The organism is Arthrobacter sp. SX1312, from assembly GCF_002929295.1.
Lineage (GTDB): Bacteria > Actinomycetota > Actinomycetes > Actinomycetales > Micrococcaceae > Arthrobacter_D.
On record NZ_PJIM01000001.1, the window covers coordinates 1,107,398 to 1,338,083 of the forward strand.

196 protein-coding genes, 1 tRNA gene and 3 pseudogenes (1 of these 200 only partly in view) are annotated in these 230,686 nt (G+C 69.8%); 75 read left to right on the forward strand and 125 right to left on the reverse strand.

Annotated features, from left to right (window positions below; all coding sequences use genetic code 11):
* The 3 genes from CXQ92_RS05260 to CXQ92_RS18370 all read left to right on the forward strand — a co-directional run.
* Nucleotides 1-1,478 (forward strand): LGFP repeat-containing protein (locus CXQ92_RS05260; protein ID WP_368784556.1); only part of this gene is annotated, 1,478 nt, incomplete at its 5' end.
* A gap of 71 nt (nt 1,479-1,549) precedes the next feature.
* A complete protein-coding gene (locus tag CXQ92_RS05265) occupies nt 1,550-4,165 on the forward strand; it encodes a GH25 family lysozyme (RefSeq protein ID WP_258069718.1) in 2,616 nt (871 codons plus the stop codon).
* A 195-nt stretch (nt 4,166-4,360) separates the two neighbouring features.
* Entirely contained in the window at nt 4,361-6,403 is a 2,043-nt protein-coding gene (locus tag CXQ92_RS18370) for an acyltransferase family protein (protein ID WP_258069800.1), read from the forward strand.
* Here CXQ92_RS18370 and CXQ92_RS05275 read toward each other — a convergent pair.
* Genes CXQ92_RS05275 through CXQ92_RS05290 form a run of 4 tightly spaced genes read right to left on the reverse strand, consistent with a single transcriptional unit; the run spans nt 6,400 to nt 9,909 of the window.
* On the reverse strand, nt 6,400-7,833 hold the full coding sequence (locus CXQ92_RS05275) for a lipopolysaccharide biosynthesis protein (protein ID WP_104165856.1): 1,434 nt from the start codon (nt 7,831-7,833) through the stop codon (nt 6,400-6,402). The genes CXQ92_RS18370 and CXQ92_RS05275 overlap by 4 nt on opposite strands.
* 2 nt (nt 7,834-7,835) lie before the next feature.
* The gene (locus CXQ92_RS05280) at nt 7,836-8,732 is read right to left on the reverse strand and encodes a glycosyltransferase family 2 protein (protein ID WP_104165858.1); all 897 of its coding nucleotides are present in this window, start codon (nt 8,730-8,732) and stop codon (nt 7,836-7,838) included.
* Nucleotides 8,729-9,139: a DUF2304 domain-containing protein gene (locus tag CXQ92_RS05285; RefSeq protein WP_104165860.1), complete on the reverse strand. Its 411-nt coding sequence runs from the start codon at nt 9,137-9,139 to the stop codon at nt 8,729-8,731. Before CXQ92_RS05285 ends, CXQ92_RS05280 begins: the two co-directional genes overlap by 4 nt.
* Nucleotides 9,136-9,909, reverse strand: coding sequence for a glycosyltransferase family 2 protein (locus CXQ92_RS05290; RefSeq protein ID WP_219815681.1), 774 nt, complete (start codon nt 9,907-9,909; stop codon nt 9,136-9,138). The genes CXQ92_RS05285 and CXQ92_RS05290 overlap by 4 nt, the downstream gene beginning before the upstream one ends.
* A 197-nt stretch (nt 9,910-10,106) precedes the next feature.
* On the opposite strand from CXQ92_RS05290, the gene CXQ92_RS05295 reads away from it, so the two are divergent.
* Nucleotides 10,107-12,188 carry a DUF6541 family protein gene (locus tag CXQ92_RS05295; protein WP_104165862.1) on the forward strand — a complete coding sequence of 694 codons (2,082 nt, stop codon included), beginning with the start codon at nt 10,107-10,109 and terminating at the stop codon, nt 12,186-12,188.
* A 165-nt stretch (nt 12,189-12,353) separates the two neighbouring features.
* On the opposite strand, the gene CXQ92_RS05300 is transcribed toward CXQ92_RS05295, so the two are convergent.
* From CXQ92_RS05300 to CXQ92_RS05330, 7 genes are all read right to left on the reverse strand, one after another.
* Nucleotides 12,354-13,823 carry a glycosyltransferase family 39 protein gene (locus tag CXQ92_RS05300; protein WP_104165864.1) on the reverse strand — a complete coding sequence of 490 codons (1,470 nt, stop codon included), beginning with the start codon at nt 13,821-13,823 and terminating at the stop codon, nt 12,354-12,356.
* Between the two features lie 111 nt (nt 13,824-13,934).
* Complete coding sequence (locus CXQ92_RS05305; RefSeq protein WP_104165866.1) at nt 13,935-14,933, reverse strand: ABC transporter substrate-binding protein; 999 nt, start codon at nt 14,931-14,933, stop codon at nt 13,935-13,937.
* Between the two features lie 112 nt (nt 14,934-15,045).
* Nucleotides 15,046-15,789 (reverse strand): ABC transporter ATP-binding protein, encoded by a 744-nt coding sequence (locus CXQ92_RS05310; protein WP_104165867.1) that lies wholly within the window; start codon nt 15,787-15,789, stop codon nt 15,046-15,048.
* A 2-nt stretch (nt 15,790-15,791) separates the two neighbouring features.
* On the reverse strand, nt 15,792-16,637 hold the full coding sequence (locus CXQ92_RS05315) for an ABC transporter permease (protein ID WP_181033582.1): 846 nt from the start codon (nt 16,635-16,637) through the stop codon (nt 15,792-15,794).
* Nucleotides 16,638-16,678: 41 nt separating this feature from the next.
* Nucleotides 16,679-18,709, reverse strand: a complete 2,031-nt coding sequence (locus CXQ92_RS05320) for a glycosyltransferase (RefSeq protein ID WP_104165872.1) — start codon at nt 18,707-18,709, stop codon at nt 16,679-16,681.
* The gene (gene glf, locus CXQ92_RS05325) at nt 18,706-19,893 is read right to left on the reverse strand and encodes a UDP-galactopyranose mutase (RefSeq protein WP_104165874.1); all 1,188 of its coding nucleotides are present in this window, start codon (nt 19,891-19,893) and stop codon (nt 18,706-18,708) included. The genes CXQ92_RS05320 and glf overlap by 4 nt, the downstream gene beginning before the upstream one ends.
* Nucleotides 19,894-20,007: 114 nt before the next feature.
* Nucleotides 20,008-22,059 carry an acyltransferase family protein gene (locus tag CXQ92_RS05330; protein WP_104165876.1) on the reverse strand — a complete coding sequence of 684 codons (2,052 nt, stop codon included), beginning with the start codon at nt 22,057-22,059 and terminating at the stop codon, nt 20,008-20,010.
* A 208-nt stretch (nt 22,060-22,267) separates the two neighbouring features.
* Between CXQ92_RS05330 and CXQ92_RS05335 the strand changes: the two genes are divergently transcribed.
* Nucleotides 22,268-26,389 carry an FtsK/SpoIIIE domain-containing protein gene (locus CXQ92_RS05335; RefSeq protein ID WP_104165878.1) on the forward strand — a complete coding sequence of 1,374 codons (4,122 nt, stop codon included), beginning with the start codon at nt 22,268-22,270 and terminating at the stop codon, nt 26,387-26,389.
* 1 nt (nt 26,390) lies between these two features.
* On the opposite strand, the gene CXQ92_RS05340 is transcribed toward CXQ92_RS05335, so the two are convergent.
* Complete coding sequence (locus CXQ92_RS05340; RefSeq protein WP_104165880.1) at nt 26,391-26,813, reverse strand: hypothetical protein; 423 nt, start codon at nt 26,811-26,813, stop codon at nt 26,391-26,393.
* Nucleotides 26,814-27,053: 240 nt separating this feature from the next.
* On the opposite strand from CXQ92_RS05340, the gene CXQ92_RS05345 reads away from it, so the two are divergent.
* Nucleotides 27,054-27,302, forward strand: a complete 249-nt coding sequence (locus tag CXQ92_RS05345; protein ID WP_055769355.1) for a WhiB family transcriptional regulator — start codon at nt 27,054-27,056, stop codon at nt 27,300-27,302.
* 140 nt (nt 27,303-27,442) lie between these two features.
* On the opposite strand, the gene CXQ92_RS05350 is transcribed toward CXQ92_RS05345, so the two are convergent.
* From CXQ92_RS05350 to CXQ92_RS05365, 4 genes are all read right to left on the reverse strand, one after another.
* Nucleotides 27,443-28,921, reverse strand: coding sequence for a sensor histidine kinase (locus CXQ92_RS05350; protein WP_104165882.1), 1,479 nt, complete (start codon nt 28,919-28,921; stop codon nt 27,443-27,445).
* Nucleotides 28,922-29,121: 200 nt separating this feature from the next.
* Nucleotides 29,122-33,951, reverse strand: a complete 4,830-nt coding sequence (locus tag CXQ92_RS05355; RefSeq protein WP_104165884.1) for an NAD-glutamate dehydrogenase — start codon at nt 33,949-33,951, stop codon at nt 29,122-29,124.
* Between the two features lie 47 nt (nt 33,952-33,998).
* Complete coding sequence (locus tag CXQ92_RS05360; protein WP_104165886.1) at nt 33,999-35,330, reverse strand: P-loop NTPase; 1,332 nt, start codon at nt 35,328-35,330, stop codon at nt 33,999-34,001.
* Nucleotides 35,327-35,983, reverse strand: a complete 657-nt coding sequence (locus CXQ92_RS05365) for an SAF domain-containing protein (RefSeq protein WP_258069719.1) — start codon at nt 35,981-35,983, stop codon at nt 35,327-35,329. The genes CXQ92_RS05360 and CXQ92_RS05365 overlap by 4 nt, the downstream gene beginning before the upstream one ends.
* A 186-nt stretch (nt 35,984-36,169) precedes the next feature.
* Between CXQ92_RS05365 and CXQ92_RS05370 the strand changes: the two genes are divergently transcribed.
* Entirely contained in the window at nt 36,170-36,397 is a 228-nt protein-coding gene (locus CXQ92_RS05370; protein WP_104165888.1) for a helix-turn-helix domain-containing protein, read from the forward strand.
* Nucleotides 36,398-36,443: 46 nt separating this feature from the next.
* On the opposite strand, the gene CXQ92_RS05375 is transcribed toward CXQ92_RS05370, so the two are convergent.
* Nucleotides 36,444-37,004: a hypothetical protein gene (locus tag CXQ92_RS05375; protein WP_104165889.1), complete on the reverse strand. Its 561-nt coding sequence runs from the start codon at nt 37,002-37,004 to the stop codon at nt 36,444-36,446.
* Between the two features lie 122 nt (nt 37,005-37,126).
* Here CXQ92_RS05375 and CXQ92_RS18070 point away from each other — a divergent pair, with 122 nt between their 5' ends.
* Entirely contained in the window at nt 37,127-37,945 is an 819-nt protein-coding gene (locus CXQ92_RS18070) for a LysM peptidoglycan-binding domain-containing protein (protein ID WP_181033554.1), read from the forward strand.
* Nucleotides 37,946-37,987: 42 nt separating this feature from the next.
* On the forward strand, nt 37,988-38,557 hold the full coding sequence (locus CXQ92_RS05390; RefSeq protein WP_104165895.1) for an Rv3235 family protein: 570 nt from the start codon (nt 37,988-37,990) through the stop codon (nt 38,555-38,557).
* On the opposite strand, the gene secA is transcribed toward CXQ92_RS05390, so the two are convergent.
* The 7 genes from secA to mtrA all read right to left on the reverse strand — a co-directional run bounded on the left by secA (nt 38,558) and on the right by mtrA (nt 48,942).
* A complete protein-coding gene (gene secA / locus CXQ92_RS05395; protein ID WP_104165897.1) occupies nt 38,558-41,266 on the reverse strand; it encodes a preprotein translocase subunit SecA in 2,709 nt (902 codons plus the stop codon). It abuts the gene before it with no gap.
* Between the two features lie 122 nt (nt 41,267-41,388).
* Nucleotides 41,389-42,600, reverse strand: coding sequence for a winged helix-turn-helix domain-containing protein (locus CXQ92_RS05400; RefSeq protein ID WP_104165898.1), 1,212 nt, complete (start codon nt 42,598-42,600; stop codon nt 41,389-41,391).
* A 99-nt stretch (nt 42,601-42,699) separates the two neighbouring features.
* Entirely contained in the window at nt 42,700-43,422 is a 723-nt protein-coding gene (raiA, locus tag CXQ92_RS05405) for a ribosome-associated translation inhibitor RaiA (RefSeq protein ID WP_104165900.1), read from the reverse strand.
* 195 nt (nt 43,423-43,617) lie between these two features.
* The gene (locus CXQ92_RS05410; protein WP_104165902.1) at nt 43,618-44,574 is read right to left on the reverse strand and encodes a ComF family protein; all 957 of its coding nucleotides are present in this window, start codon (nt 44,572-44,574) and stop codon (nt 43,618-43,620) included.
* Nucleotides 44,575-44,634: 60 nt separating this feature from the next.
* Complete coding sequence (locus tag CXQ92_RS05415; RefSeq protein ID WP_104165903.1) at nt 44,635-46,377, reverse strand: LpqB family beta-propeller domain-containing protein; 1,743 nt, start codon at nt 46,375-46,377, stop codon at nt 44,635-44,637.
* A gap of 14 nt (nt 46,378-46,391) precedes the next feature.
* On the reverse strand, nt 46,392-48,161 hold the full coding sequence (gene mtrB, locus CXQ92_RS05420) for an MtrAB system histidine kinase MtrB (protein WP_258069720.1): 1,770 nt from the start codon (nt 48,159-48,161) through the stop codon (nt 46,392-46,394).
* 103 nt (nt 48,162-48,264) lie between these two features.
* Nucleotides 48,265-48,942 (reverse strand): MtrAB system response regulator MtrA, encoded by a 678-nt coding sequence (mtrA, locus tag CXQ92_RS05425; RefSeq protein WP_104165905.1) that lies wholly within the window; start codon nt 48,940-48,942, stop codon nt 48,265-48,267.
* A gap of 169 nt (nt 48,943-49,111) precedes the next feature.
* Here mtrA and CXQ92_RS05430 point away from each other — a divergent pair, with 169 nt between their 5' ends.
* The 6 genes from CXQ92_RS05430 (at nt 49,112) to CXQ92_RS05455 (ending at nt 55,711) form a co-directional block, all read left to right on the forward strand.
* Complete coding sequence (locus tag CXQ92_RS05430) at nt 49,112-50,551, forward strand: glycerophosphoryl diester phosphodiesterase membrane domain-containing protein (RefSeq protein ID WP_146067394.1); 1,440 nt, start codon at nt 49,112-49,114, stop codon at nt 50,549-50,551.
* Nucleotides 50,552-50,594: 43 nt separating this feature from the next.
* Nucleotides 50,595-51,254, forward strand: a complete 660-nt coding sequence (locus CXQ92_RS05435) for a DUF4129 domain-containing protein (RefSeq protein WP_104165908.1) — start codon at nt 50,595-50,597, stop codon at nt 51,252-51,254.
* The gene (locus tag CXQ92_RS05440) at nt 51,251-52,531 is read left to right on the forward strand and encodes a DUF4350 domain-containing protein (RefSeq protein WP_104165910.1); all 1,281 of its coding nucleotides are present in this window, start codon (nt 51,251-51,253) and stop codon (nt 52,529-52,531) included. Before CXQ92_RS05435 ends, CXQ92_RS05440 begins: the two co-directional genes overlap by 4 nt.
* Nucleotides 52,528-53,553: a MoxR family ATPase gene (locus tag CXQ92_RS05445; protein WP_104165912.1), complete on the forward strand. Its 1,026-nt coding sequence runs from the start codon at nt 52,528-52,530 to the stop codon at nt 53,551-53,553. Before CXQ92_RS05440 ends, CXQ92_RS05445 begins: the two co-directional genes overlap by 4 nt.
* A 64-nt stretch (nt 53,554-53,617) precedes the next feature.
* On the forward strand, nt 53,618-54,910 hold the full coding sequence (locus CXQ92_RS05450; protein WP_104165914.1) for a DUF58 domain-containing protein: 1,293 nt from the start codon (nt 53,618-53,620) through the stop codon (nt 54,908-54,910).
* 66 nt (nt 54,911-54,976) lie between these two features.
* Entirely contained in the window at nt 54,977-55,711 is a 735-nt protein-coding gene (locus tag CXQ92_RS05455; RefSeq protein ID WP_258069722.1) for a DUF4166 domain-containing protein, read from the forward strand.
* 21 nt (nt 55,712-55,732) lie between these two features.
* Here CXQ92_RS05455 and CXQ92_RS05460 read toward each other — a convergent pair whose 3' ends face one another.
* The 4 genes from CXQ92_RS05460 to CXQ92_RS05475 are packed head-to-tail and all read right to left on the reverse strand — an operon-like array spanning nt 55,733 to nt 59,603.
* Nucleotides 55,733-56,764, reverse strand: a complete 1,032-nt coding sequence (locus CXQ92_RS05460) for a hypothetical protein (protein ID WP_104165916.1) — start codon at nt 56,762-56,764, stop codon at nt 55,733-55,735.
* Entirely contained in the window at nt 56,757-57,200 is a 444-nt protein-coding gene (locus tag CXQ92_RS05465; protein ID WP_104165918.1) for a chorismate mutase, read from the reverse strand. Before CXQ92_RS05465 ends, CXQ92_RS05460 begins: the two co-directional genes overlap by 8 nt.
* Nucleotides 57,201-57,243: 43 nt before the next feature.
* Nucleotides 57,244-58,383, reverse strand: coding sequence for a tRNA 2-thiouridine(34) synthase MnmA (mnmA, locus tag CXQ92_RS05470; protein ID WP_104165920.1), 1,140 nt, complete (start codon nt 58,381-58,383; stop codon nt 57,244-57,246).
* Complete coding sequence (locus tag CXQ92_RS05475) at nt 58,380-59,603, reverse strand: cysteine desulfurase family protein (protein ID WP_104165922.1); 1,224 nt, start codon at nt 59,601-59,603, stop codon at nt 58,380-58,382. Before CXQ92_RS05475 ends, mnmA begins: the two co-directional genes overlap by 4 nt.
* 103 nt (nt 59,604-59,706) lie before the next feature.
* Here CXQ92_RS05475 and folP point away from each other — a divergent pair, with 103 nt between their 5' ends.
* From folP to CXQ92_RS05510, 7 genes are all read left to right on the forward strand, one after another.
* The gene (folP, locus tag CXQ92_RS05480) at nt 59,707-60,651 is read left to right on the forward strand and encodes a dihydropteroate synthase (protein ID WP_258069723.1); all 945 of its coding nucleotides are present in this window, start codon (nt 59,707-59,709) and stop codon (nt 60,649-60,651) included.
* The gene (locus CXQ92_RS05485) at nt 60,648-61,391 is read left to right on the forward strand and encodes a pyrimidine reductase family protein (RefSeq protein ID WP_104165923.1); all 744 of its coding nucleotides are present in this window, start codon (nt 60,648-60,650) and stop codon (nt 61,389-61,391) included. The genes folP and CXQ92_RS05485 overlap by 4 nt, the downstream gene beginning before the upstream one ends.
* 256 nt (nt 61,392-61,647) lie before the next feature.
* Nucleotides 61,648-62,634, forward strand: a complete 987-nt coding sequence (locus CXQ92_RS05490) for a J domain-containing protein (RefSeq protein WP_104165925.1) — start codon at nt 61,648-61,650, stop codon at nt 62,632-62,634.
* 9 nt (nt 62,635-62,643) lie between these two features.
* Nucleotides 62,644-63,111 (forward strand): tRNA (cytidine(34)-2'-O)-methyltransferase, encoded by a 468-nt coding sequence (locus CXQ92_RS05495; protein WP_104165927.1) that lies wholly within the window; start codon nt 62,644-62,646, stop codon nt 63,109-63,111.
* Nucleotides 63,112-63,130: 19 nt separating this feature from the next.
* On the forward strand, nt 63,131-63,988 hold the full coding sequence (locus tag CXQ92_RS05500) for a class I SAM-dependent methyltransferase (protein ID WP_104165928.1): 858 nt from the start codon (nt 63,131-63,133) through the stop codon (nt 63,986-63,988).
* A gap of 180 nt (nt 63,989-64,168) precedes the next feature.
* The gene (sigK, locus tag CXQ92_RS05505) at nt 64,169-64,786 is read left to right on the forward strand and encodes an ECF RNA polymerase sigma factor SigK (protein WP_104165930.1); all 618 of its coding nucleotides are present in this window, start codon (nt 64,169-64,171) and stop codon (nt 64,784-64,786) included.
* A 16-nt stretch (nt 64,787-64,802) separates the two neighbouring features.
* On the forward strand, nt 64,803-65,663 hold the full coding sequence (locus CXQ92_RS05510; protein WP_181033555.1) for an anti-sigma factor: 861 nt from the start codon (nt 64,803-64,805) through the stop codon (nt 65,661-65,663).
* A 24-nt stretch (nt 65,664-65,687) separates the two neighbouring features.
* Here the strand turns inward: CXQ92_RS05510 and CXQ92_RS05515 are convergent, their stop codons facing one another.
* The 4 genes from CXQ92_RS05515 to CXQ92_RS05530 form a co-directional block, all read right to left on the reverse strand.
* Nucleotides 65,688-66,440, reverse strand: a complete 753-nt coding sequence (locus CXQ92_RS05515; protein WP_104165933.1) for a PIG-L deacetylase family protein — start codon at nt 66,438-66,440, stop codon at nt 65,688-65,690.
* Nucleotides 66,441-66,443: 3 nt separating this feature from the next.
* Nucleotides 66,444-67,391: an electron transfer flavoprotein subunit alpha/FixB family protein gene (locus CXQ92_RS05520; protein WP_104165935.1), complete on the reverse strand. Its 948-nt coding sequence runs from the start codon at nt 67,389-67,391 to the stop codon at nt 66,444-66,446.
* Between the two features lie 44 nt (nt 67,392-67,435).
* Nucleotides 67,436-68,263 (reverse strand): electron transfer flavoprotein subunit beta/FixA family protein, encoded by an 828-nt coding sequence (locus CXQ92_RS05525; RefSeq protein WP_181033556.1) that lies wholly within the window; start codon nt 68,261-68,263, stop codon nt 67,436-67,438.
* A gap of 199 nt (nt 68,264-68,462) precedes the next feature.
* Nucleotides 68,463-69,998, reverse strand: a complete 1,536-nt coding sequence (locus tag CXQ92_RS05530) for a S1C family serine protease (protein WP_104165937.1) — start codon at nt 69,996-69,998, stop codon at nt 68,463-68,465.
* 348 nt (nt 69,999-70,346) lie between these two features.
* Here CXQ92_RS05530 and CXQ92_RS05535 point away from each other — a divergent pair, with 348 nt between their 5' ends.
* The 6 genes from CXQ92_RS05535 (at nt 70,347) to CXQ92_RS05560 (ending at nt 77,607) form a co-directional block, all read left to right on the forward strand.
* The gene (locus CXQ92_RS05535) at nt 70,347-72,458 is read left to right on the forward strand and encodes a TPM domain-containing protein (RefSeq protein WP_306738427.1); all 2,112 of its coding nucleotides are present in this window, start codon (nt 70,347-70,349) and stop codon (nt 72,456-72,458) included.
* Nucleotides 72,459-72,512: 54 nt separating this feature from the next.
* Entirely contained in the window at nt 72,513-73,331 is an 819-nt protein-coding gene (locus tag CXQ92_RS05540; protein WP_104165940.1) for a PspA/IM30 family protein, read from the forward strand.
* 126 nt (nt 73,332-73,457) lie between these two features.
* On the forward strand, nt 73,458-74,849 hold the full coding sequence (locus CXQ92_RS05545) for a deoxyribodipyrimidine photo-lyase (RefSeq protein WP_104165942.1): 1,392 nt from the start codon (nt 73,458-73,460) through the stop codon (nt 74,847-74,849).
* Between the two features lie 394 nt (nt 74,850-75,243).
* Nucleotides 75,244-75,681 (forward strand): hypothetical protein, encoded by a 438-nt coding sequence (locus CXQ92_RS05550; RefSeq protein WP_219815682.1) that lies wholly within the window; start codon nt 75,244-75,246, stop codon nt 75,679-75,681.
* A 164-nt stretch (nt 75,682-75,845) separates the two neighbouring features.
* Complete coding sequence (locus CXQ92_RS05555) at nt 75,846-77,237, forward strand: hypothetical protein (RefSeq protein ID WP_146067395.1); 1,392 nt, start codon at nt 75,846-75,848, stop codon at nt 77,235-77,237.
* The gene (locus CXQ92_RS05560) at nt 77,230-77,607 is read left to right on the forward strand and encodes a DUF1622 domain-containing protein (protein ID WP_258069725.1); all 378 of its coding nucleotides are present in this window, start codon (nt 77,230-77,232) and stop codon (nt 77,605-77,607) included. Before CXQ92_RS05555 ends, CXQ92_RS05560 begins: the two co-directional genes overlap by 8 nt.
* A 75-nt stretch (nt 77,608-77,682) precedes the next feature.
* Here the strand turns inward: CXQ92_RS05560 and CXQ92_RS05565 are convergent, their stop codons facing one another.
* The 5 genes from CXQ92_RS05565 to CXQ92_RS05585 all read right to left on the reverse strand — a co-directional run bounded on the left by CXQ92_RS05565 (nt 77,683) and on the right by CXQ92_RS05585 (nt 80,299).
* Nucleotides 77,683-78,303, reverse strand: coding sequence for a hypothetical protein (locus tag CXQ92_RS05565; RefSeq protein ID WP_104165946.1), 621 nt, complete (start codon nt 78,301-78,303; stop codon nt 77,683-77,685).
* 72 nt (nt 78,304-78,375) lie between these two features.
* On the reverse strand, nt 78,376-78,957 hold the full coding sequence (locus CXQ92_RS05570) for a DUF6286 domain-containing protein (RefSeq protein WP_146067396.1): 582 nt from the start codon (nt 78,955-78,957) through the stop codon (nt 78,376-78,378).
* On the reverse strand, nt 78,954-79,424 hold the full coding sequence (locus CXQ92_RS05575; protein ID WP_104165950.1) for an Asp23/Gls24 family envelope stress response protein: 471 nt from the start codon (nt 79,422-79,424) through the stop codon (nt 78,954-78,956). The genes CXQ92_RS05570 and CXQ92_RS05575 overlap by 4 nt, the downstream gene beginning before the upstream one ends.
* 5 nt (nt 79,425-79,429) lie before the next feature.
* Nucleotides 79,430-79,612, reverse strand: coding sequence for a hypothetical protein (locus tag CXQ92_RS05580; RefSeq protein ID WP_104165952.1), 183 nt, complete (start codon nt 79,610-79,612; stop codon nt 79,430-79,432).
* A gap of 165 nt (nt 79,613-79,777) precedes the next feature.
* The gene (locus CXQ92_RS05585) at nt 79,778-80,299 is read right to left on the reverse strand and encodes an Asp23/Gls24 family envelope stress response protein (protein WP_104165954.1); all 522 of its coding nucleotides are present in this window, start codon (nt 80,297-80,299) and stop codon (nt 79,778-79,780) included.
* Between the two features lie 319 nt (nt 80,300-80,618).
* On the opposite strand from CXQ92_RS05585, the gene CXQ92_RS05590 reads away from it, so the two are divergent.
* From CXQ92_RS05590 to CXQ92_RS05600, 3 genes are read left to right on the forward strand one after another with little or no spacing between them, the layout of a single operon-like run.
* Nucleotides 80,619-81,311: an RNA polymerase sigma factor gene (locus CXQ92_RS05590; RefSeq protein ID WP_181033557.1), complete on the forward strand. Its 693-nt coding sequence runs from the start codon at nt 80,619-80,621 to the stop codon at nt 81,309-81,311.
* A complete protein-coding gene (locus CXQ92_RS05595) occupies nt 81,302-81,904 on the forward strand; it encodes an Asp23/Gls24 family envelope stress response protein (RefSeq protein WP_104165957.1) in 603 nt (200 codons plus the stop codon). Before CXQ92_RS05590 ends, CXQ92_RS05595 begins: the two co-directional genes overlap by 10 nt.
* On the forward strand, nt 81,894-82,295 hold the full coding sequence (locus CXQ92_RS05600; protein ID WP_104165959.1) for a hypothetical protein: 402 nt from the start codon (nt 81,894-81,896) through the stop codon (nt 82,293-82,295). The genes CXQ92_RS05595 and CXQ92_RS05600 overlap by 11 nt, the downstream gene beginning before the upstream one ends.
* Before the next feature lie 71 nt (nt 82,296-82,366).
* On the opposite strand, the gene CXQ92_RS05605 is transcribed toward CXQ92_RS05600, so the two are convergent.
* From CXQ92_RS05605 to CXQ92_RS05615, 3 genes are all read right to left on the reverse strand, one after another.
* Nucleotides 82,367-82,440 (reverse strand) — tRNA-Met (locus CXQ92_RS05605).
* Between the two features lie 67 nt (nt 82,441-82,507).
* A complete protein-coding gene (locus CXQ92_RS05610; protein WP_258069801.1) occupies nt 82,508-85,453 on the reverse strand; it encodes a UPF0182 family protein in 2,946 nt (981 codons plus the stop codon).
* Between the two features lie 322 nt (nt 85,454-85,775).
* Nucleotides 85,776-86,870: a S16 family serine protease gene (locus tag CXQ92_RS05615; protein WP_258069726.1), complete on the reverse strand. Its 1,095-nt coding sequence runs from the start codon at nt 86,868-86,870 to the stop codon at nt 85,776-85,778.
* Nucleotides 86,871-87,231: 361 nt separating this feature from the next.
* On the opposite strand from CXQ92_RS05615, the gene CXQ92_RS05620 reads away from it, so the two are divergent.
* Nucleotides 87,232-88,731 carry a zinc-dependent metalloprotease gene (locus CXQ92_RS05620; RefSeq protein ID WP_219815693.1) on the forward strand — a complete coding sequence of 500 codons (1,500 nt, stop codon included), beginning with the start codon at nt 87,232-87,234 and terminating at the stop codon, nt 88,729-88,731.
* Between the two features lie 82 nt (nt 88,732-88,813).
* Here CXQ92_RS05620 and CXQ92_RS05625 read toward each other — a convergent pair whose 3' ends face one another.
* The 3 genes from CXQ92_RS05625 to nudC all read right to left on the reverse strand — a co-directional run bounded on the left by CXQ92_RS05625 (nt 88,814) and on the right by nudC (nt 92,434).
* Complete coding sequence (locus CXQ92_RS05625) at nt 88,814-89,302, reverse strand: M48 family metallopeptidase (RefSeq protein WP_258069727.1); 489 nt, start codon at nt 89,300-89,302, stop codon at nt 88,814-88,816.
* 70 nt (nt 89,303-89,372) lie between these two features.
* Entirely contained in the window at nt 89,373-91,478 is a 2,106-nt protein-coding gene (locus CXQ92_RS05630) for an ATP-dependent DNA helicase UvrD2 (RefSeq protein ID WP_258069728.1), read from the reverse strand.
* Nucleotides 91,478-92,434: an NAD(+) diphosphatase gene (gene nudC / locus CXQ92_RS05635; RefSeq protein ID WP_104165965.1), complete on the reverse strand. Its 957-nt coding sequence runs from the start codon at nt 92,432-92,434 to the stop codon at nt 91,478-91,480. Before nudC ends, CXQ92_RS05630 begins: the two co-directional genes overlap by 1 nt.
* A 147-nt stretch (nt 92,435-92,581) precedes the next feature.
* Between nudC and CXQ92_RS18615 the strand changes: the two are divergent.
* Nucleotides 92,582-93,484, forward strand: a pseudogene (locus CXQ92_RS18615) (phosphotransferase); the annotation flags it as partial.
* Between the two features lie 705 nt (nt 93,485-94,189).
* Here the strand turns inward: CXQ92_RS18615 and CXQ92_RS05645 are convergent.
* From CXQ92_RS05645 to CXQ92_RS05655, 3 genes are read right to left on the reverse strand one after another with little or no spacing between them, the layout of a single operon-like run.
* Nucleotides 94,190-97,651: an ATP-dependent DNA helicase gene (locus tag CXQ92_RS05645; RefSeq protein ID WP_258069730.1), complete on the reverse strand. Its 3,462-nt coding sequence runs from the start codon at nt 97,649-97,651 to the stop codon at nt 94,190-94,192.
* The gene (locus CXQ92_RS05650) at nt 97,651-100,944 is read right to left on the reverse strand and encodes an ATP-dependent DNA helicase (RefSeq protein ID WP_146067398.1); all 3,294 of its coding nucleotides are present in this window, start codon (nt 100,942-100,944) and stop codon (nt 97,651-97,653) included. The genes CXQ92_RS05645 and CXQ92_RS05650 overlap by 1 nt, the downstream gene beginning before the upstream one ends.
* A gap of 56 nt (nt 100,945-101,000) precedes the next feature.
* Nucleotides 101,001-101,465, reverse strand: a complete 465-nt coding sequence (locus CXQ92_RS05655; protein ID WP_104165970.1) for an MGMT family protein — start codon at nt 101,463-101,465, stop codon at nt 101,001-101,003.
* A gap of 74 nt (nt 101,466-101,539) precedes the next feature.
* Between CXQ92_RS05655 and CXQ92_RS05660 the strand changes: the two genes are divergently transcribed.
* On the forward strand, nt 101,540-102,289 hold the full coding sequence (locus tag CXQ92_RS05660) for a 3'-5' exonuclease (RefSeq protein WP_104165972.1): 750 nt from the start codon (nt 101,540-101,542) through the stop codon (nt 102,287-102,289).
* Here the strand turns inward: CXQ92_RS05660 and hemL are convergent.
* The 8 genes from hemL to hemE form a co-directional block, all read right to left on the reverse strand.
* Entirely contained in the window at nt 102,286-103,626 is a 1,341-nt protein-coding gene (gene hemL, locus CXQ92_RS05665) for a glutamate-1-semialdehyde 2,1-aminomutase (RefSeq protein ID WP_104165974.1), read from the reverse strand. The two genes, CXQ92_RS05660 and hemL, sit on opposite strands and share 4 nt — an antisense overlap.
* A 26-nt stretch (nt 103,627-103,652) precedes the next feature.
* Nucleotides 103,653-104,639, reverse strand: coding sequence for a porphobilinogen synthase (gene hemB, locus CXQ92_RS05670; RefSeq protein WP_104165976.1), 987 nt, complete (start codon nt 104,637-104,639; stop codon nt 103,653-103,655).
* Nucleotides 104,636-105,511, reverse strand: a complete 876-nt coding sequence (locus tag CXQ92_RS05675) for a uroporphyrinogen-III synthase (RefSeq protein WP_104165978.1) — start codon at nt 105,509-105,511, stop codon at nt 104,636-104,638. Before CXQ92_RS05675 ends, hemB begins: the two co-directional genes overlap by 4 nt.
* A gap of 5 nt (nt 105,512-105,516) precedes the next feature.
* Complete coding sequence (hemC, locus tag CXQ92_RS05680; RefSeq protein WP_104165980.1) at nt 105,517-106,464, reverse strand: hydroxymethylbilane synthase; 948 nt, start codon at nt 106,462-106,464, stop codon at nt 105,517-105,519.
* Nucleotides 106,464-107,618, reverse strand: coding sequence for a ferrochelatase (locus CXQ92_RS05685; RefSeq protein ID WP_104166774.1), 1,155 nt, complete (start codon nt 107,616-107,618; stop codon nt 106,464-106,466). Before CXQ92_RS05685 ends, hemC begins: the two co-directional genes overlap by 1 nt.
* Before the next feature lie 47 nt (nt 107,619-107,665).
* Complete coding sequence (hemQ, locus tag CXQ92_RS05690; protein ID WP_104165982.1) at nt 107,666-108,385, reverse strand: hydrogen peroxide-dependent heme synthase; 720 nt, start codon at nt 108,383-108,385, stop codon at nt 107,666-107,668.
* A 71-nt stretch (nt 108,386-108,456) separates the two neighbouring features.
* A complete protein-coding gene (gene hemG / locus CXQ92_RS05695; protein WP_258069733.1) occupies nt 108,457-109,977 on the reverse strand; it encodes a protoporphyrinogen oxidase in 1,521 nt (506 codons plus the stop codon).
* Nucleotides 109,978-109,979: 2 nt separating this feature from the next.
* On the reverse strand, nt 109,980-111,041 hold the full coding sequence (gene hemE / locus CXQ92_RS05700) for a uroporphyrinogen decarboxylase (protein ID WP_104165984.1): 1,062 nt from the start codon (nt 111,039-111,041) through the stop codon (nt 109,980-109,982).
* Nucleotides 111,042-111,223: 182 nt separating this feature from the next.
* Between hemE and CXQ92_RS05705 the strand changes: the two genes are divergently transcribed.
* Entirely contained in the window at nt 111,224-112,600 is a 1,377-nt protein-coding gene (locus CXQ92_RS05705) for a glutamyl-tRNA reductase (RefSeq protein WP_104165986.1), read from the forward strand.
* Nucleotides 112,601-112,654: 54 nt separating this feature from the next.
* Here the strand turns inward: CXQ92_RS05705 and moeB are convergent, their stop codons facing one another.
* Complete coding sequence (gene moeB / locus CXQ92_RS05710; RefSeq protein ID WP_104165988.1) at nt 112,655-113,878, reverse strand: molybdopterin-synthase adenylyltransferase MoeB; 1,224 nt, start codon at nt 113,876-113,878, stop codon at nt 112,655-112,657.
* A 100-nt stretch (nt 113,879-113,978) separates the two neighbouring features.
* Between moeB and CXQ92_RS05715 the strand changes: the two genes are divergently transcribed.
* Nucleotides 113,979-114,599 (forward strand): TetR/AcrR family transcriptional regulator, encoded by a 621-nt coding sequence (locus CXQ92_RS05715; protein ID WP_258069737.1) that lies wholly within the window; start codon nt 113,979-113,981, stop codon nt 114,597-114,599.
* A gap of 48 nt (nt 114,600-114,647) precedes the next feature.
* Nucleotides 114,648-114,869, forward strand: a complete 222-nt coding sequence (locus CXQ92_RS05720) for a DUF3107 domain-containing protein (protein WP_104165992.1) — start codon at nt 114,648-114,650, stop codon at nt 114,867-114,869.
* Between the two features lie 96 nt (nt 114,870-114,965).
* Here the strand turns inward: CXQ92_RS05720 and CXQ92_RS05725 are convergent, their stop codons facing one another.
* Nucleotides 114,966-115,835 (reverse strand): ferritin-like fold-containing protein, encoded by an 870-nt coding sequence (locus CXQ92_RS05725; RefSeq protein WP_104165994.1) that lies wholly within the window; start codon nt 115,833-115,835, stop codon nt 114,966-114,968.
* Nucleotides 115,836-116,237: 402 nt separating this feature from the next.
* Between CXQ92_RS05725 and CXQ92_RS05730 the strand changes: the two genes are divergently transcribed.
* From CXQ92_RS05730 to CXQ92_RS05745, 4 genes are all read left to right on the forward strand, one after another.
* On the forward strand, nt 116,238-117,740 hold the full coding sequence (locus CXQ92_RS05730; RefSeq protein ID WP_306738430.1) for an RNB domain-containing ribonuclease: 1,503 nt from the start codon (nt 116,238-116,240) through the stop codon (nt 117,738-117,740).
* A 257-nt stretch (nt 117,741-117,997) separates the two neighbouring features.
* A complete protein-coding gene (locus tag CXQ92_RS05735; RefSeq protein ID WP_258069739.1) occupies nt 117,998-119,776 on the forward strand; it encodes a DEAD/DEAH box helicase in 1,779 nt (592 codons plus the stop codon).
* A gap of 6 nt (nt 119,777-119,782) precedes the next feature.
* Nucleotides 119,783-120,652, forward strand: a complete 870-nt coding sequence (locus CXQ92_RS05740) for a site-specific DNA-methyltransferase (protein WP_104165998.1) — start codon at nt 119,783-119,785, stop codon at nt 120,650-120,652.
* A gap of 180 nt (nt 120,653-120,832) precedes the next feature.
* Nucleotides 120,833-121,576 carry a polysaccharide deacetylase family protein gene (locus CXQ92_RS05745; RefSeq protein ID WP_104166000.1) on the forward strand — a complete coding sequence of 248 codons (744 nt, stop codon included), beginning with the start codon at nt 120,833-120,835 and terminating at the stop codon, nt 121,574-121,576.
* Between the two features lie 39 nt (nt 121,577-121,615).
* Here CXQ92_RS05745 and CXQ92_RS05750 read toward each other — a convergent pair whose 3' ends face one another.
* Nucleotides 121,616-122,458 carry a PHP domain-containing protein gene (locus CXQ92_RS05750; protein WP_104166002.1) on the reverse strand — a complete coding sequence of 281 codons (843 nt, stop codon included), beginning with the start codon at nt 122,456-122,458 and terminating at the stop codon, nt 121,616-121,618.
* A gap of 295 nt (nt 122,459-122,753) precedes the next feature.
* Between CXQ92_RS05750 and CXQ92_RS05755 the strand changes: the two genes are divergently transcribed.
* A complete protein-coding gene (locus CXQ92_RS05755; protein WP_258069803.1) occupies nt 122,754-124,211 on the forward strand; it encodes an aminopeptidase P family protein in 1,458 nt (485 codons plus the stop codon).
* A 95-nt stretch (nt 124,212-124,306) separates the two neighbouring features.
* On the opposite strand, the gene CXQ92_RS05760 is transcribed toward CXQ92_RS05755, so the two are convergent.
* Nucleotides 124,307-125,173 carry a general stress protein gene (locus CXQ92_RS05760; RefSeq protein ID WP_181033559.1) on the reverse strand — a complete coding sequence of 289 codons (867 nt, stop codon included), beginning with the start codon at nt 125,171-125,173 and terminating at the stop codon, nt 124,307-124,309.
* A 156-nt stretch (nt 125,174-125,329) separates the two neighbouring features.
* On the opposite strand from CXQ92_RS05760, the gene CXQ92_RS05765 reads away from it, so the two are divergent.
* The 3 genes from CXQ92_RS05765 to CXQ92_RS05775 are packed head-to-tail and all read left to right on the forward strand — an operon-like array spanning nt 125,330 to nt 128,329.
* The gene (locus tag CXQ92_RS05765; RefSeq protein ID WP_104166007.1) at nt 125,330-126,610 is read left to right on the forward strand and encodes a CBS domain-containing protein; all 1,281 of its coding nucleotides are present in this window, start codon (nt 125,330-125,332) and stop codon (nt 126,608-126,610) included.
* Entirely contained in the window at nt 126,603-127,202 is a 600-nt protein-coding gene (locus CXQ92_RS05770; protein WP_258069740.1) for a DUF1003 domain-containing protein, read from the forward strand. The genes CXQ92_RS05765 and CXQ92_RS05770 overlap by 8 nt, the downstream gene beginning before the upstream one ends.
* The gene (locus CXQ92_RS05775) at nt 127,199-128,329 is read left to right on the forward strand and encodes an Mrp/NBP35 family ATP-binding protein (RefSeq protein ID WP_258069741.1); all 1,131 of its coding nucleotides are present in this window, start codon (nt 127,199-127,201) and stop codon (nt 128,327-128,329) included. The genes CXQ92_RS05770 and CXQ92_RS05775 overlap by 4 nt, the downstream gene beginning before the upstream one ends.
* 27 nt (nt 128,330-128,356) lie before the next feature.
* Here CXQ92_RS05775 and CXQ92_RS05780 read toward each other — a convergent pair whose 3' ends face one another.
* The 3 genes from CXQ92_RS05780 to sigE are packed head-to-tail and all read right to left on the reverse strand — an operon-like array spanning nt 128,357 to nt 130,434.
* The gene (locus CXQ92_RS05780) at nt 128,357-128,761 is read right to left on the reverse strand and encodes a Sec-independent protein translocase TatB (protein ID WP_104166010.1); all 405 of its coding nucleotides are present in this window, start codon (nt 128,759-128,761) and stop codon (nt 128,357-128,359) included.
* Nucleotides 128,762-128,794: 33 nt separating this feature from the next.
* Nucleotides 128,795-129,778, reverse strand: a complete 984-nt coding sequence (locus CXQ92_RS05785) for an anti-sigma factor (protein WP_104166012.1) — start codon at nt 129,776-129,778, stop codon at nt 128,795-128,797.
* Between the two features lie 5 nt (nt 129,779-129,783).
* A complete protein-coding gene (gene sigE / locus CXQ92_RS05790; protein ID WP_258069742.1) occupies nt 129,784-130,434 on the reverse strand; it encodes an RNA polymerase sigma factor SigE in 651 nt (216 codons plus the stop codon).
* Between the two features lie 269 nt (nt 130,435-130,703).
* Here sigE and CXQ92_RS05795 point away from each other — a divergent pair, with 269 nt between their 5' ends.
* A complete protein-coding gene (locus CXQ92_RS05795) occupies nt 130,704-131,342 on the forward strand; it encodes an O-methyltransferase (protein WP_104166014.1) in 639 nt (212 codons plus the stop codon).
* A 17-nt stretch (nt 131,343-131,359) separates the two neighbouring features.
* Here CXQ92_RS05795 and CXQ92_RS05800 read toward each other — a convergent pair whose 3' ends face one another.
* From CXQ92_RS05800 to CXQ92_RS05820, 5 genes are all read right to left on the reverse strand, one after another.
* Nucleotides 131,360-131,539, reverse strand: coding sequence for a DUF3117 domain-containing protein (locus CXQ92_RS05800; RefSeq protein ID WP_104166016.1), 180 nt, complete (start codon nt 131,537-131,539; stop codon nt 131,360-131,362).
* A 163-nt stretch (nt 131,540-131,702) separates the two neighbouring features.
* The gene (locus CXQ92_RS05805) at nt 131,703-132,926 is read right to left on the reverse strand and encodes a hypothetical protein (protein ID WP_258069744.1); all 1,224 of its coding nucleotides are present in this window, start codon (nt 132,924-132,926) and stop codon (nt 131,703-131,705) included.
* The gene (locus tag CXQ92_RS05810; protein ID WP_104166018.1) at nt 132,923-133,576 is read right to left on the reverse strand and encodes a DNA-3-methyladenine glycosylase I; all 654 of its coding nucleotides are present in this window, start codon (nt 133,574-133,576) and stop codon (nt 132,923-132,925) included. Before CXQ92_RS05810 ends, CXQ92_RS05805 begins: the two co-directional genes overlap by 4 nt.
* Nucleotides 133,573-133,977, reverse strand: a complete 405-nt coding sequence (locus CXQ92_RS05815; RefSeq protein ID WP_104166020.1) for a DivIVA domain-containing protein — start codon at nt 133,975-133,977, stop codon at nt 133,573-133,575. The genes CXQ92_RS05810 and CXQ92_RS05815 overlap by 4 nt, the downstream gene beginning before the upstream one ends.
* A gap of 25 nt (nt 133,978-134,002) precedes the next feature.
* On the reverse strand, nt 134,003-134,905 hold the full coding sequence (locus CXQ92_RS05820) for a TIGR00730 family Rossman fold protein (RefSeq protein WP_104166022.1): 903 nt from the start codon (nt 134,903-134,905) through the stop codon (nt 134,003-134,005).
* 139 nt (nt 134,906-135,044) lie between these two features.
* On the opposite strand from CXQ92_RS05820, the gene CXQ92_RS05825 reads away from it, so the two are divergent.
* The 4 genes from CXQ92_RS05825 to CXQ92_RS05840 all read left to right on the forward strand — a co-directional run bounded on the left by CXQ92_RS05825 (nt 135,045) and on the right by CXQ92_RS05840 (nt 138,344).
* On the forward strand, nt 135,045-135,821 hold the full coding sequence (locus tag CXQ92_RS05825; RefSeq protein WP_104166024.1) for an amino acid ABC transporter ATP-binding protein: 777 nt from the start codon (nt 135,045-135,047) through the stop codon (nt 135,819-135,821).
* A 57-nt stretch (nt 135,822-135,878) separates the two neighbouring features.
* Complete coding sequence (locus tag CXQ92_RS05830) at nt 135,879-136,724, forward strand: glutamate ABC transporter substrate-binding protein (protein ID WP_104166027.1); 846 nt, start codon at nt 135,879-135,881, stop codon at nt 136,722-136,724.
* A gap of 76 nt (nt 136,725-136,800) precedes the next feature.
* On the forward strand, nt 136,801-137,478 hold the full coding sequence (locus tag CXQ92_RS05835) for an amino acid ABC transporter permease (protein WP_104166029.1): 678 nt from the start codon (nt 136,801-136,803) through the stop codon (nt 137,476-137,478).
* Nucleotides 137,475-138,344, forward strand: a complete 870-nt coding sequence (locus tag CXQ92_RS05840; protein WP_104166031.1) for an amino acid ABC transporter permease — start codon at nt 137,475-137,477, stop codon at nt 138,342-138,344. The genes CXQ92_RS05835 and CXQ92_RS05840 overlap by 4 nt, the downstream gene beginning before the upstream one ends.
* Before the next feature lie 85 nt (nt 138,345-138,429).
* Here the strand turns inward: CXQ92_RS05840 and dapE are convergent, their stop codons facing one another.
* Nucleotides 138,430-139,521: a succinyl-diaminopimelate desuccinylase gene (gene dapE, locus CXQ92_RS05845; RefSeq protein WP_104166033.1), complete on the reverse strand. Its 1,092-nt coding sequence runs from the start codon at nt 139,519-139,521 to the stop codon at nt 138,430-138,432.
* A 33-nt stretch (nt 139,522-139,554) separates the two neighbouring features.
* On the opposite strand from dapE, the gene dapD reads away from it, so the two are divergent.
* Nucleotides 139,555-140,526, forward strand: coding sequence for a 2,3,4,5-tetrahydropyridine-2,6-dicarboxylate N-succinyltransferase (gene dapD, locus CXQ92_RS05850; RefSeq protein ID WP_219815683.1), 972 nt, complete (start codon nt 139,555-139,557; stop codon nt 140,524-140,526).
* A gap of 3 nt (nt 140,527-140,529) precedes the next feature.
* Nucleotides 140,530-141,408, forward strand: coding sequence for a hypothetical protein (locus CXQ92_RS05855; RefSeq protein WP_258069746.1), 879 nt, complete (start codon nt 140,530-140,532; stop codon nt 141,406-141,408).
* Between the two features lie 25 nt (nt 141,409-141,433).
* Here the strand turns inward: CXQ92_RS05855 and CXQ92_RS05860 are convergent, their stop codons facing one another.
* Nucleotides 141,434-142,048 (reverse strand): hypothetical protein, encoded by a 615-nt coding sequence (locus CXQ92_RS05860; protein ID WP_104166039.1) that lies wholly within the window; start codon nt 142,046-142,048, stop codon nt 141,434-141,436.
* A 160-nt stretch (nt 142,049-142,208) separates the two neighbouring features.
* Here CXQ92_RS05860 and galE point away from each other — a divergent pair, with 160 nt between their 5' ends.
* The gene (gene galE, locus CXQ92_RS05865; RefSeq protein ID WP_104166041.1) at nt 142,209-143,234 is read left to right on the forward strand and encodes a UDP-glucose 4-epimerase GalE; all 1,026 of its coding nucleotides are present in this window, start codon (nt 142,209-142,211) and stop codon (nt 143,232-143,234) included.
* A 78-nt stretch (nt 143,235-143,312) separates the two neighbouring features.
* On the opposite strand, the gene CXQ92_RS05870 is transcribed toward galE, so the two are convergent.
* The 3 genes from CXQ92_RS05870 to fdxA form a co-directional block, all read right to left on the reverse strand.
* Nucleotides 143,313-144,593, reverse strand: coding sequence for a citrate synthase (locus tag CXQ92_RS05870; protein ID WP_104166043.1), 1,281 nt, complete (start codon nt 144,591-144,593; stop codon nt 143,313-143,315).
* A 163-nt stretch (nt 144,594-144,756) separates the two neighbouring features.
* Nucleotides 144,757-145,911: a succinyldiaminopimelate transaminase gene (dapC, locus tag CXQ92_RS05875; RefSeq protein ID WP_104166045.1), complete on the reverse strand. Its 1,155-nt coding sequence runs from the start codon at nt 145,909-145,911 to the stop codon at nt 144,757-144,759.
* Nucleotides 145,912-146,238 (reverse strand): ferredoxin, encoded by a 327-nt coding sequence (gene fdxA / locus CXQ92_RS05880; RefSeq protein WP_043440973.1) that lies wholly within the window; start codon nt 146,236-146,238, stop codon nt 145,912-145,914.
* Nucleotides 146,239-146,382: 144 nt separating this feature from the next.
* Between fdxA and CXQ92_RS05885 the strand changes: the two genes are divergently transcribed.
* Nucleotides 146,383-146,613, forward strand: a complete 231-nt coding sequence (locus tag CXQ92_RS05885; RefSeq protein WP_104166047.1) for a hypothetical protein — start codon at nt 146,383-146,385, stop codon at nt 146,611-146,613.
* Between the two features lie 23 nt (nt 146,614-146,636).
* Here CXQ92_RS05885 and CXQ92_RS05890 read toward each other — a convergent pair whose 3' ends face one another.
* Nucleotides 146,637-146,924 (reverse strand): hypothetical protein, encoded by a 288-nt coding sequence (locus CXQ92_RS05890; protein WP_104166049.1) that lies wholly within the window; start codon nt 146,922-146,924, stop codon nt 146,637-146,639.
* A 153-nt stretch (nt 146,925-147,077) separates the two neighbouring features.
* Between CXQ92_RS05890 and CXQ92_RS05895 the strand changes: the two genes are divergently transcribed.
* Nucleotides 147,078-147,572 (forward strand): transcriptional regulator, encoded by a 495-nt coding sequence (locus CXQ92_RS05895; protein WP_104166051.1) that lies wholly within the window; start codon nt 147,078-147,080, stop codon nt 147,570-147,572.
* A gap of 13 nt (nt 147,573-147,585) precedes the next feature.
* Here CXQ92_RS05895 and CXQ92_RS05900 read toward each other — a convergent pair whose 3' ends face one another.
* The 8 genes from CXQ92_RS05900 to CXQ92_RS05935 form a co-directional block, all read right to left on the reverse strand.
* Nucleotides 147,586-148,053 carry a hypothetical protein gene (locus tag CXQ92_RS05900; protein ID WP_104166053.1) on the reverse strand — a complete coding sequence of 156 codons (468 nt, stop codon included), beginning with the start codon at nt 148,051-148,053 and terminating at the stop codon, nt 147,586-147,588.
* Nucleotides 148,054-148,075: 22 nt separating this feature from the next.
* Nucleotides 148,076-149,992, reverse strand: coding sequence for a translational GTPase TypA (gene typA / locus CXQ92_RS05905; protein ID WP_104166055.1), 1,917 nt, complete (start codon nt 149,990-149,992; stop codon nt 148,076-148,078).
* Between the two features lie 200 nt (nt 149,993-150,192).
* Entirely contained in the window at nt 150,193-151,998 is a 1,806-nt protein-coding gene (locus CXQ92_RS05910) for a BCCT family transporter (RefSeq protein ID WP_104166057.1), read from the reverse strand.
* A gap of 342 nt (nt 151,999-152,340) precedes the next feature.
* Nucleotides 152,341-154,068, reverse strand: a complete 1,728-nt coding sequence (locus CXQ92_RS05915; RefSeq protein ID WP_104166059.1) for an ABC transporter ATP-binding protein — start codon at nt 154,066-154,068, stop codon at nt 152,341-152,343.
* Complete coding sequence (locus CXQ92_RS05920) at nt 154,065-155,075, reverse strand: ABC transporter permease (RefSeq protein ID WP_104166061.1); 1,011 nt, start codon at nt 155,073-155,075, stop codon at nt 154,065-154,067. The genes CXQ92_RS05915 and CXQ92_RS05920 overlap by 4 nt, the downstream gene beginning before the upstream one ends.
* Nucleotides 155,068-155,994, reverse strand: coding sequence for an ABC transporter permease (locus CXQ92_RS05925; RefSeq protein ID WP_104166063.1), 927 nt, complete (start codon nt 155,992-155,994; stop codon nt 155,068-155,070). The genes CXQ92_RS05920 and CXQ92_RS05925 overlap by 8 nt, the downstream gene beginning before the upstream one ends.
* Before the next feature lie 135 nt (nt 155,995-156,129).
* Nucleotides 156,130-157,767, reverse strand: coding sequence for an ABC transporter substrate-binding protein (locus CXQ92_RS05930; protein WP_104166064.1), 1,638 nt, complete (start codon nt 157,765-157,767; stop codon nt 156,130-156,132).
* Between the two features lie 218 nt (nt 157,768-157,985).
* Nucleotides 157,986-159,827, reverse strand: a complete 1,842-nt coding sequence (locus CXQ92_RS05935; protein ID WP_104166066.1) for an ABC transporter ATP-binding protein — start codon at nt 159,825-159,827, stop codon at nt 157,986-157,988.
* A gap of 89 nt (nt 159,828-159,916) precedes the next feature.
* On the opposite strand from CXQ92_RS05935, the gene CXQ92_RS05940 reads away from it, so the two are divergent.
* Nucleotides 159,917-160,540, forward strand: coding sequence for a PH domain-containing protein (locus CXQ92_RS05940; protein WP_104166069.1), 624 nt, complete (start codon nt 159,917-159,919; stop codon nt 160,538-160,540).
* A gap of 8 nt (nt 160,541-160,548) precedes the next feature.
* Here the strand turns inward: CXQ92_RS05940 and CXQ92_RS05945 are convergent, their stop codons facing one another.
* From CXQ92_RS05945 to CXQ92_RS05955, 3 genes are all read right to left on the reverse strand, one after another.
* Nucleotides 160,549-161,583: an ABC transporter permease gene (locus CXQ92_RS05945; RefSeq protein WP_104166071.1), complete on the reverse strand. Its 1,035-nt coding sequence runs from the start codon at nt 161,581-161,583 to the stop codon at nt 160,549-160,551.
* Nucleotides 161,580-163,121: an ABC transporter permease gene (locus CXQ92_RS05950; RefSeq protein ID WP_104166073.1), complete on the reverse strand. Its 1,542-nt coding sequence runs from the start codon at nt 163,119-163,121 to the stop codon at nt 161,580-161,582. The genes CXQ92_RS05945 and CXQ92_RS05950 overlap by 4 nt, the downstream gene beginning before the upstream one ends.
* Before the next feature lie 142 nt (nt 163,122-163,263).
* Entirely contained in the window at nt 163,264-165,027 is a 1,764-nt protein-coding gene (locus tag CXQ92_RS05955; protein ID WP_306738437.1) for an ABC transporter family substrate-binding protein, read from the reverse strand.
* Nucleotides 165,028-165,464: 437 nt separating this feature from the next.
* Between CXQ92_RS05955 and CXQ92_RS05960 the strand changes: the two genes are divergently transcribed.
* Complete coding sequence (locus CXQ92_RS05960) at nt 165,465-165,779, forward strand: hypothetical protein (protein ID WP_104166077.1); 315 nt, start codon at nt 165,465-165,467, stop codon at nt 165,777-165,779.
* Nucleotides 165,780-165,864: 85 nt separating this feature from the next.
* Here the strand turns inward: CXQ92_RS05960 and CXQ92_RS05965 are convergent, their stop codons facing one another.
* The 3 genes from CXQ92_RS05965 to CXQ92_RS05975 all read right to left on the reverse strand — a co-directional run bounded on the left by CXQ92_RS05965 (nt 165,865) and on the right by CXQ92_RS05975 (nt 169,776).
* Nucleotides 165,865-167,088, reverse strand: a complete 1,224-nt coding sequence (locus CXQ92_RS05965) for a hypothetical protein (protein ID WP_104166079.1) — start codon at nt 167,086-167,088, stop codon at nt 165,865-165,867.
* A 189-nt stretch (nt 167,089-167,277) separates the two neighbouring features.
* Nucleotides 167,278-168,972 (reverse strand): glycosyl hydrolase family 18 protein, encoded by a 1,695-nt coding sequence (locus CXQ92_RS05970; protein ID WP_258069750.1) that lies wholly within the window; start codon nt 168,970-168,972, stop codon nt 167,278-167,280.
* 147 nt (nt 168,973-169,119) lie between these two features.
* Entirely contained in the window at nt 169,120-169,776 is a 657-nt protein-coding gene (locus CXQ92_RS05975; protein ID WP_104166084.1) for an HNH endonuclease family protein, read from the reverse strand.
* 217 nt (nt 169,777-169,993) lie between these two features.
* Between CXQ92_RS05975 and CXQ92_RS05980 the strand changes: the two genes are divergently transcribed.
* Nucleotides 169,994-170,608, forward strand: coding sequence for a DapH/DapD/GlmU-related protein (locus tag CXQ92_RS05980; RefSeq protein WP_104166086.1), 615 nt, complete (start codon nt 169,994-169,996; stop codon nt 170,606-170,608).
* A gap of 296 nt (nt 170,609-170,904) precedes the next feature.
* Here the strand turns inward: CXQ92_RS05980 and CXQ92_RS05985 are convergent, their stop codons facing one another.
* From CXQ92_RS05985 to CXQ92_RS05995, 4 genes are all read right to left on the reverse strand, one after another.
* Nucleotides 170,905-171,108, reverse strand: a complete 204-nt coding sequence (locus CXQ92_RS05985; RefSeq protein WP_104166088.1) for a hypothetical protein — start codon at nt 171,106-171,108, stop codon at nt 170,905-170,907.
* 254 nt (nt 171,109-171,362) lie between these two features.
* Nucleotides 171,363-171,491 carry an excalibur calcium-binding domain-containing protein gene (locus tag CXQ92_RS18850; RefSeq protein WP_219815684.1) on the reverse strand — a complete coding sequence of 43 codons (129 nt, stop codon included), beginning with the start codon at nt 171,489-171,491 and terminating at the stop codon, nt 171,363-171,365.
* 161 nt (nt 171,492-171,652) lie between these two features.
* Entirely contained in the window at nt 171,653-172,060 is a 408-nt protein-coding gene (locus tag CXQ92_RS18075) for a hypothetical protein (protein WP_181033560.1), read from the reverse strand.
* 405 nt (nt 172,061-172,465) lie between these two features.
* Complete coding sequence (locus tag CXQ92_RS05995) at nt 172,466-172,882, reverse strand: VOC family protein (protein ID WP_258069752.1); 417 nt, start codon at nt 172,880-172,882, stop codon at nt 172,466-172,468.
* Between the two features lie 537 nt (nt 172,883-173,419).
* Between CXQ92_RS05995 and CXQ92_RS06000 the strand changes: the two genes are divergently transcribed.
* Nucleotides 173,420-174,469 carry a hypothetical protein gene (locus CXQ92_RS06000; protein ID WP_104166092.1) on the forward strand — a complete coding sequence of 350 codons (1,050 nt, stop codon included), beginning with the start codon at nt 173,420-173,422 and terminating at the stop codon, nt 174,467-174,469.
* Nucleotides 174,470-174,578: 109 nt separating this feature from the next.
* Here the strand turns inward: CXQ92_RS06000 and CXQ92_RS06005 are convergent, their stop codons facing one another.
* On the reverse strand, nt 174,579-175,529 hold the full coding sequence (locus CXQ92_RS06005) for a diacylglycerol kinase family protein (RefSeq protein ID WP_258069753.1): 951 nt from the start codon (nt 175,527-175,529) through the stop codon (nt 174,579-174,581).
* 418 nt (nt 175,530-175,947) lie between these two features.
* Between CXQ92_RS06005 and CXQ92_RS06010 the strand changes: the two are divergent.
* Nucleotides 175,948-176,235, forward strand: a pseudogene (locus CXQ92_RS06010) (VOC family protein); the annotation flags it as partial.
* Between the two features lie 782 nt (nt 176,236-177,017).
* On the opposite strand, the gene CXQ92_RS17800 reads toward CXQ92_RS06010, so the two are convergent.
* Nucleotides 177,018-177,812 carry a hypothetical protein gene (locus CXQ92_RS17800; protein WP_146067399.1) on the reverse strand — a complete coding sequence of 265 codons (795 nt, stop codon included), beginning with the start codon at nt 177,810-177,812 and terminating at the stop codon, nt 177,018-177,020.
* A 499-nt stretch (nt 177,813-178,311) separates the two neighbouring features.
* On the reverse strand, nt 178,312-178,608 hold the full coding sequence (locus CXQ92_RS06020; protein ID WP_104166096.1) for a hypothetical protein: 297 nt from the start codon (nt 178,606-178,608) through the stop codon (nt 178,312-178,314).
* 39 nt (nt 178,609-178,647) lie between these two features.
* On the opposite strand from CXQ92_RS06020, the gene CXQ92_RS06025 reads away from it, so the two are divergent.
* Nucleotides 178,648-178,911 (forward strand): hypothetical protein, encoded by a 264-nt coding sequence (locus tag CXQ92_RS06025; protein ID WP_146067400.1) that lies wholly within the window; start codon nt 178,648-178,650, stop codon nt 178,909-178,911.
* Between the two features lie 237 nt (nt 178,912-179,148).
* Nucleotides 179,149-179,331, forward strand: a complete 183-nt coding sequence (locus CXQ92_RS06030; RefSeq protein ID WP_104166100.1) for an NUDIX domain-containing protein — start codon at nt 179,149-179,151, stop codon at nt 179,329-179,331.
* A 949-nt stretch (nt 179,332-180,280) separates the two neighbouring features.
* Here the strand turns inward: CXQ92_RS06030 and CXQ92_RS06035 are convergent.
* The 5 genes and pseudogenes from CXQ92_RS06035 to ychF form a co-directional block, all read right to left on the reverse strand.
* The gene (locus CXQ92_RS06035; protein WP_219815685.1) at nt 180,281-180,844 is read right to left on the reverse strand and encodes a hypothetical protein; all 564 of its coding nucleotides are present in this window, start codon (nt 180,842-180,844) and stop codon (nt 180,281-180,283) included.
* The gene (locus CXQ92_RS06040) at nt 180,841-182,763 is read right to left on the reverse strand and encodes a hypothetical protein (RefSeq protein ID WP_146067401.1); all 1,923 of its coding nucleotides are present in this window, start codon (nt 182,761-182,763) and stop codon (nt 180,841-180,843) included. Before CXQ92_RS06040 ends, CXQ92_RS06035 begins: the two co-directional genes overlap by 4 nt.
* 80 nt (nt 182,764-182,843) lie before the next feature.
* Nucleotides 182,844-183,017 (reverse strand): annotated as a pseudogene (locus CXQ92_RS06045) (transposase); the annotation flags it as partial.
* A gap of 419 nt (nt 183,018-183,436) precedes the next feature.
* On the reverse strand, nt 183,437-183,718 hold the full coding sequence (locus CXQ92_RS06050) for a pyrophosphorylase (RefSeq protein ID WP_104166106.1): 282 nt from the start codon (nt 183,716-183,718) through the stop codon (nt 183,437-183,439).
* 320 nt (nt 183,719-184,038) lie between these two features.
* Entirely contained in the window at nt 184,039-185,124 is a 1,086-nt protein-coding gene (gene ychF, locus CXQ92_RS06055; protein WP_104166108.1) for a redox-regulated ATPase YchF, read from the reverse strand.
* 63 nt (nt 185,125-185,187) lie between these two features.
* Between ychF and rmuC the strand changes: the two genes are divergently transcribed.
* Nucleotides 185,188-186,525, forward strand: a complete 1,338-nt coding sequence (gene rmuC, locus CXQ92_RS06060; protein WP_104166110.1) for a DNA recombination protein RmuC — start codon at nt 185,188-185,190, stop codon at nt 186,523-186,525.
* Between the two features lie 67 nt (nt 186,526-186,592).
* Here rmuC and CXQ92_RS06065 read toward each other — a convergent pair whose 3' ends face one another.
* Both CXQ92_RS06065 and CXQ92_RS06070 read right to left on the reverse strand, forming a co-directional pair.
* Nucleotides 186,593-187,684: a 4-hydroxy-3-methylbut-2-enyl diphosphate reductase gene (locus tag CXQ92_RS06065; protein WP_104166112.1), complete on the reverse strand. Its 1,092-nt coding sequence runs from the start codon at nt 187,682-187,684 to the stop codon at nt 186,593-186,595.
* A 61-nt stretch (nt 187,685-187,745) separates the two neighbouring features.
* Nucleotides 187,746-188,588, reverse strand: a complete 843-nt coding sequence (locus tag CXQ92_RS06070; RefSeq protein WP_104166114.1) for a hypothetical protein — start codon at nt 188,586-188,588, stop codon at nt 187,746-187,748.
* 181 nt (nt 188,589-188,769) lie between these two features.
* Here CXQ92_RS06070 and xseA point away from each other — a divergent pair, with 181 nt between their 5' ends.
* Nucleotides 188,770-190,071 (forward strand): exodeoxyribonuclease VII large subunit, encoded by a 1,302-nt coding sequence (gene xseA / locus CXQ92_RS06075; protein ID WP_258069755.1) that lies wholly within the window; start codon nt 188,770-188,772, stop codon nt 190,069-190,071.
* Nucleotides 190,072-190,173: 102 nt separating this feature from the next.
* Nucleotides 190,174-190,410 carry an exodeoxyribonuclease VII small subunit gene (locus tag CXQ92_RS06080; protein ID WP_104166116.1) on the forward strand — a complete coding sequence of 79 codons (237 nt, stop codon included), beginning with the start codon at nt 190,174-190,176 and terminating at the stop codon, nt 190,408-190,410.
* A 28-nt stretch (nt 190,411-190,438) separates the two neighbouring features.
* Here the strand turns inward: CXQ92_RS06080 and CXQ92_RS06085 are convergent, their stop codons facing one another.
* The 10 genes from CXQ92_RS06085 to CXQ92_RS06130 form a co-directional block, all read right to left on the reverse strand.
* A complete protein-coding gene (locus CXQ92_RS06085; protein ID WP_104166118.1) occupies nt 190,439-190,816 on the reverse strand; it encodes a glyoxalase superfamily protein in 378 nt (125 codons plus the stop codon).
* Nucleotides 190,817-190,922: 106 nt separating this feature from the next.
* Nucleotides 190,923-191,759 (reverse strand): formate/nitrite transporter family protein, encoded by an 837-nt coding sequence (locus CXQ92_RS06090; protein WP_104166120.1) that lies wholly within the window; start codon nt 191,757-191,759, stop codon nt 190,923-190,925.
* Between the two features lie 49 nt (nt 191,760-191,808).
* A complete protein-coding gene (locus CXQ92_RS06095; RefSeq protein ID WP_104166121.1) occupies nt 191,809-192,663 on the reverse strand; it encodes a PPK2 family polyphosphate kinase in 855 nt (284 codons plus the stop codon).
* 29 nt (nt 192,664-192,692) lie between these two features.
* The gene (locus CXQ92_RS06100; protein ID WP_104166122.1) at nt 192,693-193,910 is read right to left on the reverse strand and encodes a pyridoxal phosphate-dependent aminotransferase; all 1,218 of its coding nucleotides are present in this window, start codon (nt 193,908-193,910) and stop codon (nt 192,693-192,695) included.
* 88 nt (nt 193,911-193,998) lie between these two features.
* Nucleotides 193,999-194,967 (reverse strand): ABC transporter substrate-binding protein, encoded by a 969-nt coding sequence (locus CXQ92_RS06105; RefSeq protein ID WP_104166124.1) that lies wholly within the window; start codon nt 194,965-194,967, stop codon nt 193,999-194,001.
* Entirely contained in the window at nt 194,964-195,710 is a 747-nt protein-coding gene (locus CXQ92_RS06110) for an ABC transporter permease (RefSeq protein ID WP_104166126.1), read from the reverse strand. Before CXQ92_RS06110 ends, CXQ92_RS06105 begins: the two co-directional genes overlap by 4 nt.
* Nucleotides 195,710-196,405: an ABC transporter permease gene (locus CXQ92_RS06115; protein WP_104166128.1), complete on the reverse strand. Its 696-nt coding sequence runs from the start codon at nt 196,403-196,405 to the stop codon at nt 195,710-195,712. Before CXQ92_RS06115 ends, CXQ92_RS06110 begins: the two co-directional genes overlap by 1 nt.
* Before the next feature lie 2 nt (nt 196,406-196,407).
* On the reverse strand, nt 196,408-197,559 hold the full coding sequence (locus CXQ92_RS06120; RefSeq protein ID WP_104166131.1) for an ABC transporter ATP-binding protein: 1,152 nt from the start codon (nt 197,557-197,559) through the stop codon (nt 196,408-196,410).
* Nucleotides 197,560-197,673: 114 nt separating this feature from the next.
* Nucleotides 197,674-198,696 carry an N-acetylglucosamine kinase gene (locus tag CXQ92_RS06125; protein WP_104166133.1) on the reverse strand — a complete coding sequence of 341 codons (1,023 nt, stop codon included), beginning with the start codon at nt 198,694-198,696 and terminating at the stop codon, nt 197,674-197,676.
* Nucleotides 198,697-198,755: 59 nt separating this feature from the next.
* Entirely contained in the window at nt 198,756-199,997 is a 1,242-nt protein-coding gene (locus CXQ92_RS06130; protein WP_104166135.1) for an MFS transporter, read from the reverse strand.
* A gap of 168 nt (nt 199,998-200,165) precedes the next feature.
* Between CXQ92_RS06130 and CXQ92_RS06135 the strand changes: the two genes are divergently transcribed.
* The gene (locus CXQ92_RS06135) at nt 200,166-200,648 is read left to right on the forward strand and encodes an Lrp/AsnC family transcriptional regulator (RefSeq protein WP_181033585.1); all 483 of its coding nucleotides are present in this window, start codon (nt 200,166-200,168) and stop codon (nt 200,646-200,648) included.
* Nucleotides 200,649-200,686: 38 nt separating this feature from the next.
* On the forward strand, nt 200,687-201,565 hold the full coding sequence (locus CXQ92_RS06140) for a metal-dependent hydrolase (RefSeq protein WP_104166139.1): 879 nt from the start codon (nt 200,687-200,689) through the stop codon (nt 201,563-201,565).
* Between the two features lie 14 nt (nt 201,566-201,579).
* Here the strand turns inward: CXQ92_RS06140 and CXQ92_RS06145 are convergent, their stop codons facing one another.
* The 4 genes from CXQ92_RS06145 to galU form a co-directional block, all read right to left on the reverse strand.
* Nucleotides 201,580-202,896 (reverse strand): phosphotransferase, encoded by a 1,317-nt coding sequence (locus tag CXQ92_RS06145; RefSeq protein ID WP_104166141.1) that lies wholly within the window; start codon nt 202,894-202,896, stop codon nt 201,580-201,582.
* A 64-nt stretch (nt 202,897-202,960) separates the two neighbouring features.
* The gene (locus tag CXQ92_RS06150; RefSeq protein ID WP_104166143.1) at nt 202,961-203,959 is read right to left on the reverse strand and encodes a hypothetical protein; all 999 of its coding nucleotides are present in this window, start codon (nt 203,957-203,959) and stop codon (nt 202,961-202,963) included.
* 123 nt (nt 203,960-204,082) lie between these two features.
* A complete protein-coding gene (locus CXQ92_RS06155) occupies nt 204,083-204,706 on the reverse strand; it encodes a GNAT family N-acetyltransferase (RefSeq protein ID WP_104166145.1) in 624 nt (207 codons plus the stop codon).
* Between the two features lie 6 nt (nt 204,707-204,712).
* Nucleotides 204,713-205,615: a UTP--glucose-1-phosphate uridylyltransferase GalU gene (gene galU / locus CXQ92_RS06160; protein WP_104166147.1), complete on the reverse strand. Its 903-nt coding sequence runs from the start codon at nt 205,613-205,615 to the stop codon at nt 204,713-204,715.
* A gap of 56 nt (nt 205,616-205,671) precedes the next feature.
* Between galU and CXQ92_RS06165 the strand changes: the two genes are divergently transcribed.
* The 3 genes from CXQ92_RS06165 to cpaB all read left to right on the forward strand — a co-directional run bounded on the left by CXQ92_RS06165 (nt 205,672) and on the right by cpaB (nt 207,543).
* Entirely contained in the window at nt 205,672-206,349 is a 678-nt protein-coding gene (locus CXQ92_RS06165) for a 5-formyltetrahydrofolate cyclo-ligase (protein ID WP_104166149.1), read from the forward strand.
* Nucleotides 206,350-206,435: 86 nt separating this feature from the next.
* On the forward strand, nt 206,436-206,771 hold the full coding sequence (locus CXQ92_RS06170; RefSeq protein ID WP_104166151.1) for an FmdB family zinc ribbon protein: 336 nt from the start codon (nt 206,436-206,438) through the stop codon (nt 206,769-206,771).
* A 100-nt stretch (nt 206,772-206,871) separates the two neighbouring features.
* Entirely contained in the window at nt 206,872-207,543 is a 672-nt protein-coding gene (cpaB, locus tag CXQ92_RS06175; RefSeq protein WP_258069756.1) for a Flp pilus assembly protein CpaB, read from the forward strand.
* 50 nt (nt 207,544-207,593) lie between these two features.
* Here the strand turns inward: cpaB and CXQ92_RS06180 are convergent, their stop codons facing one another.
* From CXQ92_RS06180 to CXQ92_RS06195, 4 genes are all read right to left on the reverse strand, one after another.
* Entirely contained in the window at nt 207,594-211,607 is a 4,014-nt protein-coding gene (locus CXQ92_RS06180; protein WP_306738443.1) for a DUF4011 domain-containing protein, read from the reverse strand.
* Between the two features lie 144 nt (nt 211,608-211,751).
* A complete protein-coding gene (gene guaA, locus CXQ92_RS06185; RefSeq protein WP_104166155.1) occupies nt 211,752-213,338 on the reverse strand; it encodes a glutamine-hydrolyzing GMP synthase in 1,587 nt (528 codons plus the stop codon).
* Between the two features lie 60 nt (nt 213,339-213,398).
* Nucleotides 213,399-213,887, reverse strand: a complete 489-nt coding sequence (locus CXQ92_RS06190; RefSeq protein ID WP_104166156.1) for a DUF3817 domain-containing protein — start codon at nt 213,885-213,887, stop codon at nt 213,399-213,401.
* The gene (locus CXQ92_RS06195; protein WP_104166158.1) at nt 213,880-214,755 is read right to left on the reverse strand and encodes an SURF1 family protein; all 876 of its coding nucleotides are present in this window, start codon (nt 214,753-214,755) and stop codon (nt 213,880-213,882) included. Before CXQ92_RS06195 ends, CXQ92_RS06190 begins: the two co-directional genes overlap by 8 nt.
* 130 nt (nt 214,756-214,885) lie before the next feature.
* Between CXQ92_RS06195 and CXQ92_RS06200 the strand changes: the two genes are divergently transcribed.
* Nucleotides 214,886-216,607 carry an ABC transporter ATP-binding protein gene (locus CXQ92_RS06200; protein ID WP_104166790.1) on the forward strand — a complete coding sequence of 574 codons (1,722 nt, stop codon included), beginning with the start codon at nt 214,886-214,888 and terminating at the stop codon, nt 216,605-216,607.
* A complete protein-coding gene (locus CXQ92_RS06205) occupies nt 216,600-218,345 on the forward strand; it encodes an ABC transporter ATP-binding protein (protein WP_104166160.1) in 1,746 nt (581 codons plus the stop codon). The genes CXQ92_RS06200 and CXQ92_RS06205 overlap by 8 nt, the downstream gene beginning before the upstream one ends.
* Nucleotides 218,346-218,363: 18 nt before the next feature.
* Here the strand turns inward: CXQ92_RS06205 and CXQ92_RS06210 are convergent, their stop codons facing one another.
* Both CXQ92_RS06210 and CXQ92_RS06215 read right to left on the reverse strand, forming a co-directional pair.
* A complete protein-coding gene (locus tag CXQ92_RS06210; protein ID WP_104166162.1) occupies nt 218,364-218,855 on the reverse strand; it encodes a PTS sugar transporter subunit IIA in 492 nt (163 codons plus the stop codon).
* 17 nt (nt 218,856-218,872) lie between these two features.
* Entirely contained in the window at nt 218,873-220,012 is a 1,140-nt protein-coding gene (locus CXQ92_RS06215) for a GuaB3 family IMP dehydrogenase-related protein (RefSeq protein WP_104166164.1), read from the reverse strand.
* Between the two features lie 169 nt (nt 220,013-220,181).
* Between CXQ92_RS06215 and CXQ92_RS06220 the strand changes: the two genes are divergently transcribed.
* The gene (locus CXQ92_RS06220; protein WP_104166166.1) at nt 220,182-220,547 is read left to right on the forward strand and encodes a hypothetical protein; all 366 of its coding nucleotides are present in this window, start codon (nt 220,182-220,184) and stop codon (nt 220,545-220,547) included.
* A 24-nt stretch (nt 220,548-220,571) separates the two neighbouring features.
* Here CXQ92_RS06220 and CXQ92_RS06225 read toward each other — a convergent pair whose 3' ends face one another.
* From CXQ92_RS06225 to CXQ92_RS06235, 3 genes are all read right to left on the reverse strand, one after another.
* Nucleotides 220,572-222,401: an ABC transporter ATP-binding protein gene (locus tag CXQ92_RS06225; protein ID WP_104166168.1), complete on the reverse strand. Its 1,830-nt coding sequence runs from the start codon at nt 222,399-222,401 to the stop codon at nt 220,572-220,574.
* A gap of 36 nt (nt 222,402-222,437) precedes the next feature.
* Nucleotides 222,438-223,964 carry an IMP dehydrogenase gene (gene guaB / locus CXQ92_RS06230; protein WP_104166170.1) on the reverse strand — a complete coding sequence of 509 codons (1,527 nt, stop codon included), beginning with the start codon at nt 223,962-223,964 and terminating at the stop codon, nt 222,438-222,440.
* A gap of 128 nt (nt 223,965-224,092) precedes the next feature.
* Nucleotides 224,093-226,147 carry an acyltransferase family protein gene (locus CXQ92_RS06235; protein WP_258069757.1) on the reverse strand — a complete coding sequence of 685 codons (2,055 nt, stop codon included), beginning with the start codon at nt 226,145-226,147 and terminating at the stop codon, nt 224,093-224,095.
* A gap of 305 nt (nt 226,148-226,452) precedes the next feature.
* Here CXQ92_RS06235 and CXQ92_RS06240 point away from each other — a divergent pair, with 305 nt between their 5' ends.
* Entirely contained in the window at nt 226,453-228,087 is a 1,635-nt protein-coding gene (locus CXQ92_RS06240; RefSeq protein WP_104166174.1) for a ribonuclease J, read from the forward strand.
* A 220-nt stretch (nt 228,088-228,307) separates the two neighbouring features.
* Here CXQ92_RS06240 and groL read toward each other — a convergent pair whose 3' ends face one another.
* Both groL and groES read right to left on the reverse strand, forming a co-directional pair.
* The gene (groL, locus tag CXQ92_RS06245) at nt 228,308-229,921 is read right to left on the reverse strand and encodes a chaperonin GroEL (RefSeq protein ID WP_104166176.1); all 1,614 of its coding nucleotides are present in this window, start codon (nt 229,919-229,921) and stop codon (nt 228,308-228,310) included.
* A gap of 75 nt (nt 229,922-229,996) precedes the next feature.
* Entirely contained in the window at nt 229,997-230,293 is a 297-nt protein-coding gene (gene groES / locus CXQ92_RS06250; protein WP_104166178.1) for a co-chaperone GroES, read from the reverse strand.
* Between the two features lie 320 nt (nt 230,294-230,613).
* Here groES and CXQ92_RS06255 point away from each other — a divergent pair, with 320 nt between their 5' ends.
* Nucleotides 230,614-230,686, forward strand: partial view of an ABC transporter substrate-binding protein gene (locus tag CXQ92_RS06255; RefSeq protein WP_104166180.1) — the 5' end (the start) only. The gene runs 872 nt beyond the window's last position; only the first 73 of its 945 coding nucleotides appear in the window; it begins with the start codon at nt 230,614-230,616; its stop codon lies off the right edge, out of view.

A 230,686-nucleotide genomic window follows, 5' to 3' on the forward strand; every position in this document is an offset into this window, starting at 1 on the left:
CGCGGGCGGCGGCGGCGATTGCGGCGGTGGTGTCTTCTGCCCCGCAGCTCGGTGCTGTGCAGTCCGGTGTGGTCTGTGGCCTGGTCGATGGGGGCTGCTACCAGGGCTTCACGAATGGTGCGGTCATCTGGTCCTCCGGGACCGGTGCCGTGATCTCCTCGAACGGCGCGATCCGCAATGCATGGATGGGAGCCGGGGCCCAGAACGGTGTCCTGGGTTACCCGAAGGCCGCGCAGGTATGCGGGATCCGCGACGGCGGCTGCTACCAGTCGTTCCAGAAGGGCGAGGTGTTCTGGTCCACCGCATCCGGAGCCCACATCTCCAAGGCCGGCGTGATCCGCACCGCCTACCGTGCCGCAGGAGCGGAGAACGGAGCACTGGGCTTCCCGATCGGCGCGGAGGCCTGCGGGTTGAGGAACGGCGGCTGCTACCAGGCCTTCCAGCGAGGCGAGATCCTCTGGTCCCCGACCACCGGGGCCCAGATCTCCAAGGCCGGCGTGATCCGCACCGCCTACCGTGCCGCAGGAGCAGAGAACGGCATCCTCGGCTACCCCGTCACCGCGGAGACCTGCGGACTCAAACTCGAGGGCTGCTACCAGGCATACCAGAACGGGGAGATCCTCTACTCCAGCAAGACCGGAGCACACATCAGCAGGGCCGGCGCGATCCGTGACCTCTACCGCAGCTCCCGAGCCGAGAACGGCGTCCTCGGGTTCCCCGCCGGCAAGGAGACCTGCGGCCTGAGGAGCGGCGGCTGCTACCAGTCCTTCCAGGGCGGCGAGATCATCTGGTCGGCCGCCACCGGAGCCCGGATCACCTACAACAGCCCCATCCGCACCACCTACCGTGCGGCAGGAGCGGAGAACAGCCTCCTCGGCTACCCCGTGAACGCACAGATCTGCGGTATCCGCGACGGAGGGTGCTACCAGTCCTTCCAGGGCGGCGAAATATTCTGGTCCGCCGCCTCCGGAGCCAACATCAGCAGGCAGGGCGGCATCCGCAACCTCTACCGGTCCATAGGAGCCGAGAACGGACGACTGGGCTTCCCCCTCACCGCCGAGATCTGCGGCCTGAAGAACGGCGGCTGCTACCAGTCCTTCCAGGGCGGCGAGATCCTCTGGTCGGCCGCCACCGGAGCCAAACTCGTCACCACCGGATCCATCCGCACCGCCTACCGCGGCGCCGGCGCCGAGAACAGCGCCCTGGGATACCCCCGGGTCAACGAGATCTGCGGGATCCGCGACAACGGCTGCTACCAGTCATTCCAGGGCGGCGAGATCCTCTGGAGCTCCAAGACCGGAGCCCGCATCACCGCGAACGGACCGATCCGCACCACCTACCGGCAGTCCGGCGCCGAGAACGGAACCCTCGGCTACCCCACCACCAACCAGACCTGCACCACCAGCACCCGCTGCACCCAGACCTTCCAACGCGGAACCCTCACCTGGACCCCCACCACAGGCGTCAAACGAACCTGACCCACCCCACCGATCGATCCACCAGCACGCGTGCCTCCGGGCACAGCCCCCGAATACATAGGTGATCCACTGTGACAACCAGACGAACCTCCACCCTGACCGGCGTCGCTCTGCTGCTTGCAGCGATCCTCATCGGTCCCGTGACCCCTGTGTCGATGTCGCCTGCCCTGGCGACCGAGACCACCGATACAGCCACACCGCAGGTCGCTCCGACCGCCAAAGGGCTTCCCGCCACCGTCGCCGAGACCCCGGCCGGCGACGAAGCCCCCGTCGACGAGACCCCGGCCGGCGACGAAGCCCCCGTCGACGACGGGACGGTCACTGATCGGAAGGTCTCCGACCCTCCGAAGGAGGAGACGGAACAGCAGGGTCTCCCCGCGATGGTGCCCGAGGAGAGGAACGCCTCCATGGGGCAGGGCCTCGCACGGATCGCCGAGACCGGCGACCCCCAGATCCCTCGCGCCGAGGAGTCGCGCGACAACCGCCCTGATGGGATGAAGGGCGCCGAATCCCCCTCGGGAGGAGGTTCGGCGGCAACGAGCTACTGGAATCCTGGCGGAGTCCTCGGTGTGGATGTGAGCAGTCATCAGGGGAGGTTCGTCAACTGGTCGTCGGCATGGGCGTACGGTGCCCGCTTCGCCTACGTGAAGGCAACCGAGAACAACGACTACATCAACCCCTACTTCTCCGACCAGTACGCAGGGTCTGCGGATTCCGGCATGTACCGGGGCGCATATCACTTCGCCCTACCCAACATGTCTTCGGCCTCTGAACAGGCAGAGTTCTTCGTCAGGAACGGTGGGGGATGGAGTGCGGACGGCAGGACACTCCCGCCCCTTCTCGACGTCGAATTCAATCCCTACCCGTCACTGGGCAACACCTGCTACAACATGACACCGCCCCAGATGGTCGCCTGGATCAGTGAGTTCTCACAAAGGATGCAGGAGCTGACCGGCCGCAAGCCGATGATCTACACGGCTGCCAGCTGGTGGAACCAATGCACCGGCAACTCCACGGCGTTCGGCGATCACGCACTGCACGTGGCACGCTACGGGACGACCACCCCCGGCACGATGCCCACCGGTTGGACCAGGCAGGACGTCTGGCAGTACACCGACAGCGGCCCGGTGATCGGCGACTGGAACCAGTGGAACGGAGATCTCGCGAGCCTGGATGCCTTCGCGAGGAACAACACGAACTCGCCGGACGCGCGGGCGGCGGCGGCGATTGCGGCGGTGGTGTCTTCTGCCCCGCAGCTCGGTGCTGTGCAGTCCGGTGTGGTCTGTGGCCTGGTCGATGGGGGCTGCTACCAGGGCTTCACGAATGGTGCGGTCATCTGGTCCTCCGGGACCGGTGCCGTGATCTCCTCGAACGGCGCGATCCGCAATGCATGGATGGGAGCCGGGGCCCAGAACGGTGTCCTGGGTTACCCGAAGGCCGCGCAGGTATGCGGGATCCGCGACGGCGGCTGCTACCAGTCGTTCCAGAAGGGCGAGGTGTTCTGGTCCACCGCATCCGGAGCCCACATCTCCAAGGCCGGCGTGATCCGCACCGCCTACCGTGCCGCAGGAGCGGAGAACGGAGCACTGGGCTTCCCGATCGGCGCGGAGGCCTGCGGGTTGAGGAACGGCGGCTGCTACCAGGCCTTCCAGCGAGGCGAGATCCTCTGGTCCCCGACCACCGGGGCCCAGATCTCCAAGGCCGGCGTGATCCGCACCGCCTACCGTGCCGCAGGAGCAGAGAACGGCATCCTCGGCTACCCCGTCACCGCGGAGACCTGCGGACTCAAACTCGAGGGCTGCTACCAGGCATACCAGAACGGGGAGATCCTCTACTCCAGCAAGACCGGAGCACACATCAGCAGGGCCGGCGCGATCCGTGACCTCTACCGCAGCTCCCGAGCCGAGAACGGCGTCCTCGGGTTCCCCGCCGGCAAGGAGACCTGCGGCCTGAGGAGCGGCGGCTGCTACCAGTCCTTCCAGGGCGGCGAGATCATCTGGTCGGCCGCCACCGGAGCCCGGATCACCTACAACAGCCCCATCCGCACCACCTACCGTGCGGCAGGAGCGGAGAACAGCCTCCTCGGCTACCCCGTGAACGCACAGATCTGCGGTATCCGCGACGGAGGGTGCTACCAGTCCTTCCAGGGCGGCGAAATATTCTGGTCCGCCGCCTCCGGAGCCAACATCAGCAGGCAGGGCGGCATCCGCAACCTCTACCGGTCCATAGGAGCCGAGAACGGACGACTGGGCTTCCCCCTCACCGCCGAGATCTGCGGCCTGAAGAACGGCGGCTGCTACCAGTCCTTCCAGGGCGGCGAGATCCTCTGGTCGGCCGCCACCGGAGCCAAACTCGTCACCACCGGATCCATCCGCACCGCCTACCGCGGCGCCGGCGCCGAGAACAGCGCCCTGGGATACCCCCGGGTCAACGAGATCTGCGGGATCCGCGACAACGGCTGCTACCAGTCATTCCAGGGCGGCGAGATCCTCTGGAGCTCCAAGACCGGAGCCCGCATCACCGCGAACGGACCGATCCGCACCACCTACCGGCAGTCCGGCGCCGAGAACGGAACCCTCGGCTACCCCACCACCAACCAGACCTGCACCACCAGCACCCGCTGCACCCAGACCTTCCAACGCGGAACCCTCACCTGGACCCCCACCACAGGCGTCAAACGAACCTGACCCACCCCACCGCCGCACCGGGCTGACGGGGGAAGGGAGGGGGATACCATGGGCTCGCGCCTGTCGGCCCGGACACCCGGATGACGCGCCCCACCAGAAGGAGACTGAGTGATCGACCATGCTGCCCGGGTCGGGCCGCCGAGACGGGCTAAGCTCGGGAAACCGCAGCGCCGCGACATCTAAGCGCTCCGGGCGCTGGCTGTCCTCCTCGTCGTCGTCAACCACCTGTGGCCCGATCTCCTCTCCGGCGGCTACGTCGGGGTCGATGTCTTCTTCGTCATCTCCGGCTACCTCATCACGCAGCACCTGCTCGGCGAGTTGAAGCGCACCGGGAGGATCAGGCTCGGGCAGTTCTACGCGCGGAGGGCGCGACGCCTCCTGCCCGCCGCACTGCTCGTCGCTCTCCTGTCCCTCCTGGTCGCGACGGTCTATCTGCCCACGGATCGGCTCATCTCGATCGGACGGGAGACCATCGCCAGCACCCTGTACCTGGAGAACTGGTCCCTCGCTGCGCAGTCCGTCGACTACTCGGCGTTGAACAACCAGGCATCCACCGTCCAGCACTACTGGTCGCTGTCCGTCGAGGAACAGTTCTACCTGATCTGGCCGCTCCTGCTCATCGGTGTGTATTCCCTCGCCGGCAGGCGACGCTCGCCGCAGACCTTCATGCTGGCTGCGCTTGCCGCGGTCGGGGCGGCCTCGTTCGCCTTCTCGATCCACCTCACCCACATCAGCCGGAGCGAAGCCTATTTCGTGACGCCCACCCGGGTCTGGGAGTTCGCCGCCGGCGGGCTCATCGCGGCAGCTGCGTCAACCTGGTTCACCGACGAGCGCTACTCGGGGCGCCTCCGGGTCGCAGGCGTCGCGCAGTGGACGGGAGTGGTCCTCATAGCCGCCTCGGCACTGGTGTTCGACGAATCGACGCCCTTCCCCGGGTATCTCGCGGCGGTCCCTGTGGTGGGTACGGCGCTCATCATCGCGTCCGGCCCGCGGTCACCCCTCTGGTCCCCCAACACCGTGCTGAGTGTCACCCCGGTCCAGATACTCGGGAACATCTCCTACTCCCTCTATCTGTGGCACTGGCCCGTCATCATTCTGCTGCCATCGATCATCGATCGTCCGCTGGACACCTCCGATCTCCTCCTGGCGGTCCTGCTGTCCGTGGTCCTCGCCGGACTGACGAAGAAGTACATCGAGGATCCGGGCAGGTCCCGCTTCCTGCCGGGCGCCTCGCCTCGCCGGATCCTGGGCGTGACGGTCGCGGCGACCGTGACGGTGACGACGATCTGCGCAGCCCTGATCGTCGTTGCCGGCTTCGCTCAGGCGGCAGACGCACGGCGGCTCGACGCGCTGTCCGGAGGAGACTGCTTCGGAGCCAAGAGCCTGTCCGCAGCCGTGTGCGAGCAACCGTTCGGACCGCCGGCGGCGACCGGTATCGGCGCCGGAGAAGCCCCGTGGTTCACCGACGAGCAGTGCGGCCCCCACCCCGACCCGATCGTCGTGGGTGACGAGAAGCTCCTGACGCTCTGTGACTTCTCGGACGGCCGGGAGGATGCCGAGACCGTCTGGCTGATCGGCGACTCCCATGCGGAGCAGTGGAAAGCGGCGATCCTTCCCCTGGCACGCGAGAATCACTGGAAGGTCACCGTCAGTCTCCTGGGCGGGTGTCCCTACGTCGATGTGAAGCGGTCCGCCTTCATGGGAGCGGAGACGACCGACAGCAGGGTGCAGCAGCGGTGCCTGCAGTGGAGCCGGTCGGTGTCCGACCGCGTCCTCGCAGCCCCGCCCGACGTCGTGTTCCTCTCCTCCTTCTCCGCCGGAGAGGAGATCGACGACGGCACCGGTCGCCCGCAGGCCGAGCAGTACCGGACAGCATTCTCGGACCGCGTGGTTCCATGGACCGCACGCGGCACGGAGGTGTACATCATCAGGGACACCCCGCTCACCCTGGATCGCTCGACGCCGGAGTGCCTCGCCCGCAACGAGGAGTCACCACTTGCTTGCGCGAACCCGAAGACGCAGGCGCTACCCGCCGATCCGGTCGCCGAAGCGGCACGCGCGCTGGACGCACCGGACATCCACGTGATCGACCTCTCGGACCGATTCTGCCCGGATGACACCTGCTACGCGGCCATCGGCGGCCTTCACGTCTACTTCGACCGGGACCACGTCGCACGGAGCTACGTCCGCTCGCTCATCCCGACCTTCGCGGAACGGTTCGCCGCCGTCGCGTCCTAGTGCTTCGCGGAGCCCGACAGCGTCTGCACGGCCTTCCGCCGGGACCGGAGGAGGAACAGCACCACGAGCAGCGCGACGATCACGGCAACCTCGATCACGCCCGCGATGAAGCTGAGCGGGACGAGGCCGAGCAGGACCACGACGCCCACCTGCAGGCCGAAACCGCCCAGGAACAGTGCGAGGGGCACGCTTCTGCCAGGGGGCGTCCGCAGGACCATCGCGTAGGTCAGCAGGCCGAGGCACGCGAACCCGAGCACCTGGATCATGGCCACCACCACGAGGTCGGCCTCCGAGGCCGGCCACCAGGCGAGCACGGCGACGACCACCAGGACACCGGGGGTCACGAAGGCGAGGCGCCGGGTCCCGTCGGCGATGTACAGCAGATTGGAGGCCACGAGGAACAACGCGTATCCGATCGACACCAGCGGGAGCGTGATCGCGATCGGCCAGACGAGCCCGGGCTCGGTCGAGAGGATGAACGATCCCACGGCCGCACCGGAGGCGGCGAGGAGCCCGACCCCCACCGCCCAGGCAACGGCTTCGAGGGACACGCGCCGCGTTTCGTCCACCAGCTGATCCTCTCCGGCGGACATCATCCGGGTGGACCAGGCGTTGTTCAGGGCGTTCAGGATCGTGATCGGACCCAATGCGAAGATCAGGACCGTGCCGAAATGACCCGCGTCCTCGACCGCGGCGGCATAGGCGAGGATCAGGACGGACCCCTGCGTGAGCAGCATGAGTGCTCCCGTGTGCGGCAGCAGCGGTACGGCGATCTTCAGCGATTCACGGCCCGAGCCCGGCACCTTCCACGGAGGACGCGGCCGGGCGAGGACGAGGGCCGCGACTCCGGAACCCAGGACCGCGAGGCTGTAGGCGCCCATGTAGACCTCGGCGGTGGGCGCGATGAAGATGATGCCCAGCAGACCGAGGAGGTTGGCCAGGACGGATGACCCGATACTGAGCAGCACGAAACGCCCGGGCCGGTTCTGCGCGCGGAGCACGGCCTGCGAGCCCAGCACCGTTCCGAGGATCCCGACGCTGACCACCGACAGGACCGTGGTGGACGCCACACCCTCCCCCGTCAGGGCACCCAGACCGAGGAGGCCGAGCGCACTTGCGGCGGCCAGTGCCGCGGAGGCGATGGCCATGAATCCGTACATCTCACGGGAGCGGTCCTGTCCCCGCTCCCGCGCGAACCAGAGGTTCGTGATCGCGAGCGGAAGGCCCGCAGAGATGAGGACGACCAGGACCTGGATCGTCACCACCGACGTCGAGACGTATCCCCACTGTCGTTCGTCGAGGATCCTGACAGCGAAGGGCTGGATGAGCAGGAGCCCCAGACCCTGGAGCAGCGAACCGACGAGGTACCACGTGCCGGAGACGCTCCGGTCGGCCCGCGCAGGCCGTGGCGTAGAGGACCTGCCGAGCATCACTACCTGGCGAGGGCGTGAGCGGTCAGCTTACGCATCCCGCCCCACATACGGCGTCGAGCCACCTGCGGTAGAAGGGTCAGTGCGTGGAGCCGGGACGACGCGTGCCGGCCGGCGGCCGTGGCAGCCCGCTCCCATCCGAGCTTCCGGAAATCCTTGACGCACTCGTCGAAGAAGGCGCGCTCCTCGGCGAACCGGCGGCCGTCGAGGGCCCGCACGGAGGAATCGGACTCGCGATGGCGCCGGTAGAGGAAGCAGGTCTCCGCCAGGACGAGCATCTTCCCGCCCGACATGATGATGTCCGTCGCCAGGGCGAGGTCCTGAACGACGTCGTACTGTTCCCGGAAGCTGTGACGCTTGATGGCTTCGGACCGCCAGGCGAGGGACGGGAAGTACAGCCAGTCTCCGGTGAGGAGGCTCGCGGCGAGCGGTTCGCCTTCCACGACCGCACTCGCGCTCTCCCCCACGAGCCGACGGCGCAGGTAGCTCTTGACCCGATCGCCCATCGGCTCGTAGACGGTCCCGTTCTCGTCGATGACGTCCACGCCGGGCTGGATGATGTCCACGGACTGCCCGGCGAACCCCTCGTGCACCACGGAGAGATAGTTCGGGAGCATCAGGTCGTCCGCTCCCATGATCACGACGTAGTCGTGCTCGATGAGGGACAGGCACTTCCGGTAGTTCGCGTTCGCACCGAGGTTGACCTCGTTCCTGAAGTACCGGACGCGACTATCCGAGTCCGTCAGGTCCTTGAAGTAGGCGGGAAGCGAATCGTCCGGGAACCCGTCGTCGACGATGGTCAGCACGAAGTCACGGTATTCCTGATCGAGGACGGACTGGACGGCCGCCTTCATCATCGCCACATCCCCGTAGTAGGGGAACATCACGTCAATAGTCATTGGTCTTTCCTCTGTTGGTCAAAGTTCATGGGGTGGTCGGTCCGGTCCCGAGGGACATTGGTTGCATTCGAGCCGCTCAACCGCTCCACCGCCGAACGGAGGATCGATACCTCTTCTGCGAGGATCCGGGTCTCGTCCTCGAGGATCGTCAACTCGCGGGATACGTGCAGGGACACTCCCAGGAGCAGGAGGATGGCCAGTGCGAAGAGCAGATTGGCCGGGATGATCACGCCCACCGCGTCTGCCGCGAATTCCAACATACTGGGGAACAGCGCCAGGACGATCGACAGGCTGCCGATCACCAGCCAGAGGATCGCATACTTCTCCCGCAGTTTCCCGTTCCGCAGCATCACGAGGACGGCCACGACGATGAGGATGGAGGAGAACAGTGAAAGTGCCACGCTCATACGGGTACGGGTCCTTCTCCTGCTATGTCCCCGGTCGAGGGAGCGTGTTGGTCTCGCGGAGTGCTTCTCCGGGCGAGGGCGAAGCACAGGACCAGCCCGGACCGCGCGAGGTAGATCGAGGCTTTCCAGGGGCTCTGGCTCGGGGTGCCGGCCTGACGCGGCCGCATCTCGACGGGCACCTGGGTAACCGTACAACCCGACTTGAGGGCGACGACGAGCGAATCGACCGTGTCACCGAGGTACTCCGCCGGAAAATGATCGATGTACTGGTGCAGCCCGCGCTGGTTCACGGCCCTGAATCCGGAGGTGACATCGGTCAGCCTGGTACCCGCCACACGGGAGATGACCATGGCGAGAAGGGACATGGCCCAGCGGCGCGGCCCCTTCGCCTGATAGTCCCCCTTGCCGGCGAATCGCGCTCCGATGGAGATGTCGGCCGTCTCCAGGCCCCTCACGACCTTCGCGATCTCCTCGGGCATGTGCTGCCCGTCCGAGTCGACCTGGATCACGCCCGAGTACCCGTGGCGGATGGCGTACTTGAAACCGGTCCGCATGGCCCCGCCGACGCCCAGATTGAAGGGGAGCCGCAGCACGACGGCGCCAGCCTCCGCTGCGATCCTCGCCGTGTCGTCCCGTGATCCGTCGTCGACCACGAGGATGTCCATTCCGGGTTCCACTCGTCTGATGTCCCTGATGGTGTCACCGATCGCCTCTGCTTCATTCCAGGCAGGCATGACGATCAGGATGCCGGAAGGCGGTCTGTTACCCATGATGTGCAATCATAGCAACAGGCGTCGCGACCCCGGTGCTGAGCCCGTGGGAGCCGCGAATCATGGTCTGGTGGGCTTCAGGCAAGCCACCGGATTCCCCGGCTCGGGAGGGCCACGGAGGGCAACGATCTTCTCGTAGGGCTACCGCTGTGTCCTCCGAACGCGGCCCTCAGGAACACGACGAGGAGAATGACCATATGAGCTGGTGGGCCACTGCCCCTGCTTTCGCTAGCACGGTACTCGTATTCTTCGGGCCGGGACTTCTCGTCCTGGCGGCAGCCGGCGTCAGGAGGCTCAGCCTCGCCGCCCTGTCGGCCCCGATCTCCATGACGATCGGCTCGTGCCTCGCAGTGGTCCTGCCCTTCCTCGGAGTGGCGTTCAACCCGGTGTCGTATCTCGTCTTCTCCCTGGGCCTCGCTGCGGTGGTCCTGTTCGCGCGCCGGCTGCTCCTCCGGAAGGATTCCGCCGGCCTCCGATCGGTCCGCCGATACGGGGATCTGGCCCTCGTGGACAACCAGCCGATGGCCCGTGACGGGCTCCCGACCTGGATCACGAGGATGCTGATCCCGGTCGCCGTCGCGTTCCCGGCCGTGATCATCGGGAGCCGGTACATCGCGGGTTTCGGGGCTCCGGAGAACTTCTCGCAGACGTTCGACAACGTGTACCACCTGAATGCGATCAAACACATCGCCGAGACCCAGAACGGTTCGGCGCTGACCCTCGGGAACCTGACCGAAGCCTCCCAGGCCTTCTACCCCGCTGCCATGCACGATCTCATGGCACTCGTGGTCATGATTACCGGCACCTCCGTGCCTGTCGCCGTCAACACCGGCACGATCGTTCTCGGGGCCCTGGTGTGGCCCCTCTCCTGCGTGTTCCTGATCAGCCGGGTCGTCGGCTACCGGCCCATCCCCCTGCTTGCTGCCGGTGTCCTGTGCGCGGGCATGAGCGGCTTCCCGTACATGATGGTCGCGTTCGGGGTCCTCTACCCGAACCACGCAGCCATCGCCCTGCTGCCCGCAGCCCTGGGGCTGGCTGTCGAGGCCCTCGGCATGACCCCTGGGCGTCGTCGCTCACTCTCCGTCTCGGCCCTGCTGCTTGCGGCCGCGGTTCTTCCCGGCCTCGCGCTCGCCCACCCCAGTACCCTCCTCGCCCTTCTGGCCTTCGCCGGGCCGGTAGTGGCGGGAAGGGCTGTGCGGGAGCTCCAGGGACGCCGTGACGGGACGGGCGAGCGCTCGCGCCCCGTCCTCTGGGGCATCCTCTTCGTCGTCTATGCGGGCATCACGCTTGTTGCGTGGTTGAAGATCCGGCCCTCGCTGGCCTTCGCCCCGTGGACGCCCTTCCAGACCAATGCCCGGGCGATCGGCGAGGTGCTCGGGAGTGCGCCGATGGGTGCGACCACGGCGTGGGTGCTCCTGATCCTGACGGTCGCCGGAATCTACGTCGCGGCCCGGCAGTTCCGGAACATGTGGTGGATCCTCATGATGTTCGTCATCGGGGGCGTGCTGTACATGATCGTGTCGAGCTGGAGCCTGGGGTGGTTCCGGACCTTCCTGACCGGGGTCTGGTACAACGACAGTTTCCGCCTTGCGGCGCTGCTTCCCGTCGTCACGCTTCCCCTGAGCGTTCTGGGTGCCGAGTGGTTGACCGGTCTCCTGCGGCGTATCGCGCAGCAGCGCATGGCGCAGGACGAGGGCATCTCCAGGAGTACGAGCTCCTCGACCGTGGGACGGTCCCGGCACGTGGCGCCCAGGGTCCTGAGCAGTCCGATCACTGCAGTGGCGGTCGTCCTCGTCCTCGGCGTGGGGACCCAGGGGGGAACCCTGGCCGGGGTCCAGAACCGCATGGAGGAGGTCTTCGCGCTCGAGGAGGAATCTCCGCTCCTGACCACCGATGAGCTCGCCCTCCTGCAGCGCGTCCCCGATCTCGTTCCGGCCGGAGACGTGATCGTCGGCAACCCCCGGACCGGCGCGTCCCTCGTCTACGCCCTCGCTGACCGGCGCACCACCGCGCCGCACATCTTCGGTGACCGCACGGACGACGAGCAGACACTCCTCGACCACTGGGACGAGGCAGGCTACAACGTGTCGGTCTGTGATGCCATCACGAGTGAGGGCGCCGTCTGGGCTCTTGATTTCGGTGATCAGGAGATCGTGCCGGGCGACGAACCGTACATCGGTTTCCTGGCCCTGGAGGACGGGAGTGCCCCCGGCATCTCCCTCGTCGCCGAAGAAGGAGACGCCCGCCTCTACCGTGTCGAGGCCTGCACGGAGTCGTGACGCGGAGCGCCGGGGTTCACGTTCCACCCTGGTCCACGTTCCGCCTCGATCAGCGCGTGCAGGGACATCCTCCCCCACGCCACGGGTATCGAGCCTCGCCGACCTGCCGGTGCCGGCTGCGCCTCGTCGTGACGTGCCCCTCGGGTCACGACGGCGGCGGGCACGTCACGGCTCCTCGCGGACGAACCTGACCACCGCACTGCCTGTTCCTTCGAAGCGCTCCTCCGCGCGGTAGCCCAAGGACGTGAGCGTCCGCTCCGGGGCGACCTCGCCCCTCGAATGCACCACCCAGATGACATCGTGCGGAAGGACTTCGTCCTTCACGGCCTCCAGTTCGAAGCGCTGATCGTAGATCCTCCCCCACTCATCTGCGCTGGTCCCCACCGTGACGTCGACCAGACCGGCGAAGGAGTCCTTGTAGGCGATACGGCCGAGGCCGGAATCCACGGTCAGGGCGACAGCTTCCCCGGTCCTCGTCTCATCCCTGATCGTGTCCGCCACGAAGCGGAAGTCGTCCTCCGGGCTCCTGCCGTATTCCGTCCGCTGGCCCAGATAGGACGGGAGGGCGAGCACGGCGACGGCAGCCAGCACACCCACCGCTGCCCGACGGTCCCGGCGGGCGGACGGTGCCTGCTGTCCACCACGGGAGGTGAACCCGCGCACAGGGAGCACCACCGCTGCTGCCAGCAGCGGGACGGCCGGCAGAACGAACGAGAGGTAGCGGGGCAGATAGTACGGCGAACCAAGCAGCAGGGACCCGCCGATGACACAGAGCAGAGGGACCACGAGCAGGGGCAACGCCAGCGTCCCGGCGAAATGCTTCCGCAGCCGCAGGGACCCCACGATCGTCATGCCCCACAGGAGGACAGCAAGACCGATCATGGTGAGGTTCTCGCCCGGCGTCGGCAGAGGGGCGATGTCACCGTCGACCATGAGGTAGGCGTCGCTGAAGAACTGGAGGAGGGCGACTTCCGCGACGACGCCGCCGTCGATCGGGCGTATCCATGCGATCTGGAACTGCTGGGTCGTGCCGATCACGGCAAGGCAGGCCGTGGGAATCAGCCACGCCGGGCTCGTTGCCAGGAAGGGACGCCAGCTCTCCCTCAGTCTCCGGTCCAGGCAGACGGTCACGGCGTGTGCGACGAAGACCAGCACCGTGTAGAAGGACAGGAGGGTCGCCAGCAGGCCCGCCGCGGCGTATCCGACCCAGAACCGCCGCTGCGGCAGCTCGCGGGCGCGAACGAGGAAGTAGGTCGCAGCGACACCGGCCGCAAGCGCCAGGGCGTAGGAGCGGGCATCCGTGGCGATGTACTGGGTCCTCGGCAGCAACACCATCAGGGCAGCCGCGGTCAGGCCGTAATCGAGGCTTCCGATCCGTCTTCCGATGGCGACCACCAGCCCCGCGGCCACACCGATGGCGATCAGGCTCGGTGATCGGAGCGCGAACTCGGACAGGCCGAACAGTGCTGCCCACCCCCGCACGAGGAGGTAGTAGAAGCCGTGCACGGCATCGATGTTGCCCAGCATACGGAACAGGTCGGGCAGGCTGCGATCGATGGCACTGATCGTCGCTGCTTCGTCCACCCAGAAGCTCGGCGTGTGCATCCTGAACCCGGAGTAGACGGTGGCCAGCACTGCGACAAGGACAGCAGGTCTTGTTGTCCTTCGCACGTGACAAGTAAACCATGCAGCACCGGTCCGTCAGGGATCAGGGCGTACCCGGCCCGGGTTCTCCCGGGCACCGGACTACCGGCGCACGTCGAATGCGGCCTCGGCGAGGACGGGGACGAAGTTGCGCGCCAGCCACTCGATACTCAGCGGGGACACCATGATCATCGCAGCGCCCATCTCGTCCTTCGGGGCCAGCACGACCTGAAGTGCCGGATCGAGATCTCCCGCGAGTTCGTCCGCCAGTTCCTGGGCCCGCCTTCGTTCCGCGACGAGGACGAGGACCTGTGCGCGCAGTTCGTCCGCCCGGGCGCGAGGCCATCGGACCTGTCCGACGCGTCCGAAGACATCGTCCACCAACTCATCGCCCTCCTCCATGCCGGTCGGGAACGGCGCGACGCTCATCCCGAACTCCTCGAGGATGCGCACGGGTCCGGACGCGGCACCGTAGACCCCGAGGTCGGCCCCGGCCGCGGTGAAGGCCTCGACGACGAGGAAGGTGGTCCCGGGCAGATCCGGATAGTCGGAGACCGACGCGGTGATCCGCTGCTCGGTGTCACGAACGAGCTCGGCGCCTTCGCCGGACCGGCCGATCGCCCGTGCGACCTGATCGACCGTCGCACGCCAGGAGGGCTTCCCCGCGGTCGTCCCGTGAACGACCGGGGCGATCTCGGAGAGCCGGCCGTACTGCTCGCGGGTGATGTCGGCACCGAGGGTGAAGATCAGATCCGGCTCGAGGTCCTCGATCGCGGGGAGGGCCAGATCGACATCATCCGGATACAGGACCGGCATCAGGGTCTCCTCGGCGACGCGCCGCAGGTTGTACCAGGGGGTGGCGTTCGACCCCGGCATGCCGAGGGGCGCGATCCCGAGCGCGAGGCAGACGTCCGCGGCGGCGAAGCCGAAGGTCGCGATGCGGACCGGCCGTTCCTCGACCGTCGTCACCCCGAAATGATGCGTCACATCGATCGGGAAGACGTCCGTCCCGGCCCCGGGGTCCTCGTTGCCGCTGGTGCACGCGGTGGCGATGAACGGCAGCCCGAGCATCCCCAGGACAACGGCGCGTCGGCTCATCATCGGATGAGCCTCACCGGCGCTCTCATGTCTCAAAATTCTTCCCTCTCATCAAATCCTGGCATTCCCGGTGCCTGCGTCGTTCCGACGACGGCGAGGTCCGATCGGGCTCTTCCTAATGGTCGCTTGCGCGCTGTCTGAGTTCCGAGACGACGGATGCGACGTCGCCGTCCTTCACGAGCCGTCCGTTCTCGAGGAGGATCCCGCGTTCGCAGACACTGGACACCAGGTCGAGGTCGTGGCTCACGACGATGAGGGTCTTCCCCGCGGCGGCGAGCTCCCTGATCTTCGCCAGGCACTTCCGCTGGAAGGGCTCGTCCCCGACGGCGAGGATCTCGTCGACGAGGAAGATGTCCGGATCGGTGTGGACCGCGATCGAGAACGCGAGGCGGAGGTACATGCCGGACGAGTAGAACTTCACCTCGGTGTCGATGAACTCGCCGATCTCGGCGAAGTCGATGATGGAGTCGAATCGCTCCTCGATGTCCTGCTGGGACATGCCGAGGATAGCGCCGTTGAGGTAGACGTTCTCCCGCCCGCTGAGGTCGTGGTGGAAGCCCGCCCCGACCTCGATGAGCCCGGCGAGATGTCCTCGCGTGCGGATGACTCCTGCATCCGGCTGCAGCACCCCGGAGATCAGCTTCAGGAGAGTCGACTTGCCCGATCCGTTGAGGCCCAGCAAGGCGACGGTCTCCCCCGTCCGCACCGTGAACCCGACGTCGTCGAGCGCCTTGAACTTCTGGACGAGTTCACCCCTGCGCCCGCGGACGAACCAGACGAAGGCCTCTTTCAGCGAGCGGGTATGACGGAGGACGAACCGTTTCTGCAGGCCGGTGGCGATGATCGCGTCGGTGGACATCCTCACAGCTCCTGGGCGAAGTTGGCCGACAGGCGTCGGAAGACGAACTGACCGAGGACGAGGATCATCACTGAGACGACTGCGGCGACGGGCACCCACAGACCGAGGAGGTCGGGCATCAGCGCGGAACCGGCCGTCCCGTCCCCGAGGGTGGGGACCCAGAAGCCGAGATGGAACAGTTCGACCGCTACGGTCATGGGATTGAGCTGGTACAGGAAGAACCAGCTGCCGAGGGCGTCGCTGACGAGGACCCAGCTGTACAGGACCGGTGACGCCCACGTCACCACCATGAGGATCATGTCGACGAGGTTCTCCGCGTCCCGGAAGTACACGTTGACCGCTCCGAACAGCAGGCCGAGCCCGCTGGCGAGGCAGGCGACGATCAGGAAGCCGACGAGCACCAGGAACAGCTGGAGGAGATCCGGACGCCATCCGACGACGAGGCAGGCGCCCGCGAGGACGAGGGCCTGTGGGACGAAGTGCACCGCCGACACCCAGACGGCCGAGATGGGGAACAGCTCGCGAGGGAGGTAGATCTTCTTGATCAGATCCCGGTTCTCCACGATGGATCGCGTGGCGTTGCCGAAGGCCTCGGTGAAGAAGTTGATGAGCACGATCCCGGAGAACAGGTAGATGGCGTAGTTCTCCGTCGTGCCCTGCAGGTTGAGGAAGATCCCCAATGCGATGTAGTAGACCGAGAACTGCAGGAGCGGTTTGAGGTACGACCACAGCAGACCGAGCACGGACCCGCGGTAGCGGACCCGTATCTCCTTCCGCACGAGAAGCCGGAGGAGGAATCGGTTCTTCAGGACCGCCGCGAGTCCGCCACCTGCACCCGGTGTCTGCATGGCGCCCGGCAGATCCGCTGCGGATCCTCGCACCCCGTTGCTCAATCTGCCGTGTCTCCCTCGATCTCCTTGGAGAACCGGCGGAATGTCGTGTTCCATGCCTGGCGACCGGTGAACTCGGGCAGGGCACCGCTGTACTGTGCCTGCAGTTCGGACCAGTTGCTGACGAGCTTCCAGTGCCGCGAGAGCGTCTTGCCGAGGAGGGAGAAGAACATCGCGCGGTCCCGCCGGTACCACGACACACCCGTCCCGTCCGATGCGGTGACCAGCGCGGAATCGAAGCGCGTGAGGCGCCACCAGCGCGCATCCATGGCCGGGACCTCGACGGCGGGTCGGTCTGCCGCGTCGCCGGGAACCGGCCGCCACTGCGACCCCAGCGCAAGGCCCGCGCGGACCAGCGACTCCAGGACCGTCGCCGGCTCCTGGATGTGCTGCTGGTTCTTCCGTTCCCGCACTTCGGGGAAGTCGGACCTGTTCGGCATGACCCGTGCGTCCGTGAACTCGCGCCGGGCCGCCCTGACCCATTGGAGACGCTCCCCCAGGGTGGCGTGGAGGTGCGACGGCCCCTCGAGGACGTCGTCGAGGGCCTGGATACGGACAGCGACAGCGGAGTACTGCATCGAGAGGAGGTGCCGGACGTCGAGGGCGAGGCTCTCGAAGGGCATCCTCCCTCCGCGGTCGAAGGGGGAGTGACTGAGCGCGGCGACCCATCGATTGCGCTGGTGGTAGTAGGCCTGCCAGTCGATCGTGTCGTCCTTCTCCGTCCAGGGCATGTGCCATACCGCGGCGCCGGGGAGGGTGACGGTGGAGAAGCCCGCCTTCTGGGCGCGTACCCCGTACTCCGCGTCGTCCCATTTGATGAAGACCGGCAGGGCCAGCCCTATTTCACGGACGATGTGCAGCGGGATCAGGCACATCCACCAGCCGTTGTAATCGACGTCCACCCGTCGATGGATCCACGGCGTCATGCGAAGATTCCGCTCGGAGAAATCGTGGCCCTCGAGGCTCTTCGCCGCCGGTCCCCAGAAGAAGCGACGACGATCCACCTGTTCGCCGAAGGTGTGAAGGACAGCCCGCTCGTAGAGGTTGAACATGTGACCACCGACGATCGTGGGATCGGTCGTGTAGTTGGCGAAGTGCAGGGCGCGGAGAACGCCTTCGGTCTCGATGCTCACGTCGTCATCGAGGAGCAGGACGTAGTCGCTGTCCTCGGCGCGCAGAGCCTCCTCCATCCCCCGTGCGAAGCCACCCGAACCTCCGAGATTCGCCTGTTCCACGAGGCGGAACCGCTCACCGAGACGTTCCGCGGCCGCCGCGTACGCCGCTTGGTCGGTGACCCTGTCGTCACCCTGGTCGATGATCACCAGGCGGTCGAGGACCCCGAGCAGATCCGGGTCACTGGCAAGGGTGTTCATGTGCCGCACCGCATACTCGGGGCGGTTGAAGGTGGTCACCGCGATCGAGAGGGACCCCTGGCTGCGGGCCGAAGCTGCGGACACGGACCAGTCGGCGCGCGACAACGTCACCTCCTCGTCGTGTGCGACGAGATCGAACCAGTACCAGCCGCCGTCGACGAACGAGGCCAGCGGCAGATCGAAGACGAGCTCACCACTCGTCGTCGTCGTCGCGCTGTCGACCCTGTTGGAGGTACCGCGCGGGCTCGACCGGTAGACGATGACCGACGCTTCGCTGCCGGCCTCCACCTCCACCTCGACACGGAGCCGGACGGAGCGTACGGGCGTGTGGCGGCGCCAGTAGCTGGCCGGGAACGCGTTGAAGTAGGTGCCGAGGGAGACCCTCCGGTGGGCCGGCAGCTTCAGGCTCGTGCGTCCGGCGATGAAGTCGGACCTCTGGTGGCTCAGGACGGGGAACGCCGGTGTCGTCTTGGGTGCCCCGAGACGGATGGCACGTCGCGAGGGGTCCACGACGCGCCGCGCCGGATTGAAGTCCACGTAGAGGGGCAGGACGTCGGTGTCCCCTTCGACCGGGAGCACGATCTTATGGATGACCTGGTACTCGGTCGTGTCGGACGCGGCCGTGCTGCTGATGTCCTCCGACGCTCCGATGGTCATGCGTCGACCCCGCCGCTCTCGAACTTCTGCCCGCTCGTGAAATGCGGTGCGACCTTGTTGTCGAACATGGCGAGGGCGGAACCGATCGCCATGTGCATGTCGAGGTACTTGTAGGTCCCCAGGCGGCCGCCGAACAGCACGGACTTCTCACCCTTCGCCAGGTCGCGGTAGGCGAGCAGCTTCGCGCGGTCCTCGGAGGTGTTGATGGGGTAGTACGGCTCGTCGTTCTTCTCGGCGAAGCGGGAGTACTCCCGCATGATGACCGTCGCGTCCTTGGTGTAGTCGCGCTCCGGATGGAAATGGCGGAACTCGTGGATGCGGGTGAACGCGGAGTCCTCGTCGGGGTAGTTCATCACCGAGCATCCCTGGAAGTCCTCGACCGGGAGTACCTCCTCCTCGAGGTCGATGGTCCGCCAGGAGAGATCCCCCTCCGCGAAGTCGAAGTACCGGTCCACGGGGCCGGTGTAGATGACCGGGACCTGCCCGAGCGTCGACGAGCGCGAGTACGCGCCGCCCTCGTCGAAGAAGTCGGTGTTGAGGTGGACCTCGATGTTCGGGTGGTCCGCCATGCGCTCGATCCAGGCCGTGTAGCCGTTGACCGGAAGGCCCTCGTACTTGTCGTTGAAGTACCGGTTGTCGTACGTGTAGCGGACCGGGAGGCGCGAGATGATCTCGGCCGGCAGGTCCTTGGGGTCGGTCTGCCACTGCTTGCCCGTGTAGTGCTTGATGAAGGCTTCGTACAACGGACGGCCGATCAGCTGGATGCCCTTGTCGTTCAGGTTCTGGGGGTCCGTGCCGGCGAGTTCACCCGCCTGCTCCTGGATCAGTGCCCGCGCCTCTGCGGGGCCGAGCGCGGAGCGGAAGAACTGGTTGATCGTACCGAGGTTGATCGGCATGGGATACACCTCGCCCTTGTGACGCGTGTACACCTTGTGCACGTAGTTCGTGAAGTCGGTGAAGTTGTGGACGTAGTCCCAGACGCGCTCGTTGGACGTGTGGAAGAGGTGCGCCCCGTACCGGTGGACCTCGATCCCGGTGCGGGCCTCGTTCTCGCTGTACGCGTTGCCTCCGATGTGGTGCCGACGGTCGAGCACGGCCACCTTGAGGCCCAGCTGGGTGGCCGCTCTTTCCGCAATGGTCAGGCCGAAAAAGCCCGACCCCACAACTACGAGGTCAACGTTCACGAGTGCTCCTGGATTGATTCTGACGACGGACATACCCGCTCAAGGCTACCCGACGGAAGCCGGGGGCCTTCCAACCGGAGGGGCGGTGAGACCCCCACGCGCGCCGCGACCGTCCTACAGACGCACTGCCTCGTCGAAGCGCTGGGTGAAGACCGGCAGCATGGATCGGAGGTACGTTGCGCTGACATGGTTGTCGTCGATGTACACGAAGACGTTGCCGACGACGGCCGGACAGTCCTCGTCCCGGCACAGGTAGTCGGTGAAGTCCAGGAAGGCGACATTCGGGGCCTGTTCGAGCAACTCGGCGACCGGGGGCTGATCGCTGAGGGTATCCGCGCGGGCAGGATTGCACGCGGGACTGTCCGCGCCCTGCGTCTCGACGCAGAGCACCCTGCTGGTCTCGAAGCGTGGGTTGTCCCGGACGGCCACCACCTGGATACCGCGGTCGCCGAGCATCCTTGCTGTCTGGGCGAAACCGGCCGGCAGGACGTCCTGTGGATCGTCGCGCCGGGCGACCGTTCCGACGGTGTAGACGAGGTCGGGCGCCTGGGCCAGGACGTAATCCGTCACCGCCGCGTTCCACTGCTCGCACTGGGGCGTGCGCCCCTCCGGACCCGACCCGAACTTGCATCCTCCCAGCAGGACGAAGGTCATCTTCCAGCCCCGCTCCTGCGCCATGGCGGCGAGCGGGGCCGACCACTGCTGGGAATGCGAATCACCGACGACGATGATCTCCCGCACGGGCGTGGAGGGAGGCATGATGACGTAGCACTCGCTCCGGATCAGGTCGTCGGCGGGTTCGTCGTCCCCGGCGCACACACTGTCGAGCTGGAAGTACTCCTTGTCCATCTCGGTCGGGGCGGGGATCAGCGGCACACCCTCGGGAGCGGTCAGGCCGAGGAGCGGGTCCAGCACCAGCGCGCCAGGATTGTTCGTATCGGCATTCGCCGCGAGGTCCCGCGCCTGCTGGGTGATGACGTGCTGCCAGCCGGCCAGGGGTGCTGCGACGAGCGCCACGCTGACGGCCAGGACCATCACGGCGCGACGACGTCGCTTGTCCGCCCAGGCGAGGGCCCGCACCGGACGCTCCACGAAGCGCATGGTCAGGTAGTCGAGCACGAGCGACACGGCGATGACGATGAGACCGCCCAGGACCCCGGGTGAGGTCCGGTCCCGCCAGATGAGGGCAAGCACCAGGACCGGCCAGTGCCAGAGGTACAGGGCGTAGGACAGGTCCCCCACCCGGACCAGGGGTTTGGCCGACAGGAAGCGGTCGGCGCCGATCGCACTGCCGGTCTGGCCCGCGACGATCACCAGTGCCGCGGCCAGCAGCGGCCACAGGGCGACATACCCGGGGAACTGGCCCTGGACATCGAGGATGAAGCCGCCGCTGAGCATCGCGGCGAGACCCACCCATCCGGCGAGGATGCGCAGGGCGCGTGGCAGCCGGAGGAACGGCAGGGACAGGGCCAGCAGCGTCCCGAGTGCGAATTCCCAGAGACGGGCGCGGGTGTCGAAGTAGGCGTAGGCCTGGTTCGTGTACGTCTCCCAGATCGAGAAGCCGAGCGAGGCGACGAAGAGGATCCCGAACACGAGCAGCACGACGCCGCGCACCTTGAGCCGGAACCGGCGGGCCAGCAGCGCGCTGGCGAGGAACAGCAGGGGCCACAGGATGAAGACCTGGCCCTGGACCGAGAGGGACCAGAAGTGCTGGAGGGGGCTGGCGAGGCTGTGGTCGTCGGCGTAGTAGTCCACGGCGTTCGAGGCCAGGACCCAGTTCTGCACGTAGAACAGGGACGCCCAGGACTGTTCGATGATGTCGGGCCACCGTGACTGCGGCACCAGGACATAGCTCGCGCCGAGGACACCGATGATGACGACGACGACCGCGGGCAGGAGTCGCTTGAACTGGTGCAGCCAGTGGCGCGCGAGGTCGAGGGGCTTCCCCGATTCGATCCTCCGCAGGAAGGACAGGGACAGGAGGAAGGCGGAGATCAGCAGGAAGATGTCGACACCGCCCGAGACCCGACCGAACCAGATGTGGTAGCACACCACCATCAGCACGGCGAGCGCGCGGAGGCCCTGCACCTCGGGACGGAAACCGCGGTCGGAGCCGCCGGGTCCGCTCCGGGGAGCAGCGGTCGGACTCGCCTCAGCGACAGCCATGGAGGTTCTTCTCGGTAGACACGATGAACGATTGTACCGGGGCAACCCGTGTCGTCCCGGCAGGCCGCGCTGGGTGGGGCTAGGAGTCGCGGAGCGCGAGTACCCCGGCCTGCGCCGGGAGCGGTTGTCCACAGTGGGAGGGCCCTGATCGGGGCCCGCCCGATCGCGCCCTAACCTCGGGAGGAGTTCCCGTCCCAGGAGGTTCCCGATGGATCTGCACGTCACGCTCGTGGGCGCTCCCGGGACAGCGTTCGCGGTCCGGGAGATGGTCGTCGACACCGATGCCCTCCGCACCGGCGCCGCCCTGGCGGAGCGGCTCGGGTCGTCCGGGTACCCGGGGCCCTTCACGGTGGACGGACGACCGCTGGTCGCCCTCCGCCCCTACTCCGGCGACTTTCCGCAGGGTGCCGTCATCGTGTGCGGCGCACCGCCGGGTCCCCCCGCCCCGGCATCGCTCCCCCACCTCGCGTTCGTCGTCCACACCGGCCCGGACGCCGGCCAGGTCATCCCCCTGACACGTGGCAGGTACGTCATCGGACGCGCGGCCGCCGAGATCGCCATCGCCGATCCGGCCCTCTCCCGGCATCATGCCGTGCTCACGGTGACGGAGGACGCCATCATCCTCGAGGACCTCGGGTCGGCGAACGGGACCTTCGTCGACGAGGCCAGGATCACGACGGCGGACATCACCAGCGCGGCGGACCTGCAGGTCGGAGGGAGCCGGTGCAGGATCGAGCTGATCGATGATCCGGGATGGACGGCGGGAGACCCCCGGGACGTCCTCGAGCCCCGGCCCGTCATCGCGGAGCTGCCGGGCAGGCCGTCGCGCATCCTGATCCTGACAGCGGTCCTGCCACTCGCCCTCGGGGTCGTCCTCGCGCTGGCCACCGGCATGTGGTTCTTCCTCGCCTTCAGTGCACTCTCCGCCGTGACGGGGCTCGTGCCGTTGATGACGTATCGCCGGAAGGCGGCCGTCTTCGACGACGAGGTACGCGACGCCGCCGGACGGGACCGCGCGAGGCGCGAAAGCGCGACACCCGATCCCGGTCAGACGGGGCTCGACGCCGTCCGTGCGTCCCGCCGTCCGCCGTCGGGGGCGAGCGGCGCCGCGAGGCCGGAACCGGATCTCGTCCTGCTGCGGCTCGGCAGGGCGGACCAGCCGGCGAACCTGACCGCCCGGCGTCCGGATCCGCCCTTCACGCCCCCGACGCTGGAGGCCGTCCCGCTCCTCCTCCCGTGCTCGAGGGCCGCGGACGCCGGTGGTACCCCCTGCGCCGGTCCCTTCACGATCACCGGTGACGCCGGGAGGGTGCAGGGCGTCCTGCGAGCCCTCCTGCTCCAGACCGCCCACCCCCGGTCGGCGGCCCCGGCCGTCGTGTGCTGGGGGTCGGCCCGCGACCTCCCGCACCACGCCCGCTTCCTGCCGAACGTGCACCTCACGCATGACCGGGGCGTCCTTGCCTCGCTCGCGGCACAGGCCTTGCTGCTGCTGGTGTTCCAGCTCTCCGAGGACCTGCCCGCGCTTGCCGGCGCCGCGAGGGTCGTCGTCATCCGCTTCACGGCCGGATCACGATCGGACCGACCCCTCCCCGGACGCGACGGGAGGCCCGGGGGCCACGGGGGCCACGGGGGGCACGGGGGGCACGGGGGGCAGGGAATGACGCTGACGGCGGGGACCGCGTGGGTCCGTCTGGGCGGCCGCGACCACGAGGTGCGTCCTGACGGGGTCTCGGCGCGGACGTTCGAGCGGACCGCCCGGGCACTGGCCCGCGCGGCGGCGCTGGATCCTGCATCGCCCGCCGCCGGTCGGGGGACGCGGGCCGATACGGCCCTGCCGGTGGCCGACTCCCTCTGGTCGGAGGCCCTGAGGCCGGACACGCTCGCACCGGCGGTCGCCGACCGATGGTCCGCGTCCGACGGCGGGCACGCCACGGCCCGGCTGGGCAGGTCCGGGAACGGTCCGCTGTCGATCGATCTCGTGAAGGACGGTCCGCACCTGCTGGTCGCCGGCACCACCGGTTCCGGGAAGTCGGAATTCCTGAGGACCCTCGTGCTCGGACTCGCCCTCGATCAGCCGCCCCGGCACCTCACGCTGCTCCTGGTCGACTACAAGGGCGGTTCCGGCCTCGGACCGCTGGCGTCCCTGCCGCACTGTGTGGGCAGTCTGACCGACCTGTCGTCCGAATCCACGGGCAGGGCCCTGACATCGCTCCGAGCGGAACTGCTCCGGCGGGAACGCCTGTGCTCCGTGCACGACGCCCAGGACCTGGATGCACTTCGCCGCGTCGCACCAGCCTCCTGCCCTCCGCGCCTGGTGATCGTGATCGACGAATTCAGGATGCTGAGCGACGACGTCCCGACCGCGATCCCCGATCTCATGAGGATCGCCTCGCTCGGCCGGTCACTCGGCGTGCACCTGGTCCTGGCCACGCAGAGAGCCCAGGGTGCCGTGACCCCGGACCTGAGGGCGAACATCACCTCGTCCGTGCTCCTCAGGGTCCAGACCCCGATGGAGTCGCAGGACCTCCTCGGGACGTCGGCCGCCGCCGACATACCCGTCGACACCCCCGGGCGGGCCTTCCTGCGCCGAGGGTCGGAGGCCCCCATCGCCTTCCAGGTCGCGTCGTCCTCGGTGGTGCCCGCAGTGGACCGCACCGCGGGCCTGCAGGACGTCGCCGGCCACATCGGCGGCCCGTCAGCGGGTCCTGTCCGGGTGGCAGCACCTGACGCCGAGGAGGAGGCCCGGCAGCAGCCCTCCTCCCGCGTGCTCGATCGGGCGGTCGATGCCCTGCGGTCCGCTGCCGCCGGGGACGCCGCTCCCCCGCCCCGCCGGCCCGTCCTGCCGCCCCTGCCCGCCGCGCTCACCTCGACGGCGTGCGACGCCTTCCCGTCCGCCACGGCGGAGGGCGACACCGCTGCCTCCGGTCCGGGCGGCGCCGGGGTTGCCCTCGGCGTCGCCGACTTCCCGGACCGCCAGGACCAGCGGCTCCTGCTCTGGCGGCCGCAGCACCACTCCCACCTCGCCTTCATCGGACTCCCGGGCAGCGGCACGACGCAGGCCCTCGCGGCGGTCGCCGGACGCCTGCCGGTCGTCGATCCCGATGTCCACCTGTATCTCCTCGACGGTGACGGCAGCCTGGTCGGCTGCTCGGCGAACCCGCAGGTGGGCGCCTACGTCCGCTCGGACGAGACCAGGCGTGCCGGCCGCGTCCTCGAGAGGCTCGCGGGTCTCTCGGGCCGTGGGCCGGAGGACGGTCCGCGGATCGTCCTCGTGGTCACCGGCTGGGGGCGGTGGAGCAGCCAGTTCCGCCAGGGCCGCGTCGCTCGGGCGGAGGAGGACCTGCACTCGCTCGTCCGGGATGGTTCCGCGCGCGGCGTCACGGTCTGCATCGGCGGGGACCGGGACCTGACGACGGCACGGTTCTTCGCCCTCCTCCCGAATCGCGTCTACGTCCCGCTGGGCGCCCAGCCGGAGACGACCATGGCCTGGCCGAAGATGCCACCCGTGGATGCCGTTGCGGGCCGGGGGTTCGCGCAGGGCCGTATCACCGGCACCTGGGGTGACGGCACCTGCCAGCTCGTGCAGGACGGAACCCGGCCCGACCAGCTCCCGCCTCCCCCTGCCGAGGCGCCGTTCCCCGTCCATGCGCTACCGTCCACCGTCGAGGTGGCCCGGCTTCACCGGCGATCCGGGGTGGGACCGCGGCGGGGGTCGATCGATCTTCCCGTGGGTCTGTGCGGGGACGACCTCCATCCGTACGCGATCAGCCTCCGGCCCGGCGAGGTCTTCCTCGTGCTGGGCCACCCGAAGACGGGACGCACCACCGCGATCCGGGTGCTCAGGGATTCAGCGTCCCGGCTCCGGCCGCGTCCTGCCGTCTTCGCGCCACCGGACGGCGGGGCGAGCGCGGAGTCGCTGGGCTACTGGCGGGACCTCGCCGAACGCGGCGCCGGACCGTCGGCGAAGGACTGCCTCCTGCTCGTCGACGATGCCGACCAGCTTCCCGCCGACGTCCATCAGTCGCTCGCAGGGCTCATCGCACAGGGCGCTGCCGCGGTCCTCACCGTCGTGCCGGGTCCGTCCCTGGTGGTGCGGGCCCCTCTGGCCGTCCACGTGCGCGGACTCGGGCGGGGACTCGTGCTGTCCCCGCGGTCACCGGGCGACGGCGACTTCCTCGGGGTCCGCCTCGAACCGGAGGGATCCCCGCCCCCGGGCCGCGGATTCGCCTGCGACCCGTCGGGCACCGTCGAGGTCCAGGTGGCGCAGGGACCGCTCGACGAGGACCAGGAGGACCTCCCGGGAGCGGGACCCCGCCGTCCCCCGGCGTGACCTACAGCGTTCTTCCCGGCCCCGTCACCCGGGTCGTGAAATCGACGACGGGCTTCGAGAAGAGGGAGAGGATCACCGCCGCGGCCGGCGCGATGAGGAGGAGGCCGATGAGCGGATTCCCGGCCGTGAAGAACGGGAAGGCCAGGATCACCAGGAACAGTTGGAGCACGAGGGAGGGCGACCGTGGCCAGCGGAAACCGGCCGCCAGTTTCCCGGCCATGGCCACCAGGCCCGCGGCGATCAGCAGGAGCAGCACGGTCATGAAGACCGATCCCCCGACGGAGATCGGGTCCATCCCGAAGATCGACAGGAAGAAACCGACCGACAGGGCCAGGAGCGCGATCGCCTCGAGCACCAGGACGGCGGCGATCAGGACGACGCCGGGCGGTCGGGGAGCCCGCTGCGGGGCTGGATCGGTGGACACTCTCGAACCCTACCCGACCCGCCGACGACCGCCGGAGACGCCCCTAGCAGGCATCGCTGTGACAAACCACTCATCCGTCCGTCCAATTAGACCCGTCAAGCCCTTGTTTACCTGTTGGTTACGTGACAGCGTTAACCCAGTTGAATCCCGGGGGCCGAAATCGGCCCCTTTACTATGAGCCCCCTCGTGAATGTTTTCACAAACGCACGATGCGTGAGGCTGAAGGAGAATGTGATCACCATGGATTGGCGTAGTCGCGCGGCCTGTCTGGACAAGGACCCGGAACTGTTCTTCCCGGTCGGCAACACCGGACCGGCGCTCCTCCAGATCGAGGAAGCGAAAAGCGTCTGCCGCCGCTGCCAGGTGCAGGACACCTGCCTGCAGTGGGCCATCGAATCCGGGCAGGATGCCGGAGTGTGGGGCGGGCTGAGTGAGGACGAGCGCCGGGCGCTCAAGCGCAGGGCTGCAAGGGCCCGCCGCGCTTCATAAGGGCTCCGGACCGATTCCTCGGTCCGGCGCCGACGGTACCCTGCCCTGCGCATGAGCCGTCGATCGACGAAGGGCCGCCCAATGGGCGGCCCTTCGTCGTCCGGGTCCCGCTGTGCGGGACCCGTCGTGAACCGGTCCGCCTAGGATCCCTGGTTGAGGCGCAGTCCCAGCTCCAGGGCGACCGACGTACCGCCGCCCGGACGCGTGCTCCACGTGATCGTCCCGTCGAGTTCGCTGGTGACCAGGGTCCTGACGATCTGCAGGCCCAGGCCTTCCGCGTGCCCGCCGACCGGCAGGCCGACGCCGTCGTCCTCGATGGTGACCCGGAGGATCTCCGCGCCGTCCTCCTCCGTCCTCCGATTCGCCCTGAGCCACACCGTCCCGGCCCGGCCGGAGAGGCCGTGTTCGACGGCATTGGTGACGAGCTCGTTGATCACCAGGGCCAGCGGGGTCGCGAGGTCGCTCGGGAGCTCCCCGAAATCCCCGCTCCGTTCGGTCCGGACCGCCTGGGACGGTGATGCCACCTCGGCGGACAGTCGGAACTGGCGGGAGATGAGTTCGTCGAAGTCGACGCTCTGGGCGAGGCCCTGGGACAGCGTCTCGTGCACCAGCGCGATCGTGGACACGCGGCGCATGGCCTGCTCGAGGCCGAGCTTCCCCTCCTCGCTGACCATCCTGCGGGACTGCATCCGCAGCAGCGCGGCCACGGTCTGCAGGTTGTTCTTCACGCGGTGGTGGATCTCGCGGATGGTCGCGTCCTTCGACACGAGTTCCATCTCGCGGCGCCGGAGCTCCGAGACGTCCCTGCACAGGACGAGGGCCCCGAAGCGTTCCTTCTCGTCCCGTAGCGGAATGGCCCGCAGGGACAGGCTGACGCCGCGGGATTCGATCTCGGTACGCCACGGCATCCGTCCGGTCACCACCAGGGGCAGCGTCTCGTCGACCATGCGCCGGTCCTTCAGCAGGCCCGTGGTGATCTCGGCGAGCGGGCGACCCTCGAGGGTCTCCACGTCGCCGAGGCGCCGGAAGGCCGACACCCCGTTGGGGCTCGCGTACTGGACGATGCCGTCGACGTCGAGCCTGATCAGCCCGTCCCCCACCCGGGGTGCGCCCCGGCGGGACCCCGTCGGCGTGGCGAAGTCGGGCCACAGCCCGAGCGTACCCATGCGCAGGAGGTCGTACGCGCACTGGCGGTAGGTCAGTTCGAGCCGCGAGGGCATCCTCGAACTGGACAGGTCCATGTGGGTCGTCACGACCGCGAGGGTGCGGCCGTTGCGCACCATGGGGACGGCCTCGACCCGCATCGCCATCTCGGTGGTCCAGTTGGTCTCACCCGAGCGTTCGATCTTCTGGGACGACCAGGCGACGTCGACGAGCGGCTGGAGATCCGCACGGATCCGCTCCCCCACGAAGTCGCTGTGGAAGACTGTGTGCGACGTCGACGGCCGGGCATGCGCCAGTGCGACGTACCCGCCGCCCTCCAACGGGAACCACAGGGCGAGGTCGGCGAAGGCGAGGTCGGCGACCATCTGCCAGTCCCCGACCAGGAGGTGCAGCCACTCGGCGTCGCCGGGCTCGAACCCGGCGAACTCGCGGATCGGATCAGTGAAGATAGCCATGAAGTCTTTCTGTTGCTCGGGCCGGGGCGGCAGTACCGACGGCGTCGCCGGACGGGCTGCGTGCGCGCCGGGAACCCACCACGGATGGGCCTGACGGACGCAGGACCTCCGGCGAGGACGCCGGGGTCCAGTCTGTCACTCCCGACCGGACGCGCCCACCGGACGCGACCGTCCGCGGGCGCGCCCGCCGGCCACGGCCGTCAGCGGACGATCGAGCGGAGGAGCCGCAGCGCGACCGACAGGGACGAGATGTCGTCCTGTTCGAGCATGTTCACCTCGGCGAACATGTTGCTGGCCCGCTCGAGCTGGTCCTCGTTCTGGTCCTGCCACGCCTGCAACCGTTCGCCCGCGTCGCGGTCCTGCATGTCCTGTGACGCGCGTATGACCGCCACCGTGATGTCCGCGGCGGTGGAGTAGAGATCGTCCCGCAACGCCGCCCGCGCGAGAGCCTGCCACCGGTCCGTCCGGGGCAGTTTCGTGATCCGCTCCAGCAGGTTGTCGACCTCGAAGCGGTCGTAGACCGCGTAGTAGACGCGGGCGATGTTCTCCACGGGCTCGTCGATCCTGCGCGTGGAGTGCGCGACATCGAGCAGGGCGAAGGACTCGAACTGCTCGGCCCAGTGCCGGCCGAGCTCGTCGGGCAGGTGCCACTCCGCCGCCCTCGCCCGCCAGCTGCGGGCCCGCTCCAGGTCCCCACCGCGCAGGTACTCGCAGAGGTGCAGACGGAACGGGGCGATCAGCGGCTTGAACGCGTCGATGCTCTGATCGACCGAGATGCCCGGCTCGACGTGGTTGACGAACCAGCGCACGGCACGGTCCAGGAGCCTCCGCAGGTCGAGGTGCACGGTGCACCAGTGGTCCGTGGGGAAATCCGCCGGCAACGCCGCGAGCGCGTCCACGGTCTCGTCCAGCGAGTAGATCTCGCGCAGGGCCACGAAGGCGCGGGCGATCACCGGCTCGGCGACGGAGGTCTCCTCCATCACCCGGAAGGCGAACGTGATCCCGCCCATGTTGATGATGTCGTTGGCGACGACGGTCGAGATGATCTCCCGGCGCAGGGGGTGGGTGTCGAGCAGGTCGTCGAACCGCTCCACGAGCTGGCGGGGGAAGTAGCGCCGCAGCGTGCCGCTGAAGTACGGGTCGTCGGCAAGGGTGCTGGCCGAGAGCACCCTGGTGAGCTCGATCTTGGCGTAGGCCGCGAGGACCGAGAGTTCCGGCGAGGTGAGGCCCTGGCCCGCGTCGATCCGCTTGCGCAGCTCCGCCGAGCTCGGCAGCGCCTCGAGGTCCCGGTCGAGATCGACCGTCTTCTCCAGCCAGTCCATCATGCGCTCGTAGCTCGGGCCCCATTCGACGACCCGCTGGCGGTCGTTGAGCAGCAGCACGTTCTGGTCGATGTTGTCCTGCAGGACCAGCCGGCCGACCTCGTCCGTCATGGACTGCAGGAATTCCGCGCGTTCCTCCGGCTGCAGGCGCCCTGCCCGCACCATCCGGTCGACGAAGATCTTGATGTTGACCTCGTGGTCCGAGCAGTCCACGCCGGCGCTGTTGTCGATGGCATCGGTGTTGAGGACGACCCCGGACTGCGCGGCCTCGATGCGTCCCCGCTGGGTCATCCCGAGGTTCCCGCCCTCGCCCACGACGCGCGCCCGCAGTTCACTGCCGTTCACACGGATCGCATCGTTGGCGCGGTCGCCGACATCGGCGTTCGTCTCGTCGGAGGCCTTCACGTAGGTCCCGATCCCGCCGTTGTAGAGCAGGTCCGCAGGGGCCCGGAGGATGGCGCGCAGGAGTTCGGGTGGACTCAGCCGCGTGACCCCGGCGTCGAGGCCCAGGGCTTCCCTCACCTGCGGCGAGACGGGGACGGACTTGGCCTGCCGCGGGTACACGCCGCCGCCGGCGCTGATGAGGGTGGTGTCGTAGTCCTCCCAGCTCGATCGGGGGAGCTCGAAGAGGCGCCGCCGCTCGGCGAAGGACGCCGCCGCGTCCGGATCCGGGTCGAGGAAGATGTGGCGGTGGTCGAAGGCCGCCAGGAGCCGGATGTGCTCGGAGAGGAGCATCCCGTTCCCGAAGACGTCACCACTCATGTCGCCCACGCCGACGACGGTGAAGTCGTCGGTCTGCGTGTCGACGTCGAACTCGCTGAAGTGCCGTTTCACGGACTCCCAGGCGCCGCGCGCGGTGATGCCCATCGCCTTGTGGTCGTAGCCCACCGACCCGCCGGAGGCGAAGGCGTCACCGAGCCAGAAGTCGTACTCGGCGGACAGCTCGTTGGCGATGTCCGAGAAGGACGCCGTGCCCTTGTCCGCGGCGACCACCAGGTAGGTGTCGTCGTCGTCGTGCCGGACCACGCGGGGCGGCGGTGCCACCGTCTCGGTGGTGCCGTTCGTGATGACGTTGTCGGTGATGTCGAGCAGGCCGCGGATGAAGGTGCGGTAGCTGGCCTGGCCCTCGCTGAGCCAGGCCTGACGGTCGAGCGAGGGGTCGGGCAGCTGCTTGGCGAAGAAGCCGCCCTTGGCGCCGGTCGGCACGATCACCGCGTTCTTCACGGTCTGGGCCTTGACGAGGCCGAGCACCTCGGTCCGGAAGTCCTCGCGCCGGTCCGACCAGCGCAGGCCGCCGCGGGCCACCTTGCCGAAGCGCAGGTGCACTCCCTCGACCTGCGGGGAGTAGACCCAGATCTCGAACCTGGGCCGCGGGAACGGGGCGCCGTTGATGCGGGACGTGTCGAACTTCAGGCTGACGTGGCGCTTGTCCTGGAAGTAGTTGGTCCGCAGCGTCGCCTCGATGAGGTTCGCGAAGGTCCGGAGGACGCGGTCCGCGTCGAGGGTCGGGACCTGTTCCAGGCCCTCCTCGAGCGTGGTCCGGGCGGCGTCGGTCGCCGCATCGCGGTCGCCCGGGAGGTCCGGATCGAAGCGTGCGGTGAACAGCGCCACGAGGGCCCGGGTCACGGCCGGGTTGCGGAGCAGGGTGTCGGCGACGAACCCGTACGAGTTGGTGTTGCCCATCTGGCGCATGTACTTGGCGTAGGCGCGGAGGATCACGACCTGGCGCCACCCGAGTTCCTCGCGGAGCACGAGCCGGTCGAACTGATCCGACTCGCTGTCGCCCGTCACGGCCGCCCGGAAGGCGTCGCGGAGCAGTGACGCGGTGGCAAGCGGCGAGATGCCGGTCGGGAACCTCAGCCCGAGGTCGTACAGGAAGAACGAGCGGTCGTCCGAGCGGGTGATCTCGAAGGGCCGCTCGTCCAGCACCTCGAGGCCGAGGTTGTGGAAGTAGGGCAGGATCTGCGTGAGGCTCTTCGCCCCGGTCAGGTAGAGCTTCAGACGGGCGTCCTCGGCGTCCTGTCGCTGCGGCACGTACACGTGGAGCTGCGGAGCCCCGTCGCCGGCCTCGGCCAGCCGCTCGAACCGGGCGATGTCCTCGAGGGCATCCTCGACCTCGTAGTCGACGCGGTAGCTGGGAGGGAAGGACTCCGCCCACAGCGTCGCGAGGCGCTGCGCGGTGTCCTGCTCGAAGCGCTGCTGGGCGACCTCGACCACTCCCTCGGGCCAGGAGCGGGCCGCCCGGACGAGGCGGTCCTCGAGCTCGGCGGCGTCGATGGCGGGGATCTCGGCTCCCCGCTGCAGCCTGATCCGGAAGAACAACCGGGCGAGCGCGGACTCGCTCATCCGTGCCTCGAAGTCGATGGACTCGGCGTTGAGCGCGGTGCGCAGCTCGCCCTCGATGCGCTGCCGGACGCTGGTCGTGTAGCGGTCGCGGGGGAGGTAGACGAGCGCGGACATGAAACGGCCGTACACATCGGGCCGCAGGAAGAGCCGCGTGCGCCGTCGCTCCTGCAGGCGCAGGATCCCGAGCGCCGTGGACACCAGGTCCGCGACGTCGATCTGGAACAGCTCGTCACGCGGGTAGGTCTCGAGGATGGACAGGAGGTCCTTGCCCGAATGCGAGTCCGAGGGGAAGCCGCAGCGGCGCAGCACCTCGGCGACCTTGTCGCGGACCAGGGGCACGTTGCGCACCGAACCGGTGTAGGCGCTGGTCGCGAACAGGCCGATGAAGCGGCGCTCGCCGTCGACGTTGCCCTGGGCGTCGAAGCTCTTGATGCCGATGTAGTCCAGGTACGCGGCGCGGTGCACGGTCGATCGCGAGTTCGCCTTCGTGATCACCAGGACCCGGCGTTCGCGAGCCTTCGCGCGTCCCGCCTGGGTGAGCTGCTGCAGGTGCCTGCCGCCGCTGCCGTGCCGGAGCAGTCCGAGGCCGCTGCCCTCCCGGACGAGGAGCGCATCGGCACCGTCCTCGTCCGTCACGAGGTCGTACTCCTTGTAGCCGAGGAACGTGAAGTTGCCGTTGTCGAGCCACTGGAGGAGTTCCTGCGCCTGGCGCAGATCGGGGAGCTGCTCGGCGCCGGCGACCGACCCGAGCGATGCCTCGACGGAGCGCACCGTGCTCCGCATGGCGGGCCAGTCCTCCACCGCTGCACGCACATCGCCCAGCACCCGGTGGAGGCCGTCGATGACCGATTCCTTCGTCGCGGCGTCGGCCAGTCGCGCGACCTCCACGGAGATCCACGATTCGATGTGCGTGGTGCGTCCGTCCAGGCCGACGAGCTCGCCGATGTCCGGCAGGGCCGCGGTGTCCCCACTCGATGCCCCGGCCGTCGAGGGGACGCGCTTGAGTGCCGTGAGGGCGTGGGTCTCGTCCTCGCGCACCGCGAGGAAGGTGGGATGCACCACCAGCCGGATGGCGGCGTTCTGCCGGACGAGCTCGGCCGTGACCGAGTCGACGAGGAACGGCATGTCGTCGGTGACGATCATGACGACGCTCGAGGTGCCCTGATCCATGACGCCGACGGCGGCCGTTCCCGGCCCACGGGATTCGGCGAGGTCACGGTGGGCGAACGCCCGCTGGTGGAGATCGGTGGGGAGGTACCCGACGGCGTCCTCGCGCGCGAGATGCTCGAAGTAGTGCTCTACGAAATCCTCCCGTGACGTGTCCGAGCTTGACTGATCCGTTGTCCTGGATCCAGACGACATGGGAAGGGCCTCCGTAACGAAATGAAAGGCCGCTCCGTTGCGACCTCTTACCGTGGAAGCCTAGCGGGGATACCCGGAAACTTCACGTTGCGCGGCCGCCCTCCGGGCCGGCGGCGCCGCGCCTCCCCGGCGGCGGGGACGTCGGCGAGGTCGGCGATCGCAAGCCTGAGCGGGGAGCCCGGCGCCGTCTCGAGCAGGGCCGTCCCGGCGAGCAGCGCCCGGTCCGCCGCCGCATGGTCCATGGGCAGGAAGGCGGAGATCCCGACGGTCGGCCCGAAGCGCTCCCAGGCCTCCCGCAGCTGCGTCTCCGGAGCTCGGCCCACCGCTGCCGCCCGCACCTTGTTGAACACCACGCGGGGTGTCGCCGTCGGGACGGCATCGCCGAGTTCCGCGAGCGCCTTCACCAGGCGCGGCACGCCGATGGTGTCCGCCGCGCCGACCGCGACGACCGTGTCCGCGACCTCCAGGCAGCGCAGCGCGGCCCCGTTGCGGCGCGGCGCGAGCGTGTCGAAGCTGAGCTCCTCGTCGGCCTCGAGGCAGAAGCCGCAGTCGATGACGGTCACCTCCGCCAGGGAGCGTCCGGCCTCGAGGACCTTGCCGAGGGCCGCGGGCCGCAGTTCGGGCCACCGGTCGGGGCGGGTGATGCCGGTCAGCACGCGCAGGCGCCCGCCCTTCACCGCGACGCTCACCGCGATCCGGCCGAGCACCGTGCCGTCGAAGCGCCCCTGGTCGGCGATACGGCAGGCCTGCGCGAGCCCGGCCGACTCGTCGAGCAGTCCGAGGGACGCGCCGATGCTCGCTCCGTAGGTGTCGGCGTCGATCAGCAGGACCGAGCTGCCCGCCGCGGCGAGTTCCGCGGCCAGATTGAGGGCCACGGTGGTGCGCCCCGGGGCGCCCGGCGGCCCCCAGACGGCGACGATGCGCCCGGTGCCGGGCTCCTCCGCCACCTGGACGGGCTGCACCGCCGCGGCGTCCGGCAGGCCCAGCGGATCGGCATAGGCGAGGGAACCCTGCGGGCGGGCGGGATCGGCCTCGAACCGTCCCACCGCCCGGGCGACGGCCGCCGCGAGCGCTGCGGGCTCCACGGTCGCCTCGACGTACTCGACTCCGTCGACGCCAGGACTGCCGGTTCCCGGCAGGTGGTCGCAGAGCGCGACGACGACGACTCCGGTGAAACGCAGGCGGTCGACGAGGGATGCGGTGAGCTCGGCGGCACCGGGCGCGATGATCACCGCACGCGCGAGGCCGCTCTGGCACGCGGCGACGAGCTCGGTGAGTTCCGCGCAGCGACGCACGACGGTCACGGGCCCGCGCAGCTGTTCCAGCCCGGGCACGTAGGCACTCGCCTCCGCTCCGAGGGTGATGACCGGGATGCTCACGAACCGGCCCCCGGGTTCAGGACGACGGCGATCCGGGCCTCGTTCGACAGCGCGCCCAGCAGTTCGGGCATCGCGTCGTCCCCCACGAGGACCTGGACGAGCGTGGAGGAACTCGCTCCGAGGGCGGACTCCCCGACCGTCAGCTCCGCCACCTCCGCGGCTTCGAGGAGCAGCCGCGGTTCCTCGTAGGAATTCGTGTCGCTCCGGAGGGAGACCCAGACGTCCACCCTGTCCCCCGCCGCGGTTCCGCTCGGCAGCGGGTCCTCGACCGTGAGCCCGACCGGCTTGCGATCGAGCGCGTCGGCACTGCCGATCGCGGCAGCGGGGACGAGTTCTCCCTGCGTGACGAGCCGTGTGGCCACCGCTCCGTCGGGAATGCCCCCGGCGACGGGCAGGTAGGCGCCGGACGAGTCACCCAGACGGACCGGCACGGCCACCAGGTCCTCCTCCGTCAGCTTCGATCCCACCGCGATGTCCTCGCGGGCGGAGTAGACCTGCGCCGTCGTGTTCTGGCTGTCCAGGAGCGCGATCACCCCGGCGGTGGACGTGAGGACCAGGAGGAGTCCGATCAGCAGCCTCGGATCCCTCCAGGACGGCTTCCGCAGCCGTGGAGCCTCGCCCGGCAATTGCACGGCACGCGCGTCGGTACTCACTGTCGTCCCCCACTCGACCGGTGGGGCCCCGATCGGGCCCCACTCCCCGCAAGTCATTGTTGTGCACGACAGTCCCCAAGGGAACCGGTGGACCATACCCGGGGTCGACGTGTGGAGAACTACGGCGATCGCGCTCAGCGGTGGCAGACTGGATGCACACCCCGAACGAGAAGGGAAGGCGGATCCGTGGTAGAGCGGCGTTTCCTCACCCTCGCCGACGTGGGCGAGGTGCTCAACATCAGTTCCTCCCAGACGTACGCCCTCGTACGATCGGGGGAGCTGCCGGCGATCCAGGTCGGCGGCCGGGGTCAGTGGCGCGTCGAGACGCGGGTCCTCGAGGAGTACATCGCCAGAGCGTACGAGAAGACGGCGTCAGCGCTGAGGAGCGACGCCGGGAGCGTCCCGCCGGCCTGATCGCTCCCGTGAGGCCCCGCGGGGTGCGGGACGGACGGCGTCGTGCTCAGTCCGCCGTTCCGACCGCATCGACGGCGTCGATGGATGCGAAAGGGACCGTCAGGACCTCCCTCCCCTGCGCGGGGTGCCTGTCGCGGTCCGGCCCGGCGGTCCCGACGTCGATGAAGTCGGCACCGACCCTGTGGATGATCCCCGTGTATCCGGCCGAGGGCGACACGGTCCAGAGCGTCACCTGTGCCCGGTCCCGGGACAGTCCCCGCAGGGCCGAGCCCAGTCCCAGTCGGGCGCCGACACCCGACAGCGGCTGGCCGGCGCCGCGTCCCATCCCCCGGAGCAGGTGCAGGGACGCCAGCGGCACGATCACGGACCGCCCCTCCACCGCGACGGCGATCCACTCCGACCCCACGTTCGTGAGGGTTCCCTCGAGCGTCCGGCCGCCGCGCGTGGAGATCCCGAGCGGTCGGCCCGTCTGGCCGAGCAGCCTCCGCGCGAGGGTCAGCCGCGACTGCTCCGAGCGTGTGCGCTCCCTGATCTCACCCTCCTGGACGGTGTCCGCCATGGCCTGGAGCTGCGACTCGAGGTCGTCGAAGAGGGCATCCCAGCGCATCCGCCCAACCTAGGACCACTCGGGTCCGGCGTCAATCGGAACTATCCACAGTTCAACTTCACGAGTATGGACAAACGGCATCAAACTCCATCAAACTAAGTCACTTGATGAGGAGCGATGCCATGCGGACGTCGGACACAATCCAGGCCGGGATGATCCTCGGGTGCGGGATCGCCTGCTCAGGGGCAGGGGCCGCCCTGCTCGTCGGCGGGCCGGCGCCAGGCGGACCGGACCTGGAGGGCGTCCTCGGCGCGGCACTCTCGGGGATCGGACTCGCCGTCGTCGGCGTGTGGGTCCTCCTGTTCGTCGTGGCGGTGCTCGCGGAACTGCTGAAGCGACGCGGCCCGTCCGCGATGGCGGCTCTCGCCTCCCGGTGCGCCCCCGCGATGATGCGACGCCTCGCCGCCGCACTCCTCGGCGCCAACCTCCTCGCCGTCCCGGCCGTGGCGCCCGCCGCCGCGGGCGGATCGGAGCATGTCCTGACGGCGACCGCCGCCCGCTCATCCGCCCCGGCCGTCCACGGCGGCTTGTCCCCGGTCGATGCAGGGCCGGCGGACCGGGTGCCCCCCATGGGATCGTCCGACGCAGGCCGGCAGAACCCACGGCACGGGGCGGAGCCACCCGCACCCGCTACGCCTTCGGGGTCTCCCGACGCCGCGCCCGCGCCCGTGTCACCGGCGTGGGAACCGCTGCCGATGCAGGTGGATGGCGGGCCACTGCTGCGCGGGGAGAGCCGCACCGTCGTCGGCGGGGAGGAGATCGTCGTCGCGCCGGGTGATTCCCTGTGGTCGATCGTCGCCGCCCGGCTCGGACCGCTGGCGACCGCCTCGGACATCGCCGAGGCATGGCCCCTCTGGTACGCCACCAACCGCGCCGTCGTCGGGGACGATCCGTCGCTCCTCCTCCCGGGCACGGTCCTGCAGGCGCCCACCGGATCGTGATCCGGTGACCGAACCACCAGCCAGTCCACGAAGGGAACCAGCATGAACGCCGTCACCCACCTCCGTCCCGCCGCTCCCCGGCTCGCCGAGGCGAGCGGGGCACCGCGGCCCCTGCTCGCGGCCCCTCCCCGTCCAGCCGACGCGCGGGCCACGATGATTCCGCTCAGGTCACCGGCGGAACCGGTCAGCGGGCCCGGGTCCACCCCCGGACCGCTGCGGGACGAGGACGCCGCCGGCCGTGCTGGGCCGGAGGTCGAGTATCGGATCGCCGGGATCGCCCGGTCCGTCTGCCAGGGCGCACTCGAGGTGCTGGGCGGATCACGCCCCCTGCAGCAGATGGCCCGCTGGCTCGACGCCGAGAACTACGAACGACTCCAGTTGCGCGCCAACCTGGTGCGCTGCATCGACGCTCGTCCGCCCGGTCGCAGCGCGGCTGTCCCGGAAAGCACCCACCGGTGCGTCGTGGTCCGATCCGCCCGCGTCTGCCCCGTGAGCCCGGGCGTGTACGAGGCCGCGGTGGTCGCCTTCGACCGCAAACGCGTCCGCGCCGTCGCTCTTCGGATAGAGCAACGGCGCGGAGCGTGGCGGGTCACCGCCCTCGAGATCGGCTGACTACCTCTTCTTGTTCTTCCTGCCGCCCGACGGCGCGGCCTGCGCCCGGTTCCGCTCCACGTGCACCTCGGCCTCGCCCTGCGCGTTGGGCGCGATGAAGTTGAGTGTGGCAGGCTTGGCCGGCGCTTCGAGGCCGGCGGCCTTGATCGTCGGCGCCTGGACCACGCCGCGGCCGTCCGTGACTCCCGGGAGACCGGTCTGGACCGGAGCGGAAACCTCCACCTCGAGGTTGAACAGGTAGCCGATGCTCTCCTCGCGGATCGACTCCATCATCGCCTGGAAGAGGATGAAACCCTCGCGCTGGTACTCGACCAGCGGATCCCTCTGCGCCATCGCGCGGAGGCCGATGCCCTCCTTGAGGTAATCCATCTCGTAGAGGTGTTCCTGCCACTTCCGCCCGATGACCGAGAGCACCACGCGACGCTCCAGTTCGCGCACCGTCTGCTCCCCGAGGGACTCCTCGCGGGCCTGGTAGGCCAGCTTCGCGTCGGAGAGGATCTCGTCGTGCAGGAAGTCGCGGGTGAGCTTCGACTTCCCGCCCGCCTCCTCGATGACCTCGTCGGCCGTCAGGGTGATCGGGTACAGCGTCCTGAGGTTCGTCCACAGCATGTCGTAGTCCCAGTCGTCGCCGTGGCCCTGCGCCGTCGCCTCGTCGACCATCGCCGTGATGACGTCCTCCAGGAAGAACTGCACCTTCTCCTTGAGGTCGTCGCCCTCGAGGATCCTCCGGCGGTCGCCGTAGATCGCCTCCCGCTGGCGGTTGAGCACGTCGTCGTACTTCAGGACGTTCTTGCGCTGCTCGGCGTTGCGCCCTTCGACCTGGCCCTGGGCGCTCTCGATCGCCTTCGACACCATCTTCGACTCCAGCGCGACGTCGTCGGGCATGGTCGCGCTGTTCATGATCCGCTCGGCGCCGCCCGAGTTGAACAGGCGCATGAGGTCGTCGGTCAGGGACAGGTAGAAACGGGAGCGTCCGGGATCGCCCTGGCGGCCGGAGCGGCCGCGCAGCTGGTTGTCGATGCGCCGCGACTCGTGGCGCTCCGTCCCGAGCACGTAGAGGCCACCGATGTCACGGACCTCCTCCTGCTCCGCCCTGACCGCTTCCTTGGCGGTCTCGAGGGCCTCGGGCCACCGGGTCTCGTACTCCTCCGGGTTGTCCGCCGGGTCGAGCCCCATCTTCTCGAGCGCCGCGACGGCGTTGAACTCCGCGTTGCCTCCGAGCATGATGTCGGTGCCACGACCTGCCATGTTGGTGGCGACGGTGACGGCGCCCTTGCGGCCGGCCTGCGCGATGATCGCGGCTTCCCGTGCGTGGTTCTTCGCGTTCAGGACCTCGTGGCGGACGCCCGCCTTCGCGAGCTGCTTCGACAGGTACTCGCTCTTCTCGACACTCGTCGTGCCGACGAGGACGGGCTGCCCCGTCTCGTGGCGCTCCACGATGTCCTTGACGACGGCGTCGAACTTCGCGACCTCGTTCTTGTAGATGAGGTCGGAGAGGTCCTTGCGCGCCATCTCCCTGTTCGTGGGGATCGGGACGACGCCGAGCTTGTAGGTCGACATGAACTCGGCGGCCTCCGTCTCGGCGGTGCCCGTCATGCCCGAGAGCTTGTCATAGAGGCGGAAGTAGTTCTGCAGCGTGACGGTGGCGAGGGTCTGGTTCTCCGCCTTGATCTCCACGCCCTCCTTCGCCTCGATCGCCTGGTGCATGCCCTCGTTGTAGCGCCGACCGGCGAGGATGCGTCCCGTGTGCTCGTCGACGATCATGACCTCGCCGTTGAGGACCACGTAGTCCTTGTCCCGCTTGAAGAGTTCCTTGGCCTTGATGGCGTTGTTCAGGAATCCGATGAGCGGCGTGTTGGCCGACTCGTACAGGTTGGAGATGCCGAGGTAGTCCTCGACCTTCTCGATGCCGTCCTCGAGGACGCCCACCGTGCGCTTCTTCTCGTCCACCTCGTAGTCGGCGTCGACCGTGAGCTTCTGGACGACCTTCGCGAACTCGTTGTACCAGCGGTTCACGTCACCCGATGCCTGGCCGCTGATGATGAGCGGGGTACGCGCCTCGTCGATGAGGATCGAGTCGACCTCGTCCACGATCGCGAAGCTGTGGCCGCGCTGCACGAGCTCCGCGGCGCTCCAGGCCATGTTGTCGCGCAGGTAGTCGAAGCCGAACTCGTTGTTCGTGCCGTACGTGATGTCCGCGGCGTACTGCTCGCGGCGTGTCGCGGGGTCCTGCTTCGAGAGGATGCAGCCGCTCGTCAGCCCGAGGAACCGGTAGACGCGGCCCATCAGGTCCGACTGGTACTCGGCCAGGTAGTCGTTGACGGTGACGACGTGCACGCCCTTGCCGCTCAGGGCGTTGAGGTAGGCGGGCGCGGTGGCGACGAGGGTCTTGCCCTCGCCGGTCTTCATCTCGGCGATGTTCCCCAGGTGGAGGGCTGCGCCGCCCATCAGCTGGACGTCGAAGTGGCGCAGGCCGAGCGTGCGGCTCGACGCCTCACGGACGGCGGCGAAGGCCTCGGGAAGGAGGTCGTCGAGGGTCGCGCCGTCGGCGAGGCGCTTCTTCAGCCGGTCGGTCTCCCCGCGCAGCTCTGCGTCGGACATCTCGCGGAATTCGTCCTCGAGGACGTTGATCGCGTCAGCGTAGTTCCGGAGTCGCTTCAGTGTCTTCTTATCGCCGGTGCGTAGAACTCGTTCAAGAAGTGATGGCACTGGTATTTGCTCCCAATCTGATGCTGCCCAAAGATGGCGTCTCTAGTCTACGGGAGAGACGTTCGGCCCCCCGGTTCAGTTCCCCTGCGGCACGCCGCAGCGACTCGGAACTGCGTGTCCGCTCACAGTAGCCTGCCGACCTGCCCGGACAGCGCGGATGCCAGGTCGCCACGGTCCTCGACGACGACGTCGTCGAGCTCCAGCCACCGCGCCAGCAGGCGCAGCTCGTCGGCGAGGTGGACCGCGGTGTCGGCGGGAGCGCCGGGCTGCGCATGACCGGCGCGCACCAGCAACCGCCCGGACGCGCGGTCCGCCTTGAGATCCACCCGCGCGACGAAGGAGTCGCGCAGCAGGAAGGGCAGCACGTAGTACCCGTGGGTGCGCCGTGCGGCGGGCGTGTAGATCCCGATGCGGTAGTGGAAGTCGAAGAGCCGGTGGAGCCGGTCCCGCTCGAAGACCAGCGAGTCGAAGGGACTGAGGAGCGCCCTCCCCCGTGCCTGGCGCGGGCGGGCCGCCGCGGGGTGCAGGTACCACGGCTCCACCCCTGCGTCGACAGTCACGATCTCCAGCGCCCCGGCGCCCACCAGGGCATCGAGGACGGATCGCGTCTCCCGGACGGGGGTGCGGAAGTAGTCCGCGACGGACCGCGCGGACGCGACGCCGAGCGCTCCCGCGGCCCGCTCGGCCAGCACCGCGAGGGACTCCGTCCGGTCCGGGGAGGCGACGGCGAGGGCGGCGTCGGGCAGCACGCGCGCGATGGGGGCGTACAGGCGTTCGAACTGGTCCGTCCGCCCGGCGGAGCCGATCTCGCCGCGGGCGAAGAGATCCTCGAGCACGCGCTTCGTGGCGGTCCACCGCCACCCCCAACCGTCGGCGGGGCGTGCGTCGTCCCCGCCGAGCAGCCGCTGGACGCTCGACCCGGTGAGCGGCGTCCCCCTGCCGAGGAGATCGAGGACCGCGGATTCGAGGGACTCGCGCTGGGCGGCTGGGACGCTGCCCGCCCCCATCCACGTCCGGCGTTGCCATGCCTTCAGGTGGGGGAACAGCTCGGGGGGCACGAGGCTCGCCTCATGGGCCCAGTATTCGACGAGCCTGCGCGGGGAGCGGGAGTGGAGGGCATCGAGCCCGGCGCGGTCGTACGAGCCGAGGCGCGAGAACAGGGGCAGGTAATGCGATCGGATGAGGACGTTCACCGAATCGATCTGGATGACCTGCAGTCGCCGTGCGGCGGCCGCGACGGCGCGCGGGGACGAGGGCTTCTCGAGGCGTGGGCGATGCAGTCCCTGGGCGGCGAGGGCGATCCGCCGTGCCTGGGCGAGGGTGAGGTTCGGCATGGGCTCCTGCACGGAACTGCCTCCGCGCAGGGCGCGGAGGCAGTTCCGTGGACGTCGGTGAAGAACACGGCCGGCAGGGGCAGGCCGTGGTGGTGACCTCTAGGCGGAGGCCGCCTCCCTGGCGCGGTAGGCCAGGAGCTCCTCGGTCCCTTCGGCGCCGTTCGAGTCGAGGGTGATGACTCCGTAGGTCCATGCCTGCCGCCGGTACACCACGGAGGGGGCCCCGGTTGCGGAGTCGACGAACAGGTAGAAGTCATGCCCGACGAGTTCCATGCTGTCGACGGCGTCGTCCAGGGTCATGGGGACGCCGGAGAAGACCTTGCGGCGGATCAGGACCGGTGAGTCACCCGCGGGCACGTCGTCCGGCGAGGCGTAGGCGTCGGCGTCGTCCGGCTGCGGGGCGGGCTCCTGGGGTGTCGAGGCGCTGGCCGCCGCCTCGAGGTAGAGGGGCTGCGCAGGATCGGCGGGTTCGAGATCGGCCGTGGCGACGCGGACGGCCACCGGGGTGTGGCGGCCGTGGTGGACCTTGCGACGGTCCCGTGCGCGGCGCAGGCGCTCGAGGAGTTTCCCGTAGGCCAGGTCGAAGGCTGCGAACTTGTCGGCCGCTGACGCTTCCGCCCGGACGACCGGGCCCCTGCAGATCACCGTCAGCTCGACGGTGAGAGAGGTATCCGCCATGCGGGCACTGGGCTCCTTGGTGATCTTCGCATCGACGCGCTGTACCTTGTCGCCGAGTTGCTCTATCTTGTCGATCTTCTCCGTCGCGTACTCACGGAAACGGTCCGATACCGCCAGGTTCCGACCATTGATCACGAATTCCATGGTGCCCTCCACATCACTTGGTGATACGACGGCGGCCGAGGCGTATCCGCAGAGCCGCCACCGACGGGTACGTGTCGTCACTGTGTTGTACCCGTACTTCACGGTAGTTCACCCCCCTCCTTTATTCATCCCTCGCCACTCCGAAAGTTCCGGTACTTCGCCCGGGCCGGCCTGTGCAGTGTCGCGGCCGTCCGCTCACCCGGTGCCCGGCCCGGGCACCGTGCCGGGGCGGGCGCCGGCGGGCGAGGACGTGGCAGCGATGACGACGCCGCCCAGCACCCGCGCCCCACCGCCCCGGAGGACGCGGTGCAGCTCGCCGATCGTCGCCCCGGTGGTGAGGACGTCGTCGACGATGATGCAGTCGCGGTCCGCGAGCAGCGCCCGCGCGTGCCTGCCGGCGCGCATGGACCGCAGGACGTTGGCGCGGCGCCGACGACGGCCCAGACCCTTCTGCCCGCCGCCCGGCCCGGACAGCGCGGCCAGACCGTCCCGAAGGACACCTCCTACCCCTCCCCGCATCAGGGCGCCGCTCAGGCGTGCCGCCGGCGACACCTGGCGGGCCCCCGCGACGAGCCTCGTACCGGCCGGGAGCCCGCCTCTCCGCTCCAGGCGGGACAGCAGCAGCATGAGCGGGTCATAGCCGCGCCGCCGTTGCGACGAGGCACGGCCGGGCACCGGGACGAGCAGGACCTGACGTGCCGGTCCCGGGCCGTCCGGGGACCGGCACAGGTGCGTCACGGCCTCGTGCAGCGCACCGGCCAGGGCCGCTTCCACCGGCGCCGCGAGGTCCACGTGCCCGTGATTCTTGTAGGCGAGCAGGACACCCGACACGGCGCGTCCGTAGCGCCCGGCGGCGACGACGGGGAGCGGGCCGTAGGCGTCGGTGCGGTCGCCGGATCCGGCCGTCCCGGCCGCGTCGAGGGCGACGTCGGGCAGGGATTCCGCTCCTGCTTCCGCACGGAACGGCCGCGAGGTCGCACGCCGGAAGACCGCGCTGCATCCCGGGCAGAGGGACGTGTCCCACTGGCCGCAGATCACGCAGGACGACGGCAGGACGATCGCCGCGAAGGCGGTGAGCGCATCCGCCGCACGCCGGTAGGACCGCCCGAGGACGATCCGGTCCAGGACGGACGAGGGGTCGGGGATGTTCATCCCCGCAGTCCACAGGAGGGGACGCGCACGCGGGGCCGGGCAGCCCCTATGTGGATGTCCCTACCCCGGGAAGGCCGGGTCCGTCACAGCGACCTGCTCGTCCACCCAGCTGCCGCCGATGCGCCGGTACAGGGTGGAGCCCGCCTCGGCGTAGAACGTGTCCTCCGCGTCGGAGCCCGCGCTGAGGCCGAGGACGCCGTCGAGCGCCGCCATCGACTCGCGCTCGCCGTCGAGGTGCAGGATCACCGGGGTGGCCTCCTCGCCCGCCCCGACGGACGACGCCACGATCACGCTCTGGCCGGCCCACGTCGCCGTGTCGATCGACCCGTCCGTCGGCAGCGTGAGCGGTATCGTGAGCGTCTGCGGAGCCCCCTCGGTGGAGCGCGTGATGCCCGCCAGCAGGACTTCGCCCTCTCCACCGCGATCCGTGACGATCAGTGCGCGCGATCCGTCGCGGGCGATGCGGAGTTCCCTGACGCTCCGGTCGCCCAGCCAACCGGCGGAGAGGACGGCGGCATTCGCCTCCGTGCCGCCCGGCGGGATGGCGAGCACCTCGCTGCGGCCCCCGACCGAGCGGGTGGTCCATACCCAGTTCTCGGGATCGAACGAGGGTTTCGTCAGGGAACTGCCGCGGATGACGGCGCGCGCGTCACTGCCCGGCGCGGTGACGTAGAGGGTCTTCCGGTCCGCGTCGAGGAAGGAGTAGGCGCTGCCCGAGACGGACGTGGCGGGGTCGCGTGGTTCGAGTGCCCGCACCGACGCCAGCCCCTCGATCTCGGTGACGGCACCGTTGCGGACCCGCACCAGTTCGCCCTGCGCGACCGCCACCTGCTCGCCGCCGACATCGGGGGTCAGATCCGGAACGATCAGGTCCGGCGCCGGCGGTCCCAGCTCGATGGGCTGGTCGCTGGCCATCTCGACCGACGTGACGTCGTTCAGGCCGAGCAGATTGACCTGGAGCTGCTGGTTCATCTGCTGCAGCCTGAGGTTCGTCGCGTTCTCGAGGATCTCCGGTGAGAGTTCGACGGAGGCCTTGCCGGAGGTGATCGGCACCGAATCACGGATGAGCGTCACACCCTCGGGGAAGGCGCTGGTGACCGACCCCTGCAGGTAGGGCGCAGGACCTGCGAGCATCGCGCTGACGATCCGCGCGGTCACCCCCGTGCGCCGGACGAACCAGCGGGCATCGGGCACCCAGTAGCGGTAGTTGCTGCTGTAGAAGTACAGGCTGTGCGAGATCAGGAGGTCGCGGGCGCTGCTCTGGGCGAGCATGATGCCGTCCGGGATCTCGTCGATCCGCCATTCGCCGTCGAGCTGGACCATCCGCACGCCCAGGGTCTCCGTCGCGGGGACGACCGTGTTGGTGCGCACCCCGCGGGCATCGACGGTCCCCGCGGTCTCGAGCTGGATCTGGTAGACGCCCTCGGCCTCGCGCTTCTCGACGCGCGGATCCGACCGGAACAGGACGATCCGCTCCTCGGGCTGCCACGTCGCGCGAAGGTCCGGGCTCAGGAACTGCCGTGCCACGCTGTAGCCGTCACTCGCGCCCGTCCCCGCGGTGATGAAGTCGCGGAGGATCTGCTCGGGCGTCGCTCCGGGCGCAGGGCCCTCGGGGTCGAACACCGGCGCGACGGCGTCCGGTTCGCCGTCGGACGCCTCGATCACCCCCACCGGCCCCGTCGTCGGAATGGCCGAGCACCCCGTGAGGACGAGGAGACAGGCGAGGAGCAGCACGGCGAGCCGGGCGCCGCAGGCGCGGACCTCGGCGCGAGCGCGGGCGTGGTACCCCTGCCGGACTGCCATGGCGTGATCTCCCACTACTCTCCCTCGCTCCGTCCGAGTGTGCGTTCCGGCTCGCGTCCGCCGACCGGCGGCAGGGTCGGCGGCGGCAGGGCCAGCGGAGAGGACGTCAGCTCGGTCCCCTGGGTCCGGGGCAGCGTCAGGCGGAAGCACGCTCCCTCCCCCGGCCTGCCCCAGGCCTCGAGCCAGGCGTTGTGCAGGTGGGCGTCCTCCATGGCGATCGAGAGTCCGAGTCCGCTGCCCCCTGTCGTACGGGCCCGGGCGGGGTCGGCCCGCCAGAAGCGGTCGAACGCACGCGAGGCCTGCAGCGTCGTCATGCCGATGCCGTGGTCCCGGACCGCGACGGCGACCGCCTCGGGACTGGACGCGATGTGGACCTCCATGGGCTTCGCCTCACCGTGCTCGAGGGCGTTGACGATCAGGTTGCGCAGGATGCGGTCGATCCGGCGCGCGTCCGCATCCACGATGCACCGCGTCTCCTGCGACACGATCGTGACGTCCGATCCGAGGCGCTCCGCCAGGGGTCCCGCCCCCTCGATCGCGTGCTGGACGAGCTGGACGATGTCGACCGATTCCGCCTCGAGGACGGCGGCGCCGGCGTCGAACCGGGAGATCTCGAGCAGGTCCGCGAGCAGCGCCTGGAACCGCTCCACCTGGTCGAACAGGATCTCGGCGGACCGCTTGTTGACCGGGTTGAACTCCGCGCGCGCGTCGTGCAGGACCTCCGCGGCCATCCGGACCGTGGTGAGCGGTGTGCGCAGTTCGTGGGAGACGTCGGACACGAAACGCTGCTGCATCTGCGACAACTGGGCCAGCTGTGTGATCTGGTCCTGCAGGCTCCCGGCCATATGGTTGAAGGAGACGCCGAGCCTGGCCACCTCGTCCTCCCCGCTGACCTCCATGCGCTCCTGCAGCTGCCCCGCGGCGAGCTTCTCGGACACGGACGCCGCATGACTCACCGGCCGGACGACGCTCCGCGTCACGTACCAGGCGATCGCGCCGATGACGAGCAGGAGCAGGACGCCGGCCAGCCACAGCACCCGGTGGATGTCGTCGAGGGTGGACTGCATGGCCGACAGGTCGTAGTAGACGTACAGCGCGTACGAGGCCTGGTCCGGGGGGAGCTGCACCTGGGTCCCGAACGCGATCCCGGGCGCGTCGGTCGCACCGCTCTCGGTGACCGGGATCTGCATGGGGGCCCAGTGGATGTCGGGGCCGTCCGCGACGGCCTCCTGGAGGTCCTGCGGGAGCATGCCGGCCGTCACGCCGTTCTGGCTGACGGTCGTCGGGATGAGGACGTCGCCCGAGATCGGTACCAGGATCGCATGCCGGGGCGCGTCGGTGTCCAGGCTGACGAGTGCCTCGACGGAGTCCAGGACGAGGCGGCTGGTGGTGTCCCTGTCGGTCGCCGAGGACTCCTTGAAGACCGCCTTCGATCGGGTCAGCTCCTCGGTGGCCTCGGCGCTGAACTGGTCGAAGCGCTGGTCGTAGAGGGCGCCGGCGATCTGGTTGGAGAGGAACCCGCCGACGGCGACGAAGGAGACCGAGGTGAGCAGCATCGTGGCGACGACGGTCCTGAACTGGAGGGAACGCCGCCAGCGCTGCGCCACCGACTGCAGCATCGAGTGGCCGCGGACCGATGCGGTGTGCAGCCGAGCGGCGACGGGGCCGGGCTCGCGGGGCTTCCCGCCCCCGGACGGGGTGTCCCCCGCCGTAGCCACGTCGGCGCTGCCGGGGTCCGCGGCGCCTGCGGCGGGAGCTGCACGCACCGCCGTCGCGGGAGTCACGGGGCCGGCCCCTGGGGCGGAGCCGCCCGGAGCGGGCCCTGGGGCCCGGGTGTCGGCAGGAGGAAGGCGGGAGCCGGGGGAGCGGCTGTCCGCGCTCCCCCCATCAGCCCTGTCCGGCCTTGTATCCGACACCACGCACCGTCAGGACGATCTCGGGCGCCTCGGGATCGCGCTCGATCTTGGAGCGGAGCCGTTGCACATGGACGTTGACGAGCCGCGTGTCGGCTGCGTGGCGGTACCCCCACACCTGTTCGAGGAGGAGTTCGCGCGTGAAGACCTGCCACGGCTTCCGGGCGAGGGCCACCAGCAGGTCGAACTCGAGCGGGGTCAGCGAGACCCGCTGTCCCGCGCGCGCCACCTCGTGCCCGGCGACGTCGATGGTCACGTCGCCGATCCGCAGCGTCTCGGGTGCCTTGGATTCGGCGGGCCGCAGGCGGGCACGGACGCGCGCCACGAGTTCGGCCGGCTTGAACGGCTTGGGGACGTAGTCGTCGGCCCCCGATTCCAGGCCCCGCACGACGTCGGAGGTGTCCGCCTTCGCGGTCAGCATGACGATGGGGAGGTCGGACTCCGCCCGGATCTGGCGGCACACCTCGATCCCGTCCATCCCCGGGAGCATGAGGTCCAGCAGCACCAGATCGGGATGCGTCGAGCGGAACACTCCGAGCGCCGCTGCTCCGTCGGCGCAGAACACGGGGTCGAAGCCGTCGTTGCGCAGGACGATGCCGATCATTTCGGACAGGGCCTCGTCGTCGTCGATGACCAGTATGCGTGCCTTCATACCCCCATAGTGGCGTATCGACCCCGCAAAGTCCCATCCGCCACAGGGTGCGGGATGTCGCGTCGGAAACGATGCTGCGCGGCTGCCTCGAATGGGCGTCGGCCTCACTATGATGCAGGAGGGGGCCGCTGGTCGCACGCCCCCGGCGAGCATCGACCGAGGGGACGCGATGAAGGATCAGGCGGAGGGTCAGCCGGACGGCGGCCGGTCGGGCGACGGACCGCTGCCGGACCAGTCACCCGACCGGACGCCCCCTCAGCCGCAGGACGAGCCACAGGACCAGGCGCAGCAGCGGCCCGCCCCGTGGCAGGCACCGACTCCCGGCGATCCACCCTGGCAGTCCCCCGGCCGGAACACTCCCGTCGCCCCGTCCTGGGGAACGCAGCAGGCCGGTCCCACCGCGCCGGCCGACCCGTGGGGGCATCCCCCGGGCCCATCGCCCACGGGCGGCCGCGGATACCAGGGTCCGCCCCCGGGCAGCGGGTTCCTCCCCGCGCGCCCCGGACCTGCGGCGGGCAGCCAGGGCTGGGGCGACGCCTACCCACCGCAGGGCCCGTGGCAGGGCGGCCCCGGCTTCGCTCGGGCCCCCGGCTATCAGGCGCCGCCGAAGCCGGGTGTCATCCCGCTGCGGCCCCTCGGGCTCGGTGAGATCCTCGACGGCGCGTTCCAGGCCTGCCGGAAGAACCCCCTGGCGACCTTCGGCATCGCCATCCTCCTGCAGGCCGTCGTCGCGCTCGTGACGGTGCTCCTGCTCGGCAATGTCCTGTCCTCCCTGGAGGTCTTCGAATCCGCGAATCCGACGCCGGACAGCCTCGTCGGCGCCTTCGCGGGCCTCGGCGTCTTCGCGGCGGTCGCCGGGGTGGTGTCCGCGGCGGCGCTGCTGGTGCTGCAGGGGATCCTCGTGATCCCGATCGCCCGCGCCGTCATCAACCAGGCGACGACCTTCGGCCAGGCCTGGCGGCTCGCCCGCCGGCGCATCCTCCCGCTGCTCGCCTTCGGCCTGCTGGCCTTCGCCGCGGGGCTCGCAGGGCTCGCCGTCCTCGTGGGCATCTCGGCGCTCGCGATCCTCGGGCTCGAGGAATACTCGGCCCTCGTCATCGTCCCCCTCGTGCTCGGCGCGCTGGCGGCCCTGGTATGGGTGAGCACCAAGCTCGTCGTCGCCCCTGCTGCGCTGATGCTGGAAGGCGTGGGACCCTGGACCGCCGTCCGGCGCTCGTGGCAGCTGACCCGGGGCAACTGGTGGCGGACCTTCGGCATCGTGCTCCTGACGAGCATCATCGTCTCGATCATCACCTCCGTCATCTCGGCGCCCCTCTCGTTCGCGGTGACGCTCTTCTTCGGCTTCAGCACCAGTGCGTCCGCCACACCGGACGCGATGGAATCCCTGCCGGTCCTCGCCGCCTCCCAGGCCATCACGGCCCTGGTCACCGCGGTCGGCTACGCCTTCCAGGCGGGGGTCACCTCGCTGCTGTACGTCGACCTCCGCATGCGCCGGGAAGGCTTCGACGTCGTCCTCATGCGGGACCACGAGCAGGCCGGTCCGGGCAGGACGGACATCCTGCCCGGCGGCACCACCTCCTTCGGCCACCAGCCGGACGGACCGGCCTGATGCCCGACGGCGCCACGGCCGGCCCCTGCCCCGGGGCGCGCGCATGAGCGGTGGGACCCGCTCCCTCCTCACCCCTGACACGGACGAGGCGCGGCGCCTGCTCGAGGAGGAACTGGCCAGACCCCCCTACGTCGAGGCGCAGCCGGGCATCGTCGAACGCCTTCTCGCCGAGGTCCTGCGCGGCCTCGGGCGGCTCCTCGACGGGATGGGCGGACTCGCGCCGGGACCGGGCACCCTCGTGCTGGCCCTCGGTGCGGTGCTCCTCGTCGTCGTGGCCGTCGTGCTCATCAGGCCACGGCTGAACGCGCGCGGCGGGAAACAGGAGCCCGCCGTGTTCGACGACGGCGCGACGCGCTCCGCCGCCCACCACCGCGCCAGGGCCGCCTCCCTCGCCGCCGACCGGGACTGGAACGGGGCCGTCGCCGAAGTGCTGCGGGCCGTCATCCGGTCCGCCGAGGAACGCCTCGTGGTCGCCGACCAGCCCGGACGGACGGCCACGGAGGCCGCCGCCCAGCTCGGCGGCGTCTTCCCGCCGCTGTCCACCGACGTCGCCTGGCTGGCCGACGTCTTCAACGAGACCCACTACGGCAGCGGCACCGCGTCCGAGGCCGTGTACCGGCGCGCAGCCGCGCTCGACGCGCGTCTCTCCGCGGAACGCCCCACCCCGTCCACGGGCATGACGGTGCCGGCGGCACCCCGGTGATCCGCGGGCAGCGGATCTCCTCCCCGGAGCATCCCGCCGGCAGCTCCCGCGACGCCGGCCCTCCGGACGACCGCGGATCCACACCGGCCGGGCAGGCGACGGGACACGAGATCATGGGCGACGGCGGGAGCGCGCTGACGACGGCCCGCGCGAGGCTCCGCCGTTCCCTCCCCCTGATCCTCGGCGCCATCGTCCTGGCCCTGATCCTCCTGATCAACCTCCTCGCCGGTCAGGAGGAGGACACCCGCCCGCTGTCCCCGGACAACGCGGCGCCGGCGGGCGCCCGCGCGGTCGCGGAGGTCCTCGCGTCCGAAGGCGTCGACGTCGTCCGGGCCGACTCCTACGACGAGGCGGTCGCCGCCCTCGAGGAGGGGCCCGCGACACTGTTCCTCAACGACGCGCAGCAGTACCTCAGCGCCGGCCAGGTGGGAGACCTGGCCGCCCTGGCGGACCGCGCGGTCCTCGCCGCCCCGGCAGGGCGCCAGCTGACCGCCCTCGACGACGACTTCGCGCAGGTCGGCGCCGTGCCCTTCGACCTGTCCGGTGACGTCCCGGCCCTGTCCGCCGACTGCCCCGACCCGGACGCCACCGCGGCCGGTACACTCACCGCGACGGGGACCGCCTACACCGGCGCGGTCGAGTGCTTCCCCGTCGCCGTCGGGGACGCGACGGGCGGCCTGTACACCACGAGCGACGACGGGTCGATGGCCGTCCTGGGCGCCCCGTCGATCCTGTCCAACGAGGCCGTCACGGAGGACGGCAACGCGGCCCTCGCCCTGCGCGCGCTGGGGTCCTCCCCCACGCTCGTCTGGTACGAACCCACGGGGGCGGACGTCGTCTCCACCGGCGAGGGCATCGATCCGAGGACGCTCCTCCCGCCCTGGGTGGATCCCCTGCTCGTCTGGCTCCTCGTGTGCGCTGTCCTCGCCGTGCTGTGGCGCGGACGGCGCGTGGGCCCCCTCGCGTCCGAGCCGCTGCCCGTCGTCGTCCGTGCGGCGGAGACGGCGGAGGGCAGGGCCCGCCTCTACCAGGACTCCCGGGCCGTGGGTCACGCAGCAGCGACCCTGCGCGCGGCGACCCTGGCACGGCTGGCCCGCCGCCTCCGCGTGGACCGGTCCGCCTCCGCCGCGGAGGTCATCGACGCCGCCTCCCGCCACAGCGGCCGGCCGCGGACGGAACTCGAGCAGCGACTGCGGTACATCCCGACCACCAACCACCAGCTTGTGCTGTGGGCACAGGACATCCTCGACCTCGAGAAGGAGATCACGCCGTCATGAACCAGACCCGACGCTGGCAGGAAGAGCAGGAAGCCGACCTGTCGGACCAGGCAGACCGGGCCGCCGTCGACGGCGCCTCGGCGCGGGACGCCCTGCTCCGGGTGCGCGCCGAGGTGGGCAAGTCGATCGTGGGCCAGGACGCGGCCGTCACGGGCCTCCTCATCGGGCTCCTCGCCGACGGGCACGTGCTCCTGGAGGGCGTCCCGGGTGTCGCCAAGACCCTGCTGGTCAGGACCCTCGCCACCGCCCTGGACCTCGACACGAAGCGTGTCCAGTTCACCCCGGACCTGATGCCGGGTGACATCACGGGCTCGCTCATCTACGAGTCGAAGACCTCTGAGTTCACCTTCCGCGAGGGGCCGGTGTTCACGAACATCCTGCTCGCCGACGAGATCAACCGCACGCCGCCCAAGACCCAGGCGTCGCTGCTCGAGGCGATGGAGGAGCGGCAGGTCTCCGTCGACGGCGTGTCGCGGCGCCTGCCGACGCCGTTCGTCGTCGCCGCCACGCAGAACCCCGTCGAGTACGAGGGCACCTATCCCCTGCCGGAGGCCCAGCTCGACCGCTTCCTGCTGAAGCTCACCCTCCCGCTCCCCGGGCGCGAGGACGAGATCGAGGTGATCCGTCGGCACAGCGTGGGGTTCGATCCCCGCAACCTGGGTGCGGCCGGGGTGCGGGCCGTCGCGGGTGCGGCGGACATCGACCGGGCGCGGGCCGCGGTGTCCCGCGTCGCGATCGCCCCCGAGGTCCTCGCCTACATCGTGGACCTGGTCCGCGCCACACGATCCTCCCCGTCCTTCCAGCTCGGCGTCTCGCCGCGCGGCGCCACCGCCCTGCTCAACACCTCGCGGGCCTGGGCGTGGCTCTCGGGCCGCTCCTTCGTGACACCCGACGACGTCAAGGCCCTCACCCTGCCCGCCCTCCGTCACCGGGTCGCCCTGCGGCCGGAGGCGCAGATGGACGGCGTCGGCGTGGACGACGTGCTGGGCAGCATCCTCGGCTCCGTCCCCGTCCCGCGGTAGCCCCACCACCCCGCCCGAACCGGGCACGCGCCGCCGCACCCGGCGTCCGAGAGGAGTCCTTCCCATGGTCATCACCGGCCGCCTGGTCCTGCTGGCGCTGCTCGGCGTCGTCCCCGTCATCGTGTACCCGGGGGCGACGTCGATCCTGCTGTGGGCCCTGCTCCTCGCGGTGGCCGTCGGCCTCGACCTCGCCCTGGCCGCGTCTCCCCGACGTGTGGGCATCCGCCGGACCCTGCCGGACAGCGTGCGGCTGGGCGAGCAGTGCACCAGCGTCGTGGTCCTGCGGAACGACACCTCCCGCACCCTCCGCGCCACGGTGCGCGAGGCGTGGCAGCCCTCCGCGGGTGCCGTGGACCCGGAACAGTCCGTCGCCGTACCCTCCGGCGAGGCCCGGCGCCTGACGCTCCTCCTCCGCCCGACGCGCCGCGGCATCCTCCGCGTGGAGACGGTCACGGTGCGGAGCGCCGGGCCCCTCGGGATGGCCGCGCGGCAGGTCACCGTGCCGGCGCCGGGCGTCCTGCGGGTGCTGCCGCCCTTCGACTCCAAGCGGCACCTCCCGTCCAAACTGCGCCGCCTGCGCGAACTCGACGGTCGGGCCGCCGTCCAGATCCGGGGCGCGGGCACCGAGTTCGACTCCCTGCGGGACTACGTGAGGGGCGACGACGTCCGATCGATCGACTGGCGCGCCACCGCGCGTCGCCGCGACACCGTGGTCAGGACCTGGCGCCCCGAACGGGACCGCAGCGTCGTCGTCGTGCTGGACACCTCCCGCACCTCCGCGGCGAGGGTCCTCGACGAGCCCCGGCTGGACACCGGTATCGAGGCCGCGCTGCTGCTGTCCGTGCTGGCCGAGCGCGGCGGCGACAAGGTGCACTTCCTGGCCTACGACCGCAGGCTCCGCGCCCGCGTCGACTCGACGGCCAAGGGAAACCTGCTGGCCTCCCTCGTGACCGCCATGGCCCCGCTCGACGCGGAACTGATCGAGGCGGACTGGTCCCGCCTCCCCGCCCAGGTGCGTGCCGTCTCCCCTCACCGCTCCCTCGTCGTCCTGCTCACCTCGCTCGACGCCGGGGCCGTGGAGGAGGGCCTGCTGCCCGCGCTGCCGGGCCTGACCGAACGCCACGTCGTCGTCGTCGCGTCGGTGCGTGATCCGCGGCTCGGGGAGATGAGTGCGGACCGCTCGACGGCGGCCGCGACGTTCCGGGCCGCGGCCGCCGAGCGCTCCCTGCTGGACCGCGGCGCGGTGGCGCAGCAGATCCGGCTGCTCGGAGCGGAGGTCGTGGACGCGACACCCGCGGACCTCCCGCCGCTCCTCGCCGACACCTACATCAGGCTCAAGGCCACCGGGCGCCTCTGACGGGGCGTCGGCGGGTCCGTCGGGTGAGGCTCGCGGCGCACACCGGTTCCCGCTCAGGAACCGGGGATGCGAGGGAACCTCGCGCCCGCCGGCGTGGTTGACTGGGTGTCCGGGCGACGGAAGCGGACGGACATGACCTCGATCTACCAGCAGGCGATGGGCAGCGACTTCGGCCGCCTGCAGCCGGAACTGCGCGACTACTTCGGCCTGCACGCGGAGAGCGGACTGTCCGGTCACGGGCGCGGGGTCTTCGACGTCGCCGGGTGCCCGGCGTGGTTCGCACGCCCCGCCTTCCGCCTCACGGCCCTCGAGAACGCGTTCTTCCCCGAGTACGACAGCGACGTCCCGTTCACCATCCGCAACTACCCGCATACCGACCCGTTCGGGCGGCCGGCGCTCACGGCACGCCGTGAGCTGGACTTCGGGACCGCCCTGCGGGTGTTCGAGGACACGACGTCCCTGCGCGACGGCGTCCTCACCGACTACGTGGGCCGCCACCGGCGCATGGCGACGCTCCTCACCTGCTCCGCCACCGACGACGGCCGCATCCGGATGGTCTCCTCACGGACGCGCCTGTTCGCGGGCCTCCGGCTGCCGCTCCCCGATGCGCTCGGCGCGCTCGCCTACGTGGAGCAGTGGTGGGACGACGACGCCGGCCGGTTCAGGATCTGCACGCGGGTCGTCCACCGCCAGTTGGGGACCCTGCTCGTCTATGCGGGGAGCTTCGACTACGTCCTCGAGGAGTTCGACGGCGTCCTGCCCGCCGAGGTCCGGCCGCGGCGCTGGGAAGAGCGCGTCTGACCGGTGCGGCGCCCTGCGCGGTCACCCCTCGGCGCGGACCTGGTCCAGGGCGTCAGCGGCCTGCGCGAGGCGGGTGAGGGCCTGTGTCGCGCCGGTCGGGGTGAGCGTGTCGAGGCCCGGCAGGGCGGTGACCGTGAGCGAGGCGAGCGCCGCCACGGGAAGTCCGACGCGGCGCCAGGCGGCGAGCACCGATTCCACCAGGACCCTGACCTGCGGGAGCCCGGTCCGTCCGTCGAGGATCGCGAGCCAGAGCCGGCGCCCGGACTCGATGTCCCCGGCGAGGTCCTCCCACCCGCGGTCGGAGATGCGCACCAGGTCCAGGGACAGGGTGCGGGCCGCACTGGACCGTGCGGCGTCGACGGCCACGTCGCCGTGCCCCGGCGCCAGCACCGTTCCCGAGCCTCCGGCGGCGACGACGGATGCCGTCACGAGGTCCCATGCCTCGGTGGCTTCGCGGCGATCCAGCGCCCGGAGGGTGCGGTAGCCGCTCGCGGTGGGCACCCTGCCCGTGAGGACGTCGTCGGCGTCGGGTTCGTCGAACTGCACCACCACCTCGGCCCCCCGGGCCACCGCCGACACCCGACGGACGAGGTCCGCGGTGCCGGCGGCCAGCGATTCGTAGAGCTCCCGCCGCGCGCCGGGGTCGATCAGGACGCGCTCGCCGCCGTGCAGGTGGGCGCCGGCCGCCAGCGACAGCGGTCCGTGGAGGTGCAGCTTGACGCGCGGCGCAGGGCTCTCCTCGGCGCCGGCGATGTCCCCGAGGGCGTTGATGTCGGAGGACAGGGCCGATTCGGCGCGGCGCTGGTCCTTGCCCGGCCGCTGGACCAGGCGCCAGCCGTGCGGCTGGAGATCGAAGGGCAGGTCGACGAGCACACCGAGCGTCCGCCCGACGGCGTCGCTCCCGGGTCCCCGCGCCGGCAGGGACGGCAGGAAGGGGAGGTTCGCTCCCCCGAACTCGCCCCGCACGGCACGATTCGCCTCGTGCGGGTCCGTTCCCGGCCAGTCGCCGGGTGCGGTCGCCCCGACGGCGGGTCCCAGCGTCCCGTCAGGCATGCGGGCCGTGCGTCCCGGGCCCGGCGGGAGCCTCCGCTGACGGTCCGGCAGGGTCCTCGGGCGCCCGACCGGCCGCGTCGGCCGCGGGCCGGCGGTTCTCCGAGATGGCCTGATGGTGGCGGATCACCTCGGAGATGATGAAGTTGAGGAACTTCTCGGCGAACGCCGGGTCGAGCTGTGCCTCTTCCGCGAGCATGCGGAGGCGGGCGATCTGGGCCGCCTCGCGTTGCGGGTCGCCGGCGGGGAGGTCGTGTTCGGCCTTCAGGTGGCCCACCCGCTGCGTCGCCTTGAAGCGTTCGGCGAGGAGGTACACGAGGGTGGCATCGATGTTGTCGATCGAGCTCCTCACCGAGAGCAGCTCGGCCATCACCTCGGGAGCTACGTCGCCTGCGAGCGAACTGGCGGCCGGGTCGAAGCCGCTGCGTGGATGCGTCATGACTCCAGTCAAGCAGACCCCCGCAGGGCTCCGTGAACTGCGACTAGCCCCGCGCCACGGCCGGTTCGGGGCGGAGGGCGGAGCGTGCGGAGTCGATGGTCGCCTGGCCGAGCACCCGCGTGCCCTGGTACAGCACCACCGTCTGCCCGGGCGCCACCCCGCGCATCGGCTCGATGAGCCGCACCACGAGCTGCTGGACGCCGCCGTCCTCCTCGACCCTCGCGCGGGCCGCCACGGGGTCGCCGTGCGCCCGGACCTGGGCCGTGCAGTCGAATTCGACGCCGGTCCGCACGTCGTCGATGGGCACACCGGCCCAGGACACCTTGATACCCCGCATCTCGTCGATGGCGAGCAGGTGCTCGGGCCCGACGACGACCTCGTTCTGCTTAGGCCGGATCTCGAGCACGAAGCGGGGCTTGCCGTCGGCGGCCGGGGTGCCGAGCCTGAGGCCGCGCCGCTGGCCGACCGTGAACGCGTTGGCGCCCGGGTGGCTGCCGATCTTCCCGCCGTCGACGTCGAGGATGTCCCCCTCGGTCATGTCGATGCGCTCCTCGAGCCAGCCGCGGGTGTCGCCGTCGGGGATGAAGCAGATGTCGTGGCTGTCGGGCTTGTTCGCCACGGACAGGCCCCGGCGTTCCGCCTCGGCGCGCACCTCGGCCTTCGACGGGGTCTCCGCCAGCGGGAACATGGAGTGCTTGAGCTGCTCATGGGTGAGCACGCCGAGCACGTAGGACTGGTCCTTGGCCCAGTCCGCCGCCCGGTGAAGCTCGGGATTGCCGTCGGCGTCCTCGATCACCTTCGCGTAGTGGCCGGTGCAGACGGCGTCGAACCCGAGCGCGAGCGCCTTCTCGAGCAGCGCGGCGAACTTGATGCGCTCGTTGCAGCGCATGCAGGGGTTCGGGGTGCGGCCGGCGGCGTACTCGGCGACGAAGTCGTCCACGACGTCCTCCTTGAACCGCTCGGAGAAGTCCCAGACGTAGTACGGGATGCCGAGGATGTCGCACGCACGCCAGGCGTCCCGGGAGTCCTCGATGGTGCAGCAGCCGCGGCTGCCCGTCCGGAGCGTCCCGGGCATGCGGGAGAGGGCGAGGTGGACCCCGACGACGTCGTGCCCTGCCTCCACCGCGCGCGCCGCCGCCACTGCGGAGTCGACGCCGCCGCTCATCGCTGCCAATACCCTCATGAGAACCCTGTTCCTGCCGTCTGGATGGTCGATGCGTGCCCGGCCATGCCGGCCTTGCGGGCGCGTGCGTACGCCGCGCCGATGGCACCCACCACCGCGTCAACGTCGTCGACCGTGGATGTATGCCCCAGGCTGAAGCGCTGGGCGCCCCGGGCCTCGTCCTCCGTGAGGCCCATGGCGAGCAGCACGTGCGACGGCCTCGGCACCCCGGCGGTGCACGCGGACCCCGTGGAGGACTCGATGCCCGCGAGGTCCAGGAGGAACAGGAGCGAATCGCCTTCGCAGCCCGGGAAGGTGAAGTGGACGTTGCCGGGGAGCCGGGCGCCCTCGGGCGCCGGGTGCGGGACACCGCGCAGCACCGCCTCCGGGACCTCCCGGCGGATACCCGCGACGAGCCGGTCCCGCAGCGCGGCCAGTCGGGGCGCCTCGTCACCGAGGTGCGCGACGGCGTCACCGGCCGCTGCGGCGAACGCGGCGATGCCCGCGCCGTCGAGCGTGCCCGAGCGGATGTCGCGCTCCTGCCCGCCGCCGTGCTGCACGGGGGTGAGCGTCACCGCGCGTCCCACGAACAGTGCGCCGACCCCCACCGGGCCGCCGATCTTGTGGGCGCTCACGGCCATGGTCGCGAGTCCCGACCCGGCGAAGGAGAGCGGGAGGGAGCCGAAGGCCTGCACGGCGTCGCTGTGGACGGGGACGCCGTACCGGGCGGCCTCCGCGGTGATCTCCCGGACGGGCTGCACGGTCCCGACCTCGTTGTTGGCCCACATGACCGTCACGAGGGCCGTGCGGTCCGGGGCCTCGGCGAGCGCAGCCCGCAGGGCCTCGAGGGAGACGAGGCCGGTGGTGTCGACCGGCAGCCACACCACCTCGGCGCCTTCATGGCGCTCGAGCCACTCCACGGTGTCCTGCACGGCGTGGTGTTCCACGGAACTGCACAGGATCCGGGTGCGGGAGGGGTCCGCGGCGCGGCGGGCCCAGAAGAGTCCCTTGACGGCCAGGTTGTCCGCCTCGGTCCCGCCGGAGGTGAAGACGACCTCCGAGGCGTGGGCCCCGGCGGCCGCCGCGATCGTCTCGCGGGCCTCCTCGACGGATCGCCGGGCGCGTCGGCCGGAGCCGTGGAGGGAGGAGGGATTCCCGCTCCGGCTGAGTTCGCGGGTGAGGGCGGCGAGCGCGGGCGCCGAGATCGGCGTGGTCGCCGCGTGATCGACATACACGGGCATGCTCCGATTCTACGGGCGTCGCGCGGGGCCGCCGATTCCGGTGGTACGCGTCACGCGCCGCTTCTCCGGGCGGCCCGCCGGCCCGCAGTGGTAGAAAGACAGGGTGGACAGTCATGCAGCGGCTCCTTCCCCGTCCGGCCCCTACCTCCCCGGTCTCCGGCACGCGGTGCACACCTTCGGCACGCGCACCCTGGACTTCGACCGCCAGGTCGCGCTCATGGCCGTGATCAACCGGACACCGGACTCGTTCTACGACCGCGGGGCGACGTTCGCGCTCCAGGCCGCCGTCGACGCATCCCTGCGGGCGGTCGACGACGGCGCCGACTGGGTGGACATCGGCGGCGCGCCCTTCTCGCCGGGAGACGCCGTCCCCGTGTCGGAGGAGATCGACCGGATCGTCCCCGTGATCAGCGCCGTGCGCGCGGCGTCGGACGTCATCATCTCCGCGGACACCTTCCGGCCGGAGGTCGCCCGCCAGGCGCTCGCCGCCGGGGCCACGGTGGTCAACGACACCACGGGACTGCGGGACCCCGACATGGCCGCGGTGGTCGCCGAGGCCGGCGCGCACCTGGTCATCACCCACAGCCTTGCCGCTCCGCGCACGGTCTACCCGCGGCCCACGTACGACGACGTGGTCCGCGAGATCACTGACTTCCTCCTGCGGAAGGTCGACGACGCCGTGCGGCTGGGCATCCCGGAGGACCGGATCCTCCTGGACCCCGGGCACGACCTCAACAAGAACACGCTGCACTCGCTCGAGATCACGCGCCGACTCCCCGAGATCGCCGGACTCGGCTTCCCCACCCTCGCCGCGGTGTCCAACAAGGACTTCATCGGCGAGACGCTCGACCGCCCCAAGGGCGAACGCGTCGAAGGATCGCTCGCCGCCGCCGTGATCTGCATCCTCGGCGGTGCCCGCGTGGTCCGCATGCACAACGTGGCGGCGTCGCGGGCTGCGATCGACATCACCGAGGCGGTCCTCGGGTGGCGGCAGCCCGCCTACCTCAAGCACAACATGGGCGAGGTCAACGAGCCGGTGACCCGATGATCACCTCGCTCATCCCGCCTACCGGCGCGGCGGTCGACCACGACGCCCTGCACCGTATCTACGCCTACCCCGCCACCAACAGGCCCTACGTCCGCTTCAACTTCGTGGCCGCGGCCGACGGAGCCGCCACGAGCGGCGGCTTCTCCGCAGGACTGGGGAACGACGGCGACAAGCGCATCTTCGCGGTCCTGCGACGCCTCGCCGACGTGGTGCTCGTGGGGGCCGGCACGATCCGCGCGGAAGGCTACGGGGGTGAGCTGGTCGACGACGACGCCCGCTCGTGGCGCCGCGCCAACGGGCTCGCCGCGCACCCCGCCGTCGCGGTGATCTCGGGCAGCCTCGACCTCGACCCGTCCGGGGACTTCCTCCGGGAGGCGCCCGTCCGCCCGCTCATCCTCACGAGCGCCGCGGCACCGGCGGACCGGCGCGCCGCCCTGGAGCGGGTCGCGGACGTCGTCGACTGCGGCGCCGACACCGTGGACGCGCCGGCCGTGCTCGCCGAGCTCGGACGGCGCGGACTGCCGAAGGTCCTGTGCGAGGGCGGGCCGGCCGTCCTGGGGGACTTCACCCGATCCGGGGCCGTGGACGAGCTGTGCCTGTCGATCAGTCCGCTGCTGGCGGGCGGCGACGGACCGAGGATCGCCGTGGGGCGCAGTCCGGAGGACGCCGTCGGCCTGACGCTCTCCTCCCTGCTGACGGAGGACTCCGCCCTCTACACGCTGTACCGGCGCGCGGACTGAGTCGGGACCGCGGCGGGACCACCGGGCGGGTGGGCGAACTTCTCCGCCCGCCGCGGCGTTGTACCAGGGCCGGCACCAGCAGGCACTCCTGTCGGGACGGCGTCCACCGCGGGAGGGGGCGGCCGCCGGGACGACCGCTTTGGTCCGGGCCCGTCCGTGCCCCTAGTGTCAGGTGGAAGCGCAGGACCGCCGCCAGGGTCGCGGCTCCAGGAGCGGCTCCTGGTCCGCCGGGGCGCACACCAGAAAGGGCCGATGGATGGCAGAGGCAGGACGGAAGTCGTACTACGACATCCTCGGGGTGCCCCCCGAGGCCGGTGCCAAGGACATCAAGGATGCCTACCGCCGTGCGGCGCGCGCAGCGCACCCCGACCTCGGGGGTAGCGCGGCCCGGTTCCACGACGTCGCCGTCGCCTACGAGACGCTGAGCGACCCCCGGCGCCGCGAGCGCTACGACGCGGACATCGGACGCGGGCGGGCCTCGACCACGGGAGACACGGGAGGCACCGGCCGCACCCCCGGCGCGGCGGCGACGGCCGGCCGCAACGGGGCGCCGGCCCCCCGCAGCTCGACGCGCACGAGCGTCGAGGACGAGGAGGCCGCGCGGTCCGCGCCGATCTACCTGCCGCCGTTCTCGCCGTCGTCCCCACCCGCCGTGCCCCTGATCCTCGCCGGCCGGCAGCTCCATGGGGCTCCCCGACAGCCGGGCATGTTCGGGAGGCTCTCCTCCGGCGTCCGGGCGAGGACCGACGGCGAGCTCCGGACCGCCGCGCTGCTCGAGCGGGCGCTGCTGTCCACCTACCCGGCCGCGCGCCTGGTCAACGGCGTCCGGTTCGACGACCGCGACGGGACGACGGCGGGCCACGTCCTGCTGGCCGGCTACCGGATCGCGGTGATCGACTCCTTCACCGCGTCCCCCGGCAACTTCTCCTGGGACGGACAGTCCCTCCGCCACCAGGGCCGTCCGGTGGAGTTGCCGGTGCCGCGGACGGTGCGCGCGGTGCAGGAGCTCTTCCCCGAATGCAACGTGGCCGGCTGGGTGGTGATCCACGGGGCACCGGACAACCCCTTCGCCCCGGTGATCGACGTCCCACCGGGCTTCGACCGCGCCTCGACGAGCCTCGTCCAGGTGGTGAATGCCGGTACCGCCGTCCGCACCATCCGCTCCTTCCTGTCCTCGGGCCCCACCCCGAACGTCGTGCAGCTGCCCGTGCTCGAGCGCCTGCTGGCCGCGGCCGGAAGCTAGGATGAAGCCGTGTTCCGCATCCTCTTCCACACGCCCGAGATCCCCGGCAACACCGGTGCCGCCATCCGGCTCGCAGCCGTCGCCGGCGCCGAACTGCACCTCGTCGAGCCGCTGGGCTTCAGCCTGGAGGATTCGAAGCTGAAGCGGGCGGGGCTCGACTACCACGACCTCACGGTGCTGCACGTGCACAAGAGCCTCGACGACGCCTGGGCCGCCCTGCAGCCGGGCCGGGTGTTCGCCTTCACGTCCGAGGGCGACGTGCCCTACACGGACATCGCCTACGAGCCCGGGGACGTGCTGCTGTTCGGGCGCGAGTCCGACGGGCTGCCGTCGGAGGTGAAGCAGGACCCCCACGTCACGTCCAGGGTCCGCGTGCCCATGCTGCCGTCCCGTCGATCGCTCAACCTCGCCAACACCGCATCCATCGTCCTCTACGAAGCCTGGCGTCAGCAGGGCTTCGCGGGGGCCCAGCGATGATCCACGCCTAGGAGCCCCGATGTCCGCTCGTCATGCCGCAACACTGCCCGACGGCGGGGCCGAGGACCACGACCGCCTCGCTCCGGCCGTCTGGAACCCGGTGGGCAACGCGGTGGTCGCGGCCGCCGACATCCTCGTCGGCGAGCGCGTGCTCGACGTGTTCGCAGCAACGGGCACGGGGACCATCCCTGCCGCGCAGCTCACCGGACCGGACGGACGCGTCGACGCCGTCGACCGCTCCCCGGCCATGCTGGACCTCGCCGAAGCCAAGGCGGAGGCACTGGCCCTAAACGGCGTCTTCTTCCATCGGGTGGACCCGGCGGAGTGGACGCCCGACGCGCCGTACGACGCCGTCGTGAGCTGCTACGGCGTTCTCCTCCTCGAGGACCTGGACGCCGGCATGGACCGGATCGTCGGCCTGCTGCGGCCGGGCGGGAGGATCGCCCTGAGCACCTGGGACGACGGCGCCCTGGAACGGTTCGGGGGCATCCTCCTCGACGTCCTGCGCGAGGTCCTCCCCTCCGGCACGGACGAGGACGGCGCCGACGGTATCCACGGCCTGGAGGCGTCGGGGCGGTCGTCCGGGACGGCCTTCGTCGAGAACTGCAGGAGACTGGCCTCCGTGGAGCTCCTGACAGACTGGCTGCACGCGCGGGGGCTGACGAACGTGCGGGTCGAGCAGTTCGGGCTGACGGTCCCGCTCGACCCGGACGGCGCCTGGTCCCTGGTGCTCGGCAGCGGATTCCGCGGGCTGCTGCCCGACGACCCCGAGATTCTGCTGCGCGTGCGGTCGGTCTTCGCGGAGCGGCTCGGCGACGCCTTCGTCCTCGACGCCGACTCCCTGATCGCGGTCGCCGATTACCGGCCGGCGCAGTAGGCGTGCCGGCCGGACCATCCACCGGCCGTGCAGCTTCGAATACCCCATGTCAGCGGGATGGTCAAAACCAGCGGGGGGCGTGGGATGGTGCTTGTTCGTGAAGGACGTGCACGGTACGGGCGCCGCGCGGGTTCCGGCGCCGTTCGGCGTGGGGCCGCGGGCGCTTTATGCTGGAGCCCTATGGAAACGCCACGAGTAAGCCGGGTCAGCCCCGTAGCTCCCGCGTCGGACGAGTCCGCCGCTGATCCCGGCGCCGGTCCTACCCTGACCGATCTGCTGTCGAGGATCGCACGACAGGATCGCACCGCCTTCGCCCTGTTCTACGAGCAGACCTCGAAGCGCGTCTACGGGCTTGCACGGCGCGTGCTCATCGACCCCGAACTCAGCGAGGACGCCACCCAGGAGGTCTACCTCCAGGTGTGGAACACCGCGGACCGCTTCAACCCGTCCCTCGGCAGTCCCATGGCCTGGCTCATGACCCTCGCCCACCGCCGCGCCGTGGACAAGGTGCGCTCGGAACAGAGCGCGACGGACCGTGAGGCGCGGTACGGGGCCGCCACCCAGACGGTGGATCACGACGACGTCGTCGACACCGTGACCCAGCGGCTCGAGGCGGAGAGCGTCGTGCGGTGCCTGGACACGCTGACGGCGACGCAGCAGGAGTCGGTGAAGCTCGCCTACTACGGCGGACTCACCTACCGCGAGGTGGCCGAGAGGCTCGGCGTCGCGGTACCGACCATCAAATCGAGGATCCGAGACGGATTACTCCGACTGAAGACATGTTTGGGGGTGACCTGAGATGCAGGACAAGGATATGAACCGACAGTTCGCCGATGACCTCGGCACGGACCTGGCCCGAGGCCACGTCCTCGAGTGGGCCGAGCTCTACGCGCTCGACGCCATCAGCGCGGACGAACGCCGCATCATCGATGCGTTCCTGGCGGATGCCGATCCGGCCGTCAGCGCGACGTTCACGGAGCGTGTCCGCACGTGCCGTGAGACGGTGACCACCGCCTACGCGAGCGAGCAGATGGACCCGCCCGCCGATCTCTTCGAACGCATCCTCGCCAGGCTGCCCCGGGCCGCCGGCGACGCGGACCCGACGCCCGCGGCGACCGGTACCGACACCGCAGGGGTGTACGCGATCGGTGGACCGACCGCACCCGACACGGGACACGACGCCGGACAGGACGAGCTGGCGAAGCGCCGCACGGCGAAGGCCTCGATGTCCTCACGCGCCGCACGCTGGGTGGTGGCAGCCGCCGCGGCCGCCGTGCTGGCGGTCGGTGGCGTGACCATCGCGCAGACCCTGCAGCAGACCACGCTCCAGGAGCAGGTCCTCCAGGCCTCGGACGTCAGGACGGCGCAGCTCGCCCTCGCGTCGGGCGGGACGGCGGACCTCGCGGTCTCCGGCGAGGAGAACGCGGCCGTGGTCACGCTCAGCGGAGTCCCCGCGCCGACCCCCGGGCACGTCTACCAGATGTGGCGGATCCCCGCGGACGGAGCGGAGCCGGAATCCGTGGGCACGATGACCGGGGAGGACGTCGCCGGGACGAAGGTCACGGAACTCGAGGACATCAGCGGGTACAGCGCGATCGCGATCACCGTCGAGCCCGACGGCGGGTCGGCGACACCCACCCTGCCCATCGTCGCCCAGATCCCGCTCGGGGCCTGAGCACCGGCGGCGTCGACGGCAGGGCTAGAAGCCGGCGATCGTCTCGTCGGTGTTGATGCCCACCACGTGGAAGGACTCGGCGCTGCGTCCCTCCGGCAGGCCGCCGCGACGCGCATTGTCCCGGAGGATGTCCCGGACCCGCGCCCGCATCCGCTCCACATCGGGATGCTGGCTGCGATGGGCGCTGATCGCCGCGATCTTGGTGTCCTCGGCTCCCGTGACGTCGACGAAGCGGTTCTCGAGATGCGCGGGGCCGCCGTAGAACCACAACCAGGGGACACGGAAACTCTTCAGCCCCGCCGCCTCGAGCTCCGGGTACGCGAAGGGGTTCTCGACCGCCGGGTAGATGGCGCGCGTTACGGCCTCCCCGCAGGCGAGGTGGTCCGGATGGCTCTTCTGGATCCGGTCCCAGCTGCGCTCGGGGTGCATGGACAGGACGATGTCCGGACGCACCTCCCGCATGCGCCGGACGATCTGCCGGATGACGCCGTCCGTCGGCTGGAGATAGCCGTCGGGCTCGCCCAGGAAGGTGACGTCCGTGACGCCCACGAGCCCGGCTGCGGCGACCTGTTCCTCCCGTCGGAGCGCGGCCAGCCCGGGCCGGTCCTCGTCGGAGAATCCTCCGGCGTCACCGTCCGTCAGGATGCAGTAGCCGACCTCCGCGCCGGCGGCGGTCCACCGGGCGATCGTGGCGGACGCACCGAAGTCGATGTCGTCCGGGTGGGCGGCGAAGACGAGGACGCGTCCGGGAGGCGCGGAGTCCGGTCCGATCGGCACCTGCTACAGCCCGCGCTTCCGGATCTCCTCGGTGGCCTGCGGCAACACCGTGGTCAGGTCACCGACGATCCCGAAATCGGCGATCTCGAAGATGGGTGAATCGGCGTCCTTGTTGATGGCGACGATCACCTTGGAGGTCTGCATCCCGGCCTTCTGCTGGATCGCTCCCGAGATACCCGCCGAGATGTACAGCTGGGGGGACACCGTCTTGCCGGTCTGGCCGATCTGCGCGGAATGCTCGATCCACCCGGCGTCGGTGGCGGCCCGCGACGCACCGACCGCGCCGCCCAGCGCGTCCGCGAGGTCCTCCAGCGGGCCGAAGTCGCCGTCCACGCCGCGGCCGCCCGCGACGATCACGCGGGCCTCCGTGAGCTCGGGCCGGCCGCTCGCCGGCTTCTCCACCCGGCCCGTGATGCGCGCCGCGGCACGGGGGAGCTCGACGGCGACGCTGACCTCCTCGGGGGAGGACGGAAGCCCGGCCTCCACCGCCTCGAAGCTGTTCGGCTTGACCGTCAGGATGGCGACGCCGGTCGTCACGCGGCACTGCACGGTGTAGGAGCCGGCGAAATCCGACTTGGTCGCCGTCAGGTCGGCGTCGAGCCCCACGACGTCCGTGATGACTCCGGAGTCGAGCTTGATGCCCAGCCGGGCGGCGATCTCCTTCGATTCGTAGGAGTTGCCGAGCAGCACGATCCCGGCGCCGGAAGCCCGCACGGCCTCGGCGAGGAACGCGGCCTTCCCGGCCACGAGCACCTCCGAGACGGCCGAGTCCTCCGGTCGGTAGTACCGCTGCACGCCGTAGGAGCCGATGCCGTCGAGATAGGCCTGTCCGGCCTCGTCGGCGAGGGCTACGGCGACATCGCCGAGCGAGGCGGCGAGCGAGAGCAGTTCGCGCTCGCTCTTGGCGAGACTCGCTGCGGGGTGGTCGAGGAATACGAGGACCGAGGTCATGAGGGAACCCTCCTGGAAGGAACGGACGAGCGGGCGGGCACCGGCTAGAGGAGCTTCTGTCCGGCGAGGAAGTCGACGAGCCTGATGCCCGCGTCGCCGTCGTCGGTGATCACGACGCCCTGGCTCCGGGGCGGCCTGGGAGCGGCCGCCTGCACCGACGTCCATGATCCGGCGAACCCGACCTCGTCCGGCCGCACACCGATGTCCGCCAGGGACAGGACCTGGATCTGCTTCTTCTTCGCCGCCATGATGCCCTTGAAGTTCGGGTAGCGGGGATCGTTGATCTGGTCGGTCACCGACACCAGGGCAGGCAGTGAGGCCTCGATGGTCTCCGCATACGTGTCGCTGTCCCGTCGCGCGGCGAGCGTCCAGCCGCCGTCGCCGGGCGTCAGGTCGAGCGACGCCGCGAACGTCACCTGGGGCAGGCCGATCCGTTCGGCCAGCTGTGCCGGCACGAGGGAGGTCTCGCCGTCCGTGGACGCCATCCCGGTCAGGACGAGGTCGAAGGGTCCGACGTGCTGCACGAGGGCGGCGAGGGCCCTCGACGTGGCGGAGGCATCGGAGCCGGTGAGCGCGTCATCGGTCAGGTGGACGCCTTCGTCCGCCCCGATCTGGAGGGACTTCTTCACCGCGTTCACTGCGGCCGGGGGGCCCATGGTGATCGCCGTGACGCGGTGCCCGGCTGCGGCTCCCCCGTGGGCCTCGACGAGCTGCAGGGCCGCTTCGAGCGCATACTCGTCGAGCTCGCAGAGGATGCTCTCCGCACGGACGGTCGTCAGGTCCTCGCCGCTGATGTGGCGATCGAACTGAGCGTCCGGAACATGCTTCACTAGGACCGCGATGCGCAGTCCGCTTGCTGTGGCCTCGTCCATTGATGACCTTCCTCGTCCGGGGATCTTCCCATCGACTAGCTAACCATAGTGGGGGTGACACGGACCGAGGTCCTGCTGGCGCACCGCGATCGCATGCGCTCCCGCTCCTACCGGTCAACGAGCAGGAGGCGGTCCCTGATCCGGGACCGCCTCCTGCTCGGGCGCCGACCTGCCGTGTCGTCGGCGTGCTCGGTGTCCGCTACTGCGTGGGAGCCTGCGCCAGCGTCACGTCCACCGACCGGGACTCACCGCTCCGCACCACCTCGATCGGCACCTGCTGCCCGACCGTCTGGATCCGGACCGCCGCGGTGAGGGACTGGGGGTCGCTGATGGTGTAGGTGCCCACCCTGGTGATCACGTCGCCGACCTGCAGCCCGGCGTCCTCCGCGGGTGATCCCGGCTCGACCCGTTCGACAAGCGCTCCGGCGGGGAAGGTGGACGTGCTCTGGGCTCCGTCGCTCCCGGCCGGCGTGACGCTGACCCCGAGGAAGCCGTGCGTCGCCTCGCCCTCGGAGATGATCTCCTGGGCGATGCGGTCCGCGTAGTTGATCGGGATGGAGAAGCCCACTCCGATGTTGCCCGTGGACTCCCCGGAGCCGCCCGACGCGATCGCGACGTTGACGCCGATGATCCGGCCGTCCGCGTCGACGAGCGCGCCGCCCGAATTGCCCTGGTTGATGGCGGCGTCGGTCTGGATCACGTTGAGGAAGATGGACCCCTGCGCCTGCGGCTGCTGTCCGCTCGAACCGCCCGGGGGCAGGAAGTTGAATCCTTCACCGTCGTCGGACTGCCCGCTGTCCGGTTGTTCCTCCGGCACGGCGGAGGACGCCACGCTGATGGTCCTGTTCAGCGTCGAGACGATGCCGTCCGTAACCGTTCCGCTGAGACCCAGCGGGGCGCCGATGGCGATCGCCGTGTCTCCGACGTTGAGTTCGTCGGAATTGCCGAGGGTGGCGGCGGTGAGGTCCGGTGCGTCGATCTTGATGACGGCGAGGTCGCTCAGCGGGTCGGTCCCGACGACCGTCGCCGGGAACACCCGTCCGTCGTTGAGCTTGACCTCCACGGCCGGGTCGGAGACCTGGCCGCCGAGGGTCACGACATGCGTGTTGGTCAGGATGTGCCCGTCGGTGTCGAGGATGATCCCGGAGCCGGAACCGCCAGAGGTCCCGCCGCTGACCGCGATCGTGACCACGCTGGGCGAGGCCTTGACGGCCGCTCCGGTGATGGTGTTGACGTCGTCGGTGTTGTTCACCACGATCGACTCGGGCGCGGCCTGGGAGATCCCCGCCGTCGGATCGTCGTCGAGGGCGCCGAGGCCTGCTGCCGCGACGCCTCCGCCGACCAGCCCGGCAGCGAGCACGCCCGCGGCGAAGGTGGCCATGCCCACACGCCGACGCCCCCTGCTCCCCGTGCGGCCCACGGCGTTCGGCTCGGCATGGCCGTGGGCCCGGTTCTGCTCGCCGTAGAAGGGCTGGTGTCCCGTGTAGGCGGGGTGGGAGCCGGGACGGGAGACGGACGGGGCCTGCTGGGACCCTGCCGGCTGGGACCCTCCCGGCTGGGACCCTGCCTGCGGTTCGACCGTCGGCTCCGGACCGGTGACAGGATGCTGCGCGGTGGGCGGTCCAGCGACCGGCTGGGTCTCCGTCACGGGGTGGGATGCGCCCGTGCCCCACGACGGCGGAGTCTGCGGCTGGGGAGGCAGGGGTCGGTCGGGGTTACCCGGCTGCTCGTTCATGGGGGTCCTTTCGTTGCTGTTGACAACATCATGACAACTTTCCCTGAGCCTTCCGCATGCGTCCGCTGTGCGGAATCTGGGAAGTCGCTGGAGATGTGCTGCTGCGGCACGACGCCGTCGGGGCTCCTGACCCCAGTATCCTCCGACATCCCCGACCAGGGCGCGGGTGCACCGCCGTCCGGCGTCGATGGAGGCCGTGCCTTTCGCTAGGGGCATAGGTGTCGATGGTGGACGCTCCCCCACGCCAACCATAGAATCGGAAAGACAGGGAGCCTCCGGCATCCACCGGCCTCAGTCCTGGGACCGGACAGGCCCGGAGGACGTGCTGAAGGGTCGAAGATGCGAATGATGAGCAGGCGCACCCGCGTCTCTGCTGTGCTGGGCGCCGTCGTGGCGATCCCACTGGTCTCGGGCACCGCGGCGTTCGCCGACGAACCGATCACCTTCCCGTCCGGGGACTACGTGATCGACAATGCCGGAGTGCTCAGCCCCGAGGAGGAGAGCGAACTCGAAGCCGCCGTCGCAGACCTGCAGGCGTCGGAGGGATTCACCGTCCGGGTGGCCTACGTCGACACCTTCGAGAACCCGAGCAACGCCGGGCAGTGGGCGGAGGAGGTCGCCATCGCGAACGCGTCGTCCGCCGACGAGGCCGTCCTGGCCGTCGCGGTGGACCAGCGTGAGGTGGGGTTCGTGGCCGGAGAGCAGTCGGGGATCTACCCCTCGGTTCAGGAGATCCGCACCAGCTACGTCATCCCGGAACTGCAGGCCGATGACTGGCTGGGAGGCGGTCTCGCAGCGGTGGAGGGGGTCGATCAGGCGCTCGCCGGCGGGACCGGCGGTTCCCCGGGTGACGGGACGTCCCAGGACGGCGGCGGTTCGGGCGGCAGTGGCCTCGGCGGCCTGGTGCTCGTCGGCGGGCTCGTCGCCGTAGCGGGTGCCGGCGGCTACATGCTGCTCAAGAGGAGCGGCGCCGGCAGCGCGCAGCGCAAACGCGAGGAATACGGCTACGGGCCGGTACCGTCCTCCGAGGGCGAGATCGTGGATCCGCTCGCGGCCCTGAGCGTGGAGGACCTGCGCAAGCGGGCGGGCAGCCTCCTGATCGCCGCCGACGACGCCATCAAGTCCAGCGAGCAGGAGCTCGGCTTCGCGGAGGCGCAGTACGGGGCCGAGGCCATCGCCACGTTCTCCCAGGACATCGCGACCGCGAAGCAGCACATGGGCGAGTCCTTCAAACTCCAGCAGCAGCTCGACGATCACATCCCGGACACCGAGCAGCAGCAGCGCCAATGGCTCGGGGAGATCATCCGCCGGTGCGAGGACGTGAATGCCTCCCTGCAGGAGCACAAGGAGGACTTCGACGCGCTGCGCGAGCTCGAGCGGAACGCACCGGACGCCCTGCGCCGTGCGCAGTCCGCCGCCGACGAGGCCGGCCGGCGGTTCTCCGCCGCCGAGGGGACCCTGCGGACCCTGCAGGCCCGCTACCTCGAGTCCGCCACCACCCAGGTATCCGACAACATCGAGCAGGCCCGCGAGCGCCTGGCCTTCGTCGGCAGCGCGGCCACCGAAGCGCAGGCGCGGATGGCCCAGGGAGACACCGGGCGTGCCGTCGTCGCCGTCCGCGCTGCCGAGGAGTCGGTACACCAGAGCACCGTCCTGCTCGATGCGATCGACAAGCGCGCGGAGGAACTGGGCGGCGCCGAGCGCGAGCTCGACCGCGCGCTGCCCGACAGCGAGCAGGACCTCGCGCAAGCCCAGGCCATGGACCGCACGGGGCAGTACCGCGACCTCGCCGGACCCATTGCGGCCCTCCAGGCCGCCGTCGCGACGGTGCGCCAGGAGCGGCAGAACGGGCGCAGCAATCCGCTGGCCCTGCTCCAGCGCCTGGAGGCGGCACAAGCACAGCTCGACGCCGCGCTCGGTGGCGTGCGCGACCAGGCGGAGAACACCCGGCGCGCACAGGACGCCCTCCAGCACGCGCTGATCGCGGCGCAGTCGAGCATCTCCGGGACCGCCGACTACATCCGTGCCCGTCGCGGCGGCGTGGGCAGCGAAGCCCGGACTCGCCTGGCCGAAGCCGAACGCAACTTCGACTACGCCGTCGACCTCCAGCGCTCGGACCCGGTGACCGCGCTGTCCCACGCCCAGCAGGCGACCATGCTCGCCGAGCAGGCAGCCCAGCTCGCGGAGCAGGACGTCGACGGTTTCGGCGGCGGAGGCATGGGCATGGGCGGCCGGTACGGAGGCCGCGGCGGCGACGGGATGGGCGGCGCCCTCCTCGGCGGCATCCTGCTCGGCGGCCTGCTCAACGGCGGTGGCTTCGGCGGCGGGCACCACGACGTCGGCGGCTTCGGAGGCGGCTTCGGAGGTGACGGCGGGAGCTTCGGCGGAGGCGGCTTCGGCGGCTTCGGCGGAGGCGGGGGCGGCTTCGGGGACTTCGGCGGCGGCTTCGGCGACTTCTAGCCGCCCTCGGGCGGCCGGACACAAGGATCATTCGCAGAATCGAAAGGGAAATCAATGGTAAAGCAGTCGATATTCGGCAGGATGGCTCAACTGACCCGGGCCAACATCAATGCGTTGCTCGACCAGGCGGAGGATCCGCAGAAGATGCTGGACCAGATGGTCCGGGACTTCACCAACAGCATCGCCGAGGCGGAGAGCGCCGTCGCCCAGACCATCGGCAACCTGCGGATGATGCAGGACGACTACAACGAGGACATCGAGAACGCCCGCAGCTGGGGCAACAAGGCCCTCGCCGCCTCCCGCAAGGCCGATGAGTACCGCGCTTCCGGCGACACCGCCGACGCCCAGAAGTTCGACAACCTCGCCAAGGTCGCGATCCAGCGTCAGATGGCGTCGGAGAACGAGGCGAAGGGCGCCGAGCCGACCATCGCCTCCCAGACGGAGATCGTCGAGAAGCTCAAGACCGGCCTGAACCAGATGAGGGGCAAGCTCAACGAGCTCACGGTCAAGCGTGACCAGCTGATCGCCCGCTCGCGCACCGCGCAGGCCCAGCAGCAGGTGCACGACGCCGTCAAGAGCATCGACTTCATGGACCCGACGAGCGAGGTGGGCCGCTTCGAGGAGAAGATCCGTCGTGAGGAGGCCAAGGTCCGCGGTCAGCAGGAACTAGTATCGTCCAGCCTGGATGCCCAGTTCGAGAGCCTCGAGGACCTCGGGGAGCAGACCGAGATCGAAGCCCGCCTCGCGGCGCTGAAGTCCGGCTCCGGGTCGCAGTCCGCGATCGGCCAGGGCGCCGACAGTGATGCCGACGCCGCCATCGACCCGAGCGCCTCCACCGGCGCTCCGGCGACAAGGAGCGAGACCACCTACTGATCCGGTCCGGTCCGGCCGGTGACCGGTCAGGACCAGGATGGACAGCAGGGGACCGCAGCCGTCAGGCTGCGGTCCCCTGCTGCGTCCGCGGCCCGGACTGTCGGAGCCCGCCGGTAGATTGAGTGCATGGCTGTGACACTGGTGTGGTTCCGCGACGACCTTCGGATCTCCGACAACCCGGCGCTCGCCAGGGCGGCGGAGCAGGGCGACGACGTCGTCGCCTGCTACGTGCTCGATGATCGCACCGACGGCATCCGCCCCCTGGGTGGCGCGTCCCGCTGGTGGCTCCACCACTCGCTCGCCTCACTGGCCGGGTCCCTCGGCGAGCTCGGAATACCGCTCGTGCTGCGGCGGGGGGCGGCGGCGGAGGTCCTGCCGCAGCTCGTCGAGGAGTCGTCGGCGCGGTCGGTCCTCTGGAACCGGCGCTACGGTCTGGTCGAACGCACCGTGGATGCGACGCTCAAGACCTCCTTGACGGACCAGGGGGTCGAGGCCACGAGCTTCCAGGCCAACCTCATGTACGAACCGTGGGAGGTGGTGTCCGGCGCGGGCGAGGCCTACAAGGTGTTCACGCCCTTCTGGAGGGCCTGCCTCACGTTCAGGACCCCGCGCACTCCCCTGCCCGCTCCGACGTCCCTCAGGGGCCCGAAGCTGGCTTCCGACGATCTGGACGCCTGGGGACTGCTCCCGACCACGCCGGACTGGGCGCAGGGACTGCGGGAGACCTGGACACCGGGCGAGGCCGGCGCCCATGCCCGTCTGGACGACTTCCTCGACGGTGCCGCCCACGGCTACAAGGACAACCGCAATCTCCCCGCGGTCCAGGGCACCAGCATGCTCTCCCCCCACCTGCGCTTCGGCGAGATCAGCCCGTTCGAGGTCTGGCACGCGGCGCAGGACCACAAGGACAGCTCGACGGCGGAGGACATCCGTGTCTTCGGGTCCGAGCTCGGCTGGCGCGAATTCAGCTGGCAACTCCTGTACTTCAATCCCGAGCTCGCCACCGTCAACTATCGTCCCGAGTTCAATGCCTTCGCCTGGGAGAGTTCCTCGCAGTCGGAGCTGGAAGCCTGGCAGCGCGGCCGCACGGGCTACCCCCTGATCGATGCCGGTATGCGCCAGATGTGGGAGATCGGCTGGATGCACAACCGGGTGCGCATGGCGACGGCGTCATTCCTCATCAAGAACCTCCTGATCGACTGGCGCGTGGGAGAACGGTGGTTCTGGGACTGCCTCGTCGATGCCGATGCGGCGAGCAACGCCGCAAGCTGGCAGTGGGTGGCCGGATCGGGGGCGGATGCCAGTCCCTACTTCCGGATCTTCAACCCGGTGCTGCAGAGCAAGAAGTTCGACCGCGAGGGGCGGTATCTCCTCCGCTTCGTCCCTGAACTCGCCGACGCCGACAACATCCACGAGCCATGGAAGGGAGCGGCGCCCGGCTACCCCGAACCGGTCGTGGACCTCAAGGAGAGCCGGGAGCGGGCGTTGAGCGCCTTCAAGGCCCTCTCGCAGGGCTGAGCCCGCGTCCGGGTCCATCCCCTCCTGCGCCACCGGCGGCGCCCGCGATGCCGCGGCAGACCGAGACCCAGCAGTCCGGCCCACCCGATGGTTGACCGGACTTCTTCCGTGTCCGTCGAAGCCGTTCCCCCTACGTGGGGGCCCACGTCCCGCCGGGCGGCGCATCATCCGGCGCGGATGACCCTCCCCCGGCCCGGCGGCCGTGAGTCCCCTGCCGCCCGCCGACCACCATCCGCGTGCTCACCATCTTGGGGTGATGCGGGTGCAGCCGCCGTGCAGGATTCTCGGGGTGTACACATGGCCCGGCCTCGGGCAGGGCCACGGTGGACTACCCGCAAGGGCAGGTCCGGTAGCCAATGCGTCCCCCCGGGGGCCCGACCAAGGAGTAGTCAGCATGTCGAACGACAGCAGGACCTCGACCACCAACTTCGACCAATCCACCTCCCGGCGCAGCGAAGGAGCCGTCGGCGTGACCGTCCTCGCCGGCACCCTGATGATCATGATCGGCGTCTTCCACGCCTTCCAGGGCATCGTCGCACTCCTGAACGACACGTTCTACGTCGTGCTGCCCGAGTACGTCCTGGCGTTCGACATCACCACGTGGGGCTGGGTCCACCTCATCCTCGGCGTGGTCGTGGCGGTCGCCGGCGTGGCCCTGTTCCAGGGTGCGACCTGGGCCAGGACGGTCGCCGTCATCGTGGCCTGTGTCAGCATGGTCGCGAGTTTCGTGTGGATGCCCTACTACCCGCTGTGGAGCCTGACCGTCATCGCGCTCGACATCTTCGTCATCTGGGCGGCCGTCCTCCACGGCCGCGACATCGTGGCCGAGTGACAGACCGGGGCGGCTCCACGCCGAGGTCCTCGTGAAGTGGTGAGGGTCCGCCGCCTCGACCTTCATGGACCGGCGGACCCCTCGCCGCCCCGAGCGCCCGGCAGGCCGGCCCGAATCCCAGGCGTACTCCCACGCCATCCTCCGACTCGAGAGGCGCAGTGCAGATGCATGTCACCGAGACCCGAGACCAGGAAATCGCAAGGCTGTCGGCGGAGATCGCCCGGCTGCAGTCGCAGCTCCACGCCGATCCCGTCGGGACGCCACCGCCCGCACGCGTCCGCCGGACCGGACGTGGGCGGGCGTTCCTCGCCGTGCTGCTGATCGCGCTCGGGGTGCTCCTCGCCCCGCTCGCCGTCGTCGCGGCGTGGACGAAGGCCGAAGTCACCAACACCGACCAGTTCGTCGCCACCGTGTCCCCGATCCTCGACGATCCGGCCTTCCAGACCTACCTGGTCGATGAGATCACCGCGGCCATCAACGAGAGCGTCGACATCGAGACGATCACCTCGGACCTGTTCGACGGGATCGCCACCCTCGACCTCCCGCCGAGGGCCGCCACCGCGCTCCAGCTGCTCGAACAGCCGGCCGTGGAGGGTGCCCAGTCGCTGATCCGTTCCACGACCGAGCAGCTCATCGCCTCCGACGCCTTCGAACAGGTGTGGGACCAGGCGCTGAGGAGAAGCCACGACGGGCTGACGTCCGCCCTCAGCGGAGACACCTCCGGCGCCGTCGTGATCAGCGACGCGGGCGAGGTAGGCATCCAGCTCGGACCGATCGTCGCCGCGGTCAAGGAGCAGCTGACGGCGCAGGGCTTCTCACTGGCCGACCGCATCCCCGAGGTCGACCGCACGATCGTCGTGGCCCAGTCCGATGAGCTCGTCCAGGCCCGCTCGGCCTACCAGGCCGTCGACGTGCTCGGCCTCGTGCTCCCCTGGGTGAGCATCGCCCTGCTCGCCGCCGGCGTCCTCGTCGCACGGAGGAGGGCACGGGCGCTGATCTGGGCCGGTCTCGGTCTGGCGGTCGCGATGGCGTTCCTCGCCCTCGGCGTGGCCATCGGACGCGTCGCCACGGTCGCCGCGCTCTCACCGCAGTACATGCCGTCGGGCGCCGCCGAGGCGATCTATGACGCCCTCGTCCCCCTGCTCTACTCGACGGCCCTCGCCGTCGGGGTGGCGGGCGTGACCACGGCCGTCGTCGCCTACCTCGCGGGGCCGTTCCGGGGCGCCGTGGCGGTGCGCCGCCTGACGGTCGACACGGCCAGGCGGGCACGCGCGGCGGCGGAGAGCAACGGAGCGACCACCGGAAGGTTCGGTGCGTTCCTCTACAGCTCGCGCCGGTACATCCGGATCGGGATCGCCGTCATCGGTGCGGCCATCGTGCTGTTCGTGAGGCCGCTGACGCCGGGGGTGACCCTCTGGACGGCGGCCGCCGCGCTGATCGCCATCCTGCTGCTCGAACTGCTGCAACGGCCGCCGGCCGTCGAGGTGGACGTGCGGGTCGAGGGCGAGCCCGTCGTCGGCATGGCCCCGCCGGCGAGGGACACGCAGCGTGTTTGAGGAGGTCGTCTCCGTCGGGGTCCTCGTCATCGAGGTCGTCGGCGCACTGATCATGATCGTCGGCGCCGGATTCGCCCTCGTGGCCGCGGTGCCGTCGATGCGGCGAGCGGATTCCCGAGGGAAGGCGTACGAGCGGTTACGCCGGAACGTGGGCCGTGCGATCCTCCTCGGGCTGGAGATCCTCATCGTCGCCGACATCATCCGCACCATCCTCGTCGACCAGACCCCGCAGAGCGTGGCGGTGCTCGCGGGCATCGTCGCGATCCGCATAGCGCTCAGCTTCTCCCTCGAGGTGGAGATCGACGGCATCTGGCCCTGGGCGAAGTGGCGTGTCGCGGCCGCGCAGTCACAGGTCGAGCCAGGAGAATGACCGCGGCGCTCGACCCGGTCTGCTGCCCGTCACCCCCTCCGATCGTCGGTGGCCTCGGGGCGACGAGGGCTGTGCTCAGAGGACGGCAGTGCTGTCGTTGCGCTGCTGGTTCCCGACGGTGACCAGGACAGCGAGATTGCGCAGCGGTGTTTCCAGGGCCGTTTCGAGGTCTGCTGCCACGTCGGTGTGGATGAGGTGCAGCAGGTCCTGCAGGTCCGCACGGTCGTCGACGCGGACCGTGAGGAACAGATCGGGTTCGGTGGCGCTTCCCCTGAGTAACGCGTCCGCTCCGGTGACTCCGGGGAGTCGTAGCACATGGTTCTCGACGGCTTCGGCGAGGACTTTGGGCTCGCACCGCGTGTAACCGGTGCCTCCGTCGTCGGTGTGCAGCCGGAAGGTGCGGGCAGGATGCCGGCGTGGGACCTGTGCGAGTAGCCATAGCAGGGCCAGAAATCCGACGAGCACGGCGAGGGCTGTCAGGACGAGGGGCGCCGCGTCGGCCGTGAAGGCGTCACGGAGTCCGGCCGGAACCACCGTGTCGGAGGGTCGCGCGGGAATGAATCCGGCGTTCAGGGCCCCGGTGACGGTGGCGGCGGCCCCACTGGCCAGCAGGAGCCCGGCCGCGCCGAGGAGAAGGACGAGGAGCCCGATGATGGCCAGCCAGGTCCGGTTGAGCCGTCCGGCAGTTTCCCTCATGAGTTCCTTCTTCCCTTGAATGCCGTCGTGAGTGGTGGGTGGTCCTCGGTCGGTCATCGCCGACGGGTGGCATCAGTCGTTGGTCGTGCCGACGCGCACCCTGATGACGGGTTTCGGCGTGATTCCCAGATCGTCCATCCTGGTGTCGAGGGACGCTTGGAGGCGGTTGCCGAGGTCGCCTGCGTCATGCAGCGGGGTGCGCACGCTGACGTCCATCCGCTTGGCAGTGGTCGTCACCGAGCTCCGGTCGACCCCGTCCATGCGATCGACGTGCGCTGCAGCGATCTTGCTGAGCCCGCGACGGGTGAGGACCGCCTCGGAGTTGCCTGCCCGACGGCCGTCCGGCTCGTTCAGTCGAACAGTGCTGTGCCGGCCCGGCAGCAGGGCTGCCAGGAGCAGGATCAGTCCGAGCAGGGCCGCGATGATCGATGCGGTGATCACGGTCGGGCTGTTCCAGGTCAGGGAAGCAGAGGCCTCGCGCCCTGAGCGAAGGAAGTCCGGCCAGGAGCCGGTCGCGATCCGGGTGATGCCCATCCACGCTCCGGCCACCGCTGCCGAGAGCAGGACCAGTGCCGTGAGCGTCGCGGGTAGCGAGCGGCTGGACCGTCGGTGCAGCGACTGCGTTCTGCTGGGTGGGGTGGCGGGGCGGCTCATGCGAGCTCCCTTCGGCCCTGACTCTTCGTGAGGTCGGCGAGGGTGTCGATGTCGATGTCGACCTGCCGGACGTCGAGTCCGCAGATCCGTGAGACTTCCTCGCGGACCCGCTCCCGCAACAGTTCGCTGGTCTGCTTCAGCGGTGCCGGGTACGTGATGCCGACCTCGAGACGGAGGGACGCGATGAGTCCGTTGAGTTGCACGGCGGCCTTCGGCCGCGCCGTGTCGCTGTGGCGGGCACCGAGACCGAGGAAGCCGCCAGAGGGTCCGCTGACGCCCGGGACGTTCGAGGCCGCGTTGCTCGCCACTTTCTCGATCGCTCGCTCAGCGATGACCAGGGTCCCCCGTGTCGACGGATCGGAGCCGGTCGACGTCGGCGACGCGGTGGAGCGCAGCGGGGAGGGGAGCGTCCGAGGGTGCCTGGCGGAGCTCTCCGTCGGTGTTCTCCCTTCGGTGATGTCGTCCATGTCGCTCACCTGCGGGTGGTGGAGCGTCCGGTCAGGGATCCGAGGTCGAGCTTGCCGTCGATGACGCGGGCGACGATCAGTCCGACGGCACCGAAGAACGCGACGACGACGAACTCGTAGAAGCCACCGAAGGCCGCAGCCCATCCCAGGACGAGGCCGGCCAGCAGTCCCATAGCTGTTGTGCTCATGATCGGTTGCCTTTCCGTACAGCGCCCTCCACGGGCGCATTCACACGAGGTCCGCTGCCCGGAGGGCGGCGGACAGGAGGGATCTGCGAGGATCCGTCGACGCCCGGCCCCGTGGCCATCACCGGCGTGGGAGCGCGTTCATGGCCCCGGACCACCGCGCGAGTGCTACTGCAGGGCTGCATGGGCCGGCTCGTCCGTATCGTGCTCTTCGTCGTCAGGGAGGTGCACGTCGGTGACGTTGATGTTGACCTCGAGGACCTCCAGGCCGGTGGCTTCCTCGACGGAGGAGATGACGTTGCGGCGGATCATCTGGCTGACCTCGACGATGGAGGCACCGTACTCGACGATGATGCTGAGATCGACAGCTGCCTGACGCTCACCCTTCTCCACCGTGACCCCGCCACTGACATTCGTCCGTGATCCGGGAATGCGCTCGGAGATGCTGCTGAACGCGCGCCGGCTTGCACTGCCCATGGCGTATACGCCGGGGACCTCGCGAGTGGCGATGCCGGCGATCTTCTGCACGACGGTCTCGTTGATGGTGGTGTTGCCCTGGCTGGTCTGCAGCGGGCCCACCGGCCGTGCCTGCTCGGCTTCACGGGACTGCTCCGCCTGGCGCTTCTGCTCCTCGCCCGTGTTGGGGACGACTGCTGCCCGACGTGCTGCGGTGCTCTGATCCTCTGTCATGTCGATCGATCCTCCTGTGTGAGGTGTTGGTGCCGTACACCCTTAAAGACACCAGCAAGCCCGAAACGTCACGTCGACAGGCCACATATTTTCCTCGATCCGGCGCGGACGACTGTTGGGCACGAAGTGCTCCCCCTATGCTGAGCAGCACGTCGACGTGCCGCAACTGCAGAGCTGCAGTGAGGTCCGGAAGGGGGCAGGTGCCATGGGACCCGAGCCTGGATGCCACCGGCCTTCCTCCCCGGCGGGATCCCCCTCGGAACTGCACGCGGGCTCCGGACCGAGCCCTGGACAGGTCCTTGAATCGGGCACTGGACCTGTGCAGGGCGCGTCTCGTACGGCCCTTGCCACCGAGGCTCCCGGGCACCCTGCAGTCCTGGCGTCGGCGGAGGCGCTGGACGACCTGGACGAGCTCACCATCGTCGCTCGAGCGCAGAACGGCGATGTCCACGCCTTCGAATGGCTGCTCTCCACCCATGAGGGCGGGGTGTTCCGGTTGGCTTTCAGGATGCTCGACGATTATGCGGAAGCCGAGGACATCGTGCAGGAGACGTTCATCGCCGCCCGGCGGGGCCTGCCGGACCTTGCAGCCCCCCAGGCGTTCACCCCCTGGCTCTACCGTGCGGCCACGAACAAATGCTTCAACAACCTCCGAAGCCGCCGACGCCACCCGGCTGCCCCTGACTCGTTCGACGACGAGCCCGTCCCCGGTGGCTCCCACGGCGCTTCCGCCGTAGGAGAGGCCGAACTCAGGAATCAATGGGATGCGCGCGGAGGCGGGATCTGCCAGGACCCGGCGCTGCGCTACGAGGCGGAAGCGCAGATGCAGGCCCTTGCCTGTCTCGTGCGGGCAGTCCCGGCCGGTCCGCGGGCCTGCTGGCTACTGCGCGATGTCCATGAGTTCTCCTACACCGAGATCGCAGCGATCGTGCGACTGCCGGAGAGTACGGTTCGAGGGCGCATCGCCCGGACCAGGCGGATTCTCGCAGAAGGGATGGAGCCATGGCGATGAACGAGGGGCAGCCCCGATTGGGGTGCGGACGGATCATCGACGATGTCTGGGAATCCATCGACCGACCGGCCAGCATCCACGAACGAACATGCCGGGATTGTCAGAGCGCGCGAGCCGCCCTCGAGCACCTCGAAGCGGTTACCAGGTCCATGCGCGACCGTGACCGCAGTGACCCGGCCCTGCGACCGAGCCGTCGAGTGCGGGCAGCGATCCTGATGGTCGCCCGGGCGGAGATACGGCGCAGCCGACGTGTTCCCCTTGGCACCACACCTCGGGGGACCATCGACATCAGCGAACAGGCACTCACCGGCCTGATCCGGTTTGCTGCCTCCACCCTGCCCGGCGTCCGCGCTCGCCGATGCACCATTGCCGGCACCCGGGAACCACAGACCTCACCGGCAGGGCCGCCGTCGACGGCGGCGGTCGACGGCGAGGACGTGCGGATCACGCTCACCGTCGCGCTGTCCTCCCAGGTAAGGATTCCCGCCACCGTGACTCTGCTACGCGAACGGGTCGGCACCATCGTGCAGGCGCAGACGGGGATCACCATGCAACAGATCGACATCGGTGTGGAGGATCTCTATGACGTCTGAGCAGCCCTTCCATGCGCGGGTCGTCGATCTCGACTCCATCGCCGACACGCTCGGCACCGCGCTCGGCCGGCACCCGGGCGTCGTCCGCCTGGAACCGACCATGCGCAGTGTCCTGACGCGCTGGAAAGTCGCGTCGGTCAGCCAACTCCACCGGAACGTCCGGCCCGACACCCCGCCCCCGGCAGTCGCTACCCGCGACGGACTGGTTCTCTCCCTCACCGACGGCGTCCTGGACCTGCACGTCGAGCTGGCGACGAACATCTCGAGACCTGCGCTCGACCTGGCCCGTGAAGTGCAGGAAGTCGCCGTCGACGTCATCAGGGCGAGCGGCTTGGCCGTCGGCCACGTCGACGTCACCATCCTCGCCATCGAAGGCACGCCCGCGCCGTGACACTTTGGGCGCGGGCGCCCGGGAAAGCAAGAAGTCCGGCCCACCAGATGGTGGACCGGACTTCTTTTCCGTTGCGGGGACAGGATTTGAACCTGTGACCTCTGGGTTATGAGCCCAGCGAGCTACCGAACTGCTCCACCCCGCGGCGTGTAACTAACGTTACCGGCCGCCGGGTGGAGAAGCAAATTGGGCGGCTGCCCGGGGCGCTCGGGCTACTGTCCGGCCGCAGCCGCGCCGCGTTCCTCGGCGTCGAGCGCCCGCTGGATGGCCTGCTCCAGGCGGTCCTGGGCCTCACCATAGGCTGCGAAGTCGCCCGACTCGAGGGCGGCGTTACCGTCCTGGATCGCGCTGTTCGCGTCGGCGAGTGCTGCCCGCAGATCGGCGGCCGGGTCTCCGGTCGCGCCACCGGGGGTTCCGCCCTCGGAAGGCGTGGGTGCGGGCGACGGTGTCGCTCCCCCGTCCCCACCCTCCGCCGGAGGCGCCGCCGGGTCGTCCGGGGTCTCCCCGACGTTCTCCTCGTCGCCGGTCGTGGCCCCCGAGTTGCCGCCGAACACCTGGTCCAGTGCCTCGGCGAGGGTCGGTGCGAACCCGACGGTCTCCCCGAAGCTGACCAGGACCCGCCGCAGGACGGGGAAGGACGAGCTGCCCGAGGACTGGACGTAGACGGGCTGCACGTACGCGATCCCGCCGCCGATCGGCAGCGTCAGGAGGTTGCCGTTGATGACCTCGGACGCACCCTGCCGGAGCAGGTTGAGCTCCTGCGACACGGTCGTGTCCGAGTTGAAGAGGTTCTGGGCCTGTCCGGGACCTACCACGGAATCCTGGCCCGAGCTGTCGAGCAGGGTCAGCCTGCCGTAGTTCTCGTTCTTGACGCCGTCCTCGCCCGTGCCGGCGTCACCGTTGGCCGCGAGGAAACCGTACAGCACGTTCCGCGGCGTCTGACCCACGGGCACGTACGGGATGTACGGCGTCGTCAGCGAGAACGCCGCCTCCTCCTGGTTGGGCATCTGGAGCGTGAGGTAGAACGGCGGCTGCCGCGGGGTGGACGCCGTCGTCGTGCTGTCGGACCCCGCGCCGGGGTCCGCGGGTACGCTCCACGCCTCGCTGTTGTTGTAGAACGCGTCGGTGTCGGTGACGTGGTAGCGCGCCAGGAGCTCGCGCTGCACCTTGAAGAGGTCCTCGGGGTACCGCACGTGCGCCATGAGGTCGGCCGACATCTCGCTGTAGGGCTTCAGCGAGGTCGGGTACACGTTCTGCCACGACTGCAGGACCGGATCCTGATCGTCCCACGCGTACAGGTTCACGGAACCGTCGTACGCGTCCACGGTGGCCTTCACGGCGTTCCTGATGTAGTTGACGCGCTCCGCGGGCAGCGCCGTGGCCAGGCCCTCCGCGGTCTGCGAATCCTGCGTCGCCTGCTCCAGTTCCTGCTGCATCGAGTAGGGGAAGCTGGCACTGGTGGTGTACCCGTCGATGATCCACTTGACGCGACCGTCCACGATCGCGGGGTAGCTGTTGCCGTCGAGCGTCAGATACGGAGCGACCTTGCGCACACGGTCCACGGGATCGCGATCGTAGAGGATCTGCGAATCGCCGTTGACCTGGTCGGACAGCAGCAGGTCCGTGGACTGGAACTTGAGGGCGTAGACGAGGCGGTTGAAGGCGTTGCCGACGTTGGGGCCGCCCTGTCCGCTGAAGGTCGTCCGGGACTCGTTGTCGGAGTTCTCGTTCTGCGGCCGGTCGATCTCGGCGGGGGCCTGGCCCTCCGGCGCTCCGACGACCGAGTACTCGGGGGATTCCTCGCCGAAGTAGATGCGCGGCTCATAGGTGGACTCGTCGCCCAGCACACCGGTCGAGGGGATGCCGGACTGCAGGAAGGACGGGCGGCCGTCGGGCTCCACGGTCGAGCCGGCTGCGGCGACCACACCGTATCCGTGCGTGTAGAAGACGTGCTCGTTGACCCAGCCGTCCGGCACACCGTTGGTGTCCAACTCGCGCACCGCGATCACGGTGTCCTGTACTTCGCCGTCGATCTCGTACCGGTCGACGTTGAGGGTCTGCGGGAACTGGTAGTACTGACGGAACTGCTGGAGCTGACTGAAGGCATCAGAGACCAGATTCGGGTCGAGCAGGCGGATGTTCGCGGTGGTTTCGCCGTCCTCGCCCAGCGCGCCCGCGGCCGGGATCGACTCCGGTGAGTACGCCTCGACCTCCACCTGGTCGAGCCCGTAGGCCTCACGCGTGAGCTGGATGTTCCGTTCGATGAACTCGTCCTCGAGGCTGAGCTCGGAGGGACGCACCTGGAAGCGCTGCACGACCGCCGGGTACACGCCGCCGGCGAGCAGCGCCGTGATGATGAGCATCGCGGTTCCGATCAGCGGCAGCCGCCAGCGGCCGACGAACGCGGAGGCCACGAACAGGGCGGCGACGATGATCGCAGCCACCGCGAGGATGGCCTTCGTGGGGATGACCGCATTGACGTCCGTGTACAGCGCGCCGGCCCAGGTGCCCTGGTTCAGCAGGGTGTCGTAGCGGTCGAGCCAGTAGTTGACGCCCTGCAGCACCAGGAAGAGGGCGGCGACGACGGCGATCTGCACGCGGGCCGCCTTGGTCGTGAACAGGCCCTTCTCCTCGAGGCGGATGCCGCCGTAGAGGTAGTGCGTGAGGATCGTCGCGATGGCGCTGATGATGACCACGCTGATCAGGAACCCCGTCACGAAGTTCAGGAACGGCAGCGTGAACATGTAGAAGGCGTAGTCCAGACCGAACTCCGGGTCCTGACGGTTGAACGGTTCCTGGTTGATGAACAGCAGGACCTGCTGCCACTGTGAGGAGGCGGCCGTGCCCGCGAAGGCTCCGAGGACCACCGGGATACCGAGCATCAGCAGGCGGCGGATCGGTTCGAGCTGCGCCTGGTACCTGTTGAGATTGTCCTGGATGGCACTGTCCGGCGCGTAGATGGGCCTGTTGCGGAACGCGATGCGCAGGCTGAAGTACACGGCCGCCGCCATGACGAGGAACGCGACGACGAAGAGGACGATGCGCGTCAGGTTCTCCGTCACGAAGACCTCGAGGAACCCGAGCTGGTTGTACCAGAGCACGTCCGCATAGACCTGGGACAGGTAGACGAAGGCGATGACGATCACCGCCACGACGATGATCGTCGGTATCAGCGGACTGCGGCGCCTGCTGGTGGTTCCACGTGCTGGGCTCGGGCTACTGCCGAACGGCCGGTCTGGTCCGGATGTCACATCTACCTCATCGTTAGCTGCTGCGGGTCACGCCGACCGGTCCTCCGCACCGCTCCCCGCCCGGGCGGGGGCAGAGGAGAGCGCACAGTCAGGCCCTTCGTGATTTCATTCTGCCCTGTTCACGCTTGGCCCGACCAATTAGGTTCCCGCCCCGCCTCGAGGGCGTCGGGATCGTCACCGAACCGTGTCGTGCGGTGGCCGGGCGATGGCTGCACCGTTTCGCGGAGCGTCAGCAGGCGGGCACGTCGGACGCATCGCCGCCGGCACCCAACGTCTCGACGGCGTCGACGGCGTCGCCGAGCGTCTCGACCTTCACGACCGTCAGGCCGTCAGGGATGTTGCCGATGACCTCGTCGCAGTTGCCGGCGGGTGCCAGGAAGAAGTCCGCCCCACCGGCTCGGGCCCCGACGAGCTTCTGGGCGATCCCACCGATCGGCCCGACGACGCCGCCGGAGTCGATCGTGCCGGTGCCCGCGAAGTGCCTGCCGCCCGTGAGGTCGCCCTCCGTCAGGTTGTCGACAATTCCGAGGGCGAACATGGTGCCGGCCGAGGGACCACCCACGTTGTCGAGCTGGATGGACACGTCGAAGGGGAAATCGAAGGTGGAGGCGAGCAGGACACCCAGCTGGAACTCCCCCTCGGCCGATTCCTTCGGCGTGACCGCGACCTCCATCTCCGCACCGTCCCGGACGATCCCCAGGGTGGCGGCAGCGCCGCCCGCCTGGGCCAGCACACTGCGGAGGGTCTCGATGTTCTCGATCCCGCGCCCGTCGATGGTGCGCAGGATGTCCCCGACCTCCAGAATGCCCTCCGACGCGGAATCATCCGCCAGCCCCGCGACGGACAGCTCCTCGGTGAACTCGATCCCCTCGTGGGAGAGGGCCGCGGCGATCGCCGATTCCTGCGACGACGTCATGGCCACGGCGTTCCGCTCCTGGACGTCGGAGGAGGTCGTCCCTTCCGGGTACACCAGCTGCTCCGGCAGGACGTCCATGTCCGGATCAGCCCAGGCCCGGAAGGTGTCGAGGACGTTCACCCGGCCGTTCGGACCACCGCTGACGAGGACGGTGGTGAGATCGAGCTCGCCCTCGGGGGGAAAGCTCTCCCTCCCCTCCACCCGGATGAGCGCCTGGCCGTCGACCTCCCCGATGGTGTTGAAGGTGGGGCCGGGCGATTCGATGATGTAGGGCGACGGCAGGAGCACAGCGGTCGCGCACAGGACGACGGCGAGGCTCCCGGAGACGGCCATGGCGCGGAAGCGCGGATCCCTCGGCCGGGCGGGTCCCTCGGGGCTGTACGTCTCGAAGTGGACAGGCTGCGTCACTGTGCTTCTCTCTGTAGGCGCGTGCCGTGCGACGGCGCGATCAGCGTCTTCCGGCTTACTTAGAGTAGACGCTCAGGCCGGGGTCGATCCGGGAGGATGCCGTCCGTCCGCCGCCCGGCCCTTCCCGGCGCCGTCGACTGCTGCCCGAACCCCGGGGTGGGCTTTGCCCTCAGCGAACGGCCGACGGCCCGAGGGACAGCGGCGATGCCGTGCCGGTAGCGTGTATCCAACAGCCGGCGGGAGCGGAAACCCCCTCCTGCCCGGATCCCCAAGCTACTCCCCAGGACCGGTGGTATCAGTGACCAACCCATCCAACCCTTCGAACGACGACGACGACACACCCCAGGATCCGCTGTCCGAGATGCTGGCGAAGATGTTCGGCGGCGGGGCCGGGGGCTTCGACCCCCAGGAGATCGCGAAGGCGGCCGGGCTCCCCTCCGATCCTGCGGCGATGGCGATGATGATGCAGCAGGTCCAGGCGATGTTCTCCGCGCCGAGCGAGGGCCCCGTGAACTGGCAGATGGCCCATGAGCAGGCCCGGCGGGTGGCGGCATCGGACAACGATCCCTCGGTCACCTCGCTCCAGCGCCGGAGCGTCGACGAGTCACTGAAACTCGCCGAGCTGTGGCTCGATCCCGTGACAGAGTTCCCGAGCACCGGACAGCTCGGCCGAGCGTGGTCGCGCGCCGAATGGGTCGAGGCCACGATGGCCACCTGGCGTCGGCTCACCGAGCCCGTGGCGACGAGCATCGCCAAGGCCCTCTCCGATGCCATCACCGGGCAGCTTCCCGACGAGATGAAGTCGATGATGGGCATGATGGGCGGTCCCGCCTCGATGCTCCAGAACGTGGGCGGCGCGATGTTTGGGATGCAGCTGGGGCAGGCCGTCGGTGCGCTGTCGAAGGACGTCGTCGGGTCGACGGACATCGGTGTCCCCCTCGCCGACGGGCGGATGGCCCTCCTCCCGGCCAACGTGGCGGCGTTCGGTGCTGGACTCGACATCCCCGAGCAGGAAGTCCAGTTGTTCCTCGCGGTGCGCGAGGCGGCGCACGTCCGGCTCTTCACGCATATCCCCTGGCTCACGGGCCACCTCCTCGGCAGCATCGAGCGTTATGCCCGGGGCATCCACATCGACATGGGCAAGATCGAGGAAGCCGCCCGTGACATCGACCCCACCAACCCCGAGAGCCTCCAGGGCGCCCTGTCGCAGGGCGTCTTCATGCCGGAGAGGACCCCTGAGCAGGACGCCGCCCTCGTGCGGCTCGAGACCACCCTCGCCCTCGTGGAGGGGTGGGTGGACGAGATGACCGCCGCAGCGGCGGCGAATCTGCCGTCGGCGGGTGCCTTGCGGGAGATGCTCCGTCGCCGTCGGGCCACCGGCGGCCCGGCCGAGCACGCCTTCGCCTCGCTGGTGGGACTCGAGCTGAGGCCGCGCAGGCTGCGCGACGCCGCGGCCCTGTGGTCCCTCCTCACCGAGGAACGCGGCATCGAGGGGCGCGACGCCCTGTGGCAGCATCCCGATCTGCTGCCCACCGCTGAGGACCTCGACGATCCCGCAGGCTTCGCGGGACGACGTCGGCTGCTCGACTCCTCCGACGCCGACGTCGATGCGGCCCTTCAGCGGCTCCTGGCCGGAGGCTTCGAGGAGCCGGAGGGGGAGGAGCCGGGCGAGGAGGCTCCTGACGCCTCCGGGGGCACGGCAACCGGGGACGGAACGCCCACGCCCGGTCCCGACGGCGCCTCCCCCACCGGTCGGTCCGACGACGGGGCCGGCCACCCGTCCGACGGCGGGCCGGCGGACGGGCCCGCCGACGATCCGCAGGGTGACGGGCCCGCCCCGGACGGCGACGCCAGGCGCTGACGTCTCCGGCGTCCGCCCGGGCGGCGCCCCTGTGCGTCGACACCGAGCGGCTCGTTCCCGATGATCGGGATGACCTGGGGCCCTAGAACTCCTCCGGCGCTCCCGTGAGGTTGCGGTGCGCTGCGAAGGCGGCGCCGTCGAGGAACGCCTTGGCGGTCTCGGTGCTGGGGTAGGACGTCAGCAGGTCCCAGAAGGCGGCGCTGTGCGAGGGTTCGATCAGGTGGGCCATCTCGTGCAGGATCACGTAGTCGACGACCCACTCCGGCATGCCCTGCAGCCGATGCGAGAGGCGGACGGTGCGGTGGGCGGGCGTGGCGGAGGCCCACCGGGTGTTCTGGTTGGTGACCCAGCCGATCGTGCTCGGCACTCCCCTGCCACCGAGGTACTGCCGGGCCAGGGCCTCGGCTCTCCGCTGCAGCGCGGATGTGGCTTCGTCGTCGACGGCCGGCTGTGCGAGGTACTTCGCGGACATCCGTTCCACCATGCGCTCCACCCAGTGGCGCTCCTGGCCGGGCGAGAAATGGCCCGGGATGGAGACCCACAGCACGCCGTCGCGGATGTCCGCGCTCACCGTGCGCTTCCGCCGTGCCGACCGTCTGACCTCGACCGGAAGCCGCACGGGGTGAGGCGGCCCGCCGGTGTCAGGCGGTGTCACTGATGATCTCCAGGACCGCTTCGCCGTACCGCTCGAGCTTCGCGGAACCGACGCCGGCGAGATCGCCGAGTTCGTCGAGGGTCTGCGGCCGCGCCTCGGCGATGGCCACGAGCGTCGCGTCCGTGAACACCACGAAGGCGGGGACGTCCTTCTCCTTCGACTCCGCGAGCCGCCAGGCGCGCAGCGCCTCGAAGGTCTCCTCCTCGTAGGTGGCCGGGCAGTCGCTGCAGCGACCGATCTTGCGCTCGGCACCCGTGAGCAGCGGCCGCTTGCACACGCGGCAGACCGCCGGCCCGGAGGACTTGCGGGTGGCCTTCGCCCGGGGCTGACGGAAGGATGCCTGGCCGGCGGTCGCGGGCCGCAGTGCATCGAGGAAGCGCGAGGGTTTCCGGGTGGCGCGTCCGCCCGCGGATCTGGACGTCGACCACGACATCGACAGGTGGATCCGGGCGCGTGTGATGCCCACGTACAGCAGCCGCCGCTCCTCGTCGATGCCTTCCTGCGTGTCCGCGAACGAGATCGGCATGAGCCCCTCGCTCAGCCCCACGAGGAAGACGGCGTCCCATTCGAGGCCCTTCGCCGAGTGGAGGGACGCGAGGGTCACACCCTGGACGGTCGGGGCGTGCTGCGCCGCGGCCCGCTCCTTGAGTTCGGCCACGAACGTCTGCAGCGTGAAGGCCTCGCCGCGGACCCTGCTGAGCTCGTCGGCGAGCCCCACGAGGGCGGCCAGCGATTCCCATTTCTCGCGGACGGCGCCGGAGTTCTGTGGGGCGACGGAGGTGTAGCCGAGGGACGCGAGGACATCGCGGACCTGCTGGGGCACGTCGTCGTCGCCCTGGGTGCGTGCCGCGGCCCGGAGCTGCAGCAGCCCGTCGCGGACCTCGCGCCGCTGGAAGAACCGCTCGCCGCCGCGCAGCTGGTATCCGATGCCGGCGCTGGCGAGCGCCTGCTCGTAGGCCTCGGACTGCCCGTTCGTGCGGTAGAGGATGGCGATCTCGCTCGCCTTGACGCCCTGGCCCAGCAGGAGACCGATGCGCCGGGCGCACTCGGCCGCCTCGGCGTCGTCGTCGGTGCACTCCGTGTACACCGGCTCGGGGCCGGCGGGGCGCTGCGCGACGAGTTCGAGCGGGGCCGACCAGGTCGTCTCGCCCGCGCGTCGGTCCACCTCGGTGCCCCGCGCGGCGAGCAGCGTGTTGGCTGCGCGCACCACCTGGGGTGTGGATCGGTAGTCGCGCACCAGCCTGACCACCTGGGCACCCTCGTAGCGCTTGGTGAAGTCGAGGAGGTGGCGTGAGGTGGCGCCGGTGAAGGAGTAGATGGTCTGGCTGGCATCACCCACGACGCACAGGTCGCGACGCTCGCCGAGCCACAGATCGAGCAGGCGCTGCTGGAGCGGGGAGACGTCCTGGTATTCGTCGACCACGAACTGGCGGTACTGCGCCCGCACCGTCGCCGCCACCTTCTCGTCCTCCTCGAGGATGGCGACGGTCGTCAGCAGGACGTCCTCGAAGTCGATGAGGTTGCGGTCGATCTTCAGATCCTCGTACGCCGAGAAGATCCGGGACACCGTGATGAGGTCCATGCCCGCCGGTTCCGCCCGGCCGGCGGCGGCCCCGGCGTAGGCGTCGGGGGTGAGCATTGAGACCTTGGCCCACTCGATCTCCGCGGCGACGTCGCGGATCGCGGCGCGGTCGGTCGACAGGCGCAGCCGGCGCGCCGACTCCGCGATCAGCTGGGCCTTGTGGTCCACGAGGGCCGGCAGCGGGCCGCCGACGGCCTGCGGCCAGAAGTACTGCAGCTGCCGGAGCGCCGCCGCGTGGAAGGTCCGCGCCTGGACCCCGCCGGCCCCGAGGTCGCGGAGCCGTGTGCGCATCTCCGCCGCGGCCCGCGCGGTGAAGGTCACGGCGAGGACCTGCTGCGGCTTGTAGACGCCGGTGTGCACGCCGTACGCGATGCGGTGGGTGATGGCGCGGGTCTTGCCCGTACCTGCTCCGGCGAGCACGCACAGCGGTCCGGACAGAGTGCTGGCCACCGTCCGCTGTTCGTCGTCGAGTCCCTCGAGGATGCTGTCCTCGAGCAGTTGTCCGGACACTAGGGACGCGCCTCCGATGGCTCCTCGTCCAGCGGCCCGCCGTACCACCGCTCGATCATCGCCCGCGCGATGGAGACGCCGCCCGCCACGACGATCTTCTCGTCGCGCACCTCGGCGAAGAGTTCCTCCCGCGTGAACCACCGCAGCGACCGCACCTCCTCGCGGTCGGGTACGGCATCGGTGTTCGCGGCCCGTGCCGTGAAGCCGACCATCAGGGATGCCGGGAACGGCCAGGGCTGGGAGCCGAGGTACTCCGGGGATTCGACCCGGATCCCGGATTCCTCCCCGACCTCGCGGACGACGGCGGCCTCGAGCGACTCACCGGGTTCGACGAAGCCGGCCAGCGTCGAGTAGCGGTCCTCGGGCCAGGCGACGGCGGAGCCGAGCAGGATGCGGTCGTCGTCGTCGATAATGGAGACGATGATGGCGGGGTCCGTGCGCGGGTAATGCTCGGACCCGTCCCTCGGGCACCGCCTCACCCAGCCGGCGTGGGTGGGAACCGTCGCGGCACCGCAGCGGGGGCAGTGGGTGTGGGTCGCGTGCCAGTTGGCGATCGCGGCACCCGCCACGAACAGGCCGGTGTCGCGCGCATCGAGCGACGCCGCGATCTCGCGCAGGCCGAGCCACTGGCCGAGGGGCGCGACGGCAGCGTCCTCCTCGTCGAACACGGCCAGGACGACGCGCCGCCCGGCATCGGCGTACCCCTCGTCGACGCGGCCGAGGTAGACGACCATGGCCGGGCGGGCGAGGTCCGCGGGACCGAGGAGACGGAGGGCGTTCCCGACGACGGGGGCCTTCCCGCGGGCGAGCGGCAGGACCCGTGTGTCCGCCGACGCCCACAGGTCGTCGAGGAAGTGTTCGGTGGGCCGGGCCTCGCCGTCCCGGTCCGTGGCGGCACGTGACAGTGGCAGCGATCCGAGGGGAGGGAGCACGAGGGCCCGGAGTGGATCGGTCATGGTTCTACGGTACGTTCTTGCACTCCCAAATCCCATTCACCGGAACCCCGGTGGAGGAGTAGTGCGGGGCCCGACACGAGTGGTGCATCCGGCGACTCGCCGAACAGCTGCGAGCGGCCGGAGCTGGAACGCCCTACGGTTGATCTTGTGAAACGGACACCCATGGAACTTGCAGCCATCGCCAGCGCCGCAGTACCTGGCCTCGCTCCGACCGGCGTCGCCGGCGCCCCCGACGACGCCGCGGACTTCGACGCCGCCCTGCTCGTCGACGATGCAGGGAAGCAGTGGAGGGTCCGCTCGCCCCGGCACGCGGAGGCCAGCATGCGCCTCGAGACCGAGTTGCAGGCCCTGCGTGCCTTCACCCCCGCCGTCAAGGCGGAGCTGCCGTTCCTCATCCCGCACATGGCCGGCAGCGTCCGCCAGGGTGAGCTCAGCACCTTCGTGTATTCGCACCTGGCCGGCACCACCCGATCGCTCGACGCGCTCACCGCCGGCGGGTCCGCGATGGCGGAGGAACTCGGCCGCGTGATCGCCGCGATCCACACGTTGCCGCCGGAGATGGTGCAGCGCGCGGACCTGCCCGGGTACGAGGCCGACGAGTACCGCCAGCGCAAATTGAACGAGCTGGACCAGGCCGCGACCACCGGGAGGATCCCCTCCATCCTGCTGCGCCGCTGGGAGCACGCGCTCGAGGACGTCGCCCTCTGGCGGTTCAGCCCGACCGTGGTCCATGGCGACCTCCACGAGGACCACCTCCTCATCGCCGCGGGTCGCGTCTCGGCCGTGACCGGGTGGACGGACCTGTGCGTCGGCGATCCCGCCGAGGACTTCGCCTGGCTCGCCGCGGCCGAGGACACCGCGTTCGTCGACGCCGTGTATGCGGCCTACGCGGCCGCAAGGGCCACCGCCGTCGATCCCCACCTGTCCCGCCGCGCTGCGCTCGCCGCGGAGTTCGCCCTGGCGCAGTGGCTGGTCCGGGGGATGGCCCTCGAGGACGCCGGCATGATCGACGAGGCGGAGGACATGCTCGCCACGCTCGAAGCCGACGTGGAATCGATCGAGCGCGAACAGCACGAGGCCGCGGAACGGGCACGGCACGAGCACGAGCAGCGCCTCGAGTGGGGCGACGAACTGGGCACGGACGCGGACGGCGCGCACCTCCCGTCGGGGTCCGAGGAGGCTTCCGATGATGCGCCCGATGATGCTGGGTCGGTCACCGGCGAAGCATCGCTCCGCCCGGCCAGCGGTGCAGGGGGCGTCGACACCGTCGGGGCCGGCCACCGCGGCACGCACGATCCGGCGTCCGTAGGCGGATCCCGTGCCGCGGATGACGAGCGGCCGTCGGGGCAAGCCGGGGCTCCGGCCGTGGACGGTGCCCCTGCTCCGGAGCGCACCGGCAGCCACCTCTTCGACCCGAAGGCCGAAGCCAACCGGGCGCATCTCCATGCGGCGCCGACCGAGGACGACCGGCGCCGCGACCATGGGACCCCCTCCGGCTCCTCGCTGGCGCACGCCCGCCTCACGGCGGGGCGTCAGCGGCCTGTCACGACCTCGTCGAAGGTCACGGTACTGACGGGCACCGACCCCGGAACGGGGTCCCCGGACGACGTCGCCACCTCCGCCCTGCCGATCGTCCAGGCCCGGCGCTGACCCCTCCGGCCCACCTGCCGTCCGCCGTCGCCCCGACGTCGTCCAGACGGGACAGGGGTCCCGGGGACGAGCGACGCATGCGGGTACGCCCGCCCGCGCCCGTGCTCAGGAGCCGGCCGGGCCGGCCGCCCGGATGATCCTCTCGAGTTCCCCGGCATCGGCGAGATCGTGGGGCCGGACCACCAGGTTGTCGGCGACGTAGAAGAACGCCGCGCGCACCTTCTCGAGGGGCACCTCCTTCAGCCGCGACCACGCGAGCCGGTAGACGGCGAGCTGGACCGCCTTGGCTGCGCGCCGGTCCGGCGACGGCGGCCGCCCCGTCTTCCAGTCGATGAGGTCCCATCCGCCGTCGGCGTCGCGGAACACCGCGTCCACCCGGCCACGCACCACGATGCCGCCGATCTTCGTCTCGATGGGCGCCTCGATCGCCGCGGGCTCCCGCAGGGCCCACTCGGACTGCTCGAAGATCGCCGCCATGTCCGTCAGTCCGAGGGTCTCGTCGACATGCGAATCCGCACCGCCGGGGTACTCGCCGAGGTCGAGCATCCCGCCCGCCCCGTAGAACTCCTCGATCCAGGCATGGAACGCGGTGCCCTTGCGGGCGGCTGACCCCGGTCGCCGGGGCAGCGGCCGCCGCAGTTGCTGCATGACTGCGGCCGCGTCCTCGCGCAGTTCCACCAGGGTCGAGGCGGAGATGTGCGAGGGCAGGGCGAGGGGTATCCGTTCCCGCTCCCGGGCCTGCCGCGCCAGGGCGAGCCGGACCTCCCGACCCCAGCGACCGGCGTCCGGTTCGGTCTCGGGCGTGGGTGCTGCGGCCTGTTCGAGGACCGCCTGTGCTGCGTGTTCGATGGACGGCCGCCGGATGCCGAGCGGATCGAACGGCCACCGTGCCCGCTCCGGGCTCGCGTTCGCCGGGTTCGCGTCCCCCTCCTCCCCTTCCGGGAGCCAGTACGGCAGGACGACGCCGGCCGTCCCGGATTCGGCGAGCGCCACGAGGTCCGCCAGGTAGGAGGACGGCGCCGACGGTTTCGACCGCCCGCCGCCCCACGCCGAGGACGTGCACACCAGGGCGTGCTTCGCGCGGGTGAATGCAACGTAGGCGAGCCGGCGTTCCTCGCGTTCGGCGTGCGCCCGCGCCTCTCCGGTGAACTCCGTCTCGCTGGCCAGCCATTCCTTCTGGTCCTGCTGCTCCCAGTCCCACTGCGGCAGTTCGGGCGCATCGCCACGCAGGGGCCAGGGGATGGCGGAGTCGCCGCTGCTCCAGCGCGAGTCCTTGCCGCTCGGGAACGAGCCGTCGTTGAGGCCGGGCACGAACACGACGTCCCATTCCAGGCCCTTGGAGGCGTGCACGGTGAGGAGCTGGACCGCGTCACGGCTCGCTTCGAGCTGCGTCACCGGCAGTCCGTCCTCCTCCTGGTCCGCGGCCTCGAGCCAGGCGAGGAACGCGGGCAGGTCGACACGCTCCGCGGTGGACACGAAGCCGGCGACGGCCTCGGTGAAGGCGTCGAGGTTGCGGCGTGCCTCGTGGATGCTCACACCCGGCTTCGCGGCCACCTCGATGTCCAGCAGGATCGTGCGCTCGACCTCGCCGATCATGCTGCCCAGGTCATCGCCCACGAAGCTCCGGAGGCCGCGCAGTTCGTGGCGCAGGAGCTCGAGCCGCTGCCGGGCGGTACCGCTCAGGGTCCTGCCGGCCGACGACACCCAGTCGAGCGGCGGAAGGTAGTCGACGGCCTCGACCAGGCTCCCCGCCTCGGCGAGGTCGGGGGCCACGACGGCGTCCCTGCCCTGCTCGCGGTCGAGCTCGCCCTCCGGCTCTCCGGCGGACGGGCTGCCCCGGCGGAACATGGCCTCACGCGTCCGGGCCAGTTGCCGGGACCAGTCCCCGAGGGCCATCAGGTCCGCCGGTCCGAGCCGCCAGCGCGCGCCGGACAGCAGCCTCAGCATCGAGTCGGAGCGGTCCGGGTCGCCGAGGACCCTCAAGGTGGCGAGCAGGTCGACGATCTCGGGGGTGCGCAGCAGGCCGCCGAGCCCGACGACCTGCACCGGGATGCCGGCGCGCTCCAGTTCCCGCCGGATCGGCTCGAACTGCTTGCGCCCACGGCACAGCACGGCCATGGTGGGCCGGAGCGGCGACCCGTCGTCGTCGGTCTCGAAGCTGCGCCGGCGCTGCCTCAGGGCCTCGCGGGCGACGGCCTCGGCCTCGCTGAGCGAGGTCTGCGGACCGACGGTCGGCTGCCCGTCGGCTCCCGCGGGGTCGTCCGGGGCGGCGTCGGACCTGCTCGGCGCAGCCTGCCCGGCAGCGGGCGCATCCGTGAGGAACCGCCCCAGCAGGACCTCGCCGAGGGGCGCCCCGGGCCGCGCCACGAGTCCGGGGACCTGTTGGACGGTGGTGTTGCGGAGCCACGGCGCCGGCACGTTGAGCGGAGCCGACACCGTGTTCGCGGCTTCGAGGATGGAGGTCGCGTTCCGCCAGGCGACCGACAGGTGCGCCACCTCCGACGGCGCACGGCTCTCGGTGGTCACCCGCGGGAACGCGGTGCGGAAGGTGCCGAGCTGCCCTGCGGACGCGCCCCGGAACCCGTAGATGGACTGGTGGGGGTCGCCGACCGCGGTGACGGAACGCCCGTCGGCGAACAGCCGTGAGAACAGGACCATCTGGGCGTGCGAGGTGTCCTGGAACTCGTCCAGCAGCACCACCCGGTACTTCTCCCGCTCCATCGCCCCGGCCTCCGGGATGTCGCGGGCGATCCTGGCCGCGAGCGAGACGAGGTCGCCGAAGTCGAGCTGCCTGCGTGCGAGCTTCGCGGCGGCGTAGTGCTCGACCAGTTCGGTGACGGTGATGCGGGTGCGCAGCTTGTCCAGCAGGTCCTGGACCTTCTGCGTCGCTGCCCTGCCCGATCCTGCGACGTACGGCCGGGTGGCCACGTGCTCGACGTGGCGGCGCAGTTCGTCCCGGACCGTGGCCGGGCTGACCAGGTGTTCGGCGCACTCCCCCGCCATGCCGAGCACCGCCTTCACGAGCGTGCTCTTCGCTGCCGTGAAGTGCTCCCAGTCGCCGTCGTAGGCCTCGACGACGGCGTGCGCGAGCTGCCAGGACTGGGCGGTCCCGAGCATCACCGAATCACGCTCCACACCGATGCGCAGCCCGTAGTCCTGGACGATCCCGTTGGCGAAGGAGTGGTAGGTGGAGATGGTGGGATCGAGCCGGTCCAGAGCGTCCCCGCCCGCGGGTGCAGGGGCGTCCTGCGCGAGCGCGGCGTAGAGCTGGGCCAGCCGCTGCCGGACCCTCGACGCCAACTCTCCGGCGGCCTTCCGGGTGAAGGTGACGCCGAGGACCTGTTCGGGGCGCACGAGGTCGTTGGCCACGAGCCAGACGACCCTGTCCGCCATGGTCTTGGTCTTCCCCGAGCCCGCGCCGGCGATGACCAGCAGCGGCTCCAGGGGTGCCTCGATGACGCGTGCCTGATCGTCGGTCGGGTACTGGACGGGGGCATCCGGGTCCGTGTGCAGCAGCTCCGCGAGTGCCCGGGCCGAATACCGTGCCGCCCGTCGTGCAGCGGCCACTACTGCGTCACCTGCTTTCCCTCTTCGCACAGGGGGCAGACTTCGGGCAGCCGGCATCCGCTGCCGCCGAACCCCGACCGGCGGGGGTCGTGGACGGTGTCGAACGTCGCGGCGGACATCAGCGCGGCGGCGTCCTCGATCATCGTCCTCGCCCAGGTGTCCTCCGGTCCCACCGGGGGCTGCACCTGCACCGCGACCCCCTTGGCCTTCGTGCCCAGCTGGACCAGTGCAGCGCCCCCCGGTGCGGTGCCTCCGGTGTTCGCGGCCTCCTCGGGCTCGGCCTGTGGGGCGTCCGGTGTGCCGTCCGTGTCCTGGTCGCCGAACCGGGCACCCGCGGCCAGGGCCGTCTGGTAGGCGGCGAGCTGCGGGTGGCGTGGGATGTCCGCCTGTGCGGGCGAGCTCCTGCCCGTCTTGAGGTCGACGACGACGAAGCGACCGTCGGCGTCGACCTCCAGCCGGTCGATCTGCCCGCGCAGGCGCACGAGCCGTTCGGCGTCCGCCAGGCGGAGCTCGAGCTCGACCGCGAAGTCGACCTCCGTGGCCAGAAGGCTGCGTCCGTCCTTCCGCATGGAGAGCACGTAGGCGGCGAGCTTCCGCACCATGGTCTCGGCGCGCCGGAAGTCGGACCGGCCCTCCCAGGTGTCCTTGATCCCCAGCTGCGGCCAGCGCCGTTCGAGCTCCCGCACGTACTCGGTGCCGGTGGCCTCCGGAAGGTCCTGGGCGATCTGGTGGACGAGCGTGCCGAGGGACCGGGCGAAGTCGGTGGTCCGCTCCCCGCCCGCGGCGGAGACGAACCAGCTCAGGGGCGAGGCGAGCACGGACTCGACCTTGGAGGGCGATACCGGGATCGGCTGGTCCATCGGCACCACCGGGTCCTCGCTGGTCATGCCGAGCACGCCCCACCACCGGGCCGGATGCGCTCCCGGCACCGGCGGCTCCAGCACTGCCATACGCCCGAGGTGCCGGGCGGCCTCCGTGGACAGGGCCGGGCTCGCCTGCGGGTCCTGCGCGAACTTCCGCAGCTCGGCGACGAGCGCGCGGAGGGTGAGGGGGCGCAGGACCTCGGTGCGCGGTCGCGCTGCGATGCCGGGCGGCAGGGGGTCGAGCACGTCGAGGAACGGTGAGGGCTGCTCGTCCTGGGAGGCGACGGCGCAGCACACCAGCTCCTGCGTGGCCCGGGAGACGGCGAGCGAGAAGGTCCGCAGCTCGTCGAACCGGATGTCCTGCAGCAGGGACACCGGGTCCCGGTTGCTGCGGAACGATTCCCCGTAGTCGAGCAGCGCACGCAGTTCACCCGATCCGAGGAGTTCTCCCCGCAACCGGAGATTGGGCCAGACGCCGTCCTGCACGCCCGCCACGATCACGAGCGGCCAGTGCCTGCCGGCGGCACTCGCGGGCGTCAGGACCGACACCGACGCCTGGCGGGCGATGCGCGTCGTCAGGGTGTCCATGGGGATGTCCTGGCTGAGGATGTAGTCCAGGAACAGTTCCGGGTCGGCGCCGGGCATCTGTTCCACGAATCGCTCCGCGGTCTGGAAGAGGGCCATCATCGCGTCGAGGTCGCGGTCGGCGCGGCTCGAGGACGGCCCCTCGGACAGGGCTGCGGCCGACCACTGCTGCGCGAGCCCCGAGGCGGACCACAGCGCCCACAGGACGGTCTCGGGATCGCGTCCGGGATCGGCGGCCGCGGACCGCCCCGCCTCCAGCATGCGGGCCAGACGCCGGACCGGCGCTCCCTCGGACGGCAGGGCGGCGATCTGCTCCGGCGCGGAGAACAGGGCGGTGAGGAGTTCGTCGCTCGTCCGCCCCCCGCCCTCCTGCAGCTCGGTCCGCCGGAGGATCTGGCGCAGGCGCCGGAGATCCAGGCTGCCCGCCCCGCCGATCCGCGAGGTGAGCAGCGAGATGCACAGCTCCGTGTCGAATTCGGTGCGGCCGACGACGACGGCGAACAGCTCGAGCAGGGGGCGCACGGCCGGTTCCTCCCGGATGGCGGTCTCCGCGGCGGGGACGTTCACGGCGATGCCCTGGGCCGTGAGGAACCGCTGCACCGCGGACACCTGCGCACCGTTGCGGACGATCACGGCGATGTCGTCGAGGCTGCGCTCCCCGAACAGGTGCGCCTCGAGCACGCGCTGGGTGATGAACCGCTGTTCGTGGAAGGCGCTGTCGAGGACGTGGGCGGACATGGCCGGGCCGTCCGTCGTCGTGCCGTCGGTTCGAGGACCCCCCACGTTCCGGTAGTCCGTGCTGATGCCCGTGGTCGCGATGCGCGCCGCGACGTTGCTCCACGCCCCGGCGAGCGGGCCGTGGAGGGTCAGCGACCCCGGCAGGGTGACCGTGGTCAGGCCGCCCCCGCGGCGGAAGAGGGTGGACAGGCGTCCGGTGAGTTCGGGGCGTGCTCCGCGGAAGCCCTGCGCCACCACGTCCGGGCAGGAGGTGATGACGACGTCGTTGCCTGCCCCGATGAGCCCCAGCAGGGCATGGACGGCGGGGTTCGCCTCCTGGTAGTCGTCCACGAGGATCAGCTGCAGACGCCCCCGCTCCCGGTCGAGGAAGTCGCGGTCCGTCTCGAGGATCTCGCGGGCGGCGGTGAGGATGCCGGCCGGGTCGAAGGCCTCGGGCATGCGGAGGTCCAGGACGTCGCGGTATTCGCGGTAGAGAGCGGCCGCTGCGACCCAGTCCGGGCGGTCGAACCGCTCGCCCCAGGCGGAGAGCTCCTCGGCGGGGACCCCGTACTCGCTCACGCGGTCGAAGAGGTCCCGGATCTCCTGCCGGAAGCCGCGGGTCGGCAGGGCGAGGGCGAGGCCGGAGGGCCAGTCGAGTCCCGGAGCGCCGTCGCGTCCGTGGCCGGAGAGGAGCTCCTTGATGATGAGGTCCTGTTCGGCGCCCGAGAGCAGCCTCGGTGCACGCGTGATGGCGGGGGTGCGGCCCTCGGCCCTGGCCCGGCGGATGAGGTCGAAGGCGTAGGACGCCCAGGTGCGGGCGGGCGCCGTGCTGATGCTGCGGTCGAGTTTGGCGGTCAGTTCGTCCCGGAGCCGCGTCGAGGCCGCGCGGGTGGGACCGAGGAGGAGCAGGCCTTCCGGCGCCACGGTCCCCGCCCCGATACGGGCGACGGCGAGGTCGGTGAGCAGGGACGACTTGCCACTGCCCGGCGCACCGAGGACCAGCACCTGACCGGTCACGTCCGTCAGCGACCGGAGCACGTCGGCGTACCCTTCCGCGGGGGTCGCGGAGGCCGTGGCGGCGCCGTCGCCGAGGGCTGCCGGCGGAGCGTCAGGAAGAGTGCTGGTCATGGATCAAGACCATCACACGCCACGGACAAACAGGGGCATCGCAACGGGCCCCGGCGTCAGGGACCGGCGCGTCGCAGGGACGCGCCGACGTCGTCGAGGACGGCCTGTTCCTCCGCCGTGGGCCACCAGCGGGCGGAACTCAGATCCACGCGGTACTCGCCGGGGTCGGTGCTCCCCTGCGGCACGCGGAGCGGCGTGCCCTCGGTCCCGTAGTGTGCGCGGGCACGCAGGGCCAGGCCGTGCGGCGGGTGGCCGCCGGCACGCAGGACACGCCACCAGGGGACGTCCCGGGTGGTGCGGGACAGCGCCCTGCCGACCTGGCGGGGCCCGCCGCGGTCGAGGAGTTCGGCGATGTCCCCGTAGGTCAGCACCTTCCCGGCGGGGATCAGTGCGGTCACGGCGAGGACGGCATCGCAGTAGTCGTCCGGGTCGGTCCGCGGCGTCGGGTCGGCGCCGGGGACGAGGGCGGAATCCGGGACGGGCCCCCGCCCGCCGGGATGCTCGCCGGCTCGTCGCTCCATGCGCTCCACCCTAGCCCGGCGGGCCGCGCGGGCCGCACGCCTATTTGGTCGGAGCCCGCCCGTACGGTGGTCCCATGACGAGCTGGCACGAAAGCCCGAGGGCCGGGTTCGACCTCGAGACGACGGGGCGGGATCCGCTGACCGCGCGCATCGTCACCGCGACGATCGTGCTCGTCGACGGCGACGGGGACGTGCTCGAGCACCATGAGTGGCTGGCTGATCCGGGTATCGACATCCCGGAGGGCGCCGCGGCGATCCACGGCATCACGACGGCACACGCGCAGGCGCACGGCCTGCCGGCCGCGGAGGTCGTCCACGGGATCTCGGCCGTCCTGGCGCGCTTCTTCTCCGCCGGCATCCCCGTGCTGGCCTTCAACGCCCGGTACGACTTCACGGTGCTGGCGCAGGAGGGGCGCCGCCACGCAGCCCGGGTCCCGGTGCCCTCGCCCGTGATCGACCCGTACATCATGGACAAGCAGGCGGACCGGTACCGGCGCGGCAAGCGGACCCTGACGGCCGTGTGCGAGCACTACGCCATCCCGTTCGAGAACGCACACACGTCGGCGGCCGACGTCCTCGCGACGCTCCGGGTCGGTGCGGTTCTCGCCGAGCGGTTCGCGTTCCTCCGGCAGCCCGCCACGGATCTGCATGCCTCACTCGTCGTCTGGGCCGATCGGCAGGCGGCGAACTTCGAGGAGTATCTCCGCCGGACGGAGCCCGACGCCGTCATCGAGCGGGCGTGGCCCGTCGTCGGCTGTACCCCCGACCAACAGTCGGACCGGGCCGACGATCGACCAGCACAGCCGGCCGACCAGTTCAGCTAGTCGACCGGCACGGCCTCCGCTGCTGCCCGCGCGGCCGCCGGAAGGGCGGCGTGGATGCGCTCCATGGCGGCGTCGTCGTGCGCCGCGGAGAGGAACCACGCCTCGTACACGGACGGCGGGAGGTACACGCCCGAGTCGAGCATGGAGTGGAAGAAGGGCCCGTAGCGGAACGCCTCCTGCCCCTGGGCGTCGGCGTAGTTCCGCACGCCGTGCTCGGCGGTGCCGAACGCGACGCTGAAGAGGTTCCCTGCCCGCTGGATGGAGTGGTCGACGCCGGCCTTCGCGAGCTCCGCGGTGAGGGCATCGCCGACCTCGAGCGAGCGCGCGTCGACGTGCCGGTAGACGTCGTCCGTCGCGGCGGTGAGGGTCGCGACGCCGGCCGCCATGGCGATCGGGTTCCCCGACAGGGTGCCCGCCTGGTAGACCGGCCCGATCGGCGCGAGGTAGTTCATGACGTCCGCGCGCCCTCCGAGCGCCGCGGCCGGGATGCCGCCGCCGATGACCTTCCCGAAGGTCAGCAGGTCCGGTGTCCACGGGTGCTCGGCGTCGTCGGCGCCGCCCGTGAGCTTCCAGTACCCGCCCGGGTGGGTGCGGAACCCGGTCATGACCTCGTCGACGATGAACAGCGCGCCGTGCTCGGAGGTGATGCGGCTGAGGAAGGCGTTGAAGCCCGGCGCCGGGGTCACGACCCCCATGTTCGCGGGAGCGGCTTCGGTGATGACGGCGGCGATGCGCTCGCCGTGCGTGCGGAAGGCCTCCTCGACGGCCTCGACGTCGTTGTACGGCAGCACGAGCGTCTCCGCGGTCGTCGCCTCCGTGACGCCGGCGGAACCGGGCAGCGCCAGCGTGGCGACCCCCGAGCCGGCGGCCGCGAGGAGGCTGTCCACGTGCCCGTGGTAGCAGCCCGCGAACTTGACGATCAGGTTCCGGGACGTGAAGCCCCGCGCGAGCCGGACGGCGGTCATGGTCGCCTCGGTCCCGGTGGACACCATGCGCAGCAGTTCCACGGCGGGGACGCGCTCCTTGACGAGCTGCGCGAGGTCGGCCTCGGCCGGCGTCGAGGCGCCGAAGGTCAGCCCGTGGTCGACGGCGCGGTGCACGGCGGCGATGACGTCCGGATGCGAATGGCCGAGCAGTGCCGGGCCCCACGAGCAGACGAGGTCCACGTACTGCTTGCCGTCGGCATCGGTGACGTAGGCGCCGTGCGCGTCGACGAGGAAGCGCGGGGTCCCGCCGACCGAGCCGAAGGCACGGACGGGCGAGTTGACGCCTCCGGGCATGAGGGCGCGGGCGCGCGCGTAGAGATCCTCGGACGTGCTTGCTGGTGGTGTCGTCATCGGTGCGGTTCCTTCGCTGTGGGAGTTCAGTGGGTGGGCTCGTCGAGCCAGAGCGCGAGCTCCGAGGCCCAGTAGGTCAGGATCATCTGGGCGCCGGCGCGCTTGATCCCGAGGACGGATTCCTCGATGGCGCGGCGTCGGTCGATCCAGCCGTTCGCGGCCGCGGCCTCGATCATCGCGTACTCCCCCGAGATCTGGTACGCCGCGACGGGGACGGGCGACATGGCGGCGACGTCGGCGAGGATGTCCAAATAGCTCATGGCCGGCTTGACCATGACCATGTCGGCGCCCTCCTCGATGTCGAGTTCGACTTCGAGGATCGCTTCACGGCGGTTCGACCCATCCATCTGGTAGGTCCGGCGGTCGCCGACGAGCTGCGAGTCGACGGCCTCGCGGAAGGGCCCGTAGAACGCGGAGGCGTACTTGGCGGCGTACGCGAGCACCACGGCGTCCTGGTGTCCGGCCTCGTCCAGCGCCTGGCGGATGACGGCGACCTGGCCGTCCATCATCCCGGAGGGGCCGAGGACGTGCGCGCCGGCCCGCGCCTGCTCGACGGCCATCTGCGCGTACAGCTCCAGGGTCGCGTCGTTGTCCACCGAGCCGTCGGCGGCGAGGACACCGCAGTGCCCGTGATCGGTGAACTCGTCCAGGCAGACGTCGCTCATGACGACGAGGGAGTCGCCCACCTCGGAGCGGACGTCGGCGATCGCCCGGTTGAGGACGCCCTCCGGGTCGATGCCCGCGCTGCCGGTCGCGTCGCGATGCTCGGGGATGCCGAACAGCATGATGCCGCCGACGCCGCGCTCGACGGCTTCCGCGGCCGCCCGCTTCAGGGAATCCGTGGTGTGCTGCACCACGCCGGGCATGGAGAGGATGGGCGAGGGTTCGGCGAGCCCTTCCCGGATGAACGCCGGCAGGATCAGCTCGGACGGGTGGACGCGGTACTCGGCCACCATGCGCCGCAGGGCGGGGGTCGAGCGCAGCCTCCGGGGCCGGTGCTGGGGGAAACTCATGGCTGATCTCCGTTCGATGGTGCGGCATGCGAGGTGGGTGCGTCGTCCTGCGCGAAGGCGTCCGCCGCCGCCCGGGCGAGCCCCTGCGGCGTGGGGTCGGCGGCCGTGGCGGCCGCCACCCACCCCTCGGACCGGAGCGCTCCGGCCGTGGTGCGGCCGATGGCGACGGCCCGGAAGGACAGCGGGCCGGTGCCCAGCCTGTCACGGAACTGCCGGACCGCGCTCGGGGCGGTGAAGACGATCGCGGGCCGGGGACCGCCGGACGCGAGTCCCAGGAGGTCGTGGAGGGACAGCATGGGCGGTCTCGGCCCGTCCTCCTCGACGCCGGGCACGCGGCGCGTGGACTCCGCGGGGTAGGGCACGGTGCGGTAGGCCTCGACGCGGTGGACGGTCCGGCCCGAAGCCGCGAGTCCTGCACGGAGGTCGTCCGGGGCGAGATCCGCCTGGGGCAGGAGCACCGCGCCGGGTCCGGACGGGAACGCCGTCAGCAGACCGGCCGACGACGCCTCGCCGGGCACCAGGTCGACGACGACGCCCGCCGCGGCCAGCGTCGACGCGGTCGCGGTGCCGACGGCGGCGACCCGCGCTCCCGCGCGGCGGACGAGGGTGGCGAGCGGCGTACCATCGGCCGCAGCGAGCATCCCGAGGGCCTGGACGGCGTTGGCGCTGGTCACGACCAGCCACTCGTACCCGCCCTGCCCGAGGACCGCCAGCGCTCGGGCGACGTCGTCGGTGTCCGCGGGGAGCTCCGTATCCGTGAGCGGCAGGGCGTAGGCGGTCATGCCGCCGGCGCGGAGGGCGTCGGCGATCCTGACCGCCCGGGCCGGCTGCCGGAGGACGACCACCGGCCGGTCCCCTGACCAGCTGACCATGCGGGCTAGCTGTTCAGGGGCGCGATGTCGGCCGCGCCGGCGGCGAGCAGCTCCTCGGCGAGCTCGAGACCGAGCTGCGCGGCGGCGACCGCATCGGTGGCCGGCGCCGAGCGGGTCAGGCGGATCATCGACCGGCCGTCCAAACTGCACACCACGGCCTCGAGGGCGAGTACGTCGCCCTGCAACCCCGCCAGGGCGCCGATGGGCGCCGCGCAGCCCGCCTCCAGCTGCAGGAGGACGGCGCGCTCGGCCGTCACCGCGAGCCGTGTGGGCAGGTGGTCGTAGGCGGCCAGGGCGTCGCGCACCCCCGGGGTCGCCTCGCTCTCCCGGCACTCGATGGCGAGGGCTCCCTGGCCTGCGGCGGGCAGCATGACGTCCGTGTCGATCAGCTCCGTGATCGCCTCCTCGCGCCTGAGCCGCCGCAGTCCCGCCGCGGCGAGGACGACGGCGTCGAGGTCGCCGGGCGCCCCGGGGACGAGTCCGGCGACGCGTCCGAGCCGGGTGTCCACGTTGCCGCGGATGTCCACGACCTCGAGGCCGGGCCGCGCGGACCGCAGCTGAGCGGCCCGCCGCGGGGACCCCGTGCCTACGCGCGCGCCGTCCGGGAGGGTGGCCAGGGTGAGGCCGTCCCGGGCGCAGAGGGCGTCGCGGACGTCCTCGCGCTCGGGTACGGACGCCACGGTCAGCCCCGGGGCGGGCAGCGTGGGGAGATCCTTGAGCGAGTGCACCGCGACGTCGCACCGCTCCTCGAGGAGGGCGTCGCGGAGGGCTGCGACGAAGACGCCGGTACCGCCGATCTGCGAGAGCGAGCCCTTGAGGACATCCCCCTCGGTCCGGATCCGCACGAGCTCGTACGGCACGCGGGCGAGCTCGGAGACCCGCTCCGCCACCGTCGTCGTCTGCGTCATCGCGAGGGCGCTGCCCCGCGTGCCCACCCTGATGGCTGCGCTCATCACGTACCGGGGTTGGGCTGGGGCGTTCCCACGGTGGAGTCGACGGCGGCGATGGTCGGCTTCTCCCCGCGGCGGTTCGCGCAGCAGTTCGGGCGGCACACGTCGAACCAGGGTCCGAGCGCCGTCGCGGACGGGCGGTCCGCGATGTTGTCGTCGACGGTGCGCTCGAGGATGAGGTCCACCAGCCCCTCGACGAACTTCCGGTGCGTGCCCGGCGTCGGCACGCGGTCCGCGACGATCCCGAGTTCGCCGCACGTCTCCATGGCCTCGGTGTCGAGGTCCCAGGCGACCTCCATGTGGTCGGAGACGAAGCCGAGGGGGACGATCACGACGCCGCGCGTGCCGGCCTCGTAGCGGTCGCGGAGTGCGTCGCTGATGTCGGGCTCGAGCCACGGGATGTGCGGGGCGCCCGAGCGGGACTGGTACACGAGGGACCACTCGACGCCGGCGGCCTCGGGGATGCGGTCCAGCACGGCCTGCGCGGTCGCGAGGTGCTGCGCCACGTAGGCGCCCTCCTCGTAGGCCGGTCCGCCGTCGCCGTCGCGGGGTCCGGCGGCCTCGGCGTCGCCCATGGGGATGGAGTGCGTGGAGAACATGATGTGGACGGGCGCGTCCGGGGTGCCCTGCCCGGCGAGTCCGGTGCGGACCTTGGCGAGACCCTCGGTCACGCCCTCGACAAACGGTTCCACGAAGCCCGGGTGATCGAAGTACTGGCGGACCTTGTCCACCTCGAGCCGGCCCTCGAGCCCGGTCTTCACGAGCGCCATGCCGAGGTCCTCGCGGTACTGGCGGCAACTCGAGTAGCAGGAGTAGGCGCTCGTGGTCACGGCGAGCACCTTGCGGTGCCCGGCGTCGTACGCCTGCTGCAGGGTGTCGGCGATGAAGGGCTCCCAGTTGCGGTTGCCCCAGAAGACGGGCAGGTCGATGCCGCGGCGGCGAAGCTCGGCCTCCATGGCGGCCCGCAGGGCGCGGTTCTGGCTGTTGATGGGGCTCACTCCGCCGAATGCGCGGTAGTGGTGCGAGACCTCCTCGAGGCGCTCGTCGGGGATCCCGCGGCCGCGGGTCACGTTCCGCAGGAAGGGGATGACGTCGTCCTGCCCCTCCGGTCCACCGAAGGAGGCGAGCACGACGGCGTCGTACGCCTTCGGTGCCATCCGCCCGTTCTCGTCGACTCCGTCGAGGGGGTTGAATGCCTGTGTCGTCACTGGAGCACCTCTGCAATCTCGTCGTGGCTGATCCGCCGGCCGGTGTAGAACGGCACTTCTTCGCGGACATGGCGCCGCGCTTCGGTCTCCCGGAGGTACCGCATGAGGTCCACGAGGTCCACGAGCTCGGGAGCTTCGAGTGCCAGGATCCATTCGTAGTCGTTGAGGGCGAAGGATGACACCGTGTTGGAGATCACCTGCGGGTACTTCCGCCCCTTCATGCCGTGGTCGGTGAGCATCTCGCGCCGCTCGTCCGAAGGGAGGATGTACCACTCGTAGGAACGCACGAACGGGTACACGCAGACCCACTCCGCCGGCGCGACCCCGCGGGAGAACGCCGGGCTGTGCGACTTGGAGAACTCGGCGTCGCGGTGCACGCCCATGGCGGACCACGCCACCGTGGTCGCGGCGAAGGCGTCGGTGCGGCGCAGCGTCCGCACGGCGGCCTGGAGATCCTCGGGGCGGGGTCCGTGCAGCCAGACCATCACGTCGGCGTCGGCGCGCAGGCCCGAGACGTCGTAGAACCCGCGGAGGACGACGCCGTCCTGCTCGAGGGTGGAGAGGACGTCCGCCAGGGGGTGCGCGCCCGAGCCCGTGGCCGCGGCCTCCCGCTTGAAGACGGTCCAGAGGGTGTAGAAGAGCTCTCCGGGGGCTTCGGCGCCCTCTCCGGTCGGCTGTGGAGCGTGGGCGGGTGTGCTACCGGTGAGCTCAGTCATGGTACTAGTCTGCCCCTGCCCGCAGGCGAACCGAAATCGTTTTCTTCTACGATGCGTAGAAGAGATGAAGGTCACACGGCGGGTGTCCGGCCGCCCCCGATCAGGGCATCCGCGAGCGCGTCGGCCCGGGCCCGGGCGTCGTCGATGACGGCGACCAGCCCGGTCCCGGCGAGCCAGCCCCCGGCCACGGCGAGGGACGCCGACTGCTCCGCGACGAGGGCCCGGATGCGTGCGACCCGCTCCCGGTGCCCTACGGAGGCGTGCGGGAGGGCGCCGGCCCAGCGCACCACGTCCCAGTCGAGCACGTCGGCCTCGCCGACGGGTACGCCGAGCAGGGTCGAGGCGTCGGCGAGGGCGTGGCGGTAGAGGGCGTCGTCGGGCGTCTCGATCCCGACGGCGGTGGGCCGGTCCCCGACGCGGCCGAAGGACAGCCGGAGGACGTGGGAGCCGGGCCCGGCCTGTTCCCGCAGCCACGCCCACTTGGCCGTCGCGTGGGTGAGCGCCTTCGCGGCGACACCCTCGACCCCCCGGGCGACGAGCACCCCGGTGCCCCGGGGCCGGGCGTCGAGCTCCGGGACGTCGACGATCAGGGTGACGAGGGCGACGCCGGGCACGGGATCGGGGCGCTCCTCCGCCAGGGCGGGGAGTGCCGGGACGAGGAGGTCCACGGCGCCCCTGCCCTCGGTGGCCACGAGCACGGCGTCCGCCGGAAGGCGGCGCGAGAGGGCCGAGTGTTCCGTCGTCACGATCCACCCGGAGCCCGAGCGGGCGAGGCCGCTGACGTGCTCGTTCGACCGCAGGTCCACCCCGTCCTCGCGGAGCTGCCGCACGAGCGCGTCACGGAGCTGGGCGATGCCGCCGACGAGACCGCCCACGGCGGCACCGGCCGGAGCGGCCCGGCGCAGGGCGCCCGCCGCGGCACCGAGGGAGCCCAGGCGGCCCATGGTCGAGCGCAGCCCCGGCGCCACGGAGTCGACGTCGAGGTCGTCGGGGTCGGCGGAGAAGACGCCGCCCGCGACGGGCGCCACCAGGCGGGTGAGGACCTCCTCGCCCATCCTCGTCCGGACCAGGTCCCCGAGACTGACTCCGGGGCGGGTCGCGAGGGTACCGACCGGGAGCACCTTGTCCCGGGCGGCCCGGAGGGAGCCTGCGCGGCCGAGGATCGCGCTGATCGAGGGTTCGGAGGGGTCCGCGGGGATCCCGAGGACGCCGGAGTTCGGCAGCGGCCGCGCGGCAGCCAGGAGGTCCCTGCCGGGCAGCTGCACCCAGGCACCCGTGGCGTCGGGGGCCACGATCCGGTCGCCCAGCCCGAGTTCGTCGGCGAGCGCCGGCACGGTGGCGGACCGCGTGGAGAAGGATTCGGCGCCGCTGTCGAGCTGGAAGCCCCCGAGCACGCGGCTGTCGACCGTGCCGCCGAACCGGTCGGATCTCTCGAGCACGGTGACGCGCAGCCCCCGCTCCACGAGCGTCCGCGCCGCGACGAGGCCTGCCATGCCCCCGCCGACCACGACGACCGATCGGGGGCGGGCGCGCTCCGGCAGGACTCCGGCCGGTTCCGCCGGCACCCGGTCCGGCCCCGCCGCCCTCGTCACGGCTACGGCTCCACGGAATGGATGAGGTCGACGACGCGCGTCAGGACGTCCGGGTCCGTCTCCGGCGGGACGCCGTGCCCGAGGTTGACCACGTGCCCCGGCGCCGAGGCCCCGGCGGCGAGGACGTCGCGGACGTGCTGCTCGAGGACGGGCCACGGGGCGGGCAGCAGGGCCGGGTCGATGTTGCCCTGGAGGGGTACGGTCCCGCCGAGGCGGCGGTTCGCCTCGTCGAGGGGCAGACGGTAGTCGACGCCGATGACGTCCACCCCGACCTCGTGCATCGCCACGAGCAGCTCCGAGGTGCCGGTGCCGAAGTGGATCAGTGGCGCGCCGAGGCCCCGGACGTGGTCCAGGGCCCTGCGGGAGGCCGGTGCCACATGCCGCCGGTAGTCCGCGAGGCCGAGGGACCCGGCCCATGAGTCGAACAGCTGGGCGGCGCTGGCGCCGGCCTCCAGCTGGGCGCGCAGGAACATGCCGGAGGCGTCCGCCGCCCATGCGGTCAGGGCGCGCCAGGTGTCCGGATCGGCGTGCATCATGGTGCGGGGGCCGAGGTGGTCGCGGGACGGCTTGCCCTCGACCATGTAGGCCGCCAGGGTGAACGGGGCGCCCGCGAACCCGATCAGCGGGGTGGATCCGAGCTGGGCGACCGTGAGGGCCACGGCCTGCCGGATCGGTTCCAGCGCCTCGTCCGTCAGCGTGGGCAGCGCGGCGACATCGGCGGCGGAACGGACGGGCGTCCCGAGCACGGGTCCCACGCCGGGCACGATATCGACGTCGACCCCCGCCAGCTTGAGCGGGATCACGATGTCGGAGAAGAAGATCCCGGCGTCCACGTCGTGCCGTCGCACGGGCTGGAGGGTGATCTCCGACGCCATTTCGGGATCGAGGCAGGACTCGAGCATGTTGGTGCCCTCGCGCAGGGCGCGGTATTCCGGCAGCGACCGTCCGGCCTGGCGCATGAACCAGACGGGGCGACGATGCGGAGCCTGGCCCCGGTAGGCGGAGATGAGGGCCGATCCGGACGTGCGTCCGTCGACCAGCGGGTGCGATGCTCCAAGGTCCATACCGCCGATTCTGCCGAAGTTCCCCCCGGATGGATAACCGGAGCTGCAGGATCGGGCCCGGGGTGGGCAACATCACCCCGGGCGCGAGGGGCAATATTCCGCAGGTTTCCGCGGAATGCAAGCCTCGGGTAAGCCTTGCCTATTCGGTGGAAGGTCCCCGTCCTCGATATGATCGGAGCGCTGTGGTACTTCTTTCACTTGTCGCGACACATTCGAATGTGGACCTGGAAACCGTTGCCCGACTCAGCGTCGGGGCGCCCCAGGTTCCTTCTGCTGCGCTCGCCGAGGACCGGTCCGTCTCCGGCGCCGTGGTCCTCGCGACCTGCAACCGCTTCGAGATCTACGCCGAGGCCCCGTCCGAGGACGACGTCGAGGCTGCCCGTTCCGCGATCGTGGCGGCCGTGAGCGAGTACTCGGGCATCCCCGAGCAGTCCGTGTCCTCGTCCTTCGAGACGCACACCGGCCAGGATGTGGCCGAACACCTCTTCGCCGTCGGTGCAGGCCTCGATTCGGCGGTCATCGGCGAACGGGAGATCGCCGGCCAGGTCCGTCGGGCGCTCATCGAGGCCCAGGGCTCGGGTGCCGCCAGCGGCGGCCTCGTCCGCCTCTTCCAGGCTGCCTCCCGGACCGCGAAGGACGTCGGCGCGCAGACGGCGCTCGGCAGCCGGGGTCGGTCCATCGTCTCCGTGGCCCTCGAGCTGGCCGGTGACCTCTCCGAGGATGCCGATTGGTCGGCCAAGACCGTGGTGCTGTTCGGCACGGGAGCCTATGCCGGGGCCACGATGGCAGCACTCAAGGACAAGGGGTGCACCGACGTCTCGGTCTTCTCCTCCTCCGGGCGGGCCGAGGCCTTCGTCGCCACCCGCGGCGGGACGGCGCTCGCCGCCACGGACCTGCCGGCCGCCATGCGCCGGGCGGACGTGGTCATCGGCTGCAGCGGCAGTGACGCACGCATCGACGCCGCCGACATCGAGCGGGTACGCGAAGGCAGTGCCCGTCCGCTCGTCATCATCGATCTGGCCCTGAGCCACGACTTCGACCCCGCCGTCGCGACCCTCGACGACGTCGAGCTCATCACCCTCGAATCCGTCCGCGCGGCGGCACCCGAGGAGCAGGCCGACGCCCTGGTGCAGGCCGGCGACCTCGTGCGCGAGGCCGCGCGTTCGTTCGAGGAGCAGCAGGCCACGCGGGCGATGAATGCGGCTATCGTGGCCCTCCGCCAACACACCCAGACAGTCCTCGACGCGGAGATGGAGCGCGTCCGTGCCCAGCACGGCTGCACCGCCGCCGCGGAGGAGGTCGAGTTCGCCCTGCGGCGCATGGTCCGCCAGCTCCTGCACGTCCCCACCGTCCGTGCCCGCGAGCTCGCCGCAGAGGGACGCCAGGACGAATACACCGCAGCCCTCGAGGCCCTCTACGGCATCGACGTGGTGCCTGCGCCGTCGGCCGCCGTCACCGCCCCGGCTGCGGGAGCACCCGCCGCCCTCCACGCCGACCATGTCCACCTCGATGGTGCCGTGTGTCCCGTGGACCACGAACGGCCCGCGCAGAGCGCCTGACCGTCGGGCGCCGGTGCACCACCGGACGTCCGGCCCACCGGGTCCCGGTGGATCCTAGTAGGTCATCTTCTCCGGTTCGATCGCCCGCACCCATTCGATGATGCCTCCGTCCACCGACCAGACGTCCCGGTGACCCCTGCTGCGGAGGTGGCGCACGACGTCGGCCGAACGGACCCCGGACTTGCAGTGCACGTAGACCGTCCTCGTGCTGTCCACGGCGGCGGTTCCTTCGAGGATCAGGGGCTTCGGGACGAGCATCGCACCGTCGATGCTCACGATCGCGTGCTCCTCCGGGTTCCGGACGTCCAGCAGGTCGAAATCCGCGGAGCCCGCCGCCCGCGCGGCGAGGAGCTCCGCGAGTTCCCCGACGGACACGGTGGGCACCTCCGCCGGATCCTGCCCCGTCGCCGCGGCGGACGCGGAGGGCAGTCCGCAGAACTGCTCGTAGTCGATCAGTCCGGTGATGCGCGGAGCCGTCGGATCCGGTCTCACGCGCACTTCCCGCCAGCTCATGTCCAGGGCGTCGAACACCAGCACCCTGCCGAGGAGGGTCCGGCCGACGCCGGTGATGAGCTTGATGGCCTCGTTCACCATCACGGACCCGATCTGGGCGCACAGGACGCCCAGCACACCGCCTTCCGCGCAGGACGGCACGGAGCCGGGCGGCGGGGCATCCGGGTACAGGTCGCGGTAGGTGGGGCCGCGGTCCTGCCAGAAGACGCTGACCTGCCCGTCGAAACGCAGGATGGACCCCCAGACGTACGGCTTGCCGAGGATGGCCGCCGCGTCGTTGACGAGGTAGCGCGTGGCGAAGTTGTCCGTGCCGTCGAGGACGAGGTCGTACCCGGAGAAGAGTGCCAGGGCGTTGGAGGTGTCGAGCCGCTCCTCGTGCAGGACCACCTCGACCAGCGGATTCAGTGCGAGGATGCTGTCGCGCGCCGACTCGGCCTTCGACCGGCCGAGGTCCGGGACGCCGTGGATGACCTGGCGCTGCAGGTTGGAGAGCTCGACGTCGTCGTCGTCCACGATGCCCAACGTGCCGACGCCCGCCGCCGCGAGGTACAGGAGGGCGGGTGAGCCCAGCCCGCCGGCGCCGATCACGAGGACGCGGGCGTTCTTCAGCCGCAACTGCGCCTCGGTGCCGAAGCCGGGGATGATGAGGTGCCGCGAGTAACGCAGGGTCTCCTCCCGGGTCAGGCTCCCGACGGCGTCGACCAGGGGCGGCAGGCCCGCCGGGCTGTTCTCGGGAGCATGCGCGGACGAAGTGGTAACGGTCATGCCCAAGGGTATTCCGCGCCCGCACGGCCGGGCCAGCCGCCCGGGGTGGGTAAACTGGTCCGACGCCCCGCCCCGACCGCTGAACCGAGGATCGCCCCCCGTGAGTGTTGAACCGACCGCCGCAGGAAAGGCCGTCCGGCTACCGCGGGACGAGCGCCGTCGCCAGCTCCTGGCGGCAGCCCAAGAGGTCTTCGTGGGCAACGGCTACCACGGGGCCGCCATGGACGACATCGCGGTGGCGGCCCGGGTGAGCAAGCCCGTGCTGTACCAGCACTTCCCCGGCAAGCGGGACCTCTACCTCGCGTTGCTGGACAGCCACCTGGCCGAGCTGACGCAGCTGCTGGTCGATGCGCTGCGCTCCACCGACGACAACAAGCTGCGCGTGCACGCGACCATGCGCGCCTACTTCCAGTTCATCGCCCAGGACAGCAAGGCGCACCGGCTGGTCTTCGAATCCGACATCAGCAACGAGCCCGATGTCAGCAGCCGGCTGGAGGCCTTCAACGCCCACTTCGCGGGCGCGATCGCCGGGGTGATCGCCGACGACACCCAGCTGTCCATGGTGGAGGCGACCCTGCTCGGCCGCGGCCTGGCGGGCATGGCGCAGATCAGCGCGCGCTACTGGCTGGAGACCGACGGGAGCCTCGACATCGATGCCGCGGCGGAGCTGATCTACCGTTTAGCTTGGCGCGGAATCAGCCGTTTCCCCAAGGAGATCTAGGGTAGGTTTCGAAGCAGCACCAGGCTCACACAACAGGAGGCACGCGCCGTGGAAGTCAAGATCGGTATCCAGAACGTCAACCGGGAGATCATCCTCGAATCCTCCGAGAGCGCGGACGCCATCGCCGAGCTCGTGGGGCAGGCCCTGGGCGGCACGGAGCTGCGGCTCAAGGATTCCAAGGGCCGCCTCGTGATCGTCCCGACGGGCGTCCTCGGCTACGTCGAGATCGGCGCCGAGGAGACCCGCCGCGTCGGGTTCGGTGCGCTCTAGCAGTACCGAGTACCCCGAACGGCAGCCGGAGAGCAGGACCGGCGACAGGAGGGCCCGCAGCCACCGGCTGCGGGCCCTCCTGCGTTGCAGGCAGCCCTACGCGGTGAGCCCCAGCGCACTCATGCGCCGTGAGTGGTTGCGGGTGAGCTCGGAGAAGAGCGCTGTCGTGTGCTGCGTGTGGTCCGGCTCGTCGGCGAACAGGAGGCCGGCCAGGTCCCCGCGTTCGATGCCCACGCGCTGCGCCTGGGTCAGCGCCTCGCCCACGAGCCGGCGCCCCCACAGGGCGAGGCGCGACGCGAGGCGGGGATCGTCGGAGAGCGCCTCCCTGAGGCGGCGCTGCAGGTGGGCGGCCCCTTCCCCGGAGTCGATGGTGCTGATGAGCCGGCGGGTCCGCGGATCGAGGGTGTCGGCCAGCGATCGGTAGAAGTCCCTGGAGAAGGCGTCGAGGACGTAGGCCTTCATGAGCGATTCGTACCAGTCGCCCGGGCGGGTGCGCTCATGGAAGGCATCGATCGAGGGCTGGAAGGGTGCCATCGCCTCCTCGATCGTGACGCCGAGTTCGCCTACGAACCGGCCCACCATCTCGAAGTGCTCGAATTCCTGCACGGCGAGGCGGCCGAGGCTCGCACGGTCGGCGAGACTCGGTGAGAAGCGTGCATCCGAGGACAGGCGCTCGAAGCCGGACAGCTCTCCATAGGCGACGACGCCGAGCAGATCGGTGATGAAGCGCGCATAGACGGGATTCGCCAGCGGGTCCTCGACACCGTCCGGGACGGTGCTCGCCGCGGCCGGGGCCGTCGGACCCTCGTCCGCGCTGCCCACGTGCGCACCTGTGACACTCGCGGCGCCCGTGGGAGTCGGCGCGGGGGACGGGCTCTCGGGCGCGGCCGCCGAGGGCCCGACGGATCCGGCGCGCTTCCGTTCGGTTGCCGAGAGGGCCGTGCTGTCGGAGGAGCCGTTGTTCATTCTGCTAAGAGTACGCACTCCAGGGGGTGCGGCAACCTGCCCCGCCCCGCCAGGGTCCGTCCCGCACCGCCGTCGCGGGTCTCTGCCCGTCACCTCTCAACGGGGGACCAGGCACGACCTGCCGGTGCTCGCGGATGACGGCCGATCCCGCGCTCGTCTCTGCGGTCGGTGCGTTGTCCGTCACCCGCCGGATGGCGCTCGTCCTGCCCATCGAGCGGGCGAAGGGACCGGACACGCGGCGGCACCGCGTCCCGAAGGCCGGCGCCGCGTCCCGAAGGCCGGCGCCGCGTCCCGAAGGCTGCGGCGTCGCTCCGCCCCCGGTAGTGCCCGATCCCGGGTCCGCGCCGCTGCGCCTGCGACTGCGACTGCCGGAAGTCTGCGACGTGCATTACCGTATTGCCTGTGCCCGCACAGCATATGGACCTCAGGGATCGGGAGTCCCACCAGCGCCTCACCGAGTCGCTGCGATCCCTCCGCGAGGAACTCGGCATCCGCGAGCAGTTCCCCGAGGGCGTCCTGCACGAGGCCGACGCCTCGGTGGCCGCGCACACCCTGCCCTCCACCGACCTCCGCGCACTGCCCTTCCTGACGATCGACCCGCCCGGCTCCACCGACCTCGACCAGGCGGTGCACTTCGCACGCCGCCGGGGTACCGGGTCTGCGGCGTACGAGGTCTGGTACGCCATCGCCGACGTACCGCTCTTCGTCGAGGCCGGGGGTGCGATCGACGCCGAGGCGAGACTCCGCGGGCAGACCCTCTACGCGCCGGACGGGCGGATCTCCCTCCACCCGGAGGTCATCTCGGAGGATGCGGCGAGCCTGCTCCCCGACCGCGACCGCCCCGCGTTCGTCTGGCACTTCCTGCTGGACGCCGCGGCGGAGGTCGAATCCGCCACCGTCCGCCGCGCCACGGTCCGCAGCCGCCGCCAACTCACGTACGCGCAGGTGCAGGCGGAGATCGACGCCGGCACCGCCGACGAGCAGCTCATGCTCCTGCAGGAGATCGGCCTGCTCCGGATCCGGCAGGAACTCGATCGCGGGGGCGCGAGCCTCAACCTGCCACGCCAGGAGATCATCTATGCCGGCGGGAGCTACGGCATCATCACGGAACCGGCCCTGCCGTGCGAGGACTGGAACGCCCAGATCTCGCTCATGACGGGCATGGCCGCCGCGCGCATGATGATCGACGGCGGCATCGGCATCCTGCGGACGATGCCCGAGCCGGACGACGGCGCCCTCGGCAAGTTCCGGCGCCAGTCCGAGGCGCTCGAGCACCCCTGGCCCCCGGACATGCCCTACGGCGCCTTCCTCCGCACCCTCGACGTCGCCGAACCCCGGCATCTCGCCCTCATGCACGCGGCCGCGTCGCTGTTCCGCGGCGCAGGGTACACGGCGTTCGACGGCGAGGTACCGGACGCCGTCGTGCAGTCGGCCATCGCCGCACCGTACGCGCATGCCACCGCTCCCCTCCGGCGGCTCGTGGACCGCTTCGTGCTCGTGACGTGCGAGTCGCTGTGCAGCGAGAACGAGGTGCCAGCCTGGGTCCGGGCGGCCCTGCCGGAGCTCAACGCGCTCATGGCGTCGTCGAACCAGACGGCGTCCCGCCTCGACTCGGGGGCCATGGACGCGGTGCAGGCCGCACTGCTGAGCAACCGCATCGGCGAGGCCTTCTCCGCCGTCGTCCTGCAGGGCTCACCCCCGGCGATCGAGGATGCACCCGGGAAGCAGGCACCCCGCCTGTCCGGGACCGTGCAGGTCACCGAACCCGCACTCGAGGCCACCTGCTACGGAGAGCTGGTGGCCGGGGAACGGGTCACGGTGGTCCTGCTGGAAGCCGACATCGCGCGCCGGCGCATCCGCTTCGAGGTGAAGCCGACGGACGCGCCCTCACGCAGCCCGCGATGACGCCGCGCAGGGGGCGGGCAGGGTAGGCTTGCCGTGTAGTAATGGATGCCCGGTCGTTATCCCTCGATAACCCGCAGTACCTACTCGATCCCGAGTTCCCCGCAGGCGCAGGTCTCACTCCGCCGCCCGCACGCAGTCGCAAGCCCGCGATCGGCTTCCACTGGACGCCCTGCGCCCGCCGATACGCTCCGCCGCGGATGGATCCCATTCGAAGCGTCGAGCCTCAGCGGCCGCTCGGCCTGAATGAACGGTAGAACGTGCAGAACACACACCACGATACGAACACAGGCGCCGGCGACACCGTGGCCGACAGCCACCACCTCGTCGCGGACAACTCCCCCGACGTCATCGACGTCGAGGAGACGCTGATCACCACGGCGGAGCCGCACGCGGCCGTGCCGGAGACCTTCGCGGACTTCAACGTCCGCCCCGACATCGTCGAGTCCCTCGCCGACGCCGGGATCATCCACCCCTTCCCCATCCAGGCGATGACCCTGTCGATCGCCCTCGGCGGCCACGACATCATCGGCCAGGCGAAGACCGGAACGGGCAAGACCCTCGGATTCGGCATCCCCGCCATCCAGCGCGTCGTCGGCCCCGAGGACGAGGGCTACGACCGCCTCCCGGTGCCCGGCGCCCCGCAGGCGCTCGTCGTCGTGCCGACCCGCGAGCTCGCGGTCCAGGTCGCGAGCGACCTGACGACGGCGGCGAAGAAGCGCAACGCGCGCATCGTCACCATCTACGGCGGACGCGCGTACGAACCGCAGATCGAGGCCATCAAGAAGGGCGTCGAGATCGTGGTCGGAACGCCCGGGCGTCTGATCGACCTGTACAGGCAGAAGCTGCTCGTCCTCAAGAACGTGAAGATCGTGGTGCTGGACGAGGCCGACGAGATGCTCGATCTCGGCTTCCTGCCCGACGTCGAGACCCTCATCGCCGCGACTCCCCCGGTGCGCCAGACGCTCCTGTTCTCCGCGACCATGCCCGGTCCCGTCATCGCGATGGCCCGCCGCTACATGACCCAGCCCACGCACATCCGGGCCGCGGACCCCGAGGACGAGGGCATCACCAAGAAGGACATCCGCCAGGTCATCTACCGCGCGCACAACCTGGACAAGGCCGAGGTCGTCGCCCGGATCCTGCAGTCCCGCCACCGCGGGCGCACGATCATCTTCTGCAAGACCAAGCGCACCGCCGCGAAGCTCTCCGAGGAGCTCATCGACCGCGGGTTCGCGGCCGGTGCCATCCACGGGGACCTCGGCCAGGGCGCCCGCGAGCAGGCCCTGCGCGCCTTCCGCGGCGACAAGATCGACGTCCTCGTCGCCACCGAGGTCGCCGCCCGCGGCATCGACGTCGAGGACATCACGCACGTCATCAACTACCAGTGCCCCGAGGACGAGAAGGCCTACCTGCACCGCGTCGGACGCACGGGCCGTGCCGGCAAGAAGGGGACGGCGGTCACCTTCGTGGACTGGGACGATCTCCCGCGCTGGGGCCTCATCAACAAGGCCCTCGGACTCGACGCGCCGGAGCCCGTGGAGACCTACTCGTCGTCACCGCACCTGTACGCGGAGCTCGACATCCCCGAGGGCACCAAGGGACGCCTGCCCCGCAAGGACCGCAGGCTCGCGGGGATCAATGCCGAGGTGCTCGAGGACCTCGGCGAGACCGGCAAGCGCGGCGGCGGACGCCCGGACGCACGGACCGACGGTGGACGCGACGGCGGACGTGGGCGTTCGCAGCCGGGTGGACGCGGCGGACAGCGCCGCGACGGCGACGCGGGTGGAGCATCGGGCGAGGGATCACGCGGCTCGCGCGGCCGGGGTCGCGGGGGCAACCGGAGCCAGGACGCCGACGCACCGGCGGCCCAGGGCGCTCCGGCGGCGTCGGCCGGCACCACCGACGGGGCGACCGGCGGCGGACGCCGTCGGGCCGGTGAGGGTGAGGCACCGTCGGGTGACCGGCCGCGCCGCAGCCGGACCCGGCGCCGCAACGGCGAGGTCGTCGCTAATCCTGCCGGCGGCGCAGAGGACTAGCGCTCGGTGACCGAGCTTCCTGCGCCGTCCGCGGCTCCCCCGTGGAGCCCGGACGGCGCCAACCTCGTGGTGCACGCCGACAACGCGGAGTACCTGGCCCTGCTGCCGGACGCCGCCTTCACGATGATCTACGTGGATCCGCCGTTCAACACCGGACGGGTCCAGCGCCGCCAGCAGACCACCATGGTGCGCGCGGTCGGGGGTTCCGGAGACCGTGTGGGGTTCAAGGGCAAGTCCTACTCGACGGTCAAGGGAGCGCTCGCGAGCTACGACGACGCCTTCGAGGACTACTGGGACTTCCTGGCGCCACGCCTCGCCGAGGCCTGGCGGCTCCTCGCCGACGACGGCACGCTCTACGTGCACCTGGACTACCGCGAGGTGCACTACGCCAAGGTCATGCTGGACGCCCTGTTCGGGCGGGACTGCTTCCTGAACGAGATCATCTGGGCCTACGACTACGGCGCCCGGGCGAAACGCCGATGGCCCGCGAAACACGACAACATCCTCGTGTACGTGAAGAACCCGTCCGGCTACCACTTCGACAGCGCCGAGGTGGACCGCGAACCCTACATGGCACCGGGCCTGGTGACGGCGGAGAAGGCGGCCCTCGGTAAACTGCCGACCGACGTCTGGTGGCACACCATCGTGTCCCCCACGGGTCGGGAGAAGACGGGCTACCCCACCCAGAAACCGGAGGGCCTGCTGCGCCGCGCCGTGGCGGCGAGCAGCCGCGAGGGCGACTGGGTGCTCGACTTCTTCGCGGGGTCCGGAACGCTCGGCGCCGTCGCGGGGAAGCTGGGCCGCCGCTTCGTCTGCGTGGACAGCAACCCACAGGCCATCGAGGTCATGCGGACCCGTCTGGCGGCCTGGACCTGACGTCGCCGCGGGCCGGCAATCCCCGGACTGTCGCCTGCATCGGAGCGTACCGGCCGGAGGAAAACGCGTACTACGCCATGCCGGCCCTTCGCGCGCGAGTGTTTACAGTGCCCCCCGGCAGTCGTAGTGTGCTCATCGAGCAAGGCTGGACCCAAGCGTCGAGAACGGGAGCTGAGCACTATGAAGAAGAACAAGGTCGCCGTCACCGCCCTGGCCACCGCGAGCCTGGTCCTCGCACTGCTGGGCGGCAGCCCCATGTCGCCCGCACAGGCCGCCGACAAACCCCTGATCGGCCTGACCTTCGACGACGGGCCCTCGCCCGAGCGCACCGCGTTCGTCCTCGACGTCCTCAAGCAGAAGAACGTCAAGGCGACGTTCTTCGTTCAGGGCTCCAACGTTGAGCGCTACCCCGATCTCGTCCGCCGGATCAAGGCCGAGGGGCACGTGATCGGCAACCACTCGTGGGACCACCCCGATTTCCCCAGCATCAGTGCGACGAGGCAGAAGCAGCAGATCGACCGGACCAATGCCGCCATCAGGACCGTCACGGGTGAGGCGCCCAAGCTCATGCGCTTCCCGTACGGCAACAGCACCTCCTCCGCCACGGGCTACCTCAGGACCATCGGGATGAGCGGCGGGGTCCTCTGGCGCTGGAACGTCGGCAACCCCGGCGATTTCGAATGCCCCGGTGCGGCCGGCGTCCAGAAGTTCGTGATGGCGGAGGCTGCGCCGGGCGCGATGATCCTGCTCCACGACGCCGAGGACGTCCTGTCCTGCCCCGCGTCCCAGTGGACCTACCTGGCCAGGACCATCGACGCACTGCGGGCCAAGGGGTACGAGTTCGGCGTGGTCGCTCCCTCGTCCAGTGCCAACCCGGTCAATCAGGGCTCGCCGGCCGTCGTGGTCGCGCCTGCCGCGAGGTGATCCCACCGACGATCGACAGCCTTCGGCGCCGCCCCGGTCCTAGCCGACCGCCGCGCCCGTGGCGAGGGCCCGGATGGCGTCGAAGGTCTCCTGCGCGGTGACGTTCTCGCCCAGCAGGTTCGGCTTGCCGCGCCCGTGGTAGTCGCTCGAGCCCGTCATGAGCAGTCCGCGGTCCCGCGCGATCCGCCGCAGCTTCACGCGGGCGCTCTCGGGGTTGTCCCGGTGTTCCACCTCGAGGCCCAGCAGACCTGCGTCGATCATCTCGTCGAGGACGGCTCCGCCCGCCACGGCGCCTCGGGTGAAGGCCGACGGGTGGGCGAAGACGGGGACCCCGCCGGCGTCGCGGATGAGCGCGACGGCGTGCGCGGGATGCGGTGCGTAGTGGCTGACCCAGTAGGGTGAGCGCGCGGTCAGGATGGTCTCGAAGGCCTCGGATCGCGTGGCCACGATGCCGAGCGTGATCAGCGCATCAGCGATGTGCGGGCGCCCCACGGTGGCACCCTCCGTCACGTGCTGCTCCACGAGCTCCCAGGTGATCGGGAAGTCCTCCCCCATCAGTTCGACCATGCGGCGTGCACGCGTCAGGCGGGCCGTCCGCGACTTCTCGATCTCGGTGAGCAGGCCGGGATGCAGCGGGTCGTGCAGATAGGAGAGCACGTGCACGCTGATGCCCGTGTCCGTCTGGCAGGACACCTCCATGCCGGGGATGAAGGCGATGCCGAGGGTGGTGGCTGCGGCCCGGGCCCGGTCCCAGCCGGCCGTCGAGTCGTGGTCGGTGAGGGCGACGGCGTCCAGCCCCGCGGCTGCCGCGGACCGGATGAGGACGTCGGGGTCCTCGGTGCCGTCCGAGACGTTGGAATGCGTGTGCAGATCGATTCTCACCGGATCCAATCTACGCGTACCCGGCGCGAGGCCTCGCCAGGACGCCTGCGACCCTCCCGGCTGCCTCGCGCCCGGATGCGCCGCTCACCGGGATGATCCACCCCGCCACATGCCCGTCCTCGCTCCGGGGCCAGACTTTCCCGCGGTACGGCCTCGGTGGGAGGATGACGGGGTGAGCTCTGACGACACCGCACCCGCATCCCTGAATCCCACCGACTCCCCCGAGGGCCAGGCCCTCTCGGACCGGAACGACAACCGCTCCCAGCGGCCCGACTCCGAGGCCTTCAAGGCCTTCATGGCGGGCAACTGGGCGCCGGCCCCCGGGGAACTCCCCGCCGCGTCGCCCGTCGCCCCGCACGCCGCACGCCGCCGGCGGGCCATCTCCGACCGCTTTCCCGGCGAGCGCATCGTGGTCCCCGCGGGCCCCTTCAAGGTGCGCTCGAACGACACCGACTACCGCTACCGCCCCCATTCCGGCTTCGCCCACCTGACCGGCCTCGGCCTCGACCACGAGCCCGACGCCGTGCTCGTCCTCGAGCCCGTGGAGCAGGGCACCGGCGACGACGGCGGCAACCACACCGCAACGCTGTACTTCCGCGAACCCGCCGGACGCGACAGCGACGAGTTCTATGCGAACGCCCGCTACGGCGAGTTCTGGATCGGCCAGCGCCTGTCCATGGCCCAGATCGAGGCCCAGCTCGCGCTGAGGACCGCCGATCTCGCCGGGCTCGAGGTCGCCATCACGAAGGACGCCGGCGTGGTCGAGATCGGCGGCGTCGGCATCCGCCTGCTCCGCGAGGTCGACTTCAACGCCGATGCCCTCGTCGACACCTCGCGGATCAACACCGGGGTGGACCTCGAGAAGGCCGATGCCCTCGACGCCGTGCTCGCCGAGGTGCTGTCCGAGCTGCGGCTCGTCAAGGACGCCTGGGAGATCGAGCAGATGGAGGCGGCCGTCGCCGCGACGGTCGAGGGCTTCCACGAGGTGGTCCGGACCCTCCCGCGCGCCATCACGCACCCACGCGGGGAGCGGGTCGTCGAAGGCGCGTTCTTCACCCGTGCCCGCGAGGAGGGCAACGACCTCGGGTACGACACCATCGCCGCCTCCGGCAACAACGCCACCACGCTGCACTGGATCCGCAACACGGGTCATGTCCGCGCCGGGGATCTGATCCTGCTGGACGCCGGAGTCGAGGCCGAGAGCCTCTACACCGCCGACATCACCCGCACCCTGCCGGTGAACGGACGGTACACCGAGGTGCAGCGCCGGATCTACCAGGCGGTGCTCGACGCCGCCGACGCCGGTTTCGCGGCGGCCCGGCCCGGCCGGAAGTTCCGGGCGATCCACCACGCCGCGGTCACCGTGCTCGCCGAGAACCTGGATGCCTGGGGACTCCTGCCCGTCTCCCTCGAGGAGGCGCTGGCACCCGAGGGCCAGCACCACCGGCGGTGGATGCCGCACGGGACCAGCCACCACCTCGGCATGGACGTCCACGACTGCGCCCAGGCCAAACGCGAGCTCTACCTCGACGGGGTCCTCACCGAAGGCATGGTGTTCACCATCGAACCGGGCCTCTACTTCAAGGCCGAGGATCTCGCGGTCCCCGAGGAGTACCGCGGGATCGGCGTACGCATCGAGGACGACATCCTCATGACGGCCGAGGGCCCGGTCAACCTCAGCGCGGCCCTCCCCCGCACGCCCGGGGACGTCGAGGACTGGATGGGTGGCATCTGGGGCAGCACCGGCGAGTAGCCCGACCGGCGCCGCCACGGAACGAAGGCAGGGACCCCGGTCGGGTCCCTGCCTTCGTGCGTCGGGCGCCGTCGTCGTCCGACGCCGCCCGGGCTCTAGCGCTGCCCGCCTGCCGCGGTCGAGCCGTGCCCGCCGCCGTCGGCACGCGGTCCGGGTCCGGTGGGGGTGCTGTCCCCGGGGCCCGCCGCGGGCGTCCCGTCCCCCTGGCCGTCCACGCGTTCGCCGTACTGCGGCCGTCCGTCCGGGAGGTCGGGGAACTGTCCCCGCCGGGGACCCGTGGTGCCGAGGCCTGCGGTCTGGCCCTCGTCCGGCCCGGGCTGCTCCGGCTGGGTCTCCTGCTGCGGCTGCGGCTGCTGCTGACCCGCGTAGGGGTCGTTCCACGAGGCGGGGCGCTGCGGCGGCTGGCCCGGCTGCCGGCCCGGTGCCTGCCCCCAGGCGGAGGGGTTGGCGCCCGGATGCTGCGCCTGGCCGTTCATGGGCAGCTGCTGCAGGAGCCTGCGGGCCTCCGCGGCGAGCTCCGGTTCGACGATCACGTCGTAGCTCGTCGCGACGACCTGACTGGTCGAGGTGAAATCGCGCTTGCCCCGCTGGAACGCATAGGTGATGACACCGAAGAGCAGCCAGAAGATGGCGCCGAGGACGATCGACGAGGTGATGGTGACCCCCGACTCGCTCCCCGCGAACAGGCTGAGGATGAGTCCCACGAACAGGCCGAACCATGCGCCGGTCGCCGCACTGCCGAGCGCCACCCGAGGGTAGCTGAGGCGCCCCGTGACCCGTTCCACGGTCTTCAGGTCGTTGCCGATGATGGCCACCCGCTGGACCGCGAACTTGTTGTCGGCGAGGTAGTCGACGGCCTTCTGGGCATCCAGGTAGCTGGTGTACCGGCCGATCGGCTCGCCCGTGGGCAGTACCCGGCCGAGGTCGCGGGCGGCGGTGGTTCCAAGTGGTGGTGTGGACATGCTCTCCATTCTTGCCTACCGCTCCGGCTGATGGGAGGCACTTCGCCCGGAGAGAACTGCCGGTCCGCTGGACGTGTCCTGACCGGTGGCTGGACGGGTGCCGCCCCGACCGACTCTGATGCCGTCCTGACGTGCCGCGCCCGATAGCCTAGGGAGGTGACTACCAACTCGACCCGCGTCTTCGTGGCCCGACTCCTGGGCCTCGACGTCTTCGACCCGCTCGGTGACCGCCTCGGTCGCCTGCGGGACGCCGTCGTGCTGGACCGCGGCCCCACCAAACCGCCGCAGGTCATCGGCCTCGTCGTCGAGGTGCCCGGCAAGAAGCGCGTCTTCGTGCCCATGACCCGCATCACCTCCATGGACCCGTCCCAGATCATCTGCACCGGCCTCGTCAACCTGCGCCGCTTCGAGCAGCGCGGCGCCGAGATGCTCATGGTCGCCGAACTCTTCGACCGCCGTCTGACCCTGCGTGACGGCAGCGGGAACGCCGTCGTCGAGGACGTCGCGATGGAGCGCAACAGGACCGGCGACTGGCACGTGTCGCAGCTCTTCGTGCGCCGCGGCGGCTCGTCGCCCCTGCGCGGGCTGCGCCGCGGCGGGGAACGCCTCATCATCGACTGGCTCGACGCCTTCCACGGCACCACGGACGAACCGCAGGGAGCCACCCAGTTCGTCGCCCAGCATGACGACCTCAAGGCCGCCGACTTCGCGGACGCCCTGCACGAGATGAACGACAAGCGGCGCATCGAGGTGGCCGGCGAACTGCAGGACGACCGGCTCGCCGACGTGCTGCAGGAACTGCCCGATCACGACCAGGTCCAGATCCTGACGTCCCTGACGCGCGAGCGAGCGGCCGACGTCCTCGAGGAGATGGACCCCGACGACGCCGCGGACCTCCTCAACGAGCTCCCCGAGGCGCAGAAGGAGGAGCTCCTCCAGCTCATGGAGCCCGACGACGCCGAGGACGTACGCCGCCTGCTCGAGTACGAGGAGGACACCGCGGGGTCCCTCATGACCACCGTGCCGGTGATCCTGCCGCCGGAGGCGACCGTCGCGGAGGCACTCGCCCACGTGCGGCGTGAGGAACTGACCCCCGCGCTGGCGTCCTCGATCTTCGTCTGCCGCCCGCCCCTCGAGACGCCGACCGGCCGCTACCTCGGCGTCGTGCACATCCAGCAGCTGCTGCGCTACCCCCCGCCGGAGCCCCTCGGCAACATCATCGACACCGACCTCGAGGCGATCGGCGACCAGTCGAACGTCAGCGAGGTGTCGCGCATCCTCGCGACCTACAATCTGAATTCGCTGCCCGTCGTCAACACGGAGGGCCGGCTCGTCGGCGCCGTGACCGTCGACGACGTGCTGGACCACCTGCTGCCCGACGACTGGCGGGCACAGGACGATGCACCCGTACAGAAGCGAGGCGACCGCCGTGGTTGAGAAGATCAGGTCGAGCTCACGTGGACTGGACACGCCCCGGGTGGTCCGGAAGCGCTTCCTCCTGAGGTCGCGGCCCAACCCGGACCGCTTCGGCAGCGCGACGGAGAACTTCGCCCGCTTCATGGGCACGCCCCAGTTCCTGCTGTACATGACGGTGTTCTGCATCATCTGGCTCGTCTGGAACACTTTCGCGCCGGCGGACTTCCGCTTCGACAGCGCGGCGCTCGGGTTCACCGCGCTCACCCTGATGCTGTCCCTCCAGGCCTCCTACGCGGCTCCCCTGCTGCTGCTCGCGCAGAACCGGCAGGACGACCGCGACAGGGTCTCGCTGCGGCAGGACCGCCAGCGCGCCGAACGGAACCTGTCGGACACCGAGTACCTGACGCGGGAGATCGCCGAACTGCGCATCGCACTGCGCGAGGTCGCCACCCGCGACTACGTGCGCTCCGAGCTCCGCTCCATCCTGGAGGAGCTGCTCGAGACGACGGACGGGCAGGAACTCACGCTGCAGAAACGGAAACCGCGCAAGCCGTCCGAGAACACCGTCGCCCTGCCGAAGGTCCCGGCCGCCGGGAGGAAACAGTCCCGGTGAGCCGCGACCTGCCCACCGAGGAGGCCGTGCGCTCGGCCCTGGACACGGTCATCGATCCCGAGCTGCGCCGTCCCATCACCGAGCTCGGCATGCTCGAGTCCGTGGAGATCGTCGGGCGGACGGTGCGGATCCGCGTCCTGCTGACCATCGCGGGCTGCCCGCTGCGCGACACCATCGTGCATGATGCCGAGGCGGCCCTCTCCGCCGTCGACGGCGTGGACGGCACCGAGGTGGACCTCGGGGTCATGACCCAGCAGCAGCGCGACGCCCTGAAGGAGCAGCTGAAGGGCGCGGGCGGGCGCCGCGGCATCCCCTTCAACGATCCGGAATCGCTGACCCGGGTCTACGCGGTGGCGAGCGGCAAGGGCGGCGTCGGCAAGTCGAGCGTCACGGTCAACCTCGCCGTCGCCATGGCCGCGCAGGGTCTCCGCGTGGGCATCGTGGACGCCGACGTCTACGGTTTCTCCGTCCCCGCCCTCATGGGCATCACGCAGCAGCCCACGCGGGTGGACGAACTCATCCTGCCGCCGGTCGCCCACGGCGTGAAGGTGATCTCGATCGGCATGTTCGTCGAGGGCAACCAGCCCATCTCCTGGCGCGGCCCCATGCTGCACCGCGCCCTCGAGCAGTTCCTCACGGACGTCTACTTCGGGGACCTCGACGCACTGTTCCTGGACCTCCCCCCGGGCACCGGCGACATCGCCATCTCCGTCGCCCAGCTGCTCCCGGCCTCCGAGCTGCTGGTGGTCACCACGCCGCAGAGCGCTGCCGCCGACGTCGCCGAGCGGGCCGGTGCCATGGCCGCGCAGACCGGGCAGGGCGTCGCCGGGGTCATCGAGAACATGTCCTGGCTCGAACTCCCCGACGGCACCCGGCTGGAGCTGTTCGGGGCCGGCGGCGGCAGCGCGGTCGCAGCGCGGCTGTCGACGACGCTCGGCTCCCAGATCCCGCTGCTCGGCAGCATCCCGCTGGACGTGGCCCTCCGGGAGGGCGGCGACGCCGGCATGCCGCTCGTCCTGCAGGGAGGCGGTTCGGCGGCGGGCGCGGAACTGGAGTCCATCGCCGGCGCCCTCGCACGGCGGCCCCGCGGGCTGGCGGGACTGAAACTGCCGGTCAGCGTCCGCTGAGGGCTCCGACGCACCGCGGGAACGGTCCTAGGTCGCCTCGAGATCGTACGGCGCGGCCTGGCCCGCGGGCAGCCGGGGGCCCACCGGCACGGGGAGGGCGGGGCGCGTGGCGGCCGGTGTGGCGGCCGCTGGAACGGTTCTGGGGGCGCCCTGACTGACGGGCTTGAAGGCGTCCTCGACGTCGTCGAGCAGCGCTTCCTTGATGATGCGCCGGGGATCGTACTGGCGCGGATCGAGCTTCCGCCAGTCCACCTCGTCGAGTTCGGGGCCCACCTCCTCGCGGAGCTGCTCCCGCGCCCCGGTCGCCATGCGCCGGAGCCCCTTCACGAGCCGGGCGAGCTGGGCAGCGTACTCCGGAAGCCGCTCCGGGCCGAGCACCATGACGGCGATCAGCGCCAGGACCACGAGTTCGAGACCGTTGATTCCCAACACGTGAAAAGACTACCTTCCCGTTCCGCACCGGACCTATCCGGCGTCGTCCTGCGGGTGGGTGATCATCGACAGGCCCCGGATGATGCGCCCCACCATCGAGTCCTCCCGCCCCTGCGGAGCGGGGGAGAGCTGGGCGTGCTCCGTCGTGACGAGCTGGCTGAGTGTCTGCGGCATGGAGGCCGGTGGGAGGTCCGAGACCACGGTGTAGGTGACCGATGGCGAATCGAGGACCGCCTGCCAGGGCGCCCCGGCTCGGACCCAGACGTCCTGGGCCGCACCGCCGACGTGCTCGAAACCGTCCGAGACCACGCTGTTGCCGGTGACGGCGTTGCGGGGAGCCGCGGAGGCCCTCCGGTCCATGCCCGCGCCGCCGACCTTCCGCTGCTCGTACACGGTCACCGTGTCGCCGTCGTTCTCGAGGACGAGTTCGAGCGTCGGCCTGCCGCCCACGGTGATGCCCTCCGCACTCTGCAGCGTGAAGCCGAGCGCCTCGAGTTCCGGGCAGTACCAGCCGCCGGCCCGCAGCGTCTCGAGCTGGTCCGTGTCGAGGAAGGTCGGTGTCCGGGGGGCGACCGCCTCCCAGCCCGACCGCACCGCCGCCGCCCCGGTCATCGAGCCCCCTGCCACGGGCCTGGCTTCCGAGCCCACCACGTAGGCGGAGGCGAGGATGGCGGCGGCGACGACGGCGGAGCCGCCGGCCGCGGCGAGGACCGTCGGGCGGAGGCGACGGGGTTCGGCGCGCTCGTGGTGGTCGCGGACGAAGGCCGTACTCGAGCGGGCAGGGAGTCCGCGGGGCTCCGGAGCGCCATCGGGCCCTGAAGAGAGCAGCCGGCGCTGGAAGTCCGGATGCGGCTGCGGACGGCCGAGGCCCAGCAGTGTGCTCTTCAGGTCGCGGATCCGCACGAGGGCAGCCGCACAGGACGGGCAGCGGGCGACATGCCGTTCCACGGCGATGCGCCGTCGATCCGACAGCTCACCGTCCACGAGGTCCTGGAGGGAGCGATGGGGATGGAGCATGACTTTCAGCCCAGGCCCGCGATCCGCGGGACACCCAGGGCGGAACCACTCCTGCCGGCCGTACGGGGGTCGCGGTGCGCGAGCTTCTCCCGCAGCATGGTCCGGCCCCGGTGGATGCGCGAGCGCACGGTGCCGAGCTTGACCCCGAGCACCCGGCCCACCTCGTCGTACGCGAGCCCTTCGAGATCGCAGAGCACCACGGCGGCGCGGAAGTCGGGCGGGAGTTCCTCCAGGGCGGCCTGGACGTCGATGTCGAGGTTGTTGAACTCGAAGCTGCGCTCGGGGCCGGGGTGCTTGCTGGGCAGGCGGCTCTCCGCCTCCTCCGTCAGCCCGTCGAAGCGGATGCGGGTCTTGCGGCGCGCCTGGTCGAGGAAGAGGTTCGTGGTGATGCGGTGCAGCCAGCCGTCGAGGGTTCCGGGCTTGAAGTTCGCGAGTGAGCGGAAGACCCTGACGAAGACCTCCTGCGTGAGGTCCTCGGCGTCGAACCTGTTGCCGGTGAGCCGGTAGGCCAGCCGGTAGACCTTGGGCGAGTAGGTGGTGACGACCTCCTCCCACGACGGCGCCACCCAGGGGTTGCCGTGCTCATCGAGGATCGGCGCATCCGCGGCAGGGAGTTCCTCCCCGGCCGCCTGGGCCGCCTTCGCACTGGACATCATGTTCCCCTCTTCGCCTCGACTTCCGGACCTGATCCGCCCGTCGCCATGGGTCGCGGACGGTGGTGACAGGGATTCGAGACTGTGCTCGCGCCGGATGTCCCGAGCGAAAAGTCTTTCCCACCAAGCTGGGAACTCGCTGGCAGGTGCGCGGGCGTACGCCCACGCCCGTCCCCGCATGGAAGTGCGCCCGCGCCGCACAGTAGTGTTGGGGCGGGGCTCCGGCCTGCCGACGGCCCCCGAAATCTCCCGCGCTCACAGAATGGATGTCCATGGCCGCCGACAAACACAGCAGCTGGTCCTACACCGAAGGACTCCCCGAGGAGGACGACACCCTGCTCAGGGCGCGCGATAGGTCCCACGAACTCGGGGTCAGCCCTGTGACACCGGCCGTCGGGGCGGCCCTGACCGTGCTCGCGGCGGCGTCCAAGGCGACGACGGCGGTCGAGGTCGGCGCCGGCGCGGGCGTCTCCGGTGTCTGCCTGCTGCGGGGCCTGGGCCGGAACGCGGTCCTGACGACCATCGACTCCGACGTGGACCACCTCCGTGCCGCGCGGGAGGCGTACGCGGAGGCGGGCATCCCGTCCAACCGGACGCGGACCATCTCCGGGCGCGCCGCGGACGTGCTCCCCCGCCTCACCGATGCGGCCTACGACCTGGTCTTCATCGACGCCGACAAGCCGGGACTCCCCGTGTACGTCGAACAGGCCACGCGCCTGCTGAAGGACGGCGGCATCATGATCGTCAACGACGCTCTGGACCAGGACCGGGTGGCGGAGCCGGCCGTCCGCGAGCAGTCCACCAACACCCTGCGTCAGGTCGGCCGGATGGTCCGCGAGAACGACGCCCTCGTGTCCGCGCTCCTGCCCACCGGCAGCGGGCTCCTCCTGGCGGTCAAGCAGCGCGCCTGACGGCTCGGCGTCGGGACCTAGCGCGCGAGCTGGTTCGTGACGCCGAGCAGGCAATCCTTGAGACGGCCCGCCTCCTCGGCATTGAGTTCGACGACGAGGCGTCCGCCGCCGTCGATCGGCACCCGCATGATGAGGCTGCGCCCCTCCTTGGTGACTTCCATCGGTCCATCGCCGGTACGCGGTTTCATGGCAGCCATGGGGGTGTCCCTTTCAACAGGGCGCAACCGCGATCAGCGGCAGCGCGTCAGTAAACAGTGCTCCACCGCAGCGACCTGTACAGGGCCCCGATGTGCACGTCATCACCCTTATTATTCAGCACAAGTCCTGCACCTGCTAATTCGGGTGCGGCGTGGATCACAATCATGGTGGATAATCCCCGTCCGGGCCGGTCGGGGTCCAGGCCCACAGCCGGTCCACCCACAGGAACTGCAGGACCACGCAGACCGGCAGGAGCACCCAGAGCAGGCGCCCCGCGCGCGGGGTCGCGACCGCGAGTGCCAGGGGGAACAGGGGCAGCAGGATGCGCCAGGTGCTGGACTGCGGGTCCCAGAACGCCGCGAGGTAGAGCAGGTAGGCGGCGCACCAGGCGCCGGGCACGAGTCCGATCGAGCGCACCGACGGTGCGAGGAACATGCCGGCCAGCCCGAGCACGAGGCCGAGGACCACCAGCGCCCCCGCCGCGGGGCCGACGACGGCGGCCGGCGCCTGGAACCAGGGCAGGAACGGCACGAGGGCCTCGCCCCGCCAGGCCGTCTCCGTCGCGACGTAGGCGGCGCGTTCCCCGGTCGCGGCCCAGGCGATGAGCGGCCAGGCGACCGCCGCGACGGAGGAGACCACGCCGAGCAGGAACAGCGGGACGAGGCGTCCGGCCGCCTCGCGGCGGTCGCCCGGATCACCGCCGCGGCGCGCAGTCCACAGCGCGTGGAGGAAGAGGATGCCGATCGCGATCGCGAAGGGCACCCCGGCGGGGCGGGCCAGGCCCATGAGCACGACGACGGGCATGGCTGCGACGTACCGGCCGATGGAGACCAGGTACAGCGCGGTGGCCAGCAGCAGCAGGTGCAGCGACTCGGCGTACGGCACCTGCAGGACGGCCGCGACGGGTGCGAAGGACACGACGGCGACCCCTGCGAGCGCCGTCCGGTGCTCCGACCGCAACCGGAACAGGCGGTAGACCACGAGCGACGCCGCCGCCGCCGCGGCCACCGACACCACCGGGGCGAGGGCCCCCCACCCCAGGCCGGTGGCCGCGGCCAGACCGCGCACGAGCCCCGGGTACAGGGGGTAGAACGCCCACTGGTTGTGGCTCACCACGCCGAATGCGTCCCTTGGCAGCTCGGACGGGTAGCCCTCCGTGAAGATCCGCTCGTACCAGCCGCTGTCCCAGAAGCTGATGAAGGCGCCGTAGCCGGGAGCGGGGCCGGACCACGGGCTGGGACCCTGGCGTGCCGCGGCGAGCAGGAGGATCGCGGTGGACACGAGACGACCGGCGGCGAAAACGGCCAGGACCTGCAGGGCCCAGTGGACCCCCGGACGGACCGGCCGTGCGGTGGAGCCGGTCGCGGCGGTCCCCGTCCGGTTCACGCGGTGCCGTCGTCGGACGAGGTCCTGACGGTCACGCCGGTGCCCGCGGGCTGCCCCGCCTCCACGGTCCCTCCCACGGAGGCGCGGACCCAGCAGTCCTGGAGGTGGTCGTCGACGTACCCCGTGGCCTGCATCATGGCGTACGCCGTCGTCGGGCCCACGAAGCGGAACCCGAGGCCGCGGAGGTCCCGGGCCAGCGCCGTGCTGTCCGCGGTGACCGCCGGCACATCGGCGAGGGTGGCGGGGGCAGGGCCCGCCTCAGGGCGGTGACGCTCGAGGACCGAGCCGAGGGTGGTGCCCTCCGGGAGTGCGAGGAGGGCCCGGGCGTTGGCGATCGTCGCGTCGATCTTCTGCCGGTTCCGGACGATGCCGGCGTCGGCCATGAGCCGCTCGACGTCGTGCTCGTCGAACAGCGCCACCGCTTCCGGGACGAAGCCCGCGAACGCCCGGCGGAACGCCTCCCGCTTGCGCAGGATGGTGATCCAGCTCAGGCCGGACTGGAAGGCCTCGAGGCTCAGCCGCTCGAAGAGTCCCGTCTCGTCCCGGACGGGGCGGCCCCATTCGAGGTCGTGGTACTGCTCGTACTCGGTGCTGGAGACCGCCCAGCCGCACCGCGGCCGGCCGTCCGAGCCGGGGACCGCGCCGCTCATCGCCGGACGTCCTGCGCCGCGAGCCGCGAGCGCAGCTCACCGATGACGGCGTCCCGCTCGGCGAGGGCGGCGGCGAGCCGGTCGAGGACCTCGTCCACCTGGTCCATGCGGTAGCCGCGGAGCCCGAGGCCGAACCGCACGGCGTCGACATCCGGCGCGGAGGGGTGCTCCGGCAACAGCACGGGGGGCAGGCTCGCCACCGGCTCGACGAGGCCGAGGCCGTCCGGCCGGGACGGCCCACCCCTCCCGCTGTCGTCCGCGGGCCGTCCGCCGGCCTGGCGGGAGCCCGCCCCGAGGGCCACGCCCGGGCGCCGGAGCAGTGCCGGGAGCCGGGGCCCCGCGGCGAGGACGGCGGTCCCTCCCACGAGCAGGACGGCGAGGATCACCAGGAAGATAGTCACACCGCTATGGTGCCAGAATCGCCTGTCAGCGGTGTCCGGATGCGGCACTCGGGGCCTGTCGGTGCCCCGACGAGGCCGCCACGATCCGCACGGCCTCCTCCGCCGTGTCCACGAGCTGCACCAGCGAGAGATCGTTCTCCGAGATGGTGCCCTCGGCGAGCAGCGTGCCCTCGATCCAGTCGAGGAGCGGGCGCCAGTAGTCGACGCCGATGAGCACGATCGGGAAGGAGGTGACCTTTCGGGTCTGCACGAGGGTCATCGCCTCGAACAGCTCGTCGAGGGTCCCGAAGCCGCCCGGCAGCACGATGAACCCGTTGGCGTACTTGACGAACATCGTCTTCCGGGCGAAGAAGTACCGGAAGTTGATCCCCAGGTCCACCCACTCGTTCATGCCCTGCTCGAAGGGCAGTTCGATGCCGAGACCCACGGAGACCCCGCCCGCCTCGCAGGCGCCCTTGTTCGCGGCCTCCATGGCGCCGGGGCCTCCCCCGGTGATGACGGCGTACCCGGCTGCCACGAGGCGCCGGCCCACCTCCTCGCCGATGGCATAGAAGGACGAGTCCTGCGGCGTGCGGGCCGACCCGAACACGCTGATGGCCGGGCCGAGGTCGGCCAGCGTGCCGAACCCCTCGACGAATTCGCTCTGGATACGCAGCACCCGCCACGGATCCGTCCGGGTGAATCCTCCGCCGGGATCGGCGTCCAGCAGCATGCTGTCGGACTGCGGAGCCGCCGCCTGGCCGCGCCGCAGTTCCACCGGACCCTTGTGCCGCGTCGCCCGGACCGGTGCGGGCCCACCATTCGCGCGGGCGCGGGACGTGCCGTTCGCGGCCTGCACGGGGCCGTCGGGTACTGCCTGCACGGCGCCGTCGTCAGCGGTGGAAGGTCCGGTGCGATCACCGGCCGGAGAATCCTGGGAGTGAGACATTGTCCTAGGCTAACCAATGACCCGGGTTCTCAGGAGATGGACAGGCCACTGGACAGGGCACTGATTGCACTTGAATCACAATCGCCCCCATCGCACCCCGGTGTATTGCTGACAAGGAATAGTTCGCTACATTTCTCCCATGACCAGTGAACCGCAACCGACTACGCCCGCGTCCTCGGGAAGCCCCCTCGTCTCGCTCAGGAACGTGAACAAGCATTTCGGGGATCTCCACGTCCTGCGCGACATCAACCTCGAGGTCGGGCGCGGCGAGGTCGTCGTCGTGATTGGGCCCTCCGGGTCGGGGAAGTCGACCCTGTGCCGCGCCATCAACCGCCTCGAGACCATCGACGACGGCGAGATCGCGATCGACGGCAAGGTCCTTCCCGCGGAGGGCAAGGCCCTCGCGAAGCTGCGTGCCGATGTCGGCATGGTGTTCCAGTCCTTCAACCTCTTCGCGCACAAGTCGATCCTCGAGAACGTGACCCTGGGCCCGATCAAGGTCAGGGGCATGAAGGGCGGCGAGGCCAAGGAGCTCGCGATGTCGCTGCTGAAGCGCGTCGGCGTCGACAACCAGGCGCAGAAGCTCCCCGCCCAGCTGTCCGGCGGCCAGCAGCAGCGGGTCGCCATCGCACGCGCCCTCGCCATGAAGCCCAAGGTGATGCTGTTCGACGAGCCGACCTCGGCGCTCGACCCGGAGATGATCAACGAGGTCCTCGACGCCATGGTCGCGCTCGCCAAGGAGGGCATGACCATGATCGTCGTGACGCACGAGATGGGCTTCGCCCGCCGTGCCGCGGACCGCGTGATCTTCATGGCCGACGGGCAGATCATGGAGGAGGCCACGCCCGAGGAGTTCTTCACCAATCCGCAGAGCGACCGCGCCAAGGACTTCCTCGGCAAGATCCTCTCGCACTGACCCCCGCATCACCAGAACCCACGAGGGCCTCCCGAGGCCGCGACGCAAGGAGAACCAATGCGAAAGACCCGATATGCAGCAGCCGCGGTGGCTGCCGTAGCAGCACTCACGCTGTCCGCCTGTGGTGGTGGCGACAGCCCCGAGAGTGAAGGCGGCGGCGGCGGCGAGGGCGGCGGCGAGACCCTCCGCATCGGCATCAAGTTCGACCAGCCGGGCCTCGGCTACGACGAGGGCGGGTCCTACTCCGGCTTCGACGTCGACGTCGCGAAGTACGTGGCGGCCGAGCTCGGGGTGTCCGAGGAGAACATCGAGTTCGTCGAGGCGCCGTCCGCGAACCGCGAGAACCTGCTGGCCAACGAGCAGGTAGACATGATCTTTGCGACCTACTCGATCACCGACACCCGCAAGGAGACCGTGGACTTCGCGGGACCGTACTTCGTCGCCGGCCAGGACCTCCTCGTCCCGACGGACAGCGACATCACCGGCCCCGAGGACCTCGAGGGCAAGAACCTCTGCTCGGTCACGGGCTCGACGTCGGCCCAGAAGATCAAGGACCAGTACCCGGGCGTGCAGCTCGTCGAGCAGCCCGGCTACGCCGAGTGCGTCACGGCCATGGGCGGCGGCCAGATCGACGCCGTCACCACCGACGACATCATCCTCGCCGGCCTCGCCGCGCAGGAAGCCAACGCGGGCAAGTTCAAGGTCGTCGGCAACACCTTCTCCGAGGAGAACTACGGGGTCGGCCTGCCCAAGGGCAGCGACCGCTGCGGGGACATCAACTCGGCGATCACCAAGATGATCGGTGACGGGTCGTGGGAGGAAGCGATCACCAGCAACACCGAGGGTGCCGACTACACCTACAACGCGGAGCTGAACCCGCCCACGCCGGAGCCCTGCGCCTAGCATCACCCCTATTGGCGGGGTGGTCCGCCCGGACCGCCCCGCCAATGCCATGTCCCCACCAGGAAAGAGGTGAACCGTGGAGGACTACCTGTCGCTGTTCGAGACCTACGACGTGCTCGCCGCGTTCTGGGTCAACATCCAACTGTCGTTCTGGGCCGCCATCTGCGCGCTCATCATCGGCACGGTGCTGGCCCTGTTCCGCATCTCCCCCATCCCGAGCCTGCAGTGGTTCGGCGCAGCGTACGTCAACATCTTCCGCAACACGCCGCTGACCATCATCCTGGCCTTCGGCTTCCTCGGGCTGTTCTCCGTCATGCAGATCAGCCTGGCGGCCGACCTGAATGCCAGCCTGTTCCGCATCGCCATCGTGGGCCTGTCCGTGTACCACGCGGCCTTCGTGTGCGAAGCGATCCGCAGCGGCGTCAACACCGTCCCGCTCGGACAGGCCGAGGCTGCACGGGCCATCGGCCTGAGCTTCCTGCCGGCGGCGCGCCTCATCATCCTCCCCCAGGCCTTCCGCGGCGCCATCGCACCCCTGGGGAACGTGCTCATCGCCCTCATCAAGAATTCGACGGTCGCCGCTGCGGGTTCGGTGGCCACCGAGGCCTCGAGCCTCATGAAGACCATGATCGAGTTCCGCTCCGACCTCGTGATCCCGATCTTCCTCACCTTCGCCCTCGGTTTCGTGATCCTGGTGATCCCGATCGGACTGCTGACCACCTGGGCCTCACGGAAACTGGCGGTGGCACGATGAGCGCGCAGCAGGTCCTCTTCGACGCGCCAGGTCCGCGCGCACGCCGGAACATCCTGATCGGCAACATCGTCGGAGTGCTGATCGTCCTCGGCATCCTCGCCTGGATCATCGCGACGCTGGGCGAGAAGGGACAGCTCGAGGCGAGCATGTGGACGCCCTTCCTCGAGGCGAGGACCTGGGAGTTCTTCATCCTCCCGGGGCTCGCCAACACGCTGAAGGCTGCCGCGATCGCCATCGTCACCTCGGTGGTGTTCGGCCTGATCTTCGGCGTCGGCCGGCTCTCGCACCTGACGCCCGTCCGGTGGGTCGCCGGCGTCGTCGTCGAGTTCCTGCGTGCCGTCCCCGTGCTGCTCATGATGATCTTCTTCTGGCTGGCGCTCGGCAGCTCGGGTGCCGTGCCGCCCCAGGACGCACCGTTCATCGCGGTGGTCGTCGCCCTCACGCTCTACAACGGCTCCGTGATCGCGGAACTGGTCCGGTCCGGGGTCCAGGGCCTGCCCACGGGCCAGCGCGAGGCCGGCATGGCCATCGGTCTCACGGCCGGCCAGTCGCTGCGCAGCATCGAGGTGCCGCAGGCCCTCATCGCCATGCTGCCGGCCCTGATCAGCCAGTTCGTGGTGATCCTCAAGGACTCGGCGCTGGGCTTCATCATCACCTACCCCGAGCTCCTGCAGTACATGCGCCGGCTCGGCGTGGGCGAGGGCAACATCATCCCGTCGCTGATGGTCGCCGCCGCGATCTTCATCATCATCAACTTCGGGTTGTCCACCCTCGCGACGCGGCTCTCCGTCCTCCTGAGCTTCAGGACCAAGGGACGCAAGCCCGCCGCGGAGGAAGCCATCGCCATGGATCCGGCCTCCACCTGAGCCGTTCCTGCACCCTCGACGGCGAAGGACCCGGCGGACAGGCCGGGTCCTTCGTCGTTCAGGCGGTGCGTTGCGGCGACGCCGGTCAGGACAGCCAGGTCACCAGGGCGCCCAGGCACGCGCGGATCGCGTCGGCGTGCACGTGCTCGTCGTCCGTGTGTGCGAGGAGCGCGTCGCCCGGACCGAAGTTGACGGCCGGCACCCCGAGGGCGCTGAAGCGCGCGACGTCGGTCCAGCCGTACTTGGGCTTCGGGTCCGCGCCCACGGCTGCCACGAACGCGGCCGCCGCGGGGTGCTGCAGCCCCGGGCGCGCTCCGGCGGCCGCATCGGTCCGCTCGACGTCGAACCCCTCGAGCAGCGTCCTGACGTACTCCTCGGCCTGCTCCGGCGTCTTGTCGGGGGCGAAGCGGTAGTTCACCTCGATCACCGTGCTGTCCGGGATGACGTTGCCGGCGGTGCCGCCGGTGATCGTCACCGCGTTGAGGCTCTCCCGGTAGTCCAGGCCGTCCACGTGGACGGTGGCCGGCGTGTGATCCCGGAGGCGGACGAGGACCTCGGCGGCGCCGTGGATCGCGTTGACGCCCCGCCAGGCACGCGCCGAGTGCGCGGCCTTGCCGGCGATCCGGACGTCGAACCGCGCGGTGCCGTTGCAGCCGCCCTCCACGGTGCCGTCCGTCGGTTCCAGGAGCACCGCGAAGTCCGCCGTCAGCCACTCGGGGTAGGACGCCGCGACCCGGCCGAGACCGCTGAGGGAGGCCTCGACCTCCTCGTGGTCGTAGAAGATGAACGTGATGTCGCGCGAGGGCTCCGTGAGGGCCGCTGCGAGCGCGAGCTGCACGGCGACGCCGCCCTTCATGTCGGTGGCTCCGCGCCCGTACAGGACGTCGCCGTCCCACGCCGACGGCACGGTGCCCCGCGAGCCGGGGACGGTCGGGAGGGGCACCGTGTCGATGTGCCCGGCCAGGATGACCCGCTCGGATCGTCCGAGGCCGGTCCGCGCCATGACGCAGTCGCCGTCGCGCACCACCTCCAGGTGGTCCAGCCGCCGCAGGGCCTGCTCGATGGCGTCCGCGATGCCCGCCTCGTTGCCGGAGACGCTCTCGAGGTCGAGGAGGCGCGCTGTCAGGTGGGCCACGTCGGAGCTCAGGTCGAGTGTCGTGGAGGGGGTGGGCATCATGCTGCAACACTATCGCTCGGTAGACTTGGGCCCATGACTCCTCCCACGCCCAGCTCGTCCATGTCCGCTCCCGGCCGGCCGGCCGGCGGCCTCGGCCTCGCCACCGTCGCCTCCGACGGCACCGTCCTGGACACCTGGTACCCCGCCCCCTGGATCGGCGCGCCCACGATCGACGCCGCGGCCGGCCTGCGGGACACGCTCGAGGCCCTCGCGGAGTCCGGCGTCGACAACGCGCGGCGTGTCACGCAGCGGGTCGTCGACCTGGTCGTGGACCTCGACGACGCCCCCGCGGGGACGGAGGACGCCTACCTCAGGCTCCACCTCCTGTCCCACCGGCTCGTCCGGCCGAACACCATCTCCCTCGACGGCATCTTCGGCCTGCTGGCGACCGTCGTGTGGACCAACCACGGGCCGGCTCCCGTGGACGGCTTCGAGACGGTGCGGGCCGCGCTGCGCGCCAGGGGCCCGGTGGCCGTCCACGGCGTCGACAAGTTCCCGCGCATGGTCGACTACGTCGTCCCGGCGGGCGTCCGGATCGCCGACGCCGACCGCGTCCGTCTCGGCGCCCACCTCGCCGACGGCACCACCGTGATGCACGAGGGCTTCGTGAACTTCAATGCCGGCACCCTCGGCCACTCCATGGTCGAGGGGCGCATCTCGGCGGGCGTCGTCGTCGGGAACGGTTCGGACATCGGCGGTGGGGCGTCGATCATGGGGACGCTCTCCGGCGGAGGGAAGGAACGCATCACCATCGGCGAGCGGTGCCTGCTGGGCGCCGAGTCCGGCGTCGGGATCTCCCTCGGCGACGACTGCGTCGTCGAGGCCGGGCTCTACCTCACGGCGGGCACCAAGGTGACGCTGCAGGACGGGTCGCTGGTCAAGGCCACGACGCTCTCCGGGGAGGCCGGGATCCTCTTCCTGCGCAATTCCGCCACGGGCGCCGTCGAAGCCCGTCCCCGGAGCGGCGAGGGCATCGCCCTCAACCCCGCCCTGCACGCGAACTAGCGCATGTCCCCGCGGCCCCCGTCGGCTGCCGTCCGACGACGGCGGCGACAGCTCCGTACCGGCGCCATGCTCACCGGGCTCGCCGTCGTCGTGGTGGGCGGTACCGCCGTCGCCGTCCGCCAGCTGGACGAGAGCGAGGTCCTGGTGCAGGAGCGGTGCAGCGCGACGGTGGGGGCGGACACCTTCGAGCTCACCCCGGAGCAGGCCGGCAACGCCGCCCTCATCGCGGGCGTCGCCGTGAACCGGGCGCTGCCGGCCCGTGCGGCGTCGATCGCCATCGCGACCGCGATCCAGGAGTCCCGGCTGGAGAACATCGACTACGGGGACGACGCCGGACCGGACTCCCGCGGGCTGTTCCAGCAGCGTCCCTCGCAGGGCTGGGGGACGGAGGAGCAGGTCATGACGCCCCTCTACGCCGCGGGGGCCTTCTACGACGCCCTGGTGAGGATCCCGGGGTACGAGAGCCTGCCGGTCACCGAGGCCGCGCAGACGGTCCAGCGCTCCGCCTACCCGACGGCGTACGCCGACCACGAGCCGGAGGGCCGGGCGTTCGCCTCCGCGCTGACGGGCCACTCCCCCGCCGCCCTGGACTGCACCCTCCGCGAGCCCTCCGCCGACGGTGACCCGCTCGCCGTCTCGATCGCGGCCGAGGAGGTCTTCGGTCCGCTCGGCGGGACGGCGGACGGGACCCGCCTCACGCTGGACGCCGCGGACGTCAGGGGCTGGGCCGTCGCGCAGTGGGCGGTGGCGAACGCGTCCGCCCTGCAGATCACCTCGGTCGCGTTCTCCGGCCTCGAATGGGTCCGCGCGGACGGCGGCTGGTCGTCGACGACGACCGAGACCGGGGCGGTGACCATCACCGTCGCGGGGGCCACACCCTGAGGCACGGCGCGTGGCGGCCAGGGGCTCAGGCGAGCACCCTGATGATCGGCTCCACGTAGCTGCGGAAGGACCGCTCGTCGTCGAACAGGTCCTGGCTCATCAGGAGCTTGCCCGGCTCCACCCACCAGGCCCGTTCACCGCCGAGGGGCAGTTCGATGACCTCGAGCATGAAGGGGCGGGCCGGCCGCTCCAGCTCGAGTTCCCGTTCCTGGATCATCCGGCCGAGCAGGCGGTCCATGCTGTCCACCCCCCTGGACCCCACGCGGAGGGCGTACTCGGCGCACCGTTCCGCCGCCCACGCCATCGCGGTGCCGAAGTGCGCGCGCAGGAGGGCCTTCAGCCCCGCCATGCCGTCCAGCGCCTCGAACGATGGCGGCAGCGGCAGGACCGCGTCCCCGACGCGGTGGGCGAGCAGGCTGTGCCACCACGCCTCCCACTCCACGCGCAGCGTCGCCCGTCCGCCCACGGGCCCGGTCAGGCGCCGTGTCTCGACCCTGCGTACCGCCGGGAGCAGGGGCGGCAGCGCCGGCAGGCCCGTGCCCTGCAGCCCCGCGCAGTCCCTGAGGTACAGCGCCACGAGCAGCACCTCCGAGGTGTCCACCGTGAAGTATGCGCTGTAGCCGGATTCGGCGTGCGACATGGGCCTCCTTCGGAGCCGGTCGGGTTCACGTCTACAGTAATCCCAGGATCCCGACGGCTCCAGAGGCATGGGCGGCATCGGCCACGGCGGCCCGCCGCCGTCCGGGGGCCGGGCCGGTCGCATCACGTCCCACCCGCGCGGATGCACCTAGGATGAAAGCGTGAAAATACTCGTTACCGGTGGCAGCGGCTACATCGGCTCGCACACCGTCCTGACCCTGCTCGACCACGGCCACGACGTCGTCGTCGTCGACAACCTGCTGAACTCCACCGAGACCTCGCTCGAACGGGTCGCCGCCCTCGCCGGCCGCACGCCGACCTTCCACCGGGCCGACCTCCTCGACGAACCTCGGCTGCGCGCCATCTTCGCCGAGGAGGAGGTCGACGCCGTCATCCACTTCGCGGGCCTGAAAGCCGTCGGCGAGTCCGTGGAGAAGCCGCTGTACTACTACCACAACAATGTCGGCGGCACCCTGAACCTGCTGCGGGCCATGGACGACGCCGGCGTGCGGACCCTGGTCTTCAGTTCGTCGGCCACCGTCTACGGCGCCTCCGAGGAGGTGCCCCTGACCGAGAAGCTTCCCCTCGACGCGGTGAACCCCTACGGGCGCACGAAGGAGCAGATCGAGGACATCCTGACGGACCTCGGTGCCGCGGACCCCCGCTGGAACATCGCGCTGCTGCGGTACTTCAACCCCGTGGGCGCACACTCCTCGGGCACCATCGGCGAGGACCCCACGGGCATCCCCAACAACCTCCTGCCGTTCGTGGCGCAGGTGGCGGTGGGCCGCCGCGAGAAGGTCCTGGTCTTCGGCAACGACTACCCCACGCCGGACGGCACCGGGGTCCGCGACTACATCCACGTCGTGGACCTGGCCGAGGGCCACCTCGCCGCCCTGGACTACCTCGTGGCCCGCGGCGGCGTGCACACCTGGAACCTCGGGACGGGGAACGGCTCCTCCGTCCTCGAGGTCCTCCGGGCCTTCTCCGCCGCGGTGGGCCGCGACATCCCCTACGAGTTCGCTCCCCGCCGGCCGGGCGACGCCGCGGTCAGCTACGCCGACCCGTCGTCGGCCCTCGCGGACCTCGGCTGGTCCGCGACCCGCACCCTCGCGGAGATGTGCGAGGACCACTGGCGCTGGCAGAAGAACAACCCGCAGGGCTACGCGACCGCCGGCGGGAACTGACCCGCCCGGCACGGAACGACGGCGGCCGCCCACCTCCTGGAGGTGGGCGGCCGCCGTTCGTCCGGGTGGGAGCCGGGGTCAGTTCGCGGGGTAGTGGCGCTCGCCCTCACCCGTGTACAGCTGGCGCGGACGGCCGATCTTCGTCTGCGGGTCCTGCATCATCTCGCGCCACTGGGCGATCCAGCCCGGGAGGCGCCCGATGGCGAACAGGACGGTGAACATCTTCTCCGGGAAGCCCATGGCCTTGTAGATCAGACCCGTGTAGAAGTCCACGTTCGGGTACAGCTTCCGCTCGATGAAGTAGTCGTCCGCGAGGGCCTTCTCCTCGAGCCGCATGGCGATGTCGAGCAGTTCGTCGTTGCCGCCCAGCTTGCTGAGGATGTCGTGGGCCGTGGCCTTGACGATCTTCGCGCGGGGGTCGTAGTTCTTGTAGACGCGGTGCCCGAAGCCCATGAGCTTCACGCCGTCTTCCTTCTTCTTGACCTTCTCCATGAAGTCCTCGGGCTGCATGCCCTGGGCCTTGATGTCGCGGAGCATGTTCAGCACGGCCTCGTTGGCGCCGCCGTGCAGCGGGCCGAAGAGCGCGTTGATCCCCGCGGAGACGGAGGCGAACATGTTCGCGTTGGAGCTGCCCACGAGGCGGACGGTCGACGTCGAGCAGTTCTGCTCGTGGTCGGCGTGGAGGATGAGCAGGAGGTCCAGCGCCTTGACCATCAGCGGGTCGAGGTCGTACGGCTCGGCGGGCAGGCCGAAGGAGAGCCGCAGGAAGTTCTCCACCAGGTTCATGGAATTGTCCGGGTACAGCATGGGCTGGCCGATGGACTTCTTGTGCGCGTAGGCCGCGATGACCGGCAGCTTCGCCATGAGGCGGAAGGTGGAGAGCTCCACCTGCTCGTCGTCGAACGGGTCGAGCGAGTCCTGGTAGAACGTGGAGAGCGCGGAGACGGCCGAGGACAGCACGGGCATCGGGTGCGCATCCCGGGGGAAGCCGCCAAAGAAGCCCTTCAGCTCCTCGTGCAGGAGCGTGTGCCGGCGGATGCGGCCGTCGAAGGCGGTGAGCTCCTCGGGCGTCGGCAGGTTCCCGTAGATCAGGAGGTAGGAGACCTCGAGGAAGTTGGAGTTCTTCGCGAGCTCCTCGATCGGGTACCCCCGGTACCGCAGGATCCCCGCATCGCCGTCGATGTAGGTGATGGCCGAGGTGGTGGCCGCGGTGTTCATGAAGCCAGGGTCGAAGGTGACCTGGCCCGTCTGCTTCAGCAGCTTCGACACGTCGTAGCCGTGGTTGCCCTCGGCTGCGCGTACCAGCGGCAGGCTGAGTTCGCCGTCGCCGTAGTGCAGTGAGGCATTCTGCTCGGTCATTGATTCTCCTTCAGGAGCTGGAGCGCGGTCATCGCCACAAATCATCGCTTCGCACGAGGGCCCCCGGGCTCAGCACATTCACGCCAAACGCTACCGTCAGCGGGCCCCCGATCGCTAATCCTGCTGCCCTCCGGAAGTCGACGGCACGGACGACCACCGCGTCTCAGCGCGGAGCGTCCGCGAGACGCGTCACCGCGGCCCGGATCCGCTCGTCGCTCCCCGTGAGGGCCATCCTGATGAAGCCGTGCCCGGCCTCGCCGTAGAACGTTCCCGGGCCCGCGAGGATCCCGAGTCCGGCCAGCCTGTCGATGGTGTCCCAGGTGGGGCTCCCGTTCGACGCCCAGAGGTACAGTCCGGCCGCCGAGCCGCTGATCGTGAAGCCGGCGGCCTCGAGGGCCGGGACGAGCAGGGCACGACGACGACGGTACAGGTCCTTCTGCGCGGCCACGTGGGCGTCGTCCCCCAGTGCCACCCGCATGGCCTCCTGCACGGGGTACGGCACGATCATCCCCGCGTGCTTGCGGGAGTTGACGAGGTTCGCGACGATCACCGGGTCTCCGGCCGTGAACGCGGCCCGGTAGCCGGCGAGGTTGGACTGCTTGCTCAGCGAGTAGACGGCCAGCAGGTTCTCGTGGGATCCGCCGCACACCCGGGGGTCGAGCACGCTGGGCACGGGCTCGCCGCCCTCCGCGGGGTCCCAGCGGCCCCAGCCCAGCTCGCCGTAGCATTCGTCGGACGCCACGACCGCGCCGAGCGCACGGGCGTCGTCGACGACGGTCCGCAGGCCCTCGACGTCGAGCACCTCCCCCGTCGGATTGCCGGGCGAATTGATCCACACCAGGCGGACGCGGGCCCGCACGTCCCCGGGAAGGTCGGCGAGGGAGTCGGCAGCGACCGGCGTCGCCCCCGCGAGGTGGGCACCGACGTCGTACGTGGGGTAGGCGACGGAGGGCCGGACGACGACGTCGCCCTCGCCCAGTCCCAGCAGCAGGGGCAGCCACGCGACGAGCTCCTTGGAGCCGACGGTCGGCAGGATGTCCGCGGGGTCGAGCCCCGGCACTCCCCTGCGCCGTGCGAACCAGGCGCTGATCGCCTCACGGAGTGCCGCCGTGCCGTGGGTGGTGGGGTAGCCGTGCGCATCGGCGGCGGCGGCGAGTGCCGCCCGGATCAGGTCCGGCGTAGGGTCCACCGGGGTGCCGATGGACAGATCCACCAGGCCCCCGGGATGGCGGGAGGCGGTCTTCCGGTAGGGCACCAGCGCGTCCCACGGGTAGTCGGGCAGGTGCAGGCCGAACGGCTTCGGCTCCCCGGCCGCCACCTATGCGGGCTGGTTCTGGGGCGGCAGGACGGCGATGATGGGGTGGTCGAAGCCCGTGTTGCCGACCTTCGCCGCGCCGCCGGGCGAGCCGAGGTCGTCGAAGAACTCGACGTTGGCCTTGTAGTACTCGGCCCACTGCTCGGGGGTGTCGTCCTCGTAGTAGATCGCCTCGACCGGGCACACGGGCTCGCACGCGCCGCAGTCCACGCACTCGTCGGGGTGGATGTAGAGCGACCGCTCGCCCTCATAAATGCAGTCGACAGGGCACTCCTCGATACAGGCCTTGTCCTTGACATCCACGCATGGCTGCGCGATTACGTAGGTCACTTCCCACGCCTTTCCTGGTGACTGGGGTCGGGCTGACGCACCCGCGGTGCGGATTCCAGCTTAACGCAACGGCCCGTCCCGGCAGCACCGGGGCTTCCGCGGCCCCGTCGCCCGCAGGGTTCCGCCGGGGCCTACCCTTGAGGCGTGCAGACACCCGCATCCCTCCTCGCCTCCTTCCCCCTGGGGACGAGGGTCGTCGTCCGGCGTCGCGTGGACACCGGGTTCACGGACTCGCTCGGCGACCTCGTCGCCATCGACGGGACCACCTGTACGGTGCGGACCCGCAGGGGCGACGACGTCGTGCGCCTCGCCGACGTCACCGCGGCCCGGCCGGTGCCGCCGGCACCCCCACGCCGCGCGCCTCGGAGGCGGTGACCGCGTCCGCTCCGCGGACCCTGTCAGTCCCCGGGCTCCCGGGCGGCCACGCCCGACGCCGCTGATGCGAGGGCCTCGGCGTGGCGCATCACCAGCGCCGCGCCCACCAGGGCTGCGGAGAATGGGAGGAGCACGGTGGGGAGCATCGACACGAGCACCGTCACCGTCGTCGAGGCAGCCGATGCCCCCTCGACGATCGTCGTCCCGACGTTGGCGATGATCACCGGGCTCACCAGCAGCACCGTCACCGCGACGGCCCCCAGGATGATCCCCCATCGCAGAACGACTTCCCACGTCCTGACATCGGCCATACCGTCCCCCTGATGCTCACGTGATGCAGTCCCGCTACCGAATCACCGATCGGCCCGGATGGCAAGGTCCGACGAGGATGGCCGGCGGTCGCCTGCCCGACTCAGTGATTGGGACCTGCCAATCCCGCAGGCGATCTCCCGTACAATCGGCGCATGGACTCAGACGAGGATCTCCAGGCCCGGGGTCGGGCGCTCAGCTCTCCCGTCAGGCTCCGTATCCTGCGGCTGTGCCTGCACAGGGCGAGGACCAACAAGGAGATCGCGGAGGCGCTGGGCCTCAACCCGGCGACGACGCTCCACCACGTGCGCACCCTGCTCACCACGGGATTCCTTGCCGCCGAGGACACCCGCGTCGGCAACCGCGGGGCGAAGGAGATCCCCTACCGCGCCACCGGATTGTCGCGCACCAGCCGCGTGCCGCATTCGGCGCCCGCCCTCGTCGAGACGTTCCTGCAGGAGATCGAGGGCCTCGAGCCGTCGGAGATCGACGTCTGGCGCGTCGGCGTCCGGCTCAACGACGAGCACCGTACGGAGATGATGGGGCGCATCCGCGCGGTCTTCGAGGACTACGCACGGCGCGGGCCCGACGAGGACGGCACGGCGACCTCCGTCATGCTGGCCCACCACCTCGACCGCACGGCCGACTGAGTCCGGCCGCTTCCTAGGGTCGCCGGCGTGGCCGGAGCACGGCGACAGCCCGCACCACCGCGGCGAGCGTCACGACGAGCACGCCGAAGAGCCAGAGATTCCCCGCGAGCGCCGTCCCCGGGGCGACCGTCGAGGATCCGGTGACGATCAGCGTCTTCGACGACCGCGAGAGGAGCCCCACGATCCCGTACGCGACGGCGCCCGCCACCGCCGTCATCATCACGTTCCGCGCCCAGAGACCGCACAGCAGGAACAGGCTGCCCGCCAGCACCAGGGCGGCCGCCGCCCCGACAGGGAGGGCAGCCCCGCCCACGAAGAGCATGTGTGCGTGCAGGGCCGTCCCGAAGACCCCTGCCGCCACCCCTGCCGCCACGGCGCCAGCGATCGCGGCACCGCGCCGCGGGGTGTCGGGAGATGGCACCGGGAACGGCGAACGCCGGCCCTCCCCGGCAGGGGGAGGACCGGCGTCGTCGTAGGCCATGGTGCTGACGTTCCCGTCGGGACTAGGCCCGGGCGCGCGAACGCGAGGCGCGCATGCGCTCGTTGGCGTCGAGGATGACCTTGCGGATGCGGATGGACTCGGGGGTGACCTCCACGCACTCGTCCTCGCGGGCGAACTCGAGGGACTCCTCGAGGGTGAGGTTGCGCGGGGGCGTCAGGTTCTCGAAGGTGTCGGAGGAGGCCGCACGCATGTTGGTGAGCTTTTTCTCCTTCGTGATGTTGACGTCCATGTCGTCGGCGCGGGAGTTCTCGCCGACGATCATGCCCTCGTACACCTCGGAGGTGGGCTGCACGAAGAAGGAGCCGCGTTCCTGCAGGTTGATCATGGCGAACGGGGTGACGACGCCGGAGCGGTCGGCGATCATCGAGCCGTTGGTGCGGTACTCTATGTCGCCGGCCCACGGCTCGTAGCCCTCGGAGATCGAGGCCGCGATGCCGGCGCCGCGCGTGTCCGTGAGGAAGCGGGTGCGGAACCCGATCAGGCCGCGGGCGGGGACGATGAACTCCATGCGGACCCAGCCGGTGCCGTGGTTGGCCATGTTGGTCATGCGGCCCTTGCGGGCGGCCATGAGCTGCGTGACCCCGCCGAGGTACTCCTCGGGGACGTCGATGGTCATGTGTTCCATCGGCTCGTGGATCTTGCCGTCGATCGTCTTCGTGACCACCTGCGGCTTGCCGACGGTGAGCTCGAAGCCCTCGCGACGCATCTGCTCCACGAGGATGGCGAGTGCCAGCTCACCACGGCCCTGGACTTCCCAGGCGTCAGGGCGGGCCGTGGGCAGGACGCGGAGCGAGACGTTGCCGATCAGCTCCTTGTCGAGGCGGTCCTTGACCTGGCGGGCGGTGACCTTGGCGCCCTTGACCTTGCCGGCGAGCGGCGAGGTGTTGATACCGATGGTGACCGAGATCGCGGGATCGTCGACGGTGATCAGCGGCAGCGGCTGCGGGTTGTCGACGTCGGTGAGCGTCTCCCCGATGGTGATGCCCTCGATGCCGGCGACGGCGACGATCTCGCCGGGTCCGGCGGAATCGGTGGGCACGCGGTCCAGCGCCTTGGTGGCGAGGAGTTCGGTGATCTTGACGGTCTTCAGCTCACCGTTCTGGCGGGCCCAGGCGACCTGCTGGCCCTTGCGCAGCGTGCCGTTGAAGATGCGCAGCAGCGCGAGGCGGCCGAGGAACGGCGAGGCGTCGAGGTTGGTGACGTGCGCCTGCAGGACGCCGTTCGGGTTGTAGCGGGGCGCGGGGATGTGCTCGATGATCGTCTGGAACAGGGGCTCCAGGTTGTCGTTGGCCGGTGCGGAGCCGTTGGCCGGCTGCTCGATCGAGGCGGCACCGACGCGGGCCGCGGCGTAGACGACGGGCACGTTGAGGATCAGGTCGAGGTCGAGGTCGGGGACCTCGTCGGCGAGGTCGGACGCGAGGCCGAGGAGGAGGTCCATCGACTCGCTGACGACCTCCTCGATACGGGAGTCCGGGCGGTCGGTCTTGTTGACCAGCAGGATGACGGGGAGCTTGGCCGCGAGGGCCTTGCGGAGCACGAAGCGCGTCTGGGGCAGCGGGCCCTCGGAGGCGTCGACGAGGAGGACGACGCCGTCGACCATGGAGAGGCCTCGCTCCACCTCGCCGCCGAAGTCGGCGTGGCCCGGGGTGTCGATCACGTTGATGGTGATGGTCTCGCCCTTGGCGGAGGGTCCGTCGTAGAACACCGTGGTGTTCTTCGCGAGGATGGTGATGCCCTTCTCGCGCTCGAGGTCACCCGAGTCCATGACGCGGTCGGCGACGTCTCCGTGCGCAGCGAACGAGTTGGTCTGCTTCAGCATGGCGTCGACCAGGGTGGTTTTTCCGTGGTCAACGTGGGCCACGATGGCTACGTTGCGGAGGTCGCTGCGAACAGCGGTGTTGCCTGTGGTTTCAGACATGCGTTATTACTCAATTCGGTATCTACTGCGGGAAAATTGACGGCGGCTGCACTGCTCGCCCTCTTACCAGTCTAGGCGCTGGGCAAAAACGGACCTAATGCACCCTGTCAACCGGCGTCCGGAGGGTGTGCACGGACGACGGCGGCGGCCCTCCCCGCGGGAGGACCGCCGCCGTCGTGCGTGGATCGCGGGGTGTGCGGCTACGGCCGGCGGGTCCGCCGGAACCGCGGACCGGCAGCCTCGCCGGCGCTCTGCCCGACGGACCGATCGGTGCCGGCAGGTCCCTCGGACAGCGTGTCCGACGCATGGTCGGCGAGGTGTTCCTGCACCTGCCGCTCCACCCGACCGGACATCGACTCGTGGACCTGATCGGCCACGCGGTCGGCCATCGCCGTCGCCGCGAGCCTCCGCTGGGTCGCCTGCCACGCGCGGTGCTCCCCGTGGAACGCCTTGGCCGTCGCCACGCACATGGCGAGCATCACGACGCTGAACGGGAGCGCCGTGAGGATCGCCGCCGTCTGGATGGAGCTCAGGCCGGTGTCACCCACCAGGAGCAGGGCGATGGCGACGAGCGCTGCCAGCACCGCCCAGAACACGCGGATCCAGTTCCTCGGATTGGGGTCGCCGCCCGTGGAGATCATGCTCATCACGAGGGCACCCGAGTCGGCGGACGTGATGAAGAAGATCGCGATCAGGAGGATGGCGCCGATGAGCAGCGCGGGCCCGCCCGGCAGTCCGCCCAGCAGCCCGAAGAGGGCGTTCTCGGTGTCCACCGAGCCGTCCTCCGCGATCAGGCCGCCCTGGCCGAAGATCTCGCGGTAGATGGCGGAGCCGCCGAGCACGGAGAACCACAGGAAGCCCAGGGTGGTGGGGACCAGGAGCACGCCCGCGACGAACTCGCGGACGGTGCGTCCCTTCGAGATCCGGGCGATGAAGATGCCGACGAAGGGAGCCCAGGACATCCACCAGCCCCAGTAGAACGTGGTCCAGGCCGCCTGCCAGGCCTCACCCTCCGCGCCGGAGAACGCCAGCGTGTTGAAGGTCAGCCCGACGACGTTCTGGAGGTAGTTGCCGATGGACTGGACGAACTCGCGCAGGAGGAAGAGCGTGGGACCTGCGAAGAGCACCACGAGCAGCAGGAGCCCGGCGAGGACGAGGTTGATGTTCGAGAGCCACTTCATGCCCTTGCCCACGCCGGAGATCACGGACACGATGGTCAGGGCGGTGATGCAGAGGATCAACCCCACCTGCGTGGCTTCGGTGGCGGCGAGGATGTTCGCGCTGTCCAGCCCCGAGGAGATCTGGAGCACGCCGAGTCCCAGCGAGGTGGCGACGCCGAACAGCGTTCCCACGAGCGCGACGACGTCGATGGCGTGGCCCCAGGCGCCCTTGACGCGGTCGCCGAGCAGGGGTTCGAGGGTCCAGCGGATGGAGATCGGGCGGCCGCGCCGGTGCACGGCGTAGGCGATCGAGAGGCCCACGACGACGTAGATGCTCCAGGCGTGCAGTCCCCAGTGAAGGAAGGTCTGGGTGATGGCCTGCTGCCCGATCTGCACCTCGGTGCCGGTGACGCCGGGGCGGGGGCTGGCGAAGTGGTTGAGCGGTTCGGCCACGCCCCAGAAGACCAGGCCGATGCCCATGCCCGCGGCGAAGAGCAGCGCGAACCAGGACATGGTGGAGAACTCGGGCTTGTCGTCGTCCTTGCCGAGGCGGATGTCGCCGTAGCGGCTGAAGCCCACCCACAGCGAGAACGCCACGAAGAAGGCCACGATGGCCACGTAGTACCAGCCGAAGGCGCCGATCACGTTCTCCTGGATGCCCGCGAACAGGGCGGCCGCGGTGTCCGGGGAAACGAGGACGAACGCGACGAAAACCACGATCAGGGCCGCGGCCGGGATGAACACCGGCAGGGCCAATCGCGCTCTTTGTCCCGTGCTCGTTTCTCCGGTCCGCTCCTTCGGCGTGGGCGGACCGGCGACAGCCTCTTCCGGGGGCTTGATACTCATGAATCGTCTCCTTCGGTGATGCGACGTGACGCGTCGCGGTGGCGCCGCGTCACAGGGCAACTGCCAAGCCTACCGAGGATCACCGCGTCAAGAGGCGAAGGACAGGAGTGCCCCAGCGCTCCCGACGTCGTACGCTGCGCCGTCGGCGCCGTACGGATCGGCGCCAGTGCAGGGATCCCGGGCGATCGGCTCCCGCGGAGGGCGCCACCGCGGATCGTGCGCTCATTGTTACCTCCGGGACGGGTGTCACCTGTCCGTACGCAGCAGGCGGCCCCCGACCGGGGACCGCCTGCCGTCCGTCGACCGGCCTGCGCGACGACGCGCGCAGGCCGGGCCTCTACCTCAGGCGACCTCGGGAGGCAGGACCAGTCCCGCCCCGGGGATCGCCGCGAGCAGGGCCTGGGTGTAGGCCGTGCGGGGGTTGTCGAACACCTCGTCGGTGGTGCCCTGCTCCACGAGCCTGCCCTTCTCCATGACGGCCACATGGTCGGCGATCTGCCGGACCACCGCGAGGTCGTGGGTGATGAACAGGTAGCTCAGGCCGAGCTCCGACTGCAGGTCGGCGAGCAGGTTGAGGATCTGCGCCTGCACCAGCACGTCGAGCGCCGAGACGGCCTCGTCGCAGACGACCACCTCGGGGTCGAGCGCCAGGGCGCGTGCGATCGCCACGCGCTGCCGCTGCCCGCCCGAGAGCTCGTTGGGGAAGCGCTGCATCATCGCGGACGGCAGCGCCACCTGGTCGAGCAGCTCACGCACCTTCTTCTCCCGGCTCTTCGCGTTCCCCACGCCGTGGACGCGGAGCGGCTCCTCGATGGTCCGGTAGATGTTGTACATCGGGTCGAGCGAGCCGTAGGGGTCCTGGAAGATCGGCTGCACGCGCCGGCGGAAGTCGAACATCTCCTTCCGGCCGAGGGTGGTGATGTCCACGCCGTCGAACCGGATGCTGCCCGACGTCGCGTTCTCCAGGCCGAGGACCATCCTCGCCACGGTGGACTTCCCCGAGCCCGACTCCCCCACCACGGCGGTGGTGGTCCCGCGGGCGATGGAGAAGGACACCTTGTCCACCGCGGTGAAGTCGGTGGACCTGCCCCAGTTGCCGCGGATCCTGAAGACCTTCGTCAGGTCCTCGACCTCGATCACCCTGTCCCGGGCGGCGTCCGCCGGTGCCGCCGGTGCGAGCAGGTCGTCGGTCGCGACACCGGCCTTCTTGGCGGACTCGATGCGGCGCGACGCGATCGACGGCGCGGACGCCACGAGCTTCTGCGTGTAGGGGTGGCGGGGGTTCGTGAGCAGCTCGAGGGCCGGACCGGCCTCGACGACCTGCCCCTTGTACATGACGATCACCTTGTGCGCGCGCTCGGCGGCGAGCCCGAGGTCGTGGGTGATGAGCAGCACGGCGGTGCCGAGCTCCTCGGTCATGGTGTCCAGGTGGTCCAGGATCTGCCGCTGCACGGTGACGTCCAGGGCCGACGTCGGCTCGTCGGCGATGAGCAGGCGCGGCCGGCAGGACAGCCCGATCGCGATCAGCGCGCGCTGGCGCATGCCACCGGAGAACTCGTGCGGGTACTGGTTGGCGCGCGACTCGGCGTCGGGCAGGCCCGCCTCGGAGAGCACCTTGGCGACATCCTGCGGTCCGCTGGGAAGCCCGTTGGCCTTCAGCGTCTCCCGGACCTGGAACCCGATCTTCCAGACGGGGTTCAGGTTGGACATGGGGTCCTGCGGCACCATCCCGATCGAGGACCCGCGGAGTGCGACGATCCGCTTCTCCGAGGCGTGGGTGATGTCCTCGCCGTCGAAGATGATGCTGCCGTTGGACACCCTGCCGTTGGCGGGCAGGAGGCCGATCGCGGCCAGCGCCGTCGTCGACTTGCCGGATCCCGACTCCCCCACGATCGCGACGGTCTCGCCGGGCATCACGGTCAGGTGCGCGTTGCGCACCGCCGGGACCTCCCCGGTCGACGTCGAGAAGGTGATGGCGAGGTCCCGGAGCTCGAGCAGCGGCTGCGGTGTATCCGCTCCGTCCGACGCGGCGCGGCGGCCGCGCGTCTGGGTTCCTGTGCTGTGACTCATCGTTTGCGTGCCTTCGGGTCGAGAGCGTCACGCAGGGCGTCGCCCAGCATGATGAAGCTCAGAACGGTGATCGACAGGGCGAGGCCCGGCCAGAAGATCGCCATGGGGTTGCTGCGCAGCGACGGCTTCGCCGAGAAGATGTCATTACCCCAGGACATGACGTCCGGCGGGAGCCCGATGCCGAGGAAGGACAGCGTCGACTCCGCGACGATGAACGTGCCGAGCGAGATCGTCGCGATGACGATGACCGGCGCGAGCGCGTTGGGTATGACGTGCTTGACCAGGGCGCCCAGCGGCGAGACGCCCAGCGAGCGGGCCGCGGTGACGAAGTCCGCGTTGCGCACCTCGATCACCGCCGCCCGCGTGATGCGGGCGATCTGCGGCCAGCCGAAGGCCACGAGGATGACGACGAGCGTCCACACGTTCCGGTTCTGCTGGAACACGGGCAGCTGCACGACGACGATCGCGCCGAGGATCAGCGGGAGGGCGAAGAAGATGTCGCCCACGCGGGCGAGGATCGCGTCGACCCAGCCACCGAAGAAGCCCGCCAGTGCACCGATGAGGCCGCCGATCACGACGACGCCGAGCGTGGCGAACAGGCCGACGGTCAGCGAGGACTGCGTGCCGTACACCACGCGGGCGAGGATGTCGCAGCCCTGCACGGTGAAGCCGAGCGGGTGGCCGGGGGCCGGTCCGCCGTCCGAGTTCTCCAGCAGGCAGTTCTCGTTGGGCGGCTCGCTGGTGAAGAGGCCGGGGAACAGCGCCACGAAGATGACCGCGAGGATCAGGATCGCACTGATGATGAACAGCGGCTGCTTCCGCAGGCTGCGCCACGCCTCGCCCCACAGGCTGCGGGGAGCGGCGTCGGACACCGCGCTGTCCGTGGCCCGGAGCGGCGTCTCGTCGAGGTCGGCGACGAAGTGCTCGATCGGGTAGGCGGACGTCTTGGTGCGTGCCACGGGCGCGGCGGCCTCGGTGACGGCGACGGAAGATGTTGGTTCAGGCATATCGAATCCTTGGGTCCAGCCACGCGTACAGGAGATCCACCAGCAGGTTCGCGAGGCAGAAGATGAGGATCAGGAACGTGACGATCGAGACGACCATCGGTCCGTCACCGTTCAGCACGGCGCGGTAGAGGGTGTTGCCGACGCCGTTCACGTTGAAGATGCCCTCGGTCACGATCGCGCCGCCCATGAGGGCACCGAGGTCCGCACCGAGGAAGGTCACGACGGGGATCAGGGAGTTGCGGAGGACGTGCACGACGACGACGCGCCGGCGGCTGAGGCCCTTGGCCGTCGCGGTGCGCACGTAGTCGGCGTTGACGTTCTCGATGATGCTGGTCCGGGTCAGGCGCAGCACATAGGCGAAGGACACCAGTCCCAGGACCACGGCCGGGAGCAGGAGCTCCGTGATGGTCGCGTCGCCGCTGACGGTCGGGTTGGTCCACTGGAGTTTGACGCCGATCAGGAACTGCATCAGGAAGCCGAGCACGAAGATGGGCACGGCGATGACGATCAGGGACAGGACGAGGACCGAGGAGTCGAAGATCCGGCCCTTGCGGAGGCCCGCGATGAGGCCGAAGACGATGCCGAAGACGGCCTCGATGACGAGGGCCATGATGGCGAGCTTCGCGGTGGTCGGGAAGACCTCGGCGATGATCGTCGCGATGGGGCGGCCGGAGAAGTTCGTGCCGAGATCGAAGGTCAGTACGCCCTTGAGGTAGAGCAGGTACTGGATCCAGAAGGGCTGGTCGAGATTGTACTGCTCGCGCAGTCCGGCGACGACGGCGGGCGTGCAGCCGCGCTCGCCGCAGATGGCGGCGGTGGCGTCACCCGGGAGGCTGAAGACGAGGAAGTACACCAGCAGGGTCGCGCCGAGGAAGACGGGGATCAGCTGCAGGAAGCGCCGGACAATGTACCAGACCATCAGCGTGCACCTGCCGGTACTGCGTGCATCCGGACGGGATGCGGGTGGGGGTTGCTCATGAGGTGTCGAACCTTTTCGTTGGAGCACGGAAAAGGGGCCTGCCCTGTGCCGGGCAGGCCCCGAGACCGTTACGGGTTACTTGCCGGTGATGGCGTAGTAGAGCGGAACGCCGTTCCAGCCGAACTCAACGTTGTCCACGTTGTTGCTCCAGCCGCCCTGGGCGACCTGGTACCACAGCGGGATGGCCGGAAGGTCCTCCAGGAGGTGTTCCTGGGCCTTGTTCATGGCCTCGTTGCCCTCCTCGACAGAGCCGGCGGCGAGTCCGTCGGTCAGCTGCTGGTCGAATTCGGGGTTGCTGTAGCGGGCATCGTTGGACCCGGCGCCGGTGGCGTAGATGGGTCCGAGGAAGTTGTACAGCGACGGGTAGTCGGCCTGCCAGCCGGCGCGGAGGGCACCCGTGAGGGTCTCGTCCGTCGCCTCGGTGCGGGCTTCCTTGAAGGTCGCGTAGGGCTTGCCCGCGACCTCGATGCCGAGGTTGTTCTTGATGTTGTTCACCACGGCCTCGACCCACGTCTTGTGGTCGCCCTTGTCGGCGTTGTAGCCGATGGTCAGGGGCTGCGACTCGTCGTAGGGCGAGATCTTCTCGGCGTCGGCCCAGAGTTTCTTGGCTTCCTCCGGGTTGTACTCGAGGTTCTCGCTGCCCGGCAGGTCCGCGCTGTAGCCCTCGAGGACGGGAGCGGTGAAGTCCTTCGCCGGTTCGCGGCCACCGTTGAAGATGACCTCGGTGATCTCGTCGCGGTTGATCGCCATCGACAGCGCCTGGCGGCGCAGCTTGCCGGCCTCGCCCTCCCAGTTCGGGAGGTAGTACGGCACGGCGATGGTCTGGTTGCCCGCGTACGGCGCCTCGATGGCACGCTCGCCGAGATCACTCTCGAAGTTCTTGATGTCGCTCGTCGGGATGGTCTTCAGGACGTCCAGGTTGTCCGAGATCAGGTCCTGGTAGGCCGTCGTGTCGTTCTGGTAGATCTTGAACGTCACGCCGCCGTTCTGGGCGGCCTGGGGACCTTCGTACTCGTCGTTGGGCACGAGTTCGATCTGCTGGTTGTGCTGCCAGGCACCCTCGGAGGCGAACTTGTAGGGTCCGTTGCCGATCGGGTTCTCACCGAACGTGGCGGGGTCCTCGAGGGCGGCGGCCGGCAGCGGGTAGAACGCGCTGTAGCCCAGGCGCAGCGGCCAGTCGGATTCCGGCTGGGACAGCGCGACGGTGAACGTCCGGTCGTCCACGACCTTCAGGCCGCTCATGGTCTCCACGGTGGAGCCCTCGGCGCTGGCCTCGTCGTAGCCCTCGATGCTCTCGAAGAAGTAGCTCGAGAGCTGGGCGTTCTTCGCCGCGGCACCGTAGTTCCAGGCGTCCACGAAGGAGCTCGCCGTGACCGGGTCGCCGTTGGTGAAGGTCTTGCCCTCCTTGAGCGTGATCGTGTAGTTCTGGGCGTCCTCCGTCTCGATGGACTCCGCCATCTCGTTCTGGGGCTTGCCGTCGGCGTCATAGCTGACGAGGCCCGCGAAGACGAGGTCGAGGATCGCTCCGCCGCCCACCTCATTGGTGCTGGTGGGGATCAGCGGGTTCTGGGGCTCGGACCCATCCACCACGATCACGGCTTCGGTGTTGCCACCCTCGGCGCCTGATTCGGTGTCTCCGCCGCCACATGCACTGAGCGACAGCGCGGCCAGGGCCGCGACGCTGAGCATTTTGGAAGTGCGCGTGAAACGCATTCCGCCTCCTAATAATTGGGTCCTACCGGCCCGGATTCGGCCGGTCCATCGGCCCTCGCAGAGCGCGAGAGCCAACTCACACCGAGAAATCATATGCCCGTTCTGTTGCTTCTCTGAACATCAGGAGGAGTGGAGGGCCCTCCAGCTCACGGAAAAGCCCGCCCTGCGGCGGCAGGGCGGGCATGGACCGGGCGTCGGAGCGGGGGGCGTCCCCTCGGTCAGTCAGAGACCGTCAGGAGCTTGGCGCGGAGTTCGCGGCGTTCGCGCTGCTTCTCGGGATCAGGCAGCGGGACCGCCGCCAGCAGCCGCTGCGTGTACGGGTCCTGGGGGCTGCGCAGGATCTGGTCCCGGGACCCCTGCTCCACGATCCGGCCGCGCCGCATCACGCAGATGTAGTCCGCGAGCACGTCGACGACCGCCAGGTCGTGGGTGACGAACAGGCAGGCGAAGCCCAGCTCGCGCTGCAGGTTTTGGAACAGTTCCAGGACCTTCGCCTGCACGGAGACGTCGAGAGCCGACGTCGGCTCGTCCGCGACCATCAGCTTCGGCTTGAGCGACAGCGCCCGGGCGATCCCCACGCGCTGCTTCTGGCCACCCGAGAGCTCGTGCGGATACCTGTTGCGGTAGGCACGCGGCAGCTCCACCTGGTCGAGGAGCGCCTCGATGCGTTTCTGCAGCTCACCGCCCTTCGCCTCGCCCGCGAGGTACATCGGCTCGCCGATGCTCTCACCGATGGGCAGCCTGGGGTTCAGCGACGACGACGGGTCCTGGAACACCATGCCCACGTGGCGGCGGACCTTGGCGAGCTCCTTGGAGGAGGGGCGGAACCCGGAGACATCCGTGCCGACGACCTTCAGGGATCCCGCGGCGACCGGCAGCAGTCCGACGGCGGCCCGGCCGATCGTCGTCTTGCCTGAGCCCGACTCCCCGACGAGGCCGATGACCTGCCCGGGGTACACCGTCAGGTTCGCGCCCTCGACGGCGCGGAACGCCGGCACGCGCCCCTGCTTCGGGTACTCGATGGCGACGTCGATCAGTTCGAGGACCGGCGCCACCCCGGGCGTCCCGTGCGAGGCCACCTCGTGCTCGGCGTCGGCGAGCTGCGCGAGCACGTTCTGTTCGCGCCGCTCGAGTTCGTCGTGGTCCACCGTCTGCAGGTCCGTGTGGGTCGCCGCCGCGAGCGCCGCGGTGACGTCGACGTCGTCCTTCCCGTCCCCCTGCCCGAGGTGGGGCACGGCGGCGAGGAGCGCCCTGGTGTACTCGTGCTGCGGGTTCCTGAAGATCTGCTCCGCCGTACCGGTCTCCACGATGCGCCCCTGGCGCATCACGGCGATCCGGTCGGCGAGGTCCGCGACCACGCCCATGTCGTGGGTGATCAGGACGATCGCGCTGTTGAGCTGGGTCCTCAGGTTGCGCATGAGGTCGAGGATCTCCGCCTGTACCGTCACGTCGAGGGCCGTGGTGGGCTCGTCGGCGATGAGGAGCTTGGGGTCGCAGGACAGCGACTGGGCGATCATGGCGCGCTGGCGCTGGCCGCCGGAGAGCTGGTGCGGGTAGGACCGGAACGCCTTGTCCGGGTCCGGCAGCTCGACCATCTGCAGGAGGCGCAGCGCGCGCTGCTTCGCCTCGTCGGGCGAGATCTCGTTGTGCAGGCGCAGCGTCTCGACGATCTGGAAGCCGACGGTGTAGACGGGGTTCAGGGCCGTCATGGGTTCCTGGAAGATGACGGCGACGTCGTTGCCGCGGATCTGGCGCAGCCTGGCCGGGGACATCGTCAGCACGGACTTGCCGTTGAGCAGCACCTCGCCCGTGACCCGGCTGTTCGAGGGCAGCAGCCCGAGCAGCGACATCGAACTGGCGCTCTTGCCGGAGCCGGACTCCCCCACGATGGCGAGCACCTCGCCGGCCTTCACCTCGTAGTTCAGGTCGATGGCCGCAGGAACCCACTTCTTGTCGACGCCGAAGTCCACGCTGAGGTTCCGGACCTCGAGCACGGGACCCTGGGATGCCGGAAGATCCGCTCCGGTGTCTCCGGTGCCGCCGATGACCTGGGTACTCATGAGGGGTCCTCCTTCGTGACGGAGGCGCCGCGGGATCGCGGCCCCTCCTGGATTGCCGCGAGCGGCTGCCGTGCTGGGATCATTGAGCCATGAAGAGCTCGAAGGTGGCCGGGGCCACCGTGTTCAGGCCGCGGACCAGTCTCTGGTTCACGGGTGTCGCCGTGCTGGTCGCGCTCGGCGGCCTGGCCACCGTCGTCGCCGCGCAGGGCCCCGCCGGCCTGCTCGCCGGCTGGCCGCTGATCGGCGTCGCCTATGCGGGCTGGTGGCTGTTCTGGTACCCGGCGGTGGTCTTCGCCGAGGACGCCGTCACCCTGCGCAACCCCCTGGCGACCGTCCGGGTCCCGTGGTCCGCGCTGATCGATGTCGACACCAAGTACGCACTGAAGCTCGTCACGCCGCGCGGCGCGTACACCGCCTGGGCGGCGCCGGCTCCCGGGGTGTGGGGGACCCACGCCGGCAAACCGGAGCACGTCACGAACCTGCCCTCGACGAGCTACGGTCCCGGCGGGTCCGTCCGCCCGGGCGACATGAAGAACACCGACTCGGGCTATGCCGCCTACGAGGTGCGCACGCGCTGGCAGGCCCTCGTGGAGGGCGGCCGGATCGACGTCGACCACCCGGGCAGCGTCCACCTCCGCTGGAACTGGTCCTGCATCGCCGGTGCGGTCCTGCTGGTGGCAGCCGGCGCGGTCTCCCTGGACCTGGGCTCCTAGGCACCTGTTCACGCGGCTGCAGGCTTCCCTGATTCCTTGGCGCGGCTCGCGCTGAACTTCTTCTGCCGCGGGTCGAAGGCGTCGCGGAGGCCGTCGCCGATGAAGTTGATGCACAGGCAGATCAGCACGATGAACAGGCCGGGGAACCAGAACAGCCATGGTCGCGTCTGGAACGCCTCCTGGTTCTGGCTGATGATGAGGCCCAGGGAGACGTCCGGCGCCTTCACGCCGAAGCCGATGTAGCTCAGTGCGGTCTCGAGCAGGATGGCGGAGGACATGAGCAGGGTGGTGTTCACGATGATGACGCCCACCGCATTGGGCAGGATGTGCTTGAAGATGATCCGGGTGTTGGAGGCTCCGGCGATCTTCGCGGCGTCGACGAACTCGCGCTCGCGGAGCGTCAGGAACTCGCCGCGGACGAGGCGCGCCAGGCCGGTCCAGAGCACGAGCCCGAGGAACAGCCCCAGGAGCCAGATCTGCGCACCCGGGCCGACGAACCGGTTGACCGCCTCGCCGAGGGTCGCTGCGGCGAGGACCACGGGGATGATGATGATGACGTCGGTGAAGCGCATCAGCACGGCTTCGGGCCAGCCGCGGAAGTAGCCGGAGCACGCGCCGATGACGACACCGACGAGGCCGGCGAGGGCGCCGATGATGAACATGATGATGATCGAGTTCTGGGTGCCGCGCATCGTCATGGCGAAGTAGTCGCGCCCGATCGAATCCTGGCCGAACGGGTGGTCCCCCCAGCTGAAGGGGCCGGTGACGGTCGGTGCTCCCCCGTTGACCAGGGGGAGGAACTCGGTGTGGTTGTATTTCCACCACCCGGGGATGCCGGCGAACCCGACGGATGTGAAGGCGAGGATGAATACGACGGCGAACACGACGAGGCTGATGATCGCCCCGGTGTTGTCGAAGAACTTCTTCCGGACGATCTGCCCCTGCGACAGGCCCTTGGCCTCCGGCTCGGAGGCAGGACGCTCCGGTCCGGTGACGGTCGCGGCGTCGGTGTCGGGGAAGTCGGAGGGGGTCTGGATGCTCATGCTTTTACCCTTACGCGAGGATCGAGGACCGAGTACGCGATGTCGGCGACGAGGTTGAACACCAGCGCCAGGATGCCGGCCACCAGGAAGAAGCCCATGATGGGGTCGGGGTCCGTCCGCTGGAGGGCCTGGACGAAGAGCTGGCCCATGCCGGAGAAGGCGAACACCTGCTCGGTGATGATGGCGCCGCCGATCAGCGCGCCGATGTCGAAGGCCACGAGGGTGGCGAGCGGGATCAGCGCATTACGGAACGCGTGACGCATGACGACCGTCCGCTCGCTGAGGCCCTTGGCCCGGGCCGTGCGGATGTAGTCCATGTTCATGATCTCGAGCATCGAGGCGCGGGAGTAGCGGCTGTAGCTGGCGAGGGACGCGAGGAGCAGCGCGAGGGTGGGGAGCAGGAGGTGCGTGAAGGTGTCCCGGCCGTTGATCCAGAACGTCCCCTCCAGCCCGGGCGTCTCCGCGCCGACCGTGGCGATCGGCCTGCCGCGGACCCGCGGGTTGCTCACGTACGACGGCCACGTGACCATGAAGCGGTCCACGACGATCAGGAAGCCCATGAGCAGACCGGTGAGGGCCGCCGCGCGCATGCTCTGGCTGCGGTCGTACCCGCCCATGGCGTAGCCGACCCCCAGGCCGACGAGCACGGTGATGACCGCGAGGATGATGATCATCCAGATGGTTGCCGCGTTGAGGACCGGGTTGACGACGTAGTAGGCCACCAGGCCCAGGGCCACCATGATCAGCGAGGAGTACAGGGCCTTGCGGTTGCGGAGGCCGGCGGTGAGCAGGACGATTCCGAAGGCGATACCGACGCCGGTGACGAGGATGACGACCGGTCCGAGGCCGGGGTTGGCGAACCAGCCCACGAGGTCGAGGAGGAAGAGCAGCACCGCGGCGACGACGGCGCCGAGGACGAAGGCGATCCCCTTCCGTTTCCAGGACTTGCTGGCGAAGAGCGCCCAGATCAGTCCGCTCGCTATGGCGACGACGGCGATGGTGGACGGCGGTATGTCGGGATCGTCGAGGAAGTTGTTGAAGCCGATGGCCCCGAACTCCTTGAGCAGGACGGCCAGCCAGAAGATCGGGAGGGAGAAGAACAGGAAGGACATGAAGGTCACGCCGTAGTCCAGCCCGCTGTACTGGCGCAGCGCCGTGATGATGCCGAGCGAGATGCCGATGATGATCGCGAGCACCGTGGCGGTCGCCACGAGTGTGATGGTGTTGCCCATCGCGCGGCTGAGCGAGGTGGTGACGGCCTCACCCTGGATGCTGGACCCGAGGTCGCAGGTGGCGGCGAAGGGGACGATGCACTTCGCGGCCCCGGCGAGCCAGCCGAAGTACCGCAGGGGCGCCGGCGTGTTCAGGTCGAGGAGCTCGGTGCGCGCCTGGATGAGCTGATCCCGGTTCGGGGCGTTGCTCGCGCGCAGGTCCTCGAGCGGATCACCGGAGAGGGCGGTGAGCTGGTACACGACGAACGATGCGCCGAACAGGATGAGGACGGCAGTCACCAGACGCCGAACGATGTAGGTCACCATAGGTCTCAGGCCTCAAGTTTGAATCGGGTAGGGGTTCCCGTGTTGACGCAAATTCTAATTCAGTGACGCAGAAGAAGGCGCCGGGACGGGCGAGTCCCCCGTCCCGGCGCCTTCCTCGGTCGAGCGTGTTCCGGCGTCGGAACTACTGGACGACCTGCCAGTCCCAGAAGTTCCACCAGACACCGGTCTGGTTCGGCATGTACTCGATGCCGGTGACGTTGTCGCTGTAGGCGTCGACGCCGGGCACCTGGAAGAGCGGCAGTCCGTACTTCGAGTCCCAGATCAGCTTGTCGATCTCGATCTGGATCCTGTCCTGCTCCTCCGGATCCGTGGTCACGATGAGCTCGTCCATCAGCGCGTCGGCCTCGGGGCTCGAGAACCCGTTGAAGTTGGACCCGTTGGCGGTCTTGAAGATCTGCGGAACGCCGGACACGCCGACGCCCGAGTTGATCCAACCGAAGATGGTGGCGTCGTAGGTCCCGTTGCCGAGCGCGGCTCCCCAGTCCGAGGATCCGAGGCCGCCGTCGACGATCTTGAACCCGGCCTGGGCGGCGGATTCAGCGATCAGCGTGTACGAGTTCAGGCGGTTCGGGTTGTCGCGGTTGTACATGATGCGGACCTCGGGCGTCGCTCCGGCAAGGAGTTCCTTGGCGCCCTCGATGTCGACCTCTGCATAGGCGTCCGACCCGTTGTTCGCGGCGGTCTCCTCGTAGGGCTCCTGATCCGTGAGGAACAGCTGCGAGTCGAGCGGTGCGGCGTCCGGGTTGATCTTCTTGACGATGGTGTCCACGAGCTGCTGGCGCGGGACGGTCTTCATGAACGCCTCGCGGACGTTCTCGTCCTCGAACACGCCACTGAAGTTGAGGTCGAGGTGGTCGTAGGAGAGCTGGTTGCCCTGCTCCACGGTGACGCCCTCGAGGCCCTCGAGCTGCTCGACGGTATCGGCCGACGCCTGCGGGGCGATGATGTCCACCTCGCCGTTCTGCAGGGCCTGCACCTGGGCGGGGGCTTCACCGATGTAGCGGACGGTGATCTCGTCGACCTTCGGGATGGGGCCCCAGTCGTAGTCCTCGTTGCGGGTCAGCGTCATCGACTGGTCCGGCGTGATGGCGGAGGCGATGAACGGACCGTTGGAGAGGAAGAGCGACGGGTCGGTGGGGAGCGACTTCGTGTCGAAGCCCGTGTTCCAGAAGTCCGCCAGTGCCTGGATCTCGGGGCGCTCCACGGGAGACTCCGGGTCACCGGCGGGCGTCGTGTTGATGAGCTCGATCAGCGCATCCTCGTCGGCCAGGCCGCCCTTCTCCGCGAGTACGTGGGCGGGCGTGTCGATGCCACCCTCGCTCATCAGGCCGAAGGCCACCTCGTAGTCGGCGAAGGGCTCGGAGTAGTTCAGGGTGATGGAGCGGCCGTCCTCGCCGATCTCCGGGAGTTCGGTGAGTCCGAGGCCACTGGTGTCGCCCGCGTAGTCGAAGTAGGTGGCGCCCGAGACGACCTCACCGGCGTCGTCGGTGGTGGAGTCGTTGAAGTAGCCGGACTCGATGGCCCATGCCAGCAGCAGGTCTCCGCCGTCGACCGGTTCGCCGTCGGACCAGGTGACGCCTTCGTTGACCGTGTACTTGACGCTCAGCGGATCCTCGGAGAGGACCTCCATGGTGCCGAAGTCCTCGTTCTTCACGACCTCGAGGTCGTTGTTGATGTAGACGAAACCGGAGTGGGTCGCGTAGGCGATCTTTCCGTTGATGTCCACATTGCCTTCGGAGGTGCTCGAGTTGAACGAGCTGAAGGCATTGACTTCGACGACGCGGATGTTTCCGCCGGTTGCTTCGCCCTCGGTGCCCTCTTCGGTGGTTTCAGTCCCCGTGTTGGCAGCGCAGGCGCTCAATGCGAGCGCTGCGACAGCAGCCACTCCCACAGCTTTGGAAGTACGTCCGAAACGCATTCCGCCTCCTCTTTCATAGTGTGGTTGCGGCTTCAGGCGGTGTTGCATGACAGCCGGCACGTCACCCCCAGGAGGTGACGCTACTCACGTGACCAAAAGCCTAAGTGGACATTGTTGCCGACAGGTATCCCGGGGACGGGCCAGTTAGGTGTTGTTACCGAGCTGCAACCAAAGGTTCACAGGTAGTCCCCAGCGCGCCCCCAGCAATATATGGTCCCGGGGCAGGGGCCGCCGCGTCGGGATTCCCCGTCGGCAACGGGTCCTCGATCCCCGTCGCCGTCCGGTGCTTGATAAGGCGTTCGGCCCAGTGCTTTGCTAGAACGACGACCGCCGGGTCGATGCTAGATGGGCGCGGACCGGGCGGACCCCCTGTGAAGTGGCACGCGGTACGGACGAGGAGCACCATGGCCTGGCTGTTCGTGGACAAGCACGCCGCGGTCTGGGACGACGACGCGAACGTCCAGGCGGCGATCGGGGCCCTCAAGGCGCGCCTCGACGAGCATGCCGAGGTGCACCTGTCCATCCAGAGCAGGGGCCTGAAGGGTCCGGTGTTCGTCATCACCCGCGACACGGTGCTCAGTTCCCCCGAGCTCAACAACCGGTTCAACGCCGACCTGTTCGCCGAGCTCACGACGCCGACCGCGCGCAACAGCCCGACGATCCACTGGTTCTCGGACGGGCGCGGTTTCGTGTCGGAGACCACCAGCCGGATGTGGTGACGGCGTTCTCGGACGTCGAGGCCCGATGCGGTGGCGCTCAGCGCCCGGCGGAGCACCATCGGCACGCACTACCGACTGTCGCCGGTCACTGCGTCGCTGACCCGGCAGTAACGCTCGGGTCCGCCGAGGCGCCCACGCGGACCGGGGAGGCCAGTGCGGCACGGGCGACGGCGAGTATCGCCCGCCGTTCACCCCGGAGACGGTGCATGGAGGACAGCAGGAGATTCACATACCCGTGCCCGACCCAGTCCGAATCGTCCCGCAGGGCCTCCTCGACAGCCGCCTTCTCCATCGGGATGAACTCGAGGCTGCTCGACTCCCAATCGTCGGGGCCCATGCCGAACTTCCGCGCATGAATGAATGACGCATTCGTCCATTGAGTCTGAGTCAGGTTCACATGGCCCAGCAGCGCCCACTCATAACGGGTGACATCACAGACGAGGCTGTGGAACGTGATGCGCTCACGGATGTCCGGCTCCCCCTCGAGGTCTACACCCAGTTCCTCGGCAATCCCCCGCAGAGCCGTACGATAAGGATCCGGAAGGCCGTTCTTCAGGTCCTGGTCCACCAGCGCCATGCCTTCATTGACCGAGATGTGCCGGAGATTCCTGCCGCCGGAGGTCTTCCCGCTACGCCTCGTGAGAAGAAGCTGGTCATCCGCTGTCTCGACGGTCAAGTTGATGCCGAAGGAATTCGAGAGTCCGGGGAGCACGTCCAGGAGTTCCTCGCCCCGGAGTTCACCGCCTTCGAGGCCGGTCGTGAATCGCTTCTCCCACGCCGAGGCCACAACCTGGAAAGAGGCATAATCGGTTCTCGCGAAATGGAGCTTCAGCATCGGCAACTCCCGAGACGGTTCTCGGGAAACCTCGATCCTGCGCAGGGCGAGCTTCTCCGCATTCCACGCGCCCGGATCCCTTTCCAGGCTCTTCCGCTTCTCCTCGATGTCCTCTGCCAACTGCGGCGCGAGAGCAGGCCTCATTCGCGGGGGTAGCCTTGCGACAAGTGTGGCTGAGGACTCTGACGGCACCGTCCCGGTCTCCAGGTGCTCCGGACGGAATCCCTCCACGGCGAACTGCCGAACATAGATCTCGTGCTTCGCCGCACCGACAGTGAATGTTTCGGAGGCTCCAATGAATCGGGATTCTTCACGGCGACGGCGCCTCCTGTGGATTCTCCCGAAAGTCCGATACCAGAGTGGTTGAACGAATCGGCCCGAGATGTTCAGAAATTTCTCGGCGAGCACACCCGCAGAAGCGCTCAACATCAGCGCAAAGGTATAGGACCAGATTCCGGAGACCAATTCAGACATTGGGCTATCCTAGGCGATTCTGGGGTCTACTGGTCGGCTGCGCACTGCACCCACACGTGCCTGTACGTCGACCGGACCTCCGCCCACGTCCGGTCATTCATCTGTCCCACGAGGGTGCCGGTAATCCGAGCCGGCACGAGGCCCCAAGGTCGCTCGTCGGAATCGCCGGTGGAGTCCGCCACCCGGTGGTCATTCGTCCGCCGGTCTCCACGGGCCCCACTGCTCGACGCCGGGAACATCGCCGCTGGTCCACCACTGCGTCCGGTACACCTCGCCCTCGAAGATCACCCGGCGGCCCTCCGTGTAGACCTCGTCCTCGTCCCACGTCACGGGTGCGGCGTCCGCAGCCTCCTGGGCGGATAGTGAGGGTGCGGTTGCCGGCGCAGCGCCCGGAGCGGGTGTACCCGGTGCCGCTGTGGACGTACTGGGTACCTGGACCGCGGTCGCGGGCATCACCCTGTCGCGGGCCGGGCCCTGTGGAGCTTCGCGCAGCCGATCGGACAGTACGGTCAGGAGCGATCCGTCCCGGTTGCCCGCAAGGTCCCACCACATGCCACCGCCGAGGCCCTTCTCGAGGACGTAATCGCTCTTGAGGCGCACGGTTTCCGGGTTGTCGTAGCTCCACCACGTATCGCCGTCGAAACGCCAGGCCGCCCCGACCGTCGGGTCGGTGAACTCCTCGCCGACCTCCCGCAGCTCGTCGTAGTCCTCGAGGCCGGGCTCTTCGCCGCCCGGCGCCGGCCCGGTGGCTGCGCCCCAGGGCTTCGCGGTGTCGACACCTGCCCAGCCCCTGCCGAACGCCGCGAGGCCGAGGCCGAGCTGGCCGGGATCGATTCCGGCATCGAGATAAGCACTCACGGTCCGGTCCACCGAGAACCGCTGACTGTTCGGGCGCGGATCCTCCGGATCATCGAACAGGTTTCCCTGGTGGCCGGTGAGTCCCGGCTCCCACGTTCCCCACAGGTCGTAGCCCTGGATGTTCCCGAAGTCGAGGTACTCGAAGAGTTCGGGGTTGTTCCAGCCGCCGGCCTCGATGTCCACCGGATTGGCAGGAAGGAAGGCACTCAGGGAATAGGAGGCCCCCGTGACGGCACCGTAGGCGTCGAGCTGCTCACGGAATTCCTGCAGCAGCAGCCGGAAGTTCTCGGCGTCGTTCTCGGGGTCCACTCCGTTCCCGTCGAGCCCGTTGTCGCTGCCGGGCCACTCCCAGTCGATATCGATGCCGTCGAAGATGCCGGCCGCAGCCCCTGCGCCTCCCCTGCCATCGATGGTCGGAAGGTTTCCCTTGATATACAGGTCGATGCAGGAGGCAACGAGCGCCTTGCGGGAATCGTCGGTCGCAGCGGCACGGGAGAAGTTCTTCGACCAGGTCCACCCGCCGAGCGAGATCACTGCACGCAGCCCGGGGTTGGCGGCTTTCAGCTGCCGCAGTTGATTGAAGGACCCGGCCAGCGGCTGGTCGGCTGTGTCGCCGATGCCTGCAATGGAGTCGGCGGCACTGTAGGCCATTCCGTAATCCGCCCAGGCGTCGGAGGCGCCGTCGGAGCCGTCCGGACCGCTTCCTTGAGCCTGGTTCGCCTCGAAACAGGTGAGCGTCTCGTGGTGGATATTGCCGAAGGCGTAGTTGATGTGGCTGAGATTTCCGGCAGCACCCGAGTCCTGAAGGGACTTCATCGGGAATTGGCGCCCGTAGACCCCCCACTGGGGAAAGTAGCCGACGCTCCGGTACCCGTTGATGCGGGCCGGGATTGTGGCGGGATCCTCGGAACCGGCCCCCTCCGAAGGGTCCTGCAATGAGCAGGACGCAATGCCGCTGATTCCCAGCAGGGCGGCGACGGCCAGGACGCCGATCCGCTGCAATGGGCGCGGGCGCACTCGCTTCATTCGTTCCTCCGGCATGTGAGACCAGCACCGGCAGGCAGCGGCTCCATCAGGCTACGGTATGTCGCGTGCCGCGGGTGCGAGTCGGACGGAAACCACAGATAGAAACGCCCCGCACTCATTCGGAGCGCGGGGCGTTCTTTCAATAGGTCAGTACTTCGTGATGGTCAACTGTGAGACGGGACATTGGTCCGCGATACGGACGAGGGCCGCTTTCTCCCGTGAATCCACCGTCATTCCCCAGCGTGCTTTCACCGTCACCCATTGAGCGACATAGGAGCACCGGTTGAGCGGTGGCAGCCAGTCCTCGGGCCCCTTGGCCTGCTTCTGCTGGTTCAGCAGTGTGGTTTGGGCGTTGAGGGCGCCGGCATAGCCGATGTCGTTGTAGAACGCGACACGTCGGGCTTGGGTCCATTTCTGAGCGCCGGACCCCCATGCCTCGGCAACAGGGACGGTGTGGTCGATCTGCACGGTCTTCGCGGAGGTGTGCACCTTGTTGTCGAAGGTCGTGGTCCACCGTCCGGTAGCAACGGTGCAGTGACGGGCCGTCGTGTAGGAAAGCGCAGCCTTCGTCTCGGTGACAAGGACTTCGGCGCGAGTGTCCTGGCAATCCCTGTTCTGGTCGAGCCAGCCTCCGAAGTAACGGTACCGGTCGTAGCCAACGTTGTTCTCGTTCGCTACGGGGAGTGCCCGTGCCGCGGCGCGGAGATTGGTGGTGTAGCTGGCTCCTGCGTCGGCGGGAGCGGTAATACCGGTGAAGAGAAGTCCGGCAGTCAGGACAGCGATGAGCCCCGATTTGATGTTCATAGGTTCCCCAGAGTGATGGACGTCCCCAATGGACGCCTTTGGCAGTTTGCCATGATCTGTCACACATCGGATGGAACTGGGGTAACGCTTCCGTCTTTCCGGGCAGAACATGCACTTCGCACTCCGCGGCCCTTACCCGTCATCCCTGCGTAGGAGCTTCTGCCGGGTTCATATGGTTGCGTCCTGAGGGTGCGGCAAGGGCACGATATCGTTGCGCATGGCTGAAATTCCGGGTCTCGACGAGCTCCTGACCGCATTGAACGCCGGGGAGACGATCCCCGGAGGTTCACCGCACCATGAGGCTATGCACGCAGCGAGCCAGGAGTCGCTGCGCATCACCGCCGAACTCAACGGGCGGTACCACTCCCCCGAGGAGGTGCGCACCCTGATGAGCGAGCTGACCGGACGCGAGGTCCCCGCGTCCTTCCAACTCTTCCCGCCGTTCAGCGCTGACTTCGGCAAGAACATTCGCTTCGGCGCGGATGTGTTCGTCAACAGCGGCTGCCGGTTTCAGGATCAGGGCGGTATCGACGTCGGTGATGGGTCCCTCATCGGTCACAACGCCGTGATCACGACCTTGAACCACGACATGGCGCCAAGCCGACGGGCCGACATGCACCCGGCCCGCGTTGTGATCGGCCGGGGCGTGTGGTTCGGGGCCAACGTGACGGTGTTGCCAGGCGTGACGATTGGCGACGGGGCCGTGGTGGGCGCCGGTGCAGTCGTCACAAAGGATGTTCCCGCGAAGGCAGTGGTCGTCGGTGTGCCGGCAAAGCAGGTGGGCACGGTTCCGGAAGGGCGATTCCCCGGCCTGGGAGTACCTGTTCTGTAGGTTCGGCCACACCGGCGCAGCCTACCTGCGGACTCTGCCATATCAGCGGTAGAAGGCCATGGCTATGCCCGTCCAGCAATAATTATCCGATCCTGCAGGAGGGGATGGCACTCGCGCCGACGCGCCCTGCAGGCAGACCAAGAAATGCTGTGTTCCGCGGATACGGCAGCGCCCGATTGTGTCCGCGCAGCGCCCGCCCCACCGTCATGAGTCGCATCCTACGCCGTCACCGTTGCCATCGAACGAGGGGCGGCGGGCCGACACCCGGTCCAGGATCCGCGGAACCGTGTTCGGGCTCAAGAGCTCTTCGCCTCGACGCTCACAGGCGAAGAAGATCGCTGTGGTGCCGGCCAGATGACGATCATCGCCGTGGCCAACGGGCCAAGGATCAGCGAAAGCAGGAACCATATCCAGCGGGAACGGCCCTTCTGCTCGGCGAGGCCAGCGTTGACGATGGCGATCGAGAAGATGAAGAAGCCGATCGGGACGTACTCCTCCATGCGCCTACCTCACCTCGGTGCTACGAGTTGGCGGCGGGACGTCCTCGGGGCGCTCGGGCTTGCCCGCTGCCTTCCACTCGCGCTTGGACAGAGGTGTCCATCCCGCGGGGATAGCCTGGAGGTAGTCGCGATACTTCCGGCGACCCGAAGGATCCCAGAACCACACGACCTCGAGCAGTACTCCGAATGCGACTCGCGCTATCAGTCCGAGGATCTCGATCATCGTCGGACCCCGCCTGACTTCTCCCCCATCGTCATGACTCGCATCCTACGCCGGCGCCTTTCCCGTCGAAGACAGGACTAAACCCGGGGTCTCCGGCGGTGATTGTCGCGGCGCCGACTGCCGTCGCCTCGGTGCAGTCAGCGCAGGCGACCTCACTCACCGAGGCTGCAGAAGCCTCCGTGCGGGGCTGTTCAATGGCCGCAGGGTAGGTGCCTCGTCGACAGCCACCGGCTGCCCCTGGGCCCGGAGATCCGGATCATTGGTGCCGGGGCGTCGTGGGCAAGTACGCGATCCAGCTCGCCAAGCGAGCCCGCGTGCAGGTCATTGCGACGGGCCAGCCCGCGCAGCATCGATGCCGTGCGCGCAGCGGGCGCGAATCACATTATCGCTCACACCGACACGAACCTGCTCACCGCCGTCGACGGGCAGGTGGACGTGTTGCTGGACGTCGCACCGATCGATCCGCAGCACTTCACCGCGTAGGTGGCCGCCGTCCGCGACGGCGGTGTAGTCGTCAGTACCACTGCATTCAGGCCCACCCCCAGCGACGATGCAGAACGGGTGCGAGCGGCGACGGTGTTCGTCCCGCGCAACCGTGATCGGCTCGCGCAGCTGGTATCCCTCGTCGACGACGGCGCACACACCGTCGAAGTGACACGCCGGATCCCGCTCACGGAACTGCCCGCCCTTCACGCGGAAGCCAACACCGGCCGCATCAGGGAAAGTCATCGTCATCCCTGCGTGAACCACGGCGGGCCACAAGAACCGGATGAACATCCCAGCAACAGCACATTCACGATCGGTCACCGGGCGACTTCCGGTGTCTGGGTGAAACGTTCGTCGTCGTAGAAATCTCATTGTCGTGCTCAGGCGTTCAGGCGGTCCTGCAAAAGCGAGCGTCCGACAGCTGACGGACGTCCAGACGCCACTAGAAGAAGCGACAGCGCTGGTCCCCGTATTGCCTGCCCTGAGCCCGTCGTGAATCCTTCCTCAGTCGCAGTGAGTTTCAGGCCAGTCAGCCGTTTCTCCCCGCCGGACACGTGGTCGTGCTGAAGTAGACCCCAGCGTCCTCCAGCCTCGACTGAAGGATCAGGCGCTTGATGCCGGGCGGACGTCTGACCTGCGGGCAAACCGTCAGGTCGGATCGCTGGGCGGATTTTCCTGGAAGAGCGTGATCTGCAGACCCGCCGGGGCTTCGAGGCGTGCATTGATCGAATTCCACGGAGTGCGGGTCGGAGGTGCGATGAGTTGCGCGCCGCCCGACGTGAGCGTGTCGGTGGCCTGCTCGACATCACGAACTTCGAAGGCAACCCGCAAATCCGGGCTAACTTGCCGTCCCACTTCAACCGCGTCGATCATCGTGACCTGAGCTGGGTTGGAGATCTCGAGAGTGGCACGACCCACGTCGAGGATCGTGACTCGTTCACCGCTGTCACCGTGCACTTGTAGTTCTTCTCGTCCGCCCAAGACATCACGATAAAAGGCCACCGCGGACTCGTAGTCGTCGGCTCGAACGACGAGGCGCATTTGCAGGGGAGGATCAGTAATCACTGGTTCAGTCCTTCCGAGAAGGTGCTCGTGGGCGAGCTAGTCGGCCGTCCATGCTCCCAACACAAGTCCAGGCACGTCAATGGGATAGCCCTGCCCTCGGGTGGCAATGACTTCCCCGCCGTCGCATCAACGGTGCAGCCCTTCGTCATCGAAGTATCGACGAGCGGCGCGCGCTCCGCTCGTCCGTACTCGCCAGTGGCTCGGGATTCGCAATGCCATGTCAGCGGCGTGTCGCACATGATCCGTTCATTCACTTGCCCAGAGTAGTGATACCGAGCGTCCCCGTGAAGGATCCACCAACAGGATTGTTGGTGACACGCCAGCATGTCAGGAGGCGGCCTGGAGTCTCCGCGGAGCAAATGGGTGCGTCTTGGGCTATGTCGCGCCGGACGTTTGTGCCAGTATTTGCGCCCCTGATCCGAATTGCCTGGATGTGGCAAAGAAGGTTCTGGCTGCAGAAGCATCCTCGGTTGTCGAACCAGCAGTTGCAGAGCACCTGTTGCGCAGATACGGGCTTTCCTCCTTGGACTTGCAGGGGTGGACCAGCCGGCCTTGAGCAGCATCGATGATGCCGCTGTCAGGGAGGTCATCGGTAAGTTCTTCACCAGCCGCAATGCAGCGCTGGCACTCACCGGGCCTCTTCCTGCCGGCCTCTCACTAGGCCTCCCTTCAGGCGACGTGCAGCATCCTTCTGTCGCCCGTCCAATCGCAGACCTCCCGATGCCGCTCTGGTTCGAGTTGGGGGGCCCTCCCCTCGCTCTATCTTTCGAGGTCGAATCCGGAACTGAAGTGTCAAGGAACAGCGCTCTCGCGGTCGCGCAGATCGCGAGCCAACGAGCGCTGGACCAGTTGCGCAAACAGCAAGGAATCATCTACGACATCAGTCATCAAATCCTCGAAGCGGAAGGTGAACGCGGCATAGTTTGCCTCACCACCGATCCCCGAAAGAAGGACGCTGGACTAGTGCTTGGCGAGATCCGACGCATACTGAATGACCTCGCCGCTAATGGGCCCGACGAACTGGAACTGGATCAGCTCATAGATGATGTCAGGGACTTCGTGGCTGATCCTCGTTCCGCAGCTATCACCGCGACCGATGCCGCCCGACGCCATCTACTCGGCGAGCGGCTCATCAGCCCGCAGCAAATGATCATGGATACCGGCGCAGCCACCCGGCAGATGGTGCAGAAGGCGCTCACCCTCGCTGAGAAGACACTCATGGTTGGCATGCCCGAGGGCACATCGTCTTCGGATCCTTCCCTACGAATGCTCGGCAGCGAGAACCACGAGCCAGTGCCAGGGAGATCCTTCGAACGGAGCCTTCGGGGCTCCTTCCAAGGCGTCCCGTCAAAGGCCCGCCTCATCATTGGCGCTGACGGCGTCAGCCTCGTGGACCAGATGGTGACGACCATCCTTTGGGAGGACGTCCGGGGGCTCGAATACGCCCCACACGGGATCTCACTCCACGGGATCGATGCCGTGTCGCGGGAGCTGCAGCAGTCGTGGTTCGCCAAGGCAAACGAAGCATTTGCCCTGATCGAGCACCACGTCGAGGATGCCCTCACCTATCGGGTCGAAACTAGCTGACACCAGCCATAGGCTTCCACCCTGAAAGGATCACCCCGCACACCTTCCCTCTCCCCGCCCTGCCTCAACCAATGACGATATTCACACCAAAGACCGCCAACCGATGGTTTCACCCGAGAATGGGCAGGGCCTTGTGGATGCAGTCGATCGTGATGTCCGCCCCGGCCCTAACTTCTTTCACTTCGCCGTCGATCTGGTACGGCATGGGCTTCAGGGCTGAGAACCGGTACTGCTCGTAGCTCGGCTGATCGCCGAGACCTTTGGTCGAGGCTCGCAGGGCCGTGAGGAGGATCTTCCACTTGGCCATGTGAGGGAAGGTGATGACCTCGAACTTTCCATCGGCCGGGTGATCGTCGGCTTCGCTCAAGGTTGCGTACTTCGCCATCTGCGAGATATTAGCGAACACAAGGCTGTCGAACTTTCTTCGCTGGCCGTCGTTCTGCCGAATCTCGAACGGCTTGAACTTCGAGAAGGTCCGTACCACGGAGAACATCTCCTTGATCGCGCCCTTGCTGCCCTTTTCAAGGTCGATGGCCATGATCGGCGTCAATCCGAATCCGATGTAGGAATGCGCATGCACCGGCCCCGTGTCCGACTTCGCCTCGCGCTCCATGTCCTGATTGGTGTCCTGGCTGGTGTCCGGCTCGTCGATGCTGATCCGCAGCAGGTCAATCCGCCGGACCCGACCCTCGACGATCGCCGCCGCCAAGGGCTGGCGTCCCGTGACGCGGCTGTGGTCATTCGCGTTGCCCGCGGCCAAGACCGCACACACAGCATCATCGCTGCCGCTGGCCATCACTCCGTTGACGACCTCGTTGTACCCGCCGTCCCCACTGACCGACACAATCAAGGCATTCCTCGATGACGCGGCCTCACGGGCCAGGTCCACCGCGTGACCTGCGTGCTGGGTGGGAGTCAACCGGACATCGGTCCCGGGCAGCTTGATCATCAACTCGTCATGCAGCTCCCCGGCGAGCTTCGGAGCATCCCCGGTACTGTTGGGGTTGAAGATGATCGTGATTACGTCGAACTTACGCGGTAACTCCAGCGGTGCCTTCATGGATGCTCTCCCTGATCGTTCATGCCAGTAACAGTGCAATCACAGCGTCACTACTCCGATAATAAGTCGCCTTCCTATTCTCGGGCATGCCTTCTCGGCCATCGGGGCCAGATCGTGTGGTGTACTCGTGATCAGTTTTGCCCTGCTGCGGCGTAGATCCTCGCTTGGGCTGTGGCGCAGGTATGGGTGGCTGCTGGAATCGGCGGTTGTCGCTTGGAGCACTCTTGCCGCTACCCAGAGCAACCTCGGTCCGTCCGAGGGTTCCGATGCCGAGGAAGTCATGTTCGCGGTCGCCTACTCCATGTGGCCCTCACTCGGTCTCGGTGCCATCGTGGTGGGGCAATTTCTGGCTGTTGATCGGTCGTCAAACCGCGCGTGAGCGAATGTCACTGCCCCAAAGGCATGGGCGCGTGTAGCGGACCTATCAGCGGTCAGGCTTCGCTCATCCATGACTGAGGTGGGCAACCGCAAGCTCGCCTTTCAGCGGGTCGATCACCTGAAGCGGACGACCTGGCCCTCGCCTGACGTGCCGATGCAGCTGCACCTCGATCTGACCGTTCCCGACCGGGCATCACTTGAGCATCACCATTCCAGGGCGCTGGAATTAGGAGCAGAGCTCTGCTTCGATCGAACAAACGACCCGGACGAGCCCTTATACGTCTACGCCGATCCAGCCGGTCATCCGTTCTGTATCTTCGTAGCCTGAGCGACGAAGAACAGTCAGCGGGTCCGATGAAGGATCGGCTGGCGGGCAGGGCGTCGAGCTACTTGTCGGGGGGAAGGAAGGCGAGAATGGGGCTCAGAAACAGTTGACGCCGTGCAGCCCGGGCCAGACGGGATTCACGCTATCGCCGCGCACAACTAGTGATCCCCCGCCGACGCCCCAGGACAACGTGTATAGGCCTCTCTCGATTGGACGGATGCCGTCGTCTCCGAACCAAGAACCACTGCGCCAGCCGATACCCCAAGGTGATACTGAGTAGACCTGCCCTTCACCAGCCATGAGGAATGACGCCTCTCGCACAACGGCCCGACACCCATCGGGTCCCATCGGCCTCAGGATCGTGTAAGTCGCCTCATACGCGGCATCGCCCATGAAGGCGAGCACTGACCCGGCGACAGCCAGTACTTCGGCTGTCCGCAAGAACAAGCTTGTTAAGAGGCGTATTTGCGGAGATTCCAGACTTTCCGGGTCGACCCGAATTCTCCGGCCAATGACCGAAAGCACGACTGAGATACCGCACAAAAGGCTGCCAACGTTCCAGGGCGGAAGAACCAAACCACCAAAGACGAGAACGAGCCCGCTCCAGCCCAACGCGATGAGCAGGATCGCGAGCAAACTACAAATGACGGATGCACAACGAAATCGCCACCGGGCAGAATGAACGGCGACACTTTGGTTAGACCCCATCACTGAAGCCTAGCTGTCGTGCTTCAGGTAAGTGAGGTCGAGCTTTGCTCCGTTGTGGGTGTGGGTGAACTGCCTGATCAGAGCGCAGGTGCTCGTAGGAGTTGTGCCGCCAGGTCAGCAAGCTCATCCTGCAGGACCCCATCGGGCTCGTCGTCGCCTACGGACTGCACGGAGGCGATGAGGCCGTTGCCTCGAGCGTTGACTGAGAGCATGTACTGGAAGTTGTCGGGCCCCAGTTCCTGTGTAATGAGAACGGCGTATGACTCATCTCCAATCAGGTCCTGGTCAAGCTCATCGATCGTCGTCACAGTCTCACCGGATGAGGTGAAGGAAGCGCAACGTTGCAACTGCTCCCGGGTGCCGGTGAAGTCGCCGGCCGTTGTCGTCGCGGTGGCACTCTCCAGGAGACCCGCTGAAAGGACGGATCCCCAGGGATCGGCCACGCCGGTTCCGATCACGCCCTCGCCGGCGAATTGATTCACGGAGCCCATATTTCGTGCGGCAATGTCTTCACACTCTGCAGGATGAACGCTTCCATCGGCCACGATCTCCGAGGCCGATTCGAAACCCGCACGAGTCAGCTCTAGTGGAGCGAGTTGCAGGGCGCTACCTTCCGTGTCCTTCAGCGCAGCGACTCGGCGTTCAACTTCCGACAGGTCCTCGTTCTGAGGCTTCCTCGGTGCGCTGGAACTCTCACTAGGAGATGCGCTCGAGTTTTCGGTCATGGCCTCGATCGGGTCATCTGCGGTGAGGGTGCAACCTGTGAGAAGTGCCAAAGACAGAACAGTGCATGGCATGACGAATGACGCTTTAATGTTGGGTCCCCCTTCGACCGCGAAGTCCTTCACGGATATCTTCAGGATAGTGGTCAAACCGTTCGACACCCCTTGAACAGTCGGCTCACAGCGCTGCGCGACCTAGTTGGGTTTTTCCGGCAAATCAGGTGATGGTTCTCTGGACGAGGGTATGGGCGAGGCGATAGGAGTCGGTGCCAGGCTCGATGATCGTCCCCGTTGAACGTAAGGCGATCCTTCAGCGGGCGCTTCGTCACGGAGTTAGGATCGCCCGAAGAGCGACTGTGAGTGAGGAACACCATGGATAGAAACCCGATGGCAGGGCACTAGATGGAGACTTGCTGGCGGATTCGCGTTGGTCCTCTTTCTTCTCCTTCCTTTCGTATGGGCATTTTTTTCGATCCTGCCAGTCCTTGGTACCGGGTCATCAGATCGGTACACGGAATAGTGACTGTCCTCCTCGTCGTGTCCTTGGTCCGTGACGTCCGAGCCCGCCGTGCTGTTCGCTAAAACACGATCAGCCGCGGCCAGAGTGATCCGGAGCAGAAATACAGAGCTTAGAGCGATCCGCTGGCGGTCATCGGCGGTCGCGGGGAGGGACATGATCTGGCCAGGTCTCCCCAATCCCTCCCGGTCCGTACACATTCTCGACGAACCTGCGGACCTCCGCGACGAGCTCTTCTCGTGTCATGCGGGCCGCATCATCCGAGGTGATTCCTCCCGTCCCGGACGTGACCCGCCGGACGCTGAAGCCATACGTTCCATCGGCTGGTCCGTTGAGCCACGCGAAGTCATAGGACAAGGCCCCACCGGGCTGTCGTCTTTCACTGACGCGGAACACTTCGTGCTCGACCGTGACGTCAAAGGAATCCATCCGGTGATCCTAGGACCAGTTCCTGCACACTGAGGCGGTATGGGAAGACACTGGATCAATGCTGGCCTGGTGGGGGTACCACGGATTTTCGTCGCGGGAATCATCTCTCTCTTCCTGCACCCTCAACTCACCCTCACCCTCGAAGACGTGATGGACGGCGAATACACCGGAAATGACGTCACCACCGACGTCGTCGAGATCACCGGCACGACCTATGGCAGCGAAATCAAATGCGTCGAGACTTACAGCACAGCGGAAGCCCACTGCTACCGCTTCCGAACCCACGCAGCGGCGACAGAGTAGGAGTCAACCCGTGAGGACGGCTTCAGTGTGAACTACTTCGTCATGGACTTCGCCGGCAAGGAAGCATCCGAGGACGACCAGCGGTTCGCGATCCAGGTCCTGGCCGGTATGTGGAACGACTACGAAGGCGACATCCCTGCCCGCTGACCAAACGTTATCCGGTTGACTGTGACAGTGCTGACAGAGGCCCCGAACGGGTCGGTGAGGTGCACAGCAAGAGGTCCGTTGAGTGAAGCGGTGACCCGTGAAGTCCAGAAAGTTGTTTGCTATGTCGTGCAGGAGGGGCACCTCCTCGTGCTCACGCACGACGCATTACCCATGACGGAGGCCGGCGTCCAAGTGCCGGCCGGCTCCATCGAACCCGGAGAAACTCCGGAGGAAGCCGCGGTCCGCGAACTCTTCGAAGAGCGGCATTTCTAGTGATTCAGGCGAAGAACTTACACATTGAATCTGAATTCCACCACGTTCCGTAGCCGAATAACGTCTGAGCTCACCGTGGTTCGTCGGCTTCGTGGTCGATGCCCTGTCCAGCCAGCCACTGCTGGTCGACTCCCCCACATCCCGACCAGCAGGGGCTGAACGGCGTGCAGCACAAGTTGTTGCGGCCCTGAAAGACTGCTGCTTTCGCCGCAGCCGGGTTCAGAGGGAGCACCGCTTCAGAAGACCCTCTGCTGAGAGCCGGCTCCAAGGCTGAGCCCACAGCTTCCGCTAGCTCGCCCACTAAATCGCGCGCCGCCTGCTCCAGCCAGGCACGTTCGAACCTGCGTCACACCCTCGGGAATCTGATAGACCTGTAGGGTCCGAACCGCTGGAAAAGTGAGGCCGCTCACGGACCGGCACTGACGCTCAAAAAAGGGTTCGTGCCGCTGAGGACCGGCCCTTGAGGCCGCTCCGTACTGCCGGTGTCGATACAAGGTGAAAGTCGCCCTACAAGGCCGCATACATCCTCAGGGCATTAGCCTGGAACCTCGATCCGAACACATACGGCAGACGCATGGACAGGCGCGATACATGCGGGAAACTCAGTTCCAAAATGTCCGCGACGGTGTGTCCACGTTCGATGCACGGCCCACGGAAAACACTGGGCCCGAACGCGGGTAGATCACGCCTGCGTAACGGTACACAAAGGACGCTGGCCACGCTGGCAGCCAGCCTCCTTCTCCAATTATTAAGAGCAAGTGCAAAGAATCTCCCTGGGTGCTTACTCGTTGTCCACGCGGTTGGAGGCGATGAATGTGTGGTTGTTCATGCGCATGCTCCCTTCTTCGAATGGTGTCGATCGCACGGTTGAGTTTGCCGTCTCCGGGGCCCCACTAGTAGTGCTGTTCGAACTCATTGCAATTGATGGGGTCCTTTCCATCCCCCGCCTTTAGAAATCGCCGCCCGGGTAGATGCCCTCGGGCAAAGTGAAACACGCAGATCCCGATGCGATACGGATTTCGTTCGGGGACAATCCTTCGGAGACGAGGTGGCTCTCCCCTGGAGCAGGCGGGTCGATCTGGATCCGATAGATTTCATCTTCGTTCCTATCGACTTCGTCCCTATCGACGGATATTTCGGTTCCGTTCGCCCGGTAGTGGGCTTCGATGGTTTTCACGATGGGCTCTATCTCGGTTCCTTCGGCGACCGTGACCGTGGTTGAAGCAGCCCAGTGGTGCTGGGTCTCGTTGCAGGACAGAAGCGTGCCCGTCTGCTGTTGATCGATCGAGAGAACAGCGTCTTCCGGGATCAGTGCGGCGATCTCCCGTTGCATGGCCTGGGTGTGGGCTTTGGCTTCCTGCCAGGTGAGTTCAGCTTCCATCGGTTCCTCCTGTGTTTGAGCAGCCGTTGGCTCAGGTGGCTCGGTCGGATCTGCGTTTGGGTTTCCTGCACAGCCGGCAAGCCCGATCAGACCCACCAGCAACAACGCCATGGCATCGCTTCGCGCCCTCATCGAGTCACAGTTCTCAGCATTTTTTCGAGCGCTTTCATGTTGTCCTCGCTGTCGGTGGCGATGAGGCTGTGGTTATCCATGAGGATGTTCCCTTCTTCGACGCTGTTGATCGCACCGTCGAGTTCGTCGTCGTCGGGGCCGCGGTAGTAGTTCTGGTCGAACTCGTCGCGATGAATCGGGTTGTTCCCATCCCACACAACCCCTCTATTCGTGAAGGGGTTGGTGACTCCCTGACCGTGGATGAGCACATCGTAGTAGTACAGGTTCGAGTATTCCGTAGTCGGCTGGGGTTCCCAGTCCGGGAGCATCCCGGCCCCGGCGAGGGAAATCACTTTGTCATACCGGGCTCCGGCGACTTCGGAGCTGGTGACGTTTGTCAGGCCCCAGCTGTGTCCGATGCCGGTTTGTTCGGCACCGTTCAGGTAGGGATCCGTGCGCATCCCGGACTCGAAGGATGCCAGTTGCTGCCCGGACGCGCGTGCAAGGTCCTGATCGTTCGCCTCGCCGATTCTCCCCATGTTCGGGCCGCCGGCTGTGTCCTCCTCTCCGGGGAATCGCCCATCCTTGTAGACGAAAGCTACCGTCCCTGGCGCCTGTCTCCTGAGGTATTTCGACACCTGCTGTACCCCGCCGGTGTAGAAGCTGTTCATTCCGGTGAATGTCCCCGGAACGTAGGTGATCACGTGCCGTGTGTCGGGCTCTGGAGTGCCGATCATTTCCACAATCCGGGATCGATCCCGGTCGTAGAGGTAGAGCTGGACGTCCCCGGCTTCCACCTGCTTCAGGTATGCCACCGCATTCTGCAGAATCTCCGTTCGGTTCGGGTCGTGGCGGGCTTGCCCGGTCCCCGACAACTTCAGGGCTGTTTCCAGATCCTTCTCCGCCGCACGGAGCAGGCTTGGCGCGTTCAACTGGTTGGCCCGTACCCTGGCCAGTGCGGGCATCCCGTCCAAGGCGCCGAACATCGCCGGAGCCGCAGCCAGCAGAAGCTCCTGCCGCTGCGAGACGCCGGCCACGTCCGCGGCGGTGCCGGCCCCCGTGTTCATGCCCGCCCACCAAGCCCCGATCGTCGACGGATCCATACGCTGAAGGGTCTGCTGCCATCCGGTCAATGTTGCCAGCGCTTTGATATCCGCCGGCGTCGCAGTGGACAGATAGCTCAGCAGGGCCGCATTCGATAAGGACGCCGGTACGGTGGCAAGCACAAGGACGTCGTTCGATACCGTCACCTGACCGACATGTCCGCTGCCACCGGCAGCACGGAACATCGAAGCGATGTCGGAAAGCCGGGTCGCGTCCTGCTGGTTGTCCTCCAGGAACCGCCGCAGCCCACTACCGACAGCATCGAGATCAGAGTGCGCCCAAGAGCATTCCCGCTCGAACTCTGACGCTGCTGCACCGACTCCGTCAGCCGCACTCCGGGCTGTGTCGTCTTGGATCCTGAAGGTCGACACCGCGGAGTCCAGGGTGGCAGGGTCAGCGGAACTCGCCCCGGCAGTGCTTCCGCTCGCCCAGGCACGCAACCCCTGCCGTGCAGTGTCCGCGTTCACCGACGGACGGTCGGTCTCCTCCGTGGACGGGCGCGGCTCCACATCCACTGCGACACCACTGCCAGCGCTCGCCCACCCGGCGGCAAGAACCCACGCCGTCAGCTCACTCAGGCGACGCTGCTCGACCTCCGCGGCGCTCTTCGCCTTCTGGACCTGACGTGCGACATCGTCCAGCATATGGGCCAACTCTGAACGGGCCGCCCGTTCAGCGGCAACGTTCTCCCGGAAACAGTCCGCGAACACGCCCCGGAATTCCGCACAAGCCGCCGTTGAAACCGACTCCCGTCCGCCGCGTTGATCCTGCAACGCACGTGCCGCATCTCGACATGCGCCGATCAGACGATCGGCGACCCTCGTATCGAAATTCATTCAAACTTCCTCAGACAAACGAACAGGCACGCGCCACGACAAACCCAACCCAATACGGCTTTTCGGACATCGGGTGGGGGTCATTGTTCGAGGCCGCCGGCGGCGAGGAGCATGCGGAGCCGGTAGTTGCGGCGATTGCGGTAGCCTCGGGCGAGGCGACGGTGGCGTTCGATGATGCCGTTGATGGCCACTGTGCCGCCGTTGTTCGCGCGGTGGGTCGTGAAGTAGGCAAGGAAGACCTGACGCCAGCGCCGCCCGCCGCACCGTGCCCGCCACCGCGTAGTCGAACCGCCCACCATGGGAGGCATCCGATTCCGGCAACAACGGCATCTCCACGAAATTGGTCACAACGAACGCCCCCCAGACACAGAAACAACAGCAAGAAACTAACAGGAAGAACCACTACATCCGCCGGGCAGAGACCCACACGGGAAAAGCACGAAGAAAAGAGACCTGCAACAAGAAGAGACCTACAAGAAAAGAGACCTGCAACAACCACGACCGGCGGAGGACGCCCCCGCACACGGCAGAACAACCCAAAAAGACCCGCTCTGCGAAAACCTGGTCAGGAGATGCCAGCACCGGGAAGGCTACTGTCTCGATGACGATCCGCTGACCGCACCACTCCAGCACGTGGCACGATCAGCGGGACGTCACTACGAAAGGCTCGTGCTCAGGCGCCGCCGCCGGCGGAGAAGATGTCCTGGGAGATCTTCTGCAGCTGCGTGCGCAGCTCCTCGAGCTCCTGCTTCGCCTTGTCCAGCGCCGCCTTCGTCTCCGGCCACGTGGACCCGCGGAACTGCTGCGCCAGCGGCCCGTCCCAGATATTCGGGTCCGACAGGATCCTGCCCTGCGCATCAAGCGCGGAGATCTGATCGGTGAACCCACCATTGATGATCGACTCGACCTGACCGATAGCAGCCTTCGCTTGCTCGGTAGACAACACACGCGACATGAAAAATATCCTCCCCCAGAGACCACCGCTTCAATGCCGGATGAAAGAATCACCGGCGAGCGGACGCTGATGACCCTACCAATACCAACCCGGTGAATCTAGACCGGCAAGAACGACCACACGTTCAGGTCCACGAATCCTCATCCTCCTGACAGATTGCCACGTGTAGAACCGAACGCTCTCAACTCGGCAGGAACACCCGTACGCAGAGTAGTGAAATGAAGCACATCCGGGAGGCAGGAAAGCCTCACCCAATTCTACGAACGAGGATCAACAGGCCCCCTGACCCGGTGAATTGAGCCTACAAATCAGCCACACAATTACACATTAAATCGGAACTCCACCACGTCGCCGTCGGACATGACGTATTCCTTGCCCTCGATGCGGACCTTGCCGCGGGACTTGGCCTCGCTCATCGAGCCGGCGTCGATGAGGTCCACGAAATGGACCACCTCGGCCTTGATGAAGCCACGCTGGAAGTCGGAGTGGATGACTCCCGCGGCCTCGGGCGCCGTCGCACCCTTCTTGATCGTCCAGGCCCGACTCTCCTTGGGCCCCGCCGTGAGATAGGTCTGGAGGCCGAGGGTGTGGAAGCCGACGCGGGCGAGCTGGTCGAGGCCCGACTCGTCCTGGCCGTTCATCTCGAGCATCTCGCGGGCCTCGGCCTCGTCGAGTTCCACGAGGTCGGCTTCGAGTTTGGCGTCGAGGAAGATGGCGTCGGCGGGCGCGACGAGCTGCCGCAGCTCCGCCTGGCGCTCCTCGCTGCCGAGCACGGCGTCGTCGACGTTGAACACGTAGATGAAGGGCTTGGCCGTGAGCAGGCTGAGTTCGCGCAGGTGCTCCATCTCGAGCTTGTCGCTGGTGACCGAGGCGAAGATCGTGTCGCCGCGCTCGAGGACGGACTGCGCGGCCTGCATGGCGGTCAACTGCGCGGCCTCGCGCTTCTTGATCTTCACTTCCTTCTCGACGCGCGGGATGGCCTTCTCCAGCGTCTGCAGGTCGGCGAGGATCAGTTCGGTGTTGATGGTCTCCATGTCGGAGCTGGGGTCCACCTTGCCGTCGACGTGGATGACGTCCGGGTCGTCGAACACGCGGATGACCTGGGCGATGGCCTCCGCCTCACGGATGTTCGCCAGGAACTGGTTGCCGAGGCCCTCGCCCTCGGACGCGCCCTTGACGATGCCGGCGATGTCCACGAAGGAGACGGTCGCGGGCAGGATCTGCTTGGACCCGAAGACCTCGGCGAGCTGCGCCAGACGCGGATCGGGCAGGCTGACCACGCCGACGTTCGGCTCGATGGTCGCGAACGGGTAGTTCGCCGCCAGGACGTTGTTGCGCGTCAGAGCGTTGAAGAGGGTTGATTTGCCGACGTTGGGCAGTCCGACGATGCCGATAGTAAGAGCCACGGGAGACAAGTCTACCGGTGAGCAATGTCGTGGAATGTCGGAGGTTCCTGCAACAGTGTGGGCATGAGCACAACCGCCGTCCTCCTCGTCGTCCTCGCCTTCGTCCTCGGGTGCGCCGTCGGCGCCTTCCTGGTGGCGCGATCCCTCCGGCCGCGCGCCGAGGAGCTCCGGGCGGAGCTCGACGACGCGACCGCCCGGCTCGGACGCACGACGACGGACCTCGCGGCGGCCGCCGCGCAGCGGGACCTCCTGCAGCAGCACAATCGCGCACTGACCGGCAAGACGTCGACGGACAACGACGTCCTGCGCGCCCTCGCCCCGGTCGCCGAGAAGCTCACGCAGGTCCAGCGGCAGGTGGGCCTGCTGGAGCGCGACCGCGTGGAACAGTACGGGCAGCTCGCCCGGCAGCTCGAGGAGTCACGGGAAGCGGACGCCCTGCTGCTGTCCACGACGCATTCCCTCGCCGGGGCGCTGCGCAGCAACAGTGCGCGCGGCCAGTGGGGCGAGATCCAGCTGCGGCGGGTCGTCGAGGCGGCGGGCATGCTGTCACGGGTCGATTTCCTGGAGCAGGTCTCGGTTGCCGCCGGCAGCGACGGCGAGACGGCACGGCCCGACATGGTGGTGCAGCTTCCGGGCGACAAGCAGCTCGTCATCGACGCCAAGGTGCCGCTGAGTGCCTTCCTCGCCGCGCAGGAGCTGGCGGGCGCAGCCGACGGGTCCGCGGACGCGGGGGCCGTGGCCGGATTCGAGGCGCGGCGTGCGGAACTGCTGAAGCAGCACAGCAAGGCACTCCGGGCGCACATCGATGCCCTGGCCCGCAAGAAGTACTGGGAAGGGGCGACGAACTCCCCCGAGCTCGTCATCTGCTTCATCCCCGTCGAGTCCGTCCTGTCCGAGGCCCTGCGCGCGGATCCCGAGCTGCTGGACTACGCGTTCGGCCGCAGCGTGGCCCTCGCCTCGCCGGTGTCCCTGCTCGGCATCCTCAAGGGTGCCGCCTTCAGCTGGCGCCAGGCCGTCCTCACGGACAACGCGCGGGAACTGTTCGACCTGTCCAAGCAGCTGTACGAGCGCCTCGGCACCATGGGCGGGCACGTCACCCGCCTCGGGTCCTCCCTGAAGACATCGGTGGAACGCTACAACTCCTTCGTCGGCGCACTCGAGTCGAGGGTCCTGCCCACGGCGCGGCGCATCGGCGCCTTCGACTCGGCGTCACTCGACGTCGTCGACGCTGCAGCTGAAGGCTCCGACGCCGGCGGACCCAGCGCCGAGGTGAGCCTGCTCGGCACCGCCCGGGTGCAGCGGATCGGCAGTCCGGCGGCCTCCGGAGAGTCGGCCGCCTCGATCGACGCCACGCCGCGGTCCCTCACCGCCCACGAACTCCTCGACGGGACGGCAGGCTAGGGCCGGAACTGCTGCAGCCGGTTCCGGCCGTCCGTCGCCCCTGCTTGCGTCCCTGCTTGTCTGGCGGTCAGTTCAGCGAGGTCCGGTCCGCCCCGCGTCCGCCCCGTCCCTGCGACGGGTCCCCCATCGCCTTGAGGGCGGCGCGGATCTCCTTGGGCAGCGAGAAGATGATGTCCTCCTGCGCCGTCACGACTTCCTCGACCTGCCCGTAGCCGTACTCGGCGAGCAGCCGCAGCACGTCCTGGACGAGGTTCTCCGGGACGGAGGCCCCGGAGGAGATGCCGACGGTCGCCACGCCCTCGAACCAGGACTCGTCCACCTCGTTCGCGAAGTCGACGCGGTACGCCGCCCGGGCGCCGTACTCGAGCGCCACCTCCACCAGGCGGACGGAGTTCGAGGAGTTGGCCGATCCCACCACGATGACGAGGTCCGTCTGCGGCGCGATCTTCTTGATGGCCGCCTGCCGGTTCGAGGTGGCGTAGCAGATGTCGTCGCTCGGCGGGTCCTGCAGCGTCGGGAAGCGCTCCTTGAGGAGATTCACGGTCAGCATGGTCTCGTCCACGCTCAGTGTGGTCTGCGAGAGCCAGATGAGCCGCTCGGGGTCGCGCACCTGCACCTTGTCGACGTCCTCCGGCCCGTTGACGATCTGGATGTGGTCGGGGGCCTCGCCGGCCGTCCCCTCCACTTCCTCATGGCCCTCGTGGCCGATCAGGAGGATGTCGAAATCGTCCCGGGCGAAGCGCTGGGCCTCCTTGTGCACCTTCGTCACGAGGGGGCAGGTGGCGTCGATGGTGCGCAGCCCGCGGTCCTCCGCCGACTGCACGACGGCGGGCGAGACGCCGTGGGCCGAGAAGACGACGAGCGCCCCCTCGGGGACCTCGTCGGTCTCGTCCACGAAGATGGCACCCTTCGCCTCGAGCGTGGAGACGACGTGCAGGTTGTGCACGATCTGCTTGCGCACGTAGACCGGGGGCCCGTAGTGCTCGAGGGCCTTCTCGACGGCGATGACGGCACGGTCCACACCGGCGCAGTACCCGCGGGGGGCTGCGAGCAGCACCGTCTTCTCCCCTGCTACCGGCGCAGCGGCGAGCACGTCCGCAGGCGTGCGGCGCCTGCGTGGGATGGTGGGCATGGGGACCTGAACGGTGGTACTGGTCATGCGCCGATTCTACCGGCTCGCCGAGCCGCGCCCGCGTGATCCGGGGCCACTCCGCTGTGAGCTAAGCCCCGCGCCTGCGACCGACGGCGAACTGCCCCACCACGCCGAGGGCGACCACCATGAGCCCGACCACGACCACCGGTACGCTGTCGGCGGCCACGGCGGCGCCGATCCGGTCGGCGAGACCGCCGAGGAACACGTCGGCGACCGCATTCGTACCCGGCAGCTGCGCCGCTGCCGCGGGGACCCAGCCCACGGCGAGGGCCCCGAGAACGCCGATGACCACGACCCCCAGTCCCAGCAGGGTGAGGGTGGTGCCGCGTCGTCGTGCGGTCATCAGGGCCAGCAGGGCCAGGACCCCCGCGCCGGCGAGGTACAGGGGCCACAGCTGCACCGCATCCACGACGGCGCCGAACAGCCCGTTGCGCTCGACGGACCCGATGGCGATGCTCGTGTCCGCGGGGACCGGGACGTCGAGGCCGAGGCTTCCGCCCACCGTCTCCGCCACGAGTTCCGCGACCGGCGCGAGGTCGAGCGTGAGGAGGGCCGGTGCCGGGTCCGAGGGGTCGGCGGCGTGCGCCAGGGTGACGGCGTGCGATCGGCGGAGCACCTCGGTCCAGGCCCCTGCGTAGCCGGAGGACGCCGTCACCGCCGCCGTCGCATCCCTGATGAGCGGTTCCGCGAGGGCGGCGAGCGGGTCAGGGAGACCGCTGTGCGCGGAGAAGTCCTCGGCGACGGACGCCGTCAGCGCGGCCTGGAAGTCCGCGTCCTGACCGAGCGGCGCCGCGAGCGCGACGAACCCGGGCTCCTCCACGACGTTCCGGTCCACCCACGCACACGCCAGGCCGCCGGCGGTGACGATGAGTGCGAGCAGGGCCAGCAGGGCAGAGGCGACGGTCCGCATGGAATCCTTCGGGTGGGGAACTCACGATTATGCCTGCTCGGACCATCCCGGACTCCTGCCCTCGTCCCGCGGACGCACATGCCCCCGCGGTACCGGCCGCCGGGGGTGAGGGATGGTAGAGATGAACAGTGCGGATTGCACGAGCAGACGCGGCAGCACCCATCCCGAGGACAGGACACCCATGACGAGCGAGGGAACCAGCGCGCGGCCCGCCGGTGACCGCGGTGAGGTACGGATGCCGTCGACCGTCCCTGCCACCGCGGCCGAGACGTCACCGGACTCCCCGTGGCCGCTCCACCTGCTGTCGGAGAAGCTGAAGGCGCACATCGAGAGGGCGCCGGCGGCGTGGGTCGAGGGGCAGGTCATCGAGCTCAACCGCCGCGCCAGCATGTGCTACATCACGCTGCGGGACGTCGACACCGAGGTCTCGCTCTCCCTGTCGGTCTACGGCACCGTCATGGACCGCGTGTCCTCCCCGCTGGACCGGGGCTCCCGCGTGGTGGCGCGCCTCAAACCGGACTTCTGGGTCAAGACCGGCCGCCTCTCGATGCAGACCATCGACATCCGGCCCGTCGGGATCGGCGACCTCCTCGCGCGCATCGAACGGCTGCGGCAGTCACTGGCGGCGGAGGGCCTGTTCGCGCCGGCCCGCAAGAAGCGGTTGCCGCTGCTCCCCCACCGCATCGGGCTCATCACGGGGCGCGACTCGGACGCCATGAAGGACGTCATGCGGAACGCCGCACTGCGGTGGCCGGCCGTCGAGTTCGACGTGCGGGAGGTCGCCGTCCAGGGCGTGAACAGCGTGGCGCAGGTGACCGGGGCCCTGGCGGCGCTCGACGCCGACCCCCACGTGGACGTCATCATCATCGCCCGTGGCGGTGGCGCCCTGGAGGACCTCCTGCCCTTCAGCGACGAGTCGCTGGTCCGGGCTGTCGCCCGGACCATCACGCCCGTGGTCAGCGCCATCGGCCACGAGGCGGACCGGCCCCTGCTCGACGAGGTGGCGGACCTGCGCGCCTCCACCCCCACGGACGCCGCGAAGCGCGTGGTCCCCGACGTCACGGAGGAGCTCGGCCGGATCGGCCAGGCGCGTGCGGCTCTCGAGCGGTCGATCCGCGTCCTCGTGCACCGCGAGGGGGAGAGCCTCGCGAACCTGCGGTCCCGCCCCTCCCTGGCGCGGCCCGAGGGGATGATCGACGTGCGGCAGGCCGACGTCGAGCGTCTCCGGTCGCGGGCCCTGCGGTCCACCACCGCCGCGGTGGAACGCGACGCCGACGCCGTCCACCACCTCCGCGAGCGCGTGCGCTCCCTCTCCCCCCAGAACACGCTGGACCGCGGGTACGCCGTCGTGCAGCGCGCCGACGGGCAGGTGGTGAGGACTCCCGACGACGTGGAGCGCGGGGACGCCGTGCGGATCCGGGTCGCCGGCGGGCAGCTCGGAGCGGTCATCGACGACCCGCCGGTACCCCGGGAGGCGTCGTGACCGGAAGGCACGGCAGCGCGGCCCTGCCGGGCCTCACCCTTCAGGATCCCCGACAGATTTCCGGGCCCGGGTACGGGCCACCCAGCAGATGAGGACCATGCCATGACGGACAACCAGCAGCCGGACCCCAGCCCCTCCGCGGTGGACACGCTGTCCTACGAGCAGGCCCGGGAGGAGCTCGTCGCCGTCGTCTCGCGGCTCGAGGCCGGCGGTGTGAGCCTCGAGGAGTCCCTCGCGCTCTGGGAGCGCGGCGAGGCCCTCGCCGACCGCTGCGAGGCGTGGCTCGAGGGCGCCAAGGTCAGGCTGGCGGCGGCACGCGACAAGGCCGAGGGCAGCTAACGCCGGGAGTACTGCCCCGGGATCCCGCCTAGGAGGAGGGCGTCGCGGGCAGCTCCTGCAGCGCCCAGGCGTTGCCGTCGGGATCGGCGAAGTACACGAACCTCCCCCACGGCTGGTCGTCGACGTCGGTGGCGTCCACGCCGCGGCCGACGAGCTCGGTCCGGGCACGCTCCGCATCGGCCACGACGATTTGGATCCCGCGCTGCGATCCGGGCGCCATCTCACTGATCCCCTCGCCGAAGGCGATGGAGCAGGCGGACCCGGGAGGGGTGAGCTGCACGAAGCGTACGCCCTCACCGACCCGGTGATCGTGGTCGAGCGTGAATCCGGCCTGATCGCGGTAGAACGCGATGGCGCGGTCCACGTCGCTGACCGGCACGGCCACGAGTTCGATCTTCCAGTCCATGGTGGTCCCCCTCCGAGGTGGTGGAGCCTCAAGACTAGGAGGTCATGCGGTCAGGACTGGTCCGCATCGGCCCGTGCGGAGGGCGGGTTCGACGAACCCGGGCATCTCACGTCCCGTGCGGGGCGTCGGGGTCGGCAGGTGCTTCCTCGCGCCGCTCCTGGATCAGTTCCTTCGTGCGCACGAGGCGCAGCAGGGTCACGAGGACGAGTCCGCCCAGCAGGTTGAACAGCAGGGTGTAGCCGAAGAAGCCGAGCCACTGGCCGTAGTCGATGTCCGCGCCGGAGTGGATCGCTGCGAAGATCAGCAGCGAGTCGAGGATCGAGTGGAAGAGCTGCAGGCCCGCGAGCAGGAAGCCGCCGATCATCGTCGCCACGATCTTCGCGACATCGTTGGACGTGCCCTGCTGCATCCGGCTCATCAGGGTGATCGTGCTCCCGCCCAGGACGGCCAGGGCCACGGTCTGCAGGGAGAACGGTGCGTCGACGAAATGGCGCGCACTCTCGCTCACGGTCCCGGACCACTGGGGGAACGCCTGCATGACGATCCAGACGAAGATCCACCCGCCCACGAGGTTCGCCACCAGCGTGCCGCCCCACAGTTTCGCGAGCTGCACGAGGCTGCCCTCCTTCGCCACGACCGCGGCGACCGGCATCAGGAAGTTCTCGGTGAACAGCTCGCTGTGCGCGAGGAGCAGCGCGACGAGCCCGACGCCGAAGGCGAGCCCCGCGAGCAGCTCGTCGCCGGTCTCGTGCAGCACGGCCAGGTACGCCATGATGCCGAGTCCGATCTCGAAACCGCCGAACAGGCCCGTGACGACGATGGCCCTCATGGTCCGCTGGAGCCGGTCGGCTCCCTCGTCCACGGTCTTGTCGAACGACTCCTTGAGTTCGTCCTCGACCGGCGCGTCCGATGCGCCGAGTTCCCGCCTGCGTTCCTCGCTCATGATGTCCTTCCGGGCTCCGTCGTCGTGTCCTGCGCGCCGGGCCGGCGGGTCAGGATGCGTGCAGGCGCTCCTGCTCGGCGGCGACGTCGAACGATGCCCGCGGCCAGCTCAGCTGCATGTCCTCCAGTGTCGCGGTCAGCAGGTGCTGCACGGCGAGCCTGGCATACCACTTGCGGTCGGCGGGGACGACGTACCAGGGGGTGTCCGGGGTGCTCGTCCTCTCGACGGCCGCCTGGTAGGCCTCCTGGTACTGCGGCCAGAGGGCGCGGTCCTCGATGTCGTCGGGGCTGTACTTCCAGAACTTGTCCTTGCGGTCGAGGCGGTCGGCGAGCCGCGCCTTCTGCTCGTCCTGGCTGATGTGCAGCATCACCTTGAGCACCCGCGTGCCCGCCCCCACCACCTGGTCCTCGAACCTCCGGATGGACCCGTAGCGCTTCTCCACCTCCGCCGCCGGCGTGAGGCCCCGCACGCGGTGGATCAGGACGTCCTCGTAGTGGGACCGGTCGAAGACCCCGATCATGCCCGGCGACGGCAGTTGCCGGCGGACGCGCCAGAGGAAGCTGTGCCGCTGTTCCTGCTCCGTCGGAGCCTTGAACGCGTAGTGCTGCACCCCCTGCGGGTGCACCTGCCCGACGACGTGACGGACCACCCCGCCCTTGCCGGAGGTGTCCATCCCCTGCAGGATCAGCAGCACGGCGATCTCGCTGCCGGCCCGGCTCTCGGCGAAGAGCTTCTCCTGCAGGGACGCGAGCGTGTCGGCTCCCGCGGCGAGTGCCTCGGCACCTTCCTTCTTGCCGCCGTCGAACCCGGGGGTGGAGCGGGGGTCGACGGCACCGAGCGAGAAGTCCGGTCCCGCGAGGAGGAGCCTCCGCGTCTCGGCTGCGCTCTCGGATCCGTTCGGCATGGTGCCTCCTGCGGGTGGGTCGGGACTGCTCAGGGCTTGTAGGTGGACAGGAAGTCCGCGAGGCGCCCGATCGCGTCCTCGATCACCTCGACGCTCGGCAGCGTCACCATGCGGAAGTGGTCGGTGTTGACCCAGTTGAAGGCGCTGCCGTGCGAGATCAGGATCTTCTGCTGCTTCAGGAGGTCCAGGGCGAACTGCTCGTCGTCCTTGATCGGGTAGACCTCGGGGTCGAGCCGGGGGAACAGGTACAGGGCTCCCTGCGCCAGTTCGCAGCTCACGCCGTCGATCGCGTTGAGCATCTGGGCGGCCTTGTCGCGCTGCTGCCGCAGGCGTCCGCCGGGCAGGATGAGGTCGTTGATGCTCTGGTGCCCGCCGAGCGCGGTCTGGATGGCGTGCTGGGCCGGGACGTTCGCGCACAGGCGCATGTTGGCGAGGAGGTTGATGCCCTCGATGTAGTCGGCGGCGTCGCGCTTGGGCCCGGAGATGGCCATCCAGCCGCTGCGGAAACCGGCGATCCGGTACGCCTTCGACAGGCCGCTGAAGGTCAGGCACAGGACGTCGTCGCCCGTGACGGACGCGGCGTTGATGTGCACGGCGTCGTCGTAGAGGATCTTCTCGTAGATCTCGTCGGCGAACACGATGAGCTCGTGCTCGCGGGCCAGCCGCACGATCCCCTCGAGGATGCTCCGGGGGTACACGGCCCCCGTCGGGTTGTTCGGGTTGATGAGCACGATGCCCTTGGTGTTGGGCGTGATCTTGGCCGCAATGTCCTCGAGGTCCGGCCACCAGTGGTTGTCCTCGTCGCAGAGGTAGTGGACGGGCGTGCCGCTGGCAAGGGCGACGGACGCCGTCCAGAGGGGGTAGTCCGGTGTGGGGATCAGCACCTCGTCGCCCGCGTTCAGCAGGGCCTGCATGGACAGCGTGATGAGCTCGCTGACCCCGTTGCCGAGATACACGTCGTCGACGTCGATCGAGTTGATCCCGCGGCTCTGGTAGTACTGCACGACGGCGGTGCGCGCCGAGAAGATGCCGCGGGAGTCGCTGTAGCCCTGGGCCTCGGGCAGGTTGCGGATCATGTCCACGAGGATGGCGTCGGGCGCCTCGAAGCCGAACGGTGCGGGATTGCCGATGTTCAGCTTCAGGATGCGGTGGCCCTGGGCCTCCATGGTCATGGCGTGTTCGAGCAGCGGCCCCCTGATGTCGTAGAGGACGTTCTGGAGTTTGCCTGACTGCTTGTAGGTGGCCATTTCTTCAGGATGCCACAGCAGGGGCCCACCGCGCGGCATAGCAATGCCGTGCAGCGGGCCCCGCCGGGAGGAGCAGCCTGCCGGAGGGTCAGCCGGCGAGGCCCTTCTCGGCGAGCCAGTCGGCGGCCGCGTCCGCGGGGTTCCGCTTCTCGTCGCCGCTGACCTCGCGGTTCAGGGACAGCAGGTCATCCGTGGTCAGCTGCGCCGACACCTCGTTGAGGACGGTCTGCGCGTCCTCGTTCACCGTGTCGGTGTTGACGAGCGGGAGGACCTGCTGCGCGATGAAGTTGTTCTCCGGGTCCTCGAGGACCACGAGGTCGTTGTCGTCGATCGACGGCGTCGTCGTGTAGATGTCCGCGGCCTGCACGGTGTCGTCCAGGAGGGCGTTCAGCGTGATGTCCCCGCCGCCGTCGTTGATGGCCTCGAACCCGCCGGGCTCGCAGTCGTACTTCGCCTTCAGGCCGGGCAGGCCGTAGGCGCGCTCCTGGAACGTGCTGGGCGCGCCGATGGTGATCTCGCCGCAGACCTCCGCGAGGTCCTCGATCGAGGTGAGGTCGTACTTCTCGGCGGTCGCCGCGGTCACCACGAGCGCGTCCTTGCTCTCTGCCTCCGACGGCTCGAGCACTGCGAGGTTGACGTCCGGCGATTTCGCGGACAGGGCATCCGGGAGCGCGGCGACGATGTCCCCGGCGGATTCGGCGGTCGCCTCCGGGTCGGCGAAGAGCAGCAGGTTGCCGCTGTAGTCGGGGATGATGTCGACGGAGCCGTCCTCGAGCGCGGTGTAGTAGATCTCCCGCGAACCGATGTTGAGTTTGGTGGTGGCCTCGACACCGGCGGCGTTGAGCGCTCCGGCATAGATCTCGGCGACGATCTGGCTCTCGGGGAAATCAGCCGAGCCGACGACCACGGACCCGCCGTCCGCAGCGGCCGATTCCTGTGGTCCCCCCTGGGGGTCGCTGTTGGCACCGCAGGCAGTCAACGCCAGCGCGGCCGTAAGGCCGCCAGCCAGTCCCATCAAAGCGCGCCGTCCGGCGCGTTGTGCAGACAGGTTCTTCATGTTGTTCCTCCTTGTGCACTGGCGACGGCCTTCTGCCGGCCAGATCCTTGGGCCCTCACCCGGTCCGAGGTCCGGAGTCCGGGTGAGATGACGATTCTCTGCAGCAGTCCCACGAGCAGATCGACGGCGATCGCCAGGACCGTGATGATCACGGCGCCGCCGAAGAGGCGCCCGTAGTCGGCGAGCTGCGTCCCCTCGACGAGGTAGACCCCGAGCCCGCCGAGGTTGATGAAGGCGACGACGGCGACGGTCGCGATGACCTGCAGCAGGGCGGCTCGCACTCCGCCGAGGATCACCGGGAGCCCGTTCGGCACCTCGACGCGGAGCAGGATCTGCCGTTCCCCCATGCCCATGCTCCGGGCGGCGTCCACCACGGTGCGGTCCACCGAGGAGATCCCTGCGTAGATCCCGGTGAGCAGGGGCGGGACGGCGAGCAGCACGAGGGCCCAGATGGGCGGCATGAGGCCGAGACCGGCGAGCAGGACGAACAGGAAGGCCAGGCCGAGCGTCGGCAGGGCGCGGAGGATGCCGACGCCGGAGACGATCACGACGCGGCCGCGTCCCGTGTGGCCCACGTAGAGACCGATCGGGACGGCGATCACCAGGGCGATGAGCATGGTCAGGCCCGTGTAGCCGAGGTGCTCGGCGACACGCACGGGGATACCGCGGTCCCCCTCCCAGTTGGCGGGTGCGGTCAGCCACTCCCACATCTGTACGAAGAGGTTGTCACTCGAGTAGTCCATCAGGCACCCGCCACCTTCGCCTCGAGCGCCACGATCTCCGCGTCCGGCGCGCTACCGGCCGCGACCTTCCGCGTCCAGGGTGTCAGCAGCCGCTCGGCGAGCACGAGCAGGAGGTCCATGACCAGCGCGAGCAGCAGGATGATGATGATCCCGACGGCGATCTCGGTCGGGAAGGACCGGAAGAGCCCGTCCGTGAACAGCGTCCCGAGGCTCGGGACGCCGATCAGCGCGCCGACGCTGACGAGCGAGATGTTGGTGACCGAGACGACGCGCAGCCCGGCGAACAGCACGGGCAGCGACAGCGGGAGGTCCACGGTCAGGAACCGGCGGACGGGCGTGTAGCCCATGGCGACGGCGGCCTGCCGGACGCCGTCGTCGATCGAGTTCAGGGCGTCGAGCGTGGACCGTACGAGCAACGAGAAGGCGTAGATCGCGAGGGCCACGATGACGTTCACGGGGTCGATGACCCGGGTGCCCAGCACCACGGGCAGGAACACGAACATGGCCAGGGACGGGATGGTGTAGAGGATCGAGGAGCCGGTCAGCAGCACCGATCCGACGACGGCGTTGAGCCGTGCGAGCTGCGCGAAGGGCACCGCGACGATCAGCCCGAGGAGCAGCGGCACGACGGCCTGGAAGAGGTGCAGGCGCGTGTGCAGCCAGACGAAGTCGAGATTCGCGAGGAACCAGTCCATGGTCAGACCGCCGTGTTGTGGTCGGCGCGGCCCCGGTCGAGCCGCGCGGCCTCGATGAGCTCGAAGACCTCGGCGGCACGGACGACGCCCACCGCGCGGCCGTCGTCGTCGACCGTCACGCCCTGGCCCGACGGCGAGGAGAGCGCGGCGTCGAGCGCGCGCCGCAGGGTGTCGCCGCGCGTGTAGAGGGAACCTCCGGGGACGGCGTCGGCCTGCCGGGCGATGCTGCCGCGGGTGGCCTGCGGGACCCAGCCGTGCGGGCGGCCGTCGGCGTCGACCAGCAGCGTCCACGGCGAGCGGACCGACACGGTCGGGTCGGCGAGCTGATCGACCTCGATGGTCTCGACGGGGTGGACCGTGACGCCGGCGCCCGGCTGGAAGGAGAGGTGGCGGAAGCCGCGGTCGCGCCCCACGAAGCCGGCCACGAAGTCGTCGACGGGGGCGCGGAGGATCTCCTCGGGGGCGGCGTACTGGGCGAGGCGGCCGCCGACGGCGAAGACGGCCACCTTGTCTCCGAGGACGGTCGCCTCGTCGATGTCGTGGGTGACGAAGACGATGGTCTTCGCGAGGTCCCGCTGCAGGCGCAGCAGCTCCTCCTGCAGTTCCGCGCGGACCACGGGGTCGACGGCGCTGAAGGGCTCGTCCATGAGGAGGATGGGCGGATCGGCCGCGAGCGCCCGTGCGACGCCGACGCGCTGCTGCTGCCCGCCGGAGAGCTGCCCCGGATACCGCCCGCCCAGTTCGGGGGCGAGGCCGACGACGGCGAGGAGTTCCTTCGCGCGCGTGCGCGCCTCGGCCTTCCGGACGCCGTTCAGGCGCGGCACCGTGGCGATGTTGTCGAGGACGGACCGGTGCGGCAGGAGGCCCGAGGACTGCATGACGTAGCCCATCGAACGCCGCAGCTCGGAGGCCTTCTGCCGGGAGACGTCCTGCCCGTCCACCAGGATCTGGCCCGACGTCGGTTCCACCATGCGGTTGATCATGCGCAGGGAGGTGGTCTTGCCGCAGCCCGAGGGGCCGACGAACACGGTGATCTTGCCGCGCTCGATGTCCATGGTGAGGTCGTCGACCGCGGGGCGGCCGCCGTCGTAGGTCTTGGTGACGCCGCGGAATTCGATCTGGTGCCGCGTGCCGGCCTGCTCGGGGGATGTCATGGCAGCTGTGCCTTTCGTGGCAGGAGCTTCTCGGCCGGGCTGCGCCCACGGACCGCCCATGCGGATCCTGCTTGCCGTCTGGTATGTCGCCGCGCGGGATGCGCCGCGGTCAGTTCAAGCTGTCGGAGGTTCTGAGTCTAACCATGCCTTCGGAGCGGACGACACCGCGGGTTGGTGGCGCGTGCGTTCCATCAGGAACAGGGCACCCATCACGGGGTCCTCGCGGAGGATCACGACGTCGTCGATGCCCTCCTCCGCGAGCCGGGTCCGCAGGCGTTCCTGCAGTGCCGGCTGGTGCATCGCGAGCCCGCCGCCCAGCACCACGGGGCCGGATACCCCGATCACGGACACCACGTCGAGCACGAGGCGGGTGAGGTCGGTGGCCGCGCGGTCGAGGATGGCGGCGGCGTCGGGGTGGCCGTCCCGTGCGGCGTCGAACACCGCGCGGGACTGCGCCGCCCAGTAGGTGCGCCCGGCGTCCGAATGGAAGAGGCCGATGAGCTCGGTCGGCGTGGCGACGCCGTTGAGGGCGAGGACCGCGGCGTCGAGGGCGTCGGCGCCCAGTCCGAGGTCGTGCCGGTGCAGGGCCCGGCGGACGGCCTCGCGGGCCACCCAGTACCCGCTGCCCTCGTCGCCGAGGAGGTACCCCCAGCCGCCGGAGCGGGCCTCACGGCCGTCGTGGCCGGTGCCCCACGCGACGGAGCCGGTGCCCGCGATGACGGCGATGCCCGTGTGGGCCCCTCCCGCGGCGAGGATGAGGCGGGTGTCGTGCACCACGTCGATGGTCGCGCGCGGTGCGTGGAGGGCGATCAGCGCCCGGAGGCGGTCGGCGTCGGCCGGTGTGTCCACGCCCCCGGAGCCGGCGATGACGCGCGCGACCGGGCCCGGGCCCTCGTGGGCCAGGAGGTCGCGGAACAGCCCGCCCAGGCTGCGGGCGGCGTCGTCCGGGGTGACGTTCTGGACGTTGGCGCTTCCCGCCTTCGCCTCGGCGACGAGCCGCCCGCCGCGCCAGAGCACGCCGTGGGTCTTGGAGCCGCCGATGTCGAGGCCGACGACGAGCGACGCCGGCCCGCCGCCCGGGGCGGACCCCCCGTCGGCGGACGGGTGCGGGGCGGACGGCGCGGGGGTCTCGGACATGCGTACAGCTTACAAACAGGCCGGCGGGTGCCGCGGTGCGGCAGGACCGGGCCGGTGCCTCAGCGCGGGGCCCTGGCTCGGAGGACCAGGGAGCCCACGGCGAGGACGCCGCAGATCGCGCAGATGGCCAGCGCGAAGACGGTGACCGAGGCGTCGAGGCCCCAGACGCCTGCCGCGGCGCCGAGGCCGAGGACCGGGACGGCGCTGCCGAGGTAGGTGAGGACGTAGACGGCGCTGACGGTCTGCGCGTGCAGGGACGGGTCCACCGTGACGGACACCTCGTTGAAGACCACCCGGAAGGCCATGCCCTGACCGAAGCCGGCGACGACGCACGCCCCGATGAGCAGTGGCAGGCTGCCGGAGGCCTGCGCGACCGGCAGGAGGCCCACGCCCAGTGCCATCCCGGCGAGGCCCGCCGGGACCACGAACCGCCCGCGGGGCGAGACGAGCTGGCTGATGGCGGACGAGCCGAGCACGAGCGCGGCGAGGAGGCCGATCAGCGGGCGGGAGGTCGTCCCGGCGATGCCCGCGAACCAGGTCGGGGCGAGGCTCAGGGTGAACCCGAACACCGCGAAGCTGAGGAACCCGACGGACGACGCCGTCCAGAAGGAACGGCGCGCCTCCTTCGACACGGCCGGCCGGCGCGGCCGCAGCGCGGCCAGGGGCCTCCCCTCCACGGCGGGCTTGATCGCCGGGCGCGCCCGGAGCAGCACCAGGGGGATCAGGAGGCTCGCGAGCACGACGAGGTACACCACGAAGGGGGTCCTCGTCGGCGAGGGCAGGAGCGAGAGCAGACCGCCGATCACGGGGCCCGCGGCGACCCCTCCGGCGGAGGCCATGAGGGTGAACCGGGAGGCCCAGTCGGGGCGGCTCGGGAGCAGGTCGCGGAGCGCGGCGGCGCTGGCACCCGTCGCCAGGGCGACGGCGCCGCCCTGGAGCATGCGGCCGGCGGCGAGCATCGGCAGCGAGGTGGCGACGGCGAAGAGGGCGGCACCGAGGAGCCCGAGGACGACGGCGAGGACGAGGGCGGCCCGGCGTCCGATGTGGTCCGACCAGTGGCCGGCGTGGACGAGACCGCCGATCAGGGCCACGACGTAGGACGCGAAGGCGACCGTGACGGCGAAGGGCGACAGCCCGAGCTCGGCCTGGATGAGCGGGTAGAGCGGGGTCGCGAGGTTCGCGCCGATCAGGAGGGTCGAGATCACGGTCACGGCCAGCACGAGACGGACGGCGAGCGATGCGTCCCACCTCCGGTCCGCGACCGCCGTCGGCCGCATCCGCAGCTCGTCGATGACGCTCATCCCACCACTTTCCTCGCTCGCACGCGCCCGCAACGGGCGCTTCCACGGCCACGCTCCTGCACGGCCCCCTCTAGGATGGGGTGGATTGACCGCAGTGCTGTGTTGCAGCGTCCGTTTTTGAGCGCGGTGCGCAACTCGGTGCAGGCCGACTGATGGGGAGTGAGCGTGATGAGCAAGCTGGACAACCTCGACCTGCGGTTGCTGCTCGAGCTGGTGAGGGATCCCCGCGCGCAGGTCAGCGAGCTGGGCGAGGTGCTCGGGGTGGCCCGCAACACGGCGCAGAGCCGCCTCCGCAGGCTCCTGCGGACCGGGACGCTGCGCCGCAGCGGGCGTGAACTGGACCTGGAGGCGCTCGGCTACGACGTCGTCGCGTTCATCACCATCGAGGTGTCCCACCGCGAGCTCGACGGCGTCATCGCCGGGCTCCGCACGTTGAACCAGGTCCTCGAGGTACACGAGATCTCCGGCCGGGGCGACGTCTGGTGCAGGGTTGCGGCCACCGACACCCACAACCTGCAGGCCGCGCTGCGGTCCGTCCTGAGGATCAAGGGCGTCATCCGCACCGAGACCGTCCTGGCCCTGCACGAGCACATCCCCTACCGCACCGAGCCCCTGCTCGAGCGGCTCGCCCAGCGTCCCGCGGACCCCTGACCGGGACGCCCGATCACGAACCACGTCGAGGAGACCCCATGACCCTGCCCACCACCGACACGCGCGTCACCTACCCCGCCGGAGCCACCGAGGCGGCCTCCCGGGTCCTGCACGTCGAAGCCCGCGGCGGCCGGCGCGCCGTCCTGCTGGAGGCCACCGCCTTCCACCCGGTGGATTCCGCCTGGCCGGACCAGGGCGCGGATCGGGGCGTCCTCGAGATCGGCGCCCGCCGCTGGTCCGTGACCGACTGCGTCGTCGGCGCGACCGACGGCACCACGCTGCACCTCGGTGCGGACTCCCCCGTCCGCAAGGGCACCGAGGGATGGGCGTTCGTCGTCGTCCACCTGATCGAGGGCGCGGAGGGTGACGGCCCGGCGGAGGGCGACGACGCCGTCGTGCGGGTCGACGCCGCGCATCGCGCCGCCGTGTCGGCCGGGCACACCGGGTGCCACCTCGCCTCGCTCGCGCTGAACCGGGCGCTGGCCGGCCGCTGGAAGAAGGACGTGGCGCCCGACGCCCTCGGTGCACCGAACTTCGACGCGCTGGCGATCGACACGACGGTGATCGGCGAGTTCGGGTCCCTCGACCGGTACCGCCTCGGCAAGTCCCTCCGACGGAAGGGCTTCTCCGTCGAGGACCTCGACACCCGGGCCACGGCCGAGGCGGTGAACACGACGCTCGCGGGATGGACGGCCACGGGAGCCCCCATCAGCATCGCGGCGGACGGCCCCGGACTCACCGACCGCCGCCGCTGGGTCTGCGACCTGCCCGGGGAACGGGCCGGGATCCCCTGCGGCGGGACCCACCTGACCTCCCTCGCCGGCGTGGACGTGACCGTCCGGCTCGAGCTCGCCGACGAGGACGGGACGCCGGTCCTGCAGATGAGCACCCGGGTCGGCGTTCCCGCACCGGACTGAGGACCCCTTCCGGGTCACCGGGTGCGGCCGGGGCGGGTCCCTCCCCGGAGTCGCTGCGCCTCCGCCAGGAACTGCTCGGCGACCTCCAGGCGGGACACGGCCTCGGGTGCGCCGCCCCGGGCGCCGTCAGCGCCCGCCGTGCCGTCCCCGTCCTCCGCGCGGCGTCGTGCTCCGGCGACGAGCGTGAGGCTGACGGCGGCCGCGCGGCTCCGGAGTGCCACGGGGTCGACGCGGCGGTCGAAGGCCCGCAGGAAGCGGAGCAGGGCGTGCGGCACCTGGGCATATCCTGCGTGCAGCGCGGGCAGGACGGCGAGGTGGCCGAGGAAGCAGGCGAGGTCGTCCACGAGGTGCCCCGGCCCGAGCGCGTCGACGTCCAGGAGCCCGGACACCGATCCGTCCGTGATCAGGAGGTTCCCCTCGTAGAAGTCCCCGTGCGTCGGCACGAGGGGGCCGCCGTCGCTGGCGCGGACCACGGCGTCGATGTCGGCGGCGAGGCGGCGGATGCGCTCGGCCTCCCCCGGCAGCGCCGCGGCGGCTCCCTCCCCGTAGTCCCGGACCCTCGCCGACCACGGCGGGCGCGCGGGCAGCCCCAGGACCGCGGCGGGCAGCGAGGCGAGGACCTGCAGCAGCGCGTCGGGCTCGACGCCGGCCGCGCCGTCGCGCAGGAGGAGTTCCGCGAGCGGCGTGCCGGGAGCCGCGTGCATGGCGACGACGTCCTGCACCGGCCCGGCGGCGAGGGCGGGGGCGGGGACCCCGGCGGCCCGCAGCATCCGGTGCCGTTCCGCCAGGGGCCCCGCCGCGTGCTGCCGGAGCACCTTGAGATAGCGGCGCTCCTCCCCGTTCCGTGCCAGCACCACCGCACGGCGCATCGGGCGGTAGCTCCTGAGTTCCAGCACCGTCGCATCCGCCTCGTACCCGGGCCCGAAGGCGAACGGCGTGACGGCTGCCGGGTCGAGGGCCGAGGGGAGCCCCGGCAGGAGCGGATCCCCGGGGTGTGCCCATCCCGAGAGGGTGTCGGCGCCGCGCCGGTGGACCACGGTGACTCCGCCAGGCGGGTGCGGGAGCGCGCAGGAGGTGATGCACGCGTGGGTGGGGGCGGGCCCGGGCGGCATGCCGCGGCCGGACCCTGCGCCGCCGGGCGGGGCGACCTCGACGGAGAAGACGCCCGTGGCCCCCGCTCCGGGACGGTGATGCAGGGAGGCGAGCCGCCAGGTGCCGAGCTCCCATCCCGCATCGGCGAGGACACGCCGCAGGAGATCCCCCGGCGCGTCCGAACCCAGGAACGCGATGGCGTCCTGCTCCCGGATGATGCGTGCGTCCCGTGCCCTCATGCGATCGCCGGACGGGCCCTACGGGCGCAGGTCCGTCGTCGCAGCCGGGGGCATGTCGGGGTCGTCAGGCGCGCCGGCGCTGCAGCACGTCGTCGAGATTGATGCGGCCCGTCGCGGGGGCGTCGTCGTGCGCGGGAGCGGCGTCAGCGGCGTCCGCGGTGCCGGCAGCGCCCGCCGCGACACGGGCAGCGGCCTCCGAGGCCTTGATGGGCGTCTTCGACGCGGCTTTCGGGGCTTCCGGCAGGTCCAGGGGGGCGGGGGCCTGGCGTTCGGCCTTCGCGGCATCGACGTACGTGGGGCGGGGTACCTCGACCGGGGCCCAGGCCGCGGATCCCGGCATGGGCACGGCGACGCCCGCCTCGGTGGGCGGCACGGTCCGTCCGGCCTCGGCCGGCCCGGCGTCACGGACCTGCACGACGGATGAGCCGTGGGCGCCGGCGAGGGCGGCCATCCGCTGCTCCATCGCGGTGAGGGGGCGCTCGGAGGTGTCCTCGGCGTCGAACAGGACGGTAGGACGCGTCGGCGCGGTGGGGCGCGCCGGAACCATCGGGGCCGGCCGGGACGCTTCCTCGGGGGCGGGTTCGCGGACCGGGGCCATGGCGTCGGCGAACGCGCGGTTCACACGGTCCCGCCGCGCGCGCACGGCGAGCAGCCTGAGAACCGCGACGGACGCGACCGTCCCGGCGAGGCAGGCCAGCGGGACGAGGAGGGACACGACGCCGATCGCGCCGAGCACGAGGGTCACCAGCGTGCCGACGACGCACAGGACGCCGGCCAGGGCGACGGCCAGGCGTCCCCGGCGCGGAGTGAAGGACTGGCGACCGGACGCCGTGCCGGCCGAGACCGCTGTGGTGCCCGGCGTCGGCCCGGACGTGGCCCAGGGGGTGTCCGGGTGGCGTGCATCGTCCTGGTGCTCGGTCATCGTCATCATGCTCCCCCCGGGACGGCGGGTCCCGGTTGTCGGCGTCGGGCGTCTGGTCCCGGCGAGCGCCGGTGTGGTCCTGCCGAGGAGGGACGGCGCCACCCACAGCAGCCACATGCCGACGACTGCCGCGAGTACCAACGAGCTATCCAGGGAGAAGACCACACTCAGAACCGTAGAAGCACATGCTGCCCGGCTCCGGCATTGGGGCCGGTGTGTCGGCGGCTGATATGCCCCCATCGGCATCCACGGCTCCGCCTGGGGCTAGTGCGGGCCCCGGCTCTCGAGCCAGGGACCGAGCAGACCCCGTGGCACGTCCTCGGCCGTCAGCGCGAAACTCCTGTGGTCGGCCCACTGTCCGGCGATGTGCAGGAACCGCGGGCGCAGGCCCTCGTCGCGGAAGTGGAGCTTCTCCACGACGCGCAGGCTCGCCCGGTTCTCGGGGCGGATGTTGATCTCCATCCGGTGGAGCCCGAGATCCCGGAAGCAGTAGTCCGTCGCCAGCGCCACCGCCGTCGGTGCGATCCCCCGGCCGGCCCGCTCGGCGTCGACCCAGTAGCCGAGCGTCGCCGTCATCGCCGAGCCCCAGGTGATGCCCGAGACGGTGAGCTGTCCCACGAGCCGCGCATCCCGGGATCCGGGCTGCTGCTCCGTGATGAGGAACGGCAGCGCCACACCGGCGCGCGCCTGGGACGTCAGGGAGCGCACCATCTGGTGGTAGGTGGGCAGGAAGCCCTCAGGGTCCGGGTTGGAGGCCTCCCAGGGCGCGAGCCAAGAGGCGTTGCGCTGCCGCAACGCCGTCCAGGCTGCCTTGTCCCTGTGGCGGATGGGCCTGAGGACCAGGGATCCGGTCCTGAGGTTCACGGGCCAGCTGGTTGCCGACCACACGGCGGACTACTCGGGGATGTTCTTGCTGAAGTCCTTGATCCAGGCACGGAGGTCCGGACCGAGGTCCTCGCGCTCCGATGCGAGCGTCACCACGGCCTTCAGGTAGCTCAGCTTGTCGCCCGTGTCGTAGCGGCGGCCGCGGAACACCACACCGTAGACACCGGATCCCTCGCCCTCGGCGCTCGCCAGGGTCTGCAGGGCGTCGGTCAGCTGGATCTCGCCGCCGCGGCCCGGTGCGGTGGTCTCGAGGACGTCGAACACGCGGGGGTGCAGGACGTAGCGGCCGATCACGGCGAGGTTCGACGGCGCGTCCTCGACGGCGGGCTTCTCGACGAGCTGGTTCACACGGACGTGGCCTTCGCCGTCGATCTCGGTGATGTCCGCACAGCCGTAGGCGCTGATTTGCTGGGGATCCACCTCGATCAGGGCGATGACGGACCCGCCGGTCTTCGCCTGCACCTCGATCATGGTCTCCAGCAGGGGATCGCGCTCGTCGATCAGGTCGTCGCCGAGCAGGACGGCGAACGGCTCGTTGTTGACGTGCAGCCGGGCGCGCAGCACGGCGTGGCCGAGACCCTTCGGGTCGCCCTGGCGCAGGTAGTGGATGTCGCCGAGTTCCGAGGGGCGCCGCACCGCGGCGAGCTTGTCGTGATCGCCCTTGTCCTCGAGGGTCTGCTCGATGAAGGGGACGCGGTCGAAGTGGTCCTCGAGGGCGCGCTTGTTACGCCCGGTGATCATCAGGACGTCGGACAGGCCGGCGTCCACGGCCTCCTGCACCACGTACTGGATGGCGGGCTTGTCGACGACGGGGAGCATCTCCTTCGGCATCGCCTTGGTCGCGGGAAGGAAGCGGGTTCCCAGCCCGGCCGCGGGAATGACGGCCTTAGTCACGCGTGATCGCAAAGTCATGGGAACCACACTACATAACGGGCCCCCGTTTCCCGGGCGATCGGCACAATGGTGGAATGAGCTCTTCTCCTCGTGCTACCGGGCCCGCAGCAGCTGCCGGCCCGGACAAGGCCCGACTGCGCCGATCGCTCCGGGAGGCCCGCGCCGCGCTGGACCCGGTCGACCGGCAGCGGCAGTCGGAGGCGCTGGCCTTCGTCGTGACGCAGTACCTCGGGGGGACCGCCGGCCGGGCCGCGGACCCGGCATCCCGCCGCCCCACGATCGCCGCCTATCTCGGCCTCGACCCGGAGCCGGACACCGCGCCGCTGCTCCGGGACCTGCACCGTCTCGGCTACGGCCTGGCCGTCCCCGTCTGCGAGCCCGGGTACCAGCTGTCCTGGACCGCCTGGGCCCCCGGCGTCCCGCTCCGGCGCTCCGTTCGCGCCCCGGTGCTCGAGCCCACCGGGCCACGGCAGGCGTTCGAGGACCTGCCGGACGTCGCCCTCGTCCTCGTCCCAGCCCTCGCCGTGGACCGCTCCGGGCACCGGATCGGTCAGGGCGGCGGCTACTACGACCGTTTCCTGGCGCGGCATCCGCTCGGTCGGCCGGACGCGGTCCCCCGGCTCGGCGCGGTCTACCGCTCCGAGGTCCTGCCCGCGGGCGCCATCCCGGCCGAGCCCTACGACCAGCCCCTCCAGGGCGTCTTCACCGCCGACGGGGTGCTGGACACCGGGACACGCCGCCCGCCGGTGTAGACTGGCACTCGACCCCGGAGAGTGCCAACAGCGTGTGCTGGAAGCGTGCCTGCCGGGGACCACGAAGCCTGTCCAGGAGGATCTCCATGCCCATGTACGCCTACGCCTGCAAGGACTGCGGCCACACCTTCGATATCCAGCAGTCCTTCTCCGACGACTCCCTGACCGTCTGCCCCGTGTGCGACGGCGCGTTGCGGAAGAAGTTCAACAGCGTGGGCGTGGTCTTCAAGGGCTCGGGTTTCTACCGCAACGACTCCCGCGACACGAAGTCGAGCACGGATGCGAAATCACCCGCCGCTCCCGCCGTGCCGTCGTCGGGGTCCTCGGAGTCCTCCAGCGTGCCGAGCACCGCCGGCGCGTCCGCCGGCTCCTCCTCCGGAGCTGCCCCGGCCTCGGCGGGCGCCGACCGCGCCGCCTCCTGACCGTCGGACCGTCATCCGTGCACGGCCGCGGATGCCGGCTGATGTCCACATAGCAGCGGCACGGCCCGTCGGGCGGGACACCACCGCCTAGCGTCGGTCCATGCACACCGTCCGCCGCCCCCGGGGCGCCCCTCTCAGGCACCGCCTCCACCGGATGCTGCATCGACGCCGGAGGCTCCTCGCGTGTCTCCTCCTGTGTGCTGCCGCAGGCGTCGCCGTCGAGGCGGTCGTCGGCGAGGACTACCCGACGACGCCGGTCGTCAGTGCGGCCCGCGACCTCGCCGTCGGGACCGTCCTCACGGACGCCGACGTGGCGATCGTCCGGGTCCCCGACCAGGCCGTCGTCGCCGGCACCCTGCGCCGCGCCGACGAGGTGGTGGGTCGGCAGCTGGCCACGCCCCTGCCGGAAGGCTTCCCGTTCTCCGGGACCGCCTTCGTCGGCGACGGCCTGCTGACGGGGATGGCGCAGGGCACCGTGGCGGTCCCGCTCCGTCCGGCCGATGCCGCCACCGTCCAGCTCCTGGCCCCCGGGCAGCGCGTGGACGTGATCCTCAGTACCGGCAACGGGTTCGACGTCCCGGGCGACTCGACGGTCCTCGCCCGGTCGGTCGCCGTCCTGTGGACCGCGCCGGAGGCCGGCAGCGGGACGTGGCCCGGTGCCGGGGACGACGGCGGGCTCGTCGTCGTCGCGGCCGGCCCGGAGGACGCCGCGACGCTCGCCGGAGCCTCCAGCGCCGGGGACGTGCACCTCGTCCTCACCACCGGCTCATGAGCCCGCGTCTCCGCCGTCCCGCCGTCCCCTTGTGCCGCCGGATGCAGCGCTCAGCCCCAGTGCGGCGGCCGCTGCTCCTTGAGCCACGCGTCGTGATCATCGGGGGTGTCGCCCCAGGCCCGCGGGTCGTCCTCCCCCGCGGTCGCCGGGATGGCCGGCCCCGAATCCTTCGGGGACGCCTGGCCCGCGGCAGCGCCGCGGTCCGGCTGCTGGTCGTCGCGGCTCATCCTGTCGGCGTCCTTCCGTGGCGTCGGCTGGTCTGCATGATCGCGGGGCGGCAGCCCGATGAGCGCCGATGCGCGCTCCGCGCAGCCGTCCGGGTCCGTGAACACCTCGATGGTCCACAGCGGCATGTAGCGCCACCCCATGCGTTCGAGGATCTGGGGCCTGAGCCTGCTGCGCTCCCGCACGGACATGGACTTGTAGCGGCCGGTGCCGTCCGATTCGATGGCCAGCGGTGCGGGCCGTTCGTCCTGCGCGGCAGCGGCGCTCCCGTCCGCCCGGAGGTCGGCGGGCCGCACCGCGACGATGTCCAGGACACCCGCATAGTGGTCCCACACCTCGGCGCCGCGGTGCCGCAGCCGGTCCACGAGGTCCGCGACGAGGGGGTCCTCGTTGCTTCCGGACGTGGGTCTGCTCCGGCCGGCGTCGCCGCCGAGTTCGCGCTGGAGCAGCTCGAAGAAGTCCAGGGCGCCGGCGGTGAGGCGGTCGGGGTCGAGGTCGGAGGGCTCGAAGCAGGTGAGCACGTGCTGCAGCCGGCGGGCACGCGTCATGGCCATCACGAAGTTGCGGCGCCCGTCGGGACCCGACAGCGGTCCGAAGGAGTGCAGGGTACGCCCGTGGGGGGTGCGGCCGTAGCCGAGCGAGAAGATGATGTCGTCACGGACCAGGCCTCCGGCTCGTTCCACCGGCACCACCCGGAAGGACTCCCGGCCCGGCGTGAAGAACCCGGCGGCCCAGGGGAACTCCGCCATCTGCAGGCGGATGGCCTCCCCGACCCGCGCGGCGTGCCGGGCACTGGCGGTGACCACGGCGAGGGAGACGCCCGGACGGCGGCGGATGTGCTCGAAGACGAGTTCGACGACCCGGTTGACCTCGACGTCGACGCTCTCCACGCCGTCGTGCTCGGAGCTCGGCATCCCGGTCCCGTTCGGAAGGTATTCGACCACGAGTCCGCGGCCCTCCCCGGTGACCTCGGAGGCCTGCGGCAGGCGGGTGAGCTTCCCGTCGTAGAACGATTCGCTCAGGTAGGTCCCCAGGCCGCGGTCCACACCGCGGTACACCTCGGTCAGTCCGCGCACGGGCAGGACCGAACGCAGCGCGTCGAAGGCGCTGGGCAGGGGCTCGAGGGCCGAGGCGCGGTCGGCGGACTGCACCTCGATGCTGAAGCGGGTGGGAGCGGCCAGGCGGTCGTCGCCGAAGACCACGGTCTGCGAGGAGCGGGCCACACACGGCACCGCGCTCTGCAGGGACATCGACTCGCCGTCGAGGATGACGGCGGTGTCGAACCGGTAGTCCCCGGGCACCGCGCCCCGGACGGTCAGCGGGCTCACGGCCCAGATGGGCAGGAGCGCCGCCACGAGGTCGCGGTGGAGGGCGGCGAAGACCTCCAGGGTCAGAGTGCCGTCCTTCAGCTCCTGGCGCAGCCGTGCGGCGTCCTCGGGGTGGCCCTCGACCGCGGCACGCCAGCGGTCCGCGAGGATCCAGCGGACCCGGGCGGATCCGGAGGCGATGTGCGCGTTGTCCGCGAGCCGGTACTCGGCCTCCAGCTTGCGGAGGCTCGCGCCGTCCGACATCGCGAGGTAGTCGTCCCCGCTGATCATGGCCTCGAGGGCGGACTGCCACCACGCGAGCTCGAGCTCGGAGCCCACGCGGTCGGCGGGCACCTCCCGGGCTGCGAGGTCGGTGAGCAGTTCCGCGAGGCCCTGCTCGCGCATCTCGTCGAGGAGCAGCGTGCGCTCGGGCAGCGTCTCCAGCGTGTCCTTGTCCGCGGCGAGGTCTCGCAGCAGGGCCTCGAGGCCGTCCAGGGCCAGTCCGGCGAGGTCCGGGTGCTCCGCCGTGGGCCGCAGGATGGCGGTGAGCTCGGCGAGGCGCCCCTCGACGTCGCGGTAGGAGGCGTGGATCTCGGCCAGCCCGGTCGGCACGGAGGGGTGGCGCTCGGTGAGGGCGTACCGCGTCCACAGCGTGCGCTGCTCCTGCACCTCGAGCAGCGAACTGTGGAGGTCGGAGATGTGGACGCCCGGCCGGATGTACTCCTTGGCCACGCGCCGCAGCCGGGACCGCGTCATCGAGCTCATCTCGATGCCGCGTTCCTTCCGCCATGCCGACGGCGCCGTGGCCGAGATGAGGTCCGTCACGGGGCGGTCGAAGATGTCCGGCGTGAACTTGTCGAGGCTGCCCCGCACGGCGACGAGCAGCTCGAGCTGCTCCCCCCACTCCCTGAAGCTCTCGCCGAGGGTGATGTGCGAGTGTTCCGCGACGCGCTGCACCTCACCGCGCAGCGCGGGGATCCCGGTGGCGAGCTCCTCGGCGAGGCCGTGCGCGTGCTCGGTCTCCTTGCGATTGAGCAGCTGCGCGCCGTACCAGGGGCTCTCGGTCGAGGCCTTGCTGAAGCTGCCCAGTTCCGCGGCCCGCTGGAGGCGTTCCGTGAGCTCCCGACGGTCGGGGATGGAGTCGAGGACGCTGCGCTTGAGGCGCACCGTGGTGGACGGCGCCGGGTCGAGCGCGGTGAGTCCGGCCAGGGACTGCATCGCCTGGTACGGCGAGCAGCTCCACCGGCTGCGCACGTTGTGCAGGCTGCGCACGTGCTCGATCAGCTGGTGCCGGTGTTCGCTGAGCGTGGAGTGCAGGGTCCCGAGCGACGGTTCGGCCGCCTTCTCGTTCCGGACCAGGGCCCGGATGACGGCTTCCCGCAGCTGGGCGGGACCGGTCTGGCTGCCGAGCTGGAGCACGAGGGAGCCGAGGTCCAGACCGTCGAGGTCCTGGACGAATTCGTTGAGCGTGCCCCGGCGCTCGGCGGCGACGATCACGCGACGGCCCGCGGCGGCGGACCTGGCCGCCAGGTTGAGTGCCGTCTGGGTCTGGCCCGTCCCGGGCGGAGCGGCCACGACGACGCTCACGCCGGCGGACGCGAGGTCGAGGACCTCCTGCTGGGCGCGGTCCGCGTCGAGGATCAGGAGCTCGTCCTGGGGATCACGCTCGTCGGGGGCCGGGAACGAAAGTCCGTCGGCCGCCGTCGTGAGCGACGCGGCGGCCTCCTCGTCACCGCGCGCCGACGCCATGAGCGCCGCCAGCACGGGGTGCTCGGGGCGCAGGGCGGGGTCGCCCCTCACCCCGGCGAGGTCGGCGAAGGTCGACACGAGGATGCGGTGCTCCACCGACATGCCGCGTACGCCCTCACTGAGCACACGCATGCGCTCGAGGACCGGATGCGGGTCGAACCGGGCTGTCCCGTAGGCGAGGCGAGCGATACCCGCCGGGTCGACCTGCAGGCCCTGCTGGTTCCGCAGGTGCCGGACGAGCGCCGGGTTCATGCGGGCCTGCTCGGTGATCTGGAGCTCGTAGTCGTCCTGCGACGCGTGGACGGTCAGGGACACGGCGGTCAGGAGCACGGGGGCGTTGAGGGTCTGGGAACGCCCGGAGTCGTCCACGGACCGCCAGGACGCCGTGCCGGCGGCCAGGTAGCCGACGTCGATCCCGCGTTCGGTCCCGAGTTCGAAGATCTTGGCGCGGAGGGCGCGGGCGGCCGCCTTGGCAGCGCTGTACTGCACCGGGTCCCGGAGGAGGGTGGACAGCCTCGTCCGGCGTCCTGCGAGAAGCTGTGCGAGGCCCGAGGGGTGCGCATGGGTCAGGTCGATGCTGGTCCCGGCGGAGGGCCGGAAGTGGAGCAGGGTGTCCCCGCTGGCCTGCGATCCGAGCCCTTCGAGCCAGGGCTCGAGGAAGTCCTGGGCGGCCGGGCCCGCGGGCGACGGCGCCGGCTGCTGCTCCGGCGCGGCGACCGGCCGGCCCTGCTGCGGCTGATCCGCCGGCTCTCCCGCCGCGTCACGCTGGTCCTGCTCCGGCACCGCCGCCTTCTTCCCTGCATTGTCTCGTGCTGATCTCGACCAGATGGGCATGTCTTCCAAGCTATCCGAAAAGCGTCCGGACCCCGCGGATAGCAACGCGGCCCGGGCGGACCGGAGTGGGCCGATGCCCACTCCGGAGCGCGACTACTCCCATTCGATGGTTCCCGGCGGCTTGCTCGTCACATCGAGCACCACGCGGTTGACGCCGTCCACCTCGTTGGTGATCCGGTTCGAGATCCGCGCGAGCAGGTCGTACGGGAGGCGGGACCAGTCCGCGGTCATGGCGTCCTCACTCGACACGGGCCGCAGGACGATGGGGTGTCCGTAGGTGCGGCCGTCCCCCTGCACGCCGACGCTGCGGACGTCCGCGAGCAGGACCACGGGCATCTGCCAGACCTCGTTGTCGAGCCCGGCCGCCGTGAGCTCGGCACGGGCGATCGCGTCCGCCGTGCGCAGCAGCTCGAGCCGCTCCTCCGTGACCTCCCCGACGATCCGGATGCCCAGCCCCGGCCCGGGGAACGGCTGCCGTCCCACGATCTCCGCCGGCAGGCCGAGCTGGGCGCCGACGGCGCGTACCTCGTCCTTGAACAGGGCCCGGAGGGGTTCGACGAGTTCGAACTGCAGGTCCTCGGGCAGCCCGCCCACGTTGTGGTGGCTCTTGATGTTCGAGGCGCCCTCGCCGCCGCCGGATTCGACGACGTCGGGGTAGAGCGTGCCCTGGACGAGGAAGCGGATGGACTCGCCGTCCGCCTCCGCCTCGCGCATGATGGCCCGTTCGGCCTCCTCGAAGGCGCGGATGAACTCGCGGCCGATGATCTTGCGCTTGGTCTCGGGGTCGGAGACGCCGGCCAGTGCGTCGAGGAAGCGGCGCTGCTCGTTCGCGACGTACAGCTTGACGCCGGTCGCGGCGACGAAGTCGCGCTCCACCTGCTCGGCCTCGCCCTCTCGCAGCAGCCCGTGGTCGACGAACACGCAGGTGAGCTGGTCACCGACCGCGCGCTGCACGAGTGCGGCGGCCACGGCGGAGTCGACCCCGCCGGAGAGTCCGCAGATCACGCGGGCATCGCCGATCTGCTCGCGGATGCGCTGCACCTGCTCCTCGAGGATGTTGCCGGTGGTCCAGTTCGGGGCCAGGCGCGCGCCGCGGAAGAGGAAGTTCTCGATGACGGCCTGGCCGTGCTGGGAGTGCTTGACCTCGGGGTGCCACTGCACGCCGTAGAGCGCCTTGTCCTCGTTCGCGAAGGCAGCGACGGGCGCACCGGCGGTGCTGGCGAGGACCTCGAAGCCCTCGGGAGCGGACTGCACGCTGTCGCCGTGGCTCATCCACGCATTCTGGTGCTCGGGGGTGCCGCTGAGGATGGAGCGGGCCGCGCCGTCGGAACGCACGTCCGTGGAGCCGTACTCCCGCAGGCCCGTCCTGGCGACCGTGCCGCCGAGGACGTCCGCCATCGCCTGGAAGCCGTAGCAGATGCCGAGCACCGGCACGCCGGCCTCGAACAGGTCGGCTTCGACGCGGGGGGCACCCTCGGCGTAGACGCTCGACGGCCCGCCGGAGAGGATGATCGCCGCGGGGTTCTTCGCGAGAATCTCCTGCGTGCTCAGGGTGTGCGGCACGATCTCGGAGTAGACGTCGGCCTCGCGGACCCGGCGCGCGATCAGCTGGGCGTACTGTGCGCCGTAGTCCACGACGAGGACAGGTCGGTGTTCGGAGCCGTTCTCGGGGGTAGTCACCCGTCAACAATAGTCCGCGGACGCGGGCCGGACCGCATCAGCGGGCCTCTGTGAAGCCGCTCAGTAGCGGGACGCGGCCTCGGGGTGGGCCGCCAGGTCCTCCTCCACCTGACGGTGGATCCGCTTCTCGACGACGAACGACAGCAGCGGCACCACGCCGCCGAGCGCGATCAGGACGAAACGGCCGAAGGGCCAGCGCATGATCTGCCAGAGGCGGAAGTCGGCGATGAGGTAGACCACGTACAGCCAGCCGTGGACGATCAGCACGGTGGTCGAGAGATTCAGTCCCCCGGCCGTCTGCGCGACGGCTTCGGGCAGGAACTGCAGGGGCGCGCCTCCTCCGGCGACGATCTCCGTCCCGAACCCGTACTTGGCGACCATCTCCACGACGACGAGCAGGAGCATGACACCCGTCGCGTACGCGAGGACCTTGTAGAACGCCAGGGCGGAGCGGATCTGGGCATGCGTGCCGCCGAACCGCCGCTTCGGGGTGCCCGTGGCGGGCGGGCGGCCCGGTCCGGTGGTCGGGTCGAGAGCTGGCTCAGTCACGGTGCGTTCCGCCTTCGGTGTCGGGTCTCATCTCGGAGCTTGATGCAGGCGTCGGATCGGACGGGGTGCCGGACGCGGGCTGGGTCCCTGCCTCCTCGGCGGCGTCGGCGGCGTCCTCCAGCGCGCGGCGGTGGTCGTCGGCGACGAGGCGCCACCACAGGAAGAACGCGAAGCCCGCGAACACGAACCACTCGATCGCGTAGAAGATGTTGAGCCAGTTGATCGGCGTCTCCTGCGGCTGCGGACCGACGACCACCGGCTGCATGCCGGCAGCGAAGGGCACATCCGCTCCCCCGGCGGTGACCGTCGTCGCCACCACGAAGGCCGCATAGGCGCGCACGTCCCACCGGTTGGCGAGCTCGGCCGTGGACAGCGAGGGGACCTGGCCTTCGACGGGCCGCTGCACCAGGGGCGCCTCGGGCGGCAGGAGGCGTCCGACGACGGCGGCCGGGCCGTCCTGCTCGGGCAGGGAGGCGACGTCCTCCGCCGCGGGCACCCAGCCGAGCACGATCGGGATGACGGCACCCTGCGCGGCGCCCCCGGCCTCCGCGCCGTCGACGGCGAACGCCTGGATCACCCAGAGACCGTCCTCGCCGTCGCGCAGGCGGTCCTGGACCAGGGTGCGGGTGTCCGGCAGGAAATCGCCGTCGAGCGAGACCATCTGGTCGGCGCCGGAGGCGTACAGGGGGGTGAGGGGCTGGAGGACGTCGGCCAGGGGCCGTACGTCCTCGGTGGCGCTCGGCGCAGGCGGTGGGGCCTGCCGCGAGGAGTTGAACTGCCACTGGCTGAGGAGCACGAAGACCGAGGCGATCGCCATCGCGAGGATCAGCAGAAGGATCCATCGAGGCTTGAGCGCGGTCTTCAACACCCCTTAACGGTACTTCGTGCCTGTGTAGAACAACGAATGGCGCCCGCGCCGGAGCCCTCCGGACGCGGCCGGAAAAACTGATTGGGATATCTCTATCACTGGGCCCGGATACGGTCTACGCTTGATCCTCGTGCGCTCCTATCCCTACCCCCTCACCGGTCCCCCGGATCTGCGCTCGCCTGCGCGCTACCTGCTGTGGCTCGCGGGCCACCAGAAGGCGACCCTGGCCGCCGGGATCCTGCTCGGTACCGTGTGGATGGCATCGCAGGCCGTCATGCCCTTCGTGCTCGGCCGGGCCATCGACGACGGCGTGATCGGCGCGGACTATCCGGCGCTCGTCGCCTGGGCCGGCGTCCTGCTCGGCCTCATGGTGGTCCAGGCGGTCTCCGACACCGCCACGCACCGCGCCGGGGTCAGCAACTGGATGCAGGCCGCGTTCCGCTCCGTCCGCCTCGTGGGCCACACGATCAGCAGGACCGGCGATGCGCTGCCCGCGGCGCTGCCCACGGGGGAGGTCGTCTCCACGGCGGCCTCCGACGCCTTCCGCGTCGGCGAGGTCTACGAGGTCCTGACGCGTCTCGCCGGCGCGGCCGCGGCGTGGCTCGTGGTGACGGTCCTGATCTGGCAGACCTCGCCCGTGCTCGGCGTCGTGGTGCTCGCGGGCGTCCCCGTGTGCTGCGGACTGCTCCTGTTCGTGGTGCGCCCCCTGCAGGCGCGGCAGCGCGAGCAGCGCGAGGCGTCCGGCAGGATGACGGCGGTCGGCGCGGACACCGTGGCCGGGCTGCGCGTCCTGCGCGGCATCGGCGGCGAGCACATCTTCGTGGACCGGTACCGGGCGAAATCCGCCCGGACCCGCGATTCGGGCATCCGCGTGGCGCATTCCCTCGCGGACCTCGAGGCGTCGCAGGTCTTCATCGCGGGCACCTTCAGCGTGGTGTTCACGTGGGTCGGGGCGTCCCTGGTGCTCTCGGGCGACATCACGCCCGGCGAACTCGTGGCCCTGTACGGCTTCTCGATCTTCCTGATGACGCCCATCCGGGCGGCGGCCGATTCCGTGGCGCGCTTCATCCGCGCGCACGTGGGCGCGCGCAAGATCCTCGCGGTGCTCGCGGTCCAGGCGGATGTCGCCGACACCACGACGCCGGTCCCCGCCCCGCCGTCGGGCTCCGTCCTCGTCGACGAGCGCTCCGGCGTCGTCGTCGAACCCGGCCTGCTGACCGCGGTCGTCTCGAAGGACCCCGCGGAGGCGACCGACGCCGTCACGCGCCTCGGCCGCTTCGAGGACGCCGTCCTCGAGGAGGCGGGTGTCCGGTGGGGCACCGCCGACCTGCGGCATGTGCCGCTCGCTGCCGTCCGCGGGCGCATCGTGGTCAGCGAGGCGAGCCCCCAGCTCTTCAGCGGGCCGCTGCGCCGGCAGCTCGACCCGCACGGCAGGCACGACGACGGCACGATCCTCGCGGCCCTCGAGGCCGCGAGCGCCCTCGACATCCTGGACGGCCTCGACGGCGGCCTCGACCACGCGGTGACGGAACGGGGTCGGGGCTTCTCGGGGGGTCAGCGGCAACGCCTCGTCCTGGCCCGCGCCTATCTGACGGGGGCCGAGAACCTCGTCCTGGTCGAGCCGACGAGCGCCGTCGACGCCCACACGGAGCAGCGCATCGCGTCCCGGCTGGCCGGGGCGCGGCGCCAGGACGGCCGGACGACCGTCCTGGTCAGCGCGAGCCCGCTCCTGCTGCGCAGCATGGACCGCGTCGTCTTCCTCGAGAACGGCCGCGTCGCCGCGCAGGGCAGCCATACGGACCTCATGGCCGGCAACCCCGCCTATCGGGATGTGGTGATCCGCAGTGAGTAGCACGGCCGTACTTCCCGTCGCCGCGCCGGCCACGGTCCGCGACGAAGCCTTCCGCCTGATCCGCCATCACCGGCGGGGCCTCGGAGCGGTGATCGCCCTGTACGTCGGATCGGCCGTCGCCGGGCTCGCCGGCCCCCTGCTGCTCGGGATCCTCGTCGACGCACTCGCGGCGGGTACGACGCCCGGCTTCGTCGCGACCGTATCGGCCGGGATGCTCGCGTTCCTGGCGGTGCAGTCGGTGCTGCGCCGGTACGCCGTCCGGTCCGGCATGGTGTTCGGCGAACGCGTGTTCGCCGAACTGCGCGAGGACTTCATGGAGGACGTCACGGCACTCCCCCTGTCCACGGTGGAGACGGCGGGCACGGGCGACCTCGTGGCCCGCACCACCAACGACATCGACGCCGTGTCCCACACGGTGCGCTTCGGCGTGCCGCAGGTCGTCGTCTCGGTGGTGACCATCGTCCTGACGCTCGGCGCCGCCGTCGTCACCTCCCCGGTCCTGTCGCTGGCCCTCCTCGTGGGACTGCCCCTGCTCTGGCCCGTCACGCGCTGGTACCTGCGGCGCAGCGCCGGCGGGTACATGCGCGAACGCGAGACCTACGCCGTCGTGAACGGGACGATCACCGAGACCATCGAGGGCGCCCGCACGGTGGACGCCCTCAGCCTCGGCGGGCTGCGCCGCGCGGACCTCGACGACGCCCTCGGCAGCAGCTACCGCGCGGAGCGCTACACGCTGTGGCTGCGCTCCGTCCTGTTCCCCGCCGCGGACGTCGCCTTCTGGCTGCCCGCCGCCGCCGTCCTCCTCTGGGGCGGCTGGCTCGCCGGCCAGGGCCTCGTCACCCCCGGAGCCGTGGCCGCGGTGGCCCTGTTCGCGGTACGCCTGATCGACCCGGTGGACCTGCTCATCATGTGGACCGACGAGATCCAGGTGGGCGCCGCGTCGCTGGCGCGGATCGTCGGCATCAAGGGGGTCGAGCCGGACCGGGAGGCGACGACGGCGGAACCGGCGAACGAGGACATCGTCGTGTCGGCCGCGACGTACGCCTACCGCCCCGGGCACAACGTGCTGCACGGCGTCGACCTCACGCTCGTGCGGGGCGAGCGCCTCGCCGTCGTCGGGCCCTCGGGGGCCGGCAAGTCGACGCTGGGGCGCCTGATCGCCGGGATCCACCCGCCGACGTCGGGCTCCGTCACGGTGGGCGGCGTGCCGCTCGTGGACCGGCCGCTCGACGACCTGCGCCGCGAGGTGGCGCTCGTGACGCAGGAGCACCACGTGTTCGTCGGCTCCGTCTCCGACAACGTGCGCCTCGGCCGGGCGGACGCGGGCGACGGCGAGATCGAGGACGCCCTGCGCAGCGTCGGGGCGCTCGACTGGGTGAAGCAGCTGCCCGAGGGCATGGACACGGAGGTGGGCTCGGGGGCGTTCGAGCTGAGTCCAGCGCGGGCCCAGGAACTGGCGCTGGCGCGGCTCGTCCTCGCCGACCCGCACACCCTGGTGCTCGACGAGGCGACGTCCCTGATCGATCCGCAGGCCGCCCGCGACCTCGAACGATCGCTCAGCGCGGTCCTCGAGGGACGGACCGTGATCGCCATCGCGCACCGGCTGCACACGGCGCACGACGCCGACCGCGTCGCCGTCGTCGAGGACGGGCGGATCACCGAGCTCGGCTCGCACGAGGAACTGCTCGCGCTCGACGGCGCGTACGCGTCCCTGTGGCATTCGTGGCGGAGCGAGTAGCCGCCCGCGGGCTCGCCGCTAGTGGTTGTGGAACACCAGCGAGGAGTTGATCAGTTCGGAGATCACCTCGGCGTCGTGGGCACGGCGCAGCGACTCCCGAAAGTTCTCCTTGAACAGGCTGCGGGCGATCGTCGCGAGGACCTCCAGGTGCTCCGAGAAGGACTGCGCGGGTGTGGCCATGAGGAGGACGAGGGTGGCGGGACCGTCCACGGCGCCGAAGTCGAGGCTGTACCCGAAGCGCGTCACCCCGACGGCGATGGAGGTCTGGTTGACGTACTCGCTGCGTGCGTGCGGCAGGCCGACGCCGCCGGGCAGTCCCGTCGCCATCTGGTGCTCGCGGGAGTTGACCTGGTCGAGGAAGGCCTGGAGGTCCGAGAGCCTGCCGGCGTCGTACAGCCGTCCCGCGAGCTGGGCGGCGGCCTCCTCCTTGGAGGTCGCCTCCATCTCGAGGATCACGAGGTCGGGCGTGGTGAGGTCGGCGTCGTGCGGATCGAGCGGCTTCTCGCTCACGGGGTGCCTTTCGGGGTTCAGTCGACCGAGACGTAGGGCGAGAGGACTACCTCCACCCGCTGGAATTCCTTCAGATCCGAGTACCCGGTGGTGGCCATCGCCCGCCGCAGCGCCCCGATCAGGTTCGAGGTGCCGTCCGTGTGGTGGGACGGTCCCCACAGCACTTCCTGCAGGGGCCCGACGGTGCCGATGTTGACCCTGTCGCCGCGCGGCAGTTCCGGGTGGTGGGCCTCCTGGCCCCAGTGCCATCCCTTGCCGGGCGCCTCCTCGGCGCGGGCGAGCGCGGAACCGAGCATGACGGCGTCGGCGCCCATCGCGATGGCCTTGACGATGTCGCCGCTGGCGCCCATGCCGCCGTCGGCGATGACGTGGACGTAGCGCCCCCCGGACTCGTCCATGTAGTCGCGCCGCGCTCCGGCGACGTCGGCGATGGCGGAGGCGAGCGGCGAGTGGATGCCGAGGGCGCGGCGGGTCGTCGTCGTCGCGCCGCCACCGAAGCCGACGAGCACGCCGGCCGCACCGGTGCGCATCAGGTGCAGTGCCGGGGTGTAGCCGGCCGCGCCGCCCACGATCACGGGGACGTCGAGTTCGTAGATGAACTTCTTGAGGTCGAGCGGTTCCTCGTTCTTCGAGACGTGTTCGGCGGACACCGTGGTGCCGCGGATGACGAAGATGTCGACGCCGGCCGCGAGGACCGTCTTGTAGAACTGCTGGGTGCGCTGCGGCGTGAGCGATCCGGCGACGGTCACCCCGGCCTCGCGGATCTCGGCGAGGCGGCTCGTGATGAGGTCGGCCTGGATCGGGGCCTCGTAGATCTCCTGCATGCGGCGGGTGGCCGCCGGGCTGAAGTTCTCCGTGCTCAGGCCCGCGATCTCGTCCAGGGCCTGCTGCGGATCCTCGTAGCGGGTCCACAGACCCTCCAGGTTGAGGACGCCGAGGCCGCCGAGCCGGCCCATCGCGATCGCGGTGGCGGGCGACATCGCGGAGTCCATGGGGGCCGCGACGACCGGCATCTCGAACTGGTAGGCGTCGATCTGCCACTGCACGGAGACGTCGAGCGGATCCCGGGTGCGGCGGGAGGGCATCACCGCCACGTCGTCCAGCGAATATGCCCTGCGTCCGCGCTTGCCTCGGCCGATCTCGATCTCGTAAGTCACTGCTCTAGGTTAGCCCAGCGCGCCCTCCCGGCAGGTGTCGCGTCGTGAAGGGCGGCCGGTCCGCGCACGGCGCGGCCGGGTCCCGCGGTCCGGCGGGAACGCACGGGCACCCTATCCTGGACCTCGGACAAGGACTGTCGGGGAAGGACCAACGGGGAAGGACGACCGGATGCCGTTCCGCAGCAAGCAGACCCTGGAGACCTGGATCGACGACTTCAGGACCACCCGGGAAGGCGGCGCCCTCATCTCGGTGCTGGTGCAGGACGGCGCCGACGGCGCCGATACTGGACTCGTGATCGTGCCGCTCAGGAACGACAGCACCGAGATCTACCTGCAGCCCGTCGCCGTGGGCGACCCGCGGTGGTCGATCTCGTTCGGCGCCCGCAGCGAGGACTCCGAGCTGACCGCCGCGGAACTGCACGGGCTGGCCGCGGAACTCCTGGTGGCGGCGTCCCTGTGCCAGTTCCTGGAGGAGAAGTCGATCGGCCATGAGGAGCATCAGGACGACGAGCAGGCGGAGAACGTCCCGGCGTGAGATCCGGGAGGCACCGGGACGCCGTCAGGCGTCCGGCAGCTGGCTCTCGAACATCCGGAAGTACCGGCCCCGCAGCGCCACGAGCTCGCGGTGCGTCCCGGACTCCACGATCTCGCCGTCCTCGAGCATGTGGACGACGTCGGCCTTCTCGATGGTCGCCAGGCGGTGGCTGATCGCGATGATCGTCCGTGAGCGGTCGGCGAACAGTCGCGTGAAGATGCGGTGCTCGGCGAGCGCGTCGATGGCCGACGTCGGCTCGTCCATGACGATGAAGGGCGCGTCGCGGTAGAAGTTGCGGGCCATGGCGAGCCGCTGCCACTGGCCGCCGGACAGGCCGCTGCCCTTGCGCCCGCGGGGGTCCTCCATCCAGTTGCTGACGTAGTTCCCGAACCCGTTGGGCATCTTCCCGATGAAGTCCGCCGCTTCGGCCTCGCGTGCCGCCCGGCGCGCCCTCGCCTCGTCGCGCGGCCGGTGGACGTCGCCGAAGTAGATGTTGTTCTCCGCCGTCGCGAACTCGTACCGCAGGAAGTCCTGCGACATGACCGCGAGGTGCCGGTGCCAGTCGTCGATGCGGATGCCCCGCAGGTCCCGGCCGTCGAGCAGCACCGTTCCCCGGCTCGGCTGGTACAGGCCCGCGAGGACCCGGATGAGCGTGGACTTGCCCGCCCCGTTCTCGCCCACGATGGCCACGTGGGTCCCCCGCTCGAAGGTCATCGAGATGCCCTTGAGGACCTCCGACTCGCCGCCGGCGTAGGTGAAGTGGATGTCGCGGAGTTCGACGGCGGACGGCGCGTCCTCCAGGCGTGCCGTCGCCGCCGTGGACACGGGGAAGTCCATGAACTGCTCGTAGTCCTTGAGGTTCGCGAGGTCCTCGTCGATGGAGCTCAGCGAGGACACCAGGCTGTTGGCGGTGCTGAGGGCCCGGCTGACGATCTGCTGCACGTAGAGGAACTGGCCCACCGGCTGCGCGCGGGCGATGATCTGCCCCACGATCCACACCAGGGCGAGCAGCTCTGCGCCGTACTGCAGGGCGTCCGCCAGCAGCTGCTTGGGGATGTACCGCTTCTGGAAGTCGAGGCGCCGCTTCTCGTCGGCGTCCCTCAGGGTGGAGCGCAGGTCCATCAGGTACCGGACGATCCCGTAGAGGCGCATCTCGGCGATGTGCTGCGGCTTCATGAGGTTGTTCTCGATCATGCGCCGTTGCCGCCGGGAGTCCACCTGCGTGTTCCAGTGCGCCATCTGCTCCCGTGCGAGCCGGAACTGCAGGTAGACGCTGGGGATGATCGCGACCAGCACGATCAGGGCGATCCACCAGCTGACCAGGAGCAGCGCGCCGATCGCGAGCAGCACGGAGACCAGCTGCGTGAAGATGGCGGCGATGCGGTCGAGCACGCGCGCATAGGAGTCGGAGAACCGGCGGGCGCGGTCGTAGAGGTCGATCGTCTCCTTGTCGTCGTACCGCCAGAAGTCCAGGGCGAGGAAGCGTTCGTACATGCGGTCGCCCACCATGGCGCCGACCCGGAAGCTCAGCACCTGCTGGATGTAGCGGTCCACGCTCGTGAACGCTCCCCACAGCAGCCCGAGGACGGCGGTGACGATCACGTAGACGACGGCGGACCGCCCGGCATCCGGGTCCCCCGCGTAGGCGGCGGCCAGCGCCGTCGTCGTCAGGGATGCGTAGTAGGTGGTGACCAGCGGCAGGACCGCCGAGATGAGGGAGCCCGCGACCTTCATCGCGACGGCGCCCGGCGACGCCTTCGCGCTGACCACGAGGACCTGCCCGACGGCGCGGGCGTACGGTCCCACCCGGAGCTTGCGGCGGGCGGCCACCTGGGGCTGCGGCAGGCCGCTCACGCGGGCCCTCCCGCCCGGAGGGCCACGCGCTGCGCCCTACTTGGAGCCGTAGTTGGGTGCCTCGACCGTCATCTGGATGTCGTGCGGGTGGGATTCCTTCAGGCCGGCGGCCGTGATGCGCACGAACTTGCCCTTGGCCTTCAGCTCGGGAATGGTGCGCGCGCCGGTGTAGAACATGGTCTGGCGCAGGCCGCCGACCAGCTGGTAGGCGACGGAGGCGAGCGGCCCGCGGTAGGCGACGCGGCCCTCGATCCCCTCGGGGATCAGCTTGTCGTCCCCTGTCACGTCCGCCTGGAAGTAGCGGTCCTTCGAGTACGAGGTGTTCTTGCCGCGCGTCTGCATGGCGCCCAGCGAGCCCATGCCGCGGTAGGTCTTGAACTGCTTGCCGTTGACGAAGACCAGCTCGCCGGGGGCCTCGGCGGAGCCGGCGAGGAGCGAGCCGAGCATCACGGTGTCGGCGCCGGCCACGAGGGCCTTGCCGATGTCGCCGGAGTACTGGAGGCCGCCGTCGGCGATGACGGGCACCCCGGCGGGGATGGCGGCCTTCGCCGATTCGTAGATGGCGGTGACCTGCGGGACGCCGACGCCGGCGACGACGCGGGTGGTGCAGATGGACCCCGGACCCACGCCCACCTTGATGCCGTCGGCGCCGGCGTCGATCAGAGCCTGCGCACCCTCGCGGGTGGCTGCCTGACCGCCGATGATGTCGACGTGCGCCAGGGACGCCTCGGCCTTGAGGCGCGAGATCATCTCGAGGACGCCCGCGCTGTGGCCGTTGGCGGTGTCGACGAAGAGGGCGTCGACGCCCGCGTCGACGAGCGCCATGGCGCGCTCCCAGCCGTCGCCGAAGAAGCCGATGGCCGCGCCGACGCGGAGGCGGCCGTCGTCGTCCTTCGTGGACAGCGGGTACTGCTCGGCCTTCGTGAAGTCCTTGACGGTGATGAGGCCGCGCAGGATCCCCTCGTCGTCGACGAGCGGGAGCTTCTCGATCTTGTTCTGCGCGAGGAGGTTGATGGCGTCGTCGCCGCTGATCCCCACGGCACCGGTCACGAGGGGCATCTTCGTCATGACGTCGCGCACGAGCGTGCGCGGGAAGTCGCGCTCGAGCACGAAGCGCGTATCGCGGTTCGTGACGATGCCGAGCAGGCGACCCGCCTCGTCCACGACGGGGAGGCCGGAGACGCGGTAGTGCCCGCAGAGTTCGTCGAGTTCCTGCAGCGTGGCGTCCGGGCCGATGGTCAGCGGCTTGGTGATCATGCCGGACTCGCTGCGCTTCACGCGGTCCACCTGGTCCGCCTGATCCTGGATGGACAGGTTGCGGTGGATGACGCCGAGCCCGCCCTGCCGCGCCATGGCGATGGCCATCCGGGACTCCGTGACGGTGTCCATCGCGGAGGAGAGCAGCGGCGTCTTCACCGTGATGCGCTTGGAGATGCGCGACGACGTGTCGGCCTCCGAGGGGATGACGTCGGTGTGGCCGGGGAGCAGGAGCACGTCGTCGTACGTCAGGCCGATGAATCCGAAGGGGTCGTGGGTCTCGTTCTGGCCTGACTGCTGGGTCACTGCTGCGCCTCTTTCGATGTCGCCCGGTGGGGGGTGGGGCTCCGGAGCGGCGGCTGTGGATGCGCCGGCGGGCCCTGACAGTCTAGAACGGATCGGGGAAGCCCCCTATTCCGGTGACAGCGCTCACGTCACCAGCCGAGGGCCGCCGTGAAGCGCTCCTCGAAGACCGGGACGGTCGTCTCGACGTACGTCTTGGAGAGGTGGTCGCGGTCCATGTACACGCGGACGTTCCCCACCACGCCGGGGCACGTCGCCCCCGCGCAGACGACGTCGGTCAGGTCCAGGTGTTCGAGACCGGGCAGGCGTCCGGCCAGCGGCAGGAGGGGCGATGACGGCGCGAGCACCTCCGCCGCCGGGACGTCGCAGGCCGTGGGGTCGGAGGCGTGGCGGGCCGTGCACTCGGCCATGTCCTCCTCGAACCGAGGAGTGTCACGGAGCGCGACGACGGGGATGCCGGCGTCCAGGAGCGGCGTGATGCCGGCCTCGAAGCCGGCCGGGACCTCCTCGGCGGGCGAACTCCAGTCCGTCCGCGTCCCGACGGTGAGCACGGCGTCGGGAGCGAGATCCAGGGCGTAGGCGCGGACGGCCTCGTTGAAGGCCTGGCACTCCGGGTCCACGCTCCGGTGCGCATCGACGAACCGGCAGTTGGGCCGGTGCACCGAGACGGCGAGCCAGTCGTTGGTCCCGGCCATGGCACCGAGGGCGGTCATCCACATCTGCGAGTGGGAGTCGCCCAGCACCAGCACGGTCCGCTCCGCCGTCGCCGCGTCCCCCGTTTGGACGCACGAGGACAGCCGCGGGTCGGCGGGCATCAGGGCCTCCGAGCACGGCCCGTCCACGGCGGCCCATTCCGCGCCGAGGCTGCTCGCGAGCGGCTTCACCAGGGCGTCCTCCGAGCCCCGGTACTCGAAGTCCGGGTGGAGGGCCTCGGCGCCCGGGTTGTCGGCGCGCGTCTGCTGCTCCACCGCCGCCTCCTGGGCCTGCACCCGGTACTCCCAGCCGGAGAGCGGGACAGCCACGAGGGCCAGGGCCAGCGCGGCCACGAGGCCCGTGCGCCGGCGCTTCGCGGCCGGCCAGGACCACGAGCGCACCGGCTCCTCCACGAAGCGCGTGGTGAGCACGGCCAGCACGAGGGAGGCGCCGATGACGACGGCGCCGTCGAGCAGTCCGGCCCCCTGCTTCCCGGCGACGACGAGCCAGATGACCAGGACGGGCCAGTGCCACAGGTAGAGCGCGTAGGACGCACCGCCGAGCCGCAGGAGCGGCCCGGAGGACAGCCAGCGGTCCACGCCGGCCGGGCTGTCCGTACGGCCGGCGACGATCACGGCGGCCGCGGCCAGCGTGGGCCAGAGGGCGACGAAGCCCGGGAACTGCTGCTGCACCTGCAGGAGGACGCCGCACGCCAGCATCATCACCACCCCCGCCCAGCCGAGGACCACCCGCATCCGCCGCGGGAGCACGACGTACGGCAGGGCGAGGGCCACGAGGGATCCGAGGGCGAACTCCCACAGCCGGGCGCGCGTGTCGAAGTAGGCCGCCGCCTGGTCCGTCCCCGTCTGCCACACCGAGAACGCGAGCGACACCCCGAAGAGGGCGCCGAACAGGGCGATCAGCACGGGCCTTGGCCGCAGGCGCGTGACGGCGACGAGCGCGCCGGCCGCCGCGAAGAGGAGCGGCCACATCAGGAACACCTGCCCCTGGATGGATAGGGACCAGAAATGCTGGAGCGGGCTGGCCGCGCTGTGGTCCAGGGCGTAGTAGTCGACGGCGTTGCCCGCGAGCTCCCAGTTCTGCCGGTAGGTCAGCGACGCCCACGTCTGGTCGAACACCGCACGCCACCGCGAGCTCGGCACGAAGAGGGCCGTGGCGGCGAGGACGGACAGGAGGACGACGGCGGCGGCGGGCAGCAGCCGCTTCAGCAGGTTGAGCCAGTACGCCACGAGGGCGAGGGGCTGCTGTGTCTCGAGCCTGCGCGTGAACGTGACCGTGAGCAGGAACGCGGAGACGAGGAGGAAGACGTCCACGCCCCCGGACACCCGGCCGAGCCAGACGTGGTAGACCACCACCATCGCGACGGCGAGGGCCCGCAGCCCCTGCACCTCGGGACGGAACCGGCGGGTGTCGACGCCCCCGGGCGCCGTCACGGCGGTCGCCGGAGCAGCGGTCAGGGGAATGGAGAACACGCTGTTCCTCCTGTCGGGGGCGGGCCCGGGGCAGGGACGCAAAGCTCCAGATTACCGTCCGGCCGTCGTCGTCCGGCACCGCGGCGGACCGGCCGGCCCCCGCCCTCGCCCCGAACCCCGTACTCTAGGAGGAGTATCTTCCCCGAACGCAGGGGACCACCAGCACGGAATCGCCGGGTGTGCCGGCCTCGACGACGCTCGTCTGACGGCCGCTCCCCCGCCGTTCCTCACCAACGAGAGAAACCTGATCTGTGAATAAAAGAGCTGCCGCACTGAAAGCACCACGGGAACTGGCCAAGGGAGCCATGCGCATCGTCGCTCTCGGGGGTATCGGTGAGATCGGCAGGAACATGACCGTCTTCGAGTTCGACGGCAAGCTGCTCATCGTGGACTGCGGGGTGCTGTTCCCGGAGGAACACCAGCCCGGCATCAACGTGATCCTGCCGGACTTCTCCTACATCCGCGACCGCCTCGACGACGTCGTGGCGGTGGTCCTCACGCACGGCCACGAGGACCACATCGGCGGCGTGCCGTACCTGCTCAAGGAACGCGCCGACATCCCCCTGGTGGGATCGCGCCTCACGCTGGCGTTCATCGAGGCCAAGCTCAAGGAACACCGCATCACCCCGAAGACCATCCAGGTCAAGGAGGGTGAGCGGCGCACGATGGGCGGCTTCGACCTCGAGTTCGTCGCCGTGAACCACTCCATCCCCGACAGCCTCGCCGTCGCCATCCGCACCGCGGCCGGCATGGTGCTGCACACCGGTGACTTCAAGATGGACCAGTTCCCGCTGGACAGGCGCATCACCGACCTCGGCTCCTTCGCCCGGCTCGGCGCGGAGGGCGTGGACCTGTTCCTCACCGACTCCACCAACGCGGACGTCCCCGGCTTCACGACGTCGGAGAAGGACCTCGGGCCCGCGATCGACGCCGTGTTCCGCACCGCCCCGCGCCGGATCATCGTCTCGAGCTTCGCGAGCCACATCCACCGCATCCAGCAGATCATCGACACCGCCCACCGCCACCGCCGCAAGGTGGCCTTCGTGGGCCGCTCGATGGTGCGCAACATGACCATCGCGGCGGATCTGGGCTACCTGAACATCCCGCAGGGTCTGCTGGTGGACTTCAAGAAGCTCGAGCGCAGCGACGACCACAAGGTGGTCCTCATCTGCACGGGCTCGCAGGGTGAGCCGATGGCCGCGCTCTCGCGCATGGCCAACAACGACCACGCCATCCGGATCACCGAGGGTGACACGGTGCTGCTGGCCAGCTCCCTCATCCCGGGCAACGAGAACGCGATCTACGGCATCATCAACGCGCTCACCGAGATCGGCGCCAACGTGGTCCACAAGGGCAACGCGAAGGTGCACGTCTCCGGCCATGCCAGCGCGGGCGAGCTCGCCTACTGCTACAACATCGTCAAGCCCCGCAACGTCATGCCCGTGCACGGCGAGTGGCGGCACCTGCGGGCCAACTCGGAGATCGCCGTCGCCACCGGCGTCGATCCCCGCAACGTGGTCCTCGCGCAGGACGGCGTGACCGTGGACCTCGCCCGCGGCCGCGCGACCATCTCCGGCAAGGTCGACGCCGGACTCGTCTTCGTCGACGGCGACAGCGTGGGCGGCATCACCGAGGAGGACCTCGTGGAGCGCCGCCGCCTGGCCGAGGAGGGCGTCGTCACGATCCTCGCGATCATCGACCCGGACAACGGCAACATGGTCGAGGCACCCGAGTTCTTCACCAAGGGCTTCTCCTGCTCCGACGAGGACCTCGACAAGGCCGGCGCCGCCGTCGAGAAGGCGCTGCGCGATGCCGCCTCGAACCGCCAGGGCGGCCGCCGCCAGGACCCCGAGGACATCATCGAGCGGGCCACGGCCAACTGGATGCGCCGGTTCTACAACCGCCAGCCCGTCGTCAACGCGATCGTCGTCGACGCCTGACCCCGGCGCACTGCGCTGAAGCCCCGGTACCCGTTGGGTGCCGGGGCTTCGTCGTTGCCGGAGCCGGCGGCGTCGGATCCGGGTGTCCCGACATGCCCACCGGGCGACGCCGCGGAGTGGGCAGGAGCGACGCCGACGCCACGACGGCCCGGACGCAGAAGCACCCCGGCTCAGCGGAGCCGGGGTGCTTCTGGGACGCAGCGGGCCGGAGCCCCTGTGACTAGTGCGAGTGGCCGTGGCCCTCGTCGTCGGACGGCTCGGGCTTCTCGACCACGAGCGTTTCCGTGGTGAGCACCAGGGCCGCGATCGAGGCCGCGTTCTGCAGGGCCGACCGCGTCACCTTGACCGGGTCGATGATGCCGGCGTCGACGAGGTTCTCGTACTCGCCGGTGGCGGCGTTGAAGCCGTGGCCCACCTCGAGGTCCGAGACCTTCGCGACGACGACGTAGCCCTCGTGGCCGGCGTTCTCGGCGATCCAGCGCAGTGGCTGGGCGAGCGCGCGGCGGACGAGCCCGACCGCGGTGGCCGCGTCGCCCTCGAGTGCCAGGACGTCGGGGTCGGTGTCGAGTGCCTTGCCGGCGTGGACCAGCGCGGAACCGCCGCCGGCCACGATGCCCTCTTCGAGAGCCGCACGCGTCGAGGACACGGCGTCCTCGATGCGGTGCTTCTTCTCCTTGAGCTCCACCTCGGTGGCGGCGCCGACCTTGATCACGCCGATACCGCCGGCGAGCTTCGCGAGGCGCTCCTGGAGTTTCTCGCGGTCCCAGTCGGAGTCGGTGCGCTCCACCTCGGCGCGGATCTGCGCCACGCGGTCGGCGACGTCGGACTCGCTGCCGGTGCCGTCCACGATCGTGGTGGCGTCCTTGGTGACGGTGATCCGGCGTGCGGAACCGAGCACCTCGAGGCCCACCTGGTCCAGCTTGAGGCCGAGGTCCGGCGAGACGACCTGCGCACCCGTGAGGGTGGCGATGTCCTGCATCATGGCCTTGCGGCGGTCACCGAAGCCCGGAGCCTTGACGGCGACGACGTTGAGGGTGCCGCGGATCTTGTTGACCACCAGGGTGGAGAGCGCCTCGCCCTCGATGTCCTCGGCGATGATGAACAGCGGCTTGCCGGCCTGCAGGGCCTTCTCGAGCAGCGGCAGGAATTCCGCCAGCGAGGAGATCTTGCCGGAGTTGATGAGGATGAGCGCGTCCTCGAGGACGGCTTCCTGGCGCTCGGCGTCGGTCACGAAGTACGGGGAGAGGTAGCCCTTGTCGAACTGCATGCCCTCGGTGAGGACGAGTTCGGTCTGCGTGGTGGAGGACTCCTCGATGGTGATCACACCATCCTTGCCGACCTTGTCGAAGGCCTCTGCGAGGAGATCGCCCACCTCGGTGCTCTGGGCGGAGATGGAGGCGACGTCGGCGGTCTGCTGACCGACGACCTCACGGGCGTTCTCGAGCAGGCGCTTGGCGACGGCCTGGACCGAGACCTCGATGCCGTGCTTGAGCTGACCAGGGGCGGCGCCGGCGGCCACGTTGCGGAGGCCTTCCTTGACGAGTGCCTGGGCCAGGACCGTGGCGGTGGTGGTTCCGTCACCGGCGACGTCGTTCGTCTTGGTGGCGACCTCCTTGGCGAGCTGGGCGCCGAGGTTCTCGTACGGGTCGTCGAGTTCCACCTCGCGGGCGATCGTGACGCCGTCGTTCGTGATGGTGGGGGCGCCCCACTTCTTGTCGAGCACGACGTTGCGTCCGCGGGGGCCCAGCGTCACCTTGACGGTGTTCGCGAGCTTGTCCACGCCGGCCTCGAGGGCACGGCGGGCGGCATCGTTGAATTCCAACTGCTTTGCCATTCGTTGGTTCCTTTCAGGCTTGTGCAGCGAGAAAAACCCCGGCCGCTTCGGGCCGGGGCTTCTCCAATCGGGGTGTTACTTGACGACGATCGCGAGGACGTCGCGGGCGGAGAGCACGAGGTACTCCTGGCCGCCCTGCTTGATCTCGGTTCCGCCGTACTTCGAGTAGATGACGATGTCGCCCTCGGCGACGTCGACGGGAACGCGGTTGCCGTTGTCATCGACGCGGCCGGGTCCGACAGCTACGACTTCGCCCTCCTGGGGCTTCTCCTTGGCGGTGTCCGGGATGACGAGGCCGGAAGCAGTGGTCTGCTCGGCTTCGAGCGGGCGGACAACAATACGATCCTCAAGCGGCTTGATAGAGACCGACACGGGCTCTCCTTTGCGTTCGATACCAATGGACTGGGGCCGTCGGGCGGGGCGTGAACCGTCGTCGCGGTGCCGGCGAACGCTTCCCTCGGGATTAGCACCCGTAGTGAGCGAGTGCCAACTCCGACTGTATGCAAGGGCTGGCACTCGGTCAAGGCGAGTGCCAATCCACGGCCACGATCGATGGGCGGCGTTGACACATTCCCCTAATACGTCATGCTTCGTTTGCGTATTTCACCGCGCTTCGCCTACATTCAGGCAGGTAAGGCTTTCCTTACTTCTTGGTCCCCCGGCCGCCCGGCCCCTTCCCCCGGAGTTCATCCATGTCTCACGTGCGCCTCGCCGTCCTCTCCGCCGCCGCTGCAGCCACCCTCGCCCTGACGGCGTGCGGCGGAT

Coding starts and splice junctions, on each gene's coding strand:
- CXQ92_RS06100 (WP_104166122.1), bottom strand. CDS start 193,910: ATGGCCACCTACAAGCAGTCAGGCAAACTCCAGAACGTCCTCTACGAC.
- CXQ92_RS05390 (WP_104165895.1), top strand. CDS start 37,988: ATGAACGCCGTCACCCACCTCCGTCCCGCCGCTCCCCGGCTCGCCGAG.
- CXQ92_RS05275 (WP_104165856.1), bottom strand. CDS start 7,833: ATGCTCGGCAGGTCCTCTACGCCACGGCCTGCGCGGGCCGACCGGAGC.
- CXQ92_RS05315 (WP_181033582.1), bottom strand. CDS start 16,637: ATGCAGACACCGGGTGCAGGTGGCGGACTCGCGGCGGTCCTGAAGAAC.
- CXQ92_RS05760 (WP_181033559.1), bottom strand. CDS start 125,173: ATGTCCACACCACCACTTGGAACCACCGCCGCCCGCGACCTCGGCCGG.
- rmuC (WP_104166110.1), top strand. CDS start 185,188: ATGAGCACAACCGCCGTCCTCCTCGTCGTCCTCGCCTTCGTCCTCGGG.
- dapD (WP_219815683.1), top strand. CDS start 139,555: ATGACTCCTCCCACGCCCAGCTCGTCCATGTCCGCTCCCGGCCGGCCG.
- CXQ92_RS18070 (WP_181033554.1), top strand. CDS start 37,127: ATGCGGACGTCGGACACAATCCAGGCCGGGATGATCCTCGGGTGCGGG.
- CXQ92_RS05335 (WP_104165878.1), top strand. CDS start 22,268: ATGGATCTGCACGTCACGCTCGTGGGCGCTCCCGGGACAGCGTTCGCG.
- CXQ92_RS05310 (WP_104165867.1), bottom strand. CDS start 15,789: ATGTCCACCGACGCGATCATCGCCACCGGCCTGCAGAAACGGTTCGTC.
- CXQ92_RS05555 (WP_146067395.1), top strand. CDS start 75,846: ATGCATGTCACCGAGACCCGAGACCAGGAAATCGCAAGGCTGTCGGCG.
- moeB (WP_104165988.1), bottom strand. CDS start 113,878: ATGACCGTTACCACTTCGTCCGCGCATGCTCCCGAGAACAGCCCGGCG.
- CXQ92_RS05400 (WP_104165898.1), bottom strand. CDS start 42,600: ATGCCGAACCTCACCCTCGCCCAGGCACGGCGGATCGCCCTCGCCGCC.
- CXQ92_RS05330 (WP_104165876.1), bottom strand. CDS start 22,059: ATGGCTGTCGCTGAGGCGAGTCCGACCGCTGCTCCCCGGAGCGGACCC.
- galU (WP_104166147.1), bottom strand. CDS start 205,615: ATGACTTTGCGATCACGCGTGACTAAGGCCGTCATTCCCGCGGCCGGG.
- CXQ92_RS05540 (WP_104165940.1), top strand. CDS start 72,513: ATGGTAAAGCAGTCGATATTCGGCAGGATGGCTCAACTGACCCGGGCC.
- CXQ92_RS05970 (WP_258069750.1), bottom strand. CDS start 168,972: ATGAAGCGAGTGCGCCCGCGCCCATTGCAGCGGATCGGCGTCCTGGCC.
- CXQ92_RS06220 (WP_104166166.1), top strand. CDS start 220,182: ATGCCGTTCCGCAGCAAGCAGACCCTGGAGACCTGGATCGACGACTTC.
- CXQ92_RS06095 (WP_104166121.1), bottom strand. CDS start 192,663: ATGCCGAACGGATCCGAGAGCGCAGCCGAGACGCGGAGGCTCCTCCTC.
- CXQ92_RS05820 (WP_104166022.1), bottom strand. CDS start 134,905: ATGTCTCACTCCCAGGATTCTCCGGCCGGTGATCGCACCGGACCTTCC.
- CXQ92_RS05985 (WP_104166088.1), bottom strand. CDS start 171,108: ATGGAGGAGTACGTCCCGATCGGCTTCTTCATCTTCTCGATCGCCATC.
- CXQ92_RS05430 (WP_146067394.1), top strand. CDS start 49,112: ATGAAGGATCAGGCGGAGGGTCAGCCGGACGGCGGCCGGTCGGGCGAC.
- CXQ92_RS05830 (WP_104166027.1), top strand. CDS start 135,879: ATGCGAAAGACCCGATATGCAGCAGCCGCGGTGGCTGCCGTAGCAGCA.
- CXQ92_RS05825 (WP_104166024.1), top strand. CDS start 135,045: ATGACCAGTGAACCGCAACCGACTACGCCCGCGTCCTCGGGAAGCCCC.
- CXQ92_RS05945 (WP_104166071.1), bottom strand. CDS start 161,583: ATGAGCATCCAGACCCCCTCCGACTTCCCCGACACCGACGCCGCGACC.
- CXQ92_RS05500 (WP_104165928.1), top strand. CDS start 63,131: ATGTCCGCTCGTCATGCCGCAACACTGCCCGACGGCGGGGCCGAGGAC.
- CXQ92_RS06080 (WP_104166116.1), top strand. CDS start 190,174: ATGACGGACAACCAGCAGCCGGACCCCAGCCCCTCCGCGGTGGACACG.
- CXQ92_RS05535 (WP_306738427.1), top strand. CDS start 70,347: ATGAGCAGGCGCACCCGCGTCTCTGCTGTGCTGGGCGCCGTCGTGGCG.
- CXQ92_RS05755 (WP_258069803.1), top strand. CDS start 122,754: ATGGCGGGCAACTGGGCGCCGGCCCCCGGGGAACTCCCCGCCGCGTCG.
- CXQ92_RS05460 (WP_104165916.1), bottom strand. CDS start 56,764: ATGCCTGACGGGACGCTGGGACCCGCCGTCGGGGCGACCGCACCCGGC.
- CXQ92_RS06020 (WP_104166096.1), bottom strand. CDS start 178,608: ATGGATTCCTTTGACGTCACGGTCGAGCACGAAGTGTTCCGCGTCAGT.
- CXQ92_RS05475 (WP_104165922.1), bottom strand. CDS start 59,603: ATGCCCGTGTATGTCGATCACGCGGCGACCACGCCGATCTCGGCGCCC.
- CXQ92_RS05280 (WP_104165858.1), bottom strand. CDS start 8,732: ATGACTATTGACGTGATGTTCCCCTACTACGGGGATGTGGCGATGATG.
- CXQ92_RS05575 (WP_104165950.1), bottom strand. CDS start 79,424: ATGGACGACATCACCGAAGGGAGAACACCGACGGAGAGCTCCGCCAGG.
- hemC (WP_104165980.1), bottom strand. CDS start 106,464: ATGAGCGCAGCCATCAGGGTGGGCACGCGGGGCAGCGCCCTCGCGATG.
- CXQ92_RS05375 (WP_104165889.1), bottom strand. CDS start 37,004: ATGCGCTGGGATGCCCTCTTCGACGACCTCGAGTCGCAGCTCCAGGCC.
- hemE (WP_104165984.1), bottom strand. CDS start 111,041: ATGGACCTTGGAGCATCGCACCCGCTGGTCGACGGACGCACGTCCGGA.
- CXQ92_RS06145 (WP_104166141.1), bottom strand. CDS start 202,896: ATGAGGGCACGGGACGCACGCATCATCCGGGAGCAGGACGCCATCGCG.
- CXQ92_RS05950 (WP_104166073.1), bottom strand. CDS start 163,121: ATGGTGACCTACATCGTTCGGCGTCTGGTGACTGCCGTCCTCATCCTG.
- CXQ92_RS05530 (WP_104165937.1), bottom strand. CDS start 69,998: ATGAACGAGCAGCCGGGTAACCCCGACCGACCCCTGCCTCCCCAGCCG.
- raiA (WP_104165900.1), bottom strand. CDS start 43,422: ATGGAATTCGTGATCAATGGTCGGAACCTGGCGGTATCGGACCGTTTC.
- typA (WP_104166055.1), bottom strand. CDS start 149,992: ATGTCTGAAACCACAGGCAACACCGCTGTTCGCAGCGACCTCCGCAAC.
- CXQ92_RS05320 (WP_104165872.1), bottom strand. CDS start 18,709: ATGACCATCGGAGCGTCGGAGGACATCAGCAGCACGGCCGCGTCCGAC.
- CXQ92_RS06165 (WP_104166149.1), top strand. CDS start 205,672: ATGAGCTCTTCTCCTCGTGCTACCGGGCCCGCAGCAGCTGCCGGCCCG.
- CXQ92_RS05285 (WP_104165860.1), bottom strand. CDS start 9,139: ATGAGCGTGGCACTTTCACTGTTCTCCTCCATCCTCATCGTCGTGGCC.
- CXQ92_RS05550 (WP_219815682.1), top strand. CDS start 75,244: ATGTCGAACGACAGCAGGACCTCGACCACCAACTTCGACCAATCCACC.
- CXQ92_RS05485 (WP_104165923.1), top strand. CDS start 60,648: ATGATCACCTCGCTCATCCCGCCTACCGGCGCGGCGGTCGACCACGAC.
- CXQ92_RS05855 (WP_258069746.1), top strand. CDS start 140,530: ATGTCCCCGCGGCCCCCGTCGGCTGCCGTCCGACGACGGCGGCGACAG.
- CXQ92_RS05545 (WP_104165942.1), top strand. CDS start 73,458: ATGGCTGTGACACTGGTGTGGTTCCGCGACGACCTTCGGATCTCCGAC.
- CXQ92_RS06065 (WP_104166112.1), bottom strand. CDS start 187,684: ATGACCAGTACCACCGTTCAGGTCCCCATGCCCACCATCCCACGCAGG.
- CXQ92_RS05290 (WP_219815681.1), bottom strand. CDS start 9,909: ATGGGTAACAGACCGCCTTCCGGCATCCTGATCGTCATGCCTGCCTGG.
- CXQ92_RS05585 (WP_104165954.1), bottom strand. CDS start 80,299: ATGACAGAGGATCAGAGCACCGCAGCACGTCGGGCAGCAGTCGTCCCC.
- CXQ92_RS05840 (WP_104166031.1), top strand. CDS start 137,475: ATGAGCGCGCAGCAGGTCCTCTTCGACGCGCCAGGTCCGCGCGCACGC.
- CXQ92_RS05455 (WP_258069722.1), top strand. CDS start 54,977: ATGCGAGGGAACCTCGCGCCCGCCGGCGTGGTTGACTGGGTGTCCGGG.
- xseA (WP_258069755.1), top strand. CDS start 188,770: ATGACGAGCGAGGGAACCAGCGCGCGGCCCGCCGGTGACCGCGGTGAG.
- CXQ92_RS05410 (WP_104165902.1), bottom strand. CDS start 44,574: ATGAACATCCCCGACCCCTCGTCCGTCCTGGACCGGATCGTCCTCGGG.
- CXQ92_RS05525 (WP_181033556.1), bottom strand. CDS start 68,263: ATGGACGAGGCCACAGCAAGCGGACTGCGCATCGCGGTCCTAGTGAAG.
- CXQ92_RS06005 (WP_258069753.1), bottom strand. CDS start 175,529: ATGAAGGCACCGCTGGAGTTACCGCGTAAGTTCGACGTAATCACGATC.
- CXQ92_RS05600 (WP_104165959.1), top strand. CDS start 81,894: ATGACGTCTGAGCAGCCCTTCCATGCGCGGGTCGTCGATCTCGACTCC.
- mtrA (WP_104165905.1), bottom strand. CDS start 48,942: ATGAAGGCACGCATACTGGTCATCGACGACGACGAGGCCCTGTCCGAA.
- CXQ92_RS06120 (WP_104166131.1), bottom strand. CDS start 197,559: ATGACATCCCCCGAGCAGGCCGGCACGCGGCACCAGATCGAATTCCGC.
- CXQ92_RS06085 (WP_104166118.1), bottom strand. CDS start 190,816: ATGGACTGGAAGATCGAACTCGTGGCCGTGCCGGTCAGCGACGTGGAC.
- CXQ92_RS06070 (WP_104166114.1), bottom strand. CDS start 188,588: ATGCGGACCGTCGCCTCTGCCCTGCTGGCCCTGCTCGCACTCATCGTC.
- CXQ92_RS05445 (WP_104165912.1), top strand. CDS start 52,528: ATGAACCAGACCCGACGCTGGCAGGAAGAGCAGGAAGCCGACCTGTCG.
- CXQ92_RS05570 (WP_146067396.1), bottom strand. CDS start 78,957: ATGAGCCGCCCCGCCACCCCACCCAGCAGAACGCAGTCGCTGCACCGA.
- mnmA (WP_104165920.1), bottom strand. CDS start 58,383: ATGAGGGTATTGGCAGCGATGAGCGGCGGCGTCGACTCCGCAGTGGCG.
- CXQ92_RS05450 (WP_104165914.1), top strand. CDS start 53,618: ATGGTCATCACCGGCCGCCTGGTCCTGCTGGCGCTGCTCGGCGTCGTC.
- CXQ92_RS05745 (WP_104166000.1), top strand. CDS start 120,833: ATGAAGAAGAACAAGGTCGCCGTCACCGCCCTGGCCACCGCGAGCCTG.
- CXQ92_RS05580 (WP_104165952.1), bottom strand. CDS start 79,612: ATGAGCACAACAGCTATGGGACTGCTGGCCGGCCTCGTCCTGGGATGG.
- CXQ92_RS06035 (WP_219815685.1), bottom strand. CDS start 180,844: ATGAGGGCGCGAAGCGATGCCATGGCGTTGTTGCTGGTGGGTCTGATC.
- CXQ92_RS05785 (WP_104166012.1), bottom strand. CDS start 129,778: ATGCTCCATCCCCATCGCTCCCTCCAGGACCTCGTGGACGGTGAGCTG.
- CXQ92_RS06170 (WP_104166151.1), top strand. CDS start 206,436: ATGCCCATGTACGCCTACGCCTGCAAGGACTGCGGCCACACCTTCGAT.
- nudC (WP_104165965.1), bottom strand. CDS start 92,434: ATGACCGATCCACTCCGGGCCCTCGTGCTCCCTCCCCTCGGATCGCTG.
- CXQ92_RS05435 (WP_104165908.1), top strand. CDS start 50,595: ATGAGCGGTGGGACCCGCTCCCTCCTCACCCCTGACACGGACGAGGCG.
- CXQ92_RS05930 (WP_104166064.1), bottom strand. CDS start 157,767: ATGCGTTTCACGCGCACTTCCAAAATGCTCAGCGTCGCGGCCCTGGCC.
- CXQ92_RS05660 (WP_104165972.1), top strand. CDS start 101,540: ATGACGAGCTGGCACGAAAGCCCGAGGGCCGGGTTCGACCTCGAGACG.
- CXQ92_RS06110 (WP_104166126.1), bottom strand. CDS start 195,710: ATGGACTACTCGAGTGACAACCTCTTCGTACAGATGTGGGAGTGGCTG.
- CXQ92_RS05565 (WP_104165946.1), bottom strand. CDS start 78,303: ATGAGGGAAACTGCCGGACGGCTCAACCGGACCTGGCTGGCCATCATC.
- CXQ92_RS05860 (WP_104166039.1), bottom strand. CDS start 142,048: ATGTCGCACGCCGAATCCGGCTACAGCGCATACTTCACGGTGGACACC.
- CXQ92_RS05415 (WP_104165903.1), bottom strand. CDS start 46,377: ATGGCAGTCCGGCAGGGGTACCACGCCCGCGCTCGCGCCGAGGTCCGC.
- CXQ92_RS06050 (WP_104166106.1), bottom strand. CDS start 183,718: ATGTCGCGTGTGTTGTCTACCGAGCAAGCGAAGGCTGCTATCGGTCAG.
- CXQ92_RS05870 (WP_104166043.1), bottom strand. CDS start 144,593: ATGACCGAGCAGAATGCCTCACTGCACTACGGCGACGGCGAACTCAGC.
- hemB (WP_104165976.1), bottom strand. CDS start 104,639: ATGAGTTTCCCCCAGCACCGGCCCCGGAGGCTGCGCTCGACCCCCGCC.
- CXQ92_RS05925 (WP_104166063.1), bottom strand. CDS start 155,994: ATGGTCTGGTACATTGTCCGGCGCTTCCTGCAGCTGATCCCCGTCTTC.
- sigE (WP_258069742.1), bottom strand. CDS start 130,434: ATGATGTCCAGTGCGAAGGCGGCCCAGGCGGCCGGGGAGGAACTCCCT.
- groL (WP_104166176.1), bottom strand. CDS start 229,921: ATGGCAAAGCAGTTGGAATTCAACGATGCCGCCCGCCGTGCCCTCGAG.
- CXQ92_RS05295 (WP_104165862.1), top strand. CDS start 10,107: ATGAGCTGGTGGGCCACTGCCCCTGCTTTCGCTAGCACGGTACTCGTA.
- CXQ92_RS05800 (WP_104166016.1), bottom strand. CDS start 131,539: ATGGCTGCCATGAAACCGCGTACCGGCGATGGACCGATGGAAGTCACC.
- CXQ92_RS06105 (WP_104166124.1), bottom strand. CDS start 194,967: ATGAAGAACCTGTCTGCACAACGCGCCGGACGGCGCGCTTTGATGGGA.
- dapE (WP_104166033.1), bottom strand. CDS start 139,521: ATGATGCCCACCCCCTCCACGACACTCGACCTGAGCTCCGACGTGGCC.
- CXQ92_RS05900 (WP_104166053.1), bottom strand. CDS start 148,053: ATGGCCTACGACGACGCCGGTCCTCCCCCTGCCGGGGAGGGCCGGCGT.
- CXQ92_RS05305 (WP_104165866.1), bottom strand. CDS start 14,933: ATGATGAGCCGACGCGCCGTTGTCCTGGGGATGCTCGGGCTGCCGTTC.
- CXQ92_RS05675 (WP_104165978.1), bottom strand. CDS start 105,511: ATGGTCAGCTGGTCAGGGGACCGGCCGGTGGTCGTCCTCCGGCAGCCG.
- CXQ92_RS05595 (WP_104165957.1), top strand. CDS start 81,302: ATGGCGATGAACGAGGGGCAGCCCCGATTGGGGTGCGGACGGATCATC.
- CXQ92_RS05915 (WP_104166059.1), bottom strand. CDS start 154,068: ATGAGTCACAGCACAGGAACCCAGACGCGCGGCCGCCGCGCCGCGTCG.
- CXQ92_RS05345 (WP_055769355.1), top strand. CDS start 27,054: ATGGATTGGCGTAGTCGCGCGGCCTGTCTGGACAAGGACCCGGAACTG.
- CXQ92_RS06040 (WP_146067401.1), bottom strand. CDS start 182,763: ATGAATTTCGATACGAGGGTCGCCGATCGTCTGATCGGCGCATGTCGA.
- hemQ (WP_104165982.1), bottom strand. CDS start 108,385: ATGACTGAGCTCACCGGTAGCACACCCGCCCACGCTCCACAGCCGACC.
- CXQ92_RS05810 (WP_104166018.1), bottom strand. CDS start 133,576: ATGAGCGGCGCGGTCCCCGGCTCGGACGGCCGGCCGCGGTGCGGCTGG.
- CXQ92_RS05980 (WP_104166086.1), top strand. CDS start 169,994: ATGGCTGAAATTCCGGGTCTCGACGAGCTCCTGACCGCATTGAACGCC.
- CXQ92_RS05960 (WP_104166077.1), top strand. CDS start 165,465: ATGGCCTGGCTGTTCGTGGACAAGCACGCCGCGGTCTGGGACGACGAC.
- CXQ92_RS06140 (WP_104166139.1), top strand. CDS start 200,687: ATGACCCTGCCCACCACCGACACGCGCGTCACCTACCCCGCCGGAGCC.
- CXQ92_RS05975 (WP_104166084.1), bottom strand. CDS start 169,776: ATGAACATCAAATCGGGGCTCATCGCTGTCCTGACTGCCGGACTTCTC.
- CXQ92_RS06025 (WP_146067400.1), top strand. CDS start 178,648: ATGGGAAGACACTGGATCAATGCTGGCCTGGTGGGGGTACCACGGATT.
- CXQ92_RS05795 (WP_104166014.1), top strand. CDS start 130,704: ATGGCCGCCGACAAACACAGCAGCTGGTCCTACACCGAAGGACTCCCC.
- CXQ92_RS18075 (WP_181033560.1), bottom strand. CDS start 172,060: ATGACTTTCCCTGATGCGGCCGGTGTTGGCTTCCGCGTGAAGGGCGGG.
- CXQ92_RS06240 (WP_104166174.1), top strand. CDS start 226,453: ATGCGCATCGTCGCTCTCGGGGGTATCGGTGAGATCGGCAGGAACATG.
- hemL (WP_104165974.1), bottom strand. CDS start 103,626: ATGACGACACCACCAGCAAGCACGTCCGAGGATCTCTACGCGCGCGCC.
- CXQ92_RS05685 (WP_104166774.1), bottom strand. CDS start 107,618: ATGGCACCGAAGGCGTACGACGCCGTCGTGCTCGCCTCCTTCGGTGGA.
- CXQ92_RS06115 (WP_104166128.1), bottom strand. CDS start 196,405: ATGGACTGGTTCCTCGCGAATCTCGACTTCGTCTGGCTGCACACGCGC.
- CXQ92_RS05490 (WP_104165925.1), top strand. CDS start 61,648: ATGGCAGAGGCAGGACGGAAGTCGTACTACGACATCCTCGGGGTGCCC.
- CXQ92_RS05520 (WP_104165935.1), bottom strand. CDS start 67,391: ATGACCTCGGTCCTCGTATTCCTCGACCACCCCGCAGCGAGTCTCGCC.
- CXQ92_RS05350 (WP_104165882.1), bottom strand. CDS start 28,921: ATGGCTATCTTCACTGATCCGATCCGCGAGTTCGCCGGGTTCGAGCCC.
- CXQ92_RS06090 (WP_104166120.1), bottom strand. CDS start 191,759: ATGAGCGAGGAACGCAGGCGGGAACTCGGCGCATCGGACGCGCCGGTC.
- CXQ92_RS06125 (WP_104166133.1), bottom strand. CDS start 198,696: ATGTCCGAGACCCCCGCGCCGTCCGCCCCGCACCCGTCCGCCGACGGG.
- sigK (WP_104165930.1), top strand. CDS start 64,169: ATGGAAACGCCACGAGTAAGCCGGGTCAGCCCCGTAGCTCCCGCGTCG.
- CXQ92_RS05725 (WP_104165994.1), bottom strand. CDS start 115,835: ATGAACAACGGCTCCTCCGACAGCACGGCCCTCTCGGCAACCGAACGG.
- CXQ92_RS05940 (WP_104166069.1), top strand. CDS start 159,917: ATGAAGAGCTCGAAGGTGGCCGGGGCCACCGTGTTCAGGCCGCGGACC.
- CXQ92_RS05620 (WP_219815693.1), top strand. CDS start 87,232: ATGCTGGCGAAGATGTTCGGCGGCGGGGCCGGGGGCTTCGACCCCCAG.
- CXQ92_RS05910 (WP_104166057.1), bottom strand. CDS start 151,998: ATGAGTATCAAGCCCCCGGAAGAGGCTGTCGCCGGTCCGCCCACGCCG.
- CXQ92_RS06135 (WP_181033585.1), top strand. CDS start 200,166: ATGAGCAAGCTGGACAACCTCGACCTGCGGTTGCTGCTCGAGCTGGTG.
- CXQ92_RS05510 (WP_181033555.1), top strand. CDS start 64,803: ATGAACCGACAGTTCGCCGATGACCTCGGCACGGACCTGGCCCGAGGC.
- CXQ92_RS05895 (WP_104166051.1), top strand. CDS start 147,078: ATGGACTCAGACGAGGATCTCCAGGCCCGGGGTCGGGCGCTCAGCTCT.
- CXQ92_RS05920 (WP_104166061.1), bottom strand. CDS start 155,075: ATGCCTGAACCAACATCTTCCGTCGCCGTCACCGAGGCCGCCGCGCCC.
- CXQ92_RS05650 (WP_146067398.1), bottom strand. CDS start 100,944: ATGACCAGCACTCTTCCTGACGCTCCGCCGGCAGCCCTCGGCGACGGC.
- CXQ92_RS05655 (WP_104165970.1), bottom strand. CDS start 101,465: ATGGAGCGACGAGCCGGCGAGCATCCCGGCGGGCGGGGGCCCGTCCCG.
- CXQ92_RS05890 (WP_104166049.1), bottom strand. CDS start 146,924: ATGGCCGATGTCAGGACGTGGGAAGTCGTTCTGCGATGGGGGATCATC.
- CXQ92_RS05355 (WP_104165884.1), bottom strand. CDS start 33,951: ATGTCGTCTGGATCCAGGACAACGGATCAGTCAAGCTCGGACACGTCA.
- cpaB (WP_258069756.1), top strand. CDS start 206,872: ATGCACACCGTCCGCCGCCCCCGGGGCGCCCCTCTCAGGCACCGCCTC.
- CXQ92_RS05465 (WP_104165918.1), bottom strand. CDS start 57,200: ATGACGCATCCACGCAGCGGCTTCGACCCGGCCGCCAGTTCGCTCGCA.
- CXQ92_RS05965 (WP_104166079.1), bottom strand. CDS start 167,088: ATGTCTGAATTGGTCTCCGGAATCTGGTCCTATACCTTTGCGCTGATG.
- CXQ92_RS06130 (WP_104166135.1), bottom strand. CDS start 199,997: ATGAGCGTCATCGACGAGCTGCGGATGCGGCCGACGGCGGTCGCGGAC.
- CXQ92_RS05935 (WP_104166066.1), bottom strand. CDS start 159,827: ATGAGTACCCAGGTCATCGGCGGCACCGGAGACACCGGAGCGGATCTT.